The organism is Bradyrhizobium sp. BRP19 (genome assembly GCF_020194195.1).
Taxonomy (GTDB): Bacteria; Pseudomonadota; Alphaproteobacteria; order Rhizobiales; family Xanthobacteraceae; genus Bradyrhizobium; species Bradyrhizobium yuanmingense.
Genome location: NZ_JADYVZ010000007.1, coordinates 1 through 224,232, shown reverse-complemented (window position 1 = coordinate 224,232; position 224,232 = coordinate 1). Strand labels below are relative to the sequence as shown.

The following is a 224,232-nucleotide window of genomic DNA, read 5'->3' as shown; positions in this document are numbered from 1 at the left end:
GCCGTTCCTGCGGCTGGACAACGCCCGCAACCAGGATGAAGGCGGCACCGGCCTTGGCCTCGCGATCGCCCGCGACATCGCCCGCTCGCATGGCGGCGACATCACGCTCGGTGACAGCCCGATGGGAGGATTGAGGGCGAGCGTGCGGATACCGGTGTAGGTGCGGTCTTCCCTTCTCCCCTTGCGGGAGAAGGTGGCGCGAAGCGCCGGATGAGGGGTATCTCTCCGCGCGTCCAAGTCTCATTTGAATTCGCGGAGAGAAACCCCTCACCCGTCTCGCCGCTTTGCGGCGATCCACCCTCTCCCACAAGGGGAGAGGGAAAGAGCACACCTACTTCGGCAGCAGCGCCTTCAGCTTGTCCATGTCGCGCGTGTTCATCTTGAAGCCGCCGGGCATGACGATGTCACCGGGCTTCTGATCCGGCTTGCAGGCCCCGAGCCACTTGGCTTGCAGCGTCGTCGTGCTATCGCGCCCCGCCGCACCGGCAACGCCGCCTTTGGCGTGTGAGGTCGTCTTCACCGTGTAGGCCGAATTGAAGTCGCCGGTGATCTCGGCATGCGAGGTCGTGCTGACGCCGGCGACGCTGCACTCGGAATCGCTGACATAGCCGGTCGCGGTCTTCTTGATCTCCTGCTTGGCGCAGATCTGCTTGGCCATCGGGGAGACGTTGTTGCTCATCTCCTTGTCGACGGTCTCATCGGTGCAGTGCTGCATGGTCATCTCGGGCACGGGCGAGCCCGATGTGACCAGCTTCATCTCCCAAAGACCGGCCTTGCGCAGCGGCAGTTCGTCGGCGCCGGCGCTGCCTGCCGACAATGCGAGGCAAAGCGTCGAGCCGAGCAAAGCGAGTTTGCGCGTCATGAGGGAAGCTCCCGGCTGAGAGAAGTGCGGCTTGCGACAGCGCCTCAGTACAGCGTGCGGATCGGCCGGTCGGCGGCGCCATAGGGCACCCAGCGGCAGGAGAACGAGATGTAGCCGCCCTCATAGGCCTGCACGCCCAGGAATTTCGCGACTTTGCCGTAGCGGGCGCAGTGATCGACGGCGACCTGACGCGCATCGACCTGGGTCGCCATCGAATAGGCGATGATGCCGCCGGTGTCGTTGCCCTTGAACGGCGGCACCAGAGAAAAGATGTCGGCGCGCGCCGACTGGCTCGCCATGCCCGAGACGATCAGGCTGGCAAGAAGGCCCGCGGCCGCAATGATTCGCATTCCCGTCACTCCAATTGGCTGGCGCCAGTCTACGGTGCCGGGACGGACGTGAAAAGAACCGAACCCCTGTTGGCCGCGACATCCTGGTCAAGTCCTGGCGAAGTGTTGCCGCGCTGCACTTGACCCGCCCCAACCTTCGCGGCACCGTCCAGCCTTCGCAAGACCTTAGCTGTCCGGATTGACCATGCGCGCCCCCTCCCTGAAATCGCTCCGCTTTGCCGCCGTGCTCGGCCTCATGTTGGGAGCGCTGTCGCTCGGCGAGGCCAGGGCCGCCAATCCGCTCGAGCTGAATTTCTGGCTGAGCGGGCCGCGCTATGACGGTGCCGTCGCCCCTTGCGACTGGGCTCTGCCGAGGATCGTGCACGAATTCGCCGAAAAGGAATCCAAGTTCTGGAATTCTTCGTTGCAGATCACCGGTTTCTCCGCCGTTCGCGAGACCGCGTTCCGGCCCTGGCAGTCCGACAACATTCCGCGGCGCTATTGCACCGGCGAGGCCATGCTCAATGACGGCAAGGCGCGCAAGGTGCATTTCTCGATCATCGAGGATGGCGGCTTTGCCTCCTACGGCAACGGTGTCGAATGGTGCGTCGTCGGCGTCGACCGCAACTGGGCCTACAATCCGGCCTGCCGCGCCGCCAAGCCCTGATCAACAGCGGTTGATTCGGGCTGATCAGCCAGTCGATGGCTGCTGCCCCAATTTTGTTCTTGAAATGTTCCCATTGCCTGCTAGGCTGTATTGCACAGTCTAGTTGAGGGGCGTTGTCATGTTTCACTCCAGATTGCATTCGTTGTCCCGCCTGATGATCTCACTGACCCTCGCTGCGGGGTTGGCCACCCTCGCGGGCGGTGCGAAGGCACAGGACAAGCGGCAGAACGCCCCGGGCGAGTTCGATTTCTATGTGCTGGCGCTGTCGTGGTCGCCCTCGTTCTGCGAGGAAGCCGCCGAACGGGGCGGCCGGTCCCAGATGCAATGCGGCGGACGGCCCTACGCCTTCGTGGTGCATGGGCTGTGGCCGCAATACGAGAACGGTTTTCCGGAGTATTGCCAGCGCCCGGCGCCGCGGCTGAACCGCAACATCGTCTCCTCGATGCTCGATTTGATGCCGGCGCCGGGCCTGATCTTCAACGAATGGGACAAGCACGGCACCTGCTCCGGGCTGGAGGGCCGCGGCTATTTCGAGATGATCCGCAAGGCGCGCGCTGCGATCAAGATTCCGGCCGAATATCTCGATCTGGCGCAGGCCAAGACCGTCGCGCCGGCGGAGGTCGAGGAGGCCTTCATCAAGGCCAATCCGGGTCTCAGCAATGCCGCCGTCTCGGTCACCTGCAACCGGACACGGCTGTCCGAGGTCCGCATCTGCCTCAGCAAGGACCTGCAATTTCGCGCCTGCGACGAGATCGAGCGCCGCGCCTGCCGCCGCGACCAGGTGACGATGCCGCCGATCAGGGGCGGGTAGCTCAGTCATTGCGAGCGCAGCGAAGCAATCCAGAGTGCCTCCGCGGACGCATTTCTGGATTGCTTCGCTGCGCTCGCAATGACAGGGGTTAGGATCGCGCCAGACAACGTAGTCCTCTCCGCCATGAACTACCGCCACGCCTTCCACGCCGGCAGCTTCGCCGATGTCATCAAGCACATCGTGCTGGCGCGCATCCTCACTTATCTGCAGGACAAGCCGGCAGCGTTCCGCGTCATCGACACCCATGCCGGCGCCGGCCTCTACGATCTCGACAGCGACGAGGCGCGCCGCGGCGGCGAATGGCTGACCGGCATCGCGCGGCTGCTGCAGGCGCGCCTGTCGAACGAGAGCGCAGCGCTGACGAAGCCTTATCTCGACATCGTCCGCGCCTTCAACCCAAAGGGGGAGCTCAAGGCCTATCCGGGCTCGCCGTTGATCGCGCGCGGCCTGCTCAGGCCGCAGGACCGGCTCGTCGCCTGCGAGCTCGAGCCGAAGGCCCGCAAAGCGCTGATCGATGCGCTGCGCCGCGACGAGCAGGCCCGCGTGGTCGATCTCGACGGCTGGGTGGCGCTGCCGGCCTTCGTGCCGCCGAAGGAGCGGCGTGGCCTCGTGCTGATCGATCCGCCCTTCGAGGCCAAGGACGAGTTCGAGCGGCTCGGCGAAGCCTTCTCGGCAGCGTTCGCGAAATGGCCGACCGGTATCTACGTAATCTGGTATCCCGCCAAGAACCGGCGCGCCACCGACACGCTGGCACAAGCCGTGGCGCGGCTCGCAGCTGCAGCAAAGCCGCCTGGAAAATGCCTGCGCCTCGAATTCAGCGTCGCGCCGCAAGCCGACAGCGCCGCCCTCACCTCCACCGGTCTCCTGATCGTCAACCCGCCCTACACGCTGCACGGCGAGCTCAAGACCATTCTGCCGGAGCTGGAAATACCGCTCGGCCAGGGCGGTGCTGCCAGATTCCGGCTGGAGGTGCCCAAGCCTTAGCGCCAAGCATTGACGCCAAGCCGTAACACTCCGGCATTCTTGGGAAAAATATGCAGGACCGGTAGTCAATCTGCAAAGAACCGTATTATGCTATTTCCGTGACTGGCTTTACGTTCCGCTTCCGCGAATGGTTGCGGCGGAGTGAAGGCCCTAAGAAAGATCCCGCCGGACCGATCAGGTCCGTCCAAGGATGGCCAGCTCCCGGGCTCCGTAAGGCCCGGTCATGTCGCGACGTGAGTCTGCGTCGCGACGGAGGAGCAATGAGGGGGAGTTTCCCGATGGCCATGACGGGAACGGTCAAGTTCTTCAACGGCGAGCGCGGCTACGGCTTCATCAAGCCTGACGACGGCGGTCGCGATGTCTTCGTTCACATCACTGCTGTGGAGCGGGCGGGACTGAAGGACCTTGCCGAAGGACAGCGTATTACTTTCGAAGTCGAACCGGACAAGAAGGGGAAGGGACCGAAGGCGGTCAATCTGGTGATCCTCTCCTAGCAAGCCTGGCGAAAAAAAATCCCGGCCGCGAGCGGCCGGGAGGCTGGTCCGGTATTTTCTTCTTTGAATGTCAGAAGCGATAGTTCACGCCTGCGCGGACAACGTTGGCGCTATAGCCGTTTGACACGCCCGTGATTGCGAACTGGCTGGTCGACAGATCGATGTAGAGATATTCGAGCTTGGCGCTCCAGTTCGGCGCGAGGCCGACTTCCGCACCGGCGCCGATGGTCCAGCCCGCGGTGGTGTGCGACTCCGACCAACCGAAGGTTTGCGCGCGCAGCTCGCCGAAGGCGAGACCGGCGGTGCCGTAGAACAGCACGTTGTTGAACGCATAGCCGGCGCGGCCGCGCAGGGTGCCGAACCACGGGTTGGAGAACTTCCACGGCGCAAACGTGTCGTCGGCGCCGGCGGCCTGGATGTCGCCCTCGACGCCGAACACCCACGGGCCGTTCTGGAAATTGTAGCCGGCCTGCACACCGGCGACGAAGCCGGACGGCTTGGTGGGGTTGTTGTCGACCGAGCCCCATTCATAGCCGATATTGCCGCCGAGATAGGGACCCGCCCAGCTATAGGCATTGAGCGGCTGATTGACGGTATAGGGCGCACGCTGCCCGTAACTGAGATCGGCGGCCTCTGCCGAAGCTGTCCAGCCGGCTGCAACCAACGCGGCTGCGCCCACAACGAGCCTCTTCATCACTCACTCCAACGCCACTGTCGCAACCCGAGCGATGCCCGCGCCGCCGCGCGAGCAAAATCGCATGGTTACGGAACCAAGAGCTTTTCGCGTAGGATTTATCGAGAGTTTTAAGTTAAAGGGCTGTTAAGCCGGGTTACCGCCTGCTTAACAGACTTAAGGAAGCGTTACCGGGAGCTGCCCGCCATCCTCTGTGCGTGCCGCATGGCCGGAACTTCAAATCAGTCCCCCCAGCGCCTAAATTCGTCCCATGGTTCACGATTCCCCCGACAATCCGGACGACCGCGCGCGCAAGGCGCCGCCGGCTGCTGCGAGCGACACGCCGCCCGAGCGGCTGGCCGGGCCGGACGTAGATCCCGCGGCGGCAGGGGGCGATGACGAGGACGATGCCCTGCTGCCGGACATCCTGGAAGAGAGCGGCGCCGTCGGCGAAGGCCCGCTCGCGACCGGTCACGAGGCGATCGAGCGCGCGGTCCGCCTCGCACCGACCTCGCCCGGCGTCTATCGTATGCTCAATGCGAACGCCGACGTGCTCTATGTCGGCAAGGCCAAGAACGTCAAAAAGCGCCTGTCCAGTTATGCGCGCCAGAGTGCGCCGCTGCCGGCCCGCATCCTGCGCATGATCGCGGCCACCGTCACGGTGGAGATCGTCTCGACCACGACCGAGACCGAGGCGCTGCTGCTGGAAGCCAACCTGATCAAGCAGCTGCGGCCGCGCTTCAACGTGCAGCTTCGCGACGACAAGTCGTTCCCCTACATCCTGATCACCGGCGACCATTGGGCGCCGCAGATCCTGAAACATCGCGGTGCGCAGACCCGGCCCGGGCGCTATTTCGGCCCGTTTGCCTCCGCCGGCGCGGTCAACCGCACCATCACGGCGCTGCAGCGCGCGTTCTTGATCCGCTCCTGCACTGATTCCTTCTTCGAGAGCCGCACCCGGCCCTGCCTGCTCCACCAGATCCGCCGCTGCGCCGGACCCTGCACCCGGGAGATCGATTTCGGCGGCTATTCGACGCTGGTGCGCGAGGCCAGCGACTTCCTCTCCGGCAAGAGCCATGCGGTGAAGCAGGAGCTCGCCGGCGAGATGGAGAAGGCCTCGAACGAGCTCGAATTCGAGCGCGCCGCACTGTACCGCGATCGCCTCGCCGCGCTGTCGGCGATCCAGTCGCAGCAGGGCATCAATCCGCGCACGGTGGAGGAAGCCGACGTGTTCGCCATCCACCAGGAGGGCGGCTTCTCCTGCGTCGAGGTGTTCTTCTTTCGCACCGGACAGAACTGGGGCAACCGCGCCTATTTTCCGCGCGCGGAGAAGAGCTTTACGCCCGAGGAGGTGCTGGGGTCCTTCCTGGCGCAGTTCTACGACGACAAGCCGCCGCCGAGGAACATCCTGCTCTCGCACGATATCGAGGAGAGCGAGCTGCTCGCCAACGCGCTATCGATCAAGGCTGGCCACAAGGTCGAGGTCACCGCGCCCAAGCGCGGCGAAAAGAAGGAGCTGGTCACCCACGCGCTGACCAATGCGCGCGAGGCGCTCGGCCGCAAGCTCGCGGACACCGCGACGCAAAGCCGGTTGCTCGAGGCCATGGCCGCGACGCTGAGCCTGCCGCACGTGCCCAAGCGCATCGAGGTCTACGACAACAGCCACATCCAGGGCACCAACGCGGTCGGCGCCATGATCGTCGCGGGCCCCGATGGCTTCGTGAAGAACCAGTACCGCAAGTTCAACATCAAGTCGGAAGGCATCACGCCCGGCGACGACTTCGCCATGATGCGCGAAGTGCTGGAGCGCCGCTTCAAGCGCCTGATCAATCCGCCCGAGGATGCCGCCAAGGAAGGCAACAAGGCCAAGGACGACGATTTCCCGCGATGGCCCGACCTCGTGATCATCGACGGCGGCCGCGGCCAGCTCAACGCCGTGCGCGAGATCTTCGCCAATCTCGGCCTGACCCAGGTGTCGCTGATGTCGGTCGCCAAGGGACCGGACCGGGATGCCGGCCGCGAGACCCTGTTCATGCCGGAGCGCGAGGCGATCAAGCTGGAGCCGCGCGATCCCGTGCTCTATTTCATCCAGCGGCTGCGTGACGAAGCCCACCGCTTCGTCATCGGCTCGCACCGCAAGCTGCGCAAGAAGGACATCCGCGAGGCTGGTTTGCAGGAGATTCCGGGCATCGGCCCGTCACGCAAACGTGCCTTGCTGCACCATTTCGGAACCCTGAAGGAGATCGAACGGGCCTCGATCGCCGATCTCGGCAAGGTTCCGGGGGTGAGCGCTGAGAGCGCGCGCAGGATTTTCGAATATTTCCATCCCCAACCGGGATGAACTAAAGGGGGACCGCAGTCATATGATCGTCGTGTCCGCACCTCATTTGGGGCGCGGGACGGTTGACGTTCAGGCAGCAGCGGTATTGGTAGGACGGATGAACATCGCCACCACACGAGGGACGACCAGCCGCGCGATGTCCCTCCCCAACATCCTGACCTATGGCCGGATCGCCGCGATCCCGGTCGTGGTCGGATGCATCTATGCGCAGTCGATTCTGGATCAGCCGCTCTGGCTGCGCTGGCTCGCGGTCGCCCTTTTCATCGCCGCGGGGGTGACGGATTACCTCGACGGCTACTACGCGCGGATCTGGAATCAGCAATCGGCTTTCGGCCGCATGCTCGATCCGATCGCCGACAAGCTGCTGGTCGCCTCCTGCCTGTTGATGCTGGCCGCGGACGGCATCATTCACGGCTGGTCGCTATGGGCCGCCATCGTGATCCTGTGCCGCGAGATCCTGGTCTCGGGCCTGCGCGAATATCTGGCTGCGCTCCGTGTCAGCGTGCCCGTGACCAAGCTTGCGAAGTGGAAAACCACGGTCCAGCTGGTTGCGATCGGCTTCCTGATCGCCGGCCCAGCCGGCGATCAGGTGGTGCCGGTGGTCTCGATGATTGGGCTCGCACTGCTGTGGGCTTCGGCGATCCTCACCATGTACACCGGCTACGACTATTTCCGCGCCGGCATCCATCACCTCATCAAGGAGGACGAGGGATGAAGGTGAAGTATTTCGCCTGGGTGCGCGAGCGCGTCGGCAAGGCCGAAGAGACGATCGAGCCTCCCGCGAGCGTGCGCACCGTCGAGGAGCTGATCGCCTGGCTCTCCGGCCAAAGCGAAGCCTATGCGTACGCGTTCGAGAAGCCGAAGGTGATCCGCGCCGCGATCGACCGCGCTCACGTCAAGCAGGACGCCGCCATCGCAGGCGCCCGCGAGATCGCGTTCTTCCCGCCCATGACCGGCGGCTAGCCTCATGACCTGCCCCGTCACCATCCGTATCCAGGAAGACGATTTCGACATCGCGCGCGAGATCTCGGTCCTGACGAGCAGCCGGACGGATATCGGCGCTGTGGTGACATTTTCCGGCATCTGCCGCGCCGACGAGGACAGCGCCACGGTCGCCGCGCTGACGCTCGAACATTACCCGGGCATGGCGGAGGAAGAGATCAGGCGCCACGCCGACGAGGCCGTCTCGCGCTGGCCGCTCAACGGCATCACGGTGATCCACCGCGTCGGCCGCTTGATGCCGGGCCAGAACATCGTGCTGGTGGTGACCGCCTCGCAGCACCGACAGGCGGCGTTCCAGGCCGCCGAGTTCCTGATGGACTATCTCAAGACCAGCGCGCCGTTCTGGAAGAAGGAAGAGAGCGCCACCGGCACCGGCTGGGTCGAGGCCCATGCCCGTGACGACGAAGCCGCCGCACGCTGGACCAAATCCTGATGGCCAAGCCAACGAAAAAGACCGCGCGCGGCCGCGCCGCGCCTGACCTCGCGAAGGTGGGACCCGGCGAGCTTCTCACGCTGCTCGACTTCGTCCGCTATGCGGTGAGCCGCTTCGTCGAGGCCAAGCTTTCCTTTGCTCATGGCACGACCGACCCCGTCGCGGAAGCCGCGTTCCTGGTCTGCGAGGCGCTGCATCTCAATCCCGACCAGTTCGAGATCTTCGCCAACGCGCGCGTCAGCGCCGCGGAAGGCAAGACCCTCCTTGACCTCATCCATCAGCGCGTCACCACGCGCAAACCGGCCGCCTATCTCGTCAACAAGATCTACATGCGCGGCCTGCCCTTCTATGTCGACGAGCGCGTCATCGTTCCGCGCTCCTTCATCGGCGAGCTCCTGGAGTCGCATTTCGGCGCCGACGGCGAGGCCGGATCGCTGATCGACGACCCGACGGCGGTCGAGCGCGTGCTCGATCTCTGCACGGGCTCGGGATGCCTTGCGATCCTCGCCGCGCATCATTTCCCGAACGCCACCATCGACGCCGTCGACATCTCCAAGGGCGCGCTCGAGGTCGCTGCGCGCAATGTCGGCGAATACGGGCTCGAGGACCGCATCAGCCTGTATCGCGGCGATCTGTTCGCCCCTCTCGGCGGCAATAGATACGACCTGATCATCACCAACCCGCCCTACGTCGACGCCGAGGGCATGGCGGCATTGCCGCCGGAGTGCCGGGCCGAGCCGAAGCTCGCCTTCGATGGTGGCGCCGACGGTCTCGACGTGGTGCGCCGGATCCTACGCGATGCGCCCGACCACCTGACGGCGGATGGCGGGCTGATTTGCGAGATCGGCCGCGGCCGCGAGCTGGTCGACGAGGCCTTTCCGGAACTGCCGCTGCTCTGGCTGGACACCGAAGATTCCGAGGGCGAGGTGTTCTGGATCGCGGCCGCCGATCTCGGCTGATTCATCGCGGCCGATCACGCTCCGTCGGAACAAGTCAAATATCGCCACGTTCATCCCCCGATGAATTTTCTCGTCTTGGGAGGATGTCCGCATGCTCGCGCCATCGGGCGAATTGCTGCGCGCCGGGATGGCGCTCAAGCTCAATCACGTCAAACGCGCTGCTCAATCCTATCTGCGTGACCAGACCAGCCAGGCCACAGGCAAGGTGGCATCCTACGCGGTGGCCGGCGGGCTGTTCGCGGTCGCCGGCCTGTTCGTTGTCGCGGCATTCTTCGTCGGACTGATCGCCCTGTACCGCTGGGTCGGGATCACCTACGGGCAGTTCTGGGGATTTGGCGCCGTCGCCGCAGTGCTGCTGGTGCTGGCTGCGGTCTGTGCCGGGGTGGCCATGGCCCAGATGAAACGCAAGGCCAAGCCGGTCGTGCCGCTCGCGAGCCGTCTGCGCGTGGCGGTCGCCACGCCCCGGATCCCGCGTGGAACGGTCAAGGAGGCGGTGAAGGAGGTCGCAACGACGATTCCCCTCGCGCCGCTCGCACCGGGCGAGCGCGGCGGCATCAAGACCTGGCCGGCCCGCGCCAACCGTCCCGTGCAGCTCGGCCTGATGCTCGCGGCGGTCGGCCTGGTCGGGCTGACGGCCGCCCGGCGGCGACGCAACAGGCATAGTCTGGAGGCGTGATGCTGGCGCGGCGCTCCGAGCAGATCGACTCCTGGCTGCTGGTGGCGGCGACGGCCGTGTTCGTGCTGACCGCGGAGCGCTACTTTCAGGATTCCGGCCTGGCGAGGCCCGGGCCTCCGCAACACCACCGCAAGGGCGAAGCGAATTCCCCGGAAACGCACCCGGCCGGTGCGGCGATGCAGCCGGGCCGCGGCCGCCGGGCGAAAAGCCCGTTCGAGATCCCCTGGGCTGGCTGGAAGGACATTTTCTGGCGGACCTATCAACGCATCGACGAGGATCGCCTGCTCGCGACGGCGGGCGGCGTCGTCTTCTTCGGGCTGCTCGCGCTCTTCCCCGCAGTCACCGCGCTCGTCTCCTCTTATGCCCTGTTCGCCGATCCCGCCACGATCAGCGCCAATCTGCACACGCTTGCGACCATGCTGCCGGAGGGCTCGTTCCAGATCGTCGAGGACCAGGTCGCGCGCGTGGTGTCGAACGGCAATGCGACGCTCGGCGTCACCTTCCTGGTCGGCCTGCTGCTTGCGATCTGGAGCGCCAATGCCGGCGTCAAGGCGATCTTCGACGCCCTCAACGTCGCCTATGAGGAACGCGAGAAGCGCAGCTTCATCCGGCTGAACATGGTCTCGCTGGCCTTCACCGTCGGCGGCATCGTGGCGCTGCTGTTGATGGTGGGAGCCGTCGTCGCCTTCCCGCTTGCGCTCAATCATCTCGGCATGGCGCCGGAAAGCAAGCTGATCGTGGCGCTGGCACGATGGCCGCTGCTGTTCATCATCCTGCTGGTCGCACTCGCCATCCTCTATCGCTTCGCGCCGAGCCGCGATGCGCCGCGCTGGCAATGGCTGAGCCTCGGCGCCGTGATTGCCGCGATTCTCTGGATCGCGGGCTCTGCCCTGCTGTCCTGGTATCTCTCGGAATTCGCCAATTACAACGCAACCTACGGCTCGCTGGGCGCGGCGATCGGCCTGATGACGTGGATGTGGATGTCGGCGATCGTCATCATGTTCGGCGCCGAGCTGAATTCGGAGATCGAGCGGCAGACGCTGCGCGATACCACCACCGGGCGGGCGAAGCCGCTCGGCACCCGGGACGCCGTCTCCGCCGACACCGTCGGCGCCACCGCGCCATTTTGATCGGTGGCGGTCGGGCCGAAGCTGGCCCGACCGCATGCCGGGCGCGGGTCAGCGCTTGGTGATCACGGCTTCCAGATATTCGCTGTGCACCACGATCGTGCCGTCATCGGCGTGGTTGAACTCTTCGAGCAGCGTCAGGAGATCGCGCGTCAGCGCCGCTTGGCCGCTTGCGTCGAGCGCGGCAAACGCCTTCAGCGTGGGACCGTAGTAGGTCTTGAAGATGTCGAGCCAGTGGTCCGGCGAACGATAGCGGAACACGAACATGCGCGGCTCGGCGGCGATCTCCGCGGCCACGCCGCCGAACATCTCCTCGAGCCGTGCCGGTGTGCCCCACATGGCGGGCGATTTCACCCCGGCCGGCGGCGGCAAATGCTTGCCGATGGTCTTGAACAGCTGGCCGATAAAGCCTTGCGGCGTCCAGTTGGCGAGACCGATCTTGCCGCCGGATCTGCAGACCCGCGCGAGCTCGGAGGCCGCCCTGTCCTGATCCGGCGTGAACATCACGCCGAAAGTGGAGAGCACGACGTCGAATGCGGCATCCGCAAACGGCAGCGCCTCGGCATCCGCCTCGCGGAACTCGACGGCGAGGTGTTCGGCCATAGCGCGCTCGCGCCCGCGCTTGAGCAGCGCCGGCACGTAGTCGGTGGATGTGACGTCACACCAGCGCCGCGCCGCCGCCAGCGTCGCATTGCCGTTGCCGGCTGCGACGTCCAGCACCTTGCTGCCGGCGCGCAGGTCGATGGCCTCGCAGAGCTGTTCCCCGACGATCTGCAAGGTGGTGCCGACCACGGCATAATCGCCGGACGACCAGGCGCCGTGCTGGCGCTGCTTGACGGCGGCAAGATCAGGTTGGGGGGCGCCTGGCTTGAGCGCGGCGGATGTCGACATGGCAATCTCCTGCGGTTGAAAACGCCGGGACGATAGGGCGCATGCGGCGCGCTGGCCTTGAGGGCGGCATGATTTTCCGCTGAGAGCGTCTTGATTTCCGCACCTGAGCCGGCAGACGTGTGACGAAACGCTTTGGGCGCGCGGGCCTGAATAGGCTCCGACACAGTCCTATCCCCTCGAATCAACAATGATGTTAGGCTGATCGAAGCTTGGGGGAGCATGAGGCGTGACGAGGTCGAGCGACCCGTGTTTTCCCCGGGTGAGGCAGTCAGCTCTTAAAGGCATAACGCGCGGCATGATTCGCATTTCGACGATCTTCATCGCCATCTGCATGGTCCTGGTCGCGGCCTCGCTCGGGCTCGTGCTCTATTCGGTCGCCGGCATCAGCGGAACGGAATCGGCGATCGTGGCGCTGACCGCGCTGACCTTCCTGATCCTCTACAACGCGGTGTCGATGCGGCTGCGCGACCGCAGCGACGTCGGCGGCCAGATCGCCGATCTCTCGCGCGGCACCGCCGACCTCGCCCGCCAGGTGGCCGAGTTCGGCCGCCGGCTGGCTGCGGTCGAGAGCCGCATCGCCGCGTCCAATTCGACCAATTCCGACCGCATCCAGTCGGTCATCGGCGAGATCAACGAACTTGGCGGATTGGTCAGGCAGCTCGCCACCACCGTGGCGGCCCATGAGGATCTGCTCGCCGGCCACGCGTCGGCTCCCGCACCCGCCCCGGTCTCAAGGCCCGAGCCGGAAACGCCGATCGATCTGGCTGCCCCGTTCGAGGAGAAGCCGCTCGCTCCTCCTCCGCTTCCGCAGCCCCCGCTACGGCCGGCGCCGCCGATGGTGCAGGTCCAGGCCGCCCCCCCGGTTCAGACCGCCAATGGACGCAACCAGACCCAATTGCTGGCGACGCTGCGCAATGCGGTCGACGAGAACCGCATCGATATCTTCCTGCAGCCGATGGTCACGCTGCCGCAGCGCAAGGTGCGGTTCTACGAGGCGGTGACGCGCCTGCGCGACGAGCGCGACCAGCTGATCGCCGCCGAAGAGTTCATCAGCATCGCGGAAGCCTCGGGCCTGATCGGGCGCATCGACAACATGGTGATGCTGCGATGCGTGCAGGTGCTGCGGCGCCTGATGGTGCGCAACAAGGACGTCGGCGTGTTCTGCAACGTCGCGGCGTCCACGCTGGGCAATTCCACCACCTTCGCGCAATGTCTCGATTTCCTGGAAGCCAACCGCGCGCTGGCACCCTCGCTGGTGCTGGAGTTCAAGCAGTCGACCTTCCGCAATCTCGGCCCCGCCGAGACCGAGAACCTCGCGGCGCTCGCCCAGCGCGGCTTCCGTTTCTCCATCGACCATGTCACGGATTTGCGCATCGAACCGCGCGAGCTGGCCGATCGCGGGGTTCGCTTCATCAAGGTGCCGGCCGCGCTGCTGCTCGATCCCAAGCAGGCCTCCGCCTCCGACATCCACCCTTCCGACCTCTCCGACCTGCTCGGCCGCTTCGGCATCGATCTGATCGCCGAACGGATCGAAGGCGAGCGCGCCGTGGTCGACCTGCTCGACTATGACGTACGTTTCGGCCAAGGGTTCCTGTTCGCACCGCCCCGGCCATTGCGGCCGGAGGGGGCATCTGCTACCGGCGGGGCCTCGCCGAACCAGGCGCAGGACATTCAAGGATCCAATGGCTCCGCCACACCCAACTCAGGCGCGACCTCTTCGGCGCCTCCGCCCCAACGCGTCACCGGCAACGCAGCGCTCGCGCGTCGCATCTGATCGGCCGCGCACGCCATGACCGCGCTGCATTTTGCCGAAGGCCTGCGCGAGCTCGTGGGCGGTGTGGAGGTCGTGCTCAGCGACATCTGGGGCGTGGTCCATAACGGGCTGGAATCCTTCCCCGAAGCCTGCGAGGCGCTGCACACCTATCGCAGCCGGGGCGGTACGGTAATCCTGATCACCAACGCACCGCGCCCTGCCGACTCCGTGCAGCGGCAATTGCGCAAGCTCGGCGTCCCCGATGAGACCTATGACGCGATCGTATCTTCAGGCGACCTGACCCGGCTCTACGTCGCCGAGCATCCCGGCCGCAAGATGTTCTGGCTCGGCCCCGAGCGCGACAACTCGATCTATCGCGGCCTCGATGCGGTGACCGCGCCGCTGGAGCAAGCCGATTACATCGTCTGCACCGGCCTCTACGACGACGAGACCGAGACGGCGGAAGACTATCGCGGCATGATGCTGCAGGCGCGCGAGCGCAAGCTGACGCTGGTCTGCGCCAACCCCGACATCGTGGTGGAACGCGGCGACCGGTTGATCTACTGCGCCGGCGCCATCGCCGAGCTCTACCGTGAGCTCGGCGGCGAGGTGATCTTCTACGGCAAGCCGCACCGGCCGATCTACGAGCGCGCCATGGCGCTCGCCGGCGAACGCCAAGGCTACCAGATCGACCGGAAAAAGGTGCTGGCGATCGGCGATTCCGTCCGCACCGACTTAACCGGCGCCCGCGAATTCGGCATCGACTGCCTGTTCGTCACCCGCGGCATCCATGCCGAGGAGTTCGAGGGCCTCGACCAGCTCGACCCGAATTCGGTCATAGAGCTGTTCGGCCACCCGCCGAAGGCGCTGATGCGCGAATTGAAGTGGTGACGGCGGAGCGCGCGCAGCTGCAATGGACTTAGACCAAAGGGCAAGCCTCAGACGCCGTCATGGCCGGGCATAGCCGTCCGAAGGACGGCGTCGCTTGCGCTCGCCTATGACCCGGCCATCCACGTCTTCCTTTTTTTGCATCCAAGAACGTGGATGCCCGGGACAAGCCCGGGCATGACGTTCCAAACGGAAAATTGTTGTCCGGCGAAGAGCGCCCTTACGCGCTCGCCATGTCCGGGAAGACCGCCTCGATCTTGGTCTTCAGCGTCGCCGCATTGAACGGCTTGACGATGTAGTTGTTCACGCCGGCCTTCTTGGCCGCGATCACGTTCTCGGTCTTGGATTCGGCCGTGATCATGATGAAGGGCGTGGTGGCGAGGTTCGGATCCGCGCGGACTTCGCGCAAGAGGTCGTAGCCCGTCATCGGCTCCATGTTCCAGTCGGAGATCACGAGCCCGTACTTCTTGCCGCGCATCTTGTTCAGCGCTGCCGAACCGTCGCTGGCATCATCGATATTCTCGAAGCCAAGCTGCTTCAGCAGATTCCGGATGATACGGATCATGGTGCTGTAGTCATCCACCACCAGAACCGGCATCGACAAATCAACCGCCATCTCGACTCCCCCAACGCAAACCCAGGAATATTACGATCAGACCTGCCAGGCCGGCGCCCGGCAGTTCCACGCCTCAAGGACTAGCACCAAGGCCTTAAACAGCGCGTTAACTGCGGTCAGCTCCGAAGGCTTGAAATCGTGTTCAATGTCTGCCCGCCCGCCGCTTGACTTCGCGGTGCCGGTCGCGCCACGGTCCGGGCCGGTCCTGCCTGGTTCGAGAATTCCCCTGATGGCTCCGCCTTTTACCGTCATCCGCGATACAACGCCGGATTCCGCGATTCCGAGGGGCGCCGTGGTTGCCATGGGCAATTTCGACGGCGTGCATCTCGGCCATCGCGCCGTCATCGCGGCTGCCCTGGAGATGGGCAGGGCGCATGGCCGGCCTGCGCTGGCCTTGACCTTCGAGCCGCATCCGCGACGGTTCTTCAGCCCCAACACCCCGCAATTCCGCCTGACGGACGAGCGGGCCAAGCTGCGGCTTCTGGCCGGTACCGGGCTTGCCGGCGCCGTGGTCATGACCTTCGACAAGGCTCGTGCCGGAACCAGCGCGCAAGATTTCATTCACCATGACCTGATCGGGCGGCTCGGCGTCAGCGGCATCGCGGTCGGCTACGACTTCCATTTCGGCAAGGGTCGCGTCGGCTCCCCGAGCCTCTTGGTCAACGAGGCGCCCCGGCTCGGCATCGAAGTCGACGTCCAGCCGCATGTCGATATCGACGAGCGGCCGGTCTCCTCCAGCGCGATCCGGATCGCCCTCGCCGAGGGCCAGCTCGACGAGGCCACGACCATGCTGGGCGCGCCCTGGTTCATCACCGGCGAGGTCATCCACGGCGAAAAGCGCGGCCGCGACCTCGGCTATCCCACCGCCAACATCCGCCTGGACGCCAATTGCGGCCTCAAGCACGGCATCTACGCGGTCCGGGTCGGCCGCGGCACCGAGCGGCTGGACGGGGTGGCCAGCTTCGGCCGCCGCCCGACCTTCGACAATGGCGCCCCGCTGCTCGAAATCTTCCTGTTCGACTTCAAGGGCGACCTCTACGGGCAGGCGCTCGACTGCGCCTTCATCGGCTTCATCCGCGATGAGCTGAAATTCGATGGTCTAGAGGCCCTGATTCACCAGATGGACGACGATTCCGCCCGCGCCCGCGCCATGCTCGCCGCCGCCCCGGACGCGTTTCCGCGCCTGGGCGTGATCGATTGAGAGGCGAAACCGGGCCCCCGGACCTTTGCGCTTCCTCCACCCCCCTGCTATGGAGAGCCCATGTTTGCGCGGCGCATCATAGGGATTAGCGGCCCGGCTTCCGCCTGAGCCTGAAGGCTCGGCGCAAGACCGGGATTTCGTCGTTTCACCCCCGATTCCGCATCGCCATCCGTTCCCGCGCCCTTCCGAGCCAGTCAGCCTCATGTCCGAAAAGCCGCAAAAGTCCCAAAAGTCTGAAGCCAAGGACTATTCGAAGACCCTGTTCCTGCCGCAGACCGAATTCCCGATGCGCGCCGGCCTGCCGCAGCGCGAGCCGGAGATCCTCAAGCGCTGGTACGAGATCGGCCTCTACGAGAAGCTGCGCCAGAGTGCGAAGGGCCGCGCCAAGTTCGTGTTGCATGACGGCCCGCCCTACGCCAACGGCAACATCCATATCGGCACGGCGCTGAACAAGATCCTGAAGGACCTCGTCACCAAGAGCCAGCAGATGCTCGGCTTCGATTCCAACTACGTGCCGGGCTGGGACTGCCATGGCCTGCCGATCGAGTGGAAGGTCGAGGAGGAGCATTATCGCAAGAAGGGCAAGCAGAAGCCCGACTTCCGCGACAGCGCCGCGATGATTGATTTCCGCAAGGAGTGCCGCGCCTATGCCACGCACTGGCTCGGCGTGCAGCGCGAGGAGTTCAAGCGCCTCGGCGTGATCGGCGATTGGGACCATCCCTACGCCACCATGAGCTATCCGGCCGAAGCCCAGATCGCGCGCGAGCTGATGAAGTTTGCCGCAAACGGCACGCTCTATCGCGGCTCCAAGCCGGTGATGTGGAGCGTGGTTGAGAAGACCGCGCTGGCCGAAGCCGAGGTGGAGTACGAGGACCACACGTCCGATACGGTCTGGGTGAAATTCCCGGTGACCTCGCCCGCGCACGGTGCGCTCGCCTCGGCGAGCGTCGTGATCTGGACCACCACGCCCTGGACGCTGCCGGGCAATCGCGCCATCTCGTTCTCGCCGAAGATCGCTTATGGCCTCTACAAGGTGACGGACGCCCCCGCCGACAATTGGGCCAGGAACGGCGACCTCCTCATCCTCGCCGATGCGCTCGCGCAAGACGTCTTCAAGCAGGCGCGCGTGACGGCTTATGAGAAGGTCCGCGACGTCCCCGGCGACACCATGGACGCGATCGAGTGTGCCCATCCGCTCAAGGGCGTCGGCGGTGGCTACGACTTCATCGTGCCGCTGCTGCCTGGCGACCATGTCACCGATGACACCGGCACCGGCTTCGTGCACACGGCGCCCGGCCATGGCCGCGAGGACTTCGATGTCTGGATGGCAGAGGCGCGCGATCTCGACGCGCGCGGCATCAACACCGCCATCCCCTATACCGTCGACGAGAACGGCGCCTACACCGATCATGCGCCGGGCTTTGCCGGCAAGCGCGTCATCACCGACAAGGGCGAGAAGGGCGATGCCAACGAGGCCGTGATCAAGGCGCTCGTCGAGAAAGGCATGCTGCTCGCCCGCGGCCGGCTCAAGCATCAATATCCGCACTCCTGGCGCTCGAAGAAGCCGGTGATCTTCCGCAACACGCCGCAATGGTTCATCGCGATGGACAAGGACATCGCGGTGGGCGGCAAGACGAAGAGCGGCGACACGCTGCGCGCCCGCGCGCTGCAGGCGATCTCGGTGACGCAATGGGTGCCGCCGTCCGGCGAGAACCGCATCAACGGCATGATCGAGGCACGCCCCGACTGGGTGATCTCGCGCCAGCGCGCCTGGGGGGTGCCGATCGCAGTGTTCGTGCGCGAGAAGGGCGACGGCTCCGCCGAGATCCTCCAGGACGAGGCCGTCAATGCGCGCATCGGCGACGCCTTCGAGAAGGAAGGCGCCGACGCCTGGTACGCGACGGGCGCGCGCGAGCGCTTCCTCGGCTCCCGCGCGAGCGAGGACTGGCAGAAGGTCGATGACATTCTCGACGTCTGGTTCGATTCCGGCTCGACCCACGCTTTCGTGCTCGAAGATCCCGTGCAGTTTCCCGGGCTCGCCGGCATCAAGCGCAAGGTCGACGGCGGCGCCGACACGGTGATGTACTTGGAAGGCTCGGACCAGCATCGCGGCTGGTTCCACTCCTCGCTGCTGGAAAGCTGCGGCACGCGCGGCCGCGCGCCTTACGACATCGTGCTGACCCACGGCTTCACCCAGGCCGAGGACGGCCGCAAGATGTCGAAGTCGCTCGGCAACACCATCGAGCCGCAGGCCGTCATCAAGGAATCTGGCGCCGACATCTTAAGGCTCTGGGTCGCGTCGAGCGACTATACCGACGACCAGCGCATCGGCCCCGAGATCCTGAAGAACACCGTCGAGACTTATCGCAAGCTGCGCAACACCGTGCGCTGGATGCTGGGGACGCTGCATCATTACAGGCCGGCCGATGCAATCGCGCCGGCCGAGATGCCCGAGCTCGAGCGCTTGATGCTGCACGAGCTCTCAGGTCGCGCCGCCGCGATCGGCAAGGCCTACCGGGAGTTCGACTACAAGACCGTGGTCGCGATCCTGTCGGCCTTCCTGAACAGCGAGCTCTCCGCCTTCTACTTCGACATCCGCAAGGATACGCTGTATTGCGATCCGCCCTCCTCGCTGACGCGCAAGGCGGCACTGACGACCATCGACCTGTTGTGCGCTTCGATCCTGAAATGGCTGGCCCCGATCCTCAGCTTCACTGCGGAGGAGGCGTGGCGCATGTACCGGCCCGACGCCGAACCGTCCGTGCACCTGACGCTGTTCCCGACCGATCTCGAAGCCTTGCGCGACGACAAGCTCGCCGCGAAATGGGAGACGATCCGCAACGTGCGTCGCGTCGTCACCGGCGCACTCGAGCTGGAACGCGCCGCCAAGAACATCGGCTCCTCGCTCGAGGCATCGCCGGTAATCTATGTCGTCGATCGCGCCATGCTGGCGACCTTGTTCGACATCGATCTGGCTGAAGTCTGCATCACCTCGAACTACGAGGTGCGGGAGGGCGAGGCGCCGGCCTCGGCGTTCCGCCTCGATGCCGTCCCCGGCGTCGCGGTCGTGGTGGAGAAGGCGATCGGCACCAAATGCGCCCGCTCCTGGAAGATCTCGCCGATGGTCGGCGAAGACGCCGAATACCCCGACGTCACCCCGCGCGACGCCAAGGCGCTGCGCGAATGGAAGGCGCTGGGGGTGAGCGTCTGATCGGTCGGCCATGACCCCGCTCCGCGCCGGCATCCTCGCGGCCATGGTCACGCTCGTGGCCGACCAGGCCTCGAAGCTCTGGCTGTTGAACGTGTTCGACCTCGCCCGTCGCGGCGCAGTGCGGGTGACGCCGTTCTTCGACCTGGTGCTGGCCTGGAATATCGGCATCAGCTTCGGCTGGCTCCAGAACGACAGCCAGGCCGCGCAGCTCGCGCTGATGGCCGTCAAAGTGATCGCGGTGGTTGCGCTGGCGATCTGGATGGCCCGCTCGCACACCATGCTCGCGACCGTCGCGCTCGGTCTGATCATCGGCGGCGCCATCGGCAACGGCATCGACCGCTTGGCCTATGGCGCGGTGGTGGATTTCGCCCTGTTCCACATCGAGATCGCCGGAAATACCTATAATTGGTATGTGTTTAACCTCGCGGACGTGGCCATCGTTGCTGGGGTGGCAGCGCTATTGTATGATTCCTTCTTGGGGGTACCCGCCGCAAAAGCGCCCTGATCCCGGCCGATACGGACCGGCAGCTGGAACCCGGCTTTTGCAAGGGTCAAGCCGCGTGTGGGCGGCAATCTGCTACAATATGAAACAGGTACGGTGATGCGCAGCTCGAAGACCAGCGGTTCGATGGTTCGGGGCTCCCAATCGGGGGGCTGGCGGGCACTGAAATTGGCCGCCGTCGCGCTCGGCATCGGCCTCGTCATGTCGACCGGTGGCGCCCGTGCTGCCGACGATGACGACGACGACGACATGACCTTCGAAGAGAAGCTCATCGACAACCTGATGACCGGCCTTGGCGCCCGGAGCATGGAAAAACCCGGCATCGAATACCGCGAGCGTTCGCCGCTGGTCGTGCCGCCCAAGCTCGACCTGCCGCCGCCTGCCGCAGCCGAGGCTGCGGCTGCGCCGAACTGGCCGAAGGACCCCGACGAGAAGCGCCGCAAGGAGGCCATCGCCCAGCGGAAGAAGTCCGGTAACAAGGCAACGGAGTACTGGAAGAACGCCCAGCCGCTGTCGCCCGCCGAGTTGAACGCCCATAGGACGGCCGCCGCCGACAAGACGAGCAATGACCCGGTCCAGCCGGGCACCAACGTGGCCAATCCGACGATGAGCCCTGCCGAACTCGGATATACCGGAGGGCTGTGGAAACTCTTCAAAGGGAACGGGCCCGAGTCCAAGCAGTTTACGTCGGAACCGCCACGCCAATCGCTGGTGGAGCCGCCGCCGGGATATCAGACGCCGTCGCCGAACTACGCCTACGGCGCCGGCCCGGATAATTCGAAGCGGACCTATTTCGACGTCCGATCCGGCAAGGAGAAGGAACAATAGCGTTCCTGTCCTGTCGCGACATTCTGACCCACGCGAAGCGAGGGTCGGGCGGCGCATGTCCGCCCACCTCGTTCAAAATTGCTTATCAGTAACTTGCCTAAGCGTTGAGTTCTCTGCTTCGTGACGCGAAGCCTCAGCCGCACGGTGTAGCCTGCCGTGCCCTCCGAGCCGGAGATCCGGGCTCGGCACCTCACAACCAGGGATCATGATGTCCTCTTACCGATCGGCTGCCTGCCTCCTTGCCGCGCTGCTTTCGACGAGTGTCCTTTCGGCCGGCGCCGCCCTTGCCCAGACCACGGTGACATCGGCTCCGCCCGCCAGCTTCACGCTCGCCAACGGCATGCAGGTCGTGGTGATCCCGGACCGCCGCACCCCCGTTGTCACCGAGATGATCTGGTACAAAGTCGGCTCGGCCGATGAGACGCCCGGCAAGTCCGGCCTCGCGCACTTCCTCGAGCACCTGATGTTCAAGGGCACCGCGAAGCATCCGGCAGGCGAATTCTCCCAGACCGTGCTGCGTGTCGGCGGCAACGAGAACGCTTCGACCTCGGTCGACTACACCAACTACTATCAGCGCGTGCCGAAAGAGCAGCTGCCGACCATGATGGAGTTCGAGGCCGACCGCATGACAGGCCTCGTCCTCAAGGACGAGAACGTGCTGCCCGAGCGCGACGTCGTGCTCGAAGAGTACAACATGCGCGTCGCCAACAATCCGGATGCGCGGTTGAACGAGCAGATCATGGCCGCGCTCTATCTCAACCATCCCTACGGGCGGCCGGTGATCGGCTGGCATCAGGAGATCGAGAAGCTCGATCGCGAGGATGCGCTCGCCTTCTATCGTCGCTTCTACGCGCCGAACAACGCGATCCTGGTGATCGCCGGCGACGTCGACGCCGCCGAAATCCGCCCGCTGGTCGAGCGCAATTTCGGCTCGATCCCCGCGCAGCCCGCGATCCCGGCGCGGCGCGTTCGTCCGCAGGAGCCGGAGCCCGCCGCCCCGCGCACCGTCACGCTGGCCGACCCGCGCGTCGAGCAGCCGAACATGCGGCGCTATTATCTCGTGCCCTCGGCGACCACGGCCGCGGCCGGCGAGAGCGCGGCCCTCGATGTGCTGGCGCAGCTGATCGGCAGCGGCAGCAATTCCTATCTTTACCGTGCCCTCGTGGTCGACAAGCCGCTCGCGGTCTCCGCCAGCGCCAGCTATTCGAGCATCTCGCTCGACCCGACCCAGTTCGCGATCTCGGCTGCACCGAAACCCGGCGTCAGTTTTACAGAGGTCGAGCAGGCGGTCGACGGGGTCCTTGCCAACGTCGCGCAGAACCCGATCCGCGCCGAGGATCTGGAGCGGGTCAAAACCCAGCTCATTGCCGAAGCGATCTACGCCCAGGACAACCAGGCTGTGCTGGCGCGCTGGTACGGCGGCGCGCTGACCACCGGCCTGTCGATTGAGGACATCAGGAGCTGGCCCGATCGCATCCGCGCCGTCACCGCCGAGCAGGTTCGCGCCGTTGCGCAGAAATGGCTCGAGAAGAAGCGCTCGGTGACGGGCTACTTGATCAAGGACACTGCAACCGCCAAGCGCGAGGAGAAGCGCTCGTGACCTATTCCTTCCTTCGCCGCCTTGCATTCTCCGTTGCCGCCGGCGCCGTCCTCGCATTCTCTGCCGCCTCGCCGTCGCAGGCCGCCGCAAAGATCCAGCACCTGATCTCGCCGGGCGGCATCGAAGCCTGGTTCGTGCAGGACGCAACCGTGCCGCTGATTGCCATGGAATATTCCTTCGCCGGCGGCTCGGCCGAGGACCCCAAGGACAAGCCGGGCGTTGCCAATCTGGTCGGCTCTCTCCTCGACGAAGGCTCAGGCGATCTCGATTCCAAGACGTTCCATGAACGGCTCGACCGCCGCGCCATCGAGCTGTCCTTCAACGCCACCCGCGACACCCTCCGGGGCAGCCTTCGCATGCTGCGCGACAACAAGGACGAGGCCTTCGACCTGCTCAGGATGGCGCTGACCTCGCCGCATTTCGACACGGCCGACGTCGAACGCATCCGCTCGCAGGTCATCTCGGGCCTGCGCCGCGAGACCACCAATCCGACCTCGCTGGCGAGCCGCAAGTTTCTGGAGCTCGCGTTCGGCGATCACCCCTACAGCCGGCAGAGCAACGGCAACCTCGACAGCGTGCCGACCATCACAATTGCCGACCTGAGGAATTATGTCGGCCGTGTCCTCGCCAGGGATGGCCTCAAGATTGCGGTCGTCGGCGACGTCGATCCGGCTACGCTCGGAAAGCTGCTCGACCACACCTTCGGCAGCCTGCCCGCCAAAGCCAATCTGACGCCAGTCCCCGACGTCGAGGCTGCAAAGCCGCCGCAACGCGCCTTCGTGACCCTCGACGTGCCGCAGACGGTGATCACCTTCGGCGGACCCGGCGTGAAGCGGAGTGATCCGAGCTTCATGGCGGCCTACGTCGTCAACCACATCCTCGGCGGCGGCGGCCTATCGTCCCGGCTCTATCGCGAGGTGCGCGAGAAGCGCGGACTGGCCTATTCGGTGTACGAGTCGCTGCTCTGGATGCAGCACTCGGCGATTTTCATCGGCAATACCGGCACCCGCGCCGACCGCGCCGGCGACACCATCGAGGCCATCGAACAGGAGGTGCGCCGCATCGCCGAGGAGGGCCCGACGCAGAAGGAGCTCGATGAGGCCAAGTCCTATCTCAAGGGCTCGCAGATGCTGGCGCTCGACACCTCGTCCAAGCTGGCACAGGCGCTGCTGCAATATCAGCAAGACAAGCTGCCGATCGACTATATCGAGAAGCGCAACGCCATCGTCGACGCCGTGACGCTGGACGATGCCAAGGCGGCCGCCAAGCGGCTCTGGGGCCAGGGGCTGCTGACCGTCGTCGTCGGCCGGGCCCCGCAGGCCGCCGTGCAACCGGCGGCTGCACCGGCGACGAAGTCGAACTGATCTCTTTTCTCGACGTTTCCTGAATGGCCGGGGCCATCCCGGCCATTTGCGTTTCACGGCAGCGCCATTGCTGACGACGGATGTCCGCGGTATGTCCTGACATCACGAATGGTGCCAGCATGCTGCGGATATCCCGCGATCTCGTCATCGACGAGGACGACATCGAGATCGGCTTTGTCCGCGCCTCCGGCCCGGGCGGGCAGAACGTCAACAAGGTCGCGACCTCCGCGCAGCTGCGCTTCGACACGCGCAAGCTGACCTTGCCCGAGGACGCGGCGCTGCGCCTTGCCCGCATTGCCGGCCAGCGCATGACCAAGGACGGCGTGATCGTGATCCACGCTCAGCGCTTTCGCACTCAGGAGCGCAACCGTCAGGATGCCATCGACCGTCTCGTCGAGATCCTCAAGGAGGCCATGGTCCGGCCGACGCCTCGCCGTGCGACGCGGCCGACCTTCGCCTCCAAGCAGCGCCGGCTCGAGGGCAAGAAACGCCGCAGCGACATCAAGGCCGGCCGCGGCCGGAGCTTCGACGATTGATGCGAAAAACCTCCGGTCGCGCGAGCGACCGGAGATTTGCCGTTCGCGAGCTGGCGTCAGTAGCGCTTGCCGGCCGCAGCACCGCCGGTCGCCGCATCGTCCGTGGTGCCCTTGCGCGTCGCGCTGCCGGTGGTCCCGACGGACCCCTTCGTGCCTTTGCCCGACTTCATGCCGACCTTCTCGCCGGCTGCGCCCTGCTGTGCACCGAGATCCTCATCCTCGCTGCCTGACGCGCCTCCTTGCATGGGCTTGCTTTGTACGGTGCCGCCAGGCCTCGTCCCAGACGAGGTGCCTTGGGCGAGAACGGGCGTTGCAACGAGGGCCGCGAGAGCGCAAGCGATCGCAGAGGTCTTCACCAACTTCATCCATTTCTCCTGGAATGTCGCGATGAACCGTCGGTTGCCTTCTGCACCGTTCGCCTGCACCGGACCGGTTCATCGCAAAGAGAGTTCGAACGGCGCGGTGTGATGCAAGCCGCGTCGTGTGGTGATCGTTTAGGGTTTTCGCGGCGCTTTCGCGGAATTGTGCTCCTCATATGCGGCGGCGCGGAACATGCCAAGCATTCCCGACGGACGAGGCGCGCCGAAAATGTCCCCCATTTCGGGTGTGGGAAGCTCGACCTGACCCATGCATTTGTCGCTGCGTGGCATTACACTTGAGAATATTCGCCGAGTGAGCCTCATGCCCGTCCGCCAGCTGCCAGAACAGGTCGTCAACCGCATCGCCGCCGGCGAGGTGGTCGAACGTCCGGCGAGCGTGGTCAAGGAGCTGGTCGAGAACGCCATCGATGCCGGCGCGAGCCGCATCGACGTCTTCACCGACGGCGGCGGGCGGCGGCGGATCGGCATCACCGACGACGGCAGCGGCATGACCGCAAAAGACCTTGCGCTCGCCGTCGAGCGCCATGCCACCTCCAAGCTCGACGACGAGGACCTGCTGCAGATCCGCACCCTCGGGTTTCGCGGCGAGGCCCTGCCCTCGATCGGATCGGTGGCGCGCCTCTCCATCACCACGCGGCACGCCAGCGAGCCGCACGCCTGGGCGTTGTCGGTCGAGGGGGGCGAGAAGTCCGGGATCATGCCGGCGGCGCTGGCGCATGGCACGCGCGTCGAGGTTGGCGACCTCTTCTATGCGACGCCGGCGCGGCTCAAGTTTCTGAAGACCGACCGCACCGAGGCGGAAGCCATCCGCGAAGTGGTACGGCGCCTCGCGATGGCACGGCCCGACATCGCCTTCACGCTCGCCGGCGAGGAGCGCGCACCGGTGACCTGGACCGCGGCGCTGCCCGGCGCGGCCGGACGGCTGACCCGGCTTGGCGACATCCTCGGCGCCGAGTTCCGCAGCCACGCCATCGAGGTCCATGCCGAGCGCGAGGGCGTCGTGGTCGCCGGCTATGCCGCCGCGCCGGCGCTCACAAAGGCCAACGCGCTCGGCCAATATCTCTTCGTCAACGGCCGGCCGGTGCGCGACAAGCTCATTCTCGGCGCCGTGCGCGCGGCCTATTCCGACTATCTGCCGCGCGACCGCCATCCGGTGCTGGCGCTGTTCGTCACGCTCGATCCGCGCGAGGTCGATGCCAATGTGCATCCGGCCAAGACCGAGGTGCGCTTCCGCAATGCCGGCCTCGTCCGCGCGCTGATCGTGCATGGCTTGAAGGAAGCACTCGCACGCGAGGGCCGCCGCACCGCCGCCAATAGCGGCGAGAGCGCGCTGTCCTCGTTCCGGCCCGCCTTCATGCCGCCACGTCCGGCAAGCTGGGACTGGCGCGCCTCGCCAGCCGCCCCGGTGGCGCCGATGCCGTCGTTCGAAGGCGCCGCCGCGCCCGCCTTCGCCGAGCGTGCGCAGGCTGCCTTCGACGTCGGCGCGCCCAGTGCTGACGTGCGGATCGAGAGCCAACCCGCCGGCGATCTCGTCGATCGCCCGCTCGGCGCGGCGCGCACGCAGATCCACGAGACCTACATCGTCTCGCAGACCCGCGACGGCCTGATCATCGTCGACCAGCACGCCGCGCATGAGCGCATCGTCTACGAGCGGCTGAAGGCCTCGCTCGCCGCCAACGGCGTGCAGCGGCAGATCCTGCTGATCCCCGAGATCGTCGAGATGGATGAGGCCACTGTGGAGCGCCTGCTGGAGCGCAGCGAGGAGCTGGCATCGTTCGGCCTTGCCATCGAATCCTTCGGCCCCGGCGCGGTCGCGGTGCGCGAGACGCCGTCGCTGCTCGGCAAGACCAATGCCGGCGGCCTGTTGCGCGATCTTTCCGAGCACATGGCCGAATGGGACGAGGCGCTGCCGCTCGAACGCCGCCTGATGCACGTCGCCGCCACCATGGCCTGCCACGGCTCGGTGCGCGCCGGCCGCCGGCTGCGGCCGGAGGAGATGAACGCGCTGCTCCGCGAGATGGAGGACACGCCGAACTCCGGCCAGTGCAATCACGGCCGGCCGACCTATGTCGAGCTGAAGCTGAGCGACGTGGAGAAGCTGTTCGGGCGGCGGTGACGGTGCCGTAGGGTGGATTAGCCGAAGGCGTAATCCACCTCTTCTGCGTCCGCAGTGAGAGACAGTGGCGGATTACGCTTTGCTAATCCGCCCTACGCAAGAACACAAACTCCGTGTCGTCATAGGCGCGCCGCTCCAGCTCCTCGAAACCTTCAGGCGTCACGAACTGCGCGGCCTTCGCCTCTTCCACCACGAGCAGCGCGCCGGGCGTGAGCCAGCCGCCGTCGCGAAGGCTCGCGAGCGCCTTCTCGGCAAAGCCCTTGCCATAGGGCGGATCGAGGAACACCAGCGAGAACGGCTCGACGGGATGCGCGGGGCCGAGATCGGTCGCATCGCGGCGATACACCTTGGTGACGCCGCCGAGGCCGAGCGCCTCGACATTGTTGCGCAACAGCGCACGCGCCTCCGCGCCGTTGTCCACGAACAGCGTGAACTTCGCCCCGCGCGAGGCCGCCTCGATGCCGAGCGCGCCGGTGCCGGCGAAGAGATCGAGCACGCGCGCATCCGCAATCGGATCGTCATAGGCGTGAACGAGGATGTTGAACACGGACTCGCGCAACCGGTCCGCCGTCGGGCGGATGTCGCGCGAGGACGGTGAGGCGAGATTGCGCCCCTTCAAACGACCGCCGACGACGCGCAACGTCAGTCCTCCCGCGGCGTCAGGTCGCGCTTGCCGTGATAGCCGCGCTTGGGACGGCGCGGCGGGCCGTAGCCGCTCGCCTCCATCTCGTTGCGCTCGCGCGCCTCCTCGCTGCCGGTGCGCTGCACCAGTACGCGGCGACCCTTGCGGTCGCTGATCACCGCGCGCTTGCTGGCGGGCTTCTTCTCGCTGGTCGCGTCGTCGACGCGCGAAGATGACTTGGAGGGCGCGTCGAACTGCGCGCCCGACTTCTCGATCACCTTGTCGCCGAGCTGCTCGCGCAGCACGCGCGCGCGGATCTCCTCGACCTGACCTTCCGGAATCTCGCCGAGCTGGAACGGTCCGTAGGAGACGCGGATCAGCCGGTTCACCTCGAGGCCGAGATGGGCGCAGACATTGCGCACCTCGCGATTCTTGCCTTCGCGGATCGCGAACACCAGCCAGACATTGGCGCCCTGGTCGCGTTCCAGCGTGGCCTCGATCGGACCATACTTGACGCCCTCGATCTCGATGCCGTTCTTGAGCTGGTCGAGCTGCGCCTGGGTGACGTCGCCATGGGCGCGGACGCGGTAGCGGCGCAGCCAGCCGGTGTCCGGCAGCTCGAGCGTGCGCGCGAGGCCGCCATCGTTGGTGAGCAGCAGCAAGCCCTCGGTGTTGAAGTCGAGCCGGCCGACGCTGATCAGCCGCGGCAGGCCTTCGGGCAGATTGTCGAACACGGTCGGACGGCCCTCGGGGTCGTCATGCGTCGTCATCAGCCCGCGCGGCTTGTGGTAGAGAAAGAGGCGCGTGCGCTCGCGCTCCGGCAACGGCTTGCCGTCGACCATGACGACGTCGTTCTTGGTGACGTCGAGCGCCGGCGAGTTGATCACGCGGCCATTCACGGTGACGCGGCCCTGCGTGACCATCTCCTCGGCATCGCGGCGCGAGGCAAGCCCGGCGCGGGCCAGCACCTTGGCGATGCGCTCGCCGGCCTTCTTCGGCTTCGGCGCCTCGTCGCGGCGCGGCCGGCCCTCGAAATCACGATCGCGCTCGCGATAGGCGCCGCGGCCGCCGAAGGCGGGACGCTTCTCGAAGATCCTGCTGTCGTCCTCGTTGTCGCGGCGCGGACGATCGCGGAAGCGGCCCTCGCTGCGCGGATGCTCCTGCCAGTCCATGCGGCCTTCGGGGCGCTGGCGTGGGCGATCGAACTTCGGACGGTCACCGCGTTCGCTGTCGCGGTCACGGGGCCGATCGAATTTCGGCCGCTCGCGAAACGGGCGGTCACCGGATGCGCGGTCGTCGCGCGAACGAGAGAAACGCGGACGGTCCTCGCCACGGCCACCCTCCCGCCGATCATCGCGCTGACGCCAGGGCTTCTCGTCGCCGCGATCGCGGCCGCCGAAATCCTTGTCGAAGCTCTTGCGTGGGCGATCACCGCGCGGTGCGCGATCACCGCGATCGAAATTCGGGCGGTCGCCGCGCGGCTTGAAGCTACGTTCGCCACGATCCTCGCGCGGCCCGCGATCCCCACGGTCGCGTCCGCGATCCCCACGGTCGCGTTGGCGATCCGGCCCGCCCCGCGAAAATTTCCGTTCGCCGTCGAACTTGCGCTCTGGACGGTCGCCGCGCGGCGCGTAGGGTTTCTTGTCGCCGAACTTCCTGTCGCTGGAGCGGCCGGCCGAGCGGGCATCGTCGCGATCCCTGCGCGGCGGACGATCGTCGCGGCCAAATGACGGGCGATCGCCGCGCGGCTTGAAGCTGCGCTCGCCGCGGCCCTCACTGCCGCGGTCGTCGCGCTTGAAGCGGGGACGGTCACTGAAATCGCGGCGCGGTGCGTCACCCTCCTCGCGGCGGCGGAACGGACGGCTGTCGCGGTCGCCACGGGGCGGGCGGCTGTCGCGCTCGCGCTTACCCTCACCCTTGCCCTCGAAGCCGCGCTTGGCGAATTTCTTCTCAGGGCCACGCGGCTTGCCGCTACGGCCTTTGGCCGGGCCTCGCCGGCCGCGGGAATCGTTGTCTTTGTCGCTGTCGCGAGGCATGACTAATCTCACTTAAGGGGTGGCGCGAGCATTGTGCGCGCTCGCTGCGAGCCGCATGCTCAGGCAAAATCGGTATCCACTCTTGCTGAAGGCGGAGCTAGTAGCAGGTTTCTGGCGATGATACGAGGCATGAAAGCCCCTTCTTTCATGGATTTGGCGCTTCTGGCGGCCGAAAATGCCGGAAAATCGGGCGAAGTTCCTGTTGGCTGCGTGGTGGTCCGCGATCACGAGGTGATCGCCACCGGCGCCAACCGGACGCTGACCGACCATGATCCGACCGCTCATGCCGAGATCGTCGCGCTGCGCGCGGCCGCCGCGAAGATTGGCAGCGAGCGGCTGGTCGACTGCGACCTCTACGTGACGCTGGAGCCCTGCACCATGTGTGCGGGCGCGATCTCGTTTGCAAGGGTCCGCCGGCTCTATTACGGCGCGGCCGACCCCAAGGGCGGCGCGGTGGAGTCAGGCGTGCGGTTCTTTGCCTCGCCGACCTGTCACCACACGCCGGACGTCTATTCCGGCGTCGGCGAGAGCGAGGCGGCGCGGCTGCTGAAGGAGTTCTTTCGGGAGCGGCGGTAGGTCGGAGTCGCGTAGCCCGGATGGAGCGAAGCGCAATCCGGGACAGTGCCGCGGCGAGGAGAGAATCCCGGATTTCGCTGCGCTCCATCCGGGCTACAAGATCGTCAGGCCAAGAAGAACTCGCGCAGCGCCCTCGCTGTCACATCGGGATTCTCCTCCGTGAGGAAGTGGCCGGAATCCACCGGCATGCCGGAGGCGTTCGTGGCCCATTGCTTCCACGTGTCGAGCGGCGTCGCGGCGGCCTGGGCGATGCCGGCATTGCCCCACAGCGCCAGCATCGGAATGGTGATCTTCTTGCCGGCCTCGAAATCGGCCTTGTCGAGGTCGTAGTCGAAATAGGCGCCGGCGCGGTAATCCTCGCACATCGCGTGGATGCGGGCGGGATCGCGGAACGGGGCGAGGTAGTGCTCGAGCGCGCGCGGGTCGATCGCGTCCAGTGTCTTGGACCTGGTCTGGCTCGCCATCTTGAAGCGCAGGAAGAACTCGCCTTGGCCTGCGATCAGCGTCTCCGGCAGCGGATAGGGCTGCGCCAGGAAGGTCCAGTGATAGATCTTCAAGGCATAGGCGCGGTTCATCCGCTCCCAGTAATTATAGGTCGGCAGGATATCGAGCACGGCGAGCTTCGACAGCCGGCCGGGATGGTCGAGCGCCAGCCGATACGACACGCGGCCGCCGCGGTCGTGGCCGGCGAGCGCGAAATGCACGTGGCCGAGGCGCTCCATCACCTCGACCATGGCTTTCGCCATGGCGCGCTTAGAGTAGGGGATGTGCAGCGCATCGCTCGCGGGCATGTCGGACCAGCCGTAGCCCGGCAGGTCGGCGATGATCAGCGTGAAGTGCTCGGCCAGCTCGGGCGCCACCTGGTGCCACATCACGTGGGTCTCGGAGAAGCCGTGCAGGAGCAGCAGCGGCGGGCCCTTGCCGCCGACGCGGGCGAAGATGCGGCCGAACGAGGTATCGATCCATTCGGCGGCGAAGCCCGGATAGAGGTCGGCGAGATCGGACATCTTGTTGCATCCTTGTTGGCCGGTGGCGGGGCCGCTCGACAAAAAGTGTCGAAAACAACCCCATGCACAGTACCGGTATTATCGTCGGGGCAACTAACCCCAACTGACGATTGCATATTCTGGAGTGTAGATGTGGCGGCGCGGTGACGCGAACGTCGCGATTCCGGACCGGCGCGTTTGGGGGCGCCGTCCGCAATGACACGCTAATTTTTGGCCTTTTCCGCCTCCACCGCCTGCCAGCCGATGTCGCGGCGGCAGAAGCCGTCCGGCCAGTCGATGCGGTCGACGGCTTGATAGGCGCGCGCCTGCGCTTCCGTCACGGTCGCCCCTAGCGCGCAGACATTGAGCACGCGGCCGCCATTGGCGAGGACCGCGCCGTCCTTGGCCACCGTGCCGGCGTGGAAGATCTCGACATTGTCGACCTTGGCAGCCTCTTCCAGCCCGCCGATGCGCGTGCCCTTCTGGTAGTCGCCGGGATAGCCCTTCGCCGCCATCACCACGGTCAGCGCGGATTCCTTGTGCCAGCGCAGGTCGAAATGCTTCAGCTCCCCGTCGCAGGCGGCGAGCAGCGCCGGCACGATGTCGCTCATCATGCGCAGCATCAGCACCTGGCACTCGGGATCGCCGAAGCGGACGTTGAACTCGAACAGTTTTGGGCCCTGCGTCGTCAGCATGATCCCGGCATAGAGCACGCCGCGGAACGGCGTGCCGCGCTGCTTCATGCCTGCCACCGTCGGCAGGATGATTTTGGCCATGATCGCGTCGTGGACGGCAGGCGTCACCAGCGGCGTCGGCGAATAAGCGCCCATGCCGCCGGTGTTCGGGCCGACATCGTGGTCGAACACGCGCTTGTGGTCCTGGGCGGAGGCCAGCGGAATCGCGGTGTCGCCGTCGCACAGCGCGAAGAAGCTGATCTCGCGGCCCGGCAGAAACTCCTCGATCACGACCTCCGCGCCGGCTTCGCCAAAGGCGCCCTCGAACATCATGGCGATGGCGTCCTCGGCCTCGCGCACGGTTTTCGCAACGACGACGCCCTTGCCGGCGGCAAGGCCGTCGGCCTTGACCACGATCGGCGCGCCCTGGCTCTGCACATAGGCGCGCGCGTCATTGGCATTGGTGAACCGCTTGTAGGCGCCGGTGGGAATGCCGAACTCGGTGCACAGCGCTTTGGTGAACCCCTTGGAGCTTTCGAGCTGGGCCGCCACCCTGCTCGGCCCGAACGCCTTGATGCCGGCTTTGGTGAGATCATCGACGATGCCGGCCGCCAGCGGCGTCTCCGGCCCGACCACCACGAGCGCGACCGCGTTCTTTTTGCAGAAGTCGATCACGGCGGCATGGTCGGCGACATCGAGCGCCACGCACTCCGCCTCCCTGGCGATGCCGGCATTGCCGGGCGCGCACCAGAATTTGGTCACCAGGGGAGAGGCTGCGATCTTCCACGCCAGGGCATGTTCGCGGCCGCCGGAACCAAGCAGGAGAATGTGCATCGAAGGCTCAGGATAAGGGGTTTTGCTGGGGGCGGAGGTCGCATGAATCGGGGTGGGGCTCAAGAGGAAACGGCGCGAACTCCCCGCCATTCGATGTGCTCGATCATTCCAGGCGCTTTGCTGGCGATCGACTTTTCGCCATGCAAGCGATCGGCTACACGGGAATTGCATTTCCCCCGTGTGCTCGCGGGCGCTGATCCAACAAGGCCCAAAGAATGACTGAGAAGCCGCAAGCGGGCGCGCCCGCCCTGGAGAAAGGGCTGGACCTTCTGGAGGCGCTGGCGGGCGCTGCACGCGGGATGAGCCAGAAGCAACTCGCCGAACGCGTCGGGCGCTCCGTCAGCGAGATCTTCCGGATGCTGGTGGCGCTGGAGCGCCGGGGCTATGTCGCGCGCGACCCCGCGACCGGCGAATACACGTTGACGCTGAAGCTGTTCCGGATCGCTTCGCAATTCCCGCCGACCGAGCGGCTGCTGAAGGCGGCGCTGCCGGTGATGGAGCAGCTCGCCTCGCGCGTCCAACTGTCCTGCCACCTGACGGTGCTGCACGGCGAGCAGTTCATGGTGATCGCCCGGATCGAGCCGGAATGGTTGATGGGCTGGTCGGTCAAGGTCGGCGCGGTGTTTCCGCTCACCCAGCAATACGCGTCGGCGAAGGTTCTGGCGGCCTTTCAGCTCGAGGGCCGGCGCCAGGAGCTGGCGCAGGTCATCGCGACCAATGACCGGATCAGCACCAAGAAGGCGCTTGCGGCGCTCGACCGCATTTCCTCGGAGGGTGGAAACTTCTCCAATGACGATGGCTATACGCGCATCCTTGCCTATAGCTGCCCGATCATCGAAGCCTCCGGCCGGGCAGTGGCCGCGATGACCGTCCCGCTGGTGAGGCAGGATCAAATCCCCGCCGCGGAAGCCAGCGCCATCGCCGCGGAGCTGCGCAGCGCGGCCAGGATCGTATCCGAGAAGATCGGCGGCGTTTCCTAGGACGTGGACGCATAAACGTCGGCTTACCAGTAAAGCGGAAGCTCGGACCTTTGGGCGTGATCGGCAGCTTGTGACCCGATGGCGAAGTTCGGTTTGGTTCAGATATGGTCAGCTGATCGGGGGGACAACGGAAGTGACGCAGGGTCGTTCGAGCCGGCTCTTTTGACCAGAGCGGACATTTGCGCCTGCCTGCTACGGTCGGCTTCGCTCATTGGGAGGTGAATGAAGCAGGGCAGTCTTGTGCCTTCACTTCCCCAGTCGGAGAGCCGCTCTGCTCGAACTCGGCGGAGGGACAGTTCGGAGGTGCACGCTAGCGGGCATTTGAGTGGCCGTGCTGCAAGGGCTTGCAGTTGAGGTCTGCGATTTTAGGAACGTCGGACGCAAAAGCAAGTTGCGGCATCAAACAGACTTCAAGGATCAACGTCATGGCCAACTCTCCCGAAATGGTTCATTCAAGCCACCGCACGCCCCCTCAGACGAGCGATGTCGTTCCCGCCGACGAAATTCGCACAATCATGTTGAATCAGGTTGCGTGGGGCGCGGTTTTCGCGGGTGCAGCCATCGCGCTTGTGATGCAGATTATTCTAAACATGATCGGCCTTGGCGTGGGTTTATCCACGGTAGACGTTGGGGAAGGTAGCACGCCCAGCGCAAGCTCGATGTCGGTTGGTGCAGGTATCTGGTTTATAGTTTCCGGCATTCTGGCTGCGGCACTGGGCGGCTACATAGCCGGTCGGCTTTCTGGCAAGGCGTCTGCTTCAACGACGGCTTATCATGGATTAATGTCATGGGCAGTCTCAACGCTGGCGGTGATGTATCTGCTTTCTTCCGCCGCTTCCGGCTTGGCTGGTGGCGCTCTCAGCACAGCATCTTCCGCTTTGGGCGGAGCGGGCAAAGCGCTGGGAGGGTCGGTCCAAACGGCAGTTCAAGCGGCAGCGCCTACGCTGAACAATGTTAGCGACCCGATGGCTGCCATCGAAAGCAAAGTTAAAGGCGCCTCGGGAGGGCAAGATCCCGCCGCGCTTCGTGATGCCGCGGCCACAGCCGTCCGCGCGGCGCTAACGGGTGACGCTTCTCAGCAGGCAGCGGCTAACGACAAGGCGGCCGAGGCTCTAGCCAAGGCTCAGAATATATCTCAAGACGAAGCAAAGGCGCAGATCAGTCAGTACCAACAGCAATATAAGGAAGCGGTAGCCAAGACGAAGGAGCAGGCAAAGCAGGCGGCGGATACAGCTGCCAAGCGCGTCTCACAAGGTGCATTGTTCGCGGCAGTGGCATTGTTACTGGGCGCCTTGGCCGCGTTCTTTGCAGGGCAAGCCGGGGCCGTGAATCCAACAGTGTCGGCGCAAGTCGCCCGTCGATGACAACAACGACCCGAGAAATCGACTTCAGCTCGAACAACCAAGTTCGTCAGCTCACCGAAAGGCGTCGCTTCAGCGCTTTGTCCCTCGTTCGTTGAAGCAGGCGACCTGATCATGCATCATCTCTGGCAGATGATCAGGAAGGTGGTCGCGCGCGGACGAGCGGCTCCAAACGATCGTCTTTGGCGACCGTGGCTTCATTCGCGGCATGGATGGTTACGCAATCGCTCCGGGTTTTGTCGGACTAAGGACGAGGTGAGTGTTCGATAAGCTGATTTGCAGCCTGTCGCGACAGTATGCTCGCATCGCCGCCGGTCCAAATCTAAGAGCGGTAGCTCCAAGCTCGCGTCGTTGCCCGGCAGCCCCGTCTATAGCGAGCGCTTCGCAAACCTTGCGAAAAAAAATTAAGAACGATGCGTTGTCTCTGGCGTTGGGCGCATGTCCATAGAGGAGGCAAACATGCAAGGACAATGCGTGGTAGCAGTATACAACTCTCGTAACGATGCAGAGGAAGCGTACCGTGCTGTGGTCGGTTCAGGCGTTCCAGCAGATCATGTGAGGCTGAGCAATCAGCCATCACAGTCAAGCAGCGAAAGAGCAAGCGAAAGCTCGGATGGAGGAAGTTTCTGGGACTGGCTGTTTGGAAGCGATGTACCGGCAGACGAGCGCCGCCTGTATGAAAGCCACATGGAAAGGGGCGGCACCGCATTGTCGGTGCTAGTGGATGCTCCCACCATGGCCGATCTCGAACGCATCGAAGGTGTGCTGCAGGAGTACAATCCGGTCGAGATCCACGAAGAAAATGGGGGCGGCTCGACAGCGGTCGGAAGCGGAGTGTCAGGACCCTCGGTGAGGCAAGAAGGGTATGACTCTCAAGGCCACGAACCCGAGAAGGTTATCCCTCTCCCGGAAGAAGAATTGAAGGTGGGCAAACGGGCCACCGAAACCGTCAAGCATATAAGAACTTACGTAGTCGAGGAGCCTGTACAAAAGGACGTACAACTGCGCGATGAGCGAACTGTCATCGAGCGCCGTCCAGCTACGGGAGCTGCGACAGGGCAACCAACGGAACGGGAGTACGAGGTGCGAGAGCTGCATGAGGAGCCCGTAGTCCAGAAGGAGACTCGAGCCGGTGAAGAACTGGTGGTACGCAAAGAAGCGGCCGAACGTACTGAGAGAGTTGCTGATACGGTGAAGAAAACCAGGGCCGACATCGACAAGACTGAGCGTTGAGCTAGCTGATCAACCGCCGGCATCAAAGATCGGCAGTGGCGAGTGAGGGCGGCTTTGGGCCGCTCTCACTTGCTCGGATATTAAAATAGTCGTGCGTCAGAGCGAAAGCGCCAGCACTTCATCGGCCTCACAGCTGTTGGCTCACATGCACGGTAGATCGGACGCGGGGGCCGTGCTCACTTCGACCGCCGCTTGTGGCCCTTAGGCGAGGTTCAGGCGGCGTACACGTTGGTTGGGACAGAGCGGGAGCGACCGGCCGAGCTTCCAAACGGCGCTGATGACCCGAAGGCGACATCGACCAAACGTCTAATCGGCCCTTCAACTCACCTGTGTGCCCTTATGTTATTGTATCCCTTCCGAGAACTCGATGGAGGGAAGGATGGACATCCGATGGAAATTGACGGCGCCGGGTGAAGCGTTCAACGCGCACGACTTGGATTCCATCATGGAGTTCTTTGCTGACGATTGTATCTTGGAGATGCCGAGGGGAAGCAAGCCTTGGGGCTCCCGCTTCGAAGGCAAACGCAACGTACGAGACGGGCTCGCGACGCGCTTTGAAGGCTTGCCGGATGTTCACTACGGCGACGCCGAGCATTTTGCGGATACGATGGCAAACACGGGCATTTCAAAATGGACGCTCACGCTCTAACCGGCGGTCATGCCGGCATCGACGATCCAGGCCGCGCCGTTCACGTGAGCAGCCTCGTCGGATGCGAGGAAGGCAACGATGTTCGCGACGTCCTGCGGTCGTCCGTGCGCGCTCGCAGCATTTCGACGCATTGTGATGGCGCCCTCGCGCGCCTGGCCTTCCAACTCCCGAATCATGCGCGACTCGACCGGACCGGGCAGAACGGCGTTGACCCTGATCTTCGTTCCGGCGACATCGAGCGCTGCCGTGCGCGTCAGTCCGAGCACGGCGTGCTTGGAGGCGACGTAGCCTGCGAGCCCTGCACGTCCGCGGATCGCGGACGTCGATGCGGTGTTGATGATCGCGCCCGTCCCGCGTTGCATCATCCTGGCGATCACGTGCTTGAGGCCGAGAAAAACGCCCTTGACGTTCACCTGCAGCAATTGATCGAACGTTTCGTCGGGATATTCGTGAAGAGGAGCGACGACGCCCTCGATGCCCGCGTTGTTGGCGAAGATGCCGATCGGCCCCAGACGTGCTTCGGTCGCCTCTACGAATGCGATCGTATCCTGAGCGAGGGAGACATCCGCGCGGATGGCGAGCGCCCTTGCCCCGGCCTTCTCGACCAGCTGTGCGGTGGCGCGTGCAGCCGCTTCGTCGCGGTCGACGATCGCGACCGCAGCGCTCATCTGCGCCAACTTTAGCGCAATGGCGCGCCCGATATCGCCCCCGCCGCCCGTGACCAGCGCGACCGGCCGATCCGCGCCACTCACGACTTCAGGAACTCGCAGCCGCCATCCGCCACAGGCCGCCAGGCCTCGGACGGCGCGATGGTCTTGACCAGCTTGTAATAGTCCCAGGAATATTTGGAATCGCTGGGGGTCTTCACCTCGAACAGATACATGTTGTGCAGCTTGCGACCGTCGGCGCGCACGCTACCCTTGCCGAAAAGAGGATCGTCGGTCGGCAGCTTCTTCATCTGTTCGACCACCGCCTTGCCGTCACTGGAGGCGCCAAGCGCATCAACGGCCTTCAGATAATGCAGCGTCGTGGCGTAGGCACCCGCATGCAGCGCGGTCGGATAGCGGCCGTTGTTGCGCGGCGCGAATCGCTTGGTCCAGGCACGCGTATCGTCATTCAGATCCCAATAGAAAGCTTCGGTGAACTGCAGCCCCTGCGCAATCTTCAAGCCGAGCGAATGCACGTCGCTGAGATACAGCACGGTCGCCACCACGCGCTGGCCGCCTTGCGGAATCCCGAATTCGACGGCCTGCTTGATGGAGTTGATGGTGTCGCCGCCGGCGTTGATCAATGCGATGATTTCCGCCTTCGAAGACTGCGCCTGCAACAGGAAGGATGAGAAATCCTGCGTGTTGATCGGCGTGCGGACGCCGCCGAGAACCTTGCCGCCGAATTTCTGCACGACGCTCTTAATGTCGCCTTCCATGGCATGGCCGAAGGCATAGTCGGCCGTGAGCAGGAACCAGCTCTTGCCGCCGCTCTCGACGACGGCGCGCGCGACCCCCGACGAGAGCGCGTAGGTGTCGTAGGTCCAGTGCACGAGATTGGGCGAGCAGGACTTGCCGGTCAGGTCCGACGACGAGGCGCCGGAGACCAACAGCGTCTTGTTGTTCTGCTGCACGACGTTGCGCACCGCGAGGGCGACGGCCGAGTTCGGCGCATCGACGATGACATCGACGCCTTGCCGGTCGATCCACTCGCGCGCGATATTGGCGCCGAGATCAGCCTTGTTCATGTGGTCGCCGCTGATGATCTCGACCGGCCGGGTCATCCTGGGAGACGATGCCTGGAAATCCTCGACCGCCATCTTTGCAGCCAACAGCGAGCCCGGTCCGGTGACATCGGCATAGAGGCTGGACATATCAGTCAGCACGCCGATGCGGAGCGGCTTTGCTTCTTGCGCCCGTGCACCGAGCCCCGTCATGCCCAACGCCAATCCGCCGGCGCCAGCCAGCAGCCGGCGGCGGCTCACTCGAAATCGTGCTGCCATGGGCAGACCCTCCTTTGCCTTATGCGTGTTTCTTCCCAATTTTCGTCGCCCGCATGTACATCGCACGCAGGCTGATCTTGTTGTTCAGGGTGTGAGGCGCTCGATGAGCCTGCGATCCTCGACCTCGAATCCGCCGCCATAGACGTCCGACACCATGAAATGCGCGCCGAGGATCTCCGGCTCGAGCTCGGCAATCGGATCGTAGGCGCTGGCGTGCAGCGTCATCGCGGCACGGCCCGGCACCGGCTTGGAATATTTCAACGGCGTGCGGCGATAGGCGATGTCCGCATAGGCCGTGCCGAGCCGCTCGGGATGCGGCAGACGGCGCACATGGATCTCGCCGGCCGGCAGCTCGTCGCCGTCGACGATGCGGACGACCGGCGCAGACGGATCCGGCGTGAAGGCGAAATCGGCGAGCGGAATGCCGCGGCGGCGGACCCATCCAGTGATCGATCCATCGGCATGCTCGTGGAACGAGTAATGCGCATCCTTCTTGGTGTAGCCGAACACCTCGCGCCCGGCGCAGATCCCCATGGGATCGCTGCAATACATGAAGATATGCGTCTCGGTGAACAGCCCCTTGTAGCGCACGGGCACCGAGATCATCAGATCGAACATCTCGCCCGCATGCACGGCGAGAGAATGGCCAGGCGAACGCATGAAGCGGAACGCCACGCGGTCGCTGGCGATCTCGAACGGCGTCTCTGCGAGCAAGGTCGCGACCTTGCCGGGCGCGACACGGGTCATGATCTCGACGGTCCGCAAGGTGCAGCCCCATTCCACCGGATAAGCCGGCGAATAGGGCGGATTGACCCCACTATTCGGCTTGAGCTGGTACTGCCCGAACATGCGTCCGCGCGGGTCGTCGGGATCGGTGACCACAGCCATAGGGCCGCTTCCTCTGATTTATATATGATTTGTAAATTTCATATATGAAATTTAGGTCGAGTCAAGTTACCTTCCAAGCTGCGGTTCCTTGGGTCTACCGAATCGATTGGCGCTGCGGCGCGAAAATCCTTAACGTCGGGCCTGACCCCGAAATGCCGAATCGTTTGCTATGCCGCCTGCGGAACAACTGCTCAACGCGCCTGAATTCACCGTCTCCGAACTGTCCCTGTCCCTGAAGCGGACGGTCGAGGACGCGTTCGGCCATGTCCGCGTCCGCGGCGAGATCTCCGGCTTCCGCGGGGCCCATTCCTCCGGCCATTGCTATTTCGCGCTGAAGGACGAGAGCGCCAAGATCGAGGCGGTGATCTGGAAGGGCGTGCATAGCCGGATGCGCTTCAAGCCCCAGGAGGGGCTCGAGGTCATCGCCACCGGCAAGCTGACGACCTATCCGGGCTCCTCGAAATACCAGATCGTGATCGAGGCGCTGGAGCCGGCCGGCATCGGCGCGCTGATGGCGCTGATGGAGGAGCGCAAGAAGAAGCTCGCCGCCGAAGGCCTGTTCGACGAGGCGCGCAAGCAGCTGCTGCCCTGGCTGCCGGAGGTGATCGGCGTCGTGACCTCGCCGACCGGCGCCGTCATCCGCGACATCCTGCATCGGCTGGAGGACCGTTTTCCCCGCCGCGTGCTGGTGTGGCCGGTCAAGGTGCAGGGCGACGGCTCGGCCGAGCAGGTCGCGGCCGCGATCCGCGGCTTCAACGCGCTCTCCGAGGGCGGCCGGATTCCGCGGCCCGACGTGCTCATCGTCGCGCGCGGCGGCGGCTCGCTGGAGGACCTCTGGTCGTTCAACGAGGAGATCGTGGTGCGGGCGGCGGCCGAGAGCATGATCCCGCTGATCTCGGCGGTGGGGCACGAGACCGACATCACGCTGATCGACTTCGTCGCCGACAAGCGCGCGCCGACGCCGACGGCGGCGGCCGAGATGGCGGTGCCCGTGCGCAGCGACTTGTTCGTCGAGGTAGGCGATCTCGGCCGGCGCACCCGCGCCTATTGGCAACGCGCCCAGGAGAGCCGCCGCAGCGAGCTGCGCGCCGCGGCGCGCGCGCTGCCGGCGGCTGGCGATCTCCTGGCGATCCCGCGGCAGCGGCTGGATTCGGCGGGCGCATCCCTGCCCCGCTGCCTCAAGGCCAACACGCATGCGCATTTCCGCAGGTTCACGGCCGCAAGCTCGAAACTGACGCTGCGGGTGCTGCACGGCCAGATCTCGCAGGCCGATCATCGCCTCACCGTGTGCGGCGAGCGGCTTGGTCTCTCCACGCGCTCGCTGCTGCGGCAGCGGCGCGACCGCTTTGCGGGCTTGCAGGTGCGCCTGCGCGCCTCAAAGCTTGCGAATGCGCAGGCGCAGCGCAACGCGATTGCCCGCCAGCGCGAGCGCACGCATCGTCTGACTGAGCGGGCAGAGCGCGCGCTTGTCACGCTGCTGCACCGGCTCGAGGCGCGGGTCGAGAACAGCGGCAAGCTGCTCTCCGCGCTGTCCTATCGCAGCGTGCTCGCGCGCGGCTTTGCGCTGGTGCGCGACGAGGCCGGCCATCCCGTGCATGCGGCTGATGCGATCGGCCCCGGCGCGCGGGTCGAGATCGAGTTCGCGGACGGCCGCGTCGGCGCGACGGCGGATGCGGATCGTGCGGCGCCCGCGGAGAGGCGCGCGCCGGCGCAGCCCAAGCCGGCGGCGGAGACCAAGCCGGCGCCGAGGCGGTTGGTCAAGCCGGTGGATCAGGGCAGCTTGTTCTGAGGGGCGGCTAGCGAACGCTCCACCATCGGTGTCATTCCCCGCGCAGGCGGGGAATCCAGTACGCCGCAGCTTATCGATTAAACCACAGCCGTCTCGGCGTACTGGATCGCCCGGTCAAGCCGGGCGATGACAGCCAGTGTGTGGAGATAGCGTGCCCCTACCGACACGTCAATCCCGCCTCGATCGTGGTCCAGAAGCCGCAATGGTCCGGCGCGCGGTGGGGGCCGGCGTGGGCCTCGAACAGCAGGATCGCGACGGTGAAGACGACCAGGGCGGTCGCGAAGAGCGTGATGCGGTTACGCATGTGAGATGCGTTTAATCGACATCGTGGTCGAATGATGGCGCGGTCATGCGCGGCGGCACCACCCTCACCGCGCCAGCCATTGCGCGACGTCCTTCTGCGAGGCGGCGCGGGCCTCGGCATCCCCGTGCTCGGGCGCAGCGGCGGCGTGCAGCGGCGTGCTGGCGCGGTCGAAATCGTGATCGGCGCCGGGATAGACCACGATGCGCGCCAGCGCGCTGCGGCCGCGCGCGCCGTCCACCATCTGGCGGCAGGCCGGCGGCGACGACACCTCGTCATCGGCGCCGATCAAGACCAGCGTCGGCACCCGCGTGCTCCAGCCGAGGCCCGCCGAGATCCGGCAATCCGGATAGAACGCAATCGCGGCGCGGAAGTCCGGACCGTGATCGCGCCCCGCGCTCTGCGGACGCACGGCCCAGAGCAGCGCGCTCGCACCATTGGCCCAGCCGATCAGGCTGACACGGTCCCGCGCCACGAAAGGCTGCTGCATCAGCCAGGCGCGCGCGGCCGCGATATCGGCGACGCGTTCGCGCCGCGCCTTGACGTGCATCTCCTTGACGCGGCATTGCGGGCCGAGCTCGCGCGAGCCGTAGCTGTCGGGCAGCAGCACGGCATTGCCGGCCTTGAGCAGGCGTTCAGCCCAATCGCGATAGCGCGGCAGCACGGGATCGGAATGGCTACCCAGCCCACCGCAGCCGTGCAGCGCGATCACGGCCGGGAACGGCCCCTCGCCCGCGGGCTTGTAGAGCTGCGCATGGAGCACCCCGGAGGCGAGCGGAATCTCGACCGGCTGCGGCGCCGGGGCGGCGTGCGCGGCCGACATCAGCAGCGTCAGGAACAAAGCGGCGAGGCGAAGGCGCATCGGACTCTGCGGCAGGAGCTGCCGGAACCGGCGCCCCTTCGACCGAAGCCTTATCATGCGAAAACGGCGGCAAATCATCACGAACCGGTGGGTTTAACGGGCGGACAAGCCACCCCATCTATGCTACATCCCGTCCAACACATCGTGCCTTCCACGGCGTTCCTGGAGAGGCCCCCACGGAGACTTTCGACCGTGCTGAACAAGTTCGGCCCCTCGGGCCATGGCGAAGCGCAGGTGCAATATCTCGACGGCGATTTCCGCGTGATCTCGCCGGGGACCTTCGTGCGCTGCGCGATCACCGACGTCCGCATCCCGCTTGACGAGCTGAAGTACTGGAGCGTCGATCTGCAGGAGGCCTATGCCACGCCCACCGCGGTGCTGCAGCGGCATTTTCCCGGCGCGCTGAAGCAGCCGTGATCCTTCGGCTCTCGCAACTCTCGTAAGGCGGGTAAAACCGGCAGACCTATAATGCTGGCGGTAACAATTGCAGAGTGCAATTCCATCTGACTTCTCCTGGACGCGGCTTCATTCCATAAGATTGCGGCCATGAATGCCGGCTGAATGTTCGCCGATATCTAAAATTGTCAGGCTTCCATTGGGGCCCATTTAAGCCGGCCCGCACCACATTGCCTCGGGATAAAGTGGCAAGCGGGCAGGAAGCATGGACCTCCGGAGAATTTTCAGCCGTTCGTTCGGTGTACCTTCGAGCGCAAAGGATCACTTGCTCGAACGGTTCATCCGCGACGAGCAGGGCAGCTACGTGCTCATTTCTGCGCTGCTCATGCCGGTCCTGGTCGGCACCGCCGGCCTCGGAACGGAAGTGGGCTGGTGGTACTACAAGCACAAGAACATGCAGAGCGTTGCCGATTCCGGCGCGGTCAGCGCTGCGACGGCTGCCAGTGCAGGCGGCGACCCCCGGTCCGAAGCCAAGGCGGTCGCGGCAAATTATGGTTACACCGACGGCGCGAACGACGTCACTGTCACGGTGAACCAGCCACCCAAAACAGGCAGTCAGGCCTCGAACGCACAGGCCATCGAAGTCATCGTCAGTCAACCGCAGCGTCGGCTGCTGTCCGCCTTGTTCGGCTCGGATCGCGTACCAATCACCGCGCGCTCGGTCGCGCTGCCCAATTCCGGGACGGGCTGCGTCCTTGCGCTCAACAGGAGCGCAAGCCCCGCTGTCAACGTCAGCGGCGGCAACCAGCTCAACCTGATCAAGTGCAATCTCTACAGCAACTCGAGCGCAAGCCCCTCGCTCAACGTCGCCGGCAGCGCCTCGGTCGCGGCGAACCAGGTCGGCGTGGTTGGCGACGTCTCCGGCGCGAGCAGCATCACGGCGACCAACGGAATCAAGACGCACATCACGCCCGTCGCCGATCCCTACGCCGACGTCACTCCCCCGATGCGGCCGAGTTGCAGCAATGCCAAGATCACGGTCAACGCCAACGGAAAGACAAACTCGCTCGACCCCGGCTGCTACATGGGCAGCATCACGGTCAACGCCGGCGCAGTCCTGAACCTCAATCCCGGCATCTACTATCTTGATGGCGCCAGCTTGAGCGTCGCCGGAAATGCCACCATCACCGGCAGCGGCGTCACCCTGGTGTTCACGGGCTCCGGAAGCGACTGGGGCACCGCCTCGATCGGCAGCAACGCGAGCGTCGACCTGACCGGGCCGACCAGCGGCCCAACGAAGGGCATCGTCATGTACGGCGACCGCAACATGCCGGCCGGGACCAATTTCAATCTCACCGGCGGTGCTACGCAGAATTTCGGCGGTGCCATCTACCTGCCAAAGGCCAATCTCAGCTTCAGCGGCGGCAACGGCACCAGCACATCCTGCACCAAGATCATCGCGGATACGCTGACGTTCAGCGGCACGTCGAACCTGCAGGTCAATTGCACCGCGCTCGGCACCGCGACGATCGGTTCGCAGACCGCGCAGCTCGTCGAATGAGGTTTGGAGCGATGCAGATCCAGAGTTTCTCATTTAAGCTTGGCCGTCGATGGCTTGGTTCTCTGGCGCGGCATGTGCGAATCGCTGCCGGCGATCAACGGGGCGTCGCGGCAGCCGAATTCGCCATCCTGGTTCCCCTGCTGTCCCTGATGGTCGTCTCGGTCACGGACATCGGGCTTGCCCTCTATCGCAAGATGCAGGTCGAAAATGCCGCGCAAGCGGGAGCCCAGTACGCGATTGCGCGCGGCTTCGACACGAGCGGCATCGCGAACGCCGTCGCAAGTGCCACCAGCGCGACGAACATTACCGCTTCACCTCCGCCGGTCCAGTTCTGCGGATGTCCGACGAGTGCGGGCGTGAGCGCCACCAGCTGCGGAACGGTCTGCACCGGCGGTGCGCCGGCCGGGACATATACGACGGTCTCGGCGCAAGCGACGTACTATACGATCATCGACTATCAGATCGTGGCGGCTACCTACACATACACCGCTCAGTCCACCACGAGGCTGCAGTGAAGCTCACCGCATTATGGCGGGACACGCGCGGCACCACAGCGCTGGAATTTGCGCTGACCGCTCCCGTGTTCTTCCTGTTCATATTCGGGATCATCGAATGCGGGCTGCTGTTCTGGACTCAGCTCGGAATCCAGCATGGCAGCGAAATGGCCGCGCGCTGCGCGAGCGTCAACAACACGCTCTGCCCGAGCAGCAGCGCGATCACGACCTACGCTGCCCAGCAGGCCTACGGCCTCACGCTCCCCCCGGGGACATTCACCTTTGCCACGGCCGCATGCGGCAACCAGGTCAGCGCGAGCTATTCATTCGAGTTTCCGCAGATCATCAACCTGTCTCCGATCACGCTGACCGCGCGAGCCTGCTTCCCGAGCTGAGGTCGCCGACAGAAAAATGGATTCTGCCATGCCAATCGCTTGCGTTCTACATTCCTTGCAGCCGTGGGTGAGTCGTTTCGCCCTGTGGTTGGATTCTTTGTTGCAATTCCGCGCCCTAGAGTTGTTTGATGAAGTTCTGCTGAAACAAAGCACTGCTATAGTGCACGTTAGGTAATTGACCCTGTTCTTTTTTATCGCACAGACGATCCGGTCAACCAAACAGCCATCGAGCGTTGGAATTGGCGCGGTCTGTGAACGGGCTCATATCGAAGAGCCATCTGACGGGCGACGATCACCTTGAAAATTCGCGGTGGAATATCTGCAAATCGACAATCAAGCGATGGGGGTGATCATGCCCGCCATTTTCGACCTGCTCTATCGTGAATATTGCCGCGCCCGTCTCGCTGAGATGCGCAAACAGCTTCTGATCGCAGCTGAGCGCGCTGAAGCTGTCACAGCGGATCATTATCCCGCGACGCTGAGTGACGATGAGAGAACGGACCCGCACCGCAAGACCGGTCTCGGCCTGCCGAATTGAAGCGGCTCCAAGACCGGCGATCACTCCCGCGTAGCAGTGACCAAGCAATTGGCAACAGTTTGGGAGACGGCAATGAATACACCCGAATGCTACACCGTCGTCGTCGCCTGCATGTCGTGCCTCACCATCATCGGATTGATGGCCGCCGGCGCGTGGTGAGCATGGCTCGTTGCAGACATGATTCCGACTTCGACATGAGTACAGCCGCCGCGTCGTCCGACGGCGGCGGCTGCGCTTTGGATCCGCAGATCAGCTTCCCGGCGGCGAATACGACACGTTTCGCGACCAGGGCAGAGACGTTGCCTCACGTTGCGCGATCAGCGCGCACTGAACCTTCGCTCGCGCGCTCTGTATAGATGATCGCTGATCAATTGCCGCAGCTTCGCCAGGTCATCGAACTCGAGCTGAACGGCGAACGGCACGATGCCGTCAGGCACGCCTGCGCGGCCGCGCAAACGTGCAAGATCCTTTTCCGTGGTCACCAGCGTGAGCTGCTCGCGCTGCGCCTCCGCTGCGAGCGCTGCGATCTCGCCTTCCGAAAACATGTGGTGGTCGGCGAAGGCGCGCGTGCGAACGACGTCGATCCCGCTCGCACGCAGGGTACGGAAGAAACGCTCGGGATCGCCGATGCCGGCGAAGGCGAACACCCGCTTGCCGAGCAGCTGCGCGAGCGAGGCCGCATCCGGCATCAGGCGCGCACGCAGCTCGGGCTTGTTCCGCTTCGCGATCTCCGCCGCGACATCGTTGGCGGCATTGCCGTCGCCGATCAGCACCAGCGCATCGGTGCGCGCGAGCTGCACCGCGAGCGGTGCGCGCAGGGGCCCTGCGGGAAACACCGCGCCGTTGCCAAGGCCGCGCTCGCCGTCGATCACGATCAGCGAGGCGTCCTTGAACAGGCGCGGATTCTGGAAGCCGTCATCCATCAGGATCACGGTGGCGCCTTGCGATTTCGCCAGCGCGACGCCGTCGAGGCGGTCGCGCGCGACCACGACCGGGACGTCGCGCGCCATCATCATGGGTTCGTCGCCGACGTCGGACGCATCGTGACGCTCGCGGTCGACCATCACCGGCCCCTTCAGGCGCCCGCCATAGCCGCGGCTGAGCACGACCGGCGTCTCGCCGAGCTCGCGCAAGAGCTTGGTCAACACCAGCACCGTCGGCGTCTTGCCGGCACCGCCGACATGGTAGTTGCCGACACAGATCACGGGGATGCCGGCGTCCACGCCCTGGCGCAGCATGCGCCGTGCAGTGATCGCGCCGTAAAGCGCACCGAGCGGCCATAGCGCGTACGATTGAAGGGAGCGTGGCCGGTACCAAAAGGCCGGCTCACGCATTGGCGGCCCCCATCTCGATCCGCAACTGCAGCAGATACGGCTCGAGCGCGGTCATGGTGCGATCGAGCGCACCGCCGAGCTGCTCGACCACGCCGGTGCCTGCGCGCTGCATCTTGTCGCGCATGGTGGGATCGGCCAGCAACTGGCCGAGCTGCTTGACGAGCGCCTCCTGCGTGTCGGCTTGCCGCGCCCCGCCGCTGGTATCGAGCGCTTCATAGACGTCGGCGAAGTTGAACACGTGCGGACCGTGGACGATCGCGGCGCCCAGCTTGATCGCCTCGATCGGGTTCTGCCCGCCATGGTGGATCAGCGATCCGCCCATGAACACGATTCCCGAGAGCCGATAGAACAGGCCGAGCTCGCCCATGGTGTCGGCGACATAGACGTCGGTCGTCGCGGTCGGCAGCTCCTCGCGCGAGCGCAGGGCCGGTTTCAGGCCCGACGCCGTGACGAGGCCTGCTATCGATGAGCCGCGATCCGGGTGCCGCGGCACGATCACGGTGAGAAGCTGCGGGAAGAAGCCGACCAGGCTGCGATGCGCCGCGACCAGCATCTCGTCCTCGCCCGGATGGGTCGAGGCGGCGACGATGATCGGACGCCCCCGCGTCATCGCCATCAACCGCTCGAGCTTGGCGGGGTCGGCCGGCGGCGCGGGCACGTCGAGCTTGAGATTGCCCGTCGTCGCGACGTCGCGGCCGCCGAGCGCGGCAAAGCGCTCGGCATCGGTCTTCGACTGTGCAAGACAGATGTCGAACCGCGACAGCAGCGCCGAGATGGTGCCGTGCATGCGGCGCCAGCGCGGGAACGAACGCGGCGACATCCGCCCGTTGATCAGCACCATCGGCACGCGCCGCGCGGCGCCGGCGAGGATCAGGTTCGGCCACAAATCGGATTCAATGAACAGCGCCAGCGACGGCTTCCAATGATCGAGGAAGCGCGCGACGTAGCGCGGCGAGTCATACGGCACGTATTGATGGATGACGTCGGGGGGAAAGCGTTTTGCGACGACCGCGGCCGAGGTGACCGTGCCCGAGGTGAGCAGGATGCGCAGATTGAGATCGCGCAGGCGCTCGATCAGGGCGGCCGCCGCCAGGACCTCGCCGACGCTGGCACCATGAATCCAGACCAACGGGCCGTGCGGCCGCACGTCGGCGGACAGGCCGCGCCGCTCGCCGACGCGGGCGGGATCCTCCTTGCCCTGCTTCAGCCGCCGCTTGATCAGCGCAGGCGCGAGTGGCACCAGGCCGGCAGCCAGGCGCCGATACATCCGCAGCGTGATCGGCAGCGCAATGGGCAGCGACTTAGGCATCTTCCGGTCCCGGGCGGCCGAGCTGCGCATAGGCGCGCCGGGTCGCCTCGTTCAACGTGTCTTCCAGCTCCTGTCGCAACGTCTCCATCATGGCGGCGTCGGCATCTGCGGGAACGTGGATTTCCTTGATGCCGACCAAAGCGCCCCGCCCGAATGGCAAATTGATGGTGGTGCGATCCCAGTTCTTGAGCCGGACGAAGCGGCTGGTCGCCATCGCGAAAGGCATGATCGGCCGTCCCGATTCCCGTGCCAGCATGATAATGCCGAGCCCGACCACGCGCGAGCGCTTGGGGACATCGGCGGTCAACGCGACATTACAACCGGCCTGGAGCGTCCGCACCATTTCCTTGAAGGCGCCGACGCCACCTTTGCGGTGGAACGCGCCGCCATGGTCGCCGGAACCGCGGATGGTGCCGATCCCGAGCCGCTCGGCGGCGATCGCATTGAACTCGCCGTCGCGGTGCCGGGAGATCAGCACCTTGGCCCGATAGGAGGCCTTGTTCTGGTTCTTGATGAAGGGCGTCAGGAAATGCTGGCCGTGCCAGAACGCGAAGATCGCAGGGAGCTGCGGCTCGACGCGCTCGTAGACGTCGGGCGGATCGAAGGTGAAGGTGTTGGTCCGCCAGACCAGACGCAGATATTCGGCCGCCAGGACCCCGACGGCACGCTGAAACCAGCTGCTTCGCAGCGTATTGCGAAGCAGTTTCTTCAACGCGCCGGTTCTTGATTCGGATCGAGCAGCCGATGCAGGTGGACGATGAAGTAGCGCATCTGCGCATTGTCGACCGTGCTCTGCGCCTTGGCCCGCCAGGCGGCGTGGGCGCTGGCATAGTTCGGATACAGACCGACGATGTCGACCTCGTCCAGATTCTTGAAGGTGTTGTGCTCGAGATCGACGAGCTCGCCGCCGATGACGAGGTGGAGCAGTTGTTGCGGGGCGCTATCTGGCATGAGTTCTGTTCCTAAGGGGCTGCCCGGCAAAGCAGTGTTCGAGAAGCACCACGAATGCGCCTTAGGCTATCGGACGGTTGCGAAAATGCGCGACAATGCCCGCATGACGTTCGCGTCCCGCTGCCACCAGCACCCCGTGCGCCACTTCCCGGCGGTTATAGAGGATGGGTTCTCCGGAGAGGTCGCTCATCCTACCATCCGCTTCCTGCACGATCAAATCGGCCGCCGCAAGATCCCAATCATGGCTGTTGCCGCCCGCAAATGCCGCATCCAGCGCGCCATCGGCGACCCGGCACAGCCGCAGCGCCAGCGAGCCGATCCGCCGGTGCAGCTTGATCTCGCCGAGTGACGGCTTCAGCCGCTCGACCAGCGGCTTCGGGCCGGCGACGCGGGCGAAGTCGAGTTCGGATCCGCCTGTCGCGCGCACCGGCTTGTCGTTGAGCGTCGTGCCCTTGCCGCGCACCGCGAAGAAGAATTCGTCGCTGGCCGGGGCGAATACGGCGGCGAGCACCGGCGAAGCGTCCGCCACCAGCGCCACGCTGACGCACCATTCGTCATGGCCGCCGAGATAATTGCGCGTGCCGTCGATGGGATCGACGATCCAGGTCAGCCGCCGCGACAGCCGCGCCGCATCGTCGGCGCTCTCCTCGGACAGCCAGCCATATTCGGGCGTTGCGGCACGCAGGCGCGATTCGAGCAGATCGTTGACGGCGATGTCGGCCTCCGACACCGGCGAGGACGCGCCCTTGGTCCACTTCCTCAGCTCGGTGCGGAACATCGACTGCGCCAGCGCGCCCGCCTCCCGCACCGTGTCCTTCAGCAGCGCCGCGTCGCGGGTCAGGAGGGTGTGGTCGAGAGAATGCGCGTCAGCGTCCGCCAAGCGTCAAACCCTCGATGCGCACCGTCGGCGCATTGATGCCGTAGCGGAATTCGAGATTGTTCGCAGGCTGCATCGACCTGAAGATCTCGAACAGATGGCCGGCGATCGTCACCTCGCTGACGGGATAGGTGATCTCGCCGTTCTCGATCCAGAAGCCGGAGGCGCCGCGGCTGTAATCGCCGGTGACGCCGTTGACGCCGGAGCCGATCAGGTCGGTGACGTAGAAGCCCTGCTTGATGTCGGCGATCAGCTCGGCCGGCGTTGCAGAGCCGGGCTCGAGATGCAGATTGTACGGCCCCGGCGAAGGCGAGGAGGACACGCCGCGATGGGCGTGACCGGTGGTGGTGAGGCCGAGCTCGCGCGCGGTGGCACAGTCGAGCAGCCAAGTCGTCAACACGCCGTCGTCGACCAGCGCGGTCCGCTTCACCGCGACGCCTTCGGCATCGAAGGTCTGCGAGCGCAGCCCGCGCTTGCGCAGGGGATCGTCGATGATGCGGATGTTCTTCGCAAACAGCTGCTGGCCGAGCTTGTCCTTCAGGAAGCTGGTCTTGCGCGCGATCGAGGCGCCGTTGATGGCGCCGACGAGATGGCCGACCAGCGAGCCGGCGACGCGCGGATCGAACACCACCGGGACCTTGCAGGTCTCGACCTTGCGCGGATTGTGGCGCGCCACGGTGCGCTCGCCGGCGGAGCGGCCGACGACCTCCGGCGACAGCAGATCGGCGCCATGCGGCGCCGAGGTGAAGTCGTAGTCGCGCTCCATGCCGGTGCCTTCGCCCGATATGGCGGTGGCGGAGATGCCCTGGCTGGAGCGCAGATAGGAGCCGTGGAAGCCGGTCGAGGTGACGAGCACCATGCCGCCGATGCCGGCGGAAGCCGAGGCGCCGCCGGACTTGGTCACGCCCTTGACGCCGAGCGCGGCAGCTTCGGCCGCGAGCGCGCGGCGCTCGAGCTCGGTCGTCGTGGGCACGGCGGGATCGAGCAGGTCGAGATCGGGAAAGTCGCGCGCGAGCAGCGCGGGATCGGCAAGGCCGACATATTTGTCGTCGGGCGCGACGCGCGCCATCGCAACCGCACGCTCGGCGAGCTTGGTGACGGCATCGCCGCTGACGTCGTTGGTGGAGACCACCGCCTGACGCTGACCGACCAGCACGCGCAGACCGACATCGTCACCCTCGGACCGCTCGGATTCCTCGACGCGTCCGTCGCGGACCTCGACGCCCTGCGAGACGCCGCGCACCGCGACCGCGTCGGCCGCATCCGCGCCGGCGCGCTTGGCCGCCTCGACCAGCCGCTGCGCGAGATCGGAGAGCGCGGACTGATCGAACAGGTCGCGATTGGCGGAAGGCGAAAGCGTCGGGCTTGGTGAAGAGTTCACGAACGAAATCCTGTTGGGGCGGGGTTCGGGACCGGAACCCACAGATGTGCCCTGATAGCGCGGACTTCAAGCATTTTCAGCCCGCCAAAAGCTCAGATTCGCGACGTCGGCGCAACGTCTCGTCAATCATGCACGCCAAGGTCTTGTCAATCATGAGGAGCGAGTGACGGTGGGTTAACCAGCCTTTTTAAGCGGTTTCGGACCGCCCGGCGCTAAGGTCCTCGCATCGACCGGGAACATAATCCTGGCGGGGAGAACAAAGCCGTGAGGCGTCAAACAGCAACATGCGGGGCCCACCCCGCCGGGTCGAGCCGCTCCTTGCGGCTCGACCCTCTTTCCCTTCCGGTCCGCTTCGATGCGCATGATCCGCGCGCCGACGGGCATGTCAGGCAGATCGAGCTTCATCGCGAGCGTGTCGTGCTGCGCCGTGCCGTGCGCGGCATGCAGATGGCGATCAACGTGCGCGTCGCCGACTTCACCGGCGTTGCGCTCCGCGGCAATGACGAGACGCAGACGCTCGTCCTCGTGCATCGCGATCCTTCGCTGTCCATCCCGCTACTGATCAGCGCGGACGCGGACGAGATCGCGCAGGCCTGGGCGATCTGGAGCGAGATCTTTGCGCTGCCGCAGCTCGACGAAGGCGCGCGCAAACCCGCACCGCGCCGCCGCCGCGCCAATGCGATCCGCGCCCGCCGTCCGAAATTCTTGATGCGCCGGCGCACCGCAATGGCGCGCGAGCTGCCGGTTCATCAGGGCGAGCGCGAGATCATCGCGAGGAATTGACGGTGCCGTAGGGTGGGTTAGCCCGAAGGGCGTAACCCACCTCTTTGCTTTTCGCGCGGATAGAAGTTGGTGGATTACGCTTCGCTAATCCACCCTACGCATTTTCGCGTCACGCCGCTCGCATCATCGCGTCCGCGAGCAATCCCGCAAACAGCAACAGGCCCGCATGCTTGTTCGACTTGAACAGGCGCAGGCACAGCTCGGGATCGTTGATGCGCAGCCGCACGATCTGCCACACCAGATGCGCGGCGAAGGCGGCAAGCCCAAGCCAGGCCGGCCAGCGCGCTTCGCCGGATGCCAGCGCGACGCCGATCAGCATCACCGCGAGCCCGTAGAACAGGACCAGCGCCTGGCGCGTATGCGCGCCGAACAGGCGCGCGGTCGACTTGATGCCGATCAACGCGTCGTCCTCAGTGTCCTGATGCGCGTAGATGGTGTCATAGCCGATCACCCAGGAGATCGCGCCGGCATAGAGCACGAGCGCGGTGGCGTCGATGCGGCCGAGGGTGACGGCAAACCCCATCAACGCGCCCCAGGAGAAGGCGAGCCCGAGCACGATCTGCGGCCACCAGGTGATGCGCTTCATGAAGGGATAGATCGCGACGATCAGGAGTGAGGCGATGCCCGTTGCAATCGCGAAGCGGTTGAACTGCAGCAGCACCGCAAGACCGACCAGCGCCTGCGCGACCATGAAGACCAGCGCCTGCCTGGTGGTCACCTGCCCCGACGGCAGCGGCCGCGAGCGCGTGCGCTCGACCTTGCCGTCGAGGTCGCGATCGGTGATGTCGTTCCAGGTGCAGCCGGCCCCGCGCATGACGAAAGCGCCGATGAAGAACAGCACGATGGTGAGCGGCAGGCCGCGAACGTCATGCGCCATGCCGGCGGCCAGCGCCGCCGACCACCAGCATGGCATCAGGAGAAGCCAGGAGCCGATCGGGCGATCGAAGCGGGACAGGCGCAGGTAAGGCCGCGCCCAATGCGGCGCGAGCGTATCGACCCAGTTGCCGGTGGAATCGGCAACGCGGGCGGATGTATCGCTCATCGGGTCAGGACGTTGCCGTTGAGCGTATCGAAGGTGCTGCCACCCTTCCTGCCGGCATTGGCCTCGGGCGCGGAGCCAGAGCCCAGCACCTCGCTCAGCGACGGACCGGCCGGACCGCGCGGCTGGTTCTGCATCTGTTGCGCGACGTTGCAGACCTTCGTCGCCATGGCCTCGGTGTTCTTGTGACCTTCCTTCAGCTGCGCACCGATCTGGGGCGGGATTCCGCATTTGGCGGCATTGGTCTCGATGTACTTGATCATCTTGACTTCAGCCTGGCTGAAATTGCGGATCAGCTTGCAGGCCTCGTCCGGTTGCGCGCGACGATCGCTCGCGGCCTTGATCAGCTTGCCGCGCTTCTCGGCTTCCTCGCGCAGCGGAATGAATGCCTTCATGCAGTCCTCGCCGGGACCGGCCTGCGTCGGGGGAGCCGCGCTGAAGGCGCCGGCGCCACCGATCGGGGCAGCACCGTTCACGGGAAAGGACGATTGCGGCGCCGCACCGAGCGAAGCTGCGGGTGCCGAACCGTTAACCGGAGGAAATGGGGAATTGGCGGCAGGCTGGTTGGGCAGCGGCGCCGGGAACGCGCTTTGCGCAGACGCGCCCGCAGCACCCATGGCCACCATGGCGGCAGTGATCGGAACCATCAAATGGCGGATCATCAAGATAGTCTCTCCGGCAGGAGCTTACGGGTTCAGGGCTTCCCAATTGAAGCGCGACCAGCGTGTTCGCGTTTTTACGATTCCCGCCGGCGCTTAACAACCCGTGGAATAGGGCGAGAGCGCGGCGCTGGGACGCACCAGTTCGGCAATATTTACCCCCGAAATGGCGCCTTTCGGTTAAGAACGGCCGGTAATCGGATCCCAAGCGATGCCTTCCCACGATTTTCGCGCCCCCCGCCTGTTCGTCGATGCCACCCTGGCCCAGGACGCCAGGGTGCCGCTCGACCGCGACCAGAGCAACTATCTCGGCAATGTGCTGCGGCTGGCGGCCGGGGCCGAGGTCCTGGCCTTCAACGGCAGGGATGGCGAGTGGCAGGCCGCCATCGAGGGCCGCAAGCGGCCGGACGGCCTCGTGATCCTGCAGCAGACCCGGCCCCAGGACCATCTCGCCGACCTCACTTACGTCTTTGCCCCGCTCAAACATGCCCGGCTGGACTACATGGTGCAGAAGGCCATCGAGATGGGCGCCGCCGCCCTGCAGCCGGTGCTGACCCGGTTCACCCAGGCGTCCCGGGTGAACACCGAGCGGATGCGCGCCAATGTGGTCGAGGCGGCCGAACAATGCGGCATCCTCAGCATCGCCAGCGTGGCCGAGCCGGTGCCGCTGGAGCGCTTCCTGAGCCAGCGGCCCGCCGACCGCCTGCTGATCTTCTGCGACGAGGCGGCGGAGGTCCAGAATCCCATTCAGAGCCTGCAAGGCGCGCGCGAGGTCGGACGCGGTATCGACGTGCTGATCGGCCCCGAGGGCGGTTTTGCCGAGGAAGAGCGGGCGCTGTTGCTGCGCCAGCCCAAAATCCTGCGGCTGGCGCTCGGCCCCCGCATCATGCGGGCGGACACCGCCGCGGTCGCCGCCCTGGCGCTGGTGCAAGCGGTGCTGGGGGATTGGAGCGGAAAGGCCAGCTAACTTCGTCAGCGGTGCAAACGCATGGCGTCGTCATGCCCGGGCTTGTCCCGGGCATCCACGTCCTTTTGCGCCGGTGGGCAAGGCGTGGACGGCCGGGACAAGCCCGGCCATGACGAATTGCCCACCCGTTAAGCGATTGATCCTTTGGAGGTCGAAACCGCTGTCGGGCCATGCTAAGGGCTGCGCCAATTCGCCTCCCCTTGCCTGCCCGGTTCCGCCGGGCGATGGACCGCAGAGATGACCGCGACTGCCACCTCAAATGCTGCCGGCTCCGCCGCCTGGGCGGATACGCTGCTCTTGTCGTTTGCGCAGGCCGGCTATGTGAGGGCCGAACCCGCCATCCTGCAGCCGGCCGAGCCGTTCCTGGACCTCTCCGGCGAGGACATCCGCAAGAGCCTGTACCTGACCACCGACCTCTCCGGCGAGGAGCTCTGCCTGCGCCCGGACCTGACCATTCCTGTCGCGCGCGACTATCTGGCCTCGGGGCGCGCCGGCCAGCCGGCGGGGTTCAGCTATCTCGGCCCGGTGTTCCGCTACCGTAGCGGCCAGGCCCGTGAATTCCTCCAGGCCGGTATCGAATCGTTCGCCCGTCAGGATCGCGCCGCGGCCGATGCCGAGATGCTGGCGCTGGGGCTGGAGGCGACGGCCGCCTTCGGCGTCCGCGACGTCGAGATCCGCACCGGCGATGTCGCCTTGTTCAATGCGCTGCTCGACGCCCTCAACCTCTATCCGGTCTGGCGCCGCCGTCTGGTCAAGGATTTCAACCGCAAGATCAGCCTGGAGCAGGATCTGGAGCGGCTGGCGGCCGCGACCACCGCGACGCGCAGCGAGTATGAGGGCGTGCTGGCGGCCCTTGCCGGCTCCGACCGCAAGGCTGCGCTCGCCTTCGTCACCGATCTGATGTCGATCGCCGGCACCACCAATGTCGGCGGCCGCACCACGGCAGAGATCGCCGATCGCTTCCTTGAGCAATCGACGCTGAAGGGCGGCGCGCTGCCGCGCGAGGCGATCGCCGTGCTCAAGCGCTTCCTGTCGATTTCGGGCAATCCAGACGACGCCATCGCCGAGCTGCGCGCACTCACGACGAACGCGAAGCTCGATCTCGCATCTGCGATCGATCAGTTCGAGAGCCGGGTCGGCTTCATGGCCGCGCGCGGCATCAACGTGAGGCAGATTCGTTTCTCGACCGCGTTCGGGCGCGGGCTCGATTATTACACCGGCTTCGAGTTCGAGCTGCATCACAGCGGCAACGGCACCGAGCCGCTGGTCGCCGGCGGCCGCTACGACGGGCTGATGACCCAGCTCGGATCAGCTGAGCCGATTCCGGCGGTCGGCTTCTCGGTCTGGGTGGAGGCGCTGAACCGGATCGGCCGCAAGGTGGGAGCTTAAGTCATGAGCGCGCCATTCGTTCTGGCCGTTCCCTCCAAGGGCCGCCTGCAGGAGAACACTGAGGCCTTCTTTGCCCGTGCCGGCCTCAAACTGTCGAAGGCCGGCGGCGCCCGCGACTACCGCGGCACCATCGCAGGCCTCGACAATGTCGAGGTCGCCTATCTCTCGGCGAGCGAGATCGCCGCGCAATTGTCGCGCGGCTTCGCGCATCTCGGCGTCACCGGCGAAGACCTGGTGCGCGAGAACATCGCCGATGCCGACAAGCGCGTGGCGCTGATCGACGGGCTCGGCTTCGGCTATGCCGACGTCGTCGTCGCGGTGCCGCAGGCCTGGATCGACGTCCGCACCATGGCCGACCTTGACGACGTCACCACCGGCTTCCGCGAGCAGCATCACATGCGGATGCGGGTCGCGACCAAATTCGTCAACCTCACCCGCGGCTTCTTCCAGGCTCACGGCATCAGCGATTACCGCATCGTCGAAAGCGCGGGCGCCACCGAAGGCGCGCCAGCGGCCGGCAGCGCCGAGCTGATCGTCGACATCACCACGACCGGGGCGACGCTCGCTGCCAACGGCCTGCGGGTGCTCGACGACGGCGTGATCCTGCGCAGCCAGGCCAATCTGGTGGCCGCCAAGGAGGCCGACTGGTCGCCGCAGGCGCGCGAGACGGCGCGTGTCATCCTCGATCACATCGCAGCGCGGGCGCGGGCCAACAAGTACCGCGAAGTCCGCACCCGCTTCCGGCAATGCGATGCCGCCCTGCTCGGGGAAGCCCACAGCCGGTTCGGCGTGGAGGCCCCGTTCGGCGGTCCGACCTCGTCAGGCATGCTGACCCTGCACTGCCCACCGGGGCAGCTCTACGCGCTGGCGAGCTTCCTGCGCGAGCATGGCGCCGAGACCGTCTCGGTGGTGTCGCTCGACTACGTGTTCGACCGCGAGAACCCGCTGTTCGCCAGGCTGGAGGCGTTCCTGCGGCGGTGAGCCCAAGGTTTGTTCAGCTTTGCGACAGCAAACGGCAGCTACCATATGCGGTTGAGAAGACCTAAACACCTCTGGAACCTTGATCGATGACGCTGGGCTCTGACGTATCCGGCATGACGACCACCGCAGCCAGCGCAGCCGCGAAGGGGCTGTCGATCGTCGTTCCCGTCTACAACGAGGCGGCGGGCCTCACCGCTCTGCACCAACGCATCTGCGAGCTCGCCAAGACCCTGCGGCAGCGCTATCGCCTGTCTTGCGAGGTGGTCTATGTCGACGACGGCAGCAAGGATGCGACGCTGGCGATCGCGCGGTCGTTGCCGGCCGACGCCATCGACGTTCAGGTGGTGTCGCTGTCGCGCAATTTCGGCAAGGAGGCCGCGCTGATGGCGGGCCTGGACCATGCCCGCCTCGGCGCGGTGATGTTCATGGACGGCGACGGCCAGCATCCGCCGGCGCTGGTGGAACAGCTGGTGCGGCACTGGATCGATGACGGCTATGACGTCGTCTATACCGCCAAGGCGCATCGCGACAACGAGTCCTTCCTGCGCCGGGTCGCGGTGCACGGCTTCTACGCGCTGATCAATTGGGGCGCCCGTCAGAAGATTCCGGAGGACGCCGGCGATTTCCGCCTGCTGTCGCCGCGCGCGGTCGCGGCGCTGAGGCAGCTGCCGGAACGCAACCGCTTCTTCAAGGGCCTCGCCAGCTGGATCGGTTTCCGCCAGATCCGCGTCGACTACGAGCCCGCAGCGCGTGCCCATGGCGTCACCACCTTCAACGCCGCGAGCCTGCTTGGCCTGTCGATCGAGGGCCTGACGTCCTTTTCAGTGGCGCCCTTGCGCTTCGCCAGCCTGCTCGGCGTCATTCTCGCAGGAGGCGCCTTCCTGTTCGGCCTTTCGATCCTCTGGGAAGTGTTCACGACCGGCAAGCAGGTGCCCGGCTATCCCTCGCTCGTGATCGGACTGATGACGATCGGCGGCGTGCAGCTCATCATGATCGGCATCGTCGGCGAATATATCGGCAAGATCCTCTCCGAGCTGAAGGCGCGCCCGATCTACTTCGTCGCCGAGCACAGCGAGAAGCATTCCGAAGCTGATGATGCCGCGAGCAGGACGGCAGCCGAATGAGCGTGGCCGCGAGCCCGCGGCGGATCTGGCTCTGCGCCGACGATTACGGCATCAGCCCGGGCGTCAACCGCGCCATCCGCGACCTGATCGAACGCGGCCGCCTCAATGCCACCTCGGTGATGATGGTGGGACCCGCGATCGCGCGCGGCGACGTCGAGGCGCTGCAGGCTTCGGCAACGCAAAGCCCGCGATGCGCGATCGGATTGCACGTGACGCTGTCGGCGCCGTTCCGGCCGCTCACCATGCATTTCCGCCCCTTGGACGGCGACATGTTCTTCGCCTTTCCCAAGCTGCTGCGCGCCGGTCTGATGCGCCGGCTCGACCGTGAATTCATCCGCAACGAGGTGAAGGCACAGCTGGCCGCCTTCATGGACGCGTTCGGACGCGCCCCCGACTTCGTCGACGGTCACCAGCATGTGCAGCTCTTCCCGCAGGTGCGCGACGGTTTTGTCGATGCGGTCAGCGAAGTCGCGCCGAACGCCTGGGTGCGCCAGGGCGGCCGCGACCTGCCGCTGCGGCAGCGGCTGGCCTCCCCCAAGGCCATGGTGCTCGATATCCTCAGCGCGCAATTCCGCCGCCGCGCCGGCAGCGCCGGCCTCAGCTTCAACCCCGGCTTCGCCGGCGCCTATGATTTCACGCGCGCCGCCGATTTCGGCGCGCTGATGCGGCAATTCCTGGAAGGTCTCCCCGACGGCGGCCTCGTGATGTGCCATCCCGGCTTTGTCGATGATGTCCTCACCGGCCTCGACCCCATGACCGACGTCCGCGAGCGCGAGCACGCCTATCTCGCGGGCGATGCGTTCGCGCGCCTGCTGGCCGACAGCAACGTGACACTGCAATGAACGGCGAAAAGCGGCCCAGAGGCAGCTTGTCGCATACCGAAATTTAATCCGGCCGGCACTGTTGGGGCCATAATGGAAGCCTACATCTCCTCTCGCGCTTGGTTTGGCGCGAAGGAGACAGATCATGACGCCGCAGGAACGCCAGCTCGTCGACGACCTTTTTGACCGGCTTTCTAAGCTGGAGAATGCACAGCGCGATCCCGATGCGATCGCCGCGATCTCCGACGGGCTGCGCAAGGCGCCCGGCGCCATCTACGCGCTGGTGCAGACCACGCTGGTCCAGGACGAAGCGCTGAAGCGCGCCAATGCCCGCATCCAGGAGCTGGAAGCGGCCCACGCGCCCGAGCAGGCGCAGTCTGGCGGCTTCCTCGACACCATGCGCGACACATTGTTTGGCGGCGGCCCGTCCCGCGGCTCGGTGCCGAATGTGCCGCAGCGTGAGCAGCGTCCGGCTTGGAATACCGGACAGGCGATGCCGCAAGGCCAGCCGGGCTACGGCGCGCCGCCTTACGGACAGGCTTACGGCCAAGGTCCGGGTCAGGGCGCTCCGCCGATCGGCGGTGGCGGCGGCTCGTTCCTCGGCACGGCGGCGGCGGCCGCGGCCGGCGTCGTCGGCGGCTCGCTGCTGCTCTCCAGCATCCGCGGCATGATGGGCGGATCGCACCAGCAGGGTTTTGGCGACAGCAACGCGCTCGGCGACCGCAGCGCTGGTGGAAGTCCTTGGGGCGGCGGCGATCAGTCCGGCGGCTCGCTGGCGCGCGAGGCCGGCCTCGATGACATTGGCTCGAACCGGGAATCCCGCCAGGGCTTCTTCGACCAAGCGTCGAACGAGCGCGACAACTACGACCAGAACTACGGCAACGATCACGACGACAGCTTCGACACGGCCGACAACAGCGATTTCGGCGGCGACGACGACGGCGGCAGCGATTACGCGTAGGCCATTCGACCGACAGATGTGGAACGGCCGCCTCCGGGCGGCCGATTTCTGTTCAAGCAGAGCTCAACGCACTTCTGCTCTGCCATCACACGCCATGATGCCATTCGATATAATATGACTAGTGCGTGCGTTGTCGGACAGCACCGTGCAGAACGTCACGAGGTGCGCCTGACTTCACCATGCCGGGCGAAATCGTCCTCCGACACACGCCGCCGTAGACTCCCGGATTTCCAAATTTGGACATGGGTGTTCAATTGGAAGAACACACTGCTTATGCCACACATCGTGGCTGCCTCTCTTGGCTACAGTCGGGGGTTTTAAGAATGAGTTCACTTCAACAGCGCATCGCGACCCTGAGCGACGTCACGACCCATCTCATCACCGAATTGTACGAGTTGGAGGGACTGCACGAGCGCCTCAGGAAGGCAGAGCTGTCGGTGCGGCGGCTGAACCGCTCGGCTCGCGCACCGCATTCGGCTTCATCAGCTCGTCCTCGCCGCTCCGCTGTCCCTCGTCCCGGGTCGAGGCACCGTCATCGGACGTAGGACTATTCAGGCAGACGTTTGGCGGCGGCAGCGTCCCTTCGACGCCGCGCATTTCGAGCCGACGCGGCACCCGGACTTGATCGCTCCATCGAGCGCATGACGCTTCACATCACCACGACCTTGGTGCCGACATTGACGCGGCCATAGAGGTCGATGACGTCCTCGTTGCGCATGCGGATGCAGCCGGAGGAGACATTGGTGCCGATGGTCCAGGGCTCGTTGGAGCCGTGGATGCGATAGAGCGTCGATCCCAGATACATCGCACGGGCACCGAGCGGATTTTCCGGGCCGCCTTCCATGTGCCTGGGCAGATCGGGCCGGCGCGCGAGCATTTCCGCCGGCGGCGTCCAGTCCGGCCATTCGCGCTTGGCGGTGATCGATTTCACGCCGGACCAGGTGAAACCGGGACGGCCGACGCCGATGCCGTAGCGCAATGCCCGGCCGTTGCCCTCGACGAGATAGAGGAACTTGTTCGGCGTATCGACCACGATCGTGCCGGGACTTTCCTTGCCGCTATAGTCAACGAGTTGTTTCTCAAATTTAGGATCCAACGGACGCTGCCGCGGATCGACCGCCTCCTGCTGCAGAGACGCGCCCTGCTGATATCCGCCTTGTTGATACCCACCTTGCATCTGCGGCTCGCCCATCGGCGGCAGGCGCCGCTGGTCGTAATAGCCCGGCTGCTGCTGATACACCGGCCGCTCCGGCGCGTAGGCCGGGCCGCGGCCGGGGCCATCGCCGAACAGGAATTCGATGAAGCCGCCGCCCATGTTGGAATGGGACGCCACGCGCACCGGCGCCGGCGGCACGCGCGGCTGGTACAGCACCGCGGGCGGATCGTTCGGCACGCTGTTGTCGAAGGCGCCCGCGTCGTTCGCGCCGGCCATGAAGGTGCAAGCGCTGCCGAGCAGCGCGACAGACATTTTCTTGAACATCGACGTACTCTGTACTGTTTCGTCTAGATCACATGCGTCGTGGAGAGCCGGTGGCTGATCCGCGCTCTTCGACGTGGTCAATAAAAAGCAAAAGCCGTTTTGTTTGGTAAACGGACAGCGCGTTTGGATTCACCACGTCGCGAGCGCGCCTGCAATTTGGCGATCAGCGTTTATTTTCGATGAACGCCGCGCGGTGATGGTTAATCGCTTCTTTGCGCCGCGTCGCGCGCGGCCGATCAGCAGTTCCTGCTGTGAACTTCGTGTTAAATCGCTTCTGCCTACAAAGACGCGTGAGTGAGGTGGGGGGAGTATCCTGATGGCTGTTCACCGCAAGCGTTTTCGCGTCGAAGATATCGTCGGTGGCGAGATGCCCATTGTAGACGTAACTGAAGAGGCACTCCCGATGCATAGCGAGATCATGGCCGAGCTGCGCGCGATCCGCGCCCAGATGGCGAAGGGCATCGTCGCGGCCCCGCTGTCCGGCAGCGCTGCCATGGCGGCGATCGACGCCTCGACCGCGCACGAGCTTGCCGAAGCGCGCACCATGCTCGAGACCTACCGGGCGCAGATCGAGCAGTGCGAGAAGCTGAAGGTCGAGCTCGACCTCATCCACGACGCCATCGACCGCACCAAGCGCGAGATCGCGACGCTGCACGGCAAGAGCTTCGACGGCGGCGAGATGGCCAAGGTCAACGGCGAGCTCGGCGCGGTGGTCGGCGGCACCGAGCAGGCGACCCAGCAGATCCTCGAAGCCGCGGAATCGATCGACCAGGCCGCCAGCGCGATGTCGAAGGTGGACTCGATCGATCAGCAGAAGCGCCTTGCCGACGACATCCAGGAACGCGTCATCTCGATCTTCGAAGCCTGCAACTTCCAGGACCTGACCGGCCAGCGCATCAGCAAGGTCATGGGCACGATGAAGTTCATCGAGCAGCACATCAACGCGATGATGGAGATCTGGGGCGGCGTCGACGCGATCAAGTCCCATGTGCCCGCGCAGGTCGACAACCGCAGCGAGGACGAGAAGCTCCTCAACGGCCCCAAGCTCGCCGGCGACGTCGGCCACGCCTCGCAGGACGACATCGACGCGCTGTTCGACTGAGCGGCGACGACATCGGAATAACAAAACGCCGGCCTTGGGCCGGCGTTTTTTGTTTTGGCCGGTGCAGATCGTGAACTCTTCTTCCCTTCTCCCCTTGTGGGAGAAGGTGGCGCGAAGCGCCGGATGAGGGTTCTCTCGACTCGCAAGACCGTTCGTGAGGAGATAGACCCCTCACCCGTCTCGCCGCTACGCGGCGAGCCACCCTCTCCCAAGGGGAGAGGGTAAGAGACCGTCACGCCCTCGGCGCGCAGCGGACGTAGACCATGTTGCCATAGCGGGTGCCGGCGTCCTTGTCGATGAAGCGGGTGATCATGACGCGACCGTCGAAGGAGACGATTTCGCGGTCCTGGTCGCCGGGGGTCGGGCCGGCCGGCCCGATGTAGTTCTTGCCGCTCGGCGAGCCCTTCAGCCGCAGCTCCTGCGGCGTCGCCTGGTCGGCGAGATGCATGATCACGCCACCGGAGGAACCGGCGGTGATCACGTAGGGGTTCCTGCATTGCTCGCGCGCCATCTTCTCGGTGCGGGCGCGGTCGGCCGGATTCTGGAACGAGGCGAGGCCCCAGCGGCCGACGATCTCGTCGGCGCGGATGCTGGCGGGCATTTCCGGAGCGACGCCAGGTTCGGCATCGGGCGGCGGCGGGGACGACGTGAGGGACGGCAGGTTGAAGCCGCCGCCGCAGGCGCCCAGCACCAGCGCCAGACAAGAGGCGGCCGCCAGATTGGCAACCGTGCGCGCGTGAGCCGAACTGATCATGGCATTCCCCCGAACAAGACCATGGCCGCACCCCTCCCGCAGCCAAGCGCAAAACCGCTGCCGGAGCAATGACGTCGTTCTTTACGCCGACGCCCCGAGCGAGTTTCCAATGCCACCATCCTATATCCGCCTCAACAATCGCTTAACCACCTTTGCTTGACAGGATCGCGGCCAAGCCATATTTCCGGACCCACTATTAGCACTCGGAAAGCCCGATTGCTAAGCGCGCCGTTCGATCCTCGACGAGAGGGGGACGGAAGCGCCGCCCCACCGACCCCACTACTTCCGAAGCGAGCCTCCAAAGGGAAACGTCATGGCTAAATCCAAATTTCGTCCGCTGCATGACCGTGTCGTGGTCAAACGTATCGACGCCGAGGAAAAGACCAAGGGCGGCATCATCATTCCGGACACGGCCAAGGAAAAGCCGTCCCAGGGCGAGATCGTCGCCGTCGGCCCCGGCGGCCGCGACGAGACCGGCAAGCTGATCCCGATCGACCTCAAGGTCGGCGACCGCGTGCTGTTCGGCAAGTGGTCGGGCACCGAGGTCAAGATCGACAACGAAGAGCTCCTGATCATGAAGGAGTCGGACATCATGGGCGTGCTGGCCTAAGGCCGTCCGCCTGAACAGCCGCTGAATGTCATGCCCGGATCCAGGCGATCCGGGCATCCATCGTTCCGCCGCACGGCACAAGACAACACACATCACATAACACGAGGGATTGCAGACCATGGCTGCCAAAGACGTCAAGTTTTCCGGAGACGCGCGCGATCGCATGCTGCGCGGCGTCGACGTTCTCGCCAACGCCGTCAAGGTGACGCTCGGCCCGAAGGGCCGCAACGTCGTCATCGAGAAGAGCTTCGGCGCCCCCCGCATCACCAAGGACGGCGTCACGGTCGCCAAGGAGATCGAGCTCGAGGACAAGTTCGAGAACATGGGCGCCCAGATGGTGCGTGAGGTCGCCTCCAAGACCAACGACCTCGCCGGCGACGGCACCACCACCGCGACCGTGCTGGCCCAGGCCATCGTGCGCGAAGGCGCCAAGGCGGTCGCCGCCGGCATGAACCCGATGGATCTCAAGCGCGGCATCGACACCGCGGTTGCCGCCGTCATCAAGGACATCGAGAAGCGCGCCAAGCCGGTCGCCGCCTCCTCCGAGGTCGCCCAGGTCGGCACCATCTCGGCCAACGGCGATGCCGCCATCGGCAAGATGATCGCCCAGGCGATGCAGAAGGTCGGCAACGAGGGCGTCATCACCGTCGAGGAGAACAAGTCGCTCGAGACCGAGGTTGATATCGTCGAGGGCATGAAGTTCGACCGCGGCTATCTCAGCCCCTACTTCGTCACCAACGCCGAGAAGATGACCGCCGAGCTCGAGGACGCCTACATCCTCCTGCACGAGAAGAAGCTCTCGGGCCTGCAGGCCATGCTGCCGGTGCTGGAGGCCGTGGTGCAGTCGGGCAAGCCGCTCGTCATCATCGCCGAGGACGTCGAGGGCGAGGCGCTGGCCACCCTGGTCGTCAACCGGCTCCGTGGCGGCCTGAAGGTGGCCGCGGTGAAGGCGCCGGGCTTCGGTGACCGCCGCAAGGCCATGCTGGAGGACATCGCGATCCTGACCGGCGGCCAGCTGATCTCCGAGGAGCTCGGCATCAAGCTCGAGAACGTCACGGTGAAGATGCTCGGCCGCGCCAAGAAGGTGGTGATCGACAAGGAGAACACCACGATCGTCAACGGCGCCGGCAAGAAGCCCGACATCGAGGCCCGCGTCGGCCAGATCAAGGCCCAGATCGAGGAGACCACCTCGGACTACGACCGCGAGAAGCTCCAGGAGCGCCTCGCCAAGCTCGCCGGCGGCGTCGCGGTGATCCGCGTCGGCGGCGCCACCGAGATCGAGGTCAAGGAGAAGAAGGACCGCGTCGAGGACGCGCTCAACGCCACCCGCGCCGCGGTTCAGGAAGGCATCGTCCCGGGCGGCGGCGTCGCGCTGCTCCGCGCCAAGAAGGCGGTCGGCCGTCTCACCAACGCCAATGACGACGTCCAGGCCGGCATCAACATCGTGCTGAAGGCGCTGGAAGCCCCGATCCGCCAGATCTCCGAGAACGCCGGCGTGGAAGGCTCGATCGTGGTCGGCAAGATCCTGGAGAACAAGTCCGAGACCTTCGGCTTCGACGCCCAGAACGAGGACTATGTCGACATGGTCGAGAAGGGCATCATCGATCCCGCCAAGGTGGTGCGCACCGCGCTGCAGGACGCCTCTTCCGTGGCCGGCCTCTTGGTGACCACCGAGGCCATGGTCGCCGAGATGCCGAAGAAGGAAGCTCCGCCCGCGATGCCCCCCGGCGGCGGCATGGGCGGCTTCTAAGCCTCCCGTTCCGTGACAGAGTTGCGAAGGCCGCCTCCGGGCGGCCTTCTTTTTTGCCGACCCTGCCCGTTTCGCTTTCCGATTCAACCAGCGGCCAAAACCCACTACGGTGGCGCGCCGATTCTGATTGTTCGGGCATGATCCTAGAGACCGCTTCACGCTTTCCGGATCATGGCCGTTGCGCGAGGATGTCATCGATGCGTGCGCTTCTGGTTTGCTCCACGGCCGTTCTGGCCCTGCTCGCCGTTCCGCCGCAGGCCTCCGCCCAGATGAAGCTGTCGCCGAAGGCGACCGCGCCGGGGGGAACCGAGACGCGCTATTTCACCGCGATGGACGGGCTAATGGACGGCAATGCCGACGTGATCCTGAAGGAGACGCGCCAGGGCAAAACGCTGAGCGCGGCGGTGCTCGACGTCTGCTACCCCATCGCGAAGAACTCCGACCGCAAGGACCGCTTCGTCGTCAACCTCCAGGTCGCCGGCCAGACGCTGACCGGAACGACGCAGAGCATCAGTGAGAAGTCGCCGGTCAGCGTCAAGCTGACGCGCAAGCAGTCCGGCGACATGTTCGAATTCCGCGGCCAGATCGCGGTCGGCCAGGCGGTGACCGAAGTGACCTCGCCGGACAATTCCGATCTCAGCGAAAAGGAATTCCTGGACAGTCAGGCCTCCGACGACGGCATCACGCCGCAGCCGAAGGATTTCACCGACGTCTCGCCGGAAGCGATCGCGGTCAAGGTCAAGCTCGACGCCGCGACCGACTTCCTGAAGAGCCTGAAGGGCCAGGAGGTCGAGGTGACGCTGGCGAGCCTCAATGTCGGCTGCGACGCGCTGCGCGCGGGCGAGCAGACCATCACCATGTCGGTCGATCCCGAGCGCGCCGGCGCGCTGCTGGCGAAGTTCAAGGCAATGCCGGGCGTCACCGCCGCAGGCTGGACCGCGGGCATGACCGAGATGGACCGCACCATCCGCTTCCCTGCGGCCGACTGGCGCGAGGGCGACAAGATCAACAAGGGCAAGCTTGCAACGGCGGTGGCGAGCGTGCTGAGCAGGACGCTCGCGGCAAAGCCGGTCACGCAAAACTTCAACCCGGCCACCGGCAGGCTCAAGCTGGTGTTCAAGCGGCCGAACCAGGACTTCCCGGCGCTCGAGCTCACCGACACGATCGAGCTTGCAGGCCTGGTCTCGCCCGACAAGCCGGGCACCACCGACAAGCTCATGCTCTGGATCGGCAGCCCGGCGACCACGACGGCCGACGAGGGCAGCGGTGCCAGGCTCAATCTGTCCGACGATGCGAGCCTCGACGAAGAAGGCGATCTGCCCGACGACAACGGCTCGATCGAGGCGCTCGTCAAGGAGCTGAAGGGCCAGCGCTGGGACGCCGACAAGTCGGTCTGGAAGTAGGCTTGACTTCCAGTACTCCGAGACAGCAGCGATGGAATCGATAGGCTGCGGCGTACTGGATTCCCCGCCTTCGCGGGGAATGACAGAGGCCTAATTCCCCGTCGTCCTGAAGCGCAGCGGCTTCGGGCCGATCAGCGTCAGCACGTCGCCCTGGCGCTTCCAGGTCTCGACGCTGCCGAGGGCTGCGACGAGCTCGTCGTCGGCCTGCGCTCTCGCCGGCGGACAGTTGCGGTTCTGGATCTGGCCGGGCACGAAGATCACGGTGTTGCCGGCGACCGAGAACTGGCCCTTGCCGCCCTTGCACCAGAGCTCCAGCACGACCTCGCCATTGTCGCCGATCTCGATGTTGGGAATCCGCTTCGAGCCTGCCTGCGGCAACGCCTCCAGCGTCATCTCGGTGCCGAACGGAAACGCCTCCTGGGCACGCGCGAGTGTGGACATCGCGAACATTGCAACCGCCGCACACACCAATCGCTGGAACGAAACCATGAGACCTCTCGACCGACCTGACTTGCCGCACCTTCTATGAGACGGCGGGGGCGTTGAGAAGGTTCGCGCATGGTCGATGCAGGCGCACCGGCATGGCGAAGCCCGGGGCGCCTTCGAAGACCACGCCGAACGAGAAAGCGATCGGCAGCCAGTTGCAGCCGCGGCGCGAAGTTCTCGCGCATCCGGCGGTTCCCAGGCCGCTCACAAGGTCGCGAAATCCCGGAGCACCCTGCCCCGCACCGGCGGGCACCATGCTAGGGTTGCTGGCTGCGACAATCCAACGCAAATTGCAGAACTTGCGACTTTCGTCTAAGCGCGCCCATTTCCGCCATCGCCTCAGCTATTTGGCTCTGGGCATCGTGCACATCCCCTGAGGAGATCCAGCTCTGTGAACAACATCCGCGCCACGCTCGCGATCGTCTGGCGAATCGCCATCCCTTATTTCCGGTCAGAGGACAAATGGGCCGGCCGCGGCCTGCTCGGCGCGGTGATCGTGATCGAACTGCTGCTGGTCGCCATCGATGTGCTCGTGAACCAATGGTACAGCCGCTTCTACAACTATCTCCAGGAGCGCGACTGGAACGGCTTCGTCTGGGAGCTGGGCGTCTTCACACTGCTCGCGAGCGCCAGCGTCGCGCTGTCCGTCTACCAGCTCTATCTCAATCAGTGGCTCCAGATTCGCTGGCGGCAATGGCTGACGCGTCACTATCTGGCCGAATGGCTGAATAGCGCGACCCACTATCGGATGCAGCTCAAGGGCGATGCGGCCGACAACCCGGACCAACGCATCACCGACGACGTCCGGAGTTTCGTCGAGCAGACTCTCAATATCGGCATCGGACTGCTCTCCTCGATCGTCACGCTGCTCTCGTTCGTGGTCATTCTGTGGGGGCTGTCGAACGCGGCACCGCTGCATATCTCGGGCCTCGACTTTCCCATTCCCGGCTATTTGGTGTGGGCGGCGCTCGTCTACGCGATCTTCGGCACCGCGCTGACGCACTGGATCGGTTCGCCTCTGGTCAATCTCAATTTCGAGCAGCAGCGCTACGAGGCCGACTTCCGCTTCAACCTCGTCCGCGTGCGCGAGAACTCCGAACAGATCGCACTGCTCAAGGGCGAAGGCGCCGAACGCGAACGACTGCTGCACCGCTACGGCTATGTCGTCGGCAATTGGTACGCGATCATGAGCCGGACCAAGCGTCTGACTGCTTTCACGGCGAGCTATTCCCAAGCCGCCGTGATCTTCCCCTTCATCCTCACCGCGCCTGCCTACTTTGCCGGTAAGATTCAACTTGGAGGGATGGTGCAGACCGGGTCCGCCTTCGGCAGCGTGCAGAAGGCCCTGTCATTCTTCGTGAGCGCCTACCGATCCCTGGCCGAATGGCGTGCGGTGGTTGCCCGTCTCGATGGCTTCGAGATGTCGGTCGCCTCGGCGGTCAATCTGCCGGCACATGAGCCTGCCATCGCGCTGGAGGTCGCCGGCCGCCATATCGACCTCGAGCAGCTCTGCGTGAACCTGCCCAACGGCACGCCGCTGGTGGCCGCCAAGGCCTTCACCATTCAGGCCTCGGAGCGCGTGCTGGTGACCGGACCGTCCGGCTCCGGCAAGTCCACGCTGTTCCGGGCCATCGCCGGCATCTGGCCGTTCGGCACCGGCACGGTTGTGGTCCCGGAAAAGGCAAAGCTGATGATGCTGCCGCAGCGGCCCTATTTCTCGGTCGGTGTGTTGCGCGATGCCGTGGTCTATCCGGCAGCGCCGGGCGCGTTCGACGCCGCGCAGGTCCGCGAGGCCCTGATCGCGGTCGGGCTGCCCGATCTCGCCGAGCGGCTGGACGAGGACGGCCACTGGAACAGGATGCTCTCGCTCGGCGAGCAGCAGCGTCTCGGGCTAGCGCGCGCGCTGCTGCATGCGCCGGACTATCTGTTCCTGGACGAAGCCACCGCCTCGCTCGACGAGCCGTCGGAAGCCCGGCTCTACCGGCTGCTGGCGGAGAGACTGCCGCAGGCCACCATCGTCTCGATCGGCCACCGCTCGACGCTCGATGCCTTCCACACCCGCAAGGTGGCGCTGGTGAAGGACGGTGCGATCCACGTCGTCGGCGGCGAGCGAACTGCGGCGGAGCCGAGCGCCGCGCGCTGAGGCGAGCGCTGGGTAGCCGCTGATCATCAAGTTCGAGTCGTCACTCCATACACGCGTCAAGCCCGGCCATGACGGCGTGGAGAAAAGCAAAAGGGCGGCAGGTTGCCCTGCCGCCCTCGCGAAGTCGTTTCGGAAAGAAGCTTACTTCAGATTGCTCATCGCCGTCAGGTCGAACGAGAGCTTGGCCACGCCGGCCGCGCTGCACCAGTTGGAGCCGAAGCCGCCCGGGTTGATGGGGGTGAAGCTTCCGGTGAACTTCGCGGTGTGATCGCTGGTCAAGGCGTTGCAGTCGCCCTTGTTCAGGTCGGTGTCGTGATAGCGCAGATCGAGCGTGAACACCTTGTAGGTGAAGCCGACGCCGACGTTCCAGGTGTTGTAGCTCGGCTCCTTGATGCCGTTCGCATAAACCGGATCGCCCGCGATGCCGTAGAAGATGTCGGAAGTGCCGAACCACTGCCGGCCGAACTCACCCGACACATACATGCCGACGCCGCTGGCACCGAAGATCGTGCTCGGGGCGGTCCACTTGGCGGTGATCGAGGCGTAATTGCCCCAGGCGCCGAGGTTCAGGAAGTTCGGAGAGTAGTACTCGTTGAAGCCGACCGTCCACTGGTCGTTGATGACGACGTTCAGCTTGGCGTAGGCTTCGAAGAAGCTGGCGTCCTTCTTGGCGAAGTTGCCGTTGATCGGAAGGCCGATTGCCCCCTGCGAGTAATCGATGTCGCCGCCACAATTGCCCTGAGCCAATGTGTACTGCGAGCCGAAGCATTGTCCGCCCGGATAGAGGTAGCCCCAGAGACCGAAGTCGAAGGCGAACATGCCGAAGGTCGGGCGGATACCGCCGTAGAAGTCGACTTCCGCCGCAGCGCGGTTCGGGAAGGAGATGCTCGAGGCGGACGTACCGACGTAGAGCTGCAAGTCCTTGGTGACGTTGTAGCGAGGCTCGAAATAGGCCGTGACGGCCGGCTTATGGTTCGACTGGGTGATGCCGCGGAAGACGTAATCGCTCATGATGCCGCCGCCGAAGGCGATATCCCAAGGATCGAACGCCGGGGGCGGCGGGGCCTTCAATGCCTTCACGCGCAGATCTGCCGCGAACGCCGAACCCGTCGTCACCATTGCCAGCGCCGTTGCCAACAAAGCCACTTTTTTCATTTCGATCCCCATCTACCCGTTCTTACTTAGCAGTCGCCCCCGGAAGCCCCCCGGGGCATGCGGCCTACCTGCAAAATTGCGTCACTGCGGCAATTTGGATCGATGGACAGGAACCGTGAAGCAAAAAGCACGGGCATCTGCCGACTTTTTAGGCGTTTTGACGAATTCACGAAAGGTTGTCAGGCTGTGTGGCTTCTCGATCACATTATTTGCATTCCAAGGTGCAGTGCAGACCCGTGTAAACCCGGGGATCGCCAGGCGGCGTGACACCTTCGCTACGAATCAGGGTGGGCCCGGAGCGCCAGCCGCCAAGGGCGGCTTCCGCGATGCAAAAAGGCCGCAGCACCGGGGTGCCGCGGCCTTCTCGTTACAATCCCAAGTAACAATCCCGAGTAACAGTCCCGAGTGACAGTCCGAAGGCGATGAGAGACCGCCTTCCTACCCCTGCCCCTCGGCCGGCGCCGCTTCCGCAGAAGACGAAGGCATCGCCCAGCTTGTCTCGGCGGGCGCGGGAGTCTCCGCCGGTGCCGACGGCTTCGGAGTAGGCGCTGCCTTCGCCTTCTTCGGTGCCGCCTTCTTCGCGGCCTTCTTCGGAGCAGCCTTCTTGGCCGCCGACTTCTTTGCGGTCGTCTTGGCAGCCTTCTTCGGGGCGGCCTTCTTGGCAGATTTCTTGGCAGACTTCTTGGCGGTCTTCTTGGCCGCCTTCTTCTTCGTCGCCTTCTTCGCGGACTTCTTCGCCGCTACGGCCTTCTTGGCCTTTTTGGCCTTCTTGCTTTTCTTCTTCTTCGCTTTCGCCATCGTGGTCCTCCTGTTGCCGCCGAACAATGCTTGATCGGGCGTCTTCAGTCGTCACCTCGGGAGGACAGTTCGGGCTCCTGAAAGCTCAAACCTGCGCGTTCAGTGCCGGCCGCGCCCCGCCCGTCGCCCAATCGAGAAGCTCAATCGTGTGTACGACCGGAACTGACGTGCCACTGGCAATCTGCACCATGCAGCCGATATTGCCCGCGGCAATCATGTCCGGCTTGACGCTCGCGATGTTGGCGACCTTGCGATCACGCAACCGACCCGCAAGCTCGGGCTGGAGAATGTTGTAGGTCCCCGCCGAACCGCAACACAAATGGCTCTCGGGCACATCTTTCACCACGAATCCATTCTTGGAAAGCAATTCTTTCGGAAGCCCTGTGATTTTCTGTCCATGCTGCAACGAACACGCGGAGTGATAGGCGATGACGATGTCGTCCGCTCGCGCCGCCGTCGCAAGCTCGAGGCCGGCGACGTATTCGGTGATGTCCTTGGCGAGCGCCGAGACCCTCGCAGCATCGGCCGCGAACGCTGTGTCCTCGCGCAGGAGATAGCCGTAATCCTTGATCACCGTGCCGCAGCCGGAGGTCGTCACCAGGATGGCATCGAGCCCCTCGCCGGCCATTTCCTTCCGCCACGCCGCGACGTTGGCGCGAGCCCGTGCCAGCGCATCCTCGTCGTTGCCGAGGTGATGGGTCAGCGCGCCACAGCACTGCTCGTCCTTGACAAGGACGACCTCGATGCCGTGGCGGGTCAGGAGACTGATGGCGGCCTGGTTGATGCGCGGCGCCAGCACCTGCTGGGCGCAGCCCTGGAGCAGTGCCACACGGCCGCGCTTCTTGCCCAGCGCCGCGAACACGCTGCCGGCGGCGGGCCCTGCGGGCGGCAGCCGGTCCGGCGCCAGCGCCAGCATCGCCTTGATGCGCTGGATCAAGCCCGGCGTCGCCGCAGGCCGGGGTGTCGGCAGCAAGACGCCGAGCGGACGGACGAGCCGCGCCAGCCACATACTGACGCGAAAGCGCTGCGGGTCCGGCAGGACGAAGGCCAGCACCTGGCGCAGCAGCCGCTCGGTCAGCGGCCGCCGATAGCGCTGCTTGATTTGCACCCGGGCCTGATCGACCAGGTGCATGTAGTTCACGCCCGAGGGGCAGGTCGTCATGCAGGCAAGGCACGACAGGCAACGGTCGATATGCTTGACCACGTCGGCGGTCGGCGCCTGGTCCTTCTCCAGCATCTCCTTGATCAGATAGATGCGGCCGCGCGGGCTATCGAGCTCGTCGCCGAGCAGCACATAGGTCGGGCAGGTTGCGGTGCAGAAGCCGCAATGGACGCAGGCGCGCAGGATCTTGTCGGCTTCCGCGATATCGGGGTCGGCGAGCTGCGCGAGTGAGAATTCGGTCTTCATCAGCCAGCGCTCCGCGTGAGCCGCCCCCGGTTGAGAATGATCTTCGGATCGAAGCTGGCGCGCACCCGCTCGCTCAGCGCGGCAATCCCCGGCGCCTGCGGATGGAACACGTCGACCTCGCGCCTGACATCATCAGTCGCCCGGATCAGCGTGGCATGCCCGCCGGCCGCGTTCGCGTGCGCACGCACCGCCGGGGCATGCGCGTCCGGCTTCGGCGGGAGCGCCGCCCAGATCAGGCCGCCGCCCCAATCGTAGATCACATCGCCCCCCGTCTCGCGCGCCAGCTGCGTGCCCAGCGCCGCGCCCGAGGCCGGCGGGCAGACGATCCGCCAGACCGGCCAGGCGCCGAGCGCGCCGCTCGCCGCGAACGGCAGCACGTCGCGGATCGCGCTCCACAGGGCCGCGGATGCCACGTCCTCGATCAGCGTCGCGGTTCCAAACGGCGCCAGCAATTGGCGCAGCGAGCCGGCGCGGTGCGCAGCGGACGCGGTGATGCCCTCGAGCCGCAGCACGGTCAGCGCCTCGGCCTCGCCTTGGCCCGCAATGTCGCCCAGCCCCTCGGTCCCGGCCCGGAGTGCGGATTTCGGCAGATGCGCGGCGGCGGAGACGTCGAAGGGCGAGCCCAGCGCCGCAGTCATGGCCTTGTTGGCGGCGGCATCATCTAACCCGCGCAGCAACAGCGTCCGCTCGGCCTCGGGCTTGGGCATCACCTTGAGCGTGACCTCGGTCATCACCGACAGCGTGCCCCAGGACCCCGCCAGCAGCTTGCAGAGGTCGTAGCCGGTGACGTTCTTCACCACCTTGCCGCCGGTCTTGAAGCTGTCGCCGAAACCCGAGACGGCATGCGCGCCGAGCAGGTGGTCGCGCGCTCCGCCCGCCCGGATCCGCCGCGGCCCGGCGAGCCCTGCCGCGATCATGCCGCCGATGGTGCCTGTTGCCGTCGTGCCGAGCAGCGGGGCGGTGTTTACAGGCTCGAAGGCGAATTGCTGGTTCTTGGCGTCGATCAGCGCCAGCACGTCGGCCAGCGGCGCGCCGGCCTGGAGCGTGATGATGAGCTCGTTCGGCTCGTAGGCGGTGACGGCATTGAGTGCGGAGACGTCGAGCACGGCGTTGGTCGCCATGGCGTGGCCGATGCCGCGCTTACCGCCATGGCCGATGATCTCGAGCGGCTGCTCGCTCGCGATCGCCGCGCGCACCACCTCTTCGACGTCTTTAGCGTCTCTGACCTTGAGCGTATCCACGGGAAAAGGCGGTAGCGAAATTCGCGCAGGAAATCAATTCGACCCGCGACGGAACGCTGGGCCGCGGCGACATTCGCACTACGATCTTCATCGAACCATTGCCGCCCAGAGCCGCGCTATCGAATGGAGCATTCTCAAGGAGCTCCATCATGACCGAACAGGCAATGAATCAAGAGGCCGGCCACCCGGCCATCGGCGGCGGACTTCTCGTCGTGGCGCAATGGGAAGCAAAGGCCGAAGAGGCCGACCGCATTGCCGAAATCCTGCGCGGCTTCCTCCCTCAGGCGCAGCGCGAGCCAGGCGTCAAGCTGTTCCTGATCTCGCGCGCCAAGGACAATCCGGCCCAGTTCCTGTTCTACGAGTTGTTCCGCGACGAACACGCCTTTAGGGCGCACCAGGAGAGCGTGCATTTCAAGAACTACATCGCGGAACAGGCGCTGCCGCTGCTGACCAGGCGCGAACGCGCGCAATACGCCCTGCTGTGAATGATCTGCTTCCTTCTTGCAAGACAGGGCGATCGCCTATGACTCGCAGCGGCGGGCTGCGTGCAAGCTGGGGCTGATCAAGCCCCGGCCTTGCACGTGATTCCGCCGTCGACAACGAGCTCGATGCCCGTCACGTATTTCGACTCGTCCGAGGCCAGGAACAGCGCGGCGTTGGCGACGTCGAATGCATCGCCCATATGGCCCATCGGCACCTGGGCGTCGCGCGCGCGCCACATCGCCTCGACATCGCCCTTGGCGTAGCTGGCAGCGAGGCCGGCGGAGTGCTCGACCATCGGCGTCTTCATCAGGCCGGGCAGGATCGCGTTGACCCGGACGTGATGGCGCGCGAACTCGATCGCTGTGGTGCGCGTCATCTGGTTCATCGCCGCTTTCGAGGTGCCGTAGGTGACGTAGGAGATGCCCATGTGGCGGATCGAGGCGATCGAGGAGATGTTGATGATCGAGCCGCCGCCCTGCTTCACCATAACAGGGATCACGTGCTTCATGGCGAGATAGGCGCTCTTGAGGTTGACGCTGAAGACGCGGTCCCAGCTTTCTTCGCTCACCTCGACGACACTGCCCATCTCGGCGATGCCGACATTGTTGTCGAGCACGTCGATGCGGCCATAGGCCTTGAGGCACGCCGCGACCATCGCCTCGATCTCGCCGGCGCGCGACACGTCGGCCGTGAACGCCGTCGCCTTGCCGCCCTCGCCGCTGATGATCTTCGCGGTCTCCTCGGCCGCGGCACCGTTGCGATCGACGCAGAACACCTGCGCGCCCTCGCGCGCAAAGGTCACCGCGGTCGCCTTGCCGTTACCCCAGCCTGGACCGATCGAGCCGGCCCCCACCACCATCGCAACCTTGCCCTTGAGCCGATCCATCGCGTGTCTCCCGTGTTGTTGTTCTTGTAGCCCGGATGGAGCGCAGCGCAATCCGGGGCAGTGGTCCCGGATTACGCTTCCGCTCCATCCGGGCTACGGTTCTTTGCAGACGCTCAACGTGGTGACGTTAGCACCAATGGGATGCCCGACAATCTCCGACAATGTCCAGCACGTCCCGTCATGGCACAGCCGCCATTCTCCGGCCGCGCCGGAATTGCCGAGCACCAATTCCGGCATCGGCGCACGCTGCGGCCGCCATTGAAACCAGCCGTCGACCAGCCGCGCCTCGGCCGGCGGCTCCATGCCGGGGCCGGTGCCCTTGACGCGGGCTTGCACCAGCTCGAGGCCTGATGGCGTGAGGCGCCAGTCTTCCTGCCATTCGACCTTCGCGATCGAATGCGTCCAGACAAGCGTGAACGCGGACAGCGTCAGCGCTTTCACGCCGCCCGCTGTCGCAAGACAGAGGCTCACACCGCCTCGACCGGCGCCGGCGGACGCTGCCGCCATTGCCACAACACAAGCGCGGCGGCGAGCACGAAGCCCGCAGTATCGCTGAAGGGGAATTCGCCGAGCAGGCAGAACGCGGCGCCGAGCGCGACCAGGCGCTCGATCAGCGTCAGCCGCGTGAACAGGAAGCCGATCGCGGCCATGCCGAACAGGCCGATCGCCACCAGCGCCTTCAAGCTCGCCAGCGCCACCGCGCCGTAGAAGCCGAGCTTGGCCGCCATGGGATCGCCGGCCTGCAGCATCAAGGCCGGCGAATAGACGAAGATGAAGGGAATGACGTAGCCGGCGAGCGCGATGCGCATCGCCTCCCAGCCGATCTTGTCCGGGTTCTCCTTGGCGATTGGCGCGGCCGCAAGCGCGGCGAGCGCCACCGGCGGCGAGAGGTCGGCCATGATGCCGTAATAGAATGCGAACATGTGGCTCGCGATCAAGGGCACGCCGAGCTTGGCCAGCGCGGGAGCTGCGAGCGCGGCAGTGATGATGTAGGTCGGGATGGTCGGGATGCCGGTGCCGAGCAGGATCGACAGCAGCATGGTCATGACCAGCGCCAGGAACAGGCTCTTCTCGCCGAGTCCGATCACCCAGCCGCCGAAGATGGTGCCGACGCCGGTCTGCGACATCATGCCGATGATGACGCCGACGATCGCGCAGGCCATGCCGACGGTGATGGCGGATTTCGCGCTCTCGGCCAGCGCATCGCGGCAGGCCCGCAACGCCGCAAAGCCGCCGCGCACGAACGCCGTGATCACAATCAGGCCGACCACGACGGTCGCGACCGGCACGATCTGGAGGCCGTCGCGCGACAATGCCGCGACGACGAGCGCGAGCCCGACCCAGAAGATGGTGCGGATCACGTTCGAGGAGGCGCCCGTCGTGATGGCGGTGCCGAGGATCAGCGTCACCGTGAGCGCAAGGCCCATGCTGCCGGCATAGAGCGGCGTAAAACCCTCGAACAGCATGTAGACCAGAGCCGCGAGCGGCAGCACGAGGTACCAGCGCGTCACCAGCGCCTTCCAGGCGCTCGGGATCTCCGAGCGCTTCATGCCGACCAGGCCGTGCTTGCCGGCTTCCAAATGCACCATCCAGAACGCGGAGGCGAAATAGAGGATCGCGGGGATCGCGGCGGCCTTGACGATCTCCGAATATTGCACGCCGAGCGTCTCGGCCATGATGAAGGCGACCGCCCCCATCACCGGCGGCATGATCTGGCCGCCCATCGAGGCCGTCGCCTCGACGCCGGCCGCGAAGGCGCGGCGGTAGCCGAACCTGATCATCAAGGGAATCGTGAACTGGCCGACGGTGACGACGTTGGCGACGCCCGAGCCGGAGATGGTCCCCATCATGCCCGAGGCGAACACCGCGACCTTGGCAGGTCCACCGCGGGTGCGGCCGAACAGGCCGAGCGAGACGTCGGTGAACAGCTGGATCATGCCGGCGCGCTCCAGGAACGAGCCGAACAGGATGAACAGGAAGATGTAGGTCGCGGAGACGTAGACCGGCACGCCGTAAAAGCCTTCGGTGCCGAACGACAAATGCGTGACGATCTGGTCGAAATCATAGCCGCGATGGTTGAGCGGCGACGGCAGGTACTGACCGAAGAACCAATAGACGAGACACGCACCGCACATCAGCGGCAGCGCCGCGCCCATCAGCCGCCGCGTGCCCTCGAAGATCAGCACCGCGAGCAGGGTGCCGACGGCGAGATCGAGCCTGGTCGGATCGCCATCGCGCGCGATCAGGTCGGCATAGAAGATCCATTGGTAGAGACCGCAGTAGAAGCCGGCGGCGCCGATCGCCCAGCCCAGCGCACGGCCGAAATTGCTCTTCGCGGTGAAGTTGGCGATCAGGCCGAAGGTCAGCAGCAGCAGGAATCCGACATGGACGCCGCGCACCACCTGGCTCGGCAGATAGTTGAAGGCGGCGACGTAGAGCTGGAAGATCGCGAACGCGATGCCGATCCAGTAGGCGAGCCGGCCCCACCAGCCCGGGCCGAAGCCTTCTGGGAAGCCATGCTCGAAATTGTCGAACTCGACCTTGACCTTGTCGGGCGCGATCTCAGTCCCCTCTGCCTTTTCCAGCATCTCAGCCCATCCCCAATCGTCGAGCGCTTGTAGCATTGGCACGGTATGTCCCGAGCCGTCATGCCCGGGCTTGTCCCGGGCATCCACGAAACTTCCATGCACAGCCGCAGAACGTGGATGGCCGGGACAAGCCCGGCCATGACGTCCGACGACAGGAGCTGATTACTTGATCAGCCCCTTTTCCTTGTAATAGCGGATCGCGCCGGGGTGCAGCGGGACCGGGCTGCCGGTGGCGGCGGTCTCGAGCTTGATCTCCTTGCCGGCCGCGTGCGCAGTGACGAGTTCGGGCAGCGATTCATAGACCAGCTTGGTCATCTGGTAGGCGAGATCGTCCGAGACGGCGGAGCTCGTGACCAGATAATTGATCACGGCCGCAGTCGGCACGTCCTTGTCCTGGCCGGTATAGGTGTTGGCCGGAATGGTCGCAGAGACGAACGGCGGGCCGATCTTGTCGACGGTCTCCTTCGGCACCGACACCACCGTGATCGGGCTCGAGGTCGAAAGGTCCTTCAGCGAGGCGACGCCGAGCCCGGCCGATTGCAGCGTGGCGTTGAGCTGCCGGTTCTTCATGAGATCGACGGATTCGGCAAAGGGCAGATATTCGACCTTGCCGAGCTCCTTGTAGCTCATGCCAGCAGCGGCCAGGATCGCGCGGGAGTTCAGCTCCGTGCCCGATTTCGGCGCACCGACCGACAGGCTCTTGCCCTTGAGGTCGGCGAGCGTCTTGATGCCGCTGTCCGCGGTCGCGACGATCTGGATGTAGTTCGGGTAGATCGCGCCGATGGTGCGCAGCTTGTCGAGCTTGGTCTTGAAGCCCGCCTCCTCCTCGCCCTCCCAGGCGGCTTTCAGCGAGTCGCCCAGCGTGAACGCCAGCTCGCCGCGGCCCTGCTGCAGCAGGATCAGGTTCTCGACCGACGCCTTGGTGGCCTGCACCTGCGTCTTCACGTTCGGAATCTTTTCGCCGTAGATCTTTCCGATCGCGACCCCGAGCGGATAGTAAACGCCGGAGGTGCCGCCGGTCAGCACGTTGATGAAGGATTGCGCCTGGGCGCAAGGTGCCGACGCCGCCAGAGCCAGAGCCGCGGCCGCGCCGAAAATCGTCCGTTTCATGGTTGTTGTTCTCCCCAAACCGGCGGCGAAATTGGCCGGATGAGGGATGCGGGTCAACCCATCCAAAAGGCAAAACAGGACTGCGGCAAAGGGCCGTTCCCGCTGGGTTTTTGGGAACCGGACGGTGCGGCGAGGTGGCGCAGCGGGACTGGAGTCGCGTTAGGTTCGAGTCGGAGCGGCTTGCTCGGTCACCTCTCCCGCTTGCGGGAGAGGTCGCGCCGAAGGCGCGGGTGAGGGTTTTCTCCTCTAGGAGATTGTCCCGATGCGGAGACACCTCTCCCCAGCCCTCCCCCGTAGGCGGGGCAGGGAGCGCACCGTCTACGCAGTGGCTATCGAGCGATCGCTCACTGGAACGTCATGTCCAGGCATTTGGAGATGTCGGAGCCGAGGCCGGAGGAGATGGTGATGCAGCCGCGCACCTTCTGCGCGCCGACGTCGGCGGCCCAGACCGAATAGCCGCCGGGGCCGAAGAACGAATTGGTGTTCGGCGGCTCGGTCTCGGTGGCGTCGAAATCGTACTTGCCGTCGGTCTCGAAAATGCGCGGTTTCTTGGTGCAGCCGCCGTCGGTCTGGACGTTGATGACTTCCTTGTTGTCGCGGGTCAGCGCCAGGGAGACCTGGCAGCGGAAATATTCCGAGGTCCTGGTGTTGAAGAGATAGGTGTAGGACTTGCAGGTCGCCGTGTTCAGCTTGCCCGGGGCAAGGCCGCGGCTGCACGAAATCCGCTGGTTGTGGCTGAGCCGGTAGTCATCGGCTTGGGCGGCCGGCCCCAGCGCCGTGAGCAACAGCGCGGCAGCCGAGCAGGCTTTGACGACAAGGTTCATTCGAATCATCCCCACCAATATTTTTGTCGAGTTGCGTTCTAAACGGAAAGCGGAACATAGTCGCGAGGGGACGGAGGGAAAATCACAAACTGCTGGGCAAGACGTGATGCGCTGCGGCGCTATCGCAAGTTGACCGGGACGCATCGTTCGTGATTTGTTCAATCATGGAATGTCCCGATCTTGGGAGGATGGGATGACGGCATTTTCAATCAAGACATTTGCACTCGCAGCCGCGCTCGGCGCATTGGTAGCGCCCGCATTGGCGCAAACCGCAGCGACGCCCTGGGAGCTGAAGACCGACACCGGCTACGCCTACGACAGGGAGGGCAAGACCTATTCCTACAAGATGGGCACCAGCAACGCCGGCGAGCTCTTGAAGGGCGCCAAGAAGGTACCCAAGGGCACACTGTTCTTCATCGGCCAGAACGGCCAGCTCTACATGCGCACCGGCCCGTATCTGGAGGGTGACGGCAAGTTCAAGTTCGGGCCGGATCAGTAGAAGCTGCGATCACGGTGCGCTCCCTCGCCCCGTTCTTACAGGGCCGCGACGAGCTTCGCTCGCGCTGAGAGGGTTGGGGTGAGGGGCCTCTCTCCACGCATGAGATCGTCGAGGGACCTGTACCCCCTCACCCGGATTGCATCTGACGATGCAATCCGACCTCTCCCCGCAAGCGGGGAGAGGTGAAGAAAGCGCCAGCGTCCTAGAACGCCCCTGCCAATTCCCTTGCGCCGGGTTTGCCGCTGTTCACGTCCATGCGCTCGTCGGTCACGGCCAGCAGCTTCGCCACCGTGTTGTGGCGGATCGCGACTGGGTTGCGCTCATAGCCGCCGCGCTGGAAGAAATTCGAGGTCGGCACCCGCTCGCGCATCGCTTGCGGCATCGTCACCATGTCGAGGCCGGTGCCGTCGCCGGTGAGGTTCATCATCTCGAGCTCGGCCGCCGACAGCGGGCGCGAGTGTCCCTTGGCGCGGGCGAAATGCACCGAAGTCAGCAGCTTGTGGGTCTGCAGCATCGGTCCGATGTCAACGTCGAGCACCATCGCATGCATGGCCCAGCCCTGCGGGGTGGCGCCCATCTTCTCGTGCTCCGACCAGGTATCGGGCACCGACTTCGCGTGCGCCACCATCTTCTTCAGGACAGTGAGCTTGTGCTCGAGCGCATGCCGCGCCGGTCCAGATGTGCGCGTCACCTTCTCGGACAGCGCGCGGATCAGTTCATGGCCCTGCTCGGCGAGCAGCTCGACGCTGTTGGTGGTGAGCAGCTGGTTGTAGCCCATCGCGGTCGAGATCGCGCGCTTGCCGCCATGCTCGATGCCCGCCTGCACGTCGTAACTGCCGGTGCCGCCGGTCTCGAACGAATAGACCCGCACCGCCTGCTCGCGCGTCAGGCCATGGGCCAGAGCGTAGCGCGCATAGGCGCGCTTGAACTCGAGCTCGCTGGACGGGCGTTGCGGCGTGAACTGGTAGAGTTCCTGCGCCGCACGCAGGAAATCGGCGACCACGGGGATCGGTCTTCTCGCGGGGCGATCCGGCGTTTCCTCCGGCTCCGGATTCACCGGCTTCTTCGGCCCGGTATAGAGCGGCGGATGCTCCAGCACGTAGTCATCGAGCGTGATCTGCTGCCCATTGCGCCGCTTGGCGTTGCGGGCCTTCCGCTTCTCCGAGATCTGGCTCCAATAGGCGCCGGCCTCGGCATCGAAGGCGGCGCGCGCGGCCTGATATTCCGCGAGCTTGCGGCGATATTCGAGCACGGCCGGCGAAGCCCCCGCGCCTTGCGCGAAAAACTGCGACAGCAGCTGGGCGTTGGCATTGCGAACGGCGGGCGACAGCGCGTCGGCCTCGGCGCCGCGCGCCGCAGGCGAGATCAGGACGAGCGCGAGCGGAACCAGCGCCAATTTATTTCGAATCGAATGATGCATGCTGCCTTCTTAGCAGGCATCCGGTAACCGTCGCGTTAACGCGCCGTTTACCATCGTCACGTCCAGGCGAATACCGGCTGTTCCAGGTCGGTGACGCGGGTGTGCCGCCCCGCCAGCACCTCGCGGAACTGGTAGATCAGCGCCGCGGTCGGGGCATGGATCAGGCTCATCTGGTGATGGAAGCGGATCACGCGGCGGCTGCTCTCGGGGATCTCAGTGAAATCGAAGGCATCGTCGCGCTCGATCGTGGCCAGCGCGATGCGATGAACGGAGGCGACCTCATCCGGGTTCGGGCGGATCGCAGCACTGTCGGCCGCCCAGACCACGACCGGCGTGATCAGATAGCCCGAGCGCGTCGGATAATCGTCGAGCAGGCCGAGCACCGCATCGGCTGACAGCGCGAGTGCGAGCTCTTCGTCGAGCTCGCGCAGCGCCGCCTCGACCGGCGTCTCGCCGGCATCGCAGCGTCCGCCGGGCAGCGCCCATTGGCCGCGATGGGCGCGCAGGTGCGGGGCGCGCCTGGTGAGCAGGAAGGCGGTGTCGCCACCGTCGTCGGATTCGGTCAGCGCCAGCACGACCGCGGCGCGCTTCAGCGCCGACGGCTCGGCTGTGACGGGCAGCCGCGCGAAGGCCGCGCAGGCCTCTGCGATATTCCGTCTGGTGGCATCGTCGAACGTTCTCATGATGCTTGACTACACCAGGACTGCATCTGATGAAACGAGGAGACATCGCGTTGCAAGGACGAACGACGACATGACCAGCAAGGCCGCCGCAAGGTTGAAATCAGAGGGCTGGAGCATCCTGGAGACCACGGGCTTCCTGCATCTGATCGGCCCGTTGTGGGAGCGCAAGGTCGACGGCCATTACGAGTTCGCGCTCGCGACCGAGGACAAGCACCACAACCGCCGCGGCATGGTCCAGGGCGGCGTGATGATGACGTTCGCCGATCGCACCTGCGGCATGACGGCCCGTTACGTCTCCGGCAAGGAGTACTTGGCGACGGTGCAGCTCGACACCCATTTCGTCGAGGCCGGCCAGATCGGCGACACCCTGATCTCCCGCCCGCGCGTGGTGCGCTCGACCCGCAGCCTGATCTTCATGAGCACCGAGGTGACCGTGGACGACCGCTGCATCGTGATGGCGAACGGCGTGTTCAAGATCTTGAAGGGGCCGGGGTAGCGGGCGATCAGGCCGGCGCTGCTGCGCGCCACACCCGCAGCCGTCATTCCCCGCGAAGGCGGGGAATCCAGTACGTCGCGGCCCCTCGATCGATCACGACTGTCTCGGCGTACTGGATCGCCCGCCTTCGCGGGCGATGACACTGAATGTGAGGCGCAAACGTGCCCCACCGTCATTGCGAGCGCAGCGAAGCAATCCAGCATCCCTCCGCGGACACATCTCTGGATTGCTTCGCTGCGCTCGCAATGACGGACTTTGCTGGCTATGCTGCCGTCCACCAACATCGAGGACTCGCCCATGCAATACCGCCAGCTCGGCCGCAGCGGCCTCAAGGTCTCGCCGATTTGCCTGGGCACCATGATGTTCGGCGGGCCGACCGATGAGGCCACGTCGAAGCGGATCATCGACAAGGCACGCGATTCCGGGATCAATTTCATCGACACAGCGGACGCTTATTCCAAAGGCGCCTCCGAGGAGGTCGTCGGCCGCGCCATCGCGCGCAATCGTGGTGCCTGGGTGCTTGCCACAAAGCTCGCAAACCCCATGGGGGACGATCCCAATCGCGGCGGGCTGTCGCGGCGCTGGGTGTTGCAGGCGGCGGACGAGAGCTTGATGCGGCTCGGCACCGATCACATCGACATCTACTATCTGCACAAGGAAGACCATGCCACGCCGTTGGAGGAGACGGTGCGCGCCATGAGCGACCTGATCCACGCCGGCAAGGTGCGCTATTTCGGCGTCTCCAACTACCGCGCCTGGCGCGTCGCCGAGATCTGCAACATCTGCGACCGGCTCGGCATCGACCGGCCCGCGGTGAGCCAGCCTTATTACAACGCCATGAACCGCATGCCGGAGGTCGAGCACTTTCCGGCCTGCGCCTATTACGGTCTCGGCATCGTGCCCTACAGCCCGCTTGCTCGCGGCGTGCTCACCGGCAAGTACAGGGTGGATGCAGCGCCCGACAAGGAGACGCGCGCGGGGCGCAACGACACCCGCATGATGCAGACCGAATGGCGGCCGGAATCGCTCCAGCTTGCGCAGGAGATCAAGGCTCACGCCGAGACGAAAGGCATCACCGCCGGCCAGTTCGCGGTCGGCTGGGTGCTCAACTCCGCCTTCGTCTCGTCGGTGATCGCCGGTCCCCGCACCGAGGAGCAATGGGACGGCTACATCAGCGCGCTCGATTATCGTTTCACCGCGGAGGACGAGGCGCTGATCGACCGCCTGGTGACGCCAGGCCATCCCTCGACGCCAGGCTACAATGATCCGGCCTATCCGATCGAAGGCCGCCGCGCGCGGACGGCGTGAGGGGGGCCTTCGATGGCGCTTCAAGACCGCTACGGCCTGCCGCTCTCCACCACCTCGCACGAGGCAGCATCCGCCTATCGCGACGGCGTCGACCTCATGCTCGCGGGCTGGACCGGCACGGCGGAGATGCTGGAGCGCGCGATCGCGGCCGACCCTGATTTCGCGCTGGCCCACATCGCCCGCGGCCGCGTTCATGCCTTCTACCAGCAGGGCGATCTCGCGCGGCAAAAGGCGGCACGCGCGCGCGAGCTCGTGGCCGGGCGCGGCAGCGAGCGCGAGCGCTCGCATGTCGAGACGCTGGCGCTCGCGATCGAGGGCCGGCTGCCGGAGGCGATCGCATCGACGCTGAAGCATATCGACGCATGGCCCCGCGACGCATTGGTGCTGTCGCTGCCGCTTGGCGCGTTCGGCCTGTTCGCCTTCTCAGGCATGGCCGATCACGACCGCGCCCGGCACGAGCTCTGCGAACGCGTCGCCCCACATTACGGCGAGGACTGGTGGTTCCTCACCATGTCCGGCTGGGCGATGACGGAGAATGGCGACGTCGCGCGCGGCCGCGCCGTCACCGAGCGCGGCTTCCATCTGCGCCGGGAAAATGCCCACGCCGCGCACGCGGTGCTGCATGCGATGTTCGAGGACGGATCGATCGAGGACGCCGATCGTCTCGTCGACGAATGGCTGCCGGCTTATGACCGCTCCGGAATCCTCCACGGCCATATCCGTTGGCATCAGGCGCTCGGCGCGCTCGAGCATGGCGATGCGGCGCGGGCGCTCGCGATCTATGCCGACGTGCTTCGGCCCACTGCCACGCAGGCGCCGCCGCTCAACGTCATCACCGACAGCGCTTCGCTGCTGTGGCGCCTGTCGATGTACGGTCATGCGGTACCGAAGGCGCTGTGGCAGGAAGCCGACGCCGCCGCGCAAAAACTGTTTCCGAAATCGAGCCTGTCCTTTGCCGACGTCCACATGGCGCTATTCGCAGCCGCGACGCAGAATCGCGAAGCGCTCGCCGCCCGCCTTGCGGCGATCGAGCAGCGGCTGGCCGACGGCAAGCTGCCGGCGGGCCCTGTGGTGCCGGCGATCTTCCGCGCACTCGCGGCTTTCGCCGATGAGGATTACCGGACTTGCGTGCAGATGCTCGCGCCGGTGCTCGGCGAGGTGGTGCGCATCGGCGGCAGCCACGCCCAGCGCGAGCTGATCGAGGACACCTATATCGTCGCGCTCATGCGCAGCGGTGAGCTGCCCCGCGCCCGCGCCGTGCTGGACGCCCGCCTCCACCGCCGCCCCTCCTTCCGCGACAGGCGCTGGCAGGCGGCGATGGGTTAGGTTATTGTTTGAGCATGAGCCTTTCGGAAAATCGCTACGCACTTTTCCGGATCATGCCACGAAAAAAACACCGCCCTGATGGCATGTGCCCGCCGGGATGGATCGGGCGATTTGAACGAATCGCCGTCGGGGTGGCCGTGGTGGTATTCCAGACGGGATTTGCAGCACAAACGGGATCGCAACCAATTTGCGGCTCGATGGCTATGGTGCGGAACTCTTCCGCCATAGCCCTCTGGCTCATGAGCCCGACGATGCGCCTTCGCCGATTGGTCCTCGCCGCGCTGCTCGTGCTTGCGGCAAGTCCTTGTTTTGCCGAGACTTCCAAACCGATTCCGGTCAACAATCCGCCGGCGCGGCCGAACGCCTTCATCGATCTCCTGGCGCTGATGTCCGGCCACTGCAAGACGTTCAGGGTCGCAGGCCGCACCTTCCCGTGCAAGACGGTGGCCTACGCCCATGGCGACACGGGACGGGTCAATTTCGCCGTCGCGGTCGACGATCCCTCCGATGACAGCCACGTGGTGTCGTTCTCCGGCGAGAACGGCAAGCGCGCCGACGACAATTCCTACGAGCTGCGGATCGACCGCGTGCTGCTCAACTCCAAGAACCGCCCCAAGGTCGACGGCCTGCCCGTGCCCGCCGAGCAGACCTCGACCGGCATCTGCCGGCAGACCGGCAACTTCGCCGCCAGAAAGGTGAACGACGTCACCTGCTCGGCGACCGATAGCGAGGGCCGCAAATACGAGCTGCTGTTCGTCTCCGACGGCACGCCGGTCAGCGTGCGCCGCATCCGCCAGTCGGCCCCGTCGATCCAGGACCCGTTCAAGTAGGTCCGTGTCCGCTGGCGTCAACGTGTACGATCGCGCTGATGCCACGCAGCCCTGGCACTGCGCTCAGCTATCACGGTCGTACATTCATCGCAGACAAGGACGCGATCCTCGCTGCGCTCTCCGAGCGACACCGCTTTCCTAATCCGCATCCGTGACAGTTGCGAAAATCTACATGCGCCACTCTCGTGTCCCGGACTCGCACCGCATCGTCGAAGAGACGCTGCGCCGCGTTCGGGGCGCGAGTCGCAGGCCATGCCTCTTCATGCGACGATAGATCGCGCGGCCTTCGCTCGTTCACAAACGTTAACGTGCGTTCATCGGGGAACTGAAAATCTGCGTCGTTTCGACGCCCGCAGTGGCTGGAACGCGCGGGATACTCATGTGTTGTCACACGACCTTCAACTGGAGTGATGACATGAAATATCTCATTGCCGCGATCGCCCTTGGTGCTGCGGCGTTGGCCGGTGGATCGGCGAGCGCGGCCGGCAATACAAGTGCCAAGCAGACCGCGCAGGAAAGCCAAACCACCGACATCAGCGCGCACCGCAGGCATTACCGCCACCATCATCATTGGCGGCATCATCACGGCTATTACCGGCCGTATTACAGGAGCTACGGTTATTACCCGCGGCACCACGGCTATTACGGCGGCGGACCGTACGGCTATTACGGCGGAGGCCCCGGCGTGACGTTCAGCTTCGGCGGCGGCCGCTGGTAAGTTCTGGAGAGACACGCGACGAGAGGCCCGCATCAGATGCGGGCCTCTTTTCATTGTCCCCGAAGGATCATGTCCGCCGTCTCCAGGCCGCTCGCCAGTGCCGCCTCGACCGTGCCCATGTCGCGGCCGCGATAGAGCGCTTCGCCGGAAAACAGCACCAAGCCGTCGCCGCGCGCGAGGATCGCCTGTGCCGCGCGCGTGCGCGGCGTCGCCCACGAATAGGCGCCGCGCGCGAACGGATCATGCGCCCAGTTAGTCGCGGCGGACGCCACCAGCTCGCGCACGATGTGATCGCGCGGCAGGCCGAAGATTGCGGCGAGCGAGCCGAGCCCGGCATCGATCAATGCTCGCGCGTCGAGGCTTTCCAGCTCGGCCGTGCGGGGGCCACCGAACCAGCCCGTCAGCACGGGATGCTGGTCAGGATAGCGCGTCCACCAGACCGGGATCGCCTCATCCGACAGCAGGAAGGTCATGTCCGCAAGGTCTTCCTTGCGCTCGCGCCACCATGGCCGCGCGAAGCGCAGCAGGATCTTGATGACGTTGCCAAAGCCGATGTCGTCGACAGCAGCCAGCTTGGCACGCGCGCCTGCCGGTAGCGCGATCTCGCGCAGCAGCGGCAGCGGCACGGTGAGGATCATGCGGTCGCAGGCGTGCACGTCGCCGCCGGCGCAGCGAACGATCACCGCGCCGCCCTCCTCCGCAATCGCCGACACAACGCTGCCGAGGCGGATGGTGACGCCCTGCCTGCGGCAGTCGGCCGCCAGGAAATCGATCATCGCGCCGCAGCCGCCTTCGATGCGCGCCTGCGGAGCGTGCCCGCCGTCCATCCATTCCGCGCGCAGCGCCAGCGTGGAGGCGCGTTCGGGATCGGCCGCGTCATAGCCTTCGACCATCCGCTCGATCGAATGGCGCAGCGGCGCGTAATTGTCGCCTGCAAAATGCCGGCGCAGGAAGTCGGCGACCGTGAGGTCGTCCTTCAAGTCCGCCAGCTTGGCCTGAAGCTCCGCTTCATGGGGATCGTCGCGCTCGCGCGTGAGCTTCGTCCCGTCAAAGCGCCACTGCTCGCCTTCGATCTCCTGAAGCGACAGGCCGGCTTCGCGCAGCAATGCGCGGGTGACCGGCGCCTCGCCATGGACGAACTCGGCGCCGCCGTCGGCGGCATAGCCGAACTGCGAGGCCGGCAGCGGATGAATGCGGCCGCCGCAGCGCTGGCGCGCCTCCAGGATCGTCACCTTGCGCCCGGCACGCGCCAGCTCGCGCGCCGCCATCAGGCCGGCCGCGCCGGCGCCGACGATGACGATGTGCTCGGACGGATCGGACATGGCCGCGCCTTACCGGCTCACGGCTTGCGGGTCGTTCTGGATCAGATAGCGCAGCAGCAGGACGCCGCCGCCGAGCTCGCGCGTGCTCTCCAGCGTCATCGCGGCGATCGGCGCGCGCCGGTCGCTGTCCGCCTCGGTGGAATCGAACACGAACGGGGCGCCCTTTGCGCCGTCGATCGCAGGGCTGAGGATCAGGTTGAATTCGTCGATGAGGCCGGCGCGCAGGAACGCGCCGTTGGCGACGCCGCCGCCCTCGACCAGCAGGCGCTTCACGCCGAGCTCGCGGCTGAGAATGTCCAGCGTCAGTGCGAGGTCGATCTCGGATTTGCCGGCAAAGATGTAGGACACGCCCTCGCCGCGGAGGCCAGCGAGATGCGAATCCGGGACATTCTCGGTCAGCACGACGACGATCGGATCGCCGCCGATCTCCGCGCGCCCCCAACCGATCTTGCCCTCGGCATCGAGCACGACGCCGTAGGTCTTCGCATCGCACCGGGCGAACCAGTTTTCGCGCGGAACTTTCGCGTCTGTCGGGGGATAGGGCCTGCCCTTGGCGAACTCCGAACCCGTGACGCGACCGATCACCCAAGCATCGCCGCCGAGCTCATCGTGGATCTTCTCGAACCAGTCCGTACCCGCGCCCTTCGGACGCCAGCGGCTGGGATGCGTGCGGCCGTCGAGGCTGGAGTGCATCAGGCAGATGACATACGGTTTCATGCAATCCTCAGGGCAGCGCTCAGGCCGCGGGTCCACCGCGCGCGGCACGATCGTTCACGATCGCCGCCAGCGGATTGAGCCTGGGTGGCGCTATGAGCTGGAGCGTGTTGGTGTCGTGGTGATTGAACGGCGCGCCGCGCACGAACAACTCGGTCTGGATCAGATAGGTCCAGCTGCCGTCGTCGTTGAAGGTGATGTCGCAGCGGTAAGCATCGGTGCGAAAGGCCTGCTCCAGAAAATTGGTCGAGCAGATCCCGTAGGCGGTGTCGCCGCGCTTGGCGGTGACCGAGATCGTCTTGTCGTCAGGCCCGGCCTTGCCCGAGGCCAGCAGCACCTGCCCGCGCGGGATCGCCAGCGTCTGCATGATCAGCCCGGTCGCCGGCTCCCACAGCCAATAGCCGACCTGGTCGTGGAAGGTGATGTCTTCCTCGGGCGTGTTGATGTGGATGTGGTAGCGCAGCCCGTATAGCAGCTGCGGCCCGTTGGCCTGCGGATCGATCGGATCCATGCGGATGTGCTCGATGAAGGTCCGCCGCTCCGGCCCTTCCGCCTTCGGATTGATGTCGATGCCCTTGTCCGCCTGCCAGGTGCCGGCAAGACGCCGAAGCGGGCCGAGATTGGCCAGGCCGTCGGGCGAGACGTCCTCGGGTTCGGTGAAGATATCGGCGGGAATGGGGAGCATGGCGGCCTCGCGGGGGTGCAGAGACCAGCCATAACACGGGCAGGCGGCGGCCTGAATTCAACTGTTAGCGGCACAGCGTCGGAGGCATTCGAGCCATGCGAGGATGCGCATTGCATCCCGCGCCCGCCTCTGGCGCTGCAGCCGGGCCGGTTGACGAAGACGCCGAGGCTGGCGCGCCCCCGCGACCGCTTCAAGCCGCTTCCGACACCGATCTCGCACGCTGCTCGAGCACGCCGATCGTCGCGACCAGATTGTCGCGCCGGGCGCGAAGGTTGGCCGCGAGAAGCGGGTAGGTCGGCTGAACCGGGTCGAACACCCCGGCGCGCGCCTCTTCCTCGAGAATGTCGGTATTAATCAGCCGAACGCGCCACCATAGATCGGCGATCAACGCGTCGAGCCGGAGTTCGTCAACAGCACCAGAACGGGACACTTCCTGCATCACTTGCCTCAACCTGAAACGGCCTCTCCACCGAGGCCCGGGCTTGGATCAGGACTGAGCAAGGGGAGTGCCAGGACGGGCGCAGGCTTCCGAACCGGCAATTGAGGAACGCTCTTCGGCCGAAGGGGCTGCAGTGGCGAGGCATGATGAAAACGCCTGAGGCATTGACCTCACGCCACCCGCCGTTTCCGGCGCGCCGTGGGGGCTTGCCAGGAGAGGCTTGCAAGCGGCACGGGCTTGCTGAAGTGAAATCCCTGGCCGAGCGGGATGCCGAGTGATTGGAGCCGTCTGACCTGTTCGGAGGACTCGACCCCCTCGGCGACGATCGACAGCTTCAGCGTCTTTGCCAGCTGCACGATGGATTTCAGCACGGCGACGGTCTCGCAGCGATCGATCCTGTCGATGAAGGATTTGTCGATCTTGACCTTGTCGAAAGGAAAGGCCGTCAAATAGGACAACGACGAGTATCCGACACCGAAATCGTCGAGGGCAATGGAGACGCCGAGCGCCTTGAGGCGCTGGAGCGTCCTGAGGTTCTCCTCGGTGTCGGCGAGAAATACGCTTTCGGTGATCTCGAGCTCGAGCCGGGTCTGCGGAAGCCCGCTCTGCGTCAACGCAAAGGTCACGGTGTCGACGAGATTGGCGCTGGCAAATTGCAGGGCGGAGAGATTGACAGCGACCTTGATGTCGCCCGGCATGCTCATCGCATCGCGGCAGGCCCTGGCGAGCACCTGGTGGCCGAGCTCGACGATCAGTCCCCCCGCCTCGGCAACCGCAATGAACTCCGCCGGAGGGACGTAGCCCCTGGTGGCGTGATGCCAGCGCGCCAGGGCCTCGACCGATTTTACCCGACCAGTGCCGAGCTCGATCACAGGCTGATAAAACAGCTCTATCTCCTCACGCCAGATCGCTTCACGCAGCTCGATCTCGAGCACGTTGCGTTGATCCGCTTCCGCCTTGAGCTCCGGTGAATAGACGTGGAAGCAGTTTCTGCCGGCATTCTTTGACCTGTAGAGCGCAAGATCGGCGTTGCGAAGGATCTCGTCGACCCGCGTGCCGTGCTCGGGCACGAGCGCAAGGCCAATGCTACAGCCGCTCACGACGGGGTGGCCATCGATGTGAAAGGGTTCGGCAATGGCCTCGACCAGCCGCGCGGCCAGGCTTTCAGCGCCGTCGCGCATCGCGGCCCCGCCGGGTGCGACGATGACGGCAAATTCATCGCCGCCGATTCGCGCCGCCGTATCGGCATCACGGATCTGCGCCTTGATCCGGTCGGCAACCTGCTTCAGCAACGCGTCGCCGCATTGGTGGCCGAGCGCATCATTGACCGACTTGAACTTGTCGAGATCGAGCAGGAGTACGGCGAACGCGGGCTCCGGCCGGCGCGGGCGGGCCAGCGCCTCGTCGATGCGCTCCTTGAACAGGTTGCGATTGGCAAGGCCGGTCAGGCTGTCGTAATGCGCGAGCCGCTCGATGCGGTCCGCCGACGCCTTGCGCTCGGTGATGTCCTCATGCGTGGCAACCCAGCCGCCGCCCTCGCGCCGGCCGTACGAGATGTAGACGACCCGTCCGTCCGGAAACTGCACGGTGTTCGAGATCTGCTCCGACTGGGCGAGCCGGTTCTTCAAATCGACGAGGTACGCTTCGACGTCGAGCACGGCGGTCTGCTTCGCGAACACCTCCCGGAAGTCCATGCCGATCCGGATGTCTTCCGGCACGAGGTCGTAAAGTTCGAGCCATTGCCGGTTGAACGCGATCAGACGGTCGCGGCCATCGAACATGCTCAAGCCCTGGGGGAGGTTCCTGAGCGCATCCTCGAACTTGCTGGCGAAATCGCGCCGCTCGCGGTGGGCGCGATCCAGCGCCTGCTGCCGTCGCCAATGAAATGTCGTCGCGGCGAGGATGATGAACGTGAGCAGCACCGCGCCGCCGAGATAGACCTTCTGCCTGAAGGCGGAGCGGGAATAGATCTCCTGCTCCGAAATGCCGACGGTGAAGATGAGCGGAAACGCACGCGACCTGCGCGCCGTGATCAGTCGGTCGCTGCGGTCCGGTCGGTTCTCGTTCCAATATTGCGCATAGAAGCCGTCGCCCAGTTCGCCCGCGACGCGGCTCGGCGCGCTTTGTCCCAGCACTGACCCCTGGTCCACGCCCCGGGCGGCGAGCACGACGTGGCTCGCATTCCTGAGCACCAGCGTTCCTCCGACGCCGAGCTTTGCGGTGTCGTAGAACCTGCCGACGACGTCGACGCTGATCGAGCCGACAACCACGCCGACCCGATTGCCGGCGAGATCGAACAGCTTTCTCGCGAGCTGTATCGTCCACTTTTTGGACGCGCGGCCCAGCACCGGCTTCGCCACGTAAAGGCGATCGTCGACCTGCGACATGGTATGAATGAAGTGCTCGCGATCACCGAGATAAAGCGGCGGACCGGAATAGCCCGCCGTCGTCTCGATCATGTATCCGTCCGATCCGATCAGAGCGAACTGGACCACGTCGCCGGTGGCGAGGCGGGCCTTGTCGGACCAGAACTTCAGGCTGAAGGCCTGCGGATCCTGGGCGTAGAGTGCCTGTACCACCAGCAACGACTGATCCACGCGCTCGAAGATGCGCTCGGTGTTCTCCTCGAACAATTCGGCGACGCTGTTGCCGTGCGACCGCGCTTGCTGGATCGCATCCATCCGCTCGGAGGCGGTAATTGCGAAATAGCCGATCCAGACTAGCGGCAGAAAGAACAATGCGATCTGCAGCGGAGCATTCCGCAGGATCGCTCTTCCGGCTTTGCGGACTGCCCCTGCGGGAATCACGACGCGCCCCCCCCCGCTTCAGCCGCCAGGGCAGAACTGCGCTCGCCCGCAGTATTGGCATCGCCTTGTCTCCGCCTCGACCGCACAGGGACACCCGGAACCGAAGGCGGCGCGCGGGTGCTGTTCGTGGCGCAAAGCTAGTTGAAACAGCCTTAAGTTTCTGTTTTGAGGAAGCTCAATTCTTAGCTCAAAGCATCCGTATCATCACGGAGGCCGGCCGGTTTTGAGCAATTAAGCCGGTGGGCATATCGCAAGCGGCACATTTTAACCGTCTTTGGACCGCTTTCACATCGCGCGCGCAAGAACGATCGTGCCGGACAGGATGAGGAGCGCGCCTGCCGCATAACTCAATCGTTGGCCGAACGGCAGCAGCTTCTCGGCGGCCACATAGAGCGCGATGCCGATGATCCAGGCCAGGTTCATCACGCCGCCGACGAACAGCAATACCATCAGAAACCAGCAGCAGCCGACGCAGTAGCTGCCGTGGCGAAGTCCCATCCGGAATGCGCCGCGCGTGCCGGGCCGCCAATATCGACTGAGAAACAACAGCGGACTGTCGCAGTAACGGAGGCAGGCCTGTTTGAGCGGCGTGAACTGATAGAGCCCTGCCGCAATCAGCACGCCGCCGCCCAGAATCGCGCTGGTGCTTGCCATCGCCATCGACAGCAACCCGAAGCGTTCGAATGCTGCTTGCACCAGGACCGCAGCGAGACTGAACCCGGCCCACGTCACGAGATAACCGGCGAGAAAGATCCAGCTATCGATTGCGGCGCGGGAGGCAGTCTCCTGCCTTCGCTTGACCGTCGCATACAAGAGAACGGTGGGCACCGCACTCGGCGCCATCATCGCGACCATCATCACCCACCACATCACGAACAGCAGCGCGCCATAGAACGGCGTCCACGGCATCGGCGCCATGTCCGGCATGTCGGCCATCATCTCGGTGTCCATGCCGGCGCCCGCAGCGAGATAGGCCCAGGCGAGCGCGACCACTGCGGCGGTCCCGATCGCGACGATCAGCCGGTCGCGGTGGAGCAAGTGTTCGAGTATCGAGCGCTCCTGCATCGACTTGTCCATGGCGACGAGGAGCTGACACCGAGATCTCGTGTCGGTGTCAGCGCCGCATCATGCCGCAACGCCCTTGGGCGTCTGCACGACATTGGCGAGCGAGCTATGCGTAGCGCGGGTCTCGAACCGGATCGCGCCGGTCGAGCGGATGTCGGCGGATGCGACCTCGGCCGCCCGATGTTCGAACCCTTCGGGCATGACCACCTGGATGCGGTGCGGATCACCGGTCACCGGATTCTTGATCGGCTCGACATCGGTCTCGAGCACGCCCTTGGCGACGAGTCTTGCGACGCGTCCGTCCTTGTCGAAGGAGAACTCGAACGGCACAAACACGGGATCATGGATCTTGGTGACGATCATGCTGACGATCTGGAACAGCGTGCCTTCGGCCGAATGCTTACCGGAGAAGATATCGAACAACGCCTGTCGCTGCTCCGCCGTGGCGCGTTCGTCGATGATGGGCTGGATTGTCCCGTTGCCCTCATGCAGCGGCCCGGGGAAATCGACCGTGATCGCAAAGCAGAGACCATCGAGCCTGGTCCCTTCGAAATGTCCCTTGGCGATCCGCATGGCGACCAATCCCTTGCAATAGCCTTGGGTCGGCCGTGCGTTGAAATCGCAGGGGCAGCCGAACGCACAGGTGCAGTTCTTCATCCATTCGCCTTCGAGACGCCAGTCCGATGCAGCCATGGCACATCTCCTGATGTGAGCGGGGACGCGGCAGCCGTTGGCGAATTTGTTCAGCGTTCTTGTCGAAGCAATGCGAAATGGCGCGAGCGGGATCGAGGTCCGATCAGAAGGCCGGCATCGCAGAAAAGTATGGTGGCGAGCTGCCGTTTACCGTCGGAGGATCATATCAGCGGCCGCCGGCTACGTATAGCGGACGAGGGTCGTGGCTCGGGGGCAGCTACAGCTCGGGGATATTCGATGTCAGGGAAATGGTGCCCAGGGGCGGAATCGAACCACCGACACTGCGATTTTCAGTCGCATGCTCTACCAACTGAGCTACCTGGGCGTGCTCCAAGAGAGGGGCCAAAGCCCATCGAGCGGGCGGTTTATAGTGGGCTCGGAGCGGCCTGTCCACCCGGCTTCGCCAAGTGGCTGCGCCGGGCGCGGCCCTTCTGTGCACAAGATCGGGCGGGGTTGCTGCGGCTGCTGCTCGGCGCTTCAGCGAGGCAATTAAAGCTTTGATACAGCTCGATTATTCGACGTCGTCGGTTTCGTCGTCGCGGCCGGGGATGACGTAGGAGCCCTTCAGCCAGCGGTTCAGGTCGACGTCGCGACAGCGCGAGGAGCAGAACGGACGGGTGGCCTGCGTCTGCGGCTTGCCGCAGATCGGGCAGGTTTTGAGCGGGCCGGTGGGCTTGTTGACCTGGTCGTCCATGGATGTCGGCAGCTTACACGGGGTGACGGGGTTCAAGAGCCTGCCCGGAAACGGGTTCCCGGTGCAGCCGCGCATGCGCCGCTGGTCGGACCCGGCGGGGCCATTCTACTGTGCATGGGGTTGTTTTCGAGGTTTTTGTCGGCGCGGCCCTTGGGCTCACACCGTGGTGGTATTGAGCCAGCCGAAGCGGATCGGAAAGCCCTCGCCGCCGAGCAGTGTCGTGGTCTCGTAGAGCGGCAGGCCGACGACGTTGGTGTAGGACCCCACCATCTTGACCACGAAGGATCCGGCGATGCCCTGGACGGCGTAGCCGCCGGCTTTGCCGCGCCATTCGCCGGAGCCGATATAGGCCTGGATGTCGTCCTCGGACAGGCGCTTGAAGCGCACGCGCGTCTCGACCAGACGCTGGCGGAAAGCCTCGCGCGGCGTGACCAGGCAGATCGCGGTGTAGACGCGGTGGTTGCGGCCCGACAGCAGCCGCAGGCACTGCGCGGCCTCGTCGACCAGATTGGCCTTGGGCAGGATGCGGCGGCCGACCGCCACCACCGTGTCGGCGGCGAGGATGAAGGCGCCGCGCAGTTCGTCGTCGAGCTGCACCGACTTCAGCGCAGCGTCGGCCTTGGCTCTGGCCAGCCGGTTGGCGCAGGCGCGCGGCAGCTCGCCCCGCCTCGGCGTCTCATCGACGTCGGCCGGCCGGAGCGCATCCGGCTCGATGCCGGCCTGGTTGAGCAGCGACAGCCGACGCGGCGAGCCGGAGGCAAGTACGAATTTGGGGCGGCCAAGCATCAGGTGATTTGGAAGATGAGGCAGGGGTGAATTGCGCGCGGAACCTATCGGAAGGGGGCTGATTTCACAACCCGGGAACCGGAGTTTGGTGATTCGAGGTGTCCGCCACGGCTGTGCCTGCTCTCTGTGACGCGGGTGTTACGGCGGGCCGATGCTACCCGCTCGCCGCGCCGACCTTGGCGAAGCGCCGCCGGATGCGCATCAGGAGCTGATCGCAGACCTCGCGATAGGCAGCTAACTTCTGGTCGCGGCTGCCTTCGATGGTGGTGGGATCCTGCGTCGGCCAGTATTCGACCTCGGCCGCGAGCGTTCGCGTCAGCTCCAGCGCCTTGTGATGCGCCTCGGGCGAGAGCGTGATGATGAGGTCGAAATTCAGTCCCTCCCAATCCTCCAGCTCCTCGAAGGTCTGCGGCTTGTGGCCGGAGATGTCCTGGCCGAGCTCGCCCATCACGGCGACGGCGAAGGGATCGAGCTCGCCCTTCTTGGTGCCGGCCGACTTCACATAGAGCCCTTGCGGAAACATGTGCTGCAACAGGCTCGCGGCCATCGGCGAGCGCACGCTGTTCATCGCACAGGCGAACAGCACCGACTGAGGATCGCGTGCGCGTGGCGGATCCGCCATCGCGCTCAGCCCTTCCAGTGCAGGACAGTAATGAGCGTGAACAGCCGGCGCGAGGTCTCGAAGTCGACCCGCACCTTGCCTTTCAGCCGCTCCTGCAGCGTGCGCGATCCTTCGTCATGGATGCCGCGGCGGCCCATGTCGATGGCCTCGATCTTGTCGGGGGTCGCGGTGCGGATCGCCTGGTAATAGCTGTCGCAGATCATGAAATAGTCCTTCACGATCCGCCGGAACGGCGTCAGCGACAACAGATGCGCGACCACGGGCGTGCCGTCCTCGCGGCGGATGTCGAACATCAGCCGGTTGCCGGTGATGCCGATATGCAGCGTGAACGGGCCCTTGCCGTCCGCACCCTCGGGCGCAAACAGGTTCTGCTCGATCAGATCGTAGATCGCGATCGCCCGCTCGTGCTCGATGTCGGGCCCGGAACGGCCGATCGATTCCTCGTCGAGCGTGACGCCGACGATGCGATTGGTTGAGTCGTCCTGTGCGGGCGGCTTTGTCATGACAGATTGAGGCGCAATCCAATCGAGCGGGAATGGGCGTCCAGCCCCTCCGCCTTGCCGAGCGTCATCGCGGCAGGTCCCAGCGCACGCAATTGGTCGGGCCCGCATTTCAGGATCGAGGTGCGCTTCATGAAGTCGTGCACCGAGAGCCCGGAGGAAAACCGCGCCGAGCGCGCCGTCGGCAGCACGTGGTTGGAGCCGCCGACATAATCGCCGATCGCTTCGGGCGTGTGCGGTCCGAGGAACACCGCGCCGGCATTGCGGATCTTCGCCGCGAGCGCGTCGGGATCGACGGTCATGATCTCGAGATGCTCGGCCGCGATGGCGTCGGCAAGCGGGACGGCCTCGCCCAGGTTCTTCACCATGATGACGGCGCCGAAATCGGCCCAGGACGCGCTGGCGATCGCGGCGCGTGGCAGCGTCTTCAGCTGCGCCTCGACCGCCTTTTCGACGTCGGCGGCAAGGCGCGCCGAGTCCGTGATCAGGATCGACTGCGCGCTGGAATCGTGCTCGGCCTGCGCCAAGAGGTCAGCGGCGATCCAATCGGCGTTGCCGGTGTCGTCGGCGATGACGAGCACCTCCGAGGGGCCGGCGATCATGTCGATACCGACCTTGCCGAACACCAGCCGCTTGGCGGCAGCGACATAGGCATTGCCGGGGCCGACGATCTTGGCGACCGGCGCGATGGTCGCGGTGCCGTGCGCGAGCGCGGCCACCGCCTGCGCACCACCGACACGGTAGATCTCGGTGACGCCGCCGAGATGGGCGGCCGCCAGGACCAGCGGATTGAGCTTGCCGTCCGGCGAGGGCACCACCATCACGAGGCGCGACACGCCGGCGACTTTCGCCGGCACGGCATTCATCAGCACCGATGACGGATAGGCCGCCGTGCCGCCGGGGACGTAGAGGCCGGCGGATTCGATTGCGGTGTAGCGCCAGCCAAGCTCGACGCCGAGCGGATCGGTGAAGCGCTCGTCCTTCGGCAGCTGGCGGCGGTGATAGGTCTCGATGCGGTCGCGCGCAAGCTCGAGCGCATCCAGCGTCGCAGGCTCGCAGGCCTTCACGGCGGCCTGGATCTCGGCGGCGGAGACGCGCAAGGAGGATGCGTCCAGCCTCAAGCGGTCGAACTTGGCCGTCGCCTCGAGCAGGGCGGCGTCGCCACGCTTGGCCACGTCGTCGACGATCGCGCGCGCGGCGGCCTCGACGTCGGCCGACGCCTCGCGCTTGGCGGCGAGGAAGGCGGCGAATCGCTGGTCGAAATCAGCGCTGCTGCGGTCGAGGCGAACGGGCATGTTTCGCTTGGCTTCCGGCTGGTCTTGAGGGGCGGGTCGGCGCACCAGGTCCCCTGCTCAATGGCGCGGCGGGAAAGCTGCGTCAACCCTCGGCAGATGCCATCCAGCCAGGGCCCATTCGGCTGGTATACGGCCTCTTCAGCCCTCCCCCTGGACTCCAGTGCCCAGCGTGTCGGCCCCGAGGTCGGTCAGCTCGCATTCCAGACACTCGACGTCCAGGCGGATGGCGCCGCCCTGGGCGAACAAAAGCAGGGCGCTGCCGCCGGGCTCCTCGGCTCGGCCGTCCCGGGGGTGAAATTCAATGCCGACGAGATCCAGGATCTTGTCCGGCGCGGCGAGGTCAATGTTGCGCGACTTGCAGGCGAGCACACGGTCGAAACGGAGCGCTGCGACCAGCCGGCGCGGCTCGGTCTCGCCCTCCAAGGTCTGCTCCCAGTCCAGCCGGCTCATTCCGACCACAAGCCGTTTCTCGCCCTGCCGCCAAATGATATCGGAAGCCTGGACGCGGGCGTCCTGGACATGGGTCGAGATCACGGCGAGGTCGTCGGCGTCGAGAGCGATCAGTTTGAGCTGGGGCGACATCGCCGCGCCTCTCCTGGAGTGGACGGGGCTCAACGCGCACGAGCCCCGAAATTTCCACACACAAGTTAAGCCCTCGTCCGGCTCGCCGCTACGCGGCGAGCCACCCATTCCCACAACAAGGGAGGGTGAGAGTCGTGAAACCTCACTCCCTGAAGAACGCCAGGAGATCCGCGTTGATCGTCTCGGCATGCGTGGTCGGCATGCCGTGGGGGAATCCCTTGTAGGTCTTCAGGATGCCTTTCTTGAGCAGCTTGGCCGAGAGCGGCGCCGAGTCCGCGTATGGCACGATCTGGTCGTCGTCGCCATGCATCACCAGCACCGGGACGTTGATCTTCTTCAGATCCTCAGTGAAATCGGTTTGCGAGAACGCGACGATGCCGTCGTAATGCGCTTTCGCGCCACCCATCATGCCCTGGCGCCACCAGTTCTCGATCACCGCTTCCAGCGGTTTTGCGCCGGGGCGGTTGTAGCCGTAGAACGGGCCGGCGGCGATGTCGCGGTAGAAGGCCGAGCGGCCGGCGGCAAGCTGGGCCTGGAAATCGTCGAACACGCTCTTCGGCAGGCCTCCGGGATTGGCTGCGGTCTGCACCATCAGCGGCGGCACCGCGGAGAGGATCGCGGCCTTCGCGACGCGACTCTCGCCGTGACGGGCGATGTAGTGCACGACCTCGCCGCCGCCGGTGGAATGGCCGACATGGAGGGCGTTCTTGAGGTCGAGATGCGCGGTGAGCGCGGCGAGATCGTCGGCATAATGATCCATGTCGTGGCCGTCGGCGACCTGCGCCGAGCGGCCGTGGCCACGGCGGTCATGGGCGATGACGCGATAGCCGCGCGTGACGAAGTACATCATCTGCGCGTCCCAATCGTCCGAGGACAGCGGCCAGCCATGGCTGAACACGATCGGCTGGCCCGAGCCCCAGTCCTTGTAGAAGATCTCGACGCCGTCTTTGGTGGTGATGGTGGGCATGGTGGGGCTCCTTTCAATGAGAGACGTCATTCCGGGACGCGCGTCAGCGCGAACCCGGAATCTGGAGATTGATAAATCGGGATTCTCTGGTGCGCGATTGCGCACCAGAGTTTATCGCTGTGCGATGGCCGGAATGACGAGAGGGGCCAATCAGGCAAACGCCAGGGGCTTGTAGCGGCGCCAGGCGCCGATGGTCAGCACGACGAAGAACACCAGCACGATGCCCTGCACCACGGCGAAGACCGGCCCCGATGGCGGCGCCGGGGGCACGGCGGGCGCGAGCGCGGCAAGTGCGGGCACCTTGAGGAACGACTGGATCACCAGCACGAAGACGTTGAAATAGAGCGAGATCATCGCGGTGACGATGTAGACCGGGCGCCAGACGCCGCCGAGCTTCATGCCGTAGAGCGCGAAACAGGCAATCGCGAGCAGCACCAGCGAGATGATGCCGATGATGTGCGAGGGCAGCAGCTCCTTGAATGGAAACAGGAAACCAGTCGCGCTGGTGAGAATGGTGAACAGCAGGAAGATCGCAGTCAGGCCCGGCATCGACTTCGAGCCAAGCAGGCCGAACATCACGACAAGCCCGGCGACGATGGCAATCAGGCTGATGATGACATGGATCAGCGTAAGGGCGGGCAGGCTTAGGCCAAGCACCATGACATCTCTCCTACTCTCGGCGTTGAGGTGACGAGAATAGTATTACGGTCCTCATCGGATTACCACCTGCGTTGTCGTCACATGCATGAGCGCAGCCATGCGTCATCGTGCGAAATCGAAAAACGCATGGCTGAACTTTTTGCAGCGCTGTCACAAACGACGGCAGGCTTTCGACGAAAGTTGAATCGAACTCACACGTTCTTGGTATCGAAGATCAGGATGTCGGCACCGCCGCTGGCGAATTTCGGCACGTCGGCGCCGGTCGCCTTGCCTTCCGGGCTGGCAAAGGCGGCCTGAACGTCGGCCACGCTGTCGAAGGTGAGGATGGCGACGAGATGGATTCCGGAAGGGCCTGCGGGAGATGCGACCGGCCCTTTACTGACGGCGTAGTTCTTCAGGCCGGGAAGTTTCTTGGCGAGTGGAATGTGCGTCTCGGCATAGTACTTGTCGAAGGCGGCAGCATCCTTGGGTGTCTTGTAGAGCACGACGACTTCAGCCATTTGGTCCTCCCGTTGAATCGTTGTTTTTTCCGCGCGCGATTGCCTCGCGACGAGGGGATAGTCACGCATTGCGCAGCAAGATGACAAGCCGGATTTGGCTTGCCATTGCCTTGCCTTGTCCTTGACTAAAGCGCCGGTTTTGCGGCGTCGCCGAGATAGCCATGCAGGGAGGCAACGACCTGCGCGCCCTCGCCGATGGCGCCGCCGACGCGCTTGACCGAGCCGGAGCGGACGTCGCCGACGGCGTAGACGCCGGGCACGGAGGTCTCCAGCGGCGCCACCAGCTTGCCCTGGTTCTGCTCCGACTGCGCGCCCGTGACCACGAAGCCGCCGCGATCGAGCGTCACGCCGCAACCGTCGAGCCAGGACGTGGCGGGATCGGCGCCGACGAACAGGAAGAGATTGCGGATGTCGGCGGAATCCTCGTCATCCGAGAGCCGGCTCTTCCAGCGGATGCGCCGCAGCAGCGAGGCCTCGTCGCCCTCGAGCGCGGTGATCTCGGTGTTGAACATCAGTTCGATGTTCGGGGTCGCTTCGATGCGCTCGATGAGATAGCGCGACATGCTGGCGCCCAAGCCGCCGCCGCGGATGATCATCAGCACTTTTTTCGCATGGCCCGACAGGAACACGGCGGCCTGGCCAGCCGAATTGCCGGCGCCGACCAGAGCCACCTCCTCGCCGGCGCAGAGCCGCGCCTCCACGGGCGATGCCCAGTACCAGACGCCGCGGCCCTCGAACTTGTCGAGGTTGGCGATGTCAGGACGGCGATAGCGCGCGCCGCTCGCGACCACCACCGAACGGGAGCGCAAGGTTTCGCCGCAATCCAGCGCCAGCGCGAAGGTGCCATTGACGCGCGAGCAATCCAGCGAGCTCACCGACATTGGAATCATGATGTCGGCGCCGAACTTCTGCGCCTGGGTGAAGGCGCGGCCCGCCAGCGCCTGGCCGGAGATGCCGGTCGGGAAGCCCAGATAGTTCTCGATGCGCGCACTGGCGCCGGCTTGGCCGCCGAAGGCGCGGGTGTCGACGACCGCGACCGAGAGACCTTCGGACGCAGCGTAGACCGCAGTCGCGAGCCCCGCCGGCCCGCAGCCGACGATGGCGACATCGTAGATACGGTCGTCCTTGGCCCCGCCGATCATGCCGATGGCGCGGCCGAGCTCGGTCTCGCTAGGATTGCGCAGCACCGTGCCGCCGGCCGTGACGACGAGCGGCCAATCCTCCGGCTTCGGCGAGTAGCGCGCGATCAGTTCGGCGGCGTCATGCTCGCTCTCGGGATCGAGCAGATGATGCGGCTGGCCATTGCGGGTGAGAAAGCCCTGCAGGCGCACCACGCCGGCGGAGTTCGAGGGGCCGATCAGCACGGGGCCGCCGATGCCGCCCTGGATCAGATTGACCCGGCGCAGGATCAGCGCGCGCATGATGCGCTCGCCAAGTTCGGCTTCGGCCACCAGCAGCGCGCGCAGCCGGTCCGGCGGGACGAGCAGCACCTCGACATCGCCTTCGGCGCGGCCGTCGACCAGCGCCGGCCTGCCGGAGAGCTGGCCGAGCTCGGCCAGGAATTGCCCCGGCCCCTGATCGATCACCGGCGTGACGTGACCGAGACCGTCGCGCTGGGTGATGGCGACGTGGCCCGCCAGCACCACGAACATGCCGGGCCCGGGCTTGCCGGTCTCGAACAGCAACTCGCCGTCCGCGTAGGTGCGGATTTCGCCGAAGTGCCTGATCCGTTCGATCTCGGCGGGCGTCAGCGCCGGAAAGGTCTGCTCGGGGCGGGTGAACCGCAACAGCTGCGCATCACGGTCGGTTCGTTGTGTTTCGTCCTGCCCCATGGCCACTGCATGCACTCCAAAATCTCCAGCCGCCGGCGTTCAACGAGAGGTCTTGCCGGCGGCCCCCTCATTTAGGGAACCATCGTCGTTCTGCGAGGGGTCGGTGCTTGCGGCGCGTTCGCGCGCCTGCAACTTCCGCCGCTTCAGGTTTTCGCGCAGCGCCGATTTCAGCCGGTCGTCCCGGGACGCCCTCGGCTGCCTCGCGCTCTTGTCAGTCTCGTCGCCCATCGCGGCTCCATCACAGCAACCGGCCACAGGATGCCATCGAAGTGTGGCAGCTCAAGAGGGTGAGGCGATAGGACCCTTGCGAAACGCGAGATGGATCGAATCCGGCTCCCCGGCCAACTGACCAGTTGGGCAGGGATATCAGACCCCGAATCGGCATGAAGGCGGTCAGTCCGGACGAAAACGGGCATTTTGGCGCCGATATCGGCCCGATTTTCTCGTTTTGGCGGGGCTAGCAAGCTTGCGCAGGAGGGGGGCTTGTGGCAGATATCGGCCCGCTTGGTAGGCCCCTCGGGCGGCCGATTCTTGTCCCAGCACATGCTGCCGTAGCTCAGTGGTAGAGCACTCCATTGGTAATGGAGAGGTCGACAGTTCAATCCTGTCTGGCAGCACCAGCTTTCCTCACCGACGCGGGCCGTGTTGAACCAAGCCTTGTTGAACCAAGCCTTGTGCCTGGCCAGCGCGCCCGCAACACCCATGGATGCGATCGTGATCACACGTTCCCTGCCCTATGAAGGACTGCTCCACGAGATCGTCGAGCACAATGGCGTGCTCTATCTCGGCGGCATCGTCCCTGAAGATGCCCGGCTCGACATGGCGGGCCAGGCCGACGATGTGCTGCGCCAGTTGAGGACCCTGCTCGAGGGAGCCGGCTCCGATCTCTCCTGCGTTCTGCAGGTGACGATCTTCGTGGCCGACCTCACGGAGAAGGCCGCGTTCAACCAGGTGTGGAAGCGCTATTTCACTGCGGAGCATCTGCCGGCGCGGGCCGCGATCGCCGTTGCGGATCTCGGCCCGGGCGTCAAGCTGGAGCTGACGGCGATCGCCGCGCGCCGCTGATCCTCACGGGCGAGAAGAGCAAGCTCGGTCGTTTCGTCAGTCTTCCACACATGGCTTGGCATTCTCGCGGCCCGAAACGCCCGAGTTTTGCTCGTTTCCTTGTCCCTCTTCTATGAAGAGGGCGCAGGGAAGGCCGGGTGCCGGCTGGCACCCACGGTCCGCTGTGCGACAGCACACGCAGAAAACTGCACAGCGGCATACAGGTGAAGCCCAACACACGGCCTTCCCTGCGCAGTGGTTTGACGGCTTATGCCTGCTCTCCCCGGAGCCGAGTTCCTTCTGGCCTCCGTCACCTCGCGAATTGACGATGCCTCAAGGCCCGGTTGAGCCCAGATGCATCTCCGCAAGGTTTGACCGTAGCAACGACGGTCAGGACCCACGGTTTTGCCGTACGCAGCTTCCGGCTCCGCCAAGAGGCTTCGCCGGATGTTGGCGCCGTCCGTTCCGCACGCTGTGAGACCTCACGAGGTTCATCTCGCCCTGGTCCCGCCCCGCGTGCCCGACGCAGCCGCGTCCACCGCACCCTGGCCCTCGTTCGTGACGACGTACGATCGCCCCTCTCCTTGGGCCGGGATGAGCGATGGATACTGCAATTCCGAATTTCGGTAAAGTGGAATATATTTGCGGGAAGGGATTGACGGGGGCTGCGCGGGAGAGGTGGTGTTTTGCCCGACGGGCCAGAAGCGTTGCGCTCGGTGTCCTTCCGGTTGCGCCTCTTCGAAAGGTTGCGGCCACACGGCACGTTGACCCCTCATTTCATGGTGCTAGTCTTTTCGCTCGCGACCCTGTCCGGGAGGACACGATGGGATGGTTCGACCGCCTGTTTGGAAGGATGTCGGAGCCGACGATTCCTCTTCTTGCGAGATTTCGGCGGAAATCAAAAGCACCGACCGATCCTGATCTTTTGAAAATCGCCAAGGACCGGAAGGGACATGTTTCCCGCAGAGCCGTCAGGGACGAGTATAATCGGCTGGTCCTGGAGAAGTACGCGCACGACAAGTCGTGATGCGCGTCGAGGATCTCAGTAGCCCGTAGGATGGGTAGAGCGAAGCGAAACCCATCTGCTCCTTGTCGAGCCACGAAACATGATGGGTTTCGCAAGGGCTCTACCCATCCTACGCACTGCGCACCATCAATGGTCGCCATTCATTTGCAGTGCTGCGAAGCGGTCGTCCGAACGGCGCAACCGCCGGCATAGCTCGCGATTGATGTTCTGCAGAACGATCACGTAGGCGCGGATGTCGGCCTTGTAGCAGGCATAGAGCTTTTGGGCCGTCAGCTCGTACAGCACGGTCGGCGCCTCCGCGATAACAGTGGCGGAGCGGTTCTGCATTTCGATCAGCGTCATCTCGCCGAAGAAATCGCCAGGCTCCAAACGCGATATCGGGATGACCCTGCCCGCATGCGTGCGTTTGCTCACCGCCAGCCGGCCGGACTTGACGATGAACATCGAACGTCCCGGCTCGCCCTCGGCCACAACGGTCGCGTCGGCCTCGAAGCGGCGCTCGACTAGCATCGAGATCAAGAGGTCGAGGCCTGCCTCCGAAAGCCCGCCGAAGAACGGCGTCGCCAGCAGGAACGCTTTCAGATCGGGGGACGTGACGAGCATTGCGCGAGGTTACGCCCGGTCGAAGGCTGCGGCAAGCTAAGCGGTGCAGCCAGGTTCCGTCATTGCGAGCGTAGCGAAGCAATCCAGGAATGTGTCCGCGGAAACAGTCTGGATTGCTTCGTCGCAAGGGCTCCTCGCAATGACGCGGCGAGAGATTTCACCTCTCGATTCTGGACCACTGCCGCGCGCAGCGAAACCCATCAGACTCGTGCGGTGGCGAAGATGATGGGTTTCGCAAGTGCTCTATCCATCCTACGGGCCGCACAGTGCGAGCTATTTGGGCCGGCGCCCCCTGATCGCGTGCGCGCGCGCAGTGCAGGTGATGCGGCCGTCCACATGCGCCGGCAGGCCCGCACGCACCCGCGCGATGAGGGTCTCGACGTCCGCGGGCCTCATGGCGGCAACGGAAGGCCGGAGCGCGGGGGACTTCAGACTGATTGCCCAGAAATCATCGAAACCTGAAAACGTCCGTTGCACCGTAATCTCTCGCGTTTGCACGTCCTCGAGACCTGCTCCTCGCCACAGGTCCCGCAACGCTTCCATGCGAGAGGCATCCATCCGTGGCGGGCGCGTTGCCGGAATGCCCATTGCCTTCATCTCGTCATAGATCGGGTCGAGCGGAAAGCCGCCACCCAACATGTCCCACATATACGTCATGACCGCACCGCCGGGGACAACGACCCGCACCATTTCGCTGACGCCCCTCGCAGGGTCCGGAACGAACACCAGAACCAACGCCATCACAGCCGCATCGAAGCTGGCGTCGGCGAAAGGAAGTGCCATCGCATCGCCCTGGTGAAACTTTGCCACGCGCGCCGCAGGTCGTGTGCGCGCAAAAGCAAGCTGCTCGGCCGAGGGGTCAATGCCCTGGACCTCGGCGGGGTTGCAGCGCTCGACCAGGAGTTCAGTGAAGGCGCCGTTGCCGCAACCGATGTCGATCCACCGCAAGCCTGCAGGAGGTGCCAGCCAATCAAGGAATATCTCGCCTGCGAACCGGCTCCAGATTCCCATCATCTGCTCGTAGGCGGCACCATCGTCGAAGCGAATGGTCTGCTCTGCCATTTCGAGATCCTCCCGGCCCGATGACGATGCTTGGCGCGCGCCATTCTGCGCACAAGAGATGGGACTGGGGAAGTGCCGGAGCTGACCTGATCCGCGGATTATTGCCGCGCGACATTCTCCCCGCGCGGCGTCCTTCGCTTCCGCCACACCTGCAGGTCAATCATGACTTTCACGGCCGCCGCGAGGACGAGCGCACAGAGTGCCACCTTGGAGATCGTCTCCATCGTCCCCTCGATCAGCAGGCAATGGACCACGCTACCTGCGACGATGACGATGGCGAGGGGAATATGGATGATGCGCCAGGTTCGCGGCCGCAATCCCAACCGCCTTCGCAGCAGAGCCAGGAACGCAACCGCGAAGATGGCCCACATCGCGATCACGCCGAAGGGAGAGAACGGCGTCGGCGATGAGAAGGTCAGTGCGTCCACCATGTCGGGCGGGCTGGTGATCCAGAGGCCGGCGACGTGGATCAGAATCGCGAGAGCAAGCGCGCCGCCGATCCAGTGATGGGCGCGCCTGCCGCGATAGGCCGACAATCGCGGCAGGTAGCCGCCGATCAGCAAGGGCTGCACGAGCACGAGACCGAGGGCGATGATCCCGGCGAAGCCGGCGATAATGTAGACAGGATCGCGCCATGCCAGCTGCTCGCTGGCCGCAGCAAGCGCAACCGGCACGCCGATCGCCAAGCCAAGGGCGCCCCAGATCAGGGGCGCCCGGGCCGATCTCCATCGCGTCATTTGCAAGTCGGGTTCAAGCCGGCTGCAGCACGAAGTGCGCCTCCAGGCTGGTCTCCTTGGCGCTCCGCATCACCGGCCGCAGGAAGACGGTCTTGAACTCGCCGCTGTCATAGGCGAGGTGGCCGTGCGGCTGGCCGAAGATCGGAATGATCTGCGGCATCTCCAGCCGGAACCTGCCGTCCTTGTCGGTGAGCGTTGCGCCGTGGCTCTGCGGCTCGTGCTCCCGCCCTTCGACGGTGTGCGCCCAGATCTGGATGCGCTGCCCGGCCAGCGGAGCCCCGTCGCCGGCGCGGCGCACGGTGCCGCTCATCCAGAAACCGCCCTTGCCGATCCGCTCCACGATCGCCGCACCCTTGCGGTAATTGTTCGCGCCGCCCGACATCGACTCGGTCGGTGCGAGGCCCGCCGCACGGGCGGGCAGCAGGAGGCCGGAAGCGCCGGTTGCCAGAAGGCCCGTTGCGAGGACGGAGCCGCCGGCAGCGAGGAGGTTGCGGCGGGTGAAGACGACCATGGTCATGTCAGTTCCTCCTGGCAGCAGCGCAGCTGCTTCCCGCAAGCTACAATACCAGGTGTAAAACGCCCAGTTGCCGCGAGGGGCGCCAGGGCCTGCAATAACAGTGTTGTGAACGGCCGTCTTCGCGGCGTGCATCTCTCAGATGAGCTGACAAGAGGGGCCCGCAAGTGCTCTACCTATTCTGCGCGCTGCCACTACATGTGTCCTGCAAACGTGCACCGTCACGCGGCCCCTCCACACCGGCAGCCCTCCCATGATCCCCTTCTCCGTGCTCGACCTCGCCCCCATCTGCCAGGGCGGCGACGCGTCGCAGGCGTTCCGCAATTCGCTCGATCTGGCCCGGCATGCCGAGACGTGGGGCTTCAAGCGGTTCTGGCTGGCCGAGCATCACAACATGACGGGCATCGCGAGCGCGGCGACGTCGGTAGTGATCGGCCACATCGCGGGCGGAACGAAAACGATCCGCGTCGGCTCCGGCGGGATCATGCTGCCGAACCACTCGCCGCTCGTCATCGCCGAGCAGTTCGGCACGCTGGAATCGCTCTATCCCGGGCGGATCGATCTCGGGCTCGGCCGGGCGCCGGGCACCGACCAGTTCACCGCGCGGGCGCTGCGGCGCGACCTCGCCACCACGTCCGAGAACTTTCCGCATGACGTGCTGGAGCTGCAGGCGCTGCTCGGCGACGTGCAGCCGAACCAGGCGATCCGCGCCGTGCCCGGCATGGGGACCAAGGTACCGCTGTGGATCTTGGGATCGAGCACCTTTGGCGCGCAGCTGGCGGCAATGCTCGGCCTGCCCTTCGCGTTCGCCTCGCATTTCGCGCCGCAGATGATGATGCCGGCGCTGCGCGAATATCGGGCGCGCTTCGAGCCCTCGGCGCAGCTCGACAAGCCCTATGCGATGATCGGCGTCAACGTGTTCGCGGCCGACAGCGATGAAGAGGCACAGCGGATGTTCTCCTCGCTGCAGCAGCAATTCATCAACCTGCGCCGCGGCACGCCGGGGCCGCTGCCGCCGCCGGTGGAGGACATGGACGCGTTGTGGTCGCCGGCCGAGAAGGCCGGCGTTGCGCAAGCGCTGTCGTGCTCAGCGGTCGGGTCGCCCGATGTGGTCGAAGCGAAGCTGAAGGCGCTGATCACTGAAACCGGCGCGGACGAATTGATGACGACGGGGCAGATCTACGACCACACGGCACGGCTGCGCTCGTTCGAGATCGCCGCGGAGGTGCGGGATAGGCTCGCGAAGCAGCCGGTGGGGTGAGGGCCCGATTGTCGCGGCGATGAAGGTGCGCTCCCTCCCCCGCTTGCGGGGGAGGGTTGGGGAGAGGGTGTCTCCGCAATGGGACAATCCCCTAGAGGAAAGAGCCCTCACCCCGACCCTCTCCCGCACGCGGGAGAGGGAGCGCACCGCGCGTGGCGAGCTGCTCAGCCCAATCCTCTCATGCCCTAATCCGCAAAGCCGAACAGCTTGGCCGGATTGTGCACCAGGATCTTCTCCAGCTCCGCCTGGTCGGGCGCGTAACGGTACATCAGCTCTAACAGATCGGCATCGTTCGGCGGCTGCTTCACCGAGACCGGATGCGGCCAGTCGCTGGCCCAGACGCAGCGATCGGGAGCGGCCTCGATATAGGCGCGCGCGATCGGGATCACGTCGTCGTAAGGCGCGCCGGTCTTCGAGGTTTTCTCGCCGAGCGAGAGCATGACCCAGAAATTGCCCTTGGCGAGCAGCTCCAGCATCTTGCGCAGATTCGGATCGTTCCTGCCGGCCTCGGGGTCAGGCCGCGCCATGTGGTCGATCAGCACGGGCACGTCGAGGTTCTCGTATTTGGCGACGCTCGAGACGATGCCGTCCTTCTCCGGCTGGATCTTGACGTACCAGCCGAGCTCGCGGATGCGGGCGATGGCACGGGCGAAATCGGCATCCGACAACACGGCGCCGAGCTCCTGGCGGAAGCTGAAGCGCGCGCCGCGCACCCCTGCGTCGTGCAGCTTGGCGAGATAGGCATCGTTCGCTTCCGCGAACACCAGCGCATTGGCGCAGCCGCGATAATTCGGGCCCATCGCGGCAAGGCCGTCGAGCACGACGGCGTGGTCGGCGCCGTAGGTCGTGGTCTGCACGATGATGCCGCGCTCGATGCCGAGCGTCTTGTGCATGCGCAGCGCCGCTTCCCAGGTCGCGGTCGGCATCCGATAGGCGGCGCCGGGACGCTCAGGATATTTCTCGATCGGACCCAGCACGTGAAACTGGCTGTCGATGGTCTTCGGCGGCGGCGCCTTGCTTGGGCGGCGCGGGTTGGGGTCGAACGGCAGATAGGTCGGCATGCGAGCGCTCCTTCAGTCGATCACGGCGGTGAAGTCGCACTGCACCAGCGCGCCGCCATCCATGTTGTCCATCGGCAGCGCGTGGCGCGCGGGGCGCGAATGCTCGTCCGGAAACATCTTCAGCCACTCGACATTGAGAGGGCCGCGGTTGCCGCGGTCCTTCAGCCACACCGTCATCTTGATGATGTCGGAGGTCGAGCCGCCAGCTGCCTCCACCGTCGCCTTCATATGCGCGAACATGTTGGCGCATTGGGCATCCAGGCTTTCGGGCATCGCATTGGTCGCGGGATCGCGGCCGAGGATGACGCCCGACATCACGAGATTACCGATGCGGCAGGCGTTCGGAATCGGGTTGACGTGCTTGAAGCCGCCGATGTGGACGCTCCTGCGCCGCGTTTGACCACTCATGGTTCGCTCCCTGCTCGCTATTGCTTCAGACGAATTGGCACGACACCGAGCCGAAGGCGCCGTAGTCGGCATGGAAAGTGTCTCCGCGGCGGATGTCGACGGGCCGCGTGAACGATCCCGCCAGCACGACCTCGCCGGCTTTGAGATGCTCGTCATGCGGTGAGAGGCGGTTGGCGAGCCAGGCGATGCCGTTGGCGGGGTGATTGAGCACGCCGGCGGCAAGCCCGGTCTCCTCGACCTCGCCGTTGCGGAACAGCAATGCGCCGATCCAGCGCAGGTCCGCATCCATCGGGCGGATCGGCCGGCCGCCGAGCACCAGCGCGGCATTGGCCGCGTTGTCCGAGATCGTGTCCATCACCTTGCGGGTCCTGCCCGTCTCGGGGTCGACGCGGTGCATGCGCGTCTCCAGAATCTCCAGCGCAGGCGTGACGTAGTCGGTGGCGTTGAGCACGTCGAAAATGGTGCAATCGGGCCCGCGCAGCGGCGCCTTCAGCACGAAGGCGAGCTCGACCTCGATGCGCGGCGCGTGGAAGCGGTCGAATGGAACAGGCGTGGCATCGGGGTAAAACATGTCGGCGAACAGCACGCCGTAATCGGGCTCGTTGATGCCGACCGCGTTCTGCATCGCCTTCGAGGTCAGACCGATTTTGTGGCCCTTGATGATTCGGCCGCGGCCGAGCTGGAGTTTCGTCCAGGCGCGCTGGACCGCGTAGGCATCCTCGATGCTGAACTCCGGATAGTCCTTGGTGAACATCGGGATCAGCGTCTTGGTTCGCTCGGCTTCATCGAGCCGGGCGGCGAGGCGTTCGATCGTGGCGGAATCCAGCATCGTTTTACTGCTCCGCCGCCACGGTGTTGCGCAGCACGCCGATGCGGCTGGACTCGACCTCGACGACGTCGCCGTCCCTGAGCCAGCGTGGCGGATCGAACCGGGCGCCCGCGCCGGTCGGTGTGCCCGTCACGATCATGTCGCCAGGCTTGAGGGTCGCGAAGGTCGAGAGATAGGAAATCAGGAAATCGAACGGGAACATCAGCCGCTCGGTGGTGTCCTGCTGGCGCACCTCGCCGTTGACGCGCGTTGTGATGTCGTGCGGCCCGCGCGGATCGAGCTCGTCCGACGTCACAATCCACGGACCGATGCTGCCGGAGCGATCAAAATTCTTGCCCTGCGTGACGTTGAACTTGCCGTGGCGCAGCCAGTCGCGGATCGTGCCCTCATTGCACAGCGTCATGCCGAGGATGTGCGACCACGCTTTTTCGCGCGGAATGTGGCGGCCGCCCTGCCCGATCACGATGACGAGCTCGCCTTCGTAATCGAGCTGGTCCGAAACCTTCGGCTTCTCGATCGGCTGGCCGGAACCCGTCATCGAGGACATGCTGCGCACGAACAGGCTGGGATATTTGGGAAGGTCCGAATTGTCTTTATACTCCGCATTGCGCTCGGCGTAATTGACGCCGATGCACCAGAGCTTCTCCGGCGCCAGCACCGGCGGCAGCAGGACGAGCTTGTCCAGCGCATGATCCGGCTTTTGCCCCGCGACGGCCTCCTGCGCTTCGGCGAGTGCGTTGGCCGCGATCAGCGCCTTGACGTCCGAATAGTCGCGGCCGATGCGCCTGGTCAGATCGACCACGCCGCCGTCCACGGCCGCGCCGTAGCGCGCCTCGCCGTCCAGCAGATAGCTCAGCAGTCGCATTGTATGTCCTCCGATGATCTTGGGGCGGCGGCCGGCGATGAGGCCCGCACGCTCAGTCTTTCGACTTGGGAGTCTGGAACACGCTGCCCAGCGTCACGATCTCGCCGAGGCGGGCGTAGCGCGGCCCGCCGATGCGCGCGATCGGGTCGAGCGCCCTGGTCTCGACCTTGCCGTCGTTGACGAGACCGTCGCGCAAATGGAACAGCACGACCTCGCCGACGATGAGCCGGCTCTTGGCGTCACCGAATTCGAGGCACTGCCGGAATCGGCACTCCATCGCGACCGGCGCGGCGGCAAGCCGCGGCACCTTGATGCGCTCGCTCGCGAGCGTCTCCAGGCCGAGATGCTCGACCTCGCTGATTTCAGGCGGATGCTCGACGGAGCTGTCGTGCACGGCATTCATCAGCGGCGTATCCGCGATGTGGATCACATATTCCTCGGTATCGAGGATGTTGTGCGCGGTGTCCTTGTAGTCGGCGCCCTTGCGGCCCACGCTGATGGCGAGCATCGGCGGCTTCTGCGAGACGAAGGTGAAGGCGCTGAACGGAGCGAGATTGAGCACGCCCGTAGCTGACAAGCTCGTCACCCAGGCGATCGGGCGCGGCACCACGATGCCGGTCATCAGGCGGTAGATGCGCTCGGCGCCGAGCTCGGTCGGATCGATCCGCATCGATCAGTCCGCCCTGATATTGGCCTTGCGCACCACCGGAATCCACTTGGCGTCCTCGCGCTCGAGATAAGCCTTGAACTCGGCCGGCGTCATCGGCGTGGCTTCGCCGCCGAGCTTCTCGAACTTGTCCGCAATGGCAGGGTCCTTGAGGATCGCGACCAGCGTCTCGTGCAGCTTCTCGACGATGGGCGCAGGCGTGCCAGCGGGCGCGAACAGGCCGGTGAAGGTCTGGCCGTCGAAGTCCTTGTAGCCGAGCTCGGCGAAGGTCGGCACGTCGGGCAGCGACTTCAATCGATGCGGTGAGGTGACGGCGAGCGCGCGGAACAGGCCGGCCTTGATGTGCTGGAGGCTGACGGTGAGCTGGTCGAAGGCGAACTGCACCTGACCGCCCAGGAGATCGTTGATGGCCGGCGCATTGCCGCGATAATGCGCCGTGACCCATTGCAGGCCGAGATTCGACTGCATCAGCTCGCTGAGCAGATGGTTGGTGGTGCCGGGACCGGGCGAGGCCATGGTCAGCTTGCCGGGCTCGCGCTTGGCGAGGTCGAGAAACTCCTTGAGCGTGGTCGCCTGCACCGAGGGATGAACCTCGAGCACCAGCGGCGTCATCGAGATCGTCGAGATCGGGAGAAAGTCCTTCTTCCAATTGTAGGCGTCGCGCTTGTTGATCTCGGTCGCGAACAGCACCGGGCCGTTGGCGCCGACGAACAGCGTGTAGCCGTCGGGCGCCGATTTCGCGAAGGCTTCGCCCGCGATCATGCCGCCGGCACCGGCCTTGTTCTCGATGACGAAGGGTTGGCCGAGCTTTTCCTGGAGCTTGTCGGCGACGATGCGCGCGGCGCTGTCGACATTGCCGCCGGCGGGATAGGGCACGATCAGCTTGACGTTGCGCGCCGGCCATTGCTGGCCGGAGGCGGGCCCCGCCAACATTGCGGCTGCTGCAGCGATGGCAATCCAGATTAATCTCATGTTAACCTCCCGGCGGCGCTTCCAATTCCATATCGGGCGCAGACTTTCGTGCATGGCATCCCGATCGGAGCGCAATCTCCAGATGCGCGCTTGCCCTGTCGAGCGAATTGTGGCGTTCTTGTCCATATTATGGACAAACGACGCGCAACGAAATCCACCCGCAGCGCCGTGGAGCCGCGACATGGCGCGCAGGCGATCCGGCGCGCGCTCGCGGTGCTGCGCATCCTGGCCGCAGGGCGCGAGGACGGTGTGCCATTGGCCGAGGTGGTCCGCACCACCGGCCTCACCCGCCCGACCGTGCATCGCATCGTCCACGTGCTGATCGAGGAAGGCATCGTCGAGCGGCACGGCAGGAGCGGCCGCTACGCGATCGGCAACCAGGTACCGGAACTGGCGCTGGCGCGTCCGCGGCCATCGCGGCTCTTGGTCGCCGCAAATCCGTCGCTGCAGCGCGCGTCCGCCGCGATCGGCGACACGCTGTTCCTGACGGTGCGCACCGGCAACGACACGCTGTGCGTCGATCGCCGGATCGGCGTCTACCCGATCCAGGTGCTGTCGATCGAGGTCGGCGCGCGCCGGCCGCTCGGCGTCTCCAGCGCCGGCGTTGCCATTCTCGCCGCAATGCCGGCGCAGGAGGCGCGAAAGATCGTCGCGGCGAACGAGAAGCGGTTCGAGGCCTACCGGACCGACGTCGCGACCGTGCTCGGCGAGGTCACCGCCGCCAGGCGCCTGGGATATGGCATGAGAGAGATCGGACTGGTGCAGGGGACGAAATCGATCTCGACCTGGATCAAGACGCCGGACGGGCAACCGGCTGCAGCGATGACGGTCTCCGCCGTTCGCACGAGGCTCGGGCCAAGGCGCGAGCAGGAGGTCGCGGAGATCCTGCTGCGGGAGGCGCGGGTGATCGAGCAGGCGATCGGGGGGTGAAGCGCGGACGGCGCCTCTTCGCCTCTCCCGCTTGCGGGGAGAGGCCGGAAATTTGCGCAGCAAATTCCGGGTGAGGGGGAGCCTCCGCGAGTCCAGCTGCCATCATCTTCGTGGAGAGAGCCCCTCACCCCAACCCTCTCCCCGTAAGAACGGGGCGAGGGAGCGCACCGCCGGCGCGGCTGGAGCTCGCTTCAAACCCAGCGCTGTCAATGGGCTGACGTACCGCTCCGTTTTGTGGCACAACGGCCGCCATCGCCGACCGATCAACGAGGCCACGCATGCCCGCGCCGAAACCGCCTGCCTTCGAGACCCTGAGCCTGCATGCGGGCCAGCATCCGGATCCCACGACCGGCGCCCGGGCGGTGCCGATCTACCAGACCACGTCCTACGTGTTCCAGGATTCCGATCACGCCGCCGCGCTGTTCAATCTGGAGCGCGCCGGCCACATCTATACGCGCATCTCCAATCCGACCACCGGCGTGCTGGAGGAGCGGCTTGCGGCGCTGGAAGGCGGCGTCGGCGCGATCTGCACGGCGAGCGGCCAGGCGGCGCTGCACCTCGCCATCGCCACGCTGCTCAATGCCGGCGACCACATCGTGGCGTCGAGCTCGCTCTATGGCGGCACCATCAATTTGTTGGCGCACACGCTGCCCCGCTTCGGCATCACCACGACGTTTGTGAAACCACGCGATCTCGACGCATTCCGCGCGGCGATCAAACCGAACACGAAGCTCGTGATCGGCGAGACCATCGGCAACCCCGGCCTCGAGGTGCTCGACATCCCGAAGGTTGCGGCGATCGCGCATGAGGCCAAGATTCCGCTTCTGATCGACAACACCTTCGCCACGCCCTATCTCAGCCGTCCGATCGAGCTCGGCGCCGACATCGTGATGCATTCGGCGACCAAATGGATCGGCGGCCACGGCATCGCGATCGGCGGCGCCATCGTCGACGGCGGCCGCTTCGACTGGCGCTCCTCCGGCAAGTTCGGCGTGCTGACCGAGCCCTATGGCGGCTATCACGGCATCGTCTTCGACGAGCAGTTCGGCACCGCCGCCTTCATCATGCGCGCCCGCACGGAAGGCCTGCGCGATTTCGGCGCCTGCCTGTCGCCAACCAACGCGTTCCAGCTGCTCCAGGGCGTCGAGACGCTCGGCGTGCGCATGGACCGGCATATGCAGAACACGCATCTGGTGCTGGAGGCGCTGAAGTCCAACAAGGCCGTGGACTGGGTGCTGCACCCGTCGCTCGAGGATCATACGGACTACCAGCTTGCCAAGACGCTGCTGCCGCGCGGTGCCGGCTCGATCGTCTCCTTCGGCATCAAGGGCGGCCGGCCTGCCGGACGCAAGTTCATCGAGAGCTTACGCATGATCAGCCATCTCGCCAATGTCGGCGACGCCAAGACGCTGGTGATCCATCCGGCCTCGACCACGCATCAGCAGATGGATGCCGAGCAGCTCAAGGCGGCCGGCATCGGCGAAGAGCTGGTGCGGCTCTCGGTCGGCATCGAGACCGCAAGCGACATCATCGACGACCTCAACCAAGCGCTGCGCATCTCGCAAAAGGCCTGACACCATGAAGCTCTCCGTCAACGGCACCGATGTGTTTGTCGCAACCGGTGGCCGCGACTTCGACAAGTCCCTGCCCGCGGTCGTCTTCATCCACGGCGCCGGCTTCGACCATTCGACCTGGGCGTTGCATACGCGCTGGTTCGCCCATCACGGCTTTGCCGTGCTGGCGCCCGACCTGCCCGGCCACGGCCGCTCTACTGGGCCTTCGCTCGGCAGCATCGCCGAGATGGCCGACTGGACGGCGGCGCTGCTCGATGCGGCGGGCGCCGCAAAGGCGCATCTGATCGGTCACTCCATGGGCTCGCTGATCTCGCTGGAGACCGCCGCGCGACATCCCGACAAGGTGTCAGCGCTGAGCCTGATCGGCACCGCCGCGACCATGGCGGTGGGGCCGGATCTGTTGAAAGCCGCCGAAGCCAACTCGCAGGATGCCAACGACATGGTCTCGATCTGGGGCCTCGGCTTCAACGCGGAGCTCGGCGGCAGCCTGGCGCCGGGCCTGTGGATGCATGGCGGCGCGCAGGCGGTGCTCAGGGCATGCGAGCCGGGCGTGCTGTTCAGGGATCTGTCGGCCTGCAACTCCTATACGAATGCGCTTGCCGCTGCGGCGACCGTGAAGGTGCCGACGACGCTCATCCTCGGCGAGCGGGACATGATGACGCCGGCGAAGGCCGGCAAGGCGCTCGCCGCGGCGATCCCGCATGCAAAGACCGTCGTGGTGCCCGGCGCCGGCCACATGATCATGGCCGAGCGGCCGGACGAGCTGCTGGCGGCGCTGAGGAACTAAAGTTGTCTACGCATGATCTTTCCGGAAAACCGCTTCGCACTTTTCCGGATCATGCTTTAGGCGGATCAATCTTCCGTCTTGCGCGTTGCGGTCAGACATCCCTCTCACTCAAGAAGGGAACTGGACCATGCCGAGACAGGAAGTCATTCGCAAAGCCAGGCAAGACAAGCGCGCCGGCAAGTCGGCCAGCACGCAGGCCGGCGAATTCGTCAAGGACGAGATCGACAGGATCCGGAAAGGCAAGCACGGCGCACGCTCGACCAAGCAGGCCATCGCGATCGGCCTCTCCGAAGCGCGTCGCGCCGGTGTCGATCTGCCGCCACCGCGCAAGGGAAGCACTAAGAAGTCGACGCGCCGTAGTGCCAAGTACGCTTACGAGGTCGGCCAGGGCAAACGCACGCCGAAGCGGAGGCCAAAAGTATCGCGCGCCGCCACGAACGCTCTGAAGAAGGAACCGCGCTCGACCGCATCGCGCGGTGCGCTGTCGAAACAGGCCAAGCGCGCCGCAAGCCGCCGAACCGCAGCGTCCCGCTCGGCCGCCGCGCGCAAGGCAAGCCACACCAAGGGTGCCAAGGTCCGCTCCGCTGCCGCCAAGAAGGCGGCGCGCACCCGCGCGCGCCGCCGGAGCTGATCAGTCGCGCCGTTTCAGGAGCCCGGATTCCATTTCCAGACGATGTCGGAGACGTTGACGGGCTTCGGGATCAGACCGAGCTTTGCAAAGCGATCGGCAACCGCCTGCTGGCTTGCGATGATCTCGGCATCCAGCGGCACCACGCGAAAGTTGGAGCGGTCCACGAAACGCCTGACGGCCTCGATGTCGACGCCGGTCGCGTCTGCCTGGGCTTTGGCGACGTCCTCGTGGTGTTCGTTGGCCCAGACGCCTTCGGAGGCGAAGGTGGTGTTGAGCTTCGCCACCAGCGACGGATATTTGTCGACGAAATCCGTGTTGGCGATGTAGAAGGCATTCGGCTTGTGCACGTCCTTGTCGAAAGCGATGACGCGCGCCTTTTCCTTCAGCTCGGCGAGCGCGAGATAGGGATCCCAGATCGACCAGGCATCGACCGAGCCCTTGATGAAGGCGGCGGTCGCATCGGCAGGCGCGAGCGGCGCCGGCGTGATGTCGGACCAGGACAGGCCGGCCTTCTCGAGCGCCGCGACCAATAGATTATGCGCGCTCGATCCCTTGCCGAAAGCGACGCGCTTGCCCTTGAGATCGCCCAGCGTCTTGATCGCCGAATCCTTCGGCACGATGATCGCCTGGGTGTTGCCGTCCGATTTCACCGCGGCAACGTAACGGATCTTGGCGCCGCCGGCCTGCGCGAAGATCGGCGGGGAGTCGCCGACATAGCCGAAATCGACGCTACCGACATTGATGGCCTCCAGCAGGGGCGGACCGAACTGGAAGTCGATCCACTTGATCTCGATGCCGAGCGGCTTGAAGGCGTTCTCGAGCGTCTGACGCTGGCGCACCGCGGGGAAGAAGCCGCCCTTCTGCGTGCCGATGCGGATTTCCGCGGGCTTGTGCTCGGCGTGCGCAGGTGCGGCCAGCGCCGTCGCAAGCAACAGCGTTGTTGCCAGGATATGTCGTCGGGTGATCATGATGCGGTCCTCTCGGTGGATCAGTTGGCGAAGAAATGCGAACTTGCGCGGCGGCTCCGCTCGGAGAACACGGCACGGGCGGCGCGCTCGGCCTCACGGGCCGAACGGAACTGGCGGCCTTCGAGGCTGTCGAACAGGCGCTCGGAGGAGAAGAAGCGGAAGCCACGCTCATCGCGCGTGATGATGCCGGCGGCGCGGTCCTGGATCTCGATGATGTAGGCGTTCGACTGAGGCTGGGACATGACTGCTCGTTCGCCGGAAATTCGGCGTTCCTGTCTTGGGATTTTCTCTTGGGATTTCGATGTGAGGTGCTGTTAGGAGACGGTCAGCAACAACAACAGGCGCCCGTTGCCGCCGAGAAACAGCGCCGCGTCATGCACGCGTGCATGTCGTTCTGATTGCGCTGGTGGTCGGTTTTCATGGTGCGGCTTCAGGCTCGATGAGCAGTTTGGATGCCTCGAATATCGAGCGATCGGCACGATTGGTCAATGAAATGGCTATCCAAATTTACGGCGCGTGCGCTCGGGCGCTTCTCCCGCCGCAAGCAGAGACAGGCGGAATCATCTCGCGATGAGTTCAACGCGCGCGGTCGTCCGAACTCGGGGAATGCCGTAGGGTGGGCAAAGCGAAGCGTGCCCACCACTTGCGTGTGATCGGTAAGAATTCGTGGGCACGGCGCAAGTGCACCTTTGCCCACCCTACGAATCCGGACTCGCGGAGAGATATCCTCTCTCACACGGGTATAGGGAAAGAAAGATCACCACATCGTCGCCGCCGCCCGTTCGGGCCAGATGCGGTCATACTCCGCGCCGCCGACTTTGTTGTCGCTCATCTCCGCAAGAATCTGCCCCGGTGTCGGCAGCGTCTTCGGATCGACGCGCTTGTCGGGATTCCAGAGATCGGCGCGGACGATGGCGCGGGCGCACTGGAAGTAGATCTCGTCCACGTTCATCACCATGACGCTACGCGGCGCCTTACCCTCGACCTTGAACGAGGCCAGCAGCTCCGGATCGATCGACAGATGCGCGCGGCCGTTCGCCCGCACCGCATTACCCGAGCCGGGGATCAGGAACATCAGCGACACGCGCGGGTCGCGCACGATATTGCGCAAGGAATCGACCCGGTTGTTGCCACGGCGGTCGGGCAGCATCAGCGTCTTGGGGTCGTGGATGCGGACAAAGCCGGGCAGATCGCCGCGCGGCGAGCAGTCGATGCCTTCGGGCCCGATGGTGGCGAGCGCGGCGAACGGCGCCTTCTCGATGAAGATGCGGTAGAGCGGGGTGACGTGGTCGGCAACTTTGACGGTCGAGGCATCGTTCGTGACGCCGTAGATGGCCTCCAGCTGCTCGACCGTTTCAATCACCGTCATTCCACTCTCTCCGTGTTATTGCCCGCAACTAATCTTGCCAGCCTTGATTCCTGATCACGCGCACGAGCTGGCGGCTGTGATAGTCGGCGCTGCCGGCATTGAGGATGGTGACATCGGCGTGTGCCGAGGCGTCATCGACGCTGCGCGACAGCCGCTCGGCGATGTCGCCATCGCTTTTCCGGGCGCGCGCGGCAAGCCGCTGCGCCAATACGTCCGGCGGCGCCGTGATCGCGACCACCACGACGTTGGCATAGGCCCGGCGCAAGGCAGCGATCACGGTGCGTGAGACGTTGGCAACGATGGTGCGGCCCGCGCGGACGTCGTCGTTGATCTCGAGCGGCAGTGCATAGGAATGCCCATGCGCCTCCCAGTGCACGGCAAAGTCGCCGTGCTCGCACGCGCGGCGGAATTCGTCGGGACTGACCGCGATATTGTCTTCATCGACCGAGGACGCACGCGTCACGATGCGGCGCGGGAAGACGATGTCGGGATCGTCGCTGCAAGCCGCCTGGGCCAGCCGCAGCAAGGTATCCTTGCCGGCGCCGCTGGGGCCGACCACGAGCACGAGCCGGCCGGGGCCGATCGCACCCCTCTCGCCTTCGCCCGTGGCCGCCATCTCGCTCATGCGACGCGGTGTCCTTCGCGCCAGACGCTGCGGACCACGGGAACGTGGCCTGCGACATGGACGCGGATCAGATCGGCGCGCTTGCCAGTCGCGACCTCGCCGCGGTCGGTGAGGCCGACCGCTTCGGCGGGCGCTTTCGTCACGGTGCGGACCGCGGCCGGAAGGCTGATCGCGGGCACATGCTCGGGCAATTGCAACGCGGCCATCAAAAGGCTCGACGGGATGTAGTCCGACGACAGGATGTCGAGCAGGCCCTCGCGGGCGAGATCGACCGCGGCGATGTTGCCGGAGTGCGAGCCGCCGCGCACCACGTTCGGCGCGCCCATCAGGATGTCGATGCCGGCCTGGTGCAGGCCGCGCGCGGCCTCCAGCGTGGTCGGGAATTCCGCGACGGAGACGCGGTCGCGCACGGCGTCCGCGACGTTCTCCTCGGTGGTGTCGTCGTGGCTCGCCAGCGGAATGTTGTACTCATGCGCCAGCGCCACGATCTCGCGCATGTTGGCCGCGGCATAGAGCCTTTGATATTCGAACCGCTTTGCGAACAGCTCGTCGAGCTCGGCATCGGTCTTGCCGCCGCCCTTGCCGCGATAATAGTCGCGCAGCTTGACCTCGTCGCGAAACTGGCGCTGGCCCGGCGTGTGGTCCATCAGCGACATCAGCTTGACGTCGGGACGGTCGATCAGCTCCTTGGCCTCCTCGACCACGCTCGGCATCGGGATCTCGCAGCGCAGATGAAGGAAGTGATCGGCGCGCAGCAGGTTGGCCTCGCGCGCGGTGGTGATCGCGGCGGCGAGCACGCCGGCGCGGCCATCGACCTCCTCGGCGCCGTCCTCGCGCCAGACCCGGAGCGAATCGAACACGGTGGTGATGCCCGAGGTCGCGAGCTGGCCGTCATAGGAGATGACGGCGGCGACAGGATTCCAGAACACTTTTGGCCGCGGTACGTAATGCGCCTCGAGATGGTCGGTGTGGAGTTCGATCAGGCCGGGGATGATCAGATCGCCGCCGGCATCCTCGGCACCCGCGGGCGCCCTCCCCTCGCCGATCTCCGCAATGCGGCCGTCGGCAAGCGCGAGCCAGCCCTGCTCGATCACCCGGTCAGCCAGCACGATCCTGGCGTTGGCGATCACGGATTCCTTCTTCATTTCCCCATTCCTTCAGGCCGCGGCGGCAAAGCCGGTGACGTCGACGATGCCGTCGGCAATCAAATGACGGATTTCGTCGTCATGGACAATGGCGACCATGGCGACGCCCTGACGTTTCTTTTCAGCGACCAGCTCGACCACCACGGCGCGATTGGCCGCATCGAGCGAGGCGGTCGGCTCGTCCAGCAGAAGGATCGGCAGGTCGGAGATGAAGCCACGGGCGATGTTCACGCGCTGCTGCTCGCCGCCGGAGAAGGTCGCGGGGGGAAGCTGCCAGAGCCGTTCGGGGATGTTGAGACGATGCAGCAGCTCGCCGGCGCGCGCCTGTGCGTCTGCCCGGCTCATGCCATTCGCGATCAGCGGCTCCGCGACGACGTCGATGGTGGCGACGCGCGGCACCGCGCGCAGGAACTGGCTGACATAGCCGATGGTGGAGCGGCGGATGTTGAGCACCTGGCGTGGCTCGGCGGTGGCAAGATCGACCACTTTGCCGCGATGGCGGATGCCGATGCAGCCGCTATCGCAGCGATAATTGCCGAAGATCATCTTCAGGATGGACGACTTGCCGGCGCCCGACGGCCCCGACAGCACGACGCACTCGCCTGGATTGACCTGGAAGGTCACGCCACGCACGACAGGCAGCTCGATGCCGCCCTGCAGGTGCATCGTAAAGGTCTTGCCGGCGTCAGTGATGTCGATCATGGCGGTCATTGGAAAGCTCATATCGTAAAGTTCATGGCGGCAGGATCGAGGAGACGAGCAGCTGGGTATAGGGCTCGCGCGGGTCGTCGAGCACCTGGTCCGTGAGACCGGTCTCGATGACGCGGCCGCCTTTCATCACCATCACGCGGTGCGACAAGAGGCGCGCCACCGCGAGATCGTGGGTGACGATGATGACGGCGAGGTTCAGCTCGGCGACGAGGCTGCGCAAGAGATCGAGCAGGCGCGCCTGCACCGATACGTCAAGGCCGCCGGTCGGCTCGTCCATGAACACGAGCCGCGGCTCGGTAACGAGGTTGCGGGCGATCTGGAGGCGCTGGCGCATGCCGCCGGAATAGGTGCGCGGCGCATCGTCGATGCGCGCGACGTCGATCTCGACGCGCGTCAGCCAATCCGACGCGGTCTCACGGATGCGGCCGTAGTGATTCCACCCCACCGCCATCAGCCGCTCGCCGACATTGGCGCCGGCCGAGACTGCCATGCGCAGGCCCTGCGCGGGGTCTTGATGCACAAAGCCCCAATCGGTGCGGAACAGGAAGCGGCGCTCGGCCTCGCCGAGCGTCGTGAGATCGCGGGTGACGCCATCACGCATCCGATAGGACACATGGCCTGCACTCGGCGCGAGCTGGCCCGACAGCATTTGCAGCAGCGTCGACTTGCCCGAGCCGGATTCGCCGACGATCGCCAGCACCTCGCCGGGATAGAGCGAGAACGACACGTCGCGACAGGCATTGATGCGGCCGAACGACTTGCTGAGGGATTTTGCGACCAGCAGCGGCTCGTCGTTCTCGACCAGATTCTGATCAGCCATTCGCGGCCTCCTGCGCCTTATCCTTGTACGGCGCGGCACTGAGGCTGCCGTGATGGCCGGCGGCCTGGCGGCCCTCGCAATAATCGGTATCCGAGCAGACGAACATGCGCCCGCCCTTGTCGTCGGTCACGATCTCGTCGAGATAGGAATTCTCCGCGCCACAGAGCGCGCAGGGCGCGTTGAAGCGGTAGGGCTCGAACGGGTGATCCTCGAAATCGAGCGACACCACCTGGGTGTAGGGCGGGATGGCGTAGATGCGCTTCTCGCGGCCGGCGCCGAACAATTGCAGCGCCGGGGAATTGTCCATCTTGGGATTGTCGAATTTCGGCGTCGGCGACGGGTCCATCACGTAGCGCGCGTTGACCTTGACCGGATAGGCATAGGCGGTGGCGATGTGGCCGAAACGGGCGATGTCCTCGTAGAGCTTCACATGCATCAGGCCGTATTCGGCGAGCGCGTGCATGCGCCGCGTCTCGGTCTCGCGCGGCTCGAGGAAGCGCAACGGCTCGGGGATCGGCACCTGATAGACCAGCACCTGGTTCTCGTTCAGCGCCGTCTCGGGGATGCGGTGACGGGTCTGGATCACGGTTGCCTCGTCCGTCGCCGTCGTCGTCGCAACGCCCGCAGTCTTCGCAAAGAATTTACGGATCGAGATCGCGTTGGTGGTGTCATCCGAACCCTGGTCGATCACCTTCAGCACGTCCTGAGGCCCCAGGATCGCGGCCGTGACCTGCACGCCGCCGGTGCCCCAGCCATACGGCATCGGCATTTCGCGGCTGGCGAACGGCACCTGATAGCCGGGGATCGCGATCGCCTTCAGGATCGCGCGGCGGATCATGCGCTTCGTCTGTTCGTCGAGATAGGCGAAATTGTAGGCGGGCGCGTTCATTCCGCGGCCTCCTTCATGGCATCGGGCGTATTGGCATCGGCGAACTCCTGACGCAGCTTTCGGAGCAGGCCGAGCTCGGACTGGAAATCGACATAGTGCGGCAGCTTCAGGTGCTCGACGAAGCCGGTCGCCTGGACGTTGTCCGAATGCGACATCACGAACTCCTCGTCCTGCGCCGGTGCGAGCGCCTCCTCGCCGAGCTCACGGGCGCGCAATGCGCGGTCGACCAGCGCCATCGACATGGTCTTGCGTTCGCTCTGGCCGAAGGCGAGGCCATAGCCGCGGGTGAAGCACGGCGCCTCGGTCGCCGAGCCCTTGAACTGGTTGACCATCTGGCACTCGGTGAGCTCGATCGCACCGAGCGGCACGGCGAAGCCGACGTCTTCCGCGACGAATTCGACCTCGACCTCGCCGAAGCGGATCTCGCCGACGAAGGGATGGTTGCGGCCGTAGCCGCGCTGGGTGGAATAGCCCATCGCGAGCAGAAAGCCTTCGTCACCGCGCGCGAGGTTTTGCAGGCGCAAATCACGGTCCGCGGGGAAATTCAGCGGCTCGCGGGTGAGATCGCCGACGCTGGCGCCGTCCTCGGCTTCCGGCGATGATTCGATCAGCCCGTCGCGCCCGAGAATGTCTGTCACGCGCGGCGTCGGCGCGGTCGAGGCTTCGGCCGCAGCCGGCCTCTCCGGCACAAAACCTTGGGCGAGCGATGGATCGAGCAGGCGGTGCGTGTAGTCGAAGGTCGGCCCCAGGATCTGGCCGCCGGGAATGTCCTTGAAGGTCGCCGACACCCGCCGCTGCACCCGCATGGTGCCGGTGTCGACCGGCTCGCTGGCACCGAAGCGCGGCAGCGTGGCGCGGAAGGCGCGAACCAGGAAGATCGCCTCGATTAAATCGCCGCGCGCCTGCTTGATCGCAAGCGACGCGAGCTCGCGGTCATAGAGCGAGCCTTCGCTCATGACGCGATCGACGGCCAGGCCGAGCTGCTCCGAGATCTGGTCGAGCGTGATTTCCGCAACGCTCTGGTCGCCGCGCCGCTTATGCGCGAGCAGGCGATGGGCGTTCTCGATGGCGCGTTCGCCGCCTTTGACTGCGACATACATGCTTCTAGCTTCCCTTGCTCACGACGCGCGTGGTGCGGGGGATCGCGACCACAGCGTCATCGGCGACCAGCACCACATCGATGCCGCGCGGAAACAGCGCCTCGTTGATATGCAGGCGCTCGAACAGGTCGAAAGGCTTGATCGACGCCTGCAGCGTGGCGACACCGTCAATGCCGGGGCCGCGCAGTTCGAAGCTGCGCCCGGCGGCGAGGCTGTCGACCTGGATGACCACCGTGGTCGAACGGTCCGGATACTCGCTGGTGCCGAACGCGAAGCGCTCGAGCGCAGGCAAGGCGCCGCCGTCACTGATGAGCGCGAAGGAAGCGATCGACGAATCCTGCACGACCGGCGCGCCGGTGTGGAACTTCAGCCACTTCGTCACGTCCGAGCTTTCCGCCATCCGCGCATCGAGCCAGAGCGGCGTGTCGTGATCGAACAGCGTCAGCGCGATCGCTGCGGTGCCGCGCATCATCGGCCCTGGCGCGCCCGCCATCGGCACGATGCGCTGGACCGAGCCCGGCCGCGCCATGGCGTCCATGACTGAGCGAAAGGTCGATTGCGCCGACAGCACCTTGTCGGCGAAACCGGGCGGCAGCTCCGCAATCGTGGTCATGATCTCACCCCTCACCGCGCACCATGGTGTAGAAATCAACCTTCGTCGCGGCGGCCGCTGCCGCCGCCTGCTTGCGCCTGACCATAAGCTGCTCGCGCAACGGCGCGATAACGTCGCGCTCCACCGCTCCGCCGAAATCGCGGGACTGCACCAGCGCATCGCACAGCGCGATCAGCCGCGCCTTCTCACCGTCGCGGCCGAGCGTGTAGCCGAACCCGACCTCGCCGCTCGCAAGCCGCACCGCGGCGCGCGACACCGTCGCTTCGCCGAGATTGAACGGCGCGCCGTCGCCGCCGACCCGGCCGCGCAGCATGACGAGGCCGTTCTCCGGCGTGCGCAGATCGTGGTGATCCGGGAGAGACAAGTTGCGGAGGCGAGCGGCGATCTCGCCCGCCTCCGCGTGCGCCAGCACCGCCATTGCGGCCTTGCGCTGGGCTTGCTGGTCGTTGTGCTGGGTCACCTGGTCCACCGAGCTTTTTGACAGAACTTGCCGCGTCGAAGTTGTCTATGATAATAGACAACTTCATACGGACGCGCCATGACTGTTTCGTGACAATGCTGTGATTTCTGGAGTAGGTTTCCCGCGACATGAGCATGCAGGACACAGCCTCCTCGGGCGTCGCGCTATGGCGCCTCGTGGCCGATGGCATCGAGCGCGGCATCGCCGACGGCCGCTTTGCGGCCGGCGACAAATTGCCGGGCGAGATGGAGATCGCCGAAACCTATCGCGTCAACCGCCACACCGTGCGGCGCGCGTTGGCAGCCCTCGCCGAGCGCGGCCTGGTGCGCGCCGAGCGCGGCAGCGGAACCTATGTCGAGGCGCAAAAGCTCGCTTATCCCTTGCGCTCGCGCACGCGCTTCTCCGAGATCGTCGGCGCCGATGGCCGCGAACCGCATGGCCGGCTGATCGAGGCGACCGATGACGTTGCGACGCGCGAGCTCGCACGAGAGCTGGGATTGAAGACCGGCGCGCCGCTGGTGCGGATCGAGGCGATTCGCCTCGCCGACCGCACCCCGATCTGTGTTTCCACCACCTGGCTATCGGCGGAGCGGTTTCCGGAGGCGGGCGCCGTGTTCGCGGCAACGCGCTCGATGACGAAGCTGCTGGAGCATTTTGGCGTGCGCGACTATCGCCGCGGTGCGACGCGAATCACCGCGGGGATCGTCGACGCGACCGACGCCGCACGGCTCGACCTGGCGCTGGGGCGGCCGATCCTGGTGGTCGACGCCACCGACCATGATCTCATGGGCAAGCCGCTGGTGACGAAGCACTCGCGCTTTGCGGCAGAGCGGGTGGAGTTTTTGGTGGAGAACGCTTAGATCAGAGCGTTTTCCAGCGAAGCCTGCCCTCGGACTTGATCCGGGGTGGAAACGATTTGCGTCGAGAAAACGCGTCAAAACAAAAATCAGAGCTCCGTTCCGATCCAATCGGAACGGATAAGACTGCAGCACGACGTTAGGCGACCGTCCGCTTGCCGATGATCGCGAAGCGCAGCTTGCCGGAAATCCAGTCGATCGACGATACAGTTACCAGGATCAGCAGGATCAGAAACGATACCTTCTGCCATTCCAGCACCCGGATCTGTTCGGCAAGCTGAAGGCCAATGCCGCCAGCGCCAACGATTCCGATGATCGTCGCCGATCGCGTATTCGACTCGAAATAGTAGAGCACCTGGCTCAGCAAGACCGGGAATACCTGCGGCAGCAATCCGAAGCGGACGCTGTGGAGATGGTTGCCGCCCGATGACCGAACGCCTTCCGCGGGGTTCTTGTCGGCGACCTCGATCGCTTCCGAGAACAGCTTGCCGAACGTTCCGAAATCGCTGCAGATCACGGCCAGGATGCCGGCAAACGGCCCCAGCCCCACGACGCCGACCCAGATCAGTGCCCAGATCAAAGTGTCGACTCCCCGGATGGTATCGAGGCCACGACGCGTCAATAGGCGGATGATCCGGTTTGCAACCACGTTGCGCGCCGCCAGCAGGGATACCGGCAGCGCGAGCAGCGCGCCGCCAAGGGTGCCGAGAAACGCGATCGACACCGTCTCTCCGAGCGCATGCAGATATTTCAGAACCTCCGCCCAAGAACCCGGGCTGGGCGGCAACATGAGCTGGACGAATTCGCCCAGCCTGACCATGCCCTGGGAGAGCCGATTAAAGGGAATATCGAGCTGGACGATCCCGAACAGGAACAGCCCGACCGTCCCGCCGACGAGTATTGCGATCCTTCCCCGCTGCCACCAATCGGTCCGGAAGACGTCGGGATACCGTTCGGCAATGCCGGCCCGGTTTTCAAAACTGAAGGAGCTCATCGGGTGCTTCCCTCCAGCCCGAGCAGGCGGTGTCGCAACCGTTCCGTCAGGAAGTCGATCAACATGACGGTAAGGACGATGAGCAGCAGGATGGCGCTGACGTCGGTGAAGTAGAACTTGCGAACCGCCTCGATCAGATCCTGGCCGATCCCGCCGGCGCCGACGAAGCCCATCACGGCCGCGCCACGCACGTTGATCTCGAACCTGAGCAAGGCATAGCTCACGAAGTTCGAGAGGACCTGAGGCAACGCGCCGAACCGAACGACCTGAACCCAGCTGCCCCCGCTTGCCGCCACCCCTTCGACCGGCTTGCTGTCGATGTTCTCGACAACCTCGGCGAATTGCTTGCCCAACGCTCCGGCGGTATGGATTGCAATCGCCAGAACGCCCGGCAGCGGCCCGAGACCAAACGCTAGCACGAAGATCAGGGCAAACACGATCTCCGGCACGGTCCTGAAAAACTCCAGAGCGCGCCGGGTGACGAAAACAGTCGTTCCTGATTTCACGAGATTGGCCGAGGCGAGGAAGCAAAGCGCGAAACCGCACAGCGCACCCGAGAGGGTGCCCATATAGGCTATCAGCAACGTATCCCCGAGAAGCCGTGCCCAGCGCGGCAATCCCCACAGCCACTCCGCCAAATCGCTCCATGCGGTCGCGAACGAAAATTTGGGTGCGATGCTGAGGAAATAGGCCGGGAAGCGCCAGAAATTCTCGACAAAATTTCCGAGACTGACCTCGCCCATCCAGCCCGCGGCAATGGCAACGGCGATCAGGACGGCGGCACCGAGCCATACGCGGCGGCGCTTGGCGGCAATTGCGGCCGCATAGCGATCGCCAAGCTCACGCAGCCTGGCTTCCGGAAATTCGGGAACTGCTGTTCGCATGGGATGTTCGCGAGAGCCGACGGGCAGATCTTGCGATCTGCCCGACTTGTCCAACCCTTCGTTTCCCTCAGGATTTCTGCTTGCGAATGCTGTCGACAAACTTGGTCAGTTCGATCACGGCGTCATACGCCTTGTGGTCGACCTCGACGTAGGGCAATTGCTTCCCCTCGTAAATCTTGTCGAAAGCCGCCTTGTCCTTCACCGCAATTTCCAGCACTGCTTTCTTGATCGCCGCCTTGAGGTCGTCAGGCAGGCTGCTGAGATAGGCCATCGGCGAGTTCACGATCTGCTCGGACTTCATGATGATCTTGAAATCCGCGGCCTTCGCCATGCCCTTCCGTTCCATCCGGAGCAGGTTCGATTCCTTCTCGTCGTTCCACCAGTTGAACGCCGCGTCGCAGGTGCCCTGGGAAAGCCCGATCACCGCGTTTTCATGGCTCCCCGAGTAGACCACCTTGGCGAAGAACTTCTCCGGATCTATGCCCATCTTGTTCATCGCGAAACGCGGCACGTTGTTGCCGGAAGTCGAGTTGGGATCGACGAGGCAGAGGTTCTTGCCTTGCAGGTCCTTGATGTCCTTGTAGCTCGAATCGATTTTGACATAGAGAACCGAGTAATAGCCTTTGGTGCCGTCGCCGTTCACCTCGATCGCGAACGGTTCGACCTTCGCGCCAATGATGTAGGCACGCGCGTAGGACGCCGGGCCGTACATCGCGATGTGAATGTTTCCTGCACGCTGACCTTCGATCACCGCGGCGTAGTCATTGGCGATGCGCAGCGTGACCTTCGTTCCAAGCTCGCGGGACAGGTACTCCGTCAAAGGCGTCCAGCGGTTGGTGGTGCCGGAGGCATTCTCGTCGGGGACTTTCGCGAAGATCAACTCAGGATATTTCGCCTTCCAGTCCTGCGCCGCAGCGGCTGAAACTGAAAATGCCAGGGCCGCCGCAGCGGCAACGATCGTACGACGGTCTATCATGACGTCTCCCATTTCAAGGTTATGAAACTGTCGAGTTCCGGCTCTGCGCTAGGCTCGATTTAAGGAAGCAGCGATCAGGCCACGGCAACCGTGCGGAGGGCAGGAACTGCTGTGCCGACCGATGCATCCGCGGGCGCAACATCCATGACTTCATTCGCCTCGAGATCGTACAGCTCGCGCGCGATATGATCGGTCAAGGCCGCCGGCGCGCCGTCGAACACCACGCGTCCGGCCGCCATGCCGATCAGGCGGTCGCAATAGCTGCGGGCGAGATCGAGCGAATGCAGGTTGCAGAGCACGGTGATACCGAAATGCTTGTTGATGCGCAGAAGCGCATCCATCACGATCTTGGTGTTGCGGGGATCGAGCGAGGCGATCGGCTCGTCGGCAAGGATAATGTCGGGCTGCTGAACCAGCGCCCGCGCGATCGCCACGCGCTGCTGCTGACCGCCCGAGAGCTGGTCGGCGCGCTGGGCCGCGATGGCAGCCATGTCGAACTGCTCGAGCGCCGACATCGCGATGGCCTTGTCTTCTTCGGGCCAAAGCTGCAGCAGCGACCGCCATGTCGGCACCGTCGACAGCCGCCCCATCAGCACATTGGTGAGGACGTCGAGCCGGCCGACGAGGTTGAACTGCTGAAAAATCATCGCCGACCGCGCACGCCACTGCCGCAGCTCCTTGCCGCGCAGCGCGGTGACGTCGACGCCTTCGAACAGGATGCGGCCTTCGGAGGGCTCGGTGAGGCGGTTGATGGACCGCAGCAATGTCGACTTGCCGGCGCCGGATCGCCCGATCACCCCGACGAAGCCGCCGGGGGAAACTTGAAACGAAGCATCGTCCACCGCGGCTTTCGCGCCGAAGCGACACGTCAGGCCTTCAACCACCAGCATCGAGGGGCTCCAGAGTAGCTGGAGCCAACCGCTAACCCTCGTGCTTAACACTTGTGTGACAGCGCTGCTGCAGTGCGGCCATCCTACGCACGTCATCCCCTGTCATCTCGCTGTCATGACATCGTCATCCGGCCGCTCGAAGAGAGACGCCCGCCCTCGCACTTCGGATGCAACATGGCCGCCAAAGCTCTTTCGGTTCAGCCGACCGTCGATCCCTCGGCCAAGCTGCATGAGACCAGGCTTGGCGCCTACACCGAAGTCGGCGCGCGCACGATCCTGCATGAAGTCGCGATGGGCGATTATTCCTATGTCGTGAACGATGTGCAGATCACCTACGCCACCATCGGAAAGTTCTGCTCGATCGCGGCGATGACCCGCATCAATCCCGGCAACCATCCGATGCATCGCGCCACTCAGGCGCATTTCACTTACCGATCCAGCGCCTATTTCGAAGGTGAGAGCGACGATCTCGAGTTCTTCGACTGGCGCCGCCGGCATCACGTTCATATCGGCCATGACGTCTGGATCGGCCATGGCGCGATCGTGCTGCCGGGCCGCAACATCGGCACCGGCGCGGTGATCGCCGCCGGCGCGATCGTCACCAAGGACGTGCCGGCCTACAGCATCGTCGCCGGCAATCCGGCCCGCATCGTGCGGCGGCGATTCTCGGAGGAGATCGCCGGACGGCTCGCAAGGCTTGCTTGGTGGGACTGGGATCACGACAAGTTGCGCGAGGCGCTACCCGATTTCCGCAAGCTCGGGATTGAAGATTTCCTCTCGGCATACGAAGCAAAAGCGAGCTCACTCGCCAATTCTCCTGCCAGCAAACGAAGCGCGGTCGCGTGACAGACATATTCATCGAAGGCGGCCGGGCCCTGATCGGCGCCGAGCTCGTCGAAACCTCCCTTCTCGTCTCCGGAACAGACATTGCAGAGGTCGATGCTTCTCGCGGCCGGGCGCGGCTGGCACTGGATGCCCGTGACCTGCTGGTGCTGCCCGGCATCGTCGATCTGCATGGCGATGCCTTCGAGCGGCAGATGATGCCGCGCGCCGGCGTCGACTTTCCGATCGACGTCGCGCTCGCCGACAGCGACCGCCAGGCGATCAGCAACGGCATCACCACCGTGTTTCACGCCACGACCTGCTCGTGGGAGCCGGGCCTGCGAAGCGCCGACAATGCGCGCGGCCTGATGGAGGCGATCGAGCGGCAGCGTCCGCAGTTCGCTGCCGACACCCGCTTCCACCTGCGGCACGAGACCTTCAATCTCGATGCCGAAGCGGAGATCGCGGAGTGGCTCAGCGAGGGCCGCGTCGACCTGTTCGCCTTCAACGATCATATGGACGGCGTCGTTGCCGACATCTCCAACCCACGCAAGCGCAACCGCATGGTGGAGCGCACCGGTCTGTCGAGCGAAGAATTCGACCGGCTGGTCGAGCGCGTGGTCTCGCGCGCCGACGAGGTGCCCGCCTCGGTGTCACGCCTGGCCGCCGCGGCCCGCGGGGCCGAGGTGCGGATGCTCTCGCACGACGATTCGAGCCCGGCGATGCGCCGGGACTTTCGCGAGCTCGGCGCCTTGATCGCGGAGTTTCCGATCAACGAGGAGACGGCGCAGGCTGCGGCCAGCCACGGCGATGCCATCGTCTATGGCGCGCCGAACGTCGTGCGCGGCGGCAGCCACACCGGCTGGACCAGGGCCTCCGACATGATCGCCAAGGGGCTCTGCTCGGTGCTGGCGTCGGACTATTACTATCCCGCGCAGCTGCTCGCCGCGTTCCGCCTGGCCGCCGATGGCGTGATGCCTCTGGCTCAGGCCTGGGATCTGGTCTCCGCCGGCCCGGCGCGGGCAACCGGCCTCACCGATCGCGGCCTGCTCGCGGAGGGACGCCGCGCCGACATTCTCCTCGTCGACGACAGCGTGGAGCTGCGGCCGCGGCTGATCGCGGTGATCTCAGGCGGCAGGCTCGTGCATCTCACCGACGCGACGCGGCTGCTCACCGCAATGGCGGCGCCGCGCGAGACTGTCGTCGCGGCGTAAATTGGTTATGCTGAGGCAATGACAGGTTTCCCCCGCTACGCGATCTATTATGCCGCAGGCCGCGACAGCGCCCTCTCCCGCTTCGGCGCCGAGCTGCTCGGCTATGACGCCTACAGCGGCGGCGAGATTTCGTTTCCAGAGCAGGCGCTGCACGCCGCGCCCGACTGGCGCGAGGTCAGCGCCGATCCCCGCAAATACGGCTTTCACGCCACGCTGAAGGCGCCGATGGCGCTGGCGCCCGGCAAGACCGAAGCCGAGCTGATGGCCGCCTGCGCGGCCTTCGCGGGCAGGACACGGCCAATCCCGGCAATCCGACCGATGGTCGATGCCATCAGCGGCTTCATTGCCGTTATTCCGGCCGAGCCGATGGAAGCGCTCCAGCAACTTGCCGCTGATTGCGTTCGCGAGTTCGACCCGTTTCGCGCCGCTCTGACGGCGGAAGATCGCGCTCGGCGCAAGCCGGAGAAGCTCAGCGAGCGGCAGCGCGATTATCTCAACCGCTGGGGCTATCCCTACGTGATGGAAGAATTCCGTTTCCACATGACGCTGACGGGGCGGCTGGATGCGGAGCGGCGCGGGCCGATCCTTCAGATGCTGCGAACACGGTTTGCGGCGCTGGGGATCGAGACGCTCGCGATCGATCGCATCGCGCTGTTCAGGCAGGATGATGCCAAGGCGCGGTTTCGCATCATCGGCGAGTGGGCTTTGGTGCGGTAGACCTCAGCGCGAGGCCGCAACATTGAAAGCGAGCGCCACCGCGCCAACCAGAACGAGGCTGATCGCCCAGACTGCATCCAGGTTGAACCAGCTTCGCGAGACGAACCTCAGTCCCAGATGGCGGTAGACCAGCCACGCCAGACATCCGCCGGCGCCGACCATGGCGGCAACGTGCACCAGCGACACCAGCACCGCCATCCCGAGATTTGCCGTCATCAGCGCGCCCGCCGCCTGATGGCCGGCATCGAGCTCGAAGGCCTGGCAGAGCCCGAGATAGATCGGCACGAGCATCAGGGCAGCGCCGTGAGCGATGGCGACGGCAAATGACCAGAGCACCAATTGCGTCGGCGGAATTCGTGCCAGCGCGCGCGGATGACGCCGGTCGATCAGCCGGTAGACGCCAAAGCCGATGACGAGAAGACTCGCTCCGATCTGGATTGGACGCTGCCATTCGGCCAGTATGAGCAGGAAGGCGAACGGCAGCAGCACGAGAAGTGTTGCCAGGAGGTGCCCGGCCGCCAGAGCCCACAATGCACGGAAGAGCGCGAGGGGGCTCTTGTCCATGAGCCCGGCCGAAACGGCGAGCGGCCATCCCATTCCCGGATTGACCCCGTGGTAGAGACCGCTCGCAACAAGCGCGAGCCACAGCCAGCCAAGGGCCGGGCTCGCCTGCGTCCCATCTAGACCGACGGGTAGCAAAATGAGTCCGTCGAACAGTCGCCGCCCTCGAGTCTGATCTGGTGCGCGCGATATCCGTCGGGGAAGCTCACGAAATAGTCCTTGTCGAGCTCGAGGCCGCCGTCACGACCGACATTGGCCATGACTTCCACGCCCGGAACCCCGTCGGGATAGAACTGGTCGTCCCAGGTGGAATAGAGCGAATTGGTCCAGTACACGCGCCGGCCGTCGCGGCTGATCTCGACCATCTGCGGGCCCGCCGCAAAGGCCTTTCCGTTCGGATGGGGCGTGCGCCGCGCGATGCCGCCGATGTGGACCGAGCCCGCAAGCTTCGGCTTTCTGGGATCGCTGACGTCGTACTGGCGCATCTCACCCGTGCCCCAGCACGAGACATAGAGAAACCGGTCGTCCATCGACAGGTCGATGTCCGTTACCAGCGGCGGCACGGCGCCAAATCCCTGCAGCAGCGGCGGCAGCTTCTCCTTGGGCGCGGGTTCGGGAGGGATCGTCGCCGTCTTCTCGGCATGGAATTTTCCGTCCTCGCGCCACCAGGTCCAGATCGACGCTTCGAGGTTGGTGGTGTCGACCACGACACCGACGAAGCCGTACTCGCGAACCGGATCGTGCGCTGGCCGCACCTCCAGCGCCATCTGATGATTGGCGCCGAGGTCGATGGTCTGGACGTTGCGACGCGCGCGAAGGTCCCAGAAGTGGAGGCGATGGCCATATTTGTTCGCAAGCAGATCTTCCGGGACGATCCCGTTCTCGAACTGCGGCGGTAACGCCCATTCGCTCGTCACCATGTAATCGCGCGGCAGATTCCACCAGAAATCATAATGCAGCGTCTGCGGGCCACGGTCGATCTCCCATCGTCCAAGAACTTCGAACGTCTCGCAATCCATGATGAAGACGCCCGGAGGTCCATTGGTGCCGTCCTTGCCGCCGCCGCCCAGCGTGCTCACGTAAATGCCGTCCGGCCCGCAATGGATCGTGTGCGGCCGCGAGTAGCCGGTCTTCTTGAAGACTTCCTCTGGCTCGATGATCTTGTGGATCTTGGCCTGCGTCGGATCGGGCTTGGTATCGATGACGTAGATCCGCGACGAGCGCAGCCCGGGGATAATGAGATAGCGCCGCTCGATGAAGGCGTGTCCGGCGAGCGGCGACAGGGCGGAGGAGCAAGCATTCCAGCCGAAATGATGAAACTCATCACCCTTGTTGGGCATCGCTACGGTATGGACGATCTGGCTATAGGTCGGCGATCCCGGCTTGACGTCGATGACCGCGAGAGCATCCGGCTTTGAGAAATCCGGACTGAGCAGCAAGGTGTAAGCAAAGTTCTCCGCAGGCGCTTCCATCGCAAGCTTGGGCGATGCGTGAAAGGTAGGATCCGGCCTCATCGTCATGGCACTGCCTCCCTGTTCTGTCGGTTTGCACCAACCTGGCTCGGGATAGTGGCAAAAGAAGAGCTGTTGCGCGATGTCCTGAGAATCTCCGCAAGGCGCCGGTTGGCGCGCGTACATTATGCCATCGCGGGGCTATGGGGAACGGCCCGGCACGCGCTAATTCGACGCCTTCAGGCGAAATGGGCATCCCTCGTTCATTTCGAGCGAGGGCGCACAAGTCGCTCCTCGCAGCCTTCGTAGGGTGGGCAAAGGCGCAAAGCGCCGTGCCCACCGCTCTTCCCGCGGGCGCGCAAGTTGGTGGGCACGCTTCGCTTTGCCCACCCTACGACAGCTTCACGCAATGACGGGGGAGAGAATTACTTCCCCCACCTGAGCGCCAACGCGTCGCGCTCCTTGGCGAGCTCCAATAGCCCGGCGCGCGTCGCCGGATGCAGCGGCTGCAGCGGATGGCGCACCGCCTCCGACTTGATCACGCCGCCGGCCTGCATCATCACCTTGCAGGCGATCAGGCCGCATTGGCGGTTCTCGTAGTTGATCAGCGGCAGCCAGCGCTCGTATGCGGCCTTCGCCTTTTCGCGATCGCCCGCGAAATAGGGATCGATGATCTGGCGGATGCCGTCGGGATAGCCGCCGCCGGTCATGGCGCCGGTGGCGCCGGCGTCGAGATCGGCGAGCAGCGTGATCGCCTCCTCGCCGTCCCAGGGGCCCTCGATGTCCTTGCCGCCCGCCTCGATCAGGCTGCGGAGCTTCGAGGCCGCGCCCGGCACCTCGATCTTGAAATAGCGGATGTTGGAAAACTCGCGCGACAGCCGCGCGAGCAACTCGACCGACAGCGGCGTGCCGGCAACCGGCGCGTCCTGGATCATGATCGGGATGTTGATCGCGCCGGAGAGCACCTTGAAGAATTCGACGATGCCTTTCTCGGGGACGCGGAAGGTCGCGCCGTGATAGGGCGGCATCACCATCACCATGGCGGCGCCGGCCGCCTCCGCCTGCTTGCTGCGCGCGGCGCATACGGCCGAGCTGAAATGGGTGGTGGTGACGATCACGGGAACCCGGCCGGCCACATGGTCCAGCACCGCATGCATCACCGTGTCGCGCTCGGCATCGGTGAGCACGAACTGCTCGGAGAAATTGGCGAGGATGCAAATGCCGTGCGAGCCGGCATCGATCATGAAATCGAGGCAGCGGCGCTGACCCTCGAGGTCGAGCTCGCCGCGCTCGTCGAAGATGGTGGGCGCGACCGGGAACACGCCGCGATAGGGGCGTTGGGCCTTGTGTGGGGTGACCGGCATCGAACTCTCCATCCCTGATGTGTCTTGCGTCTGCCGCCGCGCCCGTGGGAGCGAGGCGGCACAGATGTACCCGCAGTGCCGAGCTGCGGCAATGCCCGCGCGACGTCCGATGGAAAGAGTATGAAAATCAGGCGCTCTTCACGGCGCCCAGGAAACCCTCGACCGCGACGCGAAGACGATCGGCATCCGCCGACATCTTCTTGACGGACTCCGACAGCACCGTGCCGGCATTGCCGGTCTCCTGGTTGAGCCTGGCGACGCTGCCGATGGTATCGGTGACCTCGCGGGTGCCCTGGGCCGCCTGCTGGAAATTGCGCGAGATCTCCGTCGTGGCCGCGCGCTGCTGTTCGACCGCGGCGGCAATCGCCGTCATCTTCTCGTCGATGCCGCCGATGGCGCCGCCGATCAACCGGATCGCGGCGACCGCCTGGCCGGTCGCGCCTTGGATCTCCTCGACCTGGCGCGAGATCTCTTCCGTCGCCGTCGCGGTCTGCGCCGCAAGGCTCTTGACCTCGCCTGCAACCACCGCGAAGCCGCGGCCGGCCTCGCCGGCGCGCGCGGCTTCGATGGTGGCGTTCAATGCCAGCAGATTGGTCTGGGCCGCGATCGCGTTGATCATCTTCACGACCTCGCCGATGCGACTGGCCGTCTGATCGAGAATCTCGACCGTCGCGTTGGTCTGCTCGGCCTGCGCCACGGCCTCGCGGGCCTCGCGCGCGCTCGACTGCACCTGCGCGGAGATCTCGCCCACGGATGCGGAGAGCTCCTCGGTCGCGGCGGCGATGGTCTCGAGATTGTTGGTGGCCTGCTCGGCTGCCGAGGAGACCGCCGCGGTCTGGCTGCTCGATTCCGAGACCAGCGAGCGCACGCCGCTTGCGGTGCCGTCGAGCTCCCGCGTCGAGGCCGCAACGCTCTGGATCACCGCCTGCACCGTGTCGTCGAAGCTGCGGCAGGCGGCATCGACGGTGCCGGAGCGGGCGAGCTGAAGCGCCTGCTGCGATTCGCGTTCCTTACCCAGCCGCTCCGCGGTCGCCGCGCTCTCGCGCAGGCTTTCGAGCGCAGCCGCCATGGTGCCGAACTCGTCGGGATGCCGCGATTGCGGCACGGGCGTCGCATAGTCGCGGGCGCTGATGCGGGCGATGGCGTCGAGGATGGCGCGCACCGGGCGCATCAGCCGGTTGCGCACCACAAACACGCCCGCGACAGTCACGGCCAGTGCAAGCAGGAAGCCGAAGGATTGCACGATGAGATTGGTGAGGGCCTTGGCCTGAACTGCCTCCGCGTGCGCGATCGACAGGTCGAGCGCCTTGCTCGCGACCGCGACGATGGAGGCGAACGGAGCCTGGCACAACGCGTTCCATTCCGAAGCGGGCATCGCGGGACGGCCGCTGCCATCCAAGCCCTTGGTGAGCTCGCCGATCTGCTTGAGAGCGCCGTCGGTCTTGGCCTTCGCCTCCTTGGCCGTGTTGACGAGGTCGGCCGGCACGTCAGGCGCAGCCAGCAGCTCCTCCATGCCGGTCCAGCCGGCGGTGACGACGCCGTTCCATCCGGCCACGGTCTGCTTCTGGGCATCGTCGAGCGGCTTGCTGGCGTTGACGTTCGGCCGCAGGGTCGAGCACTGGATGCCGTAGCGGTCGCGCACCTGCCAGGCGAGGCGGCGGGCCTGGATCATGCGGGCGATGTAAGGATCGTTCATCCAGGCGCGGTTCGACACCGCCGTGGACGCGAGATTGGCGGTCTCGATCACCTTGGTGACCGCATCGTACCAGGGCGCGGTCCGCTCCAGCTTGCGCTCGGCGCGCGGCAGCTTGGCCTCGTCGTAGAACAACTGGAATTTTGGCGCGGCCTCGCTCCAGCGCTGCTTCAGCGTGCTGGCGAGCTCGTCGCGGCGGGCGAATTCGACGGTAGAGAGCGCCGCGCTGATGGCATCGAAGCCGGCCTGTTCCGCCTTCTCGGCAACGCCGAGCTTGGCGCGCGGATCGTCCTCACCGAGCAGGGCGCTCTGGGCATCGCCACGATTGCTGCGCAGGGCAACCACGCCATGGAAGATCGACTTGTCGGCATTCGCGAGCCGCTCGGTCTCCAGACTGTCGCTGTAGCGGCCGAAAGCCCCGACCATCTGGATGGCCGTGCTGGTCAGCGCGCCGGCCGCCAGCAGCGTCATCAGGACCAGGAGAAGCGTGCTTACCGATTTCTTAAAAATGGACATGGGTCGAGGGACCTAACTCTCAGGAGAGGGCCCACCTTGCAGCGCCACGTGCCAATGTTTCGTTAAGGTTTGAGTTGAATCGAAACGATCCAGCCTGCACGCATTCGGAATACTATCCTATTCTGGTGAAATCCGGCGGGCGGCGCTCCGCAAACGCCGTAAACGCCTCGCGCGCTTCGGCGGTGCGCAGGCGCTGCGCAAACTGCTCGCCTTCGGCCTGCATCTGCGCGACCAGCGCCTCGCCGTTGCGCATCAGCCGCTTGGTCGCGACGAGGGCCCCGGCCGGCTGGCGGGCGAGACGCTGCGCCAGCGCAAGCGCTTCCGCATCGAGCCTATCGAGCGGCACCACACGGTTGGCGAGTCCCCATTCCAGCGCCGACCTGGCCGGCACGGTTTCGCCAAGCGCGAACATCTCGTAGGCGCGGGCATAGCCGATGCGCGCCGGCATCAACAGGCTGGAGGCGGCTTCAGGCACCAACGCGAGGCTGACGAACGGCGTCGATAATTGCGCGTTGTCGGCGAGCACGACGAGATCGCAATGCAGCAGCATCGTGGTGCCGACGCCGACGGCACGGCCCTGCACGGCCGCGACAACCGGCCGGGTGCAGCGCGCCAGCGACTGGATGAAGCGCACCACGTTGCGGCTGCCTTCGGACTTGCCGGCCGCGACGGCCGCGAACTCGCCGACGTCGTTGCCGGCGGTGAACATGTCGCCCTCGCCGCGGATCAGGATCACGCGGGCGGATGAGTCGAACTCGGCGGATTCGATCGCATCGGCGAGCTTGCCGTACATCGCATCCGTCAGCGCGTTCTTCTTGTCGGGACGTGCCAGCGTGAGGGTGAGGATTCCGCCGCTGTTCTCGATCCGGACCTGCTCGGTCATTAGTCTGCTCCGTGTTATTCGTCTGAACGTCTTGGAAACTTGTCCTGAATGCTCGTCAGCCAGCGTGCGACGATGTCGATTTCCGCGGCCGTGAAACCTTCCGTCAGCGCCGCATTGACCTTCGCCGCGCTGGTCTTGGCCTGCGCCAGCGCGGTGCGCCCCTTCGGCGTCAACCAGATGCGAAAGGCGCGGCCGTCCTCGCGGTCGGCCCGCCGCTCGACCAGCTTCGCAGCCACCGTCCGGTCGACGAGACCAGAAATGCCAGCCGGCCCCATGTCGAGTGCCGCCCCCGCCTCGCCCATCAGCACGCCATCCTGCTTGCCGAGGATGAACAGTAGCCCCGCCTGCGCCGGCGTCACCTCGCTCTCGGGCCGCGCCGCCATCCAGCGCTGCAGCCGGCGCTGGGCGACACTCAGCAAGTAGATCAGCCGGGGATGCCGAGCGTCGGCGCCGTTATTTCGCATGCGAAATAGATAGTGAAACGCAGGCGCGTTGTCAAACGGGCCCTCTTGGTTACGGCGCGCAGGTGAAGCTCGCCGCTTCCGTCACCGGGCCGCTCTTGTAGTGCGGCCAGGCCGGCCAGCGGCACAGCGGCAGCGCGCGCGTCGCGGCAAACGACGGCGCCTCGACCTTCTGCTCCCTGACTTCGAGGTCGCCGGGCGCTTTGCCATTCTCGACCCAGTCGACCAGAACGCTCAGCATATCGACATTGGCGGGCGCGCCGGAGCCGACATGGTCGACGCCGGGCGCGGTGTAGAGGCGCGCGAACTCCGCGGTCTCGGCCTTGCCCATCTTGCGCTCGACGCTCTCGAAGTAGCGGATGCCGGCATAGGGGCTCTGGGCGTAGTCGGCCATGTGCTCGAGCACGATCAGCCGGCCGCCCCGCGCCCGGAACCGACTGAGATCGGGATCGGTGGAATCCATCAGGCTGGACACCTCGAGCAGCCGCGCCTTGTGCTCTTCCACCTTGTAGGTGGTGACGTCGAGCTTCGGATCGCGCGCGAAGACATATTGGATGCCGCCGGCGCCGTAGATCCAGGCGATGCCGTTGTTCGGCGCGGGCGGCTGCGCCGGCGGCGCGGTGCCGAGCCACCAGGAGACCCAGCCGCCGGTCGGCCCGACCGCGGGGATGTCCTCGCCGGAGACGCCCCAGCCCGGATAATCGTCGAGACCATTGGCGAGCGCGAAGGGGAATTTGTAGGTGGCGTGCAGCGTGTTCACCGCCTTGATCTGTGCATCGGTGAGACACTGGTCGCCGCTCTGCCCGGCCGCGCAGCGCAGCGTCTCGACCTTGAACGCCGCCTTGCAGCCGACGGGATCCTGCACCAGCGCATCGTCGGAGCCGTCGGCCTTGTCGCAAGCCGCGCGCACGGCCTCGCCTACGAGCTTGACCTGCGCCGGGTTGATCCAGCCCTCGCCCATGGTGACGAGACCCGAGCGCGTGCCGGCATGCTGCAGCCCGACCCAGTTGATCACGGGCACACGGGCGAAGATGCCGTCGAAATCGTCGGGATAGCGCTGCGCCATGGTGAGGCCTTCGCGGCCGCCCTCCGACGAGCCCATGAAGTACAGCTTCTCCGGCTTCCTGCCGTAGGCGCGCTGCATCAGCCCGACCGCGGCGTCGCGCACCTTCTTGTACGCCCGATGGGCGAAATTCTCGAAGGCCTCGTCGTTCAGCGCAAAGACCTGCGGCGGCTCGCCCTGCTTGGTCTCGTGGCCAGAGTCGGTGCCGTAGGTGACGAAGCCGCGCGCCAGCGGCGAGGGCCTGTCGAAGGGATAGGCCGGCGGCAGGGCAAGGCCCGTGATCAGCACACCGTTGAAGCCGCCGCCGCCATATTGCAGCGAGCGCCCGTTCCATTCGACGGGGAGGTTGACCTGGAATTTGATCGGGGGCGCCTTGGGATCGGTGGGATCGATATGGCCGAGCACCTTGCAGAAGCGCGGATTGGCCGGCGTGATGCGTGCCGATGGCGTCGGCCCGCGCTCGGCCACGGCCAATTGCGACGGCGCCTGCAGGGTCGCGGAATCGATCTTCACGGCGTCAGCGCCGCCGACGAGGCCTTTGCAGACGGTCTCGGCGTCTTCGGCCAGCGTTGCCGCTGAGGCACCACTCGCGCTCATTGCGGCCGCAGTGCCCACCAGCCATGCACACAGCTTCGCTCTGTTGCGCTTCATCGTTTCCACCCGGCTTGTCCTGTTGCGTTCGGCACTTGGCCGCATTCAATGCAACCTTCGCCCGTCCGTCAATCGCTGACGCCGGCTTTCCGTCAGAACGAGCCCAGCGCAGTGCCCAGGGCGATCACCGCCAGCAGCGCCAGGAGCGAGGTCACGATACCGACCATGACGATATCGAAATAGCTGTCGCGATGGGTCAGGCCGCAGATCGCGAGCAGGCTGACCACCGCACCGTTATGCGGCAGGATGTCCAGCGTTCCCGCGCCGATCACCGCCACGCGATGCATCAGCGCAAGGTCGATGCCGTGGCGCGCGGCAAGTTCGACATAGGTCGGGCCGAGAGCATCGAGGGCGATGGTCAGGCCGCCCGACGCCGACCCGGTCAGCGCGGCCAGGATGTTGGTCGCGACGGCGAGCGAGACCAGCGGTCCCCCTTCGATCGCCAGCACCCAGTCGCGCACGATCGTGAACGCCGGCAGCGAGGCCACGACGGCGCCGAAGCCGACGAGGCTGGCGACGCTGAACGCAGGCAGGACCGACGCATTGGCCCCGGCGTCCATGGTCCGGCGCAGCACCGGCAGGCGCGCCCAGTTCAGCGCGATGGTCGTGACGATGGCGGCAGCCAGCGCCACCGCGACCGACCACACGCCTGCGACCGCCGCAAGCGTCGTGTCGCCAAAGCGCGGCTCGGCGAGATAGCTGACATCGAGCCGCGGCAGCACCACCAGCGACATCAACAGGTTGACGGTCACGACAACGACGAGCGGCGCCATGGCGTTCAGCACGGGCGACGGCCGCTCGCTGCGATGACCGTGCTGTAGCTCCGCCGGATCGAACTCGCGGGCAGTCGTCGCGCGCTCGCGCACGAGCTCGTCAGCAGCGGCCTGCTCGATCGCGCCCTCGGCGTCGTCGCCATAGCCTTCCCCGGCGCGGCGCGCCGCAGCTTCGGCGCGATGCAGCCACCACAATCCCGCGCCGAGCATGATGAGCGAGCCGACGATGCCGAGGCCCGGCGCGGCAAACGGCGTCGTACCGAAGAACGGCATCGGAATCGCATTCTGGATCGACGGCGTGCCAGGTAGGGCCGACATGGTGAAGGTCGACGTTCCCAGCACGATCGCGGCCGGGATCAGACGACGCGGAATCGAAGCGGCACGAAACAGCGAGCGGGCCATTGGAACGATGACGAAGAACGCAACGAACAGGCTGACACCACCATAGGTGACCAGCGCGCCGGCGAGCACGACCGCCGGGATCACGCGGCGTTCGCCGAGGCGCTCCGCCATGAAGCCGGCGACCGACGTCACCGCGCCACTGTCGTCCATCAACTTGCCGAAGACGGCACCAAGCAGAAAGATCGGAAAGAACTGCGCCAGAAATCCCGCCGCGTTCACCATGAACACCTGGGTCAGGTTCGCGAGCAGCGGCTCACCGCCGAACAACGCAGCAATGAGTGCGGCGAACGGCGCGAGCAGCAGGACGCTCCAACCGCGGAAGGCGAATAGGACGAGCAGACCGAGTCCGACGAGGAGGCCGAGGAGACCCATGCCTCAGCACTCCGACAGCAGGACATCGAGATCGGCGGTCGAGCGGCGGCCGATCTCCGCGCCGTGCTCGGCGAGGAAGTTGTCCGCGGCCATGCGTCCCTCGGCGCGCAGCATCGAGACGAACTCCCACTCCGCGTTGAGCTTCGAGGAGGCCCCGAACTTCGCCAGCATGTCGCTCTTGATCCGGTGCGTGCGCATCTTCGCCCAGCGCGCGCCCTCGCCGCTGCCCGGATCGGCCGCCTGGCGCAGCAGCGCGATCATGCGCAGCTCCTTCATCAGCGGCGAGTTGAAGGAGATTTCGTTGAGACGGTTGAGGATCTCCGCAGCCGTCCGCGGTTGCTCCGGCCGCTCAGTCGGATTGATCTGGACGAGAATGGTGTCATGCGCGTCGCTTTCGCGGACCAGCGGCGTGATGGTCGGGTTGCCGGCATAGCCGCCGTCCCAATAGGGCTCGCCGTCGATCTCGATCGCGCGGAACATGGTTGGAAGACAGGCCGATGCCAGCAGCACGTCGGCCGTGATCTCCGCGTTGCGGAAGATACGTCCGCGCCCGGTGCGTACCCGGGTCGCGGTGATGAATAGCTGGATCGGCGAGCGCACGAGCCGTTCGAAATCGATGCTCTCGGCCAGCACCGCGCGCAGCGGATTGTAACCGGTAGGATTGAGGTCGTAGGGCGAGAGCACACGCGACATCAAATCGGTGAGGATGTAGAACGGCGACGTATCGAGGGTCCAGCGCCCCATCAAGCGGTCGAGCGGAGAGCGCTGTAGCGGGCTGAAGGCCGCGGCCTTCGAGATACGACGCCAGTATCGGTCGAGCGCCTCACGCGCCCCCTCGGCGCCGCCGGCCGTCCACCCGTCCGCCAGGACCGCCGCATTCATCGCGCCTGCGGAGGTTCCGGAGATCGCGGCGATCTCCAGCCATTTCTCTTCCAGAAGACGGTCGAGCACACCCCAGGAGAAGGCGCCATGCGAACCGCCGCCCTGCAGCGCGAGATCAATCAGTACGGCGTCCCGTTCCATGGCGGACACTCACGCAACTGAAGCTCAAATTCGACGTGATTGGAACACGTCGAATTCGACCGCAGTGTGGGAGCACCGGCCGCAAGATGCAACCGGAACGTGGGCGGTTTAGTGCTCAAATACCAGCCGCGCCCCGACCGTTCCCTCGAGGCCGCGGATCTGCTGCAGCAGCTCGCCGGAATCCTGACCGCCGAGATCGGCGTCGAGCACGACGTAGCCGAGGTCGCCGGCGGTCTCCAGATATTGCGCGGCGATGTTGATGTCGCGCTGGAGGAAGACCTCGTTCAGCCGCCGCAACATGCCGGGCACGTTGCGATGGACATGGCTGAAGCGTGCACCGGAGGGACGAAGATGCAGCTGCACCTCCGGGAAGTTGACCGCGCCCATGGTCGAGCCGGTAATGAAATAGTCGACCAGTTTTCGCGCGACTTCCCCACCGATGCGCTCCTGCGCCTCCTCAGTCGACCCACCGATATGGGGGGTGAGGATGACGTTCTCGATGCCCTGAATGGGACTATTGAAACGATCGGCATTCGACGAAGGCTCGACGGGAAAGACGTCGACGGCCGCACCGGCCAGATGACCGTCGCGCAAGGCACGCGCCAGCGCATCGAGATCGACCACGGTGCCGCGGCTGTTGTTGATCAGAGACGAGCCCGGCTTCATCGCCCGCAGCTCCCTCTCGCCGATCATGCCCGCGGTCTCCGGCGTCTCCGGCACGTGCAGGCTGACCACATCGCTCTGCGCCAGCAGATCTTCCAGCTTCTCGACCGGCTCGGTGTTGCCGTGGCGAAGCTTGTCGGTGCGGTCGAAATAGATCACGCGCATGCCCATGGCTTCGGCCAACGTCGAAAGCTGCGAGCCGATATTGCCGTAGCCGACGATGCCGAGCGTGCGGCCGCGCACCTCGCGGCTGCCCGCCGCCGATTTGTCCCAGCCCCCGGCATGGGCCGACACCGAGCGCGGAAAGATCCGCCGCAGCAGCATCACGATCTCGCCGATGACGAGCTCGGCGACGCTGCGCGTGTTGGAGAACGGGGCGTTGAAGACGGGAATACCGCGCTTGCGCGCCGCCGAAAGATCGACCTGGTTGGTGCCGACGCTGAAGCAGCCGACCGCGAGAAGCTGGCCGGCCGCCCCCAGCACCTCATTGGTGATCTGCGTGCGCGAACGGATGCCGAGCAGCGACACGCCTTCGAGCGCGCGCCGCAGATCCGCGCCGTCCAGCGCCTTGGTCAGCCGCTCGACATTGGTGAAGCCCGCGCCCTTGAAAAGGTCGACAGCGCTATCATTGACGCCTTCGAGCAGCAGCGCCTTGGCGCTTCGCTCAGGGCTTTGGCCTGGGGCGGACATGGCATCTCCGTAGATGGCAGCTTTGCCTTCGCACATAGACCGCGGGCGGTGCGCAGCACAATAGGGAACGGATACGGGGAGAAGACGGCCGGAGCTGAGGATGCGCTTGGCATCCCAGAGCTCGGTCAAATCACATAGAACCCGTGCGTGCCGTCGCGGCGGAGCTGCTCGACGAGGCCGTATTCCCAATCGAGATAGGCCTGCATCGCGGATTCGGCCACATCGGTGCCTTCATAGGGCCGGCGATAGCGATGGGCCGGGTTGGGCTTCGGCAAGACCTGCGGTGGACCGATTTCCAGCGCGCAATCATAGCCGCCCTCGAGCACATAGACTTCCCAACCCATCTGCGCCAGCCAGGACGCCGTCATGTCGGCGCGGACGCATCTGTCATCGGTCAGGACGATGCGCGCGCCGCGCACGGGCGCGGCCATGTCGGTTTCCTGCACGAGCTGGCCGCCGGGATAATGGCGGAAGCCGGGGAGATGGCCGGCCGCATAGTCCTCGGCATCGCGCACGTCGAAGCGATACAGCGTGCGATCGGTCTCTGCGACCAGCGCAGCCATCTCGTTCGCTCCGATATGGCGAACACCGGCGCGATAGGCGACGTCGCGGGCATTGGCTGGACCGCCCTCGAACGGGCCGATCGCGCCGCGCCTGTCGGCGCCGTGATTGAGCCCGTGCCGCGCCAGGGTCCAGCCGATGGTGCCGTTGCGCAGCGCCCGCACCTTGTTGGGCACGCCGGCATTGATCAGCGATTGCGTGCCGATGATAGAGCGGGTGCGGCCGGCGCAGTTGACGATGATCGTCGTTTCAGGGTCGGGCGCGGCCTGCCCTGCCCGCAGCACCAGCTCCGCGCCGGGCACGCTGACCGAGCCCGGGATGTTCATGGTCGCATATTCGTCGAAGCGGCGGACGTCGAAGATGGCGATGTTGGCCTTCTCCGCGATCAGCTTTGCCACCTCGTCGGCGCTGAGCGAAGGCGTGTGGCGACGCGACTCGACCAGCTCACCGAAGGCCTTGGAATACGAGTTGACGTCCTCGAACACCTCGAAGCCCGCATCGCGCCACGCCTTCAGCCCGCCGTCGAGTGCGCTGACATTGGTGTAGCCGAGTGAAGCCAGACGCTCGGCGCCGGTCGCAACCAGCCCCTCGCCGTCATCATAAAGCACGATCGCAACGTCCTTGCGCGGCAGCCGCACCTCGGCCTCAACTGCAAGCCGGTCGGCGGCCATGTTGGCGGCGAACAGCGGATGGCCGGTGGCAAAGGCGGCCTCGTATCTGAGATCGAGCAGCGCGATCTCTTCGCGCAGGAGCAGGGCGCGGCGGATATCGGCGGGGGTGACGGTCGGAAGCTTCATGGCGAAAACCTGACAAGGACGTGCCCACGGGCTTTTGAACGATTGTCGAGGTGTTGGCTAGCCTCTTCGGCTGCAACTCACTCGCCCGGAACGAGCCGCCCAAGCGGCGGCTGCGCCGGGCGCCGCAGCTTGCGGCGCGACAGATAGAGCAAAATGCCGGTGACCGAGAACAGCGGCATCAGGGCCGCGGCAATCATGAAGGCGAGCTTGCCGGGCCAGCCCAGGACCGCGCCGCGATGGATATCGAGCATGTTGGCGATGATCTTCTCGCCGAACGTCTTGTCGGCGTAACGTTCCGTGGAGGCGACCTGACCGGTGACGGCATCGATGCGGAATTCATCGCGCTTGGTGTCGAGCGTCGAATCCTTCCCCCACGACCGGATCCGTATCGCCGTGCCAGGCCCCGGCGGCAGCGTCAGCCAAGCCCTGGCGAAGCGGTCGCCCTCCTCACGCCGGAACGTCGTCCACGCCAGGTCGAACCCGATCGGCTGGGCCGGCTCGGAACGGGCCGCCGCACGCGGCGCCTTCGCGGACATTCTTGGCTGCATCTTCGCGGCAGAGACTTCTGGACGCGACAGCAGCCAGACGACGCCGTCCTTGTACCAGTCGAACGAATACCACAGGCCCGTGAGCGTCATCACAAGATAGACCGGAAGAACCCAGGTGCCGATGACCGCATGCAGCGAGCGATGCAGCCCGCGTCCGCCGAGACCGAGATTGGGCTTGAGCCACATCTTCACGCTGCGCGCGCGAGGTGGCCAGCGCAGCACGAGGCCCGAGACCAGCATGACGATCAGGCCGAGTGCGGCCACACCGGTGATCTGGCGGCCCCAGCCCTTGGCATCGCCAGGGATCAGCAGCCAGCGATGCAGCTTCCGAACCGTCGCGAAGAACGCCTCGCCGCGCGGCGCACCCAGCACGCGCGCATCATAGGGGTCGACATAGAGCGAATTCCGCCGCTCGCCCTGCTCGTCGCGCGCGAAGCGGACCCGCACGGCCGCAGTCGGATCGCTCGACAACATGACGGCCGAGACCTGACCGAAATTTTGCCCCGCCCCCAGCCGCGCGACCAGTTCGTCCGGCATCAGCGCCGGCATCTCGCGCGGCACGACGTGCATGATGCCGGCGTTGAGATGATCGACGATCTCGTCCTCGAAACTCATGATCGCGCCGGTCAGCGCGATCAAGGCTAGCAGCAGCGCGAGCACCAGGCCTGCGATGGAATGGACCTGGAGCAGGACAGTTTTGATCATGTGCCCGGGCCGCGTGGCCATGGCTAGAACTTCACCGTCGCCGAGAGAGACACCCGGCGCGCGTCGCCGATAGCGACGTTTAAATTATTCACGGCTGAGGGATAGTAGACCGTGTCGAACAGGTTCTTGACGTTCACCTGGTACACCACCGGAAACTGCTCGTGTTTCGTCTCGTAAGTCGCAAAGAGGTCTGCGACGACATAGGACGGCAGGAAGAAGCTGTTGATCGAATCGCCGGGACGATCGCCGACATAGCGCGCCCCGCCGCCGAGACGGAACTGGCCGGGCAATGCGGTGCCGAAGTCGTGGACCAGATAGAGCGAAGCGGTGTTCAAGGCGACGTTTTGCAGCTTCTTGCCGAGCAACGTCAGATCCTCGGAGGCCGTCACGCGGGCGTCGGTATAGCCATAGCTCCCAATCAACGCCCAATCGTCGGTGAGCCTGCCGGTGACGTCGATTTCGAGGCCGCGCGAATGAGCGCGGCCGACGGTGTGAAGCTCCACCACGCCCGCGCTGTTCGTCTTCGTCGTTTGCACATTCTTCTTGTCGAGGTCGTAGAATGCGACGGTTCCGGAGATGCGCTGGTTGATGTCGAACTTCACGCCGGTCTCGTACGACACACCCTCCTCGGGCGCGACCCTGGAGTCGATCACCACGCCGATCGGCGCAATCGTCGAATTCGGCTTCAGCGATTCGGTGTAGCTCGCATAAAGCGAGATCTGATCGGTCAGCTTGAAAATCGCGCCGCCAAGCGGGAGCACCTTGTCTTGCGACACGTTTGTGTTGGTGTTGAACGGCTTTCCGCGTCCGGCGATCTGATCGTAGTCCATATAGCGCACACCACCGACCAGTGCGAACCGCTCCGTCAGATGCAGCGTGTCCTGGAAGAACAGCGACCACTGGCCAAGCTTGTCGGTCTGGGCGCTGTCGGGGTTCGACACCCTGGTTCCAGGCCCGATCAGCCCATAGACAGGATCGTAGACGTTGAAGGCGGGAGTTGTCTGCCGGATCAAGACGTCGCGATAGATCGTGCGATACTGACCGTCGCCGCCGAATAGCACCTCGTTGCGCATGTCGCCGAGCCAGAAGCCGCCCGAGACATAGGATGTCCCATAGCTGACATTGCTTAGCGAGCTTCCCGTGCCGTCGTTGCTGCGCGTCTCGACGCCGGTCGTGAAATTGATGCCGGTGATGCGGAGCTGGTTGGCGCTGAAGGTTTCGGTGTTGTAGCTGTAGCCTGCGTAGAGCTTCCAATCCTGGTTGAAGCGGTGCTCGACCGAAGCCTGGATCAGATCGGACGTGCCCCAGGTGTTGTTGAAAGGCTCATCCAGCCGGCGCGTAGCGGGCACGGCCAGCGGCGCCTTCGTCACCGGATTGAACGCGGTGCCGCGGTCGAACGGATAGATGAACTCGCGGTGCTCGTAGTTCAGCTGCACCGTGGTGTCCTGGCCGTACCACGCGAGCGAGGGCGCAACCAGCATCTCACGGTGGCGACCGAAATTCCGCCAATAATCCTCGCTGACGCCGTAGCCGATGAAACGATAGGCGAGCCCCTGGTCGCCGATCGGACCGGTGACGTCGAGCAGGCCGTCGGCACCGGTCTTGGAGGCACTGAAGGCCGAGCCGAGCAGCGTGACCGAGCCATGCTGATAGAGCTCGGGCCGCTTGCTGATGGTGTTGACGATGCCGCCGGGATCCATGATGCCGTAGAGCAGCGAAGCCGGACCTTTCAGCACCTCGACGCTTTCGACCGCAGGATTGAGACTGCGGCCCTGCACCAGCGGCATGCCGTTGCGCATGATCGAGCCGTCGCGGTTGTCGCCGAAGCCACGGCGGATCACCGCGTCCTGGCTGCCGGCGAGCGTGTTGGTCTGGGTGACGCCGGAGACGTTGCTCAGCGCGTCGTCGATGTTGCGCGGGAGCTGGTCCTTCAGCACCTGCGCGGGCACGACGTTGACGGCCTGCGAGGTGTCGAGCGGCGAGGCGCCGCTGCGCAGCGTGGTCGCGCTCGGCATCGCGCGGTAGCCGAGCTTTGCGGCTTGCTGTGCGGCGGCTACGGCAGCGGCGCGCTCCGACAGCGTCGGCGCCGCGGGTGCGGGATTGCGGCTGGGCTGGCGGCGCGCCGCCGTTTGCGCGCGGCGTGACGACTGCTCCGATGCACGTGCCGGCTTCGGTCGTGGCGCCGGCGCCTCCACCGTCACCGGCGGCAGAGCCGATTGCGCCTGTGCGCTCGTCGTGATGGAGGGATATTCGATGAGCAGCACCGCTGCTCCCATGAGAAGACCTGCACGGCTCTTGCCGGCACGAGTTCGATGGCCGTTGTCACGTTGGCCATCCACGAAGGCACGCACTTTCATTCCACTTCAAGTCAGGAGCATTGAAGTGTGCGCCTGTAACAGCCGCCGCGATCAAGGAGAACCGTAGCCGGGCTTGAATCGCTCTAGTGTTGAATTGTTCTAAGAGGAGGCGGATGCTGAACAGCAATCATGAATTGCCGGTGCACCGCGCATGACACGCTGCACGCGAAATCGTGGCCCGATATTTCACGATCACGCGATGGCGGGAGCGATCAACTCGTCGAGCTTCCGCTTGAACGCACTGCCGTCCGACAAAGCGCGGAGCGGCGGACGCACGCGCAACCAACCTGCATCGCCGGTCTGCGCCGCAAGGATCGCCTTCAGCGTTGCGACAAGGGAGGGCGTCTTCAGCACGACGTCGACCGCCGCCTGCATGCGCGCTTCGACGTTCTTGCCGTCAACCATCGCCTTGACCAGCTCCGGCGCAATGTTGGCCATGCCGCAGATGGTGCCGGCGCCGCCCGCAGCGATCGCGCGGGCGATGTCGGGTTCGTTGCCGACGGTGATGGCGAGCTCGGGCGCGGCGGCACGGAATGCTTGGAACTGCTTGAAGTCGCCGCTGGAGTCCTTCAGACCGGCAACCACTTGGCCGTAGCGCTTGCGCAGGCTTGCGGCGACTGTCGTCGGGATCGCAACGCCCGAGACTTGCGGAATGTGGTAGAGCGAGGCGCGCAGGCGATCGTCGGCAACACCGTCGATGATGGCGGCAAAGGCGTCCTCGATGCCTTCATGCGTGACACTCCGATCGAAATAGGGCGGCAGCAGCAACACGTGGCGCAGGCCGAGGCCGAGCACGGCGCGCGTCAGCGCAATGCTGTCGGTGATGGCCGGAAAGCCGCCGCCGATTCCGATGCGCTCCGCCGCGACCCCGGCCTTGAGCATCGCTTCGATCGTCGCAATCCGTTCGGCGGCGTTGAATGAGGTCCCCTCGCCGGTGGTGCCGAACAGCACGACGCCGTCGACGCCCTTGCCGAAGAGGTGCTTGGCGTGAGAGGCGAGCTTGGCGGCGTCCACACTGCCGTCCGTCGCCAGCGGCGTCGCCGACGCCACCCAGAACCCGCAAATTGCCTCGGCCATCACACCACCCTTTGCTGCCGCACCCGGCTAAGCCGCTGATCTTCAACGATCTTTCGCGCTTGCCGAGACCTTGTTTTCACTTTACTTTTGGTCTTGTACCTTACATACAACGTTTATGCAAATCCTCCGCGCCATGTGCGCGGCCAGATCTTGAGGAGGTCTCGCATGGACATGGTGACCCCCGCCGGACGCCCCGACCAATTGCTCGGCGCGTTGCGCGACAGGCTCGGCGCGGCGGCGGTGCTTGTTGGCACCGATGTGCCGGCGCGCAATTGCAACGACTGGAGCGCGAGCCTGCCGCAAACGCCGCTGGCGGTGATCCGCCCCGTCGATGCGCAGGGCGTTGCCGAGGCGATTGCGACCTGCCGGCAGGCGCATCTGCCGTTCGTGCCGCAGGGCGGACTGACCGGCCTGTGCCGCGGCGCTTCGCCTGAAGCTGGCTGGGTCGCGATCTCGCTGGAGCGCATGACCGGCATCGAGGAGATCGATCGCGCCTCGATGACGATGACGGTGAAGGCCGGCACGCCGCTGGAGACGATCCAGAAGGCGGCCGACGAAGCCGGCTTCTTCTTTCCGCTCGATCTCGGCTCGCGCGGCTCCTGCGCGATCGGCGGCAATCTCTCGACCAATGCCGGCGGCAACCGCGTGATCCGCTACGGCATGACGCGCGAGCTGGTGCTTGGTCTCGAAGTGGTGCTGCCCGACGGCACCGTCATCACCAGCCTCAACAAGCTGATGAAGAACAATGCCGGCTATGACCTGAAGCATCTGTTCATCGGCTCGGAAGGCACCCTCGGCATCATCACGCGCGTGGTGCTAAAACTGTTCCCGAAGCCGCGCTCGACCATGGCCGCGCTGTGCGCCTTGAAGGATTATGCCGCGGTGATCGCGCTGCTCGACGCGGCGCGCTCAGGGCTCGGCCCGCTGCTGTCCGCCTTCGAGGTGATGTGGCCGGATTATTGGGACGTGATCACGAAGCGCGCCGGCGTGAAGCCGCCGGTCGCCCCAGGCCACGGTCTCTACGTGCTGGTGGAAGCGCAGGGCACCGACGAGAGCATGGATGGGCCGCGCTTCCAGAGCTGGCTCGAGGAGCTGATGGAGCGCGGGCTGCTGGCGGATGCCGCTGTCGCGCAATCGCTCGGGCAGACGCAAGCCTTCTGGCGCGTGCGCGACGTCTGCGCCGAATTCGGTCAGGTGCTGGGGCCGCACATCTCCTACGACATCGGCCTTGCGGTGGCACGGATGGACGAGTTCGTCACACGCTGCAAGGCGGCGCTCGCTGCGGGCATCGAGGGTTGCGAGAGCGTCTATTACGGCCATATCGGCGACGGCAATCTGCATCTCATCTCCTGGGTCACCGGCCTTTCCGTCGCGCAGCAGCCGAAGGAGGAGATGGACGCGATCATCTACGGTCTCGTCCGCGAGCTCGGCGGCAGCGTCTCCGCCGAGCACGGCATCGGCACCTTGAAGAAGCAATGGCTGGGCCATGCGAGGGGCGAGGCCGAGATCGCGCTGATGCGCACGCTCAAGGCGGCGCTCGACCCCGATCACCTGCTCAATCCCGGCAAGGTGATCTGAACGCACGATGCGATTGCTCAAGCTCGATACGCCGAAATCGCTGTCGCAGCGGGTGATGCTGCGGCTGCGCCAGGCCATCATCGACGGCGAGTTCGCGTTAGGCGCTGCCATCTCCGAGGAGATGGTGGCCAATTCCTTCGGCGTCAGCCGCACACCGGTGCGCGAGGCCATGGGCCAGCTGCAGGCGCAGGGACTCGTGGTGATCCGACCCCAGGTCGGCAGCTTCGTCTTCACGCCGAGTCCGGACGACATCCATGCGCTCTGCACCTTCCGCATTGCGCTCGAGCCCAAGGCCGCCGAGCTCGCCTTCCGCAATGACCGCGACGGCGCGATTGCGTCCATGAGCGCGGCGATCGCGGCGATGGAGCCGGCCGTCGCGGCAAAGGACAACATCGCCTATGGCCGCGCCGACACCGCTTTTCACGAGGCGCTGTTCGCCCATTGCGGCAACCGCTATCTCGCCGAATCCTATCAGCTCGTCTCCGGCCGCGTCGCCGCGCTCCGCACCAATCTGACCTCGCCGATCGACGTGCGCACCCGCACGTCCTTCGACGAGCACCGCAAGCTGCTCGATCTGTTCGCGCGCGGCGAGTTCGCCGCCTTCGAAGGCCTGATGACGACGCACATCACGAATTCGGGAATGGTCTATGCTAGGGCGTTGAAGGTGGATTGAGCGCGTCTACCGCTCCTCCTTCGATCCCGGCCTGTCCAGAAAATCCAGCGCGGTGTTGATCTGCTCGAGCTGGTGCTCGATTCGGTCGCGATCCTCCACCGATGGCGCCTGTTCGAGCTGTTCCACCAGCTTCTGCTTCCGCATCAGCAAGTTCTCTATGACCGTACCCACGATTCCCCCCATCGCCAGAGGCGACGTCACGAGCGCCGAATCGATGGAGGCGCGCGCAACCCGGGCCCGCGTCGAACCCTCCATCTGAATGTTGCTGGGAGCGATTGGTTCCTCCGGCGCCGTGCCGGATCGCACTACTTCTTGGTGATATTCCAGTAGACGGGGACCGCTCCCTTTACGAGGCCGTCAACGTTGCTGCGTACCGCCCGCACCAGATAGAGCTGTGCAGCAGGCCAATACGGCACATAGTCGACGGCGCGGAGCTGGAGGTCGGCTGCGATCTTCTTTTTCTGCTCGGGATCTGTCGCCAACGCGAATTCGTTGCGCAGCTTTTCGATCTGCTCGTCGCAAGGCCAGCCGAACCAGGCCTTGTCGCAGTTTGCGCGCAGCCCAAGGTGGCCGACCGGCTCGAACATGTCGGCGCCCGTCGGTCCCGACATGAACAGTGACCAGCCGCCCTTGTCGACGGTTTCCTTGGACGCGCGCCGTCCAACCAGCGTGCCCCAGTCCATCGCCTGAGGTTCGACCTTGAGGCCGATCTGACGCATCAACTGCTCGGCAACGAGGCTGAACGTATTCGTGGGCCCGCTTTCGGTCGCATGCAGCACCACGACCGGCGTACCGTCATAACCGCTCTCGGCAATCAGCTTCTTGGCCTTTTCGATATCGGGCTTGGTCCAGCCGGCAGCCGTGAAATAGGGCGATGAGCACATGTAGAAGCTCGGGCAGCTCTTGTAGAGCTTGGGGTCGCTGACATAGGCTCGCGCGAACTTGTCCTGGTCGATCATGTAGCTGATCGCCTGCCGGACCTTTGGATTGTTGAACGGCGGGACCGAAATGTTCATGCGGAACACCATCTGCATGCCGAGCGTGTCCTGCGGCATCGTCTTGATGTCGGGATTGCCGGCAAGCGTCGGCAGGAAGTCCGGCGGCACCTCCTCGAAAATGTCGATCTCGCCGGCCTGGAGTGCATTGAGCGCGGTCTGCGCATCCGGGATGTAATGCCATTCGACCCGGTCGACCTTGGCGAGCTTGCCGCCGGCAAGCCCGCTCGCCGGCTCCGCGCGCGACTTGTAAGACGGGCTCTTGACGTAAACGACCTTGGAGCCCGGAACCCACTCGTCCTTCTTCATGATGAAGGGACCCGAGCCGGTCGCATCCGTGATGGCGGTGTCCGCCGGCGTCGCAGCGATCCCCTTCGGCATGATGAAGGGCACATTGGAGCTCGGCTTGGAGAGCGCCTCGATCACCAGCCCCCACGGGCGCTTGAGCTTCAGTTCGAAGGATTTTTCGTCCTTGACCGTCAGGCTGTCGCTGACGGAGGCAAGCTGTTGGCCAAGGCCATCGCGCTGCCACCAGCGCTTCAGCGATACGACCGCATCCTCCGCGGTGACCGGCTGGCCGTTGCTGAAGGTCAGGCCGCCGCGCAGCGTGAAGGTGTAGGTGAGTTGATCGCTGCCGACCGCAAAGGACTCCAGCATCTGCGGCTGCGCGACGAGCTTCTCGTCCAGTGAGAACAGCGTGTCGTACACCATATAGCCGTGGTTACGAACCATATAGTCGGACGTGATCACGGGATCGATCTGCTTGAGATCGCCGAAGGGGCGGATCTTGAGCACCGTCTCCGCAACGGCAGGCGATATTGCACCCAGCCAGCCTGCCGCCATCATGACCGCAAATATTCCGTTCGGCGATCTCATTTGATACTCCTCCCGTTTTCTGTTTCTAGGCAACTGCGTCGGGGGCTACGGCCCGGCCCAGACCCGGCGCGTCGAAGCGTGGCAGCGATCCTGCGTGATGACAGGCGACGGCATGGCCGGGCGTGACTTCAGTCATCGCCGGCGCCGCTTGCGCGCAAATGTCCGTCGCGAACGGACAGCGCGTGCGAAAGCGGCATCCGGACGGCAGCGAAGCGGCGCTCGGCACCTCGCCTTCGAGAGCCGCGCGGCGGCGCCGGTTGCGCGGGTGGACCGCAGGGACCGAATCGATCAACGCCCGCGTATACGGATGCGCCGGTGCAGCGAACACGGCCTTCGCCGGCCCCTGCTCGACGATGGCGCCGAGATACATCACCGCCACGTCGTCCGCGAGATAGCGCACCACGGCGAGATCATGCGAGATGAACAGATAGGAGATCCCGATCTCGCGCTGGACATCCTTCAGGAGATTCAGGATCTGGGAGCGGATCGACACGTCCAGCGCCGCGACCGCCTCGTCCGCGACGATCAGCGCGGGATCCGCCGCGAGCGCCCGCGCGATGCCGAGGCGCTGCCGCTGTCCGCCCGACAGATGATGCGGCAGACGTGCGCGAAAATGTTGGGGCAGTCCGACCTGGTCGAACAGACGCGCGACCTTCCGCCGTCGCGACACCGCATCGCCGATGCCGAAATTCTGCAAGGGCTCTTCGACGATCTCCGCCGCGGTCATGCGCGAGTTGAGGCAGGCGAAGGGATCCTGGAACACCATCTGCACCTGCTGGCGCTTCCTGCGCAGCGTCTCGCCGGAGAGATTGCCGAAGTCCTCGCCATTGATGTGGACCGAGCCGGCCGTCGGCCGCAACAGGCGCACGACCATGCGGCCGATCGTGGTCTTGCCGCAGCCGCTTTCACCAACGAGGCAGAAGGTACGTCCGCGCGCGACGACGAAGCTGACGTCGTCGACGGCGCGAAGATCGCGCCGGCCGAACAATCCGAACGGCCCCTGCCGTGAGGTGAAGATCTGGGTCAGACCTGAGACCTCGAGGACGGCGCTCATGCCGGCACCATCGCGCCGGCCTTGCCCAGCCAGCATGCCGTCAGGTGCTCGTCAGCGCCCGACAACAACGGCGGCTCCGAGTGACACACCGGCATCGCCGCGCCGCAGCGCTGGCGAAAGGCGCAGCCCATGCCGAGCGAGACGGGGCTCGGCACGCTGCCGGGAATCTCGGCGAGACGATCGCGGGTGCCGCTGTTGAGCTGGTCGATCGCCCCAAGCAGGCCGCGCGTATAGGGATGGGCCGCGGCATCGAAGATGCCGTTGACGCCGGCCTGCTCGACGATGCTGCCGGCGTAGAGCACGACGACCCGGTCGGCCATTTCCGCGACCACCCCGAGATCGTGCGTGATCAGGAGCACGGACGTGCCGAACTCGCGACGCAGATCGTCGATCAGGGTCAAGACCTGGGCCTGGATGGTGACGTCGAGCGCGGTGGTCGGCTCGTCGGCGATCAGCAATGCAGGGCGCAGGGCGAGCGCCATCGCGATCATCACGCGCTGCCGCATGCCACCGGAAAGCTGGTGCGGAAATTCGGAGGCCCGCCGCCGCGCATCCGGAATGCGGACGAGATCGAGCAATCCGACCGCCTGCCGCCGCGCGTCCGCCTCGGACACGCCACGATGCTCGACGATCACCTCCGCGATCTGCTCGCCGACCCGCAGCAGCGGATTGAGCGACGTCATCGGCTCCTGAAACACCATGGCGAGACGGTCGCCCCGGAGCTTGCGCAGTTCCTCGGCGCCGAGCGTGACGAGATCGCGCCCCTCGAAGAGGATGCGGCCGGAAGCGACCTGCATGACGCTTTGGTCGAGCAGGCCGATGATGGAGAGCGCGGTCAGGCTCTTGCCACAGCCGCTCTCGCCGACGAGGCACAGCGTTTCACCCGGGTCGATTGCAAACGAGACGTTGCGGACGAGCGGCACCGGGGCGCCCCGCGTGTTGAGCGTGATGGAGAGGTTCTCGACGGAGAGCAGCGGCGCGTTCATCGCATCTCGCCTCCCGCAAAGCTCGGATCGAGCAGGTCGCGAAGCGCATCGCCGAGCAGGTTGGCGGCGAGCACCGTCATCGCCAGCATCAAGGCTGGGAAGCCGAGAATCCACGGCGCGATCTGCAGGAACTGCCGTCCCTCCGACATCATGTTGCCCCAGCTCGGCACGTCGGGCGGCGTGCCTGCACCGAGAAACGACAGGATCGATTCCAGGATCATCGCGGAGGCAAAGACGTAGGTCGACTGCACCATGATCGGCCCGGCAGCGCCGGGCAGGATGTGACGATGCAGGATGGTCACGGTACGCCCGCCACAAGTGATGGCGGCCTCGACATAGACGCGTTCGCGCAAGCTGAGAACGCTGGCGCGCACCACGCGCGCCATGCGGGGAATTTCCGGGAGGCTGATCGCCGTGACGATCACGATGGGCGAAGCGCCAATCAGCGCCACGAGTGCGATCGCGAGCAGGATCGCGGGGATCGCCATCACCGCATCCATCGCGCGCATTACGATCTTGTCGACGCTGCGGAAATATCCGGCGATGACACCGATGCACACGCCGATCAGCGTGGTGAGAGCCGCAACGGCAATGCCGACCGACAGCGAAACCCGCGTTCCCACCAGCGCGCGGGCAAACACGGAACGTCCGACTTGATCGGTGCCGAAGGGCTCCGCCGGCGACGGCGGCTGAAGCCGGTTCAGCGGGTCCAGCGCAGCGGGATCCGCGGTGATCCACGGGCTCACGACGGCCGTCACGCCAAAGGCAAGCAGCAGAACGCAACTCAGAGCCAGTATGGGCTGGCGAACCGGCAGGCTCGCGATCTGCGCAAACCGGTTGACACCGATGTCCGGCGCATCGAGCCCTTCAGCTGCGTGGGTCATCGCCATCGGCTCGTCCTGCATCAGTACCGGATCCGCGGATCGACGACGGCGTAGAGAATGTCGACCACGAGATTGACGACGACATAGACGAAGGCGAACAGCAGGATCAGGGCTTGCACCACCGGATAGTCGCGCCGGAGAATGGAGTCTGCGGTCAGCCGGCCGAGGCCGGGAATGGAAAACACCGTCTCGGTAACGACGACGCCGCCAAGCAGCGCGGCAAATCCGATGCCGACGACCGTGATGATCGGGACTGCGGCATTGCTGAGCACGTGCCGTACGATGATTTTGCGGGCCGCGAGCCCCTTGGCATGGGCGGTGCGGACATAATCTTCGCGCAGCACCTCCAGCACCGCAGCGCGCGTCACCCTCGCGATCAAGGCGATATAGAGGAAGCTCAGCGAGATCGCGGGCAGCACGAGCGAATGCAGGCAGGCCAGCACGCCCTGCGACAGCGGCTTATAGCCCTGCACCGGAAACCAGTGCAGGCCGAGTGCGAGCGTATAGACAAGCGCGAAAGCGACGACGAAGACCGGCAATGAGAAGCCGAGCACCGCCCCCGCCATGGTCAGGCGCGCGACGAGCCCCCTCGGACGATAGGCGGCGACGAGGCCGAGCGGCACGGCGACGACGACCGCGATCGTGATCGTCATGAGAGAGAGAAGCAGCGTCGGCTCGATCCGCTGGGCGACGAGCTGCGAGACCGGGATGCGGCTGAACAGCGACAGGCCGAAATCGCCGCTCAGGATGCGGCCGGCCCATGCGAGGAAACGCGGCAGCAGCGGCAGATTGAGTCCGAGCGCCTGGCGCACCGCCTCCACCTGTGGCGGCGAGGCGAAGTCACCGGCGATCAGCACGGCGGGATCACCCGGCACGAGGCTGAGCAGCAGAAAGACGAATACCGCGACGGCGAGCAGCACGGGGATGGCCGCGAACAGCCGACCGACCACATAGCCGGTCATGCCGAGCGCCTGCAAATGCAGACCGGCGATCGCCGGACGCCATCCAGCCCACGCACCATTGCCTCCCTGGTCTTAGTTAAACGTTTTTCTAATGAAGCACGGAAGCTGGTCTATCGCAACGGTATTGTACAATTCTCATGCTCTTTTGGCTTGCCTCCAGTCAATCCAACCAATACAAAAACGTTTAACAGGAGAATGGTTGATGCCGGCAGGGCCGTTGCCCACTATCCACGAGGTCGCCCGGCTCGCCGGTGTCTCCGTGGCCACCGTGTCGAAGACGCTCAACCGGTCGGGCAAGGTCAGCGAGCTCCTCCAGGCGCGCGTCAATGCGGCAGCACGCAAGCTCGGCTATGCACCGCATGCCAGCGCCCGCAGCCTGCGCAGCGGCGCCACGCGCATCCTCGGGCTGCTCGTGGCAGACCTCGCCAATCCCTACTTCCTGAAGCTCGTCGAAAGCATCGAGCGGCTGTCGAGCGCCGCGGGCTATTCCGTCATTCTCTGCAACAGTGCCGAAGACCCCGGGCGCGAAGAGCGGCATCTTGCCATGCTGCTGTCGCAGCGCGCCGACGGCGTCATCGTCATCCCGACCCGGCGCGGCTGGAGCGGACGCCAGGCCGCGCTGGCGGACTTGCCGATGCCGGGCATTCTGGTGGACCGACGCATCGAGGGGCTCGACCTCGATTCGGTCACGACCGACAATGTCGCGCTGGGACGGCTCGCGGCCGAACATCTCGACGATCTCGGCCATCGCCGCATCGCCGTGATCATGGGATCGCCCGAGCATCAGATCGCGCGCCACCGCCTCGATGGCCTCAGAAGCGGCCTGGCCTCGCGCGGCACCACCCTCGACGAACGGCTGATCGAGAAGGACAATTTCTCCGAGGCCGCCGGCCATGCCGCCGCAATGCGGCTCCTGCGGCATGCGCAGCGACCGACCGCGATCTTCGCCACCAACAATCATCTTTCGCTCGGACTGCTTCGTGCCATTGCCGAGAGCGGGCTCACCATTCCCGACGACCTCTCCGTCATCGCGGTTGACGAGCCTCCGTGGGCCGGCCTGGTGCGGCCGGGCATGACCATCGTGACGCAGCCGTCCGAGGCGATTGCCCAAACCACGGTCTCGACCCTGCTGTCGCGAGTTTCGGAGGGACGTTCCGGCGTCGAGGGAGAGGCGAGATCGATCCAGCTTCAGCCGGCGCTGGTGGTGCGCGGGTCCACCGCCGCGATCCGGACCTAGAGATGAGTGATGCGCCCAGCCTTGCGCCTTCCACCGGCATTCTTGCGCTGTCCGCCGTCGACGCCATTGCCGAGATTCGCAAAGGCCATCTGTCGCCGCTCGACGTGGTCGATGCCGCGATCGACAGGATCGAAGCGACGGATGCGGGAATCAACGCGATTCCGGTTCGCTGCTTCGAGGCCGCACGGGGTGAAGCACGGCGGCTTATGGAGAAAAAGGCGGCCGGTGAGGACTGGCCCCTGCTCTGCGGGCTTCCGCTCGCGGTCAAGGACAACACCGATGTCGCAGGCGTGCCGACCAGCGGCGGCAGCGCGCTGACGGCCCGCGGCGCCCCCGAGATATCGACTCCCGCGATCGATCGTCTCCAGCGCAATGGCGCCATCGTCGTGGGCAAGAGCAATCTGTCGGAGCTCGGCGGCGCCAACACCACCAACGCGCTGTTCGGCGCGACGCGCAATCCGTTCTTTCCTGCGCTGACCGCGGGCGGCTCCTCCGGCGGATCGGCAGCGGCGCTGGCCGCGCATCAGGTCTATCTCGCCCATGGCAACGATGTCGGCGGCAGTCTGCGCACGCCGGCCGCATTTTGCGGTGTTGCGGGGCTGAGGCCCACACCGGGCCTCGTGCCGAGAAAGCCGCTCTCCGATCCATTCGACACCGTTTTCGTCGAGGGACCGATGGCGCGGACGATTCCCGATCTTGCCTTGATGCTGGATGCGATGGCCGGCTTCCATCCGCCCGATCTGTTGTCGCGCAAGCATCCCGCATCGTTCCGCAACGCCGCCGCACGACCCGGATGGGCGGAGCGAATAGCGGTGTCCGAGGATCTCGGCCTGCTGCCGGTCGATCACGACATCCGTTCCGCCTTCCGCGGCGCGATCGACCGGCTCCAACCCGCCGGCTGCAGGATGAGCGAGACCGCCCCTGATCTCGCCGGGCTGCCGCGCGTGATCCGCGCGCTACGTGGTCTCGCCTATCTTGCCACCTGGGGCAGACTTTGGCCGCAATCGCGCGCGGCCTTCACGCCCGAGGTGGCAGGCGACATCGCCCATGGTGAAAGCCTCTCCGCAACAGACATCGCGGCCGCGATAGAGCAGCGCGCGGCCATCTATCGGCGCATGCAGGACTTCTTCGGCGACATCGACATCCTGATCTGCCCGACCGTGCAGGTCGCGCCCTTTCCGGTCGAGATCATGTGGCCGGCCGAGATCGAGGGGACCGCATCGAAGATCTACATCGACTGGATCATGATCACCTACGTCTGGTCGATCCTCGGCTGCCCTGCGCTGGCGGTGCCCGCCGGCCGCGATGGGGCCGGCATGCCGGTCTCCTTGCAGGTCGTCGGCCCACCGCACAGCGAGGAGCGCCTGATCTCCTTCGCGGCGCGGATCGAGCAGGCGTTTTCCTCGCCATCCTGAGGGAAAGGCGATGTCCCGCGGAACCTGATCTTTCACGCGCCCGTCGGTTGAATTCATCGCCTCGGAGCCCTATGCGTAGGCGCCATGGACACCCAGATGATCACCGCCGAAAAGCCGCTGATGGCCCAGGCGCGCCCGCGCAAGCCGGCGCCGTTCCTCCCCATGAGCCGCGCCGAGATGAACGCGCTCGGCTGGGACGCCTGCGACATCGTGCTGGTGACCGGGGATGCCTATGTCGACCATCCGAGCTTCGGCATGGCGATCATCGGCCGGCTGCTGGAGGCGCAAGGCTTTCGGGTCGGCATCATCGCGCAGCCGGACTGGCATTCGGCGGAGCCGTTCAAGGCGCTCGGCAAGCCAAGAGTGTTCTTCGGCGTCACCGGCGGCAACATGGATTCCATGGTGAACCGCTACACCGCCGACCGGCGCATCCGCAGCGATGACGCCTATACGGCGGGCGGCGAAGGCGGCAAGCGGCCGGACCGCTGCACCATCGTCTACGCCCAGCGCTGCCGCGAGGCGTTCAAGGACACCCCGATCGTGCTCGGCGGCATCGAGGCCTCGCTGCGCCGGATCGCGCATTACGATTACTGGTCCGACAAGGTGCGCCGCTCGGTGCTGGCGGACGCCAAGGCGGACTTGCTGCTCTACGGCAACGCCGAGCGTGCCGTGGTCGAAGTGGCGCACCGGCTCGCGGCTGGCGAAGCGCCGCGCGAGCTCGACGACATCCGGGGCGTGGCGCTGTTCCGAAAAGTGCCGGACGATTACACCGAGCTGCACGCCGACGATCTCGAGTCCGCCGACGAGGGCGCATCGCGCCAGAAGGGCTCAACCGTGATCCGCCTGCCGGCGCTGGAGCAGGTCGAGCAGGACAAGGAAGCCTATGCGCGCGCCTCGCGCGTGCTGCATCGGGAGAGCAATCCCGGCAATGCGCGGCCGCTGGTGCAGCGCCATGGCGACCGCGACCTCTGGCTCAATCCGCCGCCGATCCCGCTCACGACGGAAGAGATGGACGCGGTCTACGATCTGCCTTACGCGCGCGCGCCGCACCCGTCCTATGGCGATGCCCGCATCCCCGCCTGGGAGATGATCAAGTTCTCGGTGACGATCATGCGCGGCTGCTTCGGCGGCTGCACCTTCTGCTCGATCACCGAGCATGAGGGCCGCATCATCCAGAACCGCTCGGAAGGCTCGATCCTGCGCGAGATCGAGCGCATCCGCGACAAGACGCCCGGCTTCACCGGCGTCATCTCCGACATCGGCGGCCCCACCGCCAACATGTACCGGATGGCGTGCAAGGACCCGAAGGTCGAGGCGGCGTGCCGCCGTCCTTCCTGCGTCTTCCCCGAGATCTGCCCGAACCTCAACACCTCGCATGACGATCTGATCCGGCTTTATCGCAAGGTGCGCGAGACCAAAGGCATCAAGAAGGTGATGGTCGCCTCCGGCGTGCGCTACGACCTCGCCGTCGAGAGCCCCGAATACATCAAGGAGCTCGTCACCCATCACGTCGGCGGTTATTTGAAGATCGCCCCCGAACATACCGAGCGCGGCCCGCTCGACAAGATGATGAAGCCGGGCATCGGCGCCTACAACAAGTTCAAGCGCATGTTCGACGAGGCGGCCGAGCGCGCCGGCAAGAAATATTACCTGATCCCCTACTTCATCGCGGCGCATCCGGGCACGACCGACGAGGACATGATGAACCTCGCGCTGTGGCTGAAGAAGAACCGCTATCGCGCCGACCAGGTGCAGACCTTCCTGCCCTCGCCGATGGCGACCGCGACTGCGATGTATCACACCGGCGTCAACCCCTTGCGCGGCGTGCGCCACGGCGGCAGCGACAAGGTCGAGGCGATCAAGGGCCTGCGCCAGCGGCGCCTGCACAAGGCATTCCTGCGCTACCACGACCCCGACAATTGGCCGCTGCTGCGCGAAGCCTTGATCGAGATGGGCCGCCGCGACCTGATCGGCTCGCAGCCGCATCAGCTCGTGCCAGCACATCAGCCGCCCGGCACCGGCAAGGCCGCCGGCACCAGGCGGCCAATGCGGCCCGGCGGCAAGACGCAGCGGTTCACGACCAAGGGCCTGCGGGTGATGAAGTAGCGGGCGTGAGCCGGATCTGGCACGGTTTGGTGTGGCGTCTTCGCGTCGTCAAAACGAAAGGTCGAAAACAACCCCATGCACAGTAGCCGGGGGTAGCAAGATCAACGGCTTACGAGCGCGATGAGATCGGCGCGAACATCGACCGCAAATCGAGGCATGATCGGCCCGGGGAAACGGTCAATTTCCGTTTTTGCGAAATTCGCTTGATTGTCGGGCAAAACAGGCGTATGATGCCACCATCGCGGAACGTGGATGAGACGAACCCGTCCTGCTGCTCCGTATCGATAGCTTGAGCTCACCGCGCCGCGCCCGAATTTCTCCGGCTTGGCTTGCAGGTTCGCGACGAGCGCCCTGTTGCCCGTCCTCAACGCGCTGACGACGCAGCGGCCGCTGTGGCACAGCCTGACGCAAGGCGACTGGGTGTTCGCCGGCATCGACGTGACGTGCTGGGCACTCGCACTGCTCCATGTTGTTCTGGCTGTTCGCACCGCCCGGAACCGATCAATTGTGCAATCGAAGCGCATGCCGCAGGTGCCGGTCGCCATTGCTTCCAGCGGTGCGGCGGAATGATCCATCTACTTGCCCTTGGGCTGTGTCTGGCGGGCTTTGCTGCGCTGGCTTTCGCCACGCACCGCCAGCAGCGCGATATTTTCGGCACGGCGCTGCCGCGGGTGACGACCTATGGACTTCGCGCTGCCGGTGCAGGGGTGCTGCTGCTGTCGCTCGGCATCCTCGTGGCCGCAAAGAGCTGGAGCGTGGGCCTCGTGATGTTCAGCGGTCATACCACGATGGCTGCCGCCATCGTGTTTTGTGCGCTGATCGGGTGGGGAAGACTGGCTGCCCGCACGGCGCGACGTCGACAGAATGATGCTCGCGCCCGCTCCATCACTCGACGTTGAAGGTATTCGTTTCGTGATCAAGCTGGCCAGAAACGGTCGTGGATGCGGCAAATAGATGGTCGTGACTTTGTCTGCTTCTGGTCCAAGCTGACCTTGCCGCGCTGCCCGCCTAGCGTCAGCTTTTGACCCGAAGCCGACTCTTTGTGATCATCGCCTCCAGTCCGCTTGGAAATGCCTGCCAAAGGCGGACCGAACGTCCGCGACGGTGGTCGACTTCGTTAGGCTTTGATCCAAAGCCTCTCGGTGCGAGAGGTGGATAAACCACCTTACGCAACCACGTAAGTCGCACATCCGCAGCGCGAGACCAGATGTCGAAAGGTAAGAAGAAGTTTTGACCATGCACATGCACCTGCGCTTTTCGTCAGCAACTGAATTGCATCAGGTTCAAATTGGGCAAATGCGACCAGAAGCCGATTCCGGGGACATTTACTGATCCTAACGCCAGATTTGGACATATCAGGCGCCCATTGCCCGTAGCGAAAAAGAAGCCGCCGCGCACTCAGGACGACGATCCAGCCTGGGCGATCTCTGCCCGATAGAGGATTACCCGAGTCGATTATTGACCCGAACCGGACATCGACCTGAGCGGGATGTCTACATCGAACGACAAACACTGCACCCTCGGCTAAATTATCATCCCTTAGCGGCACTTCAGGTCGTGATATTGAGACCACGGGCGCCGTGAGGCGGCGGCTGTTTGAAAGGAAAGCTATGTATAGTCCTTCTCAACAACTCATTCACCTGGGCCTTGGCTTCATGGTCTCCCAAGCCTTGCGCGTTGCGACAGATCTCAACGTTGCGGATCGCTTGGTCGCCGGAGAGCGGAGCGTCGACGATCTGGCGGAGGAAACGCATTGTCACTGCGATGCGCTCTATAGGATTATGCGGCTTCTCGCCGCCGAGGGGGTCTTTAGCGAAACCTCGGCCCGCCGTTTCCAACTCACCGAATTGGGCGCAGCCTTGCTTTCCGACGCGCCCTCAAGTCCCCGCGACCTGATCCGAATGATGAACAGGGAGCCCTATCTCGCCTTCGCTCAGCTCACTCATTCAGTGCAAACGGGTTTGCCGACGTTCGAAACCGTATTTGGAAAGCCCAGGTTCGATTGGCTGGCGGACCATCCGGACGCGGCTTCGCTATTCCAGCAGGCGATGATCGCGCTTAGCCAAGGCGCCAATGAAGCTGTAGCAGAGGCGTGTGATTTTGGTGCGTTTTCTCAGATTGTCGATGTCGGCGGCGGCCACGGACAGCTGCTTTCGGAGATCCTAAAGAGACACCCTCACCTTTCCGGCATATTGTTTGACCTACCGGCCGGGGTTGAGGCAGCGCGGGCTGATGCGGCAAGTTTCCCGCCGCAGACCTCGTTCGTGGCCGGCAATTTCTTCAACGCCGTTCCAGCCGGTGCGGACGTCTATATCATGAAAAAGGTCATTCACGATTGGAATGACGAGCAAGCGGTACGCATCCTGCGCAATTGCCGAGAGGTAATGAAACCCCACGGACGAGTTTTAATTGCAGAGACTATTATTCCCCCGGGAAACGAACGAAATACGATCAAGCTAATCGATGCGAACATGCTTGTCGTTACGGGGGGCGTCGAGCGAACCGAGAGCGAATTTGCCGCTTTGCTTGCCGCCGCAGGTCTGCGGCTTGAGCGGGTCATTTCGACCGCCCGGGCGATCTCAGTTCTTGAGGCAAGCCGAGCCTGAAGTCTTCGAAAAAGCATCGGTCATACATGCGCAACGAACCTTTAGATCGTCGAAACCTCTGCATGTCAGCCTTTGGCCCATCGCTGCGGCATTCCATGACCGAGGATATGTCGGCTGTCAGAGGTAGACCGGGCCTAACCTAAGCCGGGCCGGATCGCCGCGATTGACCCATTGCGGCCTCCGTGTTGCCAAGGAGGGGATGTGCCATCGGCAGCGTTGGAGCGGATGAGCTGGCCGGTGCCAGCCGGCCCGGAACCCTTTCAATAGTATTTTCTTGAACAGATGGATCGAGGCTCGATCGTCGGTGGAATCCGACAAAAAATGAGCTCCGTAGACGTCGTTGTTCCCTGCTTCAGGTATGGGCACTTCCTGCGAGAGTGCGTCGAGAGCGTTTTGACGCAATCCGGTCCCGAGTTGCGCGTGCTCATCATCGATGATGCGTCACCTGACAATACCGCGGAAGTTGCGCAAGAGTTACGGTGCTCCGATCCCCGCGTCGATTACCGCAGGCACATCTGGAATCAAGGTCTCATCGCGACCGCCAACGAAGGCATTGCCTGGGCGAGCGCCGACTATATGCTTCTGCTGTCTGCGGACGACTACCTGCTGCCCGGTGCCCTGTCGAGATCGGTCGATCTGATGGACAATCACCCTTCTGTCGCTTTCACCTTCGGAGGCGCGGTTGTTCTAGACCAGCGCGGGGATCATCCATTCTACAGAAACTATTATGGAACGGAAGTGGATCTCCGAACGCGCATCTTGTCCGGACTCGAGTTCATCACTCTTGGTCGTGCACAATGTATTGTGGTGTCACCGACCGTCGTGGTTCGCACGAGCCTGCAGAAAAAACTGGGCGGGTATCTAGCAGACTTGCCCTACGCCTCCGACATGGAAATGTGGATGCGGCTCGCCGCACATGGCAACGTCGGATTCATTGGTGCGGACCAGGCCGTGTATCGATACCACTCAGTCAACATGTCGAGTGAGCCTTCACCGGAGCTAAACCTGCTCCAACGCAAGACGGCTATCGAACATTTCCTGAATGGCGGCGCCGCGATGCTGACAAACGATCTCAGGAACTGGTTGACCCGCCAATTGGCACTTGACGCGATCGTCCGCGCAAGCATTGCCTTCAACGAAGGAGCGATAGACACCTCAGCACGCCTTGCCGAACTTGCGTTGAGTATTGACCCAAGCGTTCAACATTCACGTCGTTGGTGGTTTCTTGCCTGCAAGAAGGTGCTTGGATTGCGAGGATGGCAGCTGGTGCGGCCTTCAGTTGAGTTGTTCAGATCCATCTTCCGGAACGAGCGGCGCTGAGTAGCCGAGCTCGCCGCGACGCATAGGCTGCCCGCTAAAACCACTGGCGCATCATTTCCGCTTCTGGCCCGTAGCCGACGGTTCCGGTGGCTGTAGGGGCGTCGGTTGCGGGGTGTAGCGCGGAAGCCGCTGAGATCGGATCCCATTGGCAGCATATGCGCCCATGGCCGACCCACGAGCGTCCTCCGCCAGGAGCCGCTTGTGGCCTAAGAGGGACATATCGGGTGCGAGGCAGAAAGCCCGCTCTCGTTCACCACATTTAAACCTTAAGTTTCTACGAAGAGTACTCACCCACAGGCCGCAGGACCATGCGAACAACCTTCCTACAGAAGCCATTGGTGGACTTCGGGCAATGAAGGTCTGGCAGACCAGCTGCATCGTGGCTGTTCTCGCATCCGTGGGACTCTTTCTGGCCGCCGCTAACAGACCGGCCGCGACGGTGCCCGATGTCATGTCGCAAGCGGCAGCGAGCATACCGGCTGCAGCGAGCATGGCGGCTCCCACGAACGTGGTGACGCCGGCCGCCTACGCAGAGGCATCCGCCAGACTTGCGGCAGCGCTTCGGGAAGAAAGAGCAGAGCCGCGCGCGGTGATGTCGGCAGGTTCGGCGCCGCCACGCACCGAAGCCGAGATCGTCGATGAACCCGTCGCGCCGAAATTGGCGTCGTTGGGACAGGATGTCGTCCAATCGCTGCCGCCGGAACGCGATGCGTCAAACATTGCGCCGAAAGCGGCGCCGACGCGGGATTTCCGTCATCTGGCCTACTACGTCTGGTCCGAACTGCCGCCCGCCGAGAAACCGGCGGAGATCGTCTTGCGTGCGTTCAGGGATATTCCGCTGGGAACGCCGACCGAAGAAATCAAGCGCGCTGCCGACGCGTTTGGTCTCGATTTCAATTTCATGATGGCGGTTGCCAAGATCGAATCCGGTTTCAACCCCAATCAACGCACCGGGTCCTATATCGGGCTGTTTCAGCTCAGCTATTATGAGTTCGGGAAGTTCGGCTTCGGGCAGATTCGCAGTCCGCGGGATAACGCCGTCGCCGCCGCCTACAAGATCATTACCGAGGGCGTCCTGTTCGAGTGGATCACCCACCGTAAGCCGGACATGAGCGATCTCTACCTGATCCATCAGCAGGGCTGGGAAGGCGCCGCCGAGCACATCAGCCGGCCCGCTCGCGCCGCGTGGAAATCGATGTGCGCCACCAGCGAAGGCAAGGAGAAGGGTGAGCGGTGGTGCAAACGCGCGATTTGGGGCAATGCACTTCCGGCCTTCAAGCGCACCTGGAAATCGGTCGACAACGTGACGTCAGAAGCGTTCGTCGGCATGTGGCGCGGCCGGGTCGCCGAATTCTACACGAAATATGTGGCGACTGCTGCGGCGGCGGCAAACCAATAAGTCGGTCGTCGGCAGCGCCGCGCATGCTTGCTTGTCTTTAGCGCAACTCGCCGGCCGTCGGCCTTTACCCAGGGTGTGTTGGGCCCTCACCTGAACGGGCTATTGAGCCGTGTAAACGCAACGAAACCCGATATAGACCGCGTGAAAGTCGGCCGATTTCCACTGTACGGCTGACGCTTTTGTCTTGTCCGCACCGTACCACCACGACCCGCCGGACGTCAGTGCCTCATCGCCCCGCCGATCCGCGAGCCATTCCCAGACATTGCCACCCATGTCGTACAGACCGTTGACGCCCCGCTTGGTGGTACCCACGGCTGCATGCCGCGGCCAGCGATCTCTATCGGATGTGTTCATGCCATCAGGTTTGTCGCCGACAGGATAAGGATAGGTGCGTCCATTTACGAAATCGTCGGTAGGATTCGCACGCGCTTCGGTATAGGCGGCTCTTTCCCATTCTTCCAGGGTCGGCAAGCGTCCGCCCACGGCTAAGCAGTAGTCACGAGCTTCGTTCCACGACACATGCACCGCCGGCTCATCGTCGCTGCCCGGTTCTCCGAAAGGTGTCGCCCATGTCCAGCCCCGGCGACGGATCCAGCCGCCCGCGAATTCGTGTCCGCCTCCTTCCTGTTCGGCCGCGGTCTTCAGAGCTTTGTCAGCCGCGAAATTGCGAAACTGGCCGATCGTGACCTCGGTCCGGTCGATGGCAAACTTGCCCAGATTCTCGCGTTGGGCAGGATCGGCGAATGCAACGCCGGTAACGGCCATCAAGCCACATCGCAAAGCAATCGAGCGCCATTTCATGTATGAACTTCTCCTGTATTGCTTCCAGGTGAGAAGGGCAGGCGTCGACCCTGCGCGCCTGCCATTCATCGATCAACTCATGCGCTGACGCAATGCCGCCTGCGAACGGCGGATGACGCCCTGGTACATGCTCTGCTTGTCAGGATACCATTGCATCGACGAGAGATTGGCGAAGCCGGGAATGCTTTCCATATGCCGTGCCATCCGCTGCCGCATGGATTGATCCGGCTGAGGACCGCGCAGCGCGCCGACATTCTCGGCCGCGTGATCCGGGTTCGATGTCGCGGCAAGAACGGTCGTCACCGCCGGATGGCCCATGACCCATTTGATGAAGAACTGCGACCAATTCTCCGCAGCGATATCGCGGGCAAAATCGGGCAGCGGCCGGCCCTCGACGATCTTGTGCAAGCGGCCTTTTTCGAGCGGCATATTTGTGAGCACGCCGACGCCCTTGTCGCTCGCCGCGCGAAGGACGCGCTCCTCGGCGTGACGATTGAAGATCGAATAGTTGACCTGAATGATGTCCACCAGATCCTTGTCGATCAATCCTGCGAGAATGTTGTGATAGTCATTCTCGTGGACCGAGGCGCCGACATAACGAATCCTGCCCTCTCTCTTCCATACGCGCAGCAGTGGCACGATCGCGTCGACATTGACCAGGCTGTGGCAGTGGAGCACGTCGATCTTGTCGCGCCACAGCCGAAGCCTCGATTGCTCCATGCTGGCCAAGGCGTGGCTTTCGTCGGCCAGGTAGTCGCCGGTCGACCAGATCTTGTTGCTGATGAACATCTGGTCCGTCACGCCCATCGCGCTGAGAAATCCACCGACGCTGACCTCGCCGGTACCGTAGAGCGGCGATGTATCGATCACCCGGACGCCGGCATCTATATATTTCCTGGTGACCTCTCGCAGCGCGTCGCGATTGCTGCCGGGCAGCAGGTCAAAAGTCAGAAACGTTCCCAGTCCGAGCGCGGGCAGACTTTCGTTGGTGCGGCCGATCGTTCGGGTGAGTACCGGCCCCGCCGCAGGCGCCCGCGATGCAGTGCCGGCTGGCGCTTGCGCACTGGCGCTCGAAACGCCGACCGCAGTTGCGTGAACAGCTGTCACCGCGATGGCGCCCATCGCGGTGGCGGCGCCGAGAAACTGGCGGCGATCGGTCGCCGTCGGCCAATCCTGTGGTGTATCCATTGCAAATCTCCGTGATTTCGCCTGCCGCACTTGGCAGGTCGCCTGCCTATAGAAAGGATCGACCTCTCGCTTTGTCGCGCGGGATTCTGACCAAATCACTCGGATCCTGACGCGACGATGCTCCCTTTCCGGCCTGCAAGGAATTGCGGTTCCAAGCTCGTATGTGTATTCAGGCAACGTCGCTGCGCAGGAAGTCGCGATGCACCGTGTCATTGAGAATGCGTCGACAATCGATCGCTTGAGCTCCCGGCCGGATGGCTGGCGGCGCACCCAATGGGCGAACGGCGCATTCGAAACGGCGTACCGGCCGATGACCTCCATCGTCGAAGGACGCATCCTGTCGCCAAATCACCTCATCATGGCGACCCTGTCCGGCGGCGCCGAGCGACATGAAATTTCGGCCGATGGCGGGCATCGCTATGACGGGCCCGATTTGCCGTCGACCGTTTCATTTCTCCCGGCTGGCTGCGAACGACGGCTTCGGCTTCACAATGTGGGTTGGCGATGGGCAGCGATCGCCCTCGACCCCGCCAAGATTTCAGGAATCGCCGGTGCATCGATCGAAGGACTCGGCCCCCTGTCGGGCTCGGAAGACAGCTTCGTCTGGAACATGCTCGCGGAGTTCGAACGAGTTGACGCGCTGGAGGGAGGTCTCGACGCGATCTATTGCGACACGATGAGCCTTGCTCTCGTTGTATACCTTGCACGCCGATACGGTGGTGCAAGAGTGAAGGATACATCGATCAAGCTGCCGGCGTGGAGGCTACGGCGCGTCACCGAATTCATCGACGCGCATTTAAGCGCGACAATTCGGATTGCCGATCTCGCTGATCTTGCGCAGCTCTCGGAAGGCCATTTCCATCGCGCATTCAGGGCAGCGACGGGGCAGACGCCGCTGGCATTCGTCCATGCGCGGCGAGTCGCAATGGCAAAACAACTGCTGGCGAGCAGCAAGCTTTCGGTCGCGCAGATGGCGCTACGCGTCGGTTTTCTCAGTCCCGCGCATTTTGCCCGCGTCTTCCGGTCAATGACCGGCCAGAGCCCATCCCAATATCGACGCTCATTCCATCTTTGACGGGGGAAGTAGCGCCTGACTGCCAATGGCGGACAACGGCAGTCGGCAAATAGCTGACGACACGCCTCAACCCTGCGTCATGTTCCGACGAGCCCGTGGCCCCGGCGTCAAGACGCAGCGGTTCACGACCAAGGACCCCTGCGGGTGATGACGTCGCGGCGCTGCCCGCGCTACAGCGCGAGCACGACCTCGCCCGACACCGCGTCCGTCACGCCGCGTCCGTTGCCCTGGTCCTCGAGCACCGGCCTGAAACTGTCGAGGGTCTTGATCATCGCCGAGCGTGCCGCCACCAGCGCGTCCTGGCTGGACCACGTGCCGATGAGGCAGAAGGTCTGATCGCCGGTCCTTATGATGACGCCGTGCTCCAGTCCCGGCCATTTGGCCTTGCCGTCTCGGTGCGCATCGAGAAAGGCGCCTTCCTGGCCCGGCTTCACCTTGAACTTGACGACGTTGTAAACCTGCATGACGCGCCTCCGGAAAATGATTGGATGAAAATGCGAGCGCCGTACCAGATCGGGTTCGGACCGATATCTTTGCACCCCCGCAACAAAAAGTCGAAAACAACCCGACGCACGGTAGGCGCGGGCAACAAAATCAGCGACTTAGAGCGCGGCGAGCCGGGATAGATCTCCGCGGCGGACCCGGCTGCTTCAGCAAGCACGATCTTTCGAATGACCGCAGCGCACTCTGCTCATTTTACGAAAGCGTTGCACCGTCGGGCAAAACAGGAACAGGATGGCGCATCGGAAGAATCAAGATGGGCCGACCCCATCCGCTGCTCCGTACTGACATCCCTGGGCTTCACACCTCTGGAACCAACGAGGGTGTCACGCGTTGCCGCGCTGCTCTCGAAGGTGACGCGGCTGAAGCCGGGCCGCCTTTGCTGGGCCAATCAAGACGGGAAAGCCGGGCGAGCCAAACCAGATGCGTCGTATCCGACTCGTGATCGCAGATCGCCGTCCGATCGTCTTGCAGGGTTTTGCCACGCTATTTGCGACCGAACGTGACTTCGAGATCGTTGCGTCCTGCATCAATGGAGCCGATTGTCTCGAAGCCGTCCGGACGTTGGCGCCGGACGTCGCGCTTGTCGAGGATGGATTTCCCGATCTGACGGCCGCAGCCATGCTGGCCGCCGTCAACGCCGAAAGCCTTCGCACACGGCTGGTCTTCTACACCGCATCGATCGCACGCGGCGATCTCGCTGCGGCCGTCGCAGCGGGTGCCTGCACCGCCATACCGATGCGCGAGGAGCCCGAAAACCTGTTGCAGTCGCTGCGGCTGGTGGCGCCGAACGCGCACCCGGCGGCCCGCAAGACAGGCAATGGCGCGTCTGGCGAAAATGGCCTGGCAGCGCTGACCGACCAGGAGCGCAGGATCATGCGTCTGGTCGCCAGCGGCATGTCGAACAAGGAGATTGCGCGCGAGCTCAAGGTCGCCCCAGGCACCATTCAGGCGCGGATCGATCACATATCCGCGCGGCTCGACATCAAGGGCCGGACGGAGCTCGCAAGCTTCGCCCTGACGCGCCTTTACGGCGGGGTCGGCGCGCTTGCAGCTCTGATTTGGGCGGCGCTCGAGGACGTTCGATCCGCCGGCGCGACCGAAGTCGATACTGTGGATGCCGACACTGTCACGGTCATGACCGCAGATGGCACCGGCGCGATCGTGACCATCAAGATCACCTCCGCAAAAACGACCCCTGCTCCGGGCAAGATGGCCAGAGCCGTCCGTATCGAGAACTCCCCGACGGACATGCCGACGCGGGCCGCCAAGCTCATCGAATCCCGAGCCGATATTGCTGGCAGCACGATCACAGTGCCGCCAGTCAACCCTGCAAGGCCGGGCTTGAGCAGCGCCGGCACGTTCATGATGACGGCAGTCGGAGTCTCGCTCCTGAGCAGTCACGCCCAGGCGTTCACTGCTTGGGAAAGACTGAGCGATGTCTTTGCGTGGGCTGACGCGAACGCCCCCCGCGAGTTGGTCGCCCTCGATAGTCCCGGCAGGCCCGATCTCGACGGCTTCGACAAGCTGCCCTGGCTCGATCCCGACACACACCATGAATCATTCGCGTTGGAAGCTGCCCGAGGCGACGCCATGGCCAGAGCCGACGAGGTTCAGATCATCGACGCGGCCGCGCGCGAGGACGGCTTCGGCGACAACGGCAACCCTCATATCGGATCCGGCGCCATCGACGCTCTGAGTGATCATGGCGGCTTGGAACAGGCGGCCGCAACGGGCGCGAGGAATGCCGAACGCGGCACGACACAGGCAGCGGCGATCGACGCACGCGATCATGGACAAGCGCAGCGCGATTTGCACGCTTCGGAAGACGGCGCAGCAGCCGGCAAGCCGGAGACCGAGCACGGGCCACCCGACCACGCATCAAGCCAGGGAAAATCGCACGCTTCGGAGAAGGATGCAGCAGCCGGCAGCAAGCATGCCGAGCTCGGCCCGCCGGAGGGCGATTCCGCTCGTGGACAATCGCAGCGTGATTTGCATGGTTCGGAAAACGGTGCAGCGGCCGGAAAGCATCAGGACAAGCAGGGCTCGACCGGGCACGACTCCCATCATGGACAATCGGATCACGCTTCGGAACCCGGTTCCGCAGCTGCCAAGCAGCTTGCCGACGATGACGGACCCGCAAGCCATGCCAATTCCGGCCAATCGCAGCGTGACTTGCGCCAGGCGCATCCAAACGCTTCTCAAAATCCGCATGCAGAGCCGGGCCAAAAGGCTGACGGCCACGACCCGGCGAACCACGGCGCCGGTGCAGCACAAGCGGCTGCCGCGCCCGGGGCCGGAGATTCCTTTCATTTCAGGAACGATATGCCATCGGCCAAGGGTTCGGATCATCGCGAGAGTGGCTATGGCACCGACACGGCAGAACACGGCCCGCACCGCGCCGGACATCCCGAACTGTCGCTGATCCCAGATGCAGACCTGATTGGCCATTCGCACGCGGAGCAAAGCGCCGTTGATCACGCGAGGGGCGTTGAGCATCATCCAGTGCATGATTGGTTTGTGTAGCTGACCAAGCAGAAGCTGCCAAAGCAAGAGGACGAATGACGCCGCTTCGCTCGACGGTCTCCCGCGCGGCCGCCGCGGGCTCAGCCGGCGTTAACCATGGTCGACGGTTCCGGTCCTAGCGAAATCGCTTCGAAGTTTCTTAAATCTTGCTGGGTACTCCTCCTGGGCGTGGCGACCTGGGAGAAGACATGAGCAAGCGGGCCAAACGCCGGAAGGTCGAGACGATCGCACTGCCGATGGCAGCGAGAGTCGGAATTGGCGCCGTGGCCATCGCAGCATTGGGGTATGGCCTGCTGGCTCGCCCGGGAAACGTGCAACCGGTGCGGAAGCCGTCCGCGCCCCAGGCCATGGCATCGTCAACGCCGGTCTACGTGGCACCGCAGGTTCACGCAGCAGCGCCCGCGCCGCCCCCGGTTCCTACTCCGGCGCCGCTGGTCGAACCGCCCAAAGCCGACGCCGAAATTCCCGGAGCCTTGGTCCGGCAGGTGGTCGACTATGCCAGCCGCCAGACGCCGGGCACCGTGATCATCGATACCAACAACACGTTCCTCTATCTCGTCCTGAGCGACACGCAGGCGATGCGCTACGGCATCGGTGTGGGCCGCGAAGGTTTTGCGTGGTCCGGTGAGCAAACCGTGGCGCGCAAGGCAGAATGGCCGGATTGGCGCCCGCCTGCGGAGATGGTCTCGCGTCAGCCTTATCTGCCGCGGTTCATGGCGGGCGGTCCCGGCAATCCGCTCGGCGCCCGGGCGATGTATCTCGGCGACACCGAATATCGCATTCACGGCACCAACAAGCCCGAGACGATCGGCAAGCGGGTGTCGTCCGGCTGCATCCGCCTGACCAACGAGGACGTCGTCGACCTCTATGAGCGGGTGAAAGTCGGCGCGAAGGTGATCGTGCTTCCGACGAATGCGGCCCGTCGACCGTCCCAGGGTACGCCGCCCGATGCCGCATCCCGATCTCCGGACCCGGCCTCGCCGTCGAACCGGCCGTCGGCAACGAGCGCACAGGTGCCATCACCCGGACCGAAGATCGCCGAGGTGCAGTAGTTCGGTCCTTCCTCCTGGCTCTGCCCCGAGGACAAAGAGCAATTCAAGTCGTCACTTCACGTCGGTAGCCACGGCCGAACAGACCATCTTGCGCGACCAAAGCCGGTCTGCGTTGGCAAGATGCGGCACCGAATTAACCCTATCGACAAATGATTGCCGTTGGGCGGCGGCCGCCGGCAAAGTTGCCTCATTGACGCGCAGAATTTTCAGCGGCGCTAACCTGGGTCAGAGGCGCGTTATGCTGAGAATGGCGTTGTTGGGCCTCCTCATCCTGTTGAGTGTGGGAATGCTGTCGGCCATGGAGCTGAGCGCTCCCCCGCGTCGCATCGCCGCCACGGTCCAGCCGCCTGCCGAGCAGAACGCAAGCATCCCCGCTTCGCACGATGCGCTGGCGAAGGCCGACCGCCTCGAGGTTGCCGCTGAGAGCCGCGCGATGCCGACACAGACCGCTTCGGTGGATAACCCGGTTGCTCCGCAGGACGTGCATGTCCGTTCATTCGCGCCGACGCCGATCGTCCGTCCGCGCAGCAAACCGAAACGGATCGCGACCGCTGAACCTCCCAAGCCGAAGCCAAAGGCATTTGGCGTCAAACGAGCCGCCACTGTTCAGCGCGCAAAGGCCGCCAACGAGACCGAGCAGTGTCGCCTCAAGGCGTTCGGCGGCCTGCTCAAGGCTTTGAACTTGACCGGCTGCGAAATCTGAGGCCGCCTCCAGGAACGTCTCGCAAACTCTTCCGATCAGCCATATGTTGCCCGCATGAAAAAGATCGGATTTCTCTCCTTCGGGCACTGGACGCCCTCGCCGCAATCCCGGACGCGCTCGGCGGCGGATACGCTGCTGCAATCGATCGAGCTGGCGGTCGCGGTCGAACAGCTCGGGGCCGACGGCGCCTATTTCCGTGTTCATCATTTCGCGCGGCAGCTGGCCTCGCCGTTTCCGCTGCTCGCGGCCGTCGGCGCCAAGACCAGCCGAATCGAGATCGGCACGGCCGTGATCGACATGCGCTACGAGAACCCGCTCTACATGGTGGAGGACGCCGGCAGCGCCGATCTCATCGCTGGCGGACGGCTTCAGCTCGGCATCAGCCGCGGCTCGCCCGAGCAGGTGATCGACGGCTGGCGCTATTTCGGCTATCGGCCGGCCGAAGGCCAGAGCGACGCCGACATGGGGCGGCGCCATGCGGAGGTCTTCCTCGACCTGCTGCGCGGCGAAGGATTCGCCGAGCCCAATCCGCAGCCGATGTTTCCCAACCCGCCGGGGCTGCTGCGCCTGGAGCCGCATGCGCCCGGCCTGCGCGAACGGATCTGGTGGGGCGCCGGCTCGAACGCCACCGCGGTGTGGGCGGCGAAGCTCGGCATGAACCTGCAGAGCTCGACGCTGAAGAACGACGAGACCGGCGAGGCCTTTCACGTGCAGCAGGCGGCGCAGATCCGTGCCTATCGCGCGGCGTGGAAGGAAGCAGGCCACAGCCGCGAGCCCCGCGTCTCCGTCAGCCGCAGCATCTTCGCGCTGATGGACGATCGCGACCGCGCCTATTTCGGCGGCGAGCGCGGCAGCGAAGACGAGATCGGCTTCATCGACCCGCGCACGCGCGCGATCTTCGGGCGGAGTTATGCGGCCGAGCCCGACGTGCTGATCGAACAGCTGCGCCAGGACGAGGCGATCACCGAAGCCGATACGCTGCTGCTGACGATCCCGAACCAGCTCGGGGTGGATTATTGCGCGCATGCGATCGAGGCGATCCTGATGCATGTCGCGCCGGCGCTGGGGTGGCGGTGACCTGAAAGGCGTGACACGACCGCAAGTCGTGATTGACTTCATGCACCACCGACGCCAATGATCCCTCGGGGCATTGTTGGACTGATCGGGGGGTTGAATGGGCTTGCGTCCAGGAATTTTCGTTGCAGCATTCTTGCTAGCGGGGTGTGCGTCAGGGCCGATGGGCAGCTCGGCGCTGACAGAGAACGTCAAGGCCAACACTGCGCGGCTTGTCATCTATCGCTCGTCCGCCCTCGGTTTTGCGATCCAGCCAAATTATGCGGTCGATGGAAACGTCGTTGGAGGCAGCCAGGCTGCAGGGTTCGTCGCCTGCGAGCTGCCTCCGGGCCGCCACGAGGTTGCGGTCAACAATCTTCCACTGAGTACCAACCTGTTCGGGCAGGGAAGCGAGAAAGTGAGCCTCGATCTGCGCGCCGGCAGCACCACCTACCTCTCCGCCCAGCCACAGGTGGGAATCATCACGCCCGGTGCGATCACGTTGGTTCAGGTCACGGAAAGCCAGGGTCGTGCCGACGTCGCCAGCTTGCATCAGAGCAACAGCTCATGTGGCAAGGCGTGATCTGAGGCTCTCCGCGGCCGAAACGCGGATGAAACGCCTTATTCTGCAAATCGTCTTGCGCCTTGGTCGCTATGCGGTGCTTCCCGTCGTCGCGCTGGCATGCACGATTCTCGCCATCTGGCTGATGATCATGGACCGCTACACGATTGCGGCGCTGGCCACGGCACCGATTGTGTTCACAAGCTCCATGGCCACCATAGCACTCGCAATTGGGCTCCTGTTCCTGCCTTCGCGCAAGCATGGCGGTTTCGAAGCCGACGAACAGACCGCCCCGGGGCTTTGGGCCGCATGGAGGGAGCTCGATCGCAGTTTTGTCAGATCGAACCGCACTCTGCTGGTCGACACCGATTTCAACGCTTCGATCTCGGAAGAAAGCCGGTATGCGGGCGTGTTCGGACAGCATGTCACGATGACCATTGGTCTGCCATTGTTGATGATCCTGGACCAGCGATCGGTTCGTGCCGTTATCGCTCATGAAGTGGCGCACGCCCGGCTTCGGCACACTTCGGGAGGCACCAACCTCGCCGATTTCATGGCGGCCGCGGAGAACGTTTTCTTCTACGCCGATCCGGAGCACACGATTACCGGATACATTGCTCGCATCCTACTCCATTCCCTGCTCGAAAGGCTGGAGAAGGAATACAAGGCATTGTCACGGGAGAACGAGCTTGCCGCCGATCTGGAAGCGGCCGAGCAGGTTGGACGCGAGGAGATGGCACGCGCGCTGGTGATGATGGAGGTTTGTGGAGCACGTCTGGCCGATCTCGTCTTCGCTCCCCTGCAGAAGGAGGTGCTCGGCGCAATCAAGGCGCCATCGCCGCCATTCGCGCGAATCTTAGATCAGATTCCAGCTATAAGAGCGCCGGGATTCATGACCGCCGCCGTCGCCAGTCTGAGCCGCCAGCACGATCCCGATTCGACACATCCGCCTTTTGGCCAGCGGTTGGCCAGCCTCGGATACATCGACGTACCTGACGTTGGCGAGATAAAAATGTCCGCGGTTGACCAACTTCTCTCACCGGACGCTGCCAACCAACTCACCTTACGATTCGATGAGGAATGGCGGAAGAAGGTCCAGGAGTGGGTCAGCGTCGGCAGATGAACGTGCGGGCTCTGGCCGAGCGAACAATTGCTCGACGATCTTCGTGTGTCCGTGCTAGCGCTTGGGACCGGCGGCAGGATCACGCGAGCTGGACAGTGTTATGCTATCCTGTCTCCTCCACAGCGAGCTTGCCGCCATTCGCCGGGTCGCGCGATGAATCAGCGTCTGTCACTCGTCAGTCTCGTGGTCGCCGACTATGATGAAGCGATCGCCTTCTTCACGCGCGCTCTGGATTTCGAGCTTTGCGAGGACACGCCGCTCGGCGGCGGCAAGCGCTGGGTGGTGGTGCGGCCGCGGGGCAATCCTGGTTCTGGCCTGCTCCTGGCGCGAGCAGACGGGCCGGCGCAGACGGCGCGCATCGGCGACCAGACCGGCGGGCGCGTCTTCCTCTTCCTGGAAACGGATGATTTCGAGCGCGATCATGCGCGCATGGTTGCCGCCGGCGTGCGTTTCGTCCGGCCGCCGCGGCACGAGGCCTATGGCGTCGTCCCGGTTTTCGAGGACCTATGCGGCAACCGCTGGGATCTCATCCAATCGACCAGCCGCAGTTGATGCCCGACGCCGCCGGTTCCGCCTGCCTCGCGCTTATCTCGACCTTGAGGCGCATCGTCGATTGGGGCGTATCACGTCTCGCAGCCGAGGTGCTCAGACCATAGAAGCGACTTTCGGAAAGAGCTGGCTGAGCGCATCGGCATTGACGCCATCCGCGCCGCGCCACCAGATGACCGGGTAGGCCCAATCATTGGTGTGATCGGGAGGCCGGTCCCGGAACTCATCCGGCGTAAAGGCCTGCAGGAAGCCGCTGCGGCGCGCCGGCTTCAGGACGCCGCAATAACCGAGAATCTGGATGAGAACGCACCGCTCGGCTCGGTTCGACTTGAGCACTTTGCCGATGCGCTTCTCCAGCTCATTCGGCCTTGCGTCCGGAGGGAGGCCAGAGGCGATGCCGACGATCTCCGTCAGAATCGAGCAATCTTCCTCCGTCGGCTCGACCAAATCAGCTTTTTCGAACTGCGCGAGATCGAACCAGCAGTACAGGGGGTCGACGTGACGAACGCCGCCCCATTTCCATCTCTCGAAGCTCAGCACGTTGAGATCCTCTTGCGCCGGGCTCCCGTCACCGTAGCGCCCGCAGATGCGGCAGGGCAGCCGGCGGCCGAGCGCTCGAGAGGCCTGTTCCCGAAGCCCATGAAGAGGGAAATATGCGGCACAGGAGAAGCTGCCCAGCGCCGAGCGCAAATCGAGCCGGCGGGTGCTGAGACTGGCAAGGAAGGCGTTGGCGGCCCGTTCCAGATTCACCCGGGGACGGATAGAGACGAGCCGCGCGACGATGTCGTCATGCGTCACGGCGACGGGATCGAACATGTAACCGGCTTGACGGGCATACTCGAAATCCGCCTGATCAGTCGCCGCGCTTTGCTTCCAGCCCTTTGGCGACCAATAGGCATTGAAAAGGATCTGAAGGGCTTTCCTGTCGTGAGGCACGAGCCGTCTCCTACCCATGCCGTCGCGGCTCAGTCGCATCGGCGACCGTTGGATCGCCTGCGCTTGTAACCCACTCACCGCCCCCGTCGGAACAGAATTGCGAAGCCGTGCACGGCCGAGCCCGCCCGACCGGCGTGCGACCTCTGGCGATCGAGCGGCCGTGTCATACCAGCCTTACCCCGTCTTCGTCCCCGTGATGACGGCCAGCGCCTCGACGAGGCGGCCGAGATCGGCCTCGTCGGTGAAGAGCGCCGGCGTCACACGGATGCACTGGCCTTTGGCGACGCCGGCGCGGCGCACCGTCATGATCCTGTAGCTGTCCCGAAGCTTCGCAACGATGGCCTCGTTGTCGGCCTTGCCGGTCTTGCCGGCGAGGCGGAACGACGTGATCGCGCCATATGAGCCGGCTTCATCCGGCGTCAGGATCTCGATGTCCTTGAAGCCGCGGACGCGGCTCACCCAATAGTCGCGCAGATGGCGCAGACGCGCTTGCTTGGCCGCGCCGCCGATCTGCTGATGCAGCGCCAGCGCCGTCGGCACCGTCAGCATCGTGGCGAAATTGACCGTGCCGGTATGCACCCGCGAGCGGATGTCGCTTTCCGGAAAATCCTCGTCGCACATGTTGCGGTCGATGGCCGCGAGGCGATCCTTCCTGATGTAGAGGAAGCCGACGCCGAGCGGCGCGCCGATCCATTTGTGCAGATTGAAGCCGACGAAATCGGCCTCGAGCTCGCTCACCCGGAAGTCGAGCTGCCCCCAGGAATGGGCGGCATCGACGATGGTGTCGATGCCTTTGGCCTTGGCCATGCGGGCGATCTCGGCGACCGGCATGACGAAGCCGGTGCGGTGGCTGACATGGGTCAGGAGCAAAAGCCTCGTTTTCGGGTTCGCCTCGATGGCGCGGGCATAGGCGTCGAGCACAGCCTGGCGGGTGGCGGGCTCCGGCACGTCGAACTTGACCACTTCGACGCCACGGCGCGCCTTCAGCGCGTTCATCGCATATTGCATCGAATCATAGTCGAGATCGGCATAGAGCACGCCGTCGCCCGGCTTCAGCCTGTTGTAGCCGCCGATGAGGAGCTGAAGCGCCTCGGTGGCGCCGCGGGTGAGCGCGATCTCAGCTGGAAGCGCGCCGACAGCCTCCGCCACCTTGGTGCGCACGGCCTCGAAATCCGCACCCGCACGCAGCCGCGCGTAATAGGTGTTCTGATAATTGACCATGTCGGACTGGCGGATGAACTCGCGCCGCACGGGCTCGGCCATGATGCCCCAATAGCCGTTCTCGAAATTGACGATGTCCGGCGTCACGGCATAGAGCCCCTTCACGGCCGCCCAATAGGACTTGTCGGTGGCGATGGCAGCCACTGAGCCGGTCGGCTGCGGCGGAAGTCCCTCGGCGGCAAAGGCCGGCCCCGCAAGCGGCGCCACGGCTGCTGCCGCGAGGCCCTTGAGCATCGCGCGGCGGTCCGCTGAAAACGTCCTGATCAGTTGCATGTCAGCTCTCCCCAGAGCGTTTTCGAGCGAAGCGGCGTCGGGATCGCATCGCGAAAACGCCAAACGACGATCCAGAGCTCCGTTCCGACGTCACCGGACGAAGCAGGCTCTGGCGCGCGGGACAAGAGCAACGGACGATGCAGCGGAGATGACCGGAGCGTGACAATGCGATGATCGGAAGCCGATGGCGACGGCGCGGCCGGAGCACCGGCCTCGACGCGCGCGAGCGGATGTGGGGTCCGGTTTCTTCCTTTGTCCGGAAACCGGAACCTTCACATTCATTGCAGGTAGCCGATGAGATAGATGCCGCCGCCCAGGACGATGAGCGCGGGCACCGCCCAAAGAATCAACACAGGCATTTTCCTCTCCTCCAGTTGAGTGCTCCCGGTGAGAGAACGGGAAAAAACGGCAAACGTTCCGGGTTTTGCCGGAACGGCGCAGCTGATGGCGAGTTCATTGCAGCGCCGCATGCAGCGGCGAGGGAGAACGCAATGAAGAAGCTCATGTTGATTTCGGCCGCCGCTCTGCTCGTGTCGACGGGCGCGATGGCACAAACCACCGTCACCACCACGACCGGAGCCGGGCACGGCGCGGCCGTGCAGATCGAACCGGAGTACCGCACCAAGATCCGGTCCTACGTCACCGAGCGCAAGATCCGTCCGGTCGAAACGCGCGAAAAGATCGTCGTCGGTTCGCCCGTGCCGAGCGACGTCGAGCTCGCAGCCGTGCCGAGTGACTGGGGTCCCTCGCTCACCAAGTACCGCTACGTCTACTCGGGCAACCGCGTGATGTTGGTCGATCCCGGCAGCCGCATGGTCGTCCAGGAGATTGACTAAACCGCCGCACGGCGGGTCGTCGAGGCGGCCCGCCCGTGCATTCTTTCGACAGCTCGTTTGCGGTAGCGCCTGATGCCGATCGTTCGATATTTCGTGTTTGCAAGCAGTTTCGTCGTGGCGCTGCTCTTGTTGCTGGATCGCTCTCTGCCGGAGCCCGCGGAGCGTGCTGCCGGCCCGGAGGCCGCTCGGGCCACCATTCGCATCCACTCCGCACGGGCGCTGCCTGAAAAAATCATCTTCGACACATCCACTCGGATCGCCGCCACCGTCTCCACTCCCCTGCTCGCCGCCGACGCGCCTGATCGCGGTACGAGCGGCGCATTGACGATGCTTGAAACGCGAACGCCGGACGTCGCGGCATCTCGGCGCGACACGGCGCGCGCAGCCGGTCTGCATTCGAATCGGAATGGCCGCGCGGCTTCCTCTCGCCTCTCCACGCGTCAGGTGACGGCCGGAGCATTCTGAGAGCCGGCGATCGTAGCGAACGCGACTCCATGGCCGCAGCACCAGATGAACGCTGAATGAATAAAAGCTGTGCGCTTCGCGTCGCGGAACTGTCTCAGGCTGAATCGAAGCGTCAACGTGTCCGACACAAGGAACGTTTCCGCGATTGCCAATTTATCCCGGGCCTGATTGGCGATTTGATTTTTGGAAACCTGGAGGAAATGCACATGAGGATCCTGAAGCTCTCTGCGGCTGCGGCCGCGCTGCTGGCCGGCACGGCGCTCGCCGTTGCGCAATCGAGCTCGACGGTCGGCACCGGCGGTTCATCGGCCGGCGGCGGCACCAGCTCTTCGACGGTGGGCACCGGTGGCTCTTCGGCTGGCGGCAGCGGGTCAGGCTCTGCTTCGACACTCGGCACCGGCGGCTCTTCGGCCGGCGGCGGCACCAGCTCTTCGACCGTCGGCACCGGCGGATCGGCGGCCGGCAGTGGCTCGGGCAGCGGCTCGGCCTCGACGCTCGGCACCGGTGGTTCATCGGCGGGCGATGGCAAGAGCTCATCCAGCGTCGGCACTGGCGGCTCGGCTGCGGGCGGCTCGACCGTTGGCCAGTCCGGTTCGTCGAAATCGCCCGGCATGGGCGACGGCAAGTCCGGTAGCCACGCCAGCGACATGGGCCTCGAAAAGGGCAAGGGCCATAACAAGGACGAGTGGAAGAAGGACAGGAACTAGTGCCTTGACCAGGAGCGGCAGCGATGCCGCTCCTTCGTCTTTGTTGGAGGAGAACTCGCATGAACAGATCAATCATTGCGATCGCAGCGTTGGCACTGACGTTTAGCGCAGCTCAGGCGGCTACCATGGAAAAGACCGGCAAGACGGCGTCGGGCGAGACGTGCAAGGTGACGGTGGTGAAGCATGCGGACGGCAGCATCACGGCCGCGGGCGCATCGGGTTCAGGCACGACGGGCTCGACCGCATCGAGCGGCTCGCTGTCGAGCTCGAGCTCTGCCGGCGGATCGTCGGTCAATGTGCAAGCGGGCGGCGGCCACGTCTCGAGCTCCTCGTCGACGGCGGGTGGGCCCGGCTCCACCAGCGCCAGCACCATCACCGTCAACGGCTGCACAATCTCGACCTCGTCGCCTTAGGGTACAGAAAGGATTGAATCATGAGAACGCTCGTTACGACCTCGGCGGTCGCGCTTCTGCTTGCCGCCACTTCACCATTGCTGGCGCAGACCAGCATCACCGGCGGCAGCGGCGGCTCGGCTGCAGCAGGCGGCACCTCCGCCTCCACCGTCGGCACCGGCGGAACGTCCACCTCGGCGACGGGCCGCACCGGCTCTTCGATCGCGGCCGGCGGAAGCGCCGCTACCGTCGACGGCAAGACCAAGACCGGCGTCAGCATGAACAAGGGCAACGGTCCGGTACTGAACTCCAACGCCCGCGCGCAAGCCCATGATGGCGGCACGTTCAGCCGCTCGCACACCCGCACCAAGGTCAAGGCCGGCGAGCAGGTCGGCTCGACCACCAAGACGATGTCGCATGTGCCGGGCTCGAAGCCGACAATGTCGAGGACGACGACGACGGCGCGCTAGAATCGCGCGGCTCTATTCCTCACCACCTGCTGCCCGGCTTGGCCCGGGCAGCTTTTCCGTTTGCGACTTTCCGTCTTGCGAGCCGGCTCAGCCACCACGCAGGCTGTGGCTGATCCGGGTGACGACGGCATCCCATCGCCGCTTCTGGGCGGCCGGATAATTGATCAGAACGCAGTGCACGTAGCCGCGCGCGAAATTGCAGCGGTTGTACCAGATCTTGTCGCGCTTGATGCTCGAGACCACGAAGAAGTTCGAGCTGATCCGTTTGTAGATGATCCCCGTCGGCGGATTCTTGCTGGCGAGGAATTCGGCCGGCGACAGACCTTGCCGGTTCTCGACGGCCTGAACGGTGAAGTCGGCATTGCCGTCGGAGCTGCGGAAATGCTGCCCATATCCGTCAGGCTTGCCGGCCGGTTCGGTGAAGATCGCGGCGGGAATGTCGACCGACGTTCCGGATTCCGGGATGCGGTAAGTCCTCCAGCCGCTTGCCGAGGCGATCGAGGATGTCGCACAGAGCGCGATGATTGCGGCAAGCAATGTCTTCATGTCCGCCTCGTCATTTGCGCGGCGCCAGTTGCAGCTCCATCAACGCCATCCTTTGCAGGTTGGAGACGTCCCGCTCGCCAGCGCCGGCGGTGCGCAGGATGGATTCGGCGAGCGCGTTGACATGCGAGGAATGCACAGGATCCGGCAGGGTCGCAACCGCAGCTTCCAGCGCAGTCGTCATGATCTCGATCACCTCGGGAGAAAATTCGGCGTTGGAAAAATTCTTCATCGCGTGCGTCGGCCGCTTGTGCGGGTCGTGTTCAACGCCGGGAAAAACCGGAAGTTCCTGGATGGGCACGGTCCCGAGTACTGGGACCGTCGGCAGGTCGGCAGCTCACGCAGCCGGCTGGTAGCCGGTGAGCCGAGCGGGCTCGGCATGCTCGTTTGCAACGCTCTGCACCCTCGCATGGCTGCCGATGACGAGACCGGCGAGCGAGAGCATCAGGCCCAGCGCGAGCGGCGCGAACAGGGCCTCTTCCTGAAATAATCCGTTGAGCAGAACGACCAGGATTCCGAAGCTGGCGAGGCCCTGCGTCAGATATCCCGACGACGCGTACAGGCGCCAGGCCTTGAGCGCCATCGCGAAATAGAAGGCCAGCGGCACGAAGGCCGCAATGCCCATCTGGTACAAGAGGACGCCGATCGCGCTTTCGACCGCGCCGTCGATCGTGCCGGCCGCCTGCGCGGCGCTCCAATCGATCGAAAAATAGCTATCCGACAAATTGCCGCCGATGCCGAGGCCCCGGCCGTAAGGTCTCTGCACGAATCCGTCGAGGCCGCCCATCAGGCCGATGACGTGATAGTCGCCGATCTGCAGGCCGATGCGGATCGCCAGGATCGCAAAGGCGATCATGCCGGCGAACCCCAGCAACAATGTCGCTACGGCACCGATGAGGCGGGTCCCGATCCAGCCCGCAGCCACGAAGATGACGGTGATGAGCGCTCCCTTCACGCTGCAGAAGACCAGCAGCGGCAGGGCTGCCAGGGCGAGCAGCGGGCGTCCGACCGAGAACAGGAACAGGGCGAGAAAGCCGATCCCGTAGGCGAAGCTGATCGGGTGCATGTTCGGGCCGTGAATGCGCAGCATCTTCGACAGGCCGAAGCCTTCGAGCAAGGGCGTGTTCAGGAAATCGAAGCTGAAACGATCCTTGAGTGTGACGGGCACGTTGCCGGTCTGCCGCATCTGGGTTTCCCAGACGCCGGAATGGGTCGCCTTGAGCTCGTCGAAGCCCCAGAACGTATGGCCGTTGGTGACGGCCAGCCAGACATCGCGCAAGACGAGCTCGACATAGCCGCACAGCATGAGGATGACCGCTAGCGCGACCAGGAACGGCGTGATGCGCACCTCAAAGGTTGCCGCGGTCAGGAGCGACAGCTGAAACAGAAACAGCGGCAGAACGATGTTGCGCAAATAGACCGCCGCCGGCTGTCCGTCCTGGACGAAGCCGATCGCGAAATAGAGCGAGACGACGGCGAGGGTGACGACGCCCCAGCGCATGATCTGATTGATTTCCCTCGACTGGCTCCTCTGGCCCAGCACGTAGAGCGCAAACGTCGCCAGCCACATCACGGAGCAAATCAGGAAATTGTAGCCCTTGATGAAGTCGAGATCGGAGGGGAGCGGGACCAGCGGCGACAGGATGGAGACGAACAGGTTCTGGAAGAACAGGACGAAGATCGCGACCGCCGGGGCCCAGGTCGGGACCGCAACGACGATGGCGATACCGATCAGGACCTCGATGATGATGGCCAGCGCGGGATTGGCAAGGTGCAGAACCGGCGCAGAGCTGATCGTCGCGATGGCGATGCAGAAGGTCGCGGCCAGCTCGCGCCAGGCCGGAGGCGACGGCGCGGCCTGCACGCTCTGGCCTTGCGGTGAGTACCCGGCGCTCATCAATCGTCCTTTACCATCGCGCCGGACACGATAGCCGCGCGAGGGGTAAGGATCCGTTAACGATCGCGGCGCGCAGCGGGAGCCCGTTCAGGCCGGCCGGGCGCGCCGAGCAGCGCCCGCATCACGTCGGGATCGGGCTTGCCGGTTGCGGCGTCGACCAGGCCAAAGCCTTGCGCCAGTTCCCAATGCGCCCAGCCCCAGCAATGCGCGCGGGCATAGGCAGTGACCTCCGCCAGCCAGCGCAACCGGCTCTGCCGGGGGGCGCCGGCTTTCAACACGCCGAACTCATTGACGATGATCGGCCGCGAAAATTGCTGCTGCCATGCGAGCGCCGGCGCGAGCCAGCGATCGGCTCCCGGCTTCTCCTTGGCGGCGCCAATCGCGGTATCGAGCATGGCGAGCGCCTTGACCGCGCCCCTCGCCTGCAAATCCTGCCGAAGCGCCTGAACCTTGGGATCGCCGGCATTGATCGGATAAGGCAGATCCATGATGTCGTGCAGCGGATCGCGCGCGTCCCAATGGCCTTGATGGGTGAACACCATTGGGTCGTAGAAATGGATGGCGTAGACGACGTCAGGGTCCGCCAGCGGGCGAAACCGCGGCAGCGAGTCCGCGCGCTGCCAATTGACCGGACCGACGATGAGCGTGGTGGCGGGCAGCAACCGGCGAACGAAGGCGGCGAGCGCCTCGACCACCTTTTGCCATCGGTCCGCTTCGATATCGGGTTCGTTGAGCAACTCGGCGAAGACTAGATCGGCTGGATATGACCGAATGACCCCAGCAAGCGCGCGCCAGGCCTCCTGCATCTCGCCCATCGCTGCATCCGGATCATCCTTGTGCAGGCGATTGAAGCGCTCGCCCGGATGAAGGTCGACGGAGCTGGAATAGCCGAGCGAGGTCAGCTGCTTCAACGCGCCGTCTAGCACGCGCAGCGTCGCCTGGCGCTCGTCCTTTGCGGCAAAGCGCGGCATCACGCGTTCCGCCGGCACCGGCAGGCGGACATGGCTCATGCCCGCCTTGCGCAGCTGCTGCAGCAGCGCGCGGCTCGGTGGCGCACCGTTGATCCAACCGTCGGCGTTGAAGCCGCGCGAGAGGGCGGCCAGCCGCCCGGGCGAAACCGTCGACGGCAGTGGCACGCAATCCTCGGCGAATACCGGACGGCCGACCGCGATCGACAACAGCATCGCCGCAGCCAGCAGACGGCGGCGCAAGACTGTCATCGTCACACCGCAAGGCCCAAAGCGCCACCGTCGGGCTGAGGCGCCATCGAATCGGCGGGCACGTGATTGACGACGAGGCCGGTCGGCACCGCCGCGTATCTCGCCAGCGCCGCGGTCACCCTGCGCATCGCGGACGAGTCGAGCTCGCCGGCGCGCGCCACCAGGACGATCAGGTCGGCATGCGCGGCGAGCGCAATGGCGTCGGGCTGCAAGGCGAGATTACCGGCGTGTACCACGATCAGGTCGAACTCCGAGCGGATATCGTCCTCGGGCCGAGCATCGGGCTTCCGGCCGGCACTGAGCAGCTCGTCGATCGACTGAAGTCCCGCCGTGGTCGAGCCGTCCTGCCATTCGGTCACCGGCGGCTGGGTGCCTGCAAATTCCGGCTGGAGCCGGATCAGCACGCTCATCATGCCGCGATTCACGGCGGCGCGATTGAGGGCGCGCGCCACGGTGTTGCCGCCGGCACTCTTGCCGACCGACAAGACCAGCGCGACCTTGCAGCCGCGCACCGGCACGCGGTCGATGCGTTCGAGCAGCGGCCGTAAGTGGGGCCCGAGATCGAGCTCGGCCGACGCGCTGACCGGTCTTTGCCAGACCGTGTTGATCCCGCCTCCGTTGATCCCGGTTCCTGGCGCCAGCTCGGGGATGCGGGCCCAGACAGGAAGGCGGGGCATCGCCTCGGCTGGGCGCGCGGCGGCGGCAGGAGGGGAAACTTGCCGGTTGGGCGTCTCCTCCGCTTCACGTGAGACAGGCGCCTCAACGGATTCGGGCTTGTCGGCGGACAGGCTGGTCGTCACCGCAACGGCGGCGGTCGACGTCAGCAGCGAGCCGATCGCCAGCGCCGCGAGCAGCAAGGCGAGCGGCGGACGCGTCGAGCGCAACGGCGGAATGGCAACCGATGCGATCTTGGTCTGGGACGCCTGCAGCTGACGCTGCTCATTGGTGGTCTTGAACCGCGACAGGAACTGCTCGTAGATGTTGCGGTTAGCATCGGCGTCGCGCTGCAGCTCCTGCAGCTTCACCAGCGCCTGGCCGTCGCGCAGCATCTTGGTCTCGACCGCCTTGAGCTGCTTTTCCAGCGCGTTCTGCTGCTCCAGCTGCGCCTCATATTCGGACTTGGCCGTATCGATGTTCTTCTTCCGCTCGATCTCGATCTGCCGGTTGATGTCCGCCAGCTGGCTGTAGGAGATCGCAAGGTCGGGATGGCGGTCGCCATAAACCGCCTTCTTCTGCGCGATCTGGTCGTTCAGCGCCGAGCGCTGCGCGCGCAGCATGCTGAGGAGATCCTGCTTCACCGGCCCTTCGACATTGGCCTTGACGTCGCGCTGCACCTGCTCGTAGCGCGCCTTGGCCTCCTCGGTGCGGGCGCGGGCGGCGGAGACCTGCTGGGTCAGGTCGGTCACCCGCAATTGCTGCGTGGTGGATTCCTTGCCGGCATTGACGATGTTGTGCTCGAGCCGGAAGGCGGCGACGGCGTCTTCCGATGCGCGCAGGCGCTCGCTCAGCGTTTTCAGCCGGTCCTGGAGCCAGCCGGCCGCCTCGTCCGTCGCCTCGGTGCGGACGCGGCCCTGGCTGGCGACGAAGGCCTCGGCGATGGCATTGGCGTAGTAGGCGGCGCGATCCGGCCGGTTGGAGGTGAAGGAAATCGCGATGACGTAGGTCAGCCCGCGCCGGGTGATCTCGAGGCGGTTGCGGAATCTTTCGAGCAGGCGCGTCATGTCGGTATAACCGCCCGCGATGTCGTCGTCGTCCGCGATCTTGAGCTGCTCGATCAGGGGGCGGAGGAAGCCGTCGGATTTGGCGATCTCGATCTGGCTCTGCAGCGCCGCGGCATCCTGGCCGATGCCGGGCAGCACGTCCTGCTCCGAGGTCACGCGCAGCTCGCGCGGATCGAGCACGACCAAGGCCGTCGCGGCATAGCGGACCGGAAGCACCATCAGGGCGACGACGCCGAGGGCGAACAGCGCCAGCGTCAGCGTCAGGATGCGCCGGCCGTTCTCGCGCAGAAAGGACAGCGTCCCGGAGACGGTCAGCGATCCCTTGGTCAGTCCCGGCGAGGCGCCGTCAGGCTTCGCCTTCGCAGCGCGCGGCGCTTCCCACGAAGCCGCTTGCTCCGTCGGGGCGATGCTTCGCGGAGATGCGCGGCTACCGAACGCCATGGGTTGGACTCGAAATCAACTGACAGTCATAGCTCTGAGGCTTGCTACACCGTAAATATCCATGGTTAACCGGCGGTTACGGCTGGGCCGGGCTGGGATGGTCTTGGGCGGTGAACGATTCGTTAACGCGACGCGGCCAGCCATTCAGGCGCGGCGCACATCGGCGGGCCTGCCTGCGCTCGCCTCGATGTGCAGACCGCTCACAAGGCGATGACATACCCGTCCCGCCTCGGATCGGCGGCACCCGTCATCACGCCGGTTACCGGATCGAGCGCGACGGCCTGCATGCCGCCGCAGAGCATGGTCCATTCGGTGTCCAAGATCTCGATCTCGTGGCCGCGGCGCTTCAGTTCGGCGATGGTCTCCGGCGCGATGCGGTTCTCCGCCTGAATGAAGCGGCCGTCCCACAGCCGTGAACGCGGCGCCTCGATCGCCTGCTGCAGCGGAAGGCCGAACTCGATGTGCTGCACATAAGCCTGGGCCTGGGTTTGCGGGATGCCGTAGCTGCCGGGCGTCCCCAGCGCGAGCACCGGACGGCTGCCGCGCGTCGCAATCGACGGTGCCAGCGTCACCGGCAACGCATCGCCCGGCTTGGCGAGGTTCGGGCTTCCCGGCTGCACGTCGGCCCAATGCAGATGATTGTTGAGGCAAACGCCGGTCCCCGGCACCACGACGCCGCTGCCGAACGGGCTGCCGAGACTTTGCGTCATGCAGACCAGATTGCCTTCGGCGTCGGCGATCGAGAACGAGGTGGTGTGGCCGGGATCGGCACGATCCTGCGGCATCCATTGCTCCGTCGGGCCCGTGATCGGCCGGCCGTCGCTCACACGCTGGCGAAGCCGCGCGATCGTCGCCTCGGACATTGCTGCAGCGGCTTGATCCGGTCCCAGATTGCCATGGGCGATGCGCTCGCCGGCGGCGAGACGGATCGCGCGATAGACCGTGTCGAGATGATCGGCGCCGTCCTTCGGCAGACGCCCGAGGTCAAAGCCTTCAAGGATCTTGAGGGTCAGGGCGAACTGGAAGCCGCCGCATTGCTGCGCCGGGACGTGAAGCTCGAGCCCCCGATAGGACACGGTCAGGGGATCGAACCAGTGCGGCTTGACGGCGATGACATCGTCCAGCGTCAGGCTGCCGCCGAGCGTGGCGAGATAGTCCACGATCCGCCGGCCGAGCTTGCCGCCATACAGATGCTCGGGCCCCCATTCGGAGATCTCGGCAAGAGTCTGCGCAAGATCAGGCTGCGCGACGATGCTGCCGAGCTTCACCGGCATTCCATCCGGGAGATAGTTCCTGACCAGTGCGGCGTGCAGCTCCGGCCAGGGTTCGAGCAGCGGCACCTGCTCGTTGATCTCATCAACACCGAAATCCGAGAGCGCAAAGCCGCCCTGCGCCAGCGTGATCGCCGGCGCAAAGACGTCCGGAAGCGATTTGCGTCCATAGCGCGAGAGCAGCTCGCACCAGCCCGCGAGATTGCCGGGCGTCGAGGCTGCCTGCGGACCGCGCTCGAGCTCGAATCTGCTGGTGTATCTGCCGACCGGGAAGCTTGCGGGCATCGGCGGCGCGAAGTCGAGCACGCGAATGCGCTGCTCGATCGCCACCCAGATCGTGGCCAGTCCAAACCCGGCAAGCCCCGACATGAACGGCTCGACCACGTTGAGGGCGGCCGCCGTGGCGACGGCCGCATCGAACGCATTGCCGCCCTGCATCAGGATTCGTGCACCGGCCTGTGCCGCGAGCGGATGCGCGGCGGCGACCATGCCGTGCCGCGAGAACAGCGTCGGACGCCCATATGTCCTGGCGAGTTGCATCCGGAAAAGGCCTTCCCCGATCAGTGCGTCGTCGCAGCAGCCTGGATCGCCTCCGACATGATCTCGAGACCGCGATCGATTTCGGCCTCGGACACCGTGAGCGGCGGCGCGATGCGGAATACGCCGCCCATGCTGGGCAACTTGACGATGTTCATGCTGAGACCGCGACGCATGGTCTCCTCCATGATCCGCGCGCCGAGTTCAAACCCCGGCGTCTTGGACTGCCGGTCGACGACGATTTCAAGACCAAGCAGAAGCCCGCGGCCCCTGACGTCACCGACGCATTCGAACTTTTGCTGCAGCGACAGCAATCCATCCCGGAGCCTGTTGCCCCTGGCGGTTGCCTGCGCCACTAACCCGTCGCGCGCGACCACGTCGAGCACCGTGACGCCGATCGCGGCGGGCAAGGGATCGGAGACATGCGTGGTGTAGAACAGGAAGCCGCGCTCGAACGCGGTCTGCTCGATGGCCTTTGTCGTCATGACCGCGGCGAGCGGCAGACCGGCGCCGAGCGTCTTCGACAGCGTGAGAATATCAGGCACCACGCCGTCACGCTCGAAGGCAAACATGTGCCCGGTGCGGCCGATTCCGGTCTGAGCTTCGTCGAGGATCAGCAGCATGCCGCGCTGCTCGCATTTTTGCTTCAAGGCCGCGAGATAGCCGAGCGGCAGTTCCAGAATGCCGCCGCTGGAGAGGATCGGCTCGGCGATGAAGGCCGCCAGACTACCGGTCGACTGGCTGTCGATCAGTGCGAACGCATCGTCGAGCTCGGTCTGCCAGTCGTTGCTGCCGTCGACGTTCCTGAAGCGCGGCCGATAGGCGTTCGGCGCGGGAATGACGAACGATCCGATCGCGGCCGGCCCATAACCGCGCCGGCCCGCGCTGTAGGTCGCCGACGCCGCCGCGCCGGTCATGCCGTGCCAGCTTTGCGCGAAGGCGACGATTTCGTGCCGGCCGGTGACGAGCTTGGCCATCCGGATCGCCGCTTCATTGGCTTCCGCGCCTGTCGTCAGCAGCTGCACGCGGTCGAGACCGGGCGCAAGCGCAGCGAGACGCTCGGCCAACGTCACCACCGGACGCGAGAGCATGCCGCTGAAGAGATGAGCGACCGCACCCATTTGCCGTGCGACCGTGGCGACGATGTCGGGATGCGTGTGCCCCAGCACAGCGCTCATCTGACCCGAGGTGAAATCGAGGATGGCGCGTCCGTCGGCGTCGTAGACGAAACTGCCGGCCGCACGCTCGATGATGACGGGTTCGAAACTCGGCCCATAGCGGGTCAGATGCGTGTTGGCGGACGCCCAGAAATCGGGATCGGCATTCAAGGTCATGACAGCCACCTCTCCGCTTGGGGGACGTCCGACCTCTAGTCAAGAATTTGACTTCAGGCTAATTGATATAATTCAATCTGGATATCAATCTTCTTGATGTCGATGCTGGATCTCAACCCTTCTGAGGAATTTCGTCGTCGTGGCCCGCACCGGCTCGATCAGCCTGGCGGCCTTGCAGATTGGCCGGACACAGTCCGCGCTCAGCATGCAGATGCAACGGCTGGAACAGACGATCACGCAGCCGCTGTTTCACCGCAGCGGATCCGGCATGAGACTGACCGCGGCCGGCGAGAAACTGCTCGCCCACGCCGAGATGCTGCTGGCGCAGCACGACGAGATTCTCGCCGACATGAGCGGCGAGAGTCTCGAGGGGACGCTGAGCCTGGGCTGCCCGGAGGACTATTCGATCGCTTTCCTGCCGGCACTGCTGAAGGGGTTCTGCGCGCTGCATCCCAATGTCGAGCTGCGCATGGTCTGCGCACCGACCTCCGAGCTGCGCCCGATGCTGGCGCGGCGCCAGATCGACATGGCGCTGGTCTCGCTGTCCGATGCCGGAGCGCGCGAGGTGATCCGCGAGGAGCGCTTCGTCTGGGTCGCGAACGAGGCCGAACCGAAAATACTGACGCAGGATGTGCTGCCGCTGGCGCTGGCGGCGCCGATGAGCCTGGACTACCGCGCCGCCTGCGCCGCGATGGACGCGGTCAATCGGCGCTACAGGGTCGCCTACGCGAGCAACAGCCTCGCCGGCCTGATCGCGATCGCGCGGTCCGGTCATGCGATCAGCGTCCTGACACGAACCGCCGTCCCGTTCGATCTACACGTCGTCTCGGCCGGACTGCCCCTGCTTCCGACCATCGGCATCGCGCTCGAATTCTCGGAGGCGAAGCCCTCGCTGCTGGCGACGACGCTGGCCGAGCACGTCCGCACCGTGTTGCCCGGACTGAAGACCAAGGCGGAGATCGATTAGTGACCGGCGCGTGCGCGGCGAGCGCAGCGCTCAGCTGATGTTCAGGAGGATCCGTCCCGATGTGCCGCTGCGCATCAGATCCAAGGCGTCGTTGATGTCGTCGAGCGCGAACTCGTGGGTGACGATGCCGCGGTAGCTCACCTTGCCGGCGTCGCTGAGTCGCACCAGGCGCGGGATATCGCGCGCGGGCTGGCATTGCCCGCCTTCCGAGCCCTTCAGCACCTTCTCGAAGTGCAACGGAAGGGTATAGATCTCGGCCTTCTCGCGGGGCACGCCGACGAGGATGCAGCGGCCTTTCTTGGCGGTGATCTCGTAGGCGAGCTCGATCAGGTTCTTGACGCCGGTGGTCTCGACGACCTTGTCGGGGCCGTCGGCCCCCGTGATGGACCGGACCTCGGCGGCCACATCCTTCACAGTCTCGGAATTGATGATGTGGGTGGCACCGAAATCCTTCGCCATGGCCAGCTTGTTGTCGAGGCGGTCGATCGCAATGACCGGCCAGGCGCCGACCATCGCGGCGAATTGCACGATGTTCAATCCGACGCCGCCGACACCGAATACGACGACGGATTCGCCGATGGCGATCTGCGCATCGTTGTTGACGACGCCGAGCGCGGTCGTCACCGCGCAGCCGAGCAGCGGCGCACTGGTGCGGTCGATCGTATCAGGAACGGGCGTGACGCGATTCTCCGACACCACGGCATATTCGTTGAAGGTGGTGACCCAGCCCGCATTGAGGCGCTTGCCGCGCCAGGAATAAACCGGCGTGTTGGACTGGATGCCCTTGCCCGGCCGCCAATGCATGACGACGGTATCGCCCTGCTTGCAGGAGACGACGCCGGGTCCGGTTTCGACGATGGTCGCCAGCGCCTCGTGCCCCAAGAGGTGCGGCAGGAACTTGTCGACGCCCTTGACGGCGTCGATCTCGTTGATCTGTGCGCCGCAAATGCTCGACGTGTGCACATGGGCGAGCACCTGACCGTGCTCGAGCCTGTCGGGCAGATTGAACTCGTCGACGATCAGCGGCTTGCCGGATTCGACGAGTATCGCGGCCTTCGCGGTCTTGATGTCCATGGATCGCGCGCCCGTTCACTCGAAATAGATGAATTCGTAGTCGCCGGTGTAGCCGAGCTTGCCGTAGAGCCAGATCCATTCCGAGGTGTGCAGGATGGATTCTGCCGTTAGCGCCCAGCATTCGAGGTTGTGCAGCTCGGTGACGTTCCGGTAGCCCTCGACCATGACGTATTTGTTCTTGCCGACCCGCTCGATCTCCTTGAGCGCGGCCTCGAGCTCGTAGAGCCTGAGATTGTGCAGGGTGCCGAGCGAGATGACGAGGTCGAAGCTGTCGTCGCCATAGGGATAGACGTCCTGGGCGCGATAGTTGAACAGATACGGCTTCACCTGCTCGTGTGCATTGGCAAGACCATGCTTGGAAATGTCGAAGCCGGTGACCTTCAGACCCGGCAGGATCTTCTGCATCTCGTACAACAGAAAACCCTTGCCGCAGCCGACGTCGAGCACGCTCGACCCGTCCTTCAGGCCATAGGTCTCGATCAGCGCCTTGGCGACCGGGGCCCAGCGCCCCTCGATGAAGCGGTAGCCGCCATAACCGAAACGGCGATCGCCGTCCCAGTAATCGGCCTCGTACTCCCGCGCCTTCAGCGAGCAGCCGATCTTGTCGTCGTTCATGCGGCCCATGTAGTCGCGCTTGGTCGCAGTGTGCAGCGGCGTTACGATATTCAGCAGTCGTCCCATTGAGCCCTCGGATTTCATCACGCGCGGAGATTGTCTTGGCCGGCCTGGGGAGCCTCGCACGTGACCTGCGACTGGCCCTAGCATTTGTGGCGAAGACCATCATTGTTTCAGATCAATGATGTGGAAATGCTGCCGCGGCGCCGGTCAAGATCCGGCCCATGATTCGCCAGTGCCGACCAAGCGCCAGGTTCCAGCCGCGGCTGCCGGCGGCCGTGACATGGCGACGCTGGAACGAGATGCGCCGCACGGCGTTCGGCAGCGAGGAGAATCCTGCCATGCCGACCAAGCCGACCATCGCCCGCGTCTGGCGCGGCCGTACCCGCCGCGACCTCGCCGACGCCTACCAGGCCTATCTGCAGGCCGAGGGCATCCCGCCACTGCGAAAGACCGCGCTCGGCGTGCAGCAATTGCGCGAGGACCGCGACGAGGAGACGTGGTTCACCACCATTTCCTATTGGGCGGACATCGCAGCCATGACGGCTTTCACCAAGGGCGAGCCGACCAAGGTCCATCATCTCGCGCGCGACGCGGAGTTTCTGATCGAGCTGCCGGAGCGCATCGAGATCCACCGCATCCTGATCGACGAGCAGGGCCTGCGGTGAAGGCCTCGCTCATCCGCTTGTCCGTGTCTTGATTCCCCGCTCCGCCGCGCTATACGTTCCCGCCATGATGTTCATCTCCACATTCTTCCCGCTGATCTGAACGGCCGAACGTCGTTCCGGCGCTCCTGCGCCACTCAGATCAAACGGCTACGCGCGCTGCGGTAGCCGAACGGAGAGATGTGCAATGCCCAAGACCGAACAGGTTGGCCTGACGCCCCGTCAGGTCCAGACCTTCATCGACGACGGTTTCGTCAAACTCGAGAATGCCTTCAGCACCGACCTTGCCAAGCAATGCAGGGACGAGCTGTGGGCGGATATCGGCCTGTCGCCGGACGAGCCCGAACATTGGACCCAGCCCGTTGTCCGGGTCGGCGCCAAAGCGACGCCCCCCTTCATTGAAGCCGCGAACACGCCGCGTCTGCACAAGGCCTATGATCAGCTCGCCGGCGAAGGGCGCTGGCTTGCGCCCAGGGGCCTCGGAACCTTTCCGATCCGCTTCCCGTCATCGCAATCGCCAGGCGACGATGGCTGGCATGTGGACATGAGCTTTGGCACAGCCCATGCCGACTTCATGGAATGGCGTGCCAATGTGAAGAGCAGCGGCCGTGCGCTGCTGATGCTCTTCCTGTTCTCGGACGTCGGAAACGATGATGCGCCCACGCGAATCCGGAAAGGCTCGCATGCGGCCATCGCGCGGGAGCTACTGCCCCATGGCGAGGCGGGCGCAACGCTCCGGCAACTTGCTGCCGGCGACTGGGCGTCGACAAGGGATCGCGAGGTTGAACTTGCGACCGGCAAGCCAGGCACCGCCTATCTGTGCCACCCGTTCCTGGTTCATGCCGCGCAACCCCACCGCGGGAAAGAGCCGCGCTTCATGGCACAGCCTCCGCTGCTGCCGAAGCGCGAATTCGATCCGGCGCTGCCACCTTCGCCGGTTCAGATCGCGATCCGGCGGGCTTGCGGGCTGACGGTCTAGGCGGATGACATCCGGGACCTCCGAGGGTCCCGGCGGTTGCTGTCGTCTTGCATCGTTTTGCGAAACCGCATCACGCCGGCAGCGGCACGCTCAAAGGCACGGATTCTTCACCGGTGGTCGCTTGACGGACAAGAGCGTGTTCAAAGTTGAAACTCGCAAGTCGTGCGAAGCGGACCGCAATGCAATGCTCATGGGACGAATAGGGTTGGCTTCGCACAGCTTGCGGCGATCGTCGTCGGATTGCCCGCGCACCACGTCCCCGACGTGCTGCTTACGTTGCCGAATGGCATCCTGAAGCTCCGATTTGGTCACGGGAACGATGCTGTTCTCAACGATGAACTCGTTCATGCGAGCTATCGCATCGTCCAGATCGGCTTCAAAGGCTTGATCTTCGCTCGGCTGGCAAGCTTCGGTGTAGGCTCGAACCCCGACATAAATCTCCCAACTGCATTGCACGGCTCCGCGTCCGCTATTGTCGAACCCGGTACTCATGATCCGGTCGCCATCGCGCTCCAAAAAGAAGGACACCCCCGAGGAGAGATCTATACGTCGCGTCGCCTTGCCCTTGTCATTGACGCCATCGACCACCTTTGCGTCGGACCGCTTCGTCAAGGCATCCCACAACGGAGACCACTGTGCCTCCTGGGCATCGGCGGTGAGGGCTGATAGCAGCAGCGCGGCAGCGACACAGATCAAGTCACTGGCTGCGGACCATGTGCGACGCTTAGACATCAAGGGCTTTCCAGCAGACCGTGCGGTGTGGGACGATAGCTGCGCCCGCGGCAAACGCAATCCAGAATTGCGCGACGCAAGTGTGACCCCGACCACCGTCGTCACAGTTTCCCATACACCCGCGCGGCAACCGCCTTCAGGCGCTCGACCGAGCCGGACTGCGGATGCGGCTTGACCGGGGCGAACAGGATCGAAGCCTGGCGGCCGTTCTTCCAGACATGGATGTGGACGGCGTTGCCGTTGCCCTTGGTGCAGGAATGCTCGCCGAAGGCTTCGCGGCCGAGCTCGGGGATCGCCACGTGCGTGCATGGCCCTGCACGCTTCATCATGCCGATGGCGGTATCGCGCGAGGTCGTGATCACCGCGACGGTCATGGTGTTGGCCTCACGATCGAACATCATGCAGCTGCCTGCCCCGGTCCGCTGCACCGTCAGCGTGCCGTTGTCGAGAAAGCCGTCGGCATCCGCGGCCGTGAGCCACTCGCAATTGCCGAACCGCTCGCTGCTCCTGCTCACATTGCCGACGGCAACGCGCGCGGCCTCAGCGATCGGCGCGAGCAGCGCATCATCGGCACGCCGGCCGACCGGATAGACGCTGATCTGCAGGATGTAATCGCCGGACAGGGCGACGACCGAGGCCTCCTGGCGTTCCGCGCCCGCCGCGCTCGTTCCACCCTGGCCCTCGTCGCCGATTCCGGACACTGCGCTCAGCGGCATGCGTTCGCCAAGCGTCTTGACGAAGGTCGCGTACAATTCCCTGGCGCGGTCCTTGTCGGGATTGCGGAACACGGAGAGCATCATCGTGTCGCCGCGCCCGGCCTGGTAGATGCAGCCGCGGCCGTCCTGGTTCGAAATCAGCGACCATTTCAGCGCCGGCATCGCCCGGGCGAGCTCCCGGGCGCTGATGAACGGGCAGGTTTCGGCCGCGCGCACGGGAAGCACCGGGGCGGCTGCGATGGCAAGGAATAAAACGAAGCGGGAGAATAGATGATCGATCGTGCGCATCGGACGAACTTACTATCGAAACGGTGCGCCCGACGAGATGAAACTGAACAAAAATCCTATTACGCAGCCCCCGGTGCCTTCGCCACCGTCAGGTCCTTCAGGAACTGCTCCATGAGCGGCTTGTTGCCAAACCGGCGATAAGAGCGCTCTGCCTCCAACGAAAATGTCGGTTGGGCCCCTACCAAGCTTGCCATCGTCAGCTGCGCCGCTTCTATATCACCGCGCCGCCCTTGCAGCGCAGCCTGGATGAGCAGGCAGTTGGCATCGCGCGGCGCCCTTACAAGGCATTCGGAGATCACGGTAGCCGACTCATCGCGACGATCAGCGGCGTAAAGAGCCTGGCCGTGCACGTAGGCGTAATATTCCGGTGCCATGGGATGGAGGCGACGTGCCCGTTCGGCATTGGCAACGGCGTCCGCGTAGTCCCCGAAACGGACTTGTGCTTTTGCCAATGCCATCATGCTATCCGGGTCATTGGGATTCAGTTCGACGGCGCGCTTGGCGGCCTGCAAGCCGCCCGCATAATCGCCCTGCACCGCCAGCCCGAAGCTGATCACCTGATAGCCGAGCGAGAGATTGGGATCGAGGCGCACAGCCTGGCGCGCTTCGCTAAGACCTAGTTCCAGCTCATGCGCTGTCGCCCGACCACTCGACCTCTTGGCCACATCCGCGATGTAAGTGAGGGCCAAGCCCGCACGGGCGGCGGCATAGGCCGGGTCCATTTCCAGCGCGCGCTGATAGAGGCCGCGTGCCTCCATAAGTGCTTCCGCATCCTGGACGCCATGCCGGTATCGATGACGGGCCCGCAGGAGAAGATCGTAAGCCTGAAGGTTGTCGGTCGGACGTTGCGCGGCAGCGATGGCTTCACTTCGGCCGATATACGGCGCGAGCTGGGCGACGATTTCCGTGGTCAGCTCGCTTTGTACGGTGAAGACGTCGGCAACCTGCCTGTCGAAGCTGCGCGACCAAAGGTGCGCGCCCGATTTCACGTCGATCAGCTGCGCCGAGACGCGAAGCCGGTCCCCCTCGCGGCGCGCGCTGCCTTCCACCACGTAGGAAACGCCCAGCTTTGCCCCGAGCTTGCGCATATCGCTGTCTTGCCCGCGCACGGCATAGGTGGAGTCGCGCGCGATGATCTGAAGCTCGGAATTCCTTGCGAGCGCCGTGGTCACATCCTCGGTCAGCCCGTCTGCAAAGTACGACTGGTCCCCGCCCATGGTCGCAAAGGGCATGACCGCAACTGACGGGCGCGGGTCGGCGCGGGTCTGGTCGAAAGATAGCGCGGCCGGGAGCCGGCTGACCATCGCCGCCAGGGAAAGCGGTTGGATTTGGGTGCCGATGAGGACAAGGGCTACGGCGGCGACGCCATACGACCAGCGCGCAGCGGTACCGCGTAGAACGCGCGGGACTTTTCGCCAGCGAGACCACGAGGATTGCGCGCGTCGGACCCGGTAGACGTTAAGACGGTCGGGAATGTTTTTGGCGCGCCTACGGCCCACACGCGCGAACACATCGCCGCGATTGCGGTCTGCGGCCATGACGACAGCGCCGCTAACAAAGATGCTACCGGGATCGGCCATCGTCTCGAGCCGTGTGGCGACATTAACGCCGTCGCCGTACATATCGCCATTATCCTCGATGACATCACCGAGGTTGATGCCTATGCGCAGCTCAAACGGGGCGTTGTCGAACCCTTGCTGGATGGCAGAGCCCGCATCAACGGCTTCGTTGACGCTGGGAAACATCGCCAGAAACCCGTCCCCGGTCTTCTTGAAGATGCGTCCACCATGCTGCGCGACTGTGGGCTCGATCAGATTGTCGAAGACCGTGCGCAGCTCTTTATAGGTGGAGGCCTCGTTTTCGGCCATCATCAGGCTGTAGCTGACGATGTCGGCGGCCATGATCGCGGCGAGCTTGCGTTCCATCAACGGTTTCCCTGTACAGGGGCCAAGCACAACTGGCATTGCGGACATTCTACGCCAGCTTGAAATTAAACCTTCCAACCCGCATGCGGTTATCAACACAGCTCATATATGCGTGAGCAATGAGACCCGTCCGGCGGCGCGCAAGCAGCACCACTCCGCTCGTACGGCTGATCCTGAGTTTCCCTGCGGGTTCCCATATGGCGACGGTGAGGCCGGCGCTGGGTCAGCGGGCCGTCGTCACCGCCCCTGATATTCGGCCCAGCAATCCGTCGTTTCATAAACGCGGACCGCCCACAGCTGCGGCAGGCTGGGCTTCAAGCGGTCCCAGATCCAGACCGCGATATTCTCGGCGGTCGGGTTCGCGAGGCCGTCGACCTCGTTCAGACACTGGTGGTCCAGCGCCGCCATGATGCCGGCGAAGCTTTTCTCGATATCGAAGAAATCAGCGACGAAGCCGGTGTGCGGGTCGACCGGCCCATCCAGCTGGACCTCGACCCGATAGGAATGACCATGCAGCCGGCTGCACCGGTGAGTCTCGGGCACGTTTGGCAGCCGATGCGCCGCCTCGAACTTGAACGCCTGCGATATCCTCATCCAGCTCCCCACACGGCATGGCCATCCGGTCTCGGGCCGGTCTGGCGACCAGATGCTGTCCTGTCCTGACCTTTCGGCAAAGAATGGCGCGCCCGGAACGATTCGAACGTCCGACCCTCAGATTCGTAGTCTGAATTCGGGACTTTTCACCCGTTTTCACAGACACGTTGCCATACTCTCGCCTCCTCTACAAGCTATTGATTAATACGAATATTTAGCGCTGTAGCGTACCGCAGCGTGGTCCCCCCGGATAATTCTCAACAGAGACTTCCCCAGACTAAACCCAGACTAAAAAAAGGTGGAGGCATTTATGGCTGATCAGCGCCAGGTTCTCACCGACAAGAGCATCGCTCTTCTTTGCGCGGGGGAGACGCAATACAAGGTACGCGATAGCGAACTGCCGGGCTTTTTCGTGCTTATCGGCAAGCGCCGGAAAACGTTTATGGCCCAAGGCGAGTTCTGGCGTGATGGCGTACGCGAATTCACAGCGCAGGTAAAACTCGGCGACTTTGGTGACATGACCACGCGTCAAGCGCGTGGCAAAGCCAAGGAGGCGCTTGGATCGATCGCGAAAGGCGAACGCCCTGGTGAGGCTCCGAAGATCAAGCCAGGCTCAATAACGCTTCGGCAAGCTTGGGAGCGCTATCGGGATGCGCACATGAAACGTAAGGGTCGAAGCTCAGGAACCATTGAAAGCTATCGAGATCACATGGAGCGGCTGTTCAAGGATTGGCTCGACAATCCGCTCGCTCGGCTTGGGCGACAACCGCACCTCGTTGTTGAACGTCACGATAAAATAACGAAGGAGAACGGTTCCTATATTGCGAACGGGTCAATGCGCAGTCTGCGGGCTGTGTACAACCACGCGCGGAAGAGCAATACCGATCTGCCGGCCGTGAACCCGGTTTCCGCGATCGACTGGAATAAGGAGCATCGACGCAATACCGGGATGGGCTCCAAAGATATCAGCGGTTGGCTCAAGGAGCTTTACGCAATGGATAACCCGGTTAGGCGCGAATTTCACCTTCTGACGCTCTTGAGTGGATCACGTCCAACCGCCCTGAAGAAAATCCGGTTGGAACACATCGATTTGCGACAGAGGATGATCCGCATCCCGAAGCCCAAAGGTGGAGAGGAGAAGGCATTTGACATTCCACTATCCCGGCCGATGATCAGATGCATCATCCGCGCGATCCGATGGGGCCGGATCGTGTATTCCGAGCAAGCGAGGTCGTGGTTATTTCCAGCTGACAGTAAGCAAGGACATCTCGTGGAGCATAAGGAAGAGCGAAATGCGCTGTCCAAATGGGGTAACGATCTGCGGCAGAGCTATCGCACGCTCGCGCAAGCAGCGGGTGTTTCGGAACTCGACATCCATCTTTTGATGAACCACTCACTTCCGGGCGTAAATGCTGGGTACATTACCCGCGATCGGTTGCTAAGGGATCACCTGAGGAGCCAACAGCAAAGAATTTCGGAGTTGGCTATTCATAGCGCAGCGGTAGAGCGAGATCCTTCGTTCGTCCAGTGGCTCGGGAGCGCGAAGATCGATGAGGCCAGATGTCCTCCTCACGCAGCAGGGCAACCAAACGGCATCTCAATGGCTGCATAGAATGAAGTTCCGACTATTCGCTCGTATCGCAAGATTCCTTGGTTGCGGGGAGGCGCAACACCCGATTGTTGCGATTGATTGAACAGGAGATTCCTAAGCTTGCTGCATAACTGATTCGGACCGGGCCGCTGATTAAGAGACAGCCCCGGGGTGAGAACAATCAATGACTTACTGGTCGCACCACTGGGCTTATCCGACTGAAAGTGGGCATTCGTCGCACGATCTTAGTGATTGCACTGCTTGATATCCGAACACGCGCTACTCGGACTTTACGGGGTCAACTGCGACCAGGTTTTACGCGGCATGGCGTGCCGACCTGGCCCGGGCTGAGGCTTTCAGATTCTAACTGGCCGGGAAGATTTACACTGGCGACGCGCCTCATTACGATCCGAGTCAAACCGGTGGCCAGCTTCGAGGCATTGATAGCCGCCGTCGACGCCGCCGTCCAGCGAGGGCTGTGCGCCTGCCGGGGGCTGTCGCCACCGCCGAAGGACAGCTTGTAGGCGTCAGCGCGTCGCTGCGCGGTTTGACGTCGTCTATGGAACTAGGCTTTGAGCAGCCGTTCGGCATGGTGATTGCGGCGGCGTTCGTTGGAGAGTTTTACCACAGGGACCACATGTTTTCTGAACGTGCGAAGCATCTTCCCGGAACCGAGCCTGCCGTAGCATTTTCGTCGAGTTCTTTCCGAACGAAATCGCGGCGATCCTATCGGGCCGCGCTTGCGAGCCCAACCACGCAATCTGGCTACTTCGAATTCTTCCGCGCCGAAGACGTTGTCGCGAAGTCTCTTGAAATCCTCGGGCGCTTCGGCAACGCCGGCGACATTCCCGTCCTTCGTACCTGGTCGATACACCCTACTCTTGGTCGTCTCGCCGTACAGGCAATCAGAATGATCGAAGAAGCACCGCCTACTCAGAAAACGAGCCAGGTCGGATAATTCATCCCGAGGCAGCACCATCATGGTGAGGATTGCCCGAAGCTCCATTTTATAGAGCTTCCGTTTCAGGACCTCCGTAAGGCGGGCGTTCTCACGCTGCCCCTGATCACCTCGGGCTAACTACTCGCCACTCCTTCCTTCATTCCTTGTAGTAATCCTTCATGACCTCGTTGGACCAAGCTGGTTGCGCTATCGCTCCTCGCGGGCCAAATTCTTCCATGTAGGGTTTCACATCGATGACCGGGCTGCTATCGATTGCGTCCAGCCCGCGCACATGGAGTGTGTGGCCCAAACCCCGAGCAACGCGCAACGTGAGACACCCAGCCGGTTCGGCCGCGACTTGCCGCGCTGGGCATAGATTCCCACCAAGGGCCAATCCGCTCGCTCCCTCGGGTGCCGCGCGCCCTTCTCTACCGAATCCGGTGGCACCTTGTGCATCAGGAAAACTACTTCAACGTGAGAAAACTCCGAGAGCCCCAGTAGCGCGTTTGCACCGAATTGGCGTTGATCTAAGTCGATGTATGATTCCACCGCCCCCCAATGATCATCTTCAGGTGTCTTACGCGACGACCTGACGGTCGCCACGGGTCGGATGCATATATCCTGCTCGGTCACGGTGCCCCCTCAACTTCCTGCCAAATCCCGCCTCGCACCAGGGTCTCTCCCGGTTGAACGCGCTGCACGGTCGCGTAGACGGCAGCCCGCATCGCACGACAAGCCACTCGCAAGCGTATCCGCGTGAAGAGCAACATCCGCGAGATCTCCTCGTTGTTGTATGTTCGCTTGCAGTAGATCGTGACGATCGGCCCGTTGTCCATGGCGCCGTAATGCCAGCCGTCGCGATGGAAATTGTGGGGCGCCACCTCGTGCCAAATCGCCCAGCAATGCCCCGGCGGCAGGTGAAGAATGCCGAGGATCCCCGAGCAGAGGTTCTCGAGCAGCGCCGATGGCGGCGAATCGAGAGGTGAATAGATATGAAGGACAGGCACCTGAACCTCACCCACCAACCGTGACACACGCGCTTCGCAACAAAGGCCCCCGTCCCCACTCAGTGATTAACGGCCGGCTTGCGCGCAACCGCAAGCAACGTCCTCACCGGAATCAGGAATTCGGCTTGATCTACCGCGAAATCAATCCCGAAGGCGTTCAACGTCGCCGCGGGGGCCGACGCAAGCTGCGCACGGATAGCCTGTTCCGCCTCAGGGCCAGAGGCTGCAATTTCGCACCAGCGCTGTATGCTGACACCTTTCGGACTCTCTCGAAGATGCGTCTCGAAGGTCAGGATCTCCAGATCGGCGCCCGCCAGGGTATCTCGCCAGGCCAGCGGCGTGTGGCTTCGGACGTGCGTTGGATCGTGCAAAACTTCCAGCCGATGGTTGAATTCGTCAAGGTCGGAATCGTCGTAGCCATGCAGGTCGATAACTGCGACATGCCCCCCGGCCGAACCAGCCTCGCCATCTCCCGCACCGACGCTTGCAGGTTCGGAAAATGATGCGGTGCAAGCCGGGAAACCGCGACGTCGAATTCGCCGGATCGCAGCGAGACAGAATCGCTCATGGCCAGCACAGTTTCGACCTGGATTGCCTTCTCGTTCGCAAGTCTCTGGAAGGCCCCCAGCATGGTCGGGGCACCATCGACTCCCACGATGCGTTTCGCGCGACCTGCAAACGACAGAGCAAGATGGCCAGCGCCGCAGGCTATGTCGACAACCGACGCGCCGGCCGGCAGGTCGAGCAATTCATGCAATCGCCTGATGGAATGACTGCTCGAATGGACCTCGCTTGTCGCAAAGTTTGTCGACAGTTTGTCGAAGCGCTGGGTTGCCAAAGACGTCATCGTCGATCTCTCCTATTGCGCGGCCGGGGCAGACGGCGGAAAAGCGGATTGCTTCGTTAGGTCGACGATGACATCCAACGTGTCATCGTCAGGCGCGTGGGCACCAGGCCGCGCGAGCATGTGTCCGACCCCTTCGATGATGCGGGTGGTAACGACGGTTCTCGGCCGAACGATCAATTGCTGCGCCGACCGAGGTCCATACGTGTCCGGACCGACGACTTCGCTCAGTTCACCGTCACTGTTACAATATCCGACCAGATCCCGCGCGCCGTAGAGGAAGTCGATTCGCTCGACCGGCGGCATAACAACGCTGGGTTCTTCGATCACACATCCAAGCAGAACAGCCGCGCAGATATTGAGCGAGGTCGGGCGTCTTAGAACGTCAACAATCGAAAGTGCGCCGAGCGACACGCCGAGTAGAATGAGCGGAGATGATCGTGCCGCAATCGCCTCGTGTTCCAAGATCTCGGACAACCGCCGCGTCCGGTTCGCCCGGCGCGCCGGTATCGACACACCTCCGCGCGGTCGATCGGACTCGACATCAAATCGAGCCGTAATCATTCCGGAGGAAACGAGCCTGCCGGCCAGCCGCTCGTACAATTCGGATTCGAAGCCGCCCTGATCCATCGGCCCGACATTTCCGGATGGTACAATCAAGACGCGGCCGATCTCGGATCCCGATATCGGTACGAACTCATGAATGCGAATTGCTTCCGGGTTCATCGTTCTCTGCGTTTGCAACATGAGTAGGCAGCCTCTTAGCGCCGGCAGACGGCGGCGACGACACCGCCGATACGGCCGTGGATATGCGTCGTAATGATCTCCTCGTGGAGGGTTTCACCATCAAGCGTCGGCTTCAGGTACTCCGACGACCCATTGACCGGCTCGAGCAGTCCCTTTGCCATGAGGTCTTCGATCACGCCGGCATAGGGCTCATCGGACAACAGATTCACGCCATAGATCCGGGCAAACCGCTGCACGGAGATCGGCTGGTTTGACTTGAAGGCGAACCCAAGCGCCGTCGCGACGGCTTCCGCGCCGGTCAGGCGCCTGCCGGACGCGAGCGGTGCGGTGCTCTGAGATTCCACATGGCGCGCATGGGCGGAGATGTCGGCGATGTTGCGGGTCTGGATAGGATCCGGCCGAATACCCGCGAGCCAGCCATAGGAGCCGGGACCGAATCCGATCATCGTGTCGTAATTCTGCCACTTGTTGCGCGACACCTGTGGGATGTTGCCGTCAGGATAAGATCCTGGCGCACTCCACCAGCCGCAGGGGCTGGGTTCATAGTTTGCATCGAGCAGGACATCCACCATCGCTTCGCGCATCGCGTAGGTGGTTTCAAGCGTCGGGAACAGATTCTGGTCGTGCAGACGTTGGCGGATCTTGTCGTTGTTCCAGGCGGCTTGATTTCCGATCCCCATTTTGTGCCTATCCGCATTTCGCAGGCAGTAGATCGTAATGGTGGGCACGCCCATAGATACCAGAAGGCTCACGTCATCCCGTACGGAATCGGCTGTATGATAAGGGAGGCCGAACATCAGATCGGCGTTGAAGGGCCGACCGCCCATGGACAGTTTTTCGATGGACTTCAGCGACATTTGTCGGTCGTGCCCCCGACCAGCGAAGGCGTTGACCTTGCTGTCGAGCGACTGGAGGCCGACGCTGAACCGGTTGAAGCCGATCTCGATTGCATCACTGACTTCGTCGGCGAGGAAGTTGTCCGGATTGCCTTCCAACGTCGCCTCGCATCCCGGTATGACGGAATAGTTGTCTTGCACATGCCGCATGATCCGCGCCAGGTGCCTGGGTCTGAGCAGCGATGCGGTGCCGCCCCCCAGAAACAGCGACTCAACGCGAGCCGCTGACAACCACGGCGCTCCCCGCAGATATCGTTGCGATTCCTCAATCAGCAAGCCGGTCCAATGATCGAGGGCATCATCGAGCTTCGCGCCGGTCGGGGCCTGCCGCTTGACGTAGTTACAGAACCGGCAAACGTAGCTGCACAGGGGCAAATGGAAATAAAGATGGACTGGCTTCTGCGCGCCATCATGTGTCGCGATCTGCTGCCAAGTCTCTGATGCAGTCAGCGTCGCACCGAAGTTGGCCGTGACATTGATGTTGTAGATGTCTTGATCTATGCGCAATTCGGGGTGTAGCGCCAGCAGAGCACCTGGATTTGTGATGCGCGATCGCGGCGGAGCCGACCTCACCAGCGGAGTAGCAGTCGGTGCATGCATGATCTTTCTCCGGATTGTAATCCCGGCCACCGGTGGCGGCCGGGATCGGCTTCTTAGGCCTTGGTTGCGGAGGCGGCCCCGACAAGCGCAAGGGTGATCCCGTCGTTGCTTGGGGTAAGGCGGGCGACGTGCCGATTGCCGCTTTTGAGCGACGGCAGAGGCGGCGCCGACGGTTGCAAGCGATACTCCGTCTTGCGCCAGATCGAGGCCGTTGCCGGGACTCGCGCTGATCTCGATGCCGTCAACTGGCAACAGCTGTCGGCCAATGGCTTTCGTGCTCATGGTTCGATGTCTCCTTTCATTGCAGCCCGCCAAACCATATCGGCGCGGGGCGGGCGACCGGTGCCGATCTCAGGCGACGGTATGCTCCGCTCGATGTGGTCGGGACGGCGCCATCGTGAGCCGGACACCCGCCTTTCGTCTCTCTTCCCAGAAGGCGCCCGCACGCAGCATGAACAGGCGAAGGTATTCGGTCGCGCCGCATCCCTTTTGATTCCGGGAGACATTTTGCGCGAGTGGCGGACACCGAAACTGACACCAGATTCCGGCATTGTGGACAGGACATTCCTGACATCCATTGTGATCGTCGAACGTGATGCGCCTGAATTCGTCAAAACCATTGGCCCATATCTCGGCGAACGGCTGATCGACGACGCTGCCGGCCCTGTAGAGCCCGCCGCTCATGCAGTTACTGCAGGGAAACACATCGCACGCTGTTGACGTAGACGAGCGAACGTCCGCACTTCTCCTGCCCGGTCGCGCGCTCGAGCCTCTGGCAGAATTTGATCGTATCGACACTGCGGACGGCCACCGCCGATGCTACGCCCCCGACTTCCTCCGCCTCCGGCGCGGCCGAGTAGCGGTCCATGCACCGACGATACACCTCGAACACCTCGTCGATCTGATCCGGCTGGAGAAGAATGCCTGGGTGCAGAAGAGCCCGGCCGACCGGGCGTGTTTCAAGCCATTGCGGCCGCGGATAGTCGTTGATCGCGCACCATTCAAAGATCTCCTCCGCGTCAGCTACATTGTTGCGATGGACGGAGATCGCAGTTCGAAAGGCGTGACCGTGCGTTTTCATCCATTCGAAGGCGCTTCGGAGCTTCGGAAAATCCATCTTACCGCGAACTGTTCGCTCAGGGTCCGCGGTGTCGAAGCTGATGAAGAAGGAGGTCCCAGGGGTTATGCGCGCCAGGGCTTCTTCCGTGATCAGAAGACCATTGGTGAAGATTTGCGTGCTGAACGGCTTAGTTCGGGCATAGTTTATGATTTCGATTGCGTCCGGGTGGGCGAAAATCTCGCCACCGGTGAGAAACACCTGCAATACGCCGGATTCCGCAAACTGATCCAGCAGACCGATGATCTTTTCGGTCGTCATTTCGTTGGGTCGCTTCGGACCCGACCACGTATAGCAATGCTTGCAGCGCAGATTGCAAAGGTTGGTGAGCTCGATGAAGGCAATGGCCGGCGCGGTCAAATGGAATTGCTCGAGCCGGACCAGAGGAGACGAGAGGATGTTGTCGTCAATGTCCGGCAACTTGGCGTCGCCCGCGCGGGCGGCTTCGAGTAGAGGGAGCGCCGCTGGATGAAGGAATTCGACCCGTCCATCCGGCAAGAGCGCAACAATGCCGCCCTCATTTTGCTGATAGGGGGTGTTCATCGCGCCACCCGCAATGGCTGGATGGTCCGCGAGATTGCAGGTGCGTATCCGCGCAAATCCGCTGTCAGGCCGATGCTTCTGGAAGCCATGTGTCAGTCCTCCGTCAACCAGAACGTAGGCGGCGACACTCACCGGGGAATCTCAGGCTGATCTCCAGCCAATCACCGGAGCAATTTGCACCAGAGTTCGTGTTGGTTGGACGGCATTTGGATCGCAGCCACTCGCACCGCGGGCGCTATTAAGGGACTCGCATGTCCGGCGGATCGCATCTCCATCCCCAGCCAAACGGTCAACGCAAGTCCTAGTCACAAATGCGTTCCTACTTCTCGAGCCGCGCAGAACAGCTCATAGATGTCGCTCTCGCGATCACCGACGTGAACGCATCGTCCTGGATCGCCCAGCAGCCCCGTGGATTGCTGGACATTGTCCAGCCACCGAATGCTCTCCTTCTTCTCGATGGGAACGCGCGTCGGATTGATCGTTTTCTTAAGCGCGGCGGTCCCCTTGAATTTCTTCCGGGTCCAGAATTTGACCGCCGTCAGTCCAAGCGGCAGCCCTTCGGTCGTCACCGCCAGGCTCGAGTGCATCAGGATGCCGCAAACCGTGTGCGATCTCAGGCCGCCCGCCTTGTCCCGGCCGCTGTTTATGCTTTTGGTGATCCCGATCGCGTCCGAGCTCTCTCTGATAGCTGAATTCGGTCGTATCATGGAGCACTAGAACAGGACCGTCGGTGCCAATCGTGCGCTCCCGCGTCGATTGAAAGTGGCCGGCCAGAATGTCCGCCTCACTGACCCCGTCGTTGGAGAAAACACGATACGCAGCCTTGGTATTGGCCCAGTCCTGGCACACCAGCGGAATGCTTTCTCCCATCGCGCACCCGATCTGCGCTACCAGTTTGCGGAGCCGCTTGTTCAGGCGCTCGTCGGCAAGGCTGCAGCCAGCGAGCTCGCGATCAAACCATGCGTCGGCTTCTTCGTCCATTGGCACCGCCCCCTGCGAATCGGTGCCAGACAAGGAATCCGGTCGATTCCTGCGATGCAATGGTTTGTGCGCTCCCTCAGCCCGTTCGGCTAAATGTGGGTAATTGAAAGCGTCACCGGACGCGTACGCTCATAATGGTCTCGTTGCTGGTTCAAGTCCAGCCGGGCTCACCACTAACTTGGTAAAATGTGCGGACACCGAAAGAGTGACTCGATTCCTCTAAACGCGCCAAAAAACGGACTCGTCGTGTTCCAAGTAAACCCTACATGCGGATTCCGACGAAGTCGCCCAGGCGTACCGATATGAAGTCGCCCGTGGATTCCGAGACGATGTCGCCCACCTTTCCGATTTGATCTCGCCCAGCGGCGAGGCGTGCTGGCCGGCTGGTTCTCTGGCATCGGTCAAGCCGCGCGGTCAATCTGGAATCGCGACTTCAACCTTTTTTCTTCTTCTGCGGTTGCTGTGATGGGGTGGACGCCCCCTCGACGGCATCGATGTGCCAAAGTGAAGGGTGTTGAACAACCATCACCAGAGAGGAAGCGTCCATGAACGAAGTTAGCACGATTGGACTAGATTTAGCGAAGTATGTCTTTCAGGCCCATGGAGCCGATGCCGCCGGCAAGGTCGTTTTTCGCAAACAGCTGCGCCGGAATAAGCTGCTGGCATTCTTTGCCGAGCAGCCGGCTTGCCTCGTGGCGATCGAAGCCTGCTCGGGCGCGCATTACTGGGCTCGTGAGATCGGCAAGCTCGGCCATGAAGTGCGGCTGATCCCACCGGCTTATGAAGCCCTTCGTGAAGCGGCAGAAGAACGACATGGCCGATGCAGCGGCGATCTGTGAAGCGGCGCAGAGACCGACCATGCGTTTCGTTCCCGTCAAGAGTGAAGAGCAGCAAGCGAGCGCGGTGGTGTTTCGGACCCGCGACCTGCTGATCCGGCAGCGGACCCAGGCGATCAATGCTTTGCGTGGTCATCTCGCCGAATACGGGGTGATTATGGCAAAGGGCACGGCCTATGTCGCAGAGCTTGTCGAGCGCGCAATGGATCCAAAAACCGACGTGCCCGAAGCGGCACGGTTCGTACTCGAGATATTGATCAAGACGATGTTGACGCTGGAAATGCAGATCAAGAAACTCGACAGCGAGATCACCCATCGCGCCCGAAAAGAAGAAGATGCCCGCCGTTTGATGACAATCCCAGGCGTGGGACCAATGACGGCGACGGCTTTGCTTGCTTGGCGAACAGCGGGCGGTCGAGACCGCGCGGGGTGCGATAGTCGATGTCCTCGACGCATGCCTGCTGGCGCAGCTTGGCGTAGCGCAGGCGAGTGGCGAGCCATTTTGTCGTGCCGCAGCGAGGCTTCACGTTCGAGCAGCAGAGCAAGCCATTCGGCGTGACCGAGGCTGCCAGCCTCACCGGCGGCTTCAATGTCGGCGAAGGCCTTGGCCATGCCGTGGAGGCCGAGGGCGTTTGAGGCGGTCGAGGGTCGGATGGGTGAGCAAGGGACGGTCTCCTAATTGTAGTAGCGCGGTCCGCGGATGTTGGCATGCAGGATCGACGCATCGTCCGCGGAGCGCTGGTGAGCGGGACGCCGATCGAGATTGTTGGCGAGGATCGACTTGACCGAGCCATAGGTGCGCGCGCCGATGTCGATCGCCCGCGCAGCCGCGGCGTCCAGCCGTTCGCGCCCATAGGAGGCGGCGAGCCTGAGGATGCCGAGGCAGGCGCGGAAGCCTTGTTCGGGGTGCGAGCGCTCGTCGAGAATGAGGTCGCACAATGCGCTGGTTGCCGGCCCGATCGCGGCGGCGTCCTGACGGATACGCCCGATAGTCCAGCCGGCGTAGCGCCGATGGCTGGAGGCCATGTGCTCCGGCACGGTGGTGTGCTTGTGATTGCCACTCATGCGCTGATGCGCGGCAATCCGCTCGCCCTTGTGGAAGATCTCGACGGTGCGGGCGGTGAACCGCACCTCGACCTCGGCACGCGCGAAGCGATGCGGAACGCTGTAATAATGCTTCTCCACCTCGACGTGGTAGTCGAGGCTGACGCGGCGGATCCGCCACTCGGCGAGCAGGTAGGGGCTCGCCGGCAACGGCTTGAGCGCCGGCCGGTCGATCTCCTCGAGCAGCCGGCGGCGCGTCACGCCGAGCCGCCGGATCGGCCGCTCCTCGTTGAGCCTGGTGAGCAACTCGCCGATCGCTGCATTGACCTCGGCGAGGCTGTAGAAGACGCGGTGGCGCAGGCGGCCGAGCAGCCAGCGCTCGATAATGAGGACGGCCTGCTCGACCTTGGCCTTGTCGCGCGGCTTGCGAGGTCGCGCCGGCAAGACGGCCGTGCCGTAATGCGCGGCCATCTCCGCATAGGTGCGATTGATCTGCGGGTCGTGGAGGCTCGCCTTGATGACTGCGACTTTGGTGTTGTCAGGCACCAAGAGCGCCGGGACGCCGCCGATCGCCGCGAAGGCGCCAACATGGGCGCTGATCCAGTCGGCGAGTCCCTGCGTCCACGTCGCCTGCGCGGAGGTGAAGCTCGAGGCGCCGAGCACGGCGACGAAGATCTGCGCCGTCCTCCGCTCGCCGGTGAGGCGGTCGACTACCACCGGCACGCCGTCGCCCGCGTAGTCGACGAACAGCTTGTCGCCGGCCGCGTGCGCCTGGCGCATCGTCACCGACAGGCGTCCCTCCCAGGCGCGGTAAAGCTCGCAGAAGCGCGAGTACCGGTATCCGCCGGGCTCGGCGCCGATGTACTCCTCCCACAGGATTGACAGCGTCACGTGCTTGCGCTTGAGCTCGCGGTGCACCGCGGCCCAGTCGGGCTCGGCGATGCGGCGGTGACCCTGCCGGTTGCCGTTGCCGGTCTTGGCGAACAGACGGACCTCCAGGGCCGCGTCCGTGAGTTCGTCGGGCAACGGCCAGCTCAGGCCTGCGGCCTCGAACCGCCGGATGGTCAGCCGCACTGTCGAGGGCGCCGCGCCCACCCGCCGCGCAATCTCGCGGCTCGGCAGCCCAGCCGCCTTCATCCTGATCACATCGCGCACACGGCGCATCGCAAGCCTCTCCGTCGGCATCCAGGGTCCCCCTTCGCAAAACCGAAAGGTTGACCCTATGGGAGCCAGAAGAGGTCTCGTCACCCCGGGTTCGCCCTTGCGAGACCCGGGCGACATCATCCCGGAATGGTGGGTGACATCATCTCGGAATCCTGGGCGACATCGATCGGAATCCGCAACCCTACAAGCACGCCACTCGAATCGGTTGGCTCCTCCGTGGGTCCTCTAGAAGCGCGCGTATGCGCGCTGCGATCTTCCGTGCCTCCTCAGGCCCGGGTTCGAGCTTCACGCAATCGAGGATGCTGAGCAGCGCCTGGGCCTCCTCAGCATTAAACGTCGCGACTTGTCGATCTGCCAGGCTCAAAGATTGATCGGCCGCCCGGGCCTGATTGGCTGCAAGCACCGCAAGCGCCTGCGAGCGTAGGGAGGTGGCGTGTCGCTCCAACGTGTGCATTCCGTTTGGACCTGCAAGGTGGCGTCGCAAGCGATGGTGGCCAGCCCGTCCTCGAAGACTGAGGCTGACCACCTTTGCTCCCGAGAGGCTGAAATTCTCAAGATGCTACCAATTTGTATTCTGAGAACAGTTGGAGAGCACCTACCAGCACGAGGGGGTTGCCGCATCCCGCGTGCCTGTATAAAATGCTCGGTCTGTAACTGTTCGAGCTGGCTCCGCTCATAGGAGTAACGCCTTGCCAAGGACCGAAGTGGCAATCCAAGCATTCACGGACTACGTCCGTAGGCCAAGCCATACACCGGCAGAAGACACGTACGGCCCACAGCGAACTAAAGAACAGCTGGCCGATTGGCGATCCCGGGTTGAAGTTATCCGCTCAAAAATGGACGCGGTGGCGGATTGCCCGATTTCGACCTTATCCGAATTCGAGGCGCTCAGACGCGAGATGGGGACAGATTTTCCCGCAACGCCACCCGCTTTACTTAACCGTGTAGCGGACGCATTTTTACACCGTGGTTCGGCGGATGCCCGACCCTCAATCAGGACGGAGCCGGATGATGCCTAGCACATTCTCGCTGCACAAGATCGACGAAGCGATACGCGACCTCGAAGAAAAAGTTGCTCACGGTGCAGAAATCAGCCGCGAGGAGCTCGCGAGCAGCATTCTGCGGATTACGAAGCGTCTTCGAGATGAACTCGAAGCGGCGGTCACGGTAGTCGATAGCCTCAAGGATCACACCGGACTCACGGTGGCAGCCGCGCGACCTAAACAGCGGGAACGTTAGCGGCAACTTGACTCGACGCTTGGAAGTGGACCAATAAAGTGCTGTCCCTGCCACTCGCTAGTGACTTCTACGCAGCCAGCCTCAGCGACGAAAGAAGCTGACGGGGATACATCATCCCGACGAATGCCCTAGCGCAACTACCAGGATAGGGCGGTGACTTGGCGATCAGTCCCGGATCGTAGGCAGCACGGGCGCGGCGCGCTGGCGAAAGTCTCACAGGCATCCCACCCGAGAACCGGCTGGTACGGGGATGTCCCGGGTTCTGTTGAATTTCTGAAGAGGTCGGCGTTGCTCACCTTGAGCCGGTAGGCTCGGGGTGCTGATTCCACAAAGGAGAGCAACGCCATGACGAGAGATATCACACCGGCTGGTTCGCCGGCGACTGGGGCTGTGGACGAAGCGTTTGCGGAAGTGCGGGCGAGCTTTGATCGGTTCTGCCTTGCGGCGGGGATCGAGGCGCTCGGCACGATGATGGAGGCGGACGTGACGGCGGCCTGCGGGCCGCGCCACGGTCGCGATGCGGCGCGGCGGGCGCACCGTTGGGGCCGAACGCGCGGACGGATCGGTTTCCACGGCGGCAAGATCGAGGTCGAGCGCCCGCGGGTCCGGGGCGTGGACGGCCGCGAGGTCACGATCCCGAGCTGGGAAACGGCGGCGCAGGAGGACTGGCTCGGTCGCTGGGCGATGAACCTGATGCTGATCAATGTGTCGACGCGCCGGTTCGGCCGCGCTGTCCGGCTGCCCGAGGGTGACGTGCCGGCACCGCCCGGATCGGGGGGTTCGAAGTCGGCGGCCTCGCGGAGGTTCGTAGCGCTGTCGGCGGCGCGGCTGGCCGACTTCATGGCTGCCGATCTGTCCGCGCTCGACCTTCTGGTGGTCCAAATCGACGGGCTGCATCTCGGCGACGATCTCGTGCTGGTCGCCGCGATCGGGGTTGACGGCGAAGGCAACAAGCATCCGCTGGCGCTGGTGGAAGGGGCGACCGAGAATGCCGCAACGGTTCAGGCCCTGCTGGGCAACCTGGTCTCGCGCGGGCTCGACCCGACGGTGCCAAGACTGTTCATCGCCGACGGCGCGAAGGCGTTGTCGAAGGCGATCCTCCGCACCTTCGGTTCGGCCGCTGCGATCCAGCGCTGCCAGATCCACAAGGCGCGCAACATCATGGAACGCCTGCCGAAACAGCATCATGCGGCCACCCGTCGGGCGCTGCGCCAGGCCTGGGAGCTCGATGATACCGACAAGGCCGAAAAATTGATCCGCAATCCCGCGCGTCGACTCGACCAGCAATGGCCCGGCGTAGCGGCCAGCATCCTCGAAGGCCTCGACGAAATCCTGACCGTCGTCCGGTTGAAGTTGCCGAAGGAGCTTCGTCGATCGCTCGCCTGTACCAACATCGCCGAGAACATGATGGGCACCATTCGCCGCGTCACGCGCAACGTCAAACGCTGGCGGGATGCCGGTATGGCCTTGCGACGGGTCGCGGCCGGCATGATCGAGGCCAACAAGGGCTTCCGACGATTGAAGGCGCATAAGCAATTGTCGGTTCTGCGTGCGGCTCTTCAAGCTCGCCACAATCGCATGACGATCAACCCCGTTGCCCACGTCACGAGGGCCGCGTAACATTCATTCCGGCAACGTCGATCCGACCTAGTTCAACAGCGATCGGGACATCCCCGGCTGGTACACCGCGACGCTCATTGGAACGAGGGCCCGAAATCACCATCGGCCCCTTTGGCCAGTGCCCACGGCAGTAACCAGCATTATTGAGGATTGGATTGAGGGCGTCATCATCTTAACCGACAACGATGAGAACCTGGAGGAGATTGCCGCGCTTCACTAGGGCAACGGGCCGACCTGTATGGCGCAACCTGACCGAAATCCCGCGGTGATAGTGGAGCGGGCGCCACTACGTCTTGGCTGACGCGCGGAATTTTTCAGCATTCTCCGCGGCCACAGCTAAGGATCGAGATAACTCACGTGCCTGCCCCGCCGTCACCTGGAGGTGAACGCCGACGACGCTCGCGATGGCAATGGAGATTTCACCATCTATCTGCTCAACTATGATGGCAGCCGACTTGTCGATCTCGATCTCGGCAATACGTCCAATGATAACATCCTGTTCATTCGCCATCACGACACGGCCTCCATTTGTGGTCGGTTCGGCTGGAGGTGCAGCGGCGGGACCCTATCCGTAGAATCGAATCAAAAGGCGGATAGCAAAGAACGCCCCCGCAGCTACCACTGCCGTCATGGCTATCGCGAAAGCTATTCTAGCGGCTTGGATGGTGATCTCTTGGCGTTAATTCGAGGGGGCGATCTTGGTGGGCAGATTCACATGCTTCCGCCCCTTACGAGTGACGGTCGCGATGAGGCATTATCGCCGAAGGCGAACTGCGACGCACCTACCAAGATGGTGGGGTATTATGAAGATTTAACGGCCTTGCTGTGGCAATACCATCCGCTCAATCCTGCCTTTTGACATACTGAAGGAACACACCGGGAGGACAATTTGCCTTACACAATCGTCTTTACACAACACCTCCACCCCAGCCACTGACAGTCCTTTCTGCGGCGAGCGGCCACAGGCCTACCGTGGTATTTTGCACCATTGCCGCCATCTCCACCGTTGAGGCCAGCAGTGCCATTCAAGGCCCGGAAAGCTACGGGTCCAACCGCGAAATCGCGATCGGCCACAAACGGTAGTCGTCCGGAATTCCCTCAACCTGAGGATCGCTCTACAGAATTTATCGCGATGGTTATTGGGTTTCGGAATAATGTGGGAAGCGCCAACAAGAATAACGGAGAATGAGGGATATGAGCCTGGAGCGCCAGTACCGAGAGCTAAAGGATTTGCAAGAAAAGGTCCGTCAACGTGAAGGGAAGAATTGGTCCCGGCGGTCCCTCGAAAGGCAGTCGGTGTGGCGAGAGGTTCTTCTCTCAATTCCGGGACACATCACCTCCGAGCCATGCCTGGTGCGTGATCTATCCAGTAGAGGCGCTGGCATTCAGCTTAACGGACTCACGCTTCTGCCGACGGAGTTTTCGCTTTCTTTCGATGGGTTTCGCACCACCTCTCCTTGTCGCCTCACGTGGCGACAGGGAGACTTTATCGGGGTGGCGTTCCAAAACACGGACCGTTATTCAGCCCTCGTGAAGCCAAATACGAAGCCTGTTTTGCGGTAGTAGCGCCTTGCGTCAGCTTCCCGCACCGAGAAAATGAGTAGTTGCTAAATCGCGCAAATTGAGATGAATACGCCCACTGGCTGGAGGCAAAGCCCCAGAGGCCGACTATGCCAAGGACCATTCGTGAACAGCTCGAAGAAGTGGAGCGAGATATCACGCTTTACAATGAATTCGCAGAGGCTGAGAAAGCTCGCTTCAAACTTGAGTGTTTCCTTTGGACCGCGGAAGAACGCATCGAATGGCAGGAGACGCAGCGTTCGATTGCCGAGTACCTCAGGGAGCTCCACGACAAGCGCATCTTGCTTGATGAGCTTGAAGAATGACCTAGTGCTTCGCCGCCGTAGGCATACGATGAAGGCGCCAGATTGGCACATGCACGTGAGAGTCGGGCTTGCTAAAATACCTCCCGGCCCGGGGCGCGCGTACGCACGTCTTCCGCTAGGGGAACGAACACTGGTGCTACACAACACGGACAAAAGACACTCAAGTCGTCTTATGGGTCTTTCTGAAACACGCCTTGGCGACTGCTGGCGCAAATTGCGCTAATTAAGGCCGCATTCGCCCGATGAGCCACAGCTCGACTGCGGCTTTGTGCGTCCATTTCCGCGCCAATTTTCCTCGCGTCTTCTGGCCGATTTCTAGCTGGTTCGCAGCGCAGTCAAAGGCCGAAAGGGAAGGTGCGCAGTCCCGCGATCCCGGGCCGCCTCGGCTTTCCCAAAGTACCTTTGCAATCGATGGCCCTCGGCGGCCTCGCGCGGGTCAATCGACCCACGTAGCGCGCCATCCCTTGCGCTCGGCATCAGAGACCACGCGCTGCCGATCCCAGCCGAGCATGTAGCTGAGGATGGGGTGTGTTCGGATCACGCGGCTTGTCGGTCCTAGGACTACAGCAGCGTGGAAGTGCGGCGCATCGATCACGATCATCGGCCGTGCCCTTGTCGGCGCAGGTCTCGTCTAATCCGGCCAGCTCGATCTTGAGCGCTTGGTCCCGGTAGCCGAACGTACTGCACCGGCTGCGCTGGCTGTCGGCATTGAGACCATTGTCAGCAACTTGACGCCGGACGCCGCGACGAAGTGCCTGCAGAGCCCGCGAATTCACTTCGGCACGCGACTTGCTCTCTTTGCCGCATCATCACCAATCGCAGTGCGATGGTCTTCGGGACGGACTCGG

222 protein-coding genes, 3 tRNA genes and 3 pseudogenes (1 of these 228 only partly in view) are annotated in these 224,232 nt (G+C 64.6%); 96 read left to right on the top strand and 132 right to left on the bottom strand.

Annotated features, from left to right (window positions below; all coding sequences use genetic code 11):
* On the top strand, positions 1 to 160 hold the 3' end of the coding sequence (locus tag I6F36_RS22670; RefSeq protein ID WP_036009312.1) for an ATP-binding protein. It extends 1,229 nt beyond the left edge of the window; the window shows 160 of its 1,389 coding nt (coding positions 1,230–1,389); the start codon falls outside the window, past its left edge; its stop codon occupies positions 158 to 160.
* 171 nt (positions 161 to 331) lie between these two features.
* Here the strand turns inward: I6F36_RS22670 and I6F36_RS22665 are convergent, their stop codons facing one another.
* A complete protein-coding gene (locus I6F36_RS22665) occupies positions 332 to 862 on the bottom strand; it encodes a DUF3617 family protein (protein ID WP_109145319.1) in 531 nt (176 codons plus the stop codon).
* A 44-nt stretch (positions 863 to 906) separates the two neighbouring features.
* Positions 907 to 1,212, bottom strand: coding sequence for a hypothetical protein (locus I6F36_RS22660; RefSeq protein WP_036009301.1), 306 nt, complete (start codon positions 1,210 to 1,212; stop codon positions 907 to 909).
* 184 nt (positions 1,213 to 1,396) lie between these two features.
* On the opposite strand from I6F36_RS22660, the gene I6F36_RS22655 reads away from it, so the two are divergent.
* From I6F36_RS22655 to I6F36_RS22640, 4 genes are all read left to right on the top strand, one after another.
* On the top strand, positions 1,397 to 1,858 hold the full coding sequence (locus I6F36_RS22655) for a hypothetical protein (protein WP_225172189.1): 462 nt from the start codon (positions 1,397 to 1,399) through the stop codon (positions 1,856 to 1,858).
* Positions 1,859 to 1,976: 118 nt separating this feature from the next.
* Positions 1,977 to 2,669, top strand: a complete 693-nt coding sequence (locus I6F36_RS22650; RefSeq protein ID WP_225144312.1) for a ribonuclease T2 — start codon at positions 1,977 to 1,979, stop codon at positions 2,667 to 2,669.
* 123 nt (positions 2,670 to 2,792) lie between these two features.
* On the top strand, positions 2,793 to 3,653 hold the full coding sequence (locus I6F36_RS22645) for a 23S rRNA (adenine(2030)-N(6))-methyltransferase RlmJ (protein ID WP_225144327.1): 861 nt from the start codon (positions 2,793 to 2,795) through the stop codon (positions 3,651 to 3,653).
* 278 nt (positions 3,654 to 3,931) lie between these two features.
* A complete protein-coding gene (locus I6F36_RS22640) occupies positions 3,932 to 4,147 on the top strand; it encodes a cold-shock protein (protein ID WP_008544396.1) in 216 nt (71 codons plus the stop codon).
* Positions 4,148 to 4,217: 70 nt separating this feature from the next.
* On the opposite strand, the gene I6F36_RS22635 is transcribed toward I6F36_RS22640, so the two are convergent.
* Positions 4,218 to 4,841, bottom strand: a complete 624-nt coding sequence (locus tag I6F36_RS22635) for an outer membrane protein (protein WP_225114833.1) — start codon at positions 4,839 to 4,841, stop codon at positions 4,218 to 4,220.
* Between the two features lie 250 nt (positions 4,842 to 5,091).
* Between I6F36_RS22635 and uvrC the strand changes: the two genes are divergently transcribed.
* The 7 genes from uvrC to I6F36_RS22600 all read left to right on the top strand — a co-directional run bounded on the left by uvrC (position 5,092) and on the right by I6F36_RS22600 (position 11,361).
* On the top strand, positions 5,092 to 7,161 hold the full coding sequence (uvrC, locus tag I6F36_RS22630) for an excinuclease ABC subunit UvrC (protein WP_225172188.1): 2,070 nt from the start codon (positions 5,092 to 5,094) through the stop codon (positions 7,159 to 7,161).
* A gap of 97 nt (positions 7,162 to 7,258) precedes the next feature.
* Positions 7,259 to 7,876, top strand: coding sequence for a CDP-diacylglycerol--glycerol-3-phosphate 3-phosphatidyltransferase (gene pgsA / locus I6F36_RS22625; protein WP_036009286.1), 618 nt, complete (start codon positions 7,259 to 7,261; stop codon positions 7,874 to 7,876).
* Positions 7,873 to 8,124, top strand: coding sequence for a molybdopterin converting factor subunit 1 (gene moaD, locus I6F36_RS22620; RefSeq protein WP_036009285.1), 252 nt, complete (start codon positions 7,873 to 7,875; stop codon positions 8,122 to 8,124). The genes pgsA and moaD overlap by 4 nt, the downstream gene beginning before the upstream one ends.
* 4 nt (positions 8,125 to 8,128) lie before the next feature.
* Positions 8,129 to 8,596, top strand: a complete 468-nt coding sequence (locus I6F36_RS22615; RefSeq protein ID WP_036027112.1) for a molybdenum cofactor biosynthesis protein MoaE — start codon at positions 8,129 to 8,131, stop codon at positions 8,594 to 8,596.
* The gene (gene prmB / locus I6F36_RS22610) at positions 8,596 to 9,555 is read left to right on the top strand and encodes a 50S ribosomal protein L3 N(5)-glutamine methyltransferase (protein ID WP_225172187.1); all 960 of its coding nucleotides are present in this window, start codon (positions 8,596 to 8,598) and stop codon (positions 9,553 to 9,555) included. Before I6F36_RS22615 ends, prmB begins: the two co-directional genes overlap by 1 nt.
* 91 nt (positions 9,556 to 9,646) lie before the next feature.
* Positions 9,647 to 10,231: a phage holin family protein gene (locus I6F36_RS22605; protein WP_225172186.1), complete on the top strand. Its 585-nt coding sequence runs from the start codon at positions 9,647 to 9,649 to the stop codon at positions 10,229 to 10,231.
* Complete coding sequence (locus I6F36_RS22600; RefSeq protein ID WP_225144316.1) at positions 10,231 to 11,361, top strand: YihY/virulence factor BrkB family protein; 1,131 nt, start codon at positions 10,231 to 10,233, stop codon at positions 11,359 to 11,361. The genes I6F36_RS22605 and I6F36_RS22600 overlap by 1 nt, the downstream gene beginning before the upstream one ends.
* A gap of 48 nt (positions 11,362 to 11,409) precedes the next feature.
* Here I6F36_RS22600 and I6F36_RS22595 read toward each other — a convergent pair whose 3' ends face one another.
* A complete protein-coding gene (locus I6F36_RS22595) occupies positions 11,410 to 12,249 on the bottom strand; it encodes a class I SAM-dependent methyltransferase (RefSeq protein WP_225172185.1) in 840 nt (279 codons plus the stop codon).
* Between the two features lie 295 nt (positions 12,250 to 12,544).
* Between I6F36_RS22595 and I6F36_RS22590 the strand changes: the two genes are divergently transcribed.
* Both I6F36_RS22590 and I6F36_RS22585 read left to right on the top strand, forming a co-directional pair.
* A complete protein-coding gene (locus tag I6F36_RS22590; protein WP_225172184.1) occupies positions 12,545 to 14,023 on the top strand; it encodes an EAL domain-containing protein in 1,479 nt (492 codons plus the stop codon).
* 15 nt (positions 14,024 to 14,038) lie between these two features.
* The gene (locus I6F36_RS22585; RefSeq protein ID WP_057027662.1) at positions 14,039 to 14,893 is read left to right on the top strand and encodes a TIGR01459 family HAD-type hydrolase; all 855 of its coding nucleotides are present in this window, start codon (positions 14,039 to 14,041) and stop codon (positions 14,891 to 14,893) included.
* Positions 14,894 to 15,110: 217 nt separating this feature from the next.
* Here I6F36_RS22585 and I6F36_RS22580 read toward each other — a convergent pair whose 3' ends face one another.
* Positions 15,111 to 15,506 carry a response regulator gene (locus I6F36_RS22580; RefSeq protein ID WP_008567674.1) on the bottom strand — a complete coding sequence of 132 codons (396 nt, stop codon included), beginning with the start codon at positions 15,504 to 15,506 and terminating at the stop codon, positions 15,111 to 15,113.
* 229 nt (positions 15,507 to 15,735) lie between these two features.
* On the opposite strand from I6F36_RS22580, the gene I6F36_RS22575 reads away from it, so the two are divergent.
* From I6F36_RS22575 to arfB, 7 genes are all read left to right on the top strand, one after another.
* Entirely contained in the window at positions 15,736 to 16,707 is a 972-nt protein-coding gene (locus I6F36_RS22575; RefSeq protein WP_036027101.1) for a bifunctional riboflavin kinase/FAD synthetase, read from the top strand.
* A 202-nt stretch (positions 16,708 to 16,909) separates the two neighbouring features.
* Positions 16,910 to 19,918, top strand: coding sequence for an isoleucine--tRNA ligase (gene ileS / locus I6F36_RS22570; RefSeq protein ID WP_225172183.1), 3,009 nt, complete (start codon positions 16,910 to 16,912; stop codon positions 19,916 to 19,918).
* 10 nt (positions 19,919 to 19,928) lie between these two features.
* A complete protein-coding gene (gene lspA / locus I6F36_RS22565) occupies positions 19,929 to 20,423 on the top strand; it encodes a signal peptidase II (RefSeq protein WP_036027098.1) in 495 nt (164 codons plus the stop codon).
* Positions 20,424 to 20,519: 96 nt separating this feature from the next.
* Positions 20,520 to 21,248, top strand: a complete 729-nt coding sequence (locus I6F36_RS22560; protein WP_225172237.1) for a hypothetical protein — start codon at positions 20,520 to 20,522, stop codon at positions 21,246 to 21,248.
* 208 nt (positions 21,249 to 21,456) lie between these two features.
* On the top strand, positions 21,457 to 22,848 hold the full coding sequence (locus I6F36_RS22555; protein WP_225172236.1) for a pitrilysin family protein: 1,392 nt from the start codon (positions 21,457 to 21,459) through the stop codon (positions 22,846 to 22,848).
* On the top strand, positions 22,845 to 24,212 hold the full coding sequence (locus I6F36_RS22550) for a pitrilysin family protein (RefSeq protein WP_225172182.1): 1,368 nt from the start codon (positions 22,845 to 22,847) through the stop codon (positions 24,210 to 24,212). The genes I6F36_RS22555 and I6F36_RS22550 overlap by 4 nt, the downstream gene beginning before the upstream one ends.
* A gap of 119 nt (positions 24,213 to 24,331) precedes the next feature.
* Positions 24,332 to 24,748 carry an alternative ribosome rescue aminoacyl-tRNA hydrolase ArfB gene (gene arfB / locus I6F36_RS22545; RefSeq protein ID WP_027575820.1) on the top strand — a complete coding sequence of 139 codons (417 nt, stop codon included), beginning with the start codon at positions 24,332 to 24,334 and terminating at the stop codon, positions 24,746 to 24,748.
* A gap of 56 nt (positions 24,749 to 24,804) precedes the next feature.
* Here arfB and I6F36_RS22540 read toward each other — a convergent pair whose 3' ends face one another.
* The gene (locus tag I6F36_RS22540; protein WP_225126843.1) at positions 24,805 to 25,113 is read right to left on the bottom strand and encodes a hypothetical protein; all 309 of its coding nucleotides are present in this window, start codon (positions 25,111 to 25,113) and stop codon (positions 24,805 to 24,807) included.
* Positions 25,114 to 25,429: 316 nt separating this feature from the next.
* Between I6F36_RS22540 and mutL the strand changes: the two genes are divergently transcribed.
* Positions 25,430 to 27,244 (top strand): DNA mismatch repair endonuclease MutL, encoded by a 1,815-nt coding sequence (gene mutL, locus I6F36_RS22535; RefSeq protein ID WP_225172181.1) that lies wholly within the window; start codon positions 25,430 to 25,432, stop codon positions 27,242 to 27,244.
* Between the two features lie 82 nt (positions 27,245 to 27,326).
* On the opposite strand, the gene rsmD is transcribed toward mutL, so the two are convergent.
* Together rsmD and I6F36_RS22525 are read right to left on the bottom strand one after the other, a co-directional pair.
* Positions 27,327 to 27,884, bottom strand: coding sequence for a 16S rRNA (guanine(966)-N(2))-methyltransferase RsmD (gene rsmD, locus I6F36_RS22530; RefSeq protein WP_225147360.1), 558 nt, complete (start codon positions 27,882 to 27,884; stop codon positions 27,327 to 27,329).
* 2 nt (positions 27,885 to 27,886) lie between these two features.
* Positions 27,887 to 29,902 (bottom strand): pseudouridine synthase, encoded by a 2,016-nt coding sequence (locus I6F36_RS22525; protein ID WP_225172180.1) that lies wholly within the window; start codon positions 29,900 to 29,902, stop codon positions 27,887 to 27,889.
* A 117-nt stretch (positions 29,903 to 30,019) separates the two neighbouring features.
* On the opposite strand from I6F36_RS22525, the gene tadA reads away from it, so the two are divergent.
* Positions 30,020 to 30,478 carry a tRNA adenosine(34) deaminase TadA gene (tadA, locus tag I6F36_RS22520; protein ID WP_225172179.1) on the top strand — a complete coding sequence of 153 codons (459 nt, stop codon included), beginning with the start codon at positions 30,020 to 30,022 and terminating at the stop codon, positions 30,476 to 30,478.
* Between the two features lie 104 nt (positions 30,479 to 30,582).
* Here the strand turns inward: tadA and I6F36_RS22515 are convergent, their stop codons facing one another.
* Together I6F36_RS22515 and purD are read right to left on the bottom strand one after the other, a co-directional pair.
* Entirely contained in the window at positions 30,583 to 31,485 is a 903-nt protein-coding gene (locus tag I6F36_RS22515; RefSeq protein ID WP_225172178.1) for an alpha/beta fold hydrolase, read from the bottom strand.
* A gap of 203 nt (positions 31,486 to 31,688) precedes the next feature.
* Positions 31,689 to 32,972, bottom strand: coding sequence for a phosphoribosylamine--glycine ligase (purD, locus tag I6F36_RS22510; RefSeq protein WP_225172177.1), 1,284 nt, complete (start codon positions 32,970 to 32,972; stop codon positions 31,689 to 31,691).
* Positions 32,973 to 33,187: 215 nt separating this feature from the next.
* Here purD and I6F36_RS22505 point away from each other — a divergent pair, with 215 nt between their 5' ends.
* The 4 genes from I6F36_RS22505 (at position 33,188) to I6F36_RS22490 (ending at position 37,195) form a co-directional block, all read left to right on the top strand.
* Positions 33,188 to 33,952 (top strand): IclR family transcriptional regulator, encoded by a 765-nt coding sequence (locus I6F36_RS22505; protein WP_225157345.1) that lies wholly within the window; start codon positions 33,188 to 33,190, stop codon positions 33,950 to 33,952.
* 425 nt (positions 33,953 to 34,377) lie between these two features.
* Positions 34,378 to 35,316: a PhnA-like protein gene (locus tag I6F36_RS22500; RefSeq protein WP_225172176.1), complete on the top strand. Its 939-nt coding sequence runs from the start codon at positions 34,378 to 34,380 to the stop codon at positions 35,314 to 35,316.
* A gap of 456 nt (positions 35,317 to 35,772) precedes the next feature.
* Positions 35,773 to 36,546 carry a YsnF/AvaK domain-containing protein gene (locus I6F36_RS22495; protein WP_157786013.1) on the top strand — a complete coding sequence of 258 codons (774 nt, stop codon included), beginning with the start codon at positions 35,773 to 35,775 and terminating at the stop codon, positions 36,544 to 36,546.
* Between the two features lie 379 nt (positions 36,547 to 36,925).
* Positions 36,926 to 37,195, top strand: a complete 270-nt coding sequence (locus tag I6F36_RS22490; RefSeq protein WP_081492967.1) for a nuclear transport factor 2 family protein — start codon at positions 36,926 to 36,928, stop codon at positions 37,193 to 37,195.
* Here the strand turns inward: I6F36_RS22490 and I6F36_RS22485 are convergent.
* From I6F36_RS22485 to I6F36_RS22475, 3 genes are all read right to left on the bottom strand, one after another.
* Positions 37,192 to 37,947 carry an SDR family NAD(P)-dependent oxidoreductase gene (locus tag I6F36_RS22485; protein WP_225172175.1) on the bottom strand — a complete coding sequence of 252 codons (756 nt, stop codon included), beginning with the start codon at positions 37,945 to 37,947 and terminating at the stop codon, positions 37,192 to 37,194. The genes I6F36_RS22490 and I6F36_RS22485 overlap by 4 nt on opposite strands.
* Positions 37,944 to 39,119, bottom strand: a complete 1,176-nt coding sequence (locus I6F36_RS22480; RefSeq protein ID WP_225172235.1) for an ABC transporter substrate-binding protein — start codon at positions 39,117 to 39,119, stop codon at positions 37,944 to 37,946. Before I6F36_RS22480 ends, I6F36_RS22485 begins: the two co-directional genes overlap by 4 nt.
* A gap of 150 nt (positions 39,120 to 39,269) precedes the next feature.
* Positions 39,270 to 40,073 carry an acetoacetate decarboxylase family protein gene (locus I6F36_RS22475; RefSeq protein ID WP_225172174.1) on the bottom strand — a complete coding sequence of 268 codons (804 nt, stop codon included), beginning with the start codon at positions 40,071 to 40,073 and terminating at the stop codon, positions 39,270 to 39,272.
* Positions 40,074 to 40,242: 169 nt separating this feature from the next.
* Here I6F36_RS22475 and xseA point away from each other — a divergent pair, with 169 nt between their 5' ends.
* A complete protein-coding gene (gene xseA / locus I6F36_RS22470; RefSeq protein WP_225172173.1) occupies positions 40,243 to 41,862 on the top strand; it encodes an exodeoxyribonuclease VII large subunit in 1,620 nt (539 codons plus the stop codon).
* A gap of 157 nt (positions 41,863 to 42,019) precedes the next feature.
* Here the strand turns inward: xseA and I6F36_RS22465 are convergent, their stop codons facing one another.
* Positions 42,020 to 42,166 carry a hypothetical protein gene (locus tag I6F36_RS22465; RefSeq protein WP_225172172.1) on the bottom strand — a complete coding sequence of 49 codons (147 nt, stop codon included), beginning with the start codon at positions 42,164 to 42,166 and terminating at the stop codon, positions 42,020 to 42,022.
* Between the two features lie 64 nt (positions 42,167 to 42,230).
* A complete protein-coding gene (locus tag I6F36_RS22460; RefSeq protein WP_192893353.1) occupies positions 42,231 to 43,025 on the bottom strand; it encodes a dienelactone hydrolase family protein in 795 nt (264 codons plus the stop codon).
* 192 nt (positions 43,026 to 43,217) lie between these two features.
* Here I6F36_RS22460 and I6F36_RS22455 point away from each other — a divergent pair, with 192 nt between their 5' ends.
* The 5 genes from I6F36_RS22455 (at position 43,218) to I6F36_RS22435 (ending at position 46,409) form a co-directional block, all read left to right on the top strand.
* Positions 43,218 to 43,442, top strand: coding sequence for a DUF2093 domain-containing protein (locus I6F36_RS22455; RefSeq protein ID WP_036009228.1), 225 nt, complete (start codon positions 43,218 to 43,220; stop codon positions 43,440 to 43,442).
* 304 nt (positions 43,443 to 43,746) lie between these two features.
* On the top strand, positions 43,747 to 44,982 hold the full coding sequence (locus tag I6F36_RS22450) for a TadE/TadG family type IV pilus assembly protein (RefSeq protein ID WP_225157339.1): 1,236 nt from the start codon (positions 43,747 to 43,749) through the stop codon (positions 44,980 to 44,982).
* 74 nt (positions 44,983 to 45,056) lie between these two features.
* A complete protein-coding gene (locus tag I6F36_RS22445) occupies positions 45,057 to 45,497 on the top strand; it encodes a TadE/TadG family type IV pilus assembly protein (protein WP_036027076.1) in 441 nt (146 codons plus the stop codon).
* Positions 45,494 to 45,871 (top strand): TadE/TadG family type IV pilus assembly protein, encoded by a 378-nt coding sequence (locus tag I6F36_RS22440; RefSeq protein WP_225113339.1) that lies wholly within the window; start codon positions 45,494 to 45,496, stop codon positions 45,869 to 45,871. Before I6F36_RS22445 ends, I6F36_RS22440 begins: the two co-directional genes overlap by 4 nt.
* A 310-nt stretch (positions 45,872 to 46,181) precedes the next feature.
* On the top strand, positions 46,182 to 46,409 hold the full coding sequence (locus I6F36_RS22435) for a hypothetical protein (protein WP_225150970.1): 228 nt from the start codon (positions 46,182 to 46,184) through the stop codon (positions 46,407 to 46,409).
* Between the two features lie 317 nt (positions 46,410 to 46,726).
* Here the strand turns inward: I6F36_RS22435 and lpxK are convergent, their stop codons facing one another.
* From lpxK to I6F36_RS22405, 6 genes are all read right to left on the bottom strand, one after another.
* Positions 46,727 to 47,743 carry a tetraacyldisaccharide 4'-kinase gene (lpxK, locus tag I6F36_RS22430; RefSeq protein ID WP_225133910.1) on the bottom strand — a complete coding sequence of 339 codons (1,017 nt, stop codon included), beginning with the start codon at positions 47,741 to 47,743 and terminating at the stop codon, positions 46,727 to 46,729.
* A complete protein-coding gene (locus tag I6F36_RS22425) occupies positions 47,736 to 49,082 on the bottom strand; it encodes a 3-deoxy-D-manno-octulosonic acid transferase (protein WP_225172171.1) in 1,347 nt (448 codons plus the stop codon). The genes lpxK and I6F36_RS22425 overlap by 8 nt, the downstream gene beginning before the upstream one ends.
* Positions 49,045 to 49,764, bottom strand: coding sequence for a lysophospholipid acyltransferase family protein (locus I6F36_RS22420; RefSeq protein WP_036039958.1), 720 nt, complete (start codon positions 49,762 to 49,764; stop codon positions 49,045 to 49,047). Before I6F36_RS22420 ends, I6F36_RS22425 begins: the two co-directional genes overlap by 38 nt.
* Positions 49,761 to 50,003: a DUF4170 domain-containing protein gene (locus tag I6F36_RS22415; RefSeq protein ID WP_036039955.1), complete on the bottom strand. Its 243-nt coding sequence runs from the start codon at positions 50,001 to 50,003 to the stop codon at positions 49,761 to 49,763. The genes I6F36_RS22420 and I6F36_RS22415 overlap by 4 nt, the downstream gene beginning before the upstream one ends.
* Positions 50,004 to 50,064: 61 nt before the next feature.
* Positions 50,065 to 50,883: a 3'(2'),5'-bisphosphate nucleotidase CysQ gene (locus tag I6F36_RS22410; protein WP_036009209.1), complete on the bottom strand. Its 819-nt coding sequence runs from the start codon at positions 50,881 to 50,883 to the stop codon at positions 50,065 to 50,067.
* Positions 50,870 to 52,261 (bottom strand): TldD/PmbA family protein, encoded by a 1,392-nt coding sequence (locus I6F36_RS22405; protein WP_225172170.1) that lies wholly within the window; start codon positions 52,259 to 52,261, stop codon positions 50,870 to 50,872. Before I6F36_RS22405 ends, I6F36_RS22410 begins: the two co-directional genes overlap by 14 nt.
* A gap of 264 nt (positions 52,262 to 52,525) precedes the next feature.
* Here I6F36_RS22405 and I6F36_RS22400 point away from each other — a divergent pair, with 264 nt between their 5' ends.
* Positions 52,526 to 53,044 carry a DUF6101 family protein gene (locus I6F36_RS22400; RefSeq protein WP_225113345.1) on the top strand — a complete coding sequence of 173 codons (519 nt, stop codon included), beginning with the start codon at positions 52,526 to 52,528 and terminating at the stop codon, positions 53,042 to 53,044.
* 109 nt (positions 53,045 to 53,153) lie between these two features.
* On the opposite strand, the gene ubiA is transcribed toward I6F36_RS22400, so the two are convergent.
* Positions 53,154 to 54,086 (bottom strand): 4-hydroxybenzoate octaprenyltransferase, encoded by a 933-nt coding sequence (ubiA, locus tag I6F36_RS22395; RefSeq protein WP_225172169.1) that lies wholly within the window; start codon positions 54,084 to 54,086, stop codon positions 53,154 to 53,156.
* Complete coding sequence (locus I6F36_RS22390) at positions 54,083 to 54,745, bottom strand: hypothetical protein (protein ID WP_036014267.1); 663 nt, start codon at positions 54,743 to 54,745, stop codon at positions 54,083 to 54,085. The genes ubiA and I6F36_RS22390 overlap by 4 nt, the downstream gene beginning before the upstream one ends.
* A 208-nt stretch (positions 54,746 to 54,953) precedes the next feature.
* On the opposite strand from I6F36_RS22390, the gene I6F36_RS22385 reads away from it, so the two are divergent.
* The 6 genes from I6F36_RS22385 to I6F36_RS22360 all read left to right on the top strand — a co-directional run bounded on the left by I6F36_RS22385 (position 54,954) and on the right by I6F36_RS22360 (position 60,985).
* The gene (locus I6F36_RS22385) at positions 54,954 to 55,709 is read left to right on the top strand and encodes a 16S rRNA (uracil(1498)-N(3))-methyltransferase (protein WP_225150963.1); all 756 of its coding nucleotides are present in this window, start codon (positions 54,954 to 54,956) and stop codon (positions 55,707 to 55,709) included.
* Between the two features lie 237 nt (positions 55,710 to 55,946).
* A complete protein-coding gene (locus tag I6F36_RS22380) occupies positions 55,947 to 57,098 on the top strand; it encodes an ATP phosphoribosyltransferase regulatory subunit (RefSeq protein ID WP_225172168.1) in 1,152 nt (383 codons plus the stop codon).
* Positions 57,099 to 57,101: 3 nt separating this feature from the next.
* Positions 57,102 to 58,079 carry an ATP phosphoribosyltransferase gene (hisG, locus tag I6F36_RS22375; protein ID WP_225172167.1) on the top strand — a complete coding sequence of 326 codons (978 nt, stop codon included), beginning with the start codon at positions 57,102 to 57,104 and terminating at the stop codon, positions 58,077 to 58,079.
* An 86-nt stretch (positions 58,080 to 58,165) separates the two neighbouring features.
* Positions 58,166 to 59,203, top strand: coding sequence for a glycosyltransferase family 2 protein (locus tag I6F36_RS22370; protein WP_109145351.1), 1,038 nt, complete (start codon positions 58,166 to 58,168; stop codon positions 59,201 to 59,203).
* Positions 59,200 to 60,045, top strand: coding sequence for a ChbG/HpnK family deacetylase (locus tag I6F36_RS22365; RefSeq protein ID WP_225172166.1), 846 nt, complete (start codon positions 59,200 to 59,202; stop codon positions 60,043 to 60,045). Before I6F36_RS22370 ends, I6F36_RS22365 begins: the two co-directional genes overlap by 4 nt.
* A 124-nt stretch (positions 60,046 to 60,169) precedes the next feature.
* Positions 60,170 to 60,985 carry a DUF2076 domain-containing protein gene (locus I6F36_RS22360; RefSeq protein WP_036014279.1) on the top strand — a complete coding sequence of 272 codons (816 nt, stop codon included), beginning with the start codon at positions 60,170 to 60,172 and terminating at the stop codon, positions 60,983 to 60,985.
* Between the two features lie 649 nt (positions 60,986 to 61,634).
* Here the strand turns inward: I6F36_RS22360 and I6F36_RS22355 are convergent.
* Positions 61,635 to 62,465: a L,D-transpeptidase gene (locus I6F36_RS22355; protein WP_225172165.1), complete on the bottom strand. Its 831-nt coding sequence runs from the start codon at positions 62,463 to 62,465 to the stop codon at positions 61,635 to 61,637.
* A 316-nt stretch (positions 62,466 to 62,781) separates the two neighbouring features.
* Here I6F36_RS22355 and I6F36_RS22350 point away from each other — a divergent pair, with 316 nt between their 5' ends.
* Complete coding sequence (locus I6F36_RS22350; protein ID WP_128264861.1) at positions 62,782 to 63,567, top strand: protein phosphatase CheZ; 786 nt, start codon at positions 62,782 to 62,784, stop codon at positions 63,565 to 63,567.
* A gap of 232 nt (positions 63,568 to 63,799) precedes the next feature.
* Here I6F36_RS22350 and I6F36_RS22345 read toward each other — a convergent pair whose 3' ends face one another.
* Positions 63,800 to 64,321, bottom strand: coding sequence for a hypothetical protein (locus I6F36_RS22345; RefSeq protein WP_225172164.1), 522 nt, complete (start codon positions 64,319 to 64,321; stop codon positions 63,800 to 63,802).
* Between the two features lie 313 nt (positions 64,322 to 64,634).
* Between I6F36_RS22345 and groES the strand changes: the two genes are divergently transcribed.
* The 3 genes from groES (at position 64,635) to I6F36_RS22330 (ending at position 68,084) form a co-directional block, all read left to right on the top strand.
* Complete coding sequence (groES, locus tag I6F36_RS22340) at positions 64,635 to 64,931, top strand: co-chaperone GroES (RefSeq protein ID WP_008544107.1); 297 nt, start codon at positions 64,635 to 64,637, stop codon at positions 64,929 to 64,931.
* Positions 64,932 to 65,049: 118 nt separating this feature from the next.
* A complete protein-coding gene (gene groL, locus I6F36_RS22335) occupies positions 65,050 to 66,681 on the top strand; it encodes a chaperonin GroEL (protein WP_036014289.1) in 1,632 nt (543 codons plus the stop codon).
* Between the two features lie 197 nt (positions 66,682 to 66,878).
* Complete coding sequence (locus tag I6F36_RS22330; RefSeq protein ID WP_225172163.1) at positions 66,879 to 68,084, top strand: hypothetical protein; 1,206 nt, start codon at positions 66,879 to 66,881, stop codon at positions 68,082 to 68,084.
* 90 nt (positions 68,085 to 68,174) lie between these two features.
* Here the strand turns inward: I6F36_RS22330 and I6F36_RS22325 are convergent, their stop codons facing one another.
* Positions 68,175 to 68,573, bottom strand: coding sequence for an META domain-containing protein (locus I6F36_RS22325; RefSeq protein WP_225144904.1), 399 nt, complete (start codon positions 68,571 to 68,573; stop codon positions 68,175 to 68,177).
* A 388-nt stretch (positions 68,574 to 68,961) separates the two neighbouring features.
* Between I6F36_RS22325 and I6F36_RS22320 the strand changes: the two genes are divergently transcribed.
* Positions 68,962 to 70,713 carry an ABC transporter ATP-binding protein/permease gene (locus I6F36_RS22320; protein ID WP_225172162.1) on the top strand — a complete coding sequence of 584 codons (1,752 nt, stop codon included), beginning with the start codon at positions 68,962 to 68,964 and terminating at the stop codon, positions 70,711 to 70,713.
* A 141-nt stretch (positions 70,714 to 70,854) separates the two neighbouring features.
* On the opposite strand, the gene I6F36_RS22315 is transcribed toward I6F36_RS22320, so the two are convergent.
* From I6F36_RS22315 to I6F36_RS22300, 4 genes are all read right to left on the bottom strand, one after another.
* Positions 70,855 to 71,868: a TorF family putative porin gene (locus I6F36_RS22315; RefSeq protein ID WP_036027050.1), complete on the bottom strand. Its 1,014-nt coding sequence runs from the start codon at positions 71,866 to 71,868 to the stop codon at positions 70,855 to 70,857.
* Positions 71,869 to 72,306: 438 nt separating this feature from the next.
* On the bottom strand, positions 72,307 to 72,666 hold the full coding sequence (locus I6F36_RS22310; RefSeq protein ID WP_225172161.1) for a histone: 360 nt from the start codon (positions 72,664 to 72,666) through the stop codon (positions 72,307 to 72,309).
* Between the two features lie 85 nt (positions 72,667 to 72,751).
* Positions 72,752 to 74,074 (bottom strand): glycolate oxidase subunit GlcF, encoded by a 1,323-nt coding sequence (glcF, locus tag I6F36_RS22305; protein ID WP_225172160.1) that lies wholly within the window; start codon positions 74,072 to 74,074, stop codon positions 72,752 to 72,754.
* Entirely contained in the window at positions 74,074 to 75,315 is a 1,242-nt protein-coding gene (locus I6F36_RS22300) for an FAD-binding protein (protein WP_036014306.1), read from the bottom strand. The genes glcF and I6F36_RS22300 overlap by 1 nt, the downstream gene beginning before the upstream one ends.
* 149 nt (positions 75,316 to 75,464) lie before the next feature.
* Here I6F36_RS22300 and I6F36_RS22295 point away from each other — a divergent pair, with 149 nt between their 5' ends.
* Positions 75,465 to 75,800: a putative quinol monooxygenase gene (locus I6F36_RS22295; RefSeq protein ID WP_225172159.1), complete on the top strand. Its 336-nt coding sequence runs from the start codon at positions 75,465 to 75,467 to the stop codon at positions 75,798 to 75,800.
* Between the two features lie 77 nt (positions 75,801 to 75,877).
* On the opposite strand, the gene I6F36_RS22290 is transcribed toward I6F36_RS22295, so the two are convergent.
* The 5 genes from I6F36_RS22290 to I6F36_RS22270 all read right to left on the bottom strand — a co-directional run bounded on the left by I6F36_RS22290 (position 75,878) and on the right by I6F36_RS22270 (position 81,206).
* Positions 75,878 to 76,684 (bottom strand): SDR family NAD(P)-dependent oxidoreductase, encoded by an 807-nt coding sequence (locus I6F36_RS22290; RefSeq protein ID WP_225172158.1) that lies wholly within the window; start codon positions 76,682 to 76,684, stop codon positions 75,878 to 75,880.
* A 93-nt stretch (positions 76,685 to 76,777) separates the two neighbouring features.
* Positions 76,778 to 77,191, bottom strand: a complete 414-nt coding sequence (locus I6F36_RS22285) for a DUF1850 domain-containing protein (protein WP_225151903.1) — start codon at positions 77,189 to 77,191, stop codon at positions 76,778 to 76,780.
* A complete protein-coding gene (locus I6F36_RS22280) occupies positions 77,152 to 79,272 on the bottom strand; it encodes a TRAP transporter permease (protein ID WP_036039900.1) in 2,121 nt (706 codons plus the stop codon). The genes I6F36_RS22285 and I6F36_RS22280 overlap by 40 nt, the downstream gene beginning before the upstream one ends.
* A gap of 162 nt (positions 79,273 to 79,434) precedes the next feature.
* Entirely contained in the window at positions 79,435 to 80,382 is a 948-nt protein-coding gene (locus I6F36_RS22275) for a TAXI family TRAP transporter solute-binding subunit (RefSeq protein WP_225172157.1), read from the bottom strand.
* A 344-nt stretch (positions 80,383 to 80,726) separates the two neighbouring features.
* Positions 80,727 to 81,206 carry a hypothetical protein gene (locus I6F36_RS22270; protein WP_225172156.1) on the bottom strand — a complete coding sequence of 160 codons (480 nt, stop codon included), beginning with the start codon at positions 81,204 to 81,206 and terminating at the stop codon, positions 80,727 to 80,729.
* A 193-nt stretch (positions 81,207 to 81,399) separates the two neighbouring features.
* Here I6F36_RS22270 and I6F36_RS22265 point away from each other — a divergent pair, with 193 nt between their 5' ends.
* Positions 81,400 to 81,705: a hypothetical protein gene (locus I6F36_RS22265; RefSeq protein WP_036014324.1), complete on the top strand. Its 306-nt coding sequence runs from the start codon at positions 81,400 to 81,402 to the stop codon at positions 81,703 to 81,705.
* A 202-nt stretch (positions 81,706 to 81,907) separates the two neighbouring features.
* Here I6F36_RS22265 and I6F36_RS22260 read toward each other — a convergent pair whose 3' ends face one another.
* A complete protein-coding gene (locus I6F36_RS22260; protein ID WP_225147328.1) occupies positions 81,908 to 83,125 on the bottom strand; it encodes a hypothetical protein in 1,218 nt (405 codons plus the stop codon).
* A gap of 56 nt (positions 83,126 to 83,181) precedes the next feature.
* Positions 83,182 to 83,808: a CoA pyrophosphatase gene (locus I6F36_RS22255; protein ID WP_225172155.1), complete on the bottom strand. Its 627-nt coding sequence runs from the start codon at positions 83,806 to 83,808 to the stop codon at positions 83,182 to 83,184.
* Positions 83,809 to 83,878: 70 nt separating this feature from the next.
* Between I6F36_RS22255 and I6F36_RS22250 the strand changes: the two genes are divergently transcribed.
* The 5 genes from I6F36_RS22250 (at position 83,879) to I6F36_RS22230 (ending at position 88,486) form a co-directional block, all read left to right on the top strand.
* Positions 83,879 to 84,304, top strand: coding sequence for a PaaI family thioesterase (locus I6F36_RS22250; RefSeq protein WP_036014328.1), 426 nt, complete (start codon positions 83,879 to 83,881; stop codon positions 84,302 to 84,304).
* Between the two features lie 297 nt (positions 84,305 to 84,601).
* Positions 84,602 to 85,612, top strand: coding sequence for an aldo/keto reductase (locus I6F36_RS22245; RefSeq protein ID WP_036027041.1), 1,011 nt, complete (start codon positions 84,602 to 84,604; stop codon positions 85,610 to 85,612).
* Between the two features lie 12 nt (positions 85,613 to 85,624).
* A complete protein-coding gene (locus I6F36_RS22240; protein WP_225172154.1) occupies positions 85,625 to 86,938 on the top strand; it encodes a tetratricopeptide repeat protein in 1,314 nt (437 codons plus the stop codon).
* A 251-nt stretch (positions 86,939 to 87,189) separates the two neighbouring features.
* A complete protein-coding gene (locus tag I6F36_RS22235) occupies positions 87,190 to 87,768 on the top strand; it encodes a hypothetical protein (protein WP_225144912.1) in 579 nt (192 codons plus the stop codon).
* Between the two features lie 415 nt (positions 87,769 to 88,183).
* Entirely contained in the window at positions 88,184 to 88,486 is a 303-nt protein-coding gene (locus I6F36_RS22230) for a hypothetical protein (protein WP_036027019.1), read from the top strand.
* A 50-nt stretch (positions 88,487 to 88,536) separates the two neighbouring features.
* Here the strand turns inward: I6F36_RS22230 and I6F36_RS22225 are convergent, their stop codons facing one another.
* From I6F36_RS22225 to I6F36_RS22125, 19 genes are all read right to left on the bottom strand, one after another.
* The gene (locus tag I6F36_RS22225; protein ID WP_225172153.1) at positions 88,537 to 89,808 is read right to left on the bottom strand and encodes an NAD(P)/FAD-dependent oxidoreductase; all 1,272 of its coding nucleotides are present in this window, start codon (positions 89,806 to 89,808) and stop codon (positions 88,537 to 88,539) included.
* A gap of 9 nt (positions 89,809 to 89,817) precedes the next feature.
* On the bottom strand, positions 89,818 to 90,525 hold the full coding sequence (locus tag I6F36_RS22220) for a dihydrofolate reductase family protein (protein ID WP_225150944.1): 708 nt from the start codon (positions 90,523 to 90,525) through the stop codon (positions 89,818 to 89,820).
* A 19-nt stretch (positions 90,526 to 90,544) separates the two neighbouring features.
* The gene (locus I6F36_RS22215) at positions 90,545 to 91,207 is read right to left on the bottom strand and encodes an FABP family protein (RefSeq protein WP_225150942.1); all 663 of its coding nucleotides are present in this window, start codon (positions 91,205 to 91,207) and stop codon (positions 90,545 to 90,547) included.
* A 190-nt stretch (positions 91,208 to 91,397) separates the two neighbouring features.
* A complete protein-coding gene (locus tag I6F36_RS22210; protein WP_225113365.1) occupies positions 91,398 to 91,646 on the bottom strand; it encodes a hypothetical protein in 249 nt (82 codons plus the stop codon).
* A gap of 170 nt (positions 91,647 to 91,816) precedes the next feature.
* On the bottom strand, positions 91,817 to 94,384 hold the full coding sequence (locus tag I6F36_RS39700; RefSeq protein WP_276573733.1) for an EAL domain-containing protein: 2,568 nt from the start codon (positions 94,382 to 94,384) through the stop codon (positions 91,817 to 91,819).
* A 354-nt stretch (positions 94,385 to 94,738) separates the two neighbouring features.
* Entirely contained in the window at positions 94,739 to 95,404 is a 666-nt protein-coding gene (locus tag I6F36_RS22190) for a DUF2182 domain-containing protein (protein ID WP_346656669.1), read from the bottom strand.
* Between the two features lie 174 nt (positions 95,405 to 95,578).
* The gene (locus I6F36_RS22185; protein WP_036014350.1) at positions 95,579 to 96,211 is read right to left on the bottom strand and encodes a DUF1326 domain-containing protein; all 633 of its coding nucleotides are present in this window, start codon (positions 96,209 to 96,211) and stop codon (positions 95,579 to 95,581) included.
* A 249-nt stretch (positions 96,212 to 96,460) separates the two neighbouring features.
* Positions 96,461 to 96,536: transfer RNA gene (locus I6F36_RS22180), tRNA-Phe, on the bottom strand.
* A 186-nt stretch (positions 96,537 to 96,722) separates the two neighbouring features.
* Positions 96,723 to 96,905: a DNA gyrase inhibitor YacG gene (yacG, locus tag I6F36_RS22175; protein ID WP_036027000.1), complete on the bottom strand. Its 183-nt coding sequence runs from the start codon at positions 96,903 to 96,905 to the stop codon at positions 96,723 to 96,725.
* A 156-nt stretch (positions 96,906 to 97,061) separates the two neighbouring features.
* Positions 97,062 to 97,691, bottom strand: coding sequence for a Maf-like protein (locus I6F36_RS22170; protein WP_225113370.1), 630 nt, complete (start codon positions 97,689 to 97,691; stop codon positions 97,062 to 97,064).
* A 154-nt stretch (positions 97,692 to 97,845) separates the two neighbouring features.
* Positions 97,846 to 98,313, bottom strand: a complete 468-nt coding sequence (locus I6F36_RS22165; RefSeq protein ID WP_036026992.1) for a low molecular weight phosphatase family protein — start codon at positions 98,311 to 98,313, stop codon at positions 97,846 to 97,848.
* A 5-nt stretch (positions 98,314 to 98,318) separates the two neighbouring features.
* Positions 98,319 to 98,816, bottom strand: coding sequence for a UPF0262 family protein (locus I6F36_RS22160; RefSeq protein WP_025032375.1), 498 nt, complete (start codon positions 98,814 to 98,816; stop codon positions 98,319 to 98,321).
* On the bottom strand, positions 98,813 to 100,108 hold the full coding sequence (hisD, locus tag I6F36_RS22155) for a histidinol dehydrogenase (RefSeq protein WP_225172151.1): 1,296 nt from the start codon (positions 100,106 to 100,108) through the stop codon (positions 98,813 to 98,815). Before hisD ends, I6F36_RS22160 begins: the two co-directional genes overlap by 4 nt.
* Before the next feature lie 138 nt (positions 100,109 to 100,246).
* Positions 100,247 to 100,690 (bottom strand): DUF2948 family protein, encoded by a 444-nt coding sequence (locus I6F36_RS22150; protein WP_036014359.1) that lies wholly within the window; start codon positions 100,688 to 100,690, stop codon positions 100,247 to 100,249.
* 142 nt (positions 100,691 to 100,832) lie between these two features.
* Positions 100,833 to 101,657, bottom strand: coding sequence for an alpha/beta fold hydrolase (locus tag I6F36_RS22145; protein WP_128264893.1), 825 nt, complete (start codon positions 101,655 to 101,657; stop codon positions 100,833 to 100,835).
* 150 nt (positions 101,658 to 101,807) lie between these two features.
* The gene (locus I6F36_RS22140) at positions 101,808 to 102,317 is read right to left on the bottom strand and encodes a hypothetical protein (protein WP_036014365.1); all 510 of its coding nucleotides are present in this window, start codon (positions 102,315 to 102,317) and stop codon (positions 101,808 to 101,810) included.
* Positions 102,318 to 102,508: 191 nt separating this feature from the next.
* Complete coding sequence (locus I6F36_RS22135; protein ID WP_036014366.1) at positions 102,509 to 102,817, bottom strand: EthD family reductase; 309 nt, start codon at positions 102,815 to 102,817, stop codon at positions 102,509 to 102,511.
* Positions 102,818 to 102,942: 125 nt separating this feature from the next.
* The gene (locus tag I6F36_RS22130) at positions 102,943 to 104,649 is read right to left on the bottom strand and encodes an FAD-dependent oxidoreductase (RefSeq protein ID WP_225172234.1); all 1,707 of its coding nucleotides are present in this window, start codon (positions 104,647 to 104,649) and stop codon (positions 102,943 to 102,945) included.
* A gap of 39 nt (positions 104,650 to 104,688) precedes the next feature.
* Positions 104,689 to 104,877: a hypothetical protein gene (locus I6F36_RS22125; protein ID WP_036014369.1), complete on the bottom strand. Its 189-nt coding sequence runs from the start codon at positions 104,875 to 104,877 to the stop codon at positions 104,689 to 104,691.
* Between the two features lie 317 nt (positions 104,878 to 105,194).
* Here I6F36_RS22125 and I6F36_RS22120 point away from each other — a divergent pair.
* The 3 genes from I6F36_RS22120 (at position 105,195) to I6F36_RS22110 (ending at position 106,720) form a co-directional block, all read left to right on the top strand.
* Positions 105,195 to 105,269 (top strand) — tRNA-Thr (locus tag I6F36_RS22120).
* Between the two features lie 94 nt (positions 105,270 to 105,363).
* Positions 105,364 to 105,714 carry a RidA family protein gene (locus tag I6F36_RS22115; protein ID WP_225172150.1) on the top strand — a complete coding sequence of 117 codons (351 nt, stop codon included), beginning with the start codon at positions 105,364 to 105,366 and terminating at the stop codon, positions 105,712 to 105,714.
* A gap of 802 nt (positions 105,715 to 106,516) precedes the next feature.
* Entirely contained in the window at positions 106,517 to 106,720 is a 204-nt protein-coding gene (locus I6F36_RS22110) for a hypothetical protein (protein ID WP_036026980.1), read from the top strand.
* Between the two features lie 126 nt (positions 106,721 to 106,846).
* On the opposite strand, the gene I6F36_RS22105 is transcribed toward I6F36_RS22110, so the two are convergent.
* From I6F36_RS22105 to I6F36_RS22090, 4 genes are all read right to left on the bottom strand, one after another.
* A complete protein-coding gene (locus I6F36_RS22105) occupies positions 106,847 to 107,323 on the bottom strand; it encodes a cyclic nucleotide-binding domain-containing protein (RefSeq protein WP_225172149.1) in 477 nt (158 codons plus the stop codon).
* Between the two features lie 273 nt (positions 107,324 to 107,596).
* Entirely contained in the window at positions 107,597 to 108,385 is a 789-nt protein-coding gene (locus I6F36_RS22100) for a class I SAM-dependent methyltransferase (RefSeq protein ID WP_225172148.1), read from the bottom strand.
* A 98-nt stretch (positions 108,386 to 108,483) separates the two neighbouring features.
* Positions 108,484 to 109,122: a ferric reductase-like transmembrane domain-containing protein gene (locus I6F36_RS22095; RefSeq protein ID WP_225172147.1), complete on the bottom strand. Its 639-nt coding sequence runs from the start codon at positions 109,120 to 109,122 to the stop codon at positions 108,484 to 108,486.
* A 13-nt stretch (positions 109,123 to 109,135) separates the two neighbouring features.
* On the bottom strand, positions 109,136 to 109,639 hold the full coding sequence (locus I6F36_RS22090) for a Twin-arginine translocation pathway signal (RefSeq protein WP_225172146.1): 504 nt from the start codon (positions 109,637 to 109,639) through the stop codon (positions 109,136 to 109,138).
* Positions 109,640 to 109,889: 250 nt separating this feature from the next.
* On the opposite strand from I6F36_RS22090, the gene I6F36_RS22085 reads away from it, so the two are divergent.
* Entirely contained in the window at positions 109,890 to 110,897 is a 1,008-nt protein-coding gene (locus I6F36_RS22085) for an LLM class flavin-dependent oxidoreductase (protein ID WP_036026975.1), read from the top strand.
* Between the two features lie 185 nt (positions 110,898 to 111,082).
* Here the strand turns inward: I6F36_RS22085 and I6F36_RS22080 are convergent, their stop codons facing one another.
* From I6F36_RS22080 to I6F36_RS22055, 6 genes are read right to left on the bottom strand one after another with little or no spacing between them, the layout of a single operon-like run.
* Entirely contained in the window at positions 111,083 to 111,958 is an 876-nt protein-coding gene (locus tag I6F36_RS22080; RefSeq protein WP_225140539.1) for an amidohydrolase, read from the bottom strand.
* 12 nt (positions 111,959 to 111,970) lie between these two features.
* The gene (locus I6F36_RS22075; RefSeq protein ID WP_225140540.1) at positions 111,971 to 112,366 is read right to left on the bottom strand and encodes a RidA family protein; all 396 of its coding nucleotides are present in this window, start codon (positions 112,364 to 112,366) and stop codon (positions 111,971 to 111,973) included.
* Positions 112,367 to 112,391: 25 nt separating this feature from the next.
* Positions 112,392 to 113,195 (bottom strand): 2-oxo-hept-4-ene-1,7-dioate hydratase, encoded by an 804-nt coding sequence (gene hpaH / locus I6F36_RS22070; protein WP_225150935.1) that lies wholly within the window; start codon positions 113,193 to 113,195, stop codon positions 112,392 to 112,394.
* Positions 113,196 to 113,199: 4 nt separating this feature from the next.
* On the bottom strand, positions 113,200 to 114,060 hold the full coding sequence (locus I6F36_RS22065; protein WP_225172145.1) for a fumarylacetoacetate hydrolase family protein: 861 nt from the start codon (positions 114,058 to 114,060) through the stop codon (positions 113,200 to 113,202).
* Between the two features lie 52 nt (positions 114,061 to 114,112).
* A complete protein-coding gene (locus I6F36_RS22060; RefSeq protein ID WP_036026965.1) occupies positions 114,113 to 114,730 on the bottom strand; it encodes a flavin reductase family protein in 618 nt (205 codons plus the stop codon).
* A 3-nt stretch (positions 114,731 to 114,733) separates the two neighbouring features.
* The gene (locus tag I6F36_RS22055) at positions 114,734 to 115,699 is read right to left on the bottom strand and encodes a tripartite tricarboxylate transporter substrate binding protein (protein WP_057027821.1); all 966 of its coding nucleotides are present in this window, start codon (positions 115,697 to 115,699) and stop codon (positions 114,734 to 114,736) included.
* Between the two features lie 129 nt (positions 115,700 to 115,828).
* Between I6F36_RS22055 and I6F36_RS22050 the strand changes: the two genes are divergently transcribed.
* The 4 genes from I6F36_RS22050 to I6F36_RS22035 all read left to right on the top strand — a co-directional run bounded on the left by I6F36_RS22050 (position 115,829) and on the right by I6F36_RS22035 (position 119,621).
* Entirely contained in the window at positions 115,829 to 116,629 is an 801-nt protein-coding gene (locus I6F36_RS22050) for an IclR family transcriptional regulator (RefSeq protein ID WP_036014389.1), read from the top strand.
* 278 nt (positions 116,630 to 116,907) lie between these two features.
* Positions 116,908 to 118,203, top strand: coding sequence for an O-acetylhomoserine aminocarboxypropyltransferase (locus I6F36_RS22045; RefSeq protein WP_036014390.1), 1,296 nt, complete (start codon positions 116,908 to 116,910; stop codon positions 118,201 to 118,203).
* 4 nt (positions 118,204 to 118,207) lie between these two features.
* Positions 118,208 to 118,990 carry an alpha/beta fold hydrolase gene (locus tag I6F36_RS22040; RefSeq protein WP_225172144.1) on the top strand — a complete coding sequence of 261 codons (783 nt, stop codon included), beginning with the start codon at positions 118,208 to 118,210 and terminating at the stop codon, positions 118,988 to 118,990.
* Positions 118,991 to 119,117: 127 nt separating this feature from the next.
* On the top strand, positions 119,118 to 119,621 hold the full coding sequence (locus I6F36_RS22035; protein WP_225172143.1) for a DUF6496 domain-containing protein: 504 nt from the start codon (positions 119,118 to 119,120) through the stop codon (positions 119,619 to 119,621).
* 14 nt (positions 119,622 to 119,635) lie between these two features.
* Here the strand turns inward: I6F36_RS22035 and I6F36_RS22030 are convergent, their stop codons facing one another.
* The 11 genes from I6F36_RS22030 to phnG all read right to left on the bottom strand — a co-directional run bounded on the left by I6F36_RS22030 (position 119,636) and on the right by phnG (position 128,330).
* Positions 119,636 to 120,589, bottom strand: coding sequence for an aliphatic sulfonate ABC transporter substrate-binding protein (locus tag I6F36_RS22030; protein ID WP_225172142.1), 954 nt, complete (start codon positions 120,587 to 120,589; stop codon positions 119,636 to 119,638).
* A 20-nt stretch (positions 120,590 to 120,609) separates the two neighbouring features.
* Positions 120,610 to 120,831: a hypothetical protein gene (locus I6F36_RS22025; protein ID WP_225172141.1), complete on the bottom strand. Its 222-nt coding sequence runs from the start codon at positions 120,829 to 120,831 to the stop codon at positions 120,610 to 120,612.
* A 515-nt stretch (positions 120,832 to 121,346) separates the two neighbouring features.
* Entirely contained in the window at positions 121,347 to 121,958 is a 612-nt protein-coding gene (locus tag I6F36_RS22020) for a pyridoxamine 5'-phosphate oxidase family protein (RefSeq protein ID WP_036026947.1), read from the bottom strand.
* Positions 121,959 to 121,986: 28 nt separating this feature from the next.
* A complete protein-coding gene (phnN, locus tag I6F36_RS22015) occupies positions 121,987 to 122,583 on the bottom strand; it encodes a phosphonate metabolism protein/1,5-bisphosphokinase (PRPP-forming) PhnN (RefSeq protein ID WP_225172140.1) in 597 nt (198 codons plus the stop codon).
* A complete protein-coding gene (locus I6F36_RS22010; RefSeq protein ID WP_225172139.1) occupies positions 122,580 to 123,728 on the bottom strand; it encodes an alpha-D-ribose 1-methylphosphonate 5-triphosphate diphosphatase in 1,149 nt (382 codons plus the stop codon). Before I6F36_RS22010 ends, phnN begins: the two co-directional genes overlap by 4 nt.
* Positions 123,729 to 123,740: 12 nt before the next feature.
* A complete protein-coding gene (gene phnL / locus I6F36_RS22005; RefSeq protein ID WP_225172138.1) occupies positions 123,741 to 124,439 on the bottom strand; it encodes a phosphonate C-P lyase system protein PhnL in 699 nt (232 codons plus the stop codon).
* Positions 124,440 to 124,461: 22 nt separating this feature from the next.
* Positions 124,462 to 125,259, bottom strand: coding sequence for a phosphonate C-P lyase system protein PhnK (gene phnK, locus I6F36_RS22000; protein ID WP_036014398.1), 798 nt, complete (start codon positions 125,257 to 125,259; stop codon positions 124,462 to 124,464).
* Complete coding sequence (locus I6F36_RS21995; RefSeq protein WP_036014400.1) at positions 125,252 to 126,148, bottom strand: alpha-D-ribose 1-methylphosphonate 5-phosphate C-P-lyase PhnJ; 897 nt, start codon at positions 126,146 to 126,148, stop codon at positions 125,252 to 125,254. The genes phnK and I6F36_RS21995 overlap by 8 nt, the downstream gene beginning before the upstream one ends.
* Complete coding sequence (locus tag I6F36_RS21990) at positions 126,145 to 127,248, bottom strand: carbon-phosphorus lyase complex subunit PhnI (protein WP_225172137.1); 1,104 nt, start codon at positions 127,246 to 127,248, stop codon at positions 126,145 to 126,147. The genes I6F36_RS21995 and I6F36_RS21990 overlap by 4 nt, the downstream gene beginning before the upstream one ends.
* A gap of 4 nt (positions 127,249 to 127,252) precedes the next feature.
* Entirely contained in the window at positions 127,253 to 127,861 is a 609-nt protein-coding gene (gene phnH / locus I6F36_RS21985) for a phosphonate C-P lyase system protein PhnH (RefSeq protein WP_036026934.1), read from the bottom strand.
* A 4-nt stretch (positions 127,862 to 127,865) separates the two neighbouring features.
* Positions 127,866 to 128,330 (bottom strand): phosphonate C-P lyase system protein PhnG, encoded by a 465-nt coding sequence (phnG, locus tag I6F36_RS21980; RefSeq protein WP_109145401.1) that lies wholly within the window; start codon positions 128,328 to 128,330, stop codon positions 127,866 to 127,868.
* Between the two features lie 119 nt (positions 128,331 to 128,449).
* On the opposite strand from phnG, the gene phnF reads away from it, so the two are divergent.
* Entirely contained in the window at positions 128,450 to 129,181 is a 732-nt protein-coding gene (phnF, locus tag I6F36_RS21975) for a phosphonate metabolism transcriptional regulator PhnF (protein WP_225172136.1), read from the top strand.
* 136 nt (positions 129,182 to 129,317) lie between these two features.
* Here phnF and phnE (I6F36_RS21970) read toward each other — a convergent pair whose 3' ends face one another.
* The 4 genes from phnE (I6F36_RS21970) to phnC all read right to left on the bottom strand — a co-directional run bounded on the left by phnE (I6F36_RS21970) (position 129,318) and on the right by phnC (position 132,922).
* Positions 129,318 to 130,172, bottom strand: a complete 855-nt coding sequence (gene phnE / locus I6F36_RS21970; protein WP_050996001.1) for a phosphonate ABC transporter, permease protein PhnE — start codon at positions 130,170 to 130,172, stop codon at positions 129,318 to 129,320.
* Positions 130,169 to 131,056, bottom strand: coding sequence for a phosphonate ABC transporter, permease protein PhnE (gene phnE / locus I6F36_RS21965; RefSeq protein WP_225172233.1), 888 nt, complete (start codon positions 131,054 to 131,056; stop codon positions 130,169 to 130,171). Before phnE (I6F36_RS21965) ends, phnE (I6F36_RS21970) begins: the two co-directional genes overlap by 4 nt.
* 67 nt (positions 131,057 to 131,123) lie before the next feature.
* Positions 131,124 to 132,032: a phosphonate ABC transporter substrate-binding protein gene (gene phnD, locus I6F36_RS21960; protein WP_225172135.1), complete on the bottom strand. Its 909-nt coding sequence runs from the start codon at positions 132,030 to 132,032 to the stop codon at positions 131,124 to 131,126.
* Positions 132,033 to 132,106: 74 nt separating this feature from the next.
* The gene (gene phnC / locus I6F36_RS21955; RefSeq protein ID WP_036026922.1) at positions 132,107 to 132,922 is read right to left on the bottom strand and encodes a phosphonate ABC transporter ATP-binding protein; all 816 of its coding nucleotides are present in this window, start codon (positions 132,920 to 132,922) and stop codon (positions 132,107 to 132,109) included.
* Between the two features lie 174 nt (positions 132,923 to 133,096).
* Between phnC and I6F36_RS21950 the strand changes: the two genes are divergently transcribed.
* The 3 genes from I6F36_RS21950 to I6F36_RS21940 are packed head-to-tail and all read left to right on the top strand — an operon-like array spanning position 133,097 to position 135,675.
* On the top strand, positions 133,097 to 133,768 hold the full coding sequence (locus tag I6F36_RS21950; protein WP_225172134.1) for a chloramphenicol acetyltransferase: 672 nt from the start codon (positions 133,097 to 133,099) through the stop codon (positions 133,766 to 133,768).
* The gene (locus I6F36_RS21945; RefSeq protein WP_225172133.1) at positions 133,765 to 134,958 is read left to right on the top strand and encodes an alpha-D-ribose 1-methylphosphonate 5-triphosphate diphosphatase; all 1,194 of its coding nucleotides are present in this window, start codon (positions 133,765 to 133,767) and stop codon (positions 134,956 to 134,958) included. The genes I6F36_RS21950 and I6F36_RS21945 overlap by 4 nt, the downstream gene beginning before the upstream one ends.
* 18 nt (positions 134,959 to 134,976) lie before the next feature.
* Positions 134,977 to 135,675, top strand: coding sequence for a DUF1045 domain-containing protein (locus I6F36_RS21940; RefSeq protein ID WP_225172132.1), 699 nt, complete (start codon positions 134,977 to 134,979; stop codon positions 135,673 to 135,675).
* Between the two features lie 3 nt (positions 135,676 to 135,678).
* Here the strand turns inward: I6F36_RS21940 and I6F36_RS21935 are convergent, their stop codons facing one another.
* The 14 genes from I6F36_RS21935 to I6F36_RS21870 all read right to left on the bottom strand — a co-directional run bounded on the left by I6F36_RS21935 (position 135,679) and on the right by I6F36_RS21870 (position 154,286).
* Complete coding sequence (locus I6F36_RS21935; protein ID WP_225172131.1) at positions 135,679 to 136,272, bottom strand: hypothetical protein; 594 nt, start codon at positions 136,270 to 136,272, stop codon at positions 135,679 to 135,681.
* 83 nt (positions 136,273 to 136,355) lie between these two features.
* Positions 136,356 to 137,756 carry a selenium-binding family protein gene (locus I6F36_RS21930; RefSeq protein ID WP_225113394.1) on the bottom strand — a complete coding sequence of 467 codons (1,401 nt, stop codon included), beginning with the start codon at positions 137,754 to 137,756 and terminating at the stop codon, positions 136,356 to 136,358.
* Positions 137,757 to 138,112: 356 nt separating this feature from the next.
* Positions 138,113 to 139,051 carry a dihydrodipicolinate synthase family protein gene (locus I6F36_RS21925; protein ID WP_225172130.1) on the bottom strand — a complete coding sequence of 313 codons (939 nt, stop codon included), beginning with the start codon at positions 139,049 to 139,051 and terminating at the stop codon, positions 138,113 to 138,115.
* A gap of 127 nt (positions 139,052 to 139,178) precedes the next feature.
* Positions 139,179 to 141,260 carry a methyl-accepting chemotaxis protein gene (locus I6F36_RS21920; protein ID WP_225126943.1) on the bottom strand — a complete coding sequence of 694 codons (2,082 nt, stop codon included), beginning with the start codon at positions 141,258 to 141,260 and terminating at the stop codon, positions 139,179 to 139,181.
* A 112-nt stretch (positions 141,261 to 141,372) separates the two neighbouring features.
* A complete protein-coding gene (locus I6F36_RS21915) occupies positions 141,373 to 142,143 on the bottom strand; it encodes an enoyl-CoA hydratase (protein WP_225172129.1) in 771 nt (256 codons plus the stop codon).
* Positions 142,144 to 142,157: 14 nt separating this feature from the next.
* Positions 142,158 to 142,607 (bottom strand): MarR family winged helix-turn-helix transcriptional regulator, encoded by a 450-nt coding sequence (locus tag I6F36_RS21910; protein WP_225172128.1) that lies wholly within the window; start codon positions 142,605 to 142,607, stop codon positions 142,158 to 142,160.
* Between the two features lie 49 nt (positions 142,608 to 142,656).
* The gene (locus tag I6F36_RS21905) at positions 142,657 to 144,318 is read right to left on the bottom strand and encodes a tannase/feruloyl esterase family alpha/beta hydrolase (RefSeq protein ID WP_225172127.1); all 1,662 of its coding nucleotides are present in this window, start codon (positions 144,316 to 144,318) and stop codon (positions 142,657 to 142,659) included.
* Between the two features lie 92 nt (positions 144,319 to 144,410).
* Positions 144,411 to 145,865, bottom strand: coding sequence for a GntP family permease (locus tag I6F36_RS21900; RefSeq protein WP_128264933.1), 1,455 nt, complete (start codon positions 145,863 to 145,865; stop codon positions 144,411 to 144,413).
* 3 nt (positions 145,866 to 145,868) lie between these two features.
* Positions 145,869 to 146,888, bottom strand: coding sequence for a patatin-like phospholipase family protein (locus tag I6F36_RS21895; RefSeq protein WP_036026863.1), 1,020 nt, complete (start codon positions 146,886 to 146,888; stop codon positions 145,869 to 145,871).
* A gap of 108 nt (positions 146,889 to 146,996) precedes the next feature.
* Positions 146,997 to 148,241 carry a phosphoglycerate dehydrogenase gene (gene serA / locus I6F36_RS21890; RefSeq protein ID WP_225172126.1) on the bottom strand — a complete coding sequence of 415 codons (1,245 nt, stop codon included), beginning with the start codon at positions 148,239 to 148,241 and terminating at the stop codon, positions 146,997 to 146,999.
* Between the two features lie 125 nt (positions 148,242 to 148,366).
* The gene (locus tag I6F36_RS21885; protein ID WP_225150909.1) at positions 148,367 to 149,599 is read right to left on the bottom strand and encodes a rhodanese-like domain-containing protein; all 1,233 of its coding nucleotides are present in this window, start codon (positions 149,597 to 149,599) and stop codon (positions 148,367 to 148,369) included.
* A 77-nt stretch (positions 149,600 to 149,676) separates the two neighbouring features.
* The gene (locus I6F36_RS21880; protein ID WP_225150906.1) at positions 149,677 to 150,852 is read right to left on the bottom strand and encodes a PepSY domain-containing protein; all 1,176 of its coding nucleotides are present in this window, start codon (positions 150,850 to 150,852) and stop codon (positions 149,677 to 149,679) included.
* Positions 150,853 to 150,875: 23 nt separating this feature from the next.
* Complete coding sequence (locus I6F36_RS21875; RefSeq protein WP_225172125.1) at positions 150,876 to 153,209, bottom strand: TonB-dependent siderophore receptor; 2,334 nt, start codon at positions 153,207 to 153,209, stop codon at positions 150,876 to 150,878.
* 192 nt (positions 153,210 to 153,401) lie between these two features.
* On the bottom strand, positions 153,402 to 154,286 hold the full coding sequence (locus tag I6F36_RS21870; RefSeq protein ID WP_225172124.1) for a dihydrodipicolinate synthase family protein: 885 nt from the start codon (positions 154,284 to 154,286) through the stop codon (positions 153,402 to 153,404).
* A 165-nt stretch (positions 154,287 to 154,451) separates the two neighbouring features.
* Here I6F36_RS21870 and I6F36_RS21865 point away from each other — a divergent pair, with 165 nt between their 5' ends.
* Positions 154,452 to 155,864 carry an FAD-binding oxidoreductase gene (locus I6F36_RS21865; RefSeq protein ID WP_225172123.1) on the top strand — a complete coding sequence of 471 codons (1,413 nt, stop codon included), beginning with the start codon at positions 154,452 to 154,454 and terminating at the stop codon, positions 155,862 to 155,864.
* Positions 155,865 to 155,871: 7 nt separating this feature from the next.
* Positions 155,872 to 156,537, top strand: coding sequence for a GntR family transcriptional regulator (locus tag I6F36_RS21860; RefSeq protein ID WP_225172122.1), 666 nt, complete (start codon positions 155,872 to 155,874; stop codon positions 156,535 to 156,537).
* A 6-nt stretch (positions 156,538 to 156,543) separates the two neighbouring features.
* Here the strand turns inward: I6F36_RS21860 and I6F36_RS21855 are convergent, their stop codons facing one another.
* From I6F36_RS21855 to I6F36_RS21830, 6 genes are read right to left on the bottom strand one after another with little or no spacing between them, the layout of a single operon-like run.
* Positions 156,544 to 156,792 carry a hypothetical protein gene (locus I6F36_RS21855; RefSeq protein ID WP_225172121.1) on the bottom strand — a complete coding sequence of 83 codons (249 nt, stop codon included), beginning with the start codon at positions 156,790 to 156,792 and terminating at the stop codon, positions 156,544 to 156,546.
* A gap of 50 nt (positions 156,793 to 156,842) precedes the next feature.
* Positions 156,843 to 158,408, bottom strand: coding sequence for an ABC transporter substrate-binding protein (locus I6F36_RS21850; RefSeq protein WP_036026857.1), 1,566 nt, complete (start codon positions 158,406 to 158,408; stop codon positions 156,843 to 156,845).
* A gap of 25 nt (positions 158,409 to 158,433) precedes the next feature.
* Complete coding sequence (locus tag I6F36_RS21845) at positions 158,434 to 159,462, bottom strand: ABC transporter ATP-binding protein (RefSeq protein WP_225172120.1); 1,029 nt, start codon at positions 159,460 to 159,462, stop codon at positions 158,434 to 158,436.
* Positions 159,459 to 160,448 (bottom strand): ABC transporter ATP-binding protein, encoded by a 990-nt coding sequence (locus I6F36_RS21840; protein WP_109145421.1) that lies wholly within the window; start codon positions 160,446 to 160,448, stop codon positions 159,459 to 159,461. Before I6F36_RS21840 ends, I6F36_RS21845 begins: the two co-directional genes overlap by 4 nt.
* A complete protein-coding gene (locus tag I6F36_RS21835; RefSeq protein WP_225172119.1) occupies positions 160,445 to 161,353 on the bottom strand; it encodes an ABC transporter permease in 909 nt (302 codons plus the stop codon). Before I6F36_RS21835 ends, I6F36_RS21840 begins: the two co-directional genes overlap by 4 nt.
* Complete coding sequence (locus tag I6F36_RS21830) at positions 161,353 to 162,294, bottom strand: ABC transporter permease (protein ID WP_036014490.1); 942 nt, start codon at positions 162,292 to 162,294, stop codon at positions 161,353 to 161,355. Before I6F36_RS21830 ends, I6F36_RS21835 begins: the two co-directional genes overlap by 1 nt.
* Positions 162,295 to 162,496: 202 nt before the next feature.
* Between I6F36_RS21830 and I6F36_RS21825 the strand changes: the two genes are divergently transcribed.
* The 3 genes from I6F36_RS21825 (at position 162,497) to I6F36_RS21815 (ending at position 167,052) form a co-directional block, all read left to right on the top strand.
* Positions 162,497 to 163,531 (top strand): LacI family DNA-binding transcriptional regulator, encoded by a 1,035-nt coding sequence (locus I6F36_RS21825; RefSeq protein ID WP_162131184.1) that lies wholly within the window; start codon positions 162,497 to 162,499, stop codon positions 163,529 to 163,531.
* Between the two features lie 2 nt (positions 163,532 to 163,533).
* Positions 163,534 to 164,946, top strand: coding sequence for an amidase (locus I6F36_RS21820; RefSeq protein WP_225172118.1), 1,413 nt, complete (start codon positions 163,534 to 163,536; stop codon positions 164,944 to 164,946).
* A gap of 84 nt (positions 164,947 to 165,030) precedes the next feature.
* Positions 165,031 to 167,052 (top strand): YgiQ family radical SAM protein, encoded by a 2,022-nt coding sequence (locus I6F36_RS21815; protein WP_225172117.1) that lies wholly within the window; start codon positions 165,031 to 165,033, stop codon positions 167,050 to 167,052.
* Between the two features lie 101 nt (positions 167,053 to 167,153).
* On the opposite strand, the gene I6F36_RS21810 is transcribed toward I6F36_RS21815, so the two are convergent.
* Positions 167,154 to 167,627 (bottom strand): hypothetical protein, encoded by a 474-nt coding sequence (locus I6F36_RS21810; protein ID WP_225172116.1) that lies wholly within the window; start codon positions 167,625 to 167,627, stop codon positions 167,154 to 167,156.
* Between I6F36_RS21810 and I6F36_RS21805 the strand changes: the two genes are divergently transcribed.
* The 4 genes from I6F36_RS21805 to I6F36_RS21790 all read left to right on the top strand — a co-directional run bounded on the left by I6F36_RS21805 (position 167,619) and on the right by I6F36_RS21790 (position 172,377).
* Positions 167,619 to 167,951: a DUF3325 family protein gene (locus I6F36_RS21805; RefSeq protein WP_225144961.1), complete on the top strand. Its 333-nt coding sequence runs from the start codon at positions 167,619 to 167,621 to the stop codon at positions 167,949 to 167,951. The two genes, I6F36_RS21810 and I6F36_RS21805, sit on opposite strands and share 9 nt — an antisense overlap.
* A gap of 711 nt (positions 167,952 to 168,662) precedes the next feature.
* Complete coding sequence (locus I6F36_RS21800; RefSeq protein ID WP_057028272.1) at positions 168,663 to 169,658, top strand: methyltransferase; 996 nt, start codon at positions 168,663 to 168,665, stop codon at positions 169,656 to 169,658.
* A 282-nt stretch (positions 169,659 to 169,940) separates the two neighbouring features.
* Positions 169,941 to 170,978 (top strand): glycosyltransferase, encoded by a 1,038-nt coding sequence (locus tag I6F36_RS21795; protein ID WP_346656668.1) that lies wholly within the window; start codon positions 169,941 to 169,943, stop codon positions 170,976 to 170,978.
* Between the two features lie 352 nt (positions 170,979 to 171,330).
* On the top strand, positions 171,331 to 172,377 hold the full coding sequence (locus tag I6F36_RS21790; protein ID WP_225172114.1) for a lytic transglycosylase domain-containing protein: 1,047 nt from the start codon (positions 171,331 to 171,333) through the stop codon (positions 172,375 to 172,377).
* 99 nt (positions 172,378 to 172,476) lie between these two features.
* Here I6F36_RS21790 and I6F36_RS21785 read toward each other — a convergent pair whose 3' ends face one another.
* Positions 172,477 to 173,178 (bottom strand): formylglycine-generating enzyme family protein, encoded by a 702-nt coding sequence (locus I6F36_RS21785; protein ID WP_225172113.1) that lies wholly within the window; start codon positions 173,176 to 173,178, stop codon positions 172,477 to 172,479.
* A gap of 72 nt (positions 173,179 to 173,250) precedes the next feature.
* On the bottom strand, positions 173,251 to 174,687 hold the full coding sequence (locus I6F36_RS21780) for an aldo/keto reductase (RefSeq protein ID WP_225172112.1): 1,437 nt from the start codon (positions 174,685 to 174,687) through the stop codon (positions 173,251 to 173,253).
* Between I6F36_RS21780 and I6F36_RS21775 the strand changes: the two genes are divergently transcribed.
* Positions 174,677 to 175,441 carry a helix-turn-helix domain-containing protein gene (locus I6F36_RS21775; RefSeq protein ID WP_225172111.1) on the top strand — a complete coding sequence of 255 codons (765 nt, stop codon included), beginning with the start codon at positions 174,677 to 174,679 and terminating at the stop codon, positions 175,439 to 175,441. The genes I6F36_RS21780 and I6F36_RS21775 overlap by 11 nt on opposite strands.
* Positions 175,442 to 175,611: 170 nt before the next feature.
* Here I6F36_RS21775 and I6F36_RS21770 read toward each other — a convergent pair whose 3' ends face one another.
* A complete protein-coding gene (locus tag I6F36_RS21770; protein WP_036014479.1) occupies positions 175,612 to 175,905 on the bottom strand; it encodes a hypothetical protein in 294 nt (97 codons plus the stop codon).
* A 460-nt stretch (positions 175,906 to 176,365) separates the two neighbouring features.
* Between I6F36_RS21770 and I6F36_RS21765 the strand changes: the two genes are divergently transcribed.
* The 7 genes from I6F36_RS21765 (at position 176,366) to I6F36_RS21735 (ending at position 183,513) form a co-directional block, all read left to right on the top strand.
* The gene (locus I6F36_RS21765) at positions 176,366 to 178,468 is read left to right on the top strand and encodes a LuxR C-terminal-related transcriptional regulator (protein ID WP_225172110.1); all 2,103 of its coding nucleotides are present in this window, start codon (positions 176,366 to 176,368) and stop codon (positions 178,466 to 178,468) included.
* A 188-nt stretch (positions 178,469 to 178,656) separates the two neighbouring features.
* Positions 178,657 to 179,520, top strand: a complete 864-nt coding sequence (locus I6F36_RS21760; RefSeq protein WP_225140578.1) for a L,D-transpeptidase — start codon at positions 178,657 to 178,659, stop codon at positions 179,518 to 179,520.
* A gap of 238 nt (positions 179,521 to 179,758) precedes the next feature.
* Positions 179,759 to 180,223 (top strand): hypothetical protein, encoded by a 465-nt coding sequence (locus I6F36_RS21755; RefSeq protein ID WP_109145435.1) that lies wholly within the window; start codon positions 179,759 to 179,761, stop codon positions 180,221 to 180,223.
* A gap of 54 nt (positions 180,224 to 180,277) precedes the next feature.
* Positions 180,278 to 181,300, top strand: coding sequence for an LLM class flavin-dependent oxidoreductase (locus I6F36_RS21750; protein ID WP_225172109.1), 1,023 nt, complete (start codon positions 180,278 to 180,280; stop codon positions 181,298 to 181,300).
* A gap of 160 nt (positions 181,301 to 181,460) precedes the next feature.
* On the top strand, positions 181,461 to 181,859 hold the full coding sequence (locus I6F36_RS21745; protein ID WP_225114314.1) for a DUF2846 domain-containing protein: 399 nt from the start codon (positions 181,461 to 181,463) through the stop codon (positions 181,857 to 181,859).
* Positions 181,860 to 181,887: 28 nt separating this feature from the next.
* A complete protein-coding gene (locus tag I6F36_RS21740) occupies positions 181,888 to 182,961 on the top strand; it encodes a M48 family metallopeptidase (protein WP_225147282.1) in 1,074 nt (357 codons plus the stop codon).
* Between the two features lie 153 nt (positions 182,962 to 183,114).
* Positions 183,115 to 183,513 carry a VOC family protein gene (locus I6F36_RS21735; protein WP_225147281.1) on the top strand — a complete coding sequence of 133 codons (399 nt, stop codon included), beginning with the start codon at positions 183,115 to 183,117 and terminating at the stop codon, positions 183,511 to 183,513.
* Between the two features lie 93 nt (positions 183,514 to 183,606).
* Here I6F36_RS21735 and I6F36_RS21730 read toward each other — a convergent pair whose 3' ends face one another.
* On the bottom strand, positions 183,607 to 184,485 hold the full coding sequence (locus I6F36_RS21730; RefSeq protein WP_225172108.1) for a hypothetical protein: 879 nt from the start codon (positions 184,483 to 184,485) through the stop codon (positions 183,607 to 183,609).
* A gap of 135 nt (positions 184,486 to 184,620) precedes the next feature.
* A complete protein-coding gene (locus tag I6F36_RS21725) occupies positions 184,621 to 185,940 on the bottom strand; it encodes an aminotransferase class V-fold PLP-dependent enzyme (RefSeq protein ID WP_225172107.1) in 1,320 nt (439 codons plus the stop codon).
* 491 nt (positions 185,941 to 186,431) lie between these two features.
* Between I6F36_RS21725 and I6F36_RS21720 the strand changes: the two genes are divergently transcribed.
* The 3 genes from I6F36_RS21720 to I6F36_RS21710 all read left to right on the top strand — a co-directional run bounded on the left by I6F36_RS21720 (position 186,432) and on the right by I6F36_RS21710 (position 187,948).
* The gene (locus I6F36_RS21720) at positions 186,432 to 186,776 is read left to right on the top strand and encodes a DUF1236 domain-containing protein (RefSeq protein ID WP_036026829.1); all 345 of its coding nucleotides are present in this window, start codon (positions 186,432 to 186,434) and stop codon (positions 186,774 to 186,776) included.
* Between the two features lie 72 nt (positions 186,777 to 186,848).
* Positions 186,849 to 187,241, top strand: coding sequence for a hypothetical protein (locus tag I6F36_RS21715; protein ID WP_225140585.1), 393 nt, complete (start codon positions 186,849 to 186,851; stop codon positions 187,239 to 187,241).
* A gap of 206 nt (positions 187,242 to 187,447) precedes the next feature.
* On the top strand, positions 187,448 to 187,948 hold the full coding sequence (locus tag I6F36_RS21710) for a hypothetical protein (RefSeq protein ID WP_225140587.1): 501 nt from the start codon (positions 187,448 to 187,450) through the stop codon (positions 187,946 to 187,948).
* Positions 187,949 to 188,060: 112 nt separating this feature from the next.
* Here the strand turns inward: I6F36_RS21710 and I6F36_RS21705 are convergent, their stop codons facing one another.
* Positions 188,061 to 188,339, bottom strand: coding sequence for a hypothetical protein (locus tag I6F36_RS21705; RefSeq protein ID WP_192893365.1), 279 nt, complete (start codon positions 188,337 to 188,339; stop codon positions 188,061 to 188,063).
* A 42-nt stretch (positions 188,340 to 188,381) separates the two neighbouring features.
* On the opposite strand from I6F36_RS21705, the gene I6F36_RS21700 reads away from it, so the two are divergent.
* Positions 188,382 to 188,810, top strand: coding sequence for a hypothetical protein (locus I6F36_RS21700; RefSeq protein WP_036026530.1), 429 nt, complete (start codon positions 188,382 to 188,384; stop codon positions 188,808 to 188,810).
* Between the two features lie 87 nt (positions 188,811 to 188,897).
* Here I6F36_RS21700 and I6F36_RS21695 read toward each other — a convergent pair whose 3' ends face one another.
* From I6F36_RS21695 to I6F36_RS21665, 7 genes are all read right to left on the bottom strand, one after another.
* Positions 188,898 to 189,356: a hypothetical protein gene (locus I6F36_RS21695; RefSeq protein WP_225114321.1), complete on the bottom strand. Its 459-nt coding sequence runs from the start codon at positions 189,354 to 189,356 to the stop codon at positions 188,898 to 188,900.
* 10 nt (positions 189,357 to 189,366) lie between these two features.
* Positions 189,367 to 189,585: a hypothetical protein gene (locus I6F36_RS21690; RefSeq protein ID WP_036026528.1), complete on the bottom strand. Its 219-nt coding sequence runs from the start codon at positions 189,583 to 189,585 to the stop codon at positions 189,367 to 189,369.
* A gap of 105 nt (positions 189,586 to 189,690) precedes the next feature.
* Positions 189,691 to 191,250, bottom strand: a complete 1,560-nt coding sequence (locus I6F36_RS21685) for a hypothetical protein (protein WP_225140589.1) — start codon at positions 191,248 to 191,250, stop codon at positions 189,691 to 189,693.
* 56 nt (positions 191,251 to 191,306) lie between these two features.
* Positions 191,307 to 192,470: a glycoside hydrolase family 5 protein gene (locus tag I6F36_RS21680; RefSeq protein ID WP_225172106.1), complete on the bottom strand. Its 1,164-nt coding sequence runs from the start codon at positions 192,468 to 192,470 to the stop codon at positions 191,307 to 191,309.
* Between the two features lie 2 nt (positions 192,471 to 192,472).
* Positions 192,473 to 194,632: a GumC family protein gene (locus I6F36_RS21675; protein WP_225147274.1), complete on the bottom strand. Its 2,160-nt coding sequence runs from the start codon at positions 194,630 to 194,632 to the stop codon at positions 192,473 to 192,475.
* A 200-nt stretch (positions 194,633 to 194,832) separates the two neighbouring features.
* The gene (locus I6F36_RS21670) at positions 194,833 to 196,443 is read right to left on the bottom strand and encodes a gamma-glutamyltransferase family protein (RefSeq protein WP_225147273.1); all 1,611 of its coding nucleotides are present in this window, start codon (positions 196,441 to 196,443) and stop codon (positions 194,833 to 194,835) included.
* Between the two features lie 20 nt (positions 196,444 to 196,463).
* The gene (locus tag I6F36_RS21665) at positions 196,464 to 197,774 is read right to left on the bottom strand and encodes an aspartate aminotransferase family protein (protein ID WP_225147272.1); all 1,311 of its coding nucleotides are present in this window, start codon (positions 197,772 to 197,774) and stop codon (positions 196,464 to 196,466) included.
* Between the two features lie 109 nt (positions 197,775 to 197,883).
* Between I6F36_RS21665 and I6F36_RS21660 the strand changes: the two genes are divergently transcribed.
* Positions 197,884 to 198,741, top strand: a complete 858-nt coding sequence (locus I6F36_RS21660) for a LysR family transcriptional regulator (protein WP_225172232.1) — start codon at positions 197,884 to 197,886, stop codon at positions 198,739 to 198,741.
* A gap of 30 nt (positions 198,742 to 198,771) precedes the next feature.
* On the opposite strand, the gene I6F36_RS21655 is transcribed toward I6F36_RS21660, so the two are convergent.
* Both I6F36_RS21655 and I6F36_RS21650 read right to left on the bottom strand, forming a co-directional pair.
* On the bottom strand, positions 198,772 to 199,815 hold the full coding sequence (locus tag I6F36_RS21655; protein WP_225147271.1) for a zinc-binding dehydrogenase: 1,044 nt from the start codon (positions 199,813 to 199,815) through the stop codon (positions 198,772 to 198,774).
* A gap of 15 nt (positions 199,816 to 199,830) precedes the next feature.
* The gene (locus I6F36_RS21650; RefSeq protein WP_036014038.1) at positions 199,831 to 200,496 is read right to left on the bottom strand and encodes a class I SAM-dependent methyltransferase; all 666 of its coding nucleotides are present in this window, start codon (positions 200,494 to 200,496) and stop codon (positions 199,831 to 199,833) included.
* A gap of 275 nt (positions 200,497 to 200,771) precedes the next feature.
* Between I6F36_RS21650 and I6F36_RS21645 the strand changes: the two genes are divergently transcribed.
* Positions 200,772 to 201,098, top strand: a complete 327-nt coding sequence (locus tag I6F36_RS21645) for a hypothetical protein (RefSeq protein ID WP_036014049.1) — start codon at positions 200,772 to 200,774, stop codon at positions 201,096 to 201,098.
* A 184-nt stretch (positions 201,099 to 201,282) separates the two neighbouring features.
* Complete coding sequence (locus tag I6F36_RS21640; protein ID WP_225147270.1) at positions 201,283 to 202,074, top strand: phytanoyl-CoA dioxygenase family protein; 792 nt, start codon at positions 201,283 to 201,285, stop codon at positions 202,072 to 202,074.
* Positions 202,075 to 202,164: 90 nt separating this feature from the next.
* Here I6F36_RS21640 and I6F36_RS21635 read toward each other — a convergent pair whose 3' ends face one another.
* The 5 genes from I6F36_RS21635 to I6F36_RS21615 form a co-directional block, all read right to left on the bottom strand.
* A complete protein-coding gene (locus I6F36_RS21635; protein ID WP_225147269.1) occupies positions 202,165 to 202,806 on the bottom strand; it encodes a hypothetical protein in 642 nt (213 codons plus the stop codon).
* Positions 202,807 to 202,907: 101 nt separating this feature from the next.
* Positions 202,908 to 203,810: a hypothetical protein gene (locus I6F36_RS21630; protein WP_225172105.1), complete on the bottom strand. Its 903-nt coding sequence runs from the start codon at positions 203,808 to 203,810 to the stop codon at positions 202,908 to 202,910.
* 59 nt (positions 203,811 to 203,869) lie between these two features.
* The gene (locus tag I6F36_RS21625; RefSeq protein WP_225140599.1) at positions 203,870 to 205,735 is read right to left on the bottom strand and encodes a tetratricopeptide repeat protein; all 1,866 of its coding nucleotides are present in this window, start codon (positions 205,733 to 205,735) and stop codon (positions 203,870 to 203,872) included.
* Positions 205,736 to 205,972: 237 nt separating this feature from the next.
* On the bottom strand, positions 205,973 to 206,329 hold the full coding sequence (queD, locus tag I6F36_RS21620; RefSeq protein WP_036014055.1) for a 6-carboxytetrahydropterin synthase QueD: 357 nt from the start codon (positions 206,327 to 206,329) through the stop codon (positions 205,973 to 205,975).
* A gap of 84 nt (positions 206,330 to 206,413) precedes the next feature.
* Positions 206,414 to 206,495, bottom strand: a tRNA-OTHER gene (locus I6F36_RS21615).
* A 144-nt stretch (positions 206,496 to 206,639) separates the two neighbouring features.
* On the opposite strand from I6F36_RS21615, the gene I6F36_RS21610 reads away from it, so the two are divergent.
* Both I6F36_RS21610 and I6F36_RS21605 read left to right on the top strand, forming a co-directional pair.
* Complete coding sequence (locus I6F36_RS21610) at positions 206,640 to 207,941, top strand: integrase family protein (protein WP_225140629.1); 1,302 nt, start codon at positions 206,640 to 206,642, stop codon at positions 207,939 to 207,941.
* 457 nt (positions 207,942 to 208,398) lie between these two features.
* Entirely contained in the window at positions 208,399 to 208,878 is a 480-nt protein-coding gene (locus I6F36_RS21605; RefSeq protein ID WP_225140631.1) for a hypothetical protein, read from the top strand.
* 139 nt (positions 208,879 to 209,017) lie between these two features.
* Here I6F36_RS21605 and I6F36_RS40000 read toward each other — a convergent pair.
* The 8 genes and pseudogenes from I6F36_RS40000 to I6F36_RS21565 form a co-directional block, all read right to left on the bottom strand.
* A pseudogene (locus tag I6F36_RS40000) lies at positions 209,018 to 209,409 on the bottom strand (TrmO family methyltransferase).
* Positions 209,410 to 209,489: 80 nt separating this feature from the next.
* Positions 209,490 to 209,882 carry a hypothetical protein gene (locus I6F36_RS21595; RefSeq protein WP_225140633.1) on the bottom strand — a complete coding sequence of 131 codons (393 nt, stop codon included), beginning with the start codon at positions 209,880 to 209,882 and terminating at the stop codon, positions 209,490 to 209,492.
* A 274-nt stretch (positions 209,883 to 210,156) separates the two neighbouring features.
* Positions 210,157 to 210,714: a class I SAM-dependent methyltransferase gene (locus I6F36_RS21590; RefSeq protein ID WP_081493689.1), complete on the bottom strand. Its 558-nt coding sequence runs from the start codon at positions 210,712 to 210,714 to the stop codon at positions 210,157 to 210,159.
* A gap of 12 nt (positions 210,715 to 210,726) precedes the next feature.
* Positions 210,727 to 211,437 carry a hypothetical protein gene (locus I6F36_RS21585; RefSeq protein ID WP_225140635.1) on the bottom strand — a complete coding sequence of 237 codons (711 nt, stop codon included), beginning with the start codon at positions 211,435 to 211,437 and terminating at the stop codon, positions 210,727 to 210,729.
* Positions 211,438 to 211,472: 35 nt separating this feature from the next.
* Positions 211,473 to 212,954: a radical SAM protein gene (locus I6F36_RS21580; RefSeq protein WP_225126669.1), complete on the bottom strand. Its 1,482-nt coding sequence runs from the start codon at positions 212,952 to 212,954 to the stop codon at positions 211,473 to 211,475.
* 351 nt (positions 212,955 to 213,305) lie between these two features.
* Entirely contained in the window at positions 213,306 to 213,638 is a 333-nt protein-coding gene (locus tag I6F36_RS39995; protein WP_369418084.1) for a hypothetical protein, read from the bottom strand.
* A gap of 4 nt (positions 213,639 to 213,642) precedes the next feature.
* Positions 213,643 to 214,746, bottom strand: a complete 1,104-nt coding sequence (locus I6F36_RS21570; protein WP_202948374.1) for a radical SAM protein — start codon at positions 214,744 to 214,746, stop codon at positions 213,643 to 213,645.
* Positions 214,747 to 215,100: 354 nt separating this feature from the next.
* Positions 215,101 to 215,595: a transposase DNA-binding-containing protein gene (locus I6F36_RS21565; protein WP_225140636.1), complete on the bottom strand. Its 495-nt coding sequence runs from the start codon at positions 215,593 to 215,595 to the stop codon at positions 215,101 to 215,103.
* Between the two features lie 545 nt (positions 215,596 to 216,140).
* Between I6F36_RS21565 and I6F36_RS21560 the strand changes: the two are divergent.
* Positions 216,141 to 216,822, top strand: a pseudogene (locus I6F36_RS21560) (IS110 family transposase); the annotation flags it as partial.
* Positions 216,823 to 216,835: 13 nt separating this feature from the next.
* Here I6F36_RS21560 and I6F36_RS21555 read toward each other — a convergent pair.
* Positions 216,836 to 217,095, bottom strand: a pseudogene (locus I6F36_RS21555) (ATP-binding protein); the annotation flags it as partial.
* Positions 217,096 to 217,106: 11 nt separating this feature from the next.
* Complete coding sequence (istA, locus tag I6F36_RS21550; RefSeq protein ID WP_225140657.1) at positions 217,107 to 218,639, bottom strand: IS21 family transposase; 1,533 nt, start codon at positions 218,637 to 218,639, stop codon at positions 217,107 to 217,109.
* 1,011 nt (positions 218,640 to 219,650) lie between these two features.
* Here istA and I6F36_RS21545 point away from each other — a divergent pair.
* From I6F36_RS21545 to I6F36_RS21530, 5 genes are all read left to right on the top strand, one after another.
* Positions 219,651 to 219,878, top strand: a complete 228-nt coding sequence (locus tag I6F36_RS21545; RefSeq protein ID WP_225152829.1) for a hypothetical protein — start codon at positions 219,651 to 219,653, stop codon at positions 219,876 to 219,878.
* 345 nt (positions 219,879 to 220,223) lie between these two features.
* Entirely contained in the window at positions 220,224 to 221,498 is a 1,275-nt protein-coding gene (locus I6F36_RS21540) for an IS256 family transposase (RefSeq protein ID WP_225140638.1), read from the top strand.
* 382 nt (positions 221,499 to 221,880) lie between these two features.
* The gene (locus I6F36_RS21535) at positions 221,881 to 222,357 is read left to right on the top strand and encodes a hypothetical protein (RefSeq protein WP_225140640.1); all 477 of its coding nucleotides are present in this window, start codon (positions 221,881 to 221,883) and stop codon (positions 222,355 to 222,357) included.
* Positions 222,358 to 222,683: 326 nt separating this feature from the next.
* Positions 222,684 to 223,061 carry a PilZ domain-containing protein gene (locus tag I6F36_RS39990; RefSeq protein ID WP_369424078.1) on the top strand — a complete coding sequence of 126 codons (378 nt, stop codon included), beginning with the start codon at positions 222,684 to 222,686 and terminating at the stop codon, positions 223,059 to 223,061.
* 107 nt (positions 223,062 to 223,168) lie between these two features.
* Positions 223,169 to 223,384, top strand: coding sequence for a hypothetical protein (locus tag I6F36_RS21530; protein ID WP_036046582.1), 216 nt, complete (start codon positions 223,169 to 223,171; stop codon positions 223,382 to 223,384).
* Positions 223,385 to 224,232: the final 848 nt, after the last annotated feature.

Coding starts and splice junctions, on each gene's coding strand:
- I6F36_RS22125 (WP_036014369.1), bottom strand. CDS start 104,877: ATGGGCGACGAGACTGACAAGAGCGCGAGGCAGCCGAGGGCGTCCCGG.
- I6F36_RS22350 (WP_128264861.1), top strand. CDS start 62,782: ATGGCTGTTCACCGCAAGCGTTTTCGCGTCGAAGATATCGTCGGTGGC.
- I6F36_RS22030 (WP_225172142.1), bottom strand. CDS start 120,589: ATGATCACCCGACGACATATCCTGGCAACAACGCTGTTGCTTGCGACG.
- serA (WP_225172126.1), bottom strand. CDS start 148,241: ATGTCCGCCCCAGGCCAAAGCCCTGAGCGAAGCGCCAAGGCGCTGCTG.
- I6F36_RS21610 (WP_225140629.1), top strand. CDS start 206,640: ATGGCTGATCAGCGCCAGGTTCTCACCGACAAGAGCATCGCTCTTCTT.
- I6F36_RS21585 (WP_225140635.1), bottom strand. CDS start 211,437: ATGAACCCGGAAGCAATTCGCATTCATGAGTTCGTACCGATATCGGGA.
- I6F36_RS21720 (WP_036026829.1), top strand. CDS start 186,432: ATGAAGAAGCTCATGTTGATTTCGGCCGCCGCTCTGCTCGTGTCGACG.
- I6F36_RS22415 (WP_036039955.1), bottom strand. CDS start 50,003: ATGCCAGATAGCGCCCCGCAACAACTGCTCCACCTCGTCATCGGCGGC.
- I6F36_RS22665 (WP_109145319.1), bottom strand. CDS start 862: ATGACGCGCAAACTCGCTTTGCTCGGCTCGACGCTTTGCCTCGCATTG.
- I6F36_RS22425 (WP_225172171.1), bottom strand. CDS start 49,082: ATGCGCAGCTCGGCCGCCCGGGACCGGAAGATGCCTAAGTCGCTGCCC.
- I6F36_RS22315 (WP_036027050.1), bottom strand. CDS start 71,868: ATGAAAAAAGTGGCTTTGTTGGCAACGGCGCTGGCAATGGTGACGACG.
- I6F36_RS22100 (WP_225172148.1), bottom strand. CDS start 108,385: ATGGCAGAGCAGACCATTCGCTTCGACGATGGTGCCGCCTACGAGCAG.
- I6F36_RS22075 (WP_225140540.1), bottom strand. CDS start 112,366: ATGAGTGGTCAAACGCGGCGCAGGAGCGTCCACATCGGCGGCTTCAAG.
- I6F36_RS21905 (WP_225172127.1), bottom strand. CDS start 144,318: ATGAAGCGCAACAGAGCGAAGCTGTGTGCATGGCTGGTGGGCACTGCG.
- I6F36_RS22590 (WP_225172184.1), top strand. CDS start 12,545: ATGATTCGCATTTCGACGATCTTCATCGCCATCTGCATGGTCCTGGTC.
- I6F36_RS22270 (WP_225172156.1), bottom strand. CDS start 81,206: ATGAACCTTGTCGTCAAAGCCTGCTCGGCTGCCGCGCTGTTGCTCACG.
- I6F36_RS22365 (WP_225172166.1), top strand. CDS start 59,200: ATGAGCGTGGCCGCGAGCCCGCGGCGGATCTGGCTCTGCGCCGACGAT.
- I6F36_RS21630 (WP_225172105.1), bottom strand. CDS start 203,810: ATGCGCACGATCGATCATCTATTCTCCCGCTTCGTTTTATTCCTTGCC.
- I6F36_RS21670 (WP_225147273.1), bottom strand. CDS start 196,443: ATGCAACTCGCCAGGACATATGGGCGTCCGACGCTGTTCTCGCGGCAC.
- I6F36_RS22310 (WP_225172161.1), bottom strand. CDS start 72,666: ATGGCGAAAGCGAAGAAGAAGAAAAGCAAGAAGGCCAAAAAGGCCAAG.
- I6F36_RS21545 (WP_225152829.1), top strand. CDS start 219,651: ATGCCTAGCACATTCTCGCTGCACAAGATCGACGAAGCGATACGCGAC.
- I6F36_RS22655 (WP_225172189.1), top strand. CDS start 1,397: ATGCGCGCCCCCTCCCTGAAATCGCTCCGCTTTGCCGCCGTGCTCGGC.
- I6F36_RS21835 (WP_225172119.1), bottom strand. CDS start 161,353: ATGCAGGACGAGCCGATGGCGATGACCCACGCAGCTGAAGGGCTCGAT.
- I6F36_RS22135 (WP_036014366.1), bottom strand. CDS start 102,817: ATGGCTGAAGTCGTCGTGCTCTACAAGACACCCAAGGATGCTGCCGCC.
- I6F36_RS22525 (WP_225172180.1), bottom strand. CDS start 29,902: ATGCCTCGCGACAGCGACAAAGACAACGATTCCCGCGGCCGGCGAGGC.
- phnD (WP_225172135.1), bottom strand. CDS start 132,032: ATGATAGACCGTCGTACGATCGTTGCCGCTGCGGCGGCCCTGGCATTT.
- I6F36_RS22140 (WP_036014365.1), bottom strand. CDS start 102,317: ATGGTGCTTGGCCTAAGCCTGCCCGCCCTTACGCTGATCCATGTCATC.
- arfB (WP_027575820.1), top strand. CDS start 24,332: ATGCTGCGGATATCCCGCGATCTCGTCATCGACGAGGACGACATCGAG.
- I6F36_RS21775 (WP_225172111.1), top strand. CDS start 174,677: ATGACCTCCATCGTCGAAGGACGCATCCTGTCGCCAAATCACCTCATC.
- I6F36_RS22240 (WP_225172154.1), top strand. CDS start 85,625: ATGGCGCTTCAAGACCGCTACGGCCTGCCGCTCTCCACCACCTCGCAC.
- I6F36_RS22230 (WP_036027019.1), top strand. CDS start 88,184: ATGAAATATCTCATTGCCGCGATCGCCCTTGGTGCTGCGGCGTTGGCC.
- I6F36_RS21680 (WP_225172106.1), bottom strand. CDS start 192,470: ATGACAGTCTTGCGCCGCCGTCTGCTGGCTGCGGCGATGCTGTTGTCG.
- I6F36_RS21530 (WP_036046582.1), top strand. CDS start 223,169: ATGCCAAGGACCATTCGTGAACAGCTCGAAGAAGTGGAGCGAGATATC.
- queD (WP_036014055.1), bottom strand. CDS start 206,329: ATGAGGATATCGCAGGCGTTCAAGTTCGAGGCGGCGCATCGGCTGCCA.
- phnE (WP_050996001.1), bottom strand. CDS start 130,172: ATGAGCTCCTTCAGTTTTGAAAACCGGGCCGGCATTGCCGAACGGTAT.
- I6F36_RS22355 (WP_225172165.1), bottom strand. CDS start 62,465: ATGTTCAAGAAAATGTCTGTCGCGCTGCTCGGCAGCGCTTGCACCTTC.
- I6F36_RS22635 (WP_225114833.1), bottom strand. CDS start 4,841: ATGAAGAGGCTCGTTGTGGGCGCAGCCGCGTTGGTTGCAGCCGGCTGG.
- I6F36_RS21910 (WP_225172128.1), bottom strand. CDS start 142,607: ATGCGAAATAACGGCGCCGACGCTCGGCATCCCCGGCTGATCTACTTG.
- I6F36_RS21700 (WP_036026530.1), top strand. CDS start 188,382: ATGAGAACGCTCGTTACGACCTCGGCGGTCGCGCTTCTGCTTGCCGCC.
- I6F36_RS22650 (WP_225144312.1), top strand. CDS start 1,977: ATGTTTCACTCCAGATTGCATTCGTTGTCCCGCCTGATGATCTCACTG.
- I6F36_RS22465 (WP_225172172.1), bottom strand. CDS start 42,166: ATGCGTAACCGCATCACGCTCTTCGCGACCGCCCTGGTCGTCTTCACC.
- I6F36_RS21640 (WP_225147270.1), top strand. CDS start 201,283: ATGCCCAAGACCGAACAGGTTGGCCTGACGCCCCGTCAGGTCCAGACC.
- I6F36_RS21820 (WP_225172118.1), top strand. CDS start 163,534: ATGAGTGATGCGCCCAGCCTTGCGCCTTCCACCGGCATTCTTGCGCTG.
- I6F36_RS21950 (WP_225172134.1), top strand. CDS start 133,097: ATGGCCGCCAAAGCTCTTTCGGTTCAGCCGACCGTCGATCCCTCGGCC.
- I6F36_RS22025 (WP_225172141.1), bottom strand. CDS start 120,831: ATGTCCCAGCCTCAGTCGAACGCCTACATCATCGAGATCCAGGACCGC.
- I6F36_RS22010 (WP_225172139.1), bottom strand. CDS start 123,728: ATGAAGAAGGAATCCGTGATCGCCAACGCCAGGATCGTGCTGGCTGAC.
- hpaH (WP_225150935.1), bottom strand. CDS start 113,195: ATGCTGGATTCCGCCACGATCGAACGCCTCGCCGCCCGGCTCGATGAA.
- I6F36_RS21790 (WP_225172114.1), top strand. CDS start 171,331: ATGAAGGTCTGGCAGACCAGCTGCATCGTGGCTGTTCTCGCATCCGTG.
- I6F36_RS21745 (WP_225114314.1), top strand. CDS start 181,461: ATGGGCAGCTCGGCGCTGACAGAGAACGTCAAGGCCAACACTGCGCGG.
- I6F36_RS22380 (WP_225172168.1), top strand. CDS start 55,947: ATGACCGCGACTGCCACCTCAAATGCTGCCGGCTCCGCCGCCTGGGCG.
- I6F36_RS21805 (WP_225144961.1), top strand. CDS start 167,619: ATGATCCATCTACTTGCCCTTGGGCTGTGTCTGGCGGGCTTTGCTGCG.
- I6F36_RS22275 (WP_225172157.1), bottom strand. CDS start 80,382: ATGAAACGGACGATTTTCGGCGCGGCCGCGGCTCTGGCTCTGGCGGCG.
- I6F36_RS21765 (WP_225172110.1), top strand. CDS start 176,366: ATGCGTCGTATCCGACTCGTGATCGCAGATCGCCGTCCGATCGTCTTG.
- I6F36_RS22040 (WP_225172144.1), top strand. CDS start 118,208: ATGAAGCTCTCCGTCAACGGCACCGATGTGTTTGTCGCAACCGGTGGC.
- I6F36_RS21885 (WP_225150909.1), bottom strand. CDS start 149,599: ATGAAGCTTCCGACCGTCACCCCCGCCGATATCCGCCGCGCCCTGCTC.
- I6F36_RS22505 (WP_225157345.1), top strand. CDS start 33,188: ATGACTGAGAAGCCGCAAGCGGGCGCGCCCGCCCTGGAGAAAGGGCTG.
- I6F36_RS22325 (WP_225144904.1), bottom strand. CDS start 68,573: ATGGTTTCGTTCCAGCGATTGGTGTGTGCGGCGGTTGCAATGTTCGCG.
- I6F36_RS21810 (WP_225172116.1), bottom strand. CDS start 167,627: ATGGATCATTCCGCCGCACCGCTGGAAGCAATGGCGACCGGCACCTGC.
- I6F36_RS21990 (WP_225172137.1), bottom strand. CDS start 127,248: ATGTATGTCGCAGTCAAAGGCGGCGAACGCGCCATCGAGAACGCCCAT.
- I6F36_RS22045 (WP_036014390.1), top strand. CDS start 116,908: ATGCCCGCGCCGAAACCGCCTGCCTTCGAGACCCTGAGCCTGCATGCG.
- I6F36_RS22475 (WP_225172174.1), bottom strand. CDS start 40,073: ATGGCTGTGGTCACCGATCCCGACGACCCGCGCGGACGCATGTTCGGG.
- I6F36_RS22265 (WP_036014324.1), top strand. CDS start 81,400: ATGACGGCATTTTCAATCAAGACATTTGCACTCGCAGCCGCGCTCGGC.
- I6F36_RS21845 (WP_225172120.1), bottom strand. CDS start 159,462: ATGAGCGCCGTCCTCGAGGTCTCAGGTCTGACCCAGATCTTCACCTCA.
- I6F36_RS22160 (WP_025032375.1), bottom strand. CDS start 98,816: ATGACAAAGCCGCCCGCACAGGACGACTCAACCAATCGCATCGTCGGC.
- I6F36_RS21685 (WP_225140589.1), bottom strand. CDS start 191,250: ATGAGCGCCGGGTACTCACCGCAAGGCCAGAGCGTGCAGGCCGCGCCG.
- I6F36_RS22190 (WP_346656669.1), bottom strand. CDS start 95,404: ATGGACACCGAGATGATGGCCGACATGCCGGACATGGCGCCGATGCCG.
- I6F36_RS39990 (WP_369424078.1), top strand. CDS start 222,684: ATGAGGGATATGAGCCTGGAGCGCCAGTACCGAGAGCTAAAGGATTTG.
- I6F36_RS22345 (WP_225172164.1), bottom strand. CDS start 64,321: ATGATCAGTTCGGCTCACGCGCGCACGGTTGCCAATCTGGCGGCCGCC.
- I6F36_RS22390 (WP_036014267.1), bottom strand. CDS start 54,745: ATGATCCGCCATTTGATGGTTCCGATCACTGCCGCCATGGTGGCCATG.
- xseA (WP_225172173.1), top strand. CDS start 40,243: ATGCCGCCTGCGGAACAACTGCTCAACGCGCCTGAATTCACCGTCTCC.
- I6F36_RS22330 (WP_225172163.1), top strand. CDS start 66,879: ATGCGTGCGCTTCTGGTTTGCTCCACGGCCGTTCTGGCCCTGCTCGCC.
- I6F36_RS21895 (WP_036026863.1), bottom strand. CDS start 146,888: ATGGAACGGGACGCCGTACTGATTGATCTCGCGCTGCAGGGCGGCGGT.
- I6F36_RS21860 (WP_225172122.1), top strand. CDS start 155,872: ATGCGATTGCTCAAGCTCGATACGCCGAAATCGCTGTCGCAGCGGGTG.
- I6F36_RS22060 (WP_036026965.1), bottom strand. CDS start 114,730: ATGCGGATCGATCCGACCGAGCTCGGCGCCGAGCGCATCTACCGCCTG.
- mutL (WP_225172181.1), top strand. CDS start 25,430: ATGCCCGTCCGCCAGCTGCCAGAACAGGTCGTCAACCGCATCGCCGCC.
- I6F36_RS21650 (WP_036014038.1), bottom strand. CDS start 200,496: ATGGGACGACTGCTGAATATCGTAACGCCGCTGCACACTGCGACCAAG.
- I6F36_RS21760 (WP_225140578.1), top strand. CDS start 178,657: ATGAGCAAGCGGGCCAAACGCCGGAAGGTCGAGACGATCGCACTGCCG.
- I6F36_RS21875 (WP_225172125.1), bottom strand. CDS start 153,209: ATGAAAGTGCGTGCCTTCGTGGATGGCCAACGTGACAACGGCCATCGA.
- I6F36_RS22260 (WP_225147328.1), bottom strand. CDS start 83,125: ATGCATCATTCGATTCGAAATAAATTGGCGCTGGTTCCGCTCGCGCTC.
- groES (WP_008544107.1), top strand. CDS start 64,635: ATGGCTAAATCCAAATTTCGTCCGCTGCATGACCGTGTCGTGGTCAAA.
- I6F36_RS21815 (WP_225172117.1), top strand. CDS start 165,031: ATGGACACCCAGATGATCACCGCCGAAAAGCCGCTGATGGCCCAGGCG.
- I6F36_RS22560 (WP_225172237.1), top strand. CDS start 20,520: ATGCGCAGCTCGAAGACCAGCGGTTCGATGGTTCGGGGCTCCCAATCG.
- I6F36_RS22460 (WP_192893353.1), bottom strand. CDS start 43,025: ATGCGCCTTCGCCTCGCCGCTTTGTTCCTGACGCTGCTGATGTCGGCC.
- I6F36_RS22105 (WP_225172149.1), bottom strand. CDS start 107,323: ATGCTCGTCACGTCCCCCGATCTGAAAGCGTTCCTGCTGGCGACGCCG.
- lpxK (WP_225133910.1), bottom strand. CDS start 47,743: ATGCGTGAGCCGGCCTTTTGGTACCGGCCACGCTCCCTTCAATCGTAC.
- I6F36_RS22220 (WP_225150944.1), bottom strand. CDS start 90,525: ATGAAACCGTATGTCATCTGCCTGATGCACTCCAGCCTCGACGGCCGC.
- I6F36_RS21635 (WP_225147269.1), bottom strand. CDS start 202,806: ATGTCTAAGCGTCGCACATGGTCCGCAGCCAGTGACTTGATCTGTGTC.
- I6F36_RS22495 (WP_157786013.1), top strand. CDS start 35,773: ATGCAAGGACAATGCGTGGTAGCAGTATACAACTCTCGTAACGATGCA.
- I6F36_RS21725 (WP_225172107.1), bottom strand. CDS start 185,940: ATGCAACTGATCAGGACGTTTTCAGCGGACCGCCGCGCGATGCTCAAG.
- I6F36_RS22185 (WP_036014350.1), bottom strand. CDS start 96,211: ATGGCTGCATCGGACTGGCGTCTCGAAGGCGAATGGATGAAGAACTGC.
- istA (WP_225140657.1), bottom strand. CDS start 218,639: ATGCGCCGTGTGCGCGATGTGATCAGGATGAAGGCGGCTGGGCTGCCG.
- I6F36_RS22130 (WP_225172234.1), bottom strand. CDS start 104,649: ATGGGGCAGGACGAAACACAACGAACCGACCGTGATGCGCAGCTGTTG.
- I6F36_RS22600 (WP_225144316.1), top strand. CDS start 10,231: ATGCTGGCGCGGCGCTCCGAGCAGATCGACTCCTGGCTGCTGGTGGCG.
- phnL (WP_225172138.1), bottom strand. CDS start 124,439: ATGACCGCCATGATCGACATCACTGACGCCGGCAAGACCTTTACGATG.
- I6F36_RS22585 (WP_057027662.1), top strand. CDS start 14,039: ATGACCGCGCTGCATTTTGCCGAAGGCCTGCGCGAGCTCGTGGGCGGT.
- I6F36_RS21935 (WP_225172131.1), bottom strand. CDS start 136,272: ATGGGATGGCCGCTCGCCGTTTCGGCCGGGCTCATGGACAAGAGCCCC.
- lspA (WP_036027098.1), top strand. CDS start 19,929: ATGACCCCGCTCCGCGCCGGCATCCTCGCGGCCATGGTCACGCTCGTG.
- I6F36_RS22540 (WP_225126843.1), bottom strand. CDS start 25,113: ATGAAGTTGGTGAAGACCTCTGCGATCGCTTGCGCTCTCGCGGCCCTC.
- I6F36_RS22555 (WP_225172236.1), top strand. CDS start 21,457: ATGTCCTCTTACCGATCGGCTGCCTGCCTCCTTGCCGCGCTGCTTTCG.
- I6F36_RS22170 (WP_225113370.1), bottom strand. CDS start 97,691: ATGCTTGGCCGCCCCAAATTCGTACTTGCCTCCGGCTCGCCGCGTCGG.
- I6F36_RS21870 (WP_225172124.1), bottom strand. CDS start 154,286: ATGGCCGAGGCAATTTGCGGGTTCTGGGTGGCGTCGGCGACGCCGCTG.
- I6F36_RS21930 (WP_225113394.1), bottom strand. CDS start 137,756: ATGACGATGAGGCCGGATCCTACCTTTCACGCATCGCCCAAGCTTGCG.
- I6F36_RS22085 (WP_036026975.1), top strand. CDS start 109,890: ATGATCCCCTTCTCCGTGCTCGACCTCGCCCCCATCTGCCAGGGCGGC.
- I6F36_RS22615 (WP_036027112.1), top strand. CDS start 8,129: ATGACCTGCCCCGTCACCATCCGTATCCAGGAAGACGATTTCGACATC.
- I6F36_RS39995 (WP_369418084.1), bottom strand. CDS start 213,638: ATGAGCGGCGGGCTCTACAGGGCCGGCAGCGTCGTCGATCAGCCGTTC.
- phnE (WP_225172233.1), bottom strand. CDS start 131,056: ATGCGAACAGCAGTTCCCGAATTTCCGGAAGCCAGGCTGCGTGAGCTT.
- yacG (WP_036027000.1), bottom strand. CDS start 96,905: ATGGACGACCAGGTCAACAAGCCCACCGGCCCGCTCAAAACCTGCCCG.
- I6F36_RS21710 (WP_225140587.1), top strand. CDS start 187,448: ATGAGGATCCTGAAGCTCTCTGCGGCTGCGGCCGCGCTGCTGGCCGGC.
- I6F36_RS22145 (WP_128264893.1), bottom strand. CDS start 101,657: ATGCCCACCATCACCACCAAAGACGGCGTCGAGATCTTCTACAAGGAC.
- I6F36_RS21625 (WP_225140599.1), bottom strand. CDS start 205,735: ATGGAACGCAAGCTCGCCGCGATCATGGCCGCCGACATCGTCAGCTAC.
- I6F36_RS21855 (WP_225172121.1), bottom strand. CDS start 156,792: ATGGAGGGTTCGACGCGGGCCCGGGTTGCGCGCGCCTCCATCGATTCG.
- I6F36_RS22285 (WP_225151903.1), bottom strand. CDS start 77,191: ATGGCGGCAGCGTCCGCCGGCGCCGGTCGAGGCGGTGTGAGCCTCTGT.
- I6F36_RS22290 (WP_225172158.1), bottom strand. CDS start 76,684: ATGGATCGGCTCAAGGGCAAGGTTGCGATGGTGGTGGGGGCCGGCTCG.
- I6F36_RS22215 (WP_225150942.1), bottom strand. CDS start 91,207: ATGCTCCCCATTCCCGCCGATATCTTCACCGAACCCGAGGACGTCTCG.
- I6F36_RS22645 (WP_225144327.1), top strand. CDS start 2,793: ATGAACTACCGCCACGCCTTCCACGCCGGCAGCTTCGCCGATGTCATC.
- I6F36_RS21825 (WP_162131184.1), top strand. CDS start 162,497: ATGCCGGCAGGGCCGTTGCCCACTATCCACGAGGTCGCCCGGCTCGCC.
- uvrC (WP_225172188.1), top strand. CDS start 5,092: ATGGTTCACGATTCCCCCGACAATCCGGACGACCGCGCGCGCAAGGCG.
- I6F36_RS22150 (WP_036014359.1), bottom strand. CDS start 100,690: ATGTCGCCCCAGCTCAAACTGATCGCTCTCGACGCCGACGACCTCGCC.
- I6F36_RS22210 (WP_225113365.1), bottom strand. CDS start 91,646: ATGCAGGAAGTGTCCCGTTCTGGTGCTGTTGACGAACTCCGGCTCGAC.
- I6F36_RS21755 (WP_109145435.1), top strand. CDS start 179,759: ATGCTGAGAATGGCGTTGTTGGGCCTCCTCATCCTGTTGAGTGTGGGA.
- I6F36_RS21675 (WP_225147274.1), bottom strand. CDS start 194,632: ATGGCGTTCGGTAGCCGCGCATCTCCGCGAAGCATCGCCCCGACGGAG.
- I6F36_RS21925 (WP_225172130.1), bottom strand. CDS start 139,051: ATGCCGGTCACCCCACACAAGGCCCAACGCCCCTATCGCGGCGTGTTC.
- I6F36_RS22280 (WP_036039900.1), bottom strand. CDS start 79,272: ATGCTGGAAAAGGCAGAGGGGACTGAGATCGCGCCCGACAAGGTCAAG.
- glcF (WP_225172160.1), bottom strand. CDS start 74,074: ATGAAGACCGAATTCTCACTCGCGCAGCTCGCCGACCCCGATATCGCG.
- I6F36_RS22500 (WP_225172176.1), top strand. CDS start 34,378: ATGGCCAACTCTCCCGAAATGGTTCATTCAAGCCACCGCACGCCCCCT.
- ubiA (WP_225172169.1), bottom strand. CDS start 54,086: ATGAGCGATACATCCGCCCGCGTTGCCGATTCCACCGGCAACTGGGTC.
- purD (WP_225172177.1), bottom strand. CDS start 32,972: ATGCACATTCTCCTGCTTGGTTCCGGCGGCCGCGAACATGCCCTGGCG.
- I6F36_RS22065 (WP_225172145.1), bottom strand. CDS start 114,060: ATGCGACTGCTGAGCTATCTGCTGGACGGCGAGGCGCGCTACGGCGCG.
- I6F36_RS21590 (WP_081493689.1), bottom strand. CDS start 210,714: ATGACGTCTTTGGCAACCCAGCGCTTCGACAAACTGTCGACAAACTTT.
- I6F36_RS21830 (WP_036014490.1), bottom strand. CDS start 162,294: ATGACCGGCTATGTGGTCGGTCGGCTGTTCGCGGCCATCCCCGTGCTG.
- I6F36_RS22250 (WP_036014328.1), top strand. CDS start 83,879: ATGACCAGCAAGGCCGCCGCAAGGTTGAAATCAGAGGGCTGGAGCATC.
- phnN (WP_225172140.1), bottom strand. CDS start 122,583: ATGAGCGAGATGGCGGCCACGGGCGAAGGCGAGAGGGGTGCGATCGGC.
- I6F36_RS21690 (WP_036026528.1), bottom strand. CDS start 189,585: ATGAAGAATTTTTCCAACGCCGAATTTTCTCCCGAGGTGATCGAGATC.
- I6F36_RS22580 (WP_008567674.1), bottom strand. CDS start 15,506: ATGGCGGTTGATTTGTCGATGCCGGTTCTGGTGGTGGATGACTACAGC.
- I6F36_RS22055 (WP_057027821.1), bottom strand. CDS start 115,699: ATGAGATTAATCTGGATTGCCATCGCTGCAGCAGCCGCAATGTTGGCG.
- phnH (WP_036026934.1), bottom strand. CDS start 127,861: ATGACCACGATTGCGGAGCTGCCGCCCGGTTTCGCCGACAAGGTGCTG.
- I6F36_RS21540 (WP_225140638.1), top strand. CDS start 220,224: ATGACGAGAGATATCACACCGGCTGGTTCGCCGGCGACTGGGGCTGTG.
- I6F36_RS22235 (WP_225144912.1), top strand. CDS start 87,190: ATGCGCCTTCGCCGATTGGTCCTCGCCGCGCTGCTCGTGCTTGCGGCA.
- hisG (WP_225172167.1), top strand. CDS start 57,102: ATGAGCGCGCCATTCGTTCTGGCCGTTCCCTCCAAGGGCCGCCTGCAG.
- I6F36_RS22035 (WP_225172143.1), top strand. CDS start 119,118: ATGCCGAGACAGGAAGTCATTCGCAAAGCCAGGCAAGACAAGCGCGCC.
- I6F36_RS21850 (WP_036026857.1), bottom strand. CDS start 158,408: ATGAGATCGCCGAACGGAATATTTGCGGTCATGATGGCGGCAGGCTGG.
- I6F36_RS21750 (WP_225172109.1), top strand. CDS start 180,278: ATGAAAAAGATCGGATTTCTCTCCTTCGGGCACTGGACGCCCTCGCCG.
- hisD (WP_225172151.1), bottom strand. CDS start 100,108: ATGCCCGTTCGCCTCGACCGCAGCAGCGCTGATTTCGACCAGCGATTC.
- I6F36_RS22050 (WP_036014389.1), top strand. CDS start 115,829: ATGGACAAACGACGCGCAACGAAATCCACCCGCAGCGCCGTGGAGCCG.
- I6F36_RS22080 (WP_225140539.1), bottom strand. CDS start 111,958: ATGCCGACCTATCTGCCGTTCGACCCCAACCCGCGCCGCCCAAGCAAG.
- I6F36_RS22515 (WP_225172178.1), bottom strand. CDS start 31,485: ATGTCCGATCTCGCCGACCTCTATCCGGGCTTCGCCGCCGAATGGATC.
- I6F36_RS22575 (WP_036027101.1), top strand. CDS start 15,736: ATGGCTCCGCCTTTTACCGTCATCCGCGATACAACGCCGGATTCCGCG.
- phnK (WP_036014398.1), bottom strand. CDS start 125,259: ATGGCTGATCAGAATCTGGTCGAGAACGACGAGCCGCTGCTGGTCGCA.
- prmB (WP_225172187.1), top strand. CDS start 8,596: ATGGCCAAGCCAACGAAAAAGACCGCGCGCGGCCGCGCCGCGCCTGAC.
- I6F36_RS22385 (WP_225150963.1), top strand. CDS start 54,954: ATGCCTTCCCACGATTTTCGCGCCCCCCGCCTGTTCGTCGATGCCACC.
- I6F36_RS21900 (WP_128264933.1), bottom strand. CDS start 145,865: ATGGGTCTCCTCGGCCTCCTCGTCGGACTCGGTCTGCTCGTCCTATTC.
- I6F36_RS22095 (WP_225172147.1), bottom strand. CDS start 109,122: ATGACGCGATGGAGATCGGCCCGGGCGCCCCTGATCTGGGGCGCCCTT.
- I6F36_RS22490 (WP_081492967.1), top strand. CDS start 36,926: ATGGACATCCGATGGAAATTGACGGCGCCGGGTGAAGCGTTCAACGCG.
- ileS (WP_225172183.1), top strand. CDS start 16,910: ATGTCCGAAAAGCCGCAAAAGTCCCAAAAGTCTGAAGCCAAGGACTAT.
- I6F36_RS21730 (WP_225172108.1), bottom strand. CDS start 184,485: ATGCGACTGAGCCGCGACGGCATGGGTAGGAGACGGCTCGTGCCTCAC.
- I6F36_RS21735 (WP_225147281.1), top strand. CDS start 183,115: ATGAATCAGCGTCTGTCACTCGTCAGTCTCGTGGTCGCCGACTATGAT.
- I6F36_RS21915 (WP_225172129.1), bottom strand. CDS start 142,143: ATGACCGAGCAGGTCCGGATCGAGAACAGCGGCGGAATCCTCACCCTC.
- I6F36_RS22020 (WP_036026947.1), bottom strand. CDS start 121,958: ATGACGGTGATTGAAACGGTCGAGCAGCTGGAGGCCATCTACGGCGTC.
- I6F36_RS21655 (WP_225147271.1), bottom strand. CDS start 199,815: ATGGACATCAAGACCGCGAAGGCCGCGATACTCGTCGAATCCGGCAAG.
- I6F36_RS22595 (WP_225172185.1), bottom strand. CDS start 12,249: ATGTCGACATCCGCCGCGCTCAAGCCAGGCGCCCCCCAACCTGATCTT.
- I6F36_RS21715 (WP_225140585.1), top strand. CDS start 186,849: ATGCCGATCGTTCGATATTTCGTGTTTGCAAGCAGTTTCGTCGTGGCG.
- tadA (WP_225172179.1), top strand. CDS start 30,020: ATGATACGAGGCATGAAAGCCCCTTCTTTCATGGATTTGGCGCTTCTG.
- I6F36_RS21940 (WP_225172132.1), top strand. CDS start 134,977: ATGACAGGTTTCCCCCGCTACGCGATCTATTATGCCGCAGGCCGCGAC.
- I6F36_RS21995 (WP_036014400.1), bottom strand. CDS start 126,148: ATGAACGCGCCCGCCTACAATTTCGCCTATCTCGACGAACAGACGAAG.
- I6F36_RS21645 (WP_036014049.1), top strand. CDS start 200,772: ATGCCGACCAAGCCGACCATCGCCCGCGTCTGGCGCGGCCGTACCCGC.
- phnC (WP_036026922.1), bottom strand. CDS start 132,922: ATGCTGGTGGTTGAAGGCCTGACGTGTCGCTTCGGCGCGAAAGCCGCG.
- I6F36_RS21865 (WP_225172123.1), top strand. CDS start 154,452: ATGGACATGGTGACCCCCGCCGGACGCCCCGACCAATTGCTCGGCGCG.
- I6F36_RS21580 (WP_225126669.1), bottom strand. CDS start 212,954: ATGCATGCACCGACTGCTACTCCGCTGGTGAGGTCGGCTCCGCCGCGA.
- I6F36_RS21770 (WP_036014479.1), bottom strand. CDS start 175,905: ATGCAGGTTTACAACGTCGTCAAGTTCAAGGTGAAGCCGGGCCAGGAA.
- I6F36_RS22245 (WP_036027041.1), top strand. CDS start 84,602: ATGCAATACCGCCAGCTCGGCCGCAGCGGCCTCAAGGTCTCGCCGATT.
- I6F36_RS21840 (WP_109145421.1), bottom strand. CDS start 160,448: ATGAACGCGCCGCTGCTCTCCGTCGAGAACCTCTCCATCACGCTCAAC.
- I6F36_RS21780 (WP_225172112.1), bottom strand. CDS start 174,687: ATGGAGGTCATCGGCCGGTACGCCGTTTCGAATGCGCCGTTCGCCCAT.
- I6F36_RS22110 (WP_036026980.1), top strand. CDS start 106,517: ATGGGATGGTTCGACCGCCTGTTTGGAAGGATGTCGGAGCCGACGATT.
- I6F36_RS21920 (WP_225126943.1), bottom strand. CDS start 141,260: ATGTCCATTTTTAAGAAATCGGTAAGCACGCTTCTCCTGGTCCTGATG.
- I6F36_RS22255 (WP_225172155.1), bottom strand. CDS start 83,808: ATGAGAACGTTCGACGATGCCACCAGACGGAATATCGCAGAGGCCTGC.
- I6F36_RS22295 (WP_225172159.1), top strand. CDS start 75,465: ATGACCGAACAGGCAATGAATCAAGAGGCCGGCCACCCGGCCATCGGC.
- I6F36_RS21880 (WP_225150906.1), bottom strand. CDS start 150,852: ATGATCAAAACTGTCCTGCTCCAGGTCCATTCCATCGCAGGCCTGGTG.
- pgsA (WP_036009286.1), top strand. CDS start 7,259: ATGAACATCGCCACCACACGAGGGACGACCAGCCGCGCGATGTCCCTC.
- I6F36_RS21785 (WP_225172113.1), bottom strand. CDS start 173,178: ATGAAATGGCGCTCGATTGCTTTGCGATGTGGCTTGATGGCCGTTACC.
- I6F36_RS22090 (WP_225172146.1), bottom strand. CDS start 109,639: ATGACCATGGTCGTCTTCACCCGCCGCAACCTCCTCGCTGCCGGCGGC.
- I6F36_RS22360 (WP_036014279.1), top strand. CDS start 60,170: ATGACGCCGCAGGAACGCCAGCTCGTCGACGACCTTTTTGACCGGCTT.
- I6F36_RS22640 (WP_008544396.1), top strand. CDS start 3,932: ATGGCCATGACGGGAACGGTCAAGTTCTTCAACGGCGAGCGCGGCTAC.
- I6F36_RS21795 (WP_346656668.1), top strand. CDS start 169,941: ATGGATCGAGGCTCGATCGTCGGTGGAATCCGACAAAAAATGAGCTCC.
- I6F36_RS21800 (WP_057028272.1), top strand. CDS start 168,663: ATGTATAGTCCTTCTCAACAACTCATTCACCTGGGCCTTGGCTTCATG.
- I6F36_RS22605 (WP_225172186.1), top strand. CDS start 9,647: ATGCTCGCGCCATCGGGCGAATTGCTGCGCGCCGGGATGGCGCTCAAG.
- I6F36_RS22165 (WP_036026992.1), bottom strand. CDS start 98,313: ATGGCGGATCCGCCACGCGCACGCGATCCTCAGTCGGTGCTGTTCGCC.
- I6F36_RS21695 (WP_225114321.1), bottom strand. CDS start 189,356: ATGAAGACATTGCTTGCCGCAATCATCGCGCTCTGTGCGACATCCTCG.
- phnF (WP_225172136.1), top strand. CDS start 128,450: ATGAGCATGCAGGACACAGCCTCCTCGGGCGTCGCGCTATGGCGCCTC.
- I6F36_RS21665 (WP_225147272.1), bottom strand. CDS start 197,774: ATGACCTTGAATGCCGATCCCGATTTCTGGGCGTCCGCCAACACGCAT.
- I6F36_RS21740 (WP_225147282.1), top strand. CDS start 181,888: ATGAAACGCCTTATTCTGCAAATCGTCTTGCGCCTTGGTCGCTATGCG.
- I6F36_RS22225 (WP_225172153.1), bottom strand. CDS start 89,808: ATGTCCGATCCGTCCGAGCACATCGTCATCGTCGGCGCCGGCGCGGCC.
- moaD (WP_036009285.1), top strand. CDS start 7,873: ATGAAGGTGAAGTATTTCGCCTGGGTGCGCGAGCGCGTCGGCAAGGCC.
- groL (WP_036014289.1), top strand. CDS start 65,050: ATGGCTGCCAAAGACGTCAAGTTTTCCGGAGACGCGCGCGATCGCATG.
- I6F36_RS22480 (WP_225172235.1), bottom strand. CDS start 39,119: ATGACGGGGCTCGGTGCACGGGCGCAAGAAGCAAAGCCGCTCCGCATC.
- I6F36_RS21565 (WP_225140636.1), bottom strand. CDS start 215,595: ATGGACGAAGAAGCCGACGCATGGTTTGATCGCGAGCTCGCTGGCTGC.
- I6F36_RS22660 (WP_036009301.1), bottom strand. CDS start 1,212: ATGCGAATCATTGCGGCCGCGGGCCTTCTTGCCAGCCTGATCGTCTCG.
- I6F36_RS22370 (WP_109145351.1), top strand. CDS start 58,166: ATGACGCTGGGCTCTGACGTATCCGGCATGACGACCACCGCAGCCAGC.